Annotated in this window: 210 protein-coding genes, 6 tRNA genes, 1 other RNA gene and 1 riboswitch (1 of these 218 cut by a window edge); of the genes, 64 read left to right on the forward strand and 153 right to left on the reverse strand. The window is 69.6% G+C overall.

The features are described from left to right. Nucleotides 1-38: 38 nt before the first annotated feature. The 8 genes from era to rpoE all read right to left on the reverse strand — a co-directional run bounded on the left by era (nucleotide 39) and on the right by rpoE (nucleotide 8606). Entirely contained in the window at nucleotides 39-938 is a 900-nt protein-coding gene (gene era, locus FIU88_RS11380) for a GTPase Era (protein WP_016854317.1), read from the reverse strand. Continuing rightward, entirely contained in the window at nucleotides 935-1624 is a 690-nt protein-coding gene (gene rnc, locus FIU88_RS11385; protein WP_016854318.1) for a ribonuclease III, read from the reverse strand. Before rnc ends, era begins: the two co-directional genes overlap by 4 nt. Nucleotides 1625-1666: 42 nt before the next feature. Beyond that, on the reverse strand, nucleotides 1667-2473 hold the full coding sequence (gene lepB, locus FIU88_RS11390; protein WP_152479327.1) for a signal peptidase I: 807 nt from the start codon (nucleotides 2471-2473) through the stop codon (nucleotides 1667-1669). Between the two features lie 15 nt (nucleotides 2474-2488). Then, a complete protein-coding gene (gene lepA, locus FIU88_RS11395; protein WP_016854320.1) occupies nucleotides 2489-4309 on the reverse strand; it encodes a translation elongation factor 4 in 1821 nt (606 codons plus the stop codon). Between the two features lie 170 nt (nucleotides 4310-4479). Further along, nucleotides 4480-5907 carry a DegQ family serine endoprotease gene (locus FIU88_RS11400; protein ID WP_152479328.1) on the reverse strand — a complete coding sequence of 476 codons (1428 nt, stop codon included), beginning with the start codon at nucleotides 5905-5907 and terminating at the stop codon, nucleotides 4480-4482. A 104-nt stretch (nucleotides 5908-6011) separates the two neighbouring features. Continuing rightward, nucleotides 6012-7037: a MucB/RseB C-terminal domain-containing protein gene (locus tag FIU88_RS11405; RefSeq protein WP_152479329.1), complete on the reverse strand. Its 1026-nt coding sequence runs from the start codon at nucleotides 7035-7037 to the stop codon at nucleotides 6012-6014. Between the two features lie 23 nt (nucleotides 7038-7060). After that, complete coding sequence (locus FIU88_RS11410; RefSeq protein ID WP_152479330.1) at nucleotides 7061-7807, reverse strand: sigma-E factor negative regulatory protein; 747 nt, start codon at nucleotides 7805-7807, stop codon at nucleotides 7061-7063. A 193-nt stretch (nucleotides 7808-8000) separates the two neighbouring features. Continuing rightward, a complete protein-coding gene (gene rpoE, locus FIU88_RS11415; RefSeq protein ID WP_016854324.1) occupies nucleotides 8001-8606 on the reverse strand; it encodes an RNA polymerase sigma factor RpoE in 606 nt (201 codons plus the stop codon). A 335-nt stretch (nucleotides 8607-8941) separates the two neighbouring features. Between rpoE and FIU88_RS11420 the strand changes: the two genes are divergently transcribed. Beyond that, on the forward strand, nucleotides 8942-10021 hold the full coding sequence (locus tag FIU88_RS11420) for a 3-deoxy-7-phosphoheptulonate synthase (RefSeq protein WP_016854325.1): 1080 nt from the start codon (nucleotides 8942-8944) through the stop codon (nucleotides 10019-10021). A gap of 73 nt (nucleotides 10022-10094) precedes the next feature. Here FIU88_RS11420 and FIU88_RS11425 read toward each other — a convergent pair whose 3' ends face one another. Beyond that, nucleotides 10095-10961 carry a hypothetical protein gene (locus tag FIU88_RS11425; protein WP_152479331.1) on the reverse strand — a complete coding sequence of 289 codons (867 nt, stop codon included), beginning with the start codon at nucleotides 10959-10961 and terminating at the stop codon, nucleotides 10095-10097. A gap of 160 nt (nucleotides 10962-11121) precedes the next feature. Here FIU88_RS11425 and FIU88_RS11430 point away from each other — a divergent pair, with 160 nt between their 5' ends. Both FIU88_RS11430 and FIU88_RS11435 read left to right on the forward strand, forming a co-directional pair. Further along, nucleotides 11122-11976 (forward strand): cytochrome c oxidase assembly protein, encoded by an 855-nt coding sequence (locus tag FIU88_RS11430; protein WP_152479332.1) that lies wholly within the window; start codon nucleotides 11122-11124, stop codon nucleotides 11974-11976. A gap of 18 nt (nucleotides 11977-11994) precedes the next feature. After that, complete coding sequence (locus FIU88_RS11435; RefSeq protein WP_152479333.1) at nucleotides 11995-12585, forward strand: SCO family protein; 591 nt, start codon at nucleotides 11995-11997, stop codon at nucleotides 12583-12585. Between the two features lie 30 nt (nucleotides 12586-12615). On the opposite strand, the gene dinG is transcribed toward FIU88_RS11435, so the two are convergent. Together dinG and FIU88_RS11445 are read right to left on the reverse strand one after the other, a co-directional pair. Continuing rightward, nucleotides 12616-14751: an ATP-dependent DNA helicase DinG gene (gene dinG, locus FIU88_RS11440; RefSeq protein ID WP_152479334.1), complete on the reverse strand. Its 2136-nt coding sequence runs from the start codon at nucleotides 14749-14751 to the stop codon at nucleotides 12616-12618. Between the two features lie 218 nt (nucleotides 14752-14969). Continuing rightward, nucleotides 14970-16250 (reverse strand): DEAD/DEAH box helicase, encoded by a 1281-nt coding sequence (locus FIU88_RS11445; RefSeq protein ID WP_016854330.1) that lies wholly within the window; start codon nucleotides 16248-16250, stop codon nucleotides 14970-14972. Between the two features lie 161 nt (nucleotides 16251-16411). On the opposite strand from FIU88_RS11445, the gene FIU88_RS11450 reads away from it, so the two are divergent. Further along, the gene (locus FIU88_RS11450; protein ID WP_016854331.1) at nucleotides 16412-16648 is read left to right on the forward strand and encodes a hypothetical protein; all 237 of its coding nucleotides are present in this window, start codon (nucleotides 16412-16414) and stop codon (nucleotides 16646-16648) included. A gap of 3 nt (nucleotides 16649-16651) precedes the next feature. Beyond that, entirely contained in the window at nucleotides 16652-17482 is an 831-nt protein-coding gene (gene xthA / locus FIU88_RS11455) for an exodeoxyribonuclease III (protein ID WP_152479335.1), read from the forward strand. A 7-nt stretch (nucleotides 17483-17489) separates the two neighbouring features. Here xthA and FIU88_RS11460 read toward each other — a convergent pair whose 3' ends face one another. The 6 genes from FIU88_RS11460 to FIU88_RS11485 are packed head-to-tail and all read right to left on the reverse strand — an operon-like array spanning nucleotide 17490 to nucleotide 22507. Next, a complete protein-coding gene (locus FIU88_RS11460) occupies nucleotides 17490-18626 on the reverse strand; it encodes a hypothetical protein (protein ID WP_253742528.1) in 1137 nt (378 codons plus the stop codon). 5 nt (nucleotides 18627-18631) lie between these two features. Then, nucleotides 18632-19402 carry an energy transducer TonB gene (locus FIU88_RS11465; RefSeq protein ID WP_152479337.1) on the reverse strand — a complete coding sequence of 257 codons (771 nt, stop codon included), beginning with the start codon at nucleotides 19400-19402 and terminating at the stop codon, nucleotides 18632-18634. Further along, on the reverse strand, nucleotides 19402-19809 hold the full coding sequence (locus tag FIU88_RS11470) for a biopolymer transporter ExbD (protein ID WP_016854335.1): 408 nt from the start codon (nucleotides 19807-19809) through the stop codon (nucleotides 19402-19404). The genes FIU88_RS11465 and FIU88_RS11470 overlap by 1 nt, the downstream gene beginning before the upstream one ends. Continuing rightward, the gene (locus FIU88_RS11475) at nucleotides 19802-20338 is read right to left on the reverse strand and encodes a MotA/TolQ/ExbB proton channel family protein (protein ID WP_035599021.1); all 537 of its coding nucleotides are present in this window, start codon (nucleotides 20336-20338) and stop codon (nucleotides 19802-19804) included. Before FIU88_RS11475 ends, FIU88_RS11470 begins: the two co-directional genes overlap by 8 nt. Further along, nucleotides 20319-21719: a MotA/TolQ/ExbB proton channel family protein gene (locus FIU88_RS11480; RefSeq protein ID WP_253742530.1), complete on the reverse strand. Its 1401-nt coding sequence runs from the start codon at nucleotides 21717-21719 to the stop codon at nucleotides 20319-20321. The genes FIU88_RS11475 and FIU88_RS11480 overlap by 20 nt, the downstream gene beginning before the upstream one ends. After that, nucleotides 21719-22507, reverse strand: a complete 789-nt coding sequence (locus FIU88_RS11485; RefSeq protein ID WP_152479338.1) for a DUF3450 domain-containing protein — start codon at nucleotides 22505-22507, stop codon at nucleotides 21719-21721. Before FIU88_RS11485 ends, FIU88_RS11480 begins: the two co-directional genes overlap by 1 nt. Before the next feature lie 196 nt (nucleotides 22508-22703). On the opposite strand from FIU88_RS11485, the gene FIU88_RS11490 reads away from it, so the two are divergent. Further along, nucleotides 22704-23111: a hypothetical protein gene (locus FIU88_RS11490; protein ID WP_016854339.1), complete on the forward strand. Its 408-nt coding sequence runs from the start codon at nucleotides 22704-22706 to the stop codon at nucleotides 23109-23111. Nucleotides 23112-23248: 137 nt separating this feature from the next. On the opposite strand, the gene FIU88_RS11495 is transcribed toward FIU88_RS11490, so the two are convergent. Beyond that, a complete protein-coding gene (locus tag FIU88_RS11495; protein WP_152479339.1) occupies nucleotides 23249-24187 on the reverse strand; it encodes an electron transfer flavoprotein subunit alpha/FixB family protein in 939 nt (312 codons plus the stop codon). After that, a complete protein-coding gene (locus FIU88_RS11500) occupies nucleotides 24184-24936 on the reverse strand; it encodes an electron transfer flavoprotein subunit beta/FixA family protein (protein ID WP_152479340.1) in 753 nt (250 codons plus the stop codon). Before FIU88_RS11500 ends, FIU88_RS11495 begins: the two co-directional genes overlap by 4 nt. A gap of 354 nt (nucleotides 24937-25290) precedes the next feature. Here FIU88_RS11500 and FIU88_RS11505 point away from each other — a divergent pair, with 354 nt between their 5' ends. Continuing rightward, on the forward strand, nucleotides 25291-26967 hold the full coding sequence (locus FIU88_RS11505) for an electron transfer flavoprotein-ubiquinone oxidoreductase (RefSeq protein ID WP_152479341.1): 1677 nt from the start codon (nucleotides 25291-25293) through the stop codon (nucleotides 26965-26967). Nucleotides 26968-27240: 273 nt separating this feature from the next. Here the strand turns inward: FIU88_RS11505 and FIU88_RS11510 are convergent, their stop codons facing one another. The 16 genes from FIU88_RS11510 to FIU88_RS11585 all read right to left on the reverse strand — a co-directional run bounded on the left by FIU88_RS11510 (nucleotide 27241) and on the right by FIU88_RS11585 (nucleotide 41017). After that, complete coding sequence (locus FIU88_RS11510) at nucleotides 27241-28071, reverse strand: sulfurtransferase (protein ID WP_152479342.1); 831 nt, start codon at nucleotides 28069-28071, stop codon at nucleotides 27241-27243. Then, nucleotides 28068-30269 (reverse strand): ATP-dependent helicase, encoded by a 2202-nt coding sequence (locus FIU88_RS11515; RefSeq protein ID WP_152479343.1) that lies wholly within the window; start codon nucleotides 30267-30269, stop codon nucleotides 28068-28070. The genes FIU88_RS11510 and FIU88_RS11515 overlap by 4 nt, the downstream gene beginning before the upstream one ends. Next, the gene (locus FIU88_RS11520; protein ID WP_152479344.1) at nucleotides 30266-30805 is read right to left on the reverse strand and encodes a DUF1285 domain-containing protein; all 540 of its coding nucleotides are present in this window, start codon (nucleotides 30803-30805) and stop codon (nucleotides 30266-30268) included. Before FIU88_RS11520 ends, FIU88_RS11515 begins: the two co-directional genes overlap by 4 nt. Before the next feature lie 22 nt (nucleotides 30806-30827). Next, complete coding sequence (locus FIU88_RS11525; RefSeq protein ID WP_152479345.1) at nucleotides 30828-31658, reverse strand: TatD family hydrolase; 831 nt, start codon at nucleotides 31656-31658, stop codon at nucleotides 30828-30830. Between the two features lie 47 nt (nucleotides 31659-31705). Beyond that, nucleotides 31706-32041, reverse strand: coding sequence for a PilZ domain-containing protein (locus tag FIU88_RS11530; RefSeq protein WP_016854347.1), 336 nt, complete (start codon nucleotides 32039-32041; stop codon nucleotides 31706-31708). Nucleotides 32042-32066: 25 nt separating this feature from the next. Continuing rightward, nucleotides 32067-33056 carry a DNA polymerase III subunit delta' gene (locus FIU88_RS11535; protein ID WP_016854348.1) on the reverse strand — a complete coding sequence of 330 codons (990 nt, stop codon included), beginning with the start codon at nucleotides 33054-33056 and terminating at the stop codon, nucleotides 32067-32069. Beyond that, nucleotides 33053-33703 (reverse strand): dTMP kinase, encoded by a 651-nt coding sequence (gene tmk, locus FIU88_RS11540; protein ID WP_152479346.1) that lies wholly within the window; start codon nucleotides 33701-33703, stop codon nucleotides 33053-33055. The genes FIU88_RS11535 and tmk overlap by 4 nt, the downstream gene beginning before the upstream one ends. Before the next feature lie 14 nt (nucleotides 33704-33717). Then, complete coding sequence (mltG, locus tag FIU88_RS11545) at nucleotides 33718-34722, reverse strand: endolytic transglycosylase MltG (RefSeq protein WP_152479347.1); 1005 nt, start codon at nucleotides 34720-34722, stop codon at nucleotides 33718-33720. Nucleotides 34723-34735: 13 nt separating this feature from the next. Then, nucleotides 34736-35566 carry an aminodeoxychorismate lyase gene (pabC, locus tag FIU88_RS11550; RefSeq protein WP_152479348.1) on the reverse strand — a complete coding sequence of 277 codons (831 nt, stop codon included), beginning with the start codon at nucleotides 35564-35566 and terminating at the stop codon, nucleotides 34736-34738. Nucleotides 35567-35568: 2 nt separating this feature from the next. After that, complete coding sequence (fabF, locus tag FIU88_RS11555; RefSeq protein ID WP_152479349.1) at nucleotides 35569-36807, reverse strand: beta-ketoacyl-ACP synthase II; 1239 nt, start codon at nucleotides 36805-36807, stop codon at nucleotides 35569-35571. A 192-nt stretch (nucleotides 36808-36999) separates the two neighbouring features. Further along, the gene (gene acpP / locus FIU88_RS11560; protein ID WP_016854353.1) at nucleotides 37000-37233 is read right to left on the reverse strand and encodes an acyl carrier protein; all 234 of its coding nucleotides are present in this window, start codon (nucleotides 37231-37233) and stop codon (nucleotides 37000-37002) included. A 125-nt stretch (nucleotides 37234-37358) separates the two neighbouring features. Continuing rightward, the gene (gene fabG / locus FIU88_RS11565) at nucleotides 37359-38102 is read right to left on the reverse strand and encodes a 3-oxoacyl-ACP reductase FabG (RefSeq protein ID WP_016854354.1); all 744 of its coding nucleotides are present in this window, start codon (nucleotides 38100-38102) and stop codon (nucleotides 37359-37361) included. Nucleotides 38103-38132: 30 nt separating this feature from the next. After that, complete coding sequence (gene fabD, locus FIU88_RS11570) at nucleotides 38133-39104, reverse strand: ACP S-malonyltransferase (RefSeq protein ID WP_152479350.1); 972 nt, start codon at nucleotides 39102-39104, stop codon at nucleotides 38133-38135. A gap of 5 nt (nucleotides 39105-39109) precedes the next feature. Then, entirely contained in the window at nucleotides 39110-40234 is a 1125-nt protein-coding gene (gene plsX, locus FIU88_RS11575; RefSeq protein ID WP_152479351.1) for a phosphate acyltransferase PlsX, read from the reverse strand. A gap of 45 nt (nucleotides 40235-40279) precedes the next feature. Next, nucleotides 40280-40453: a 50S ribosomal protein L32 gene (gene rpmF, locus FIU88_RS11580; protein WP_016854357.1), complete on the reverse strand. Its 174-nt coding sequence runs from the start codon at nucleotides 40451-40453 to the stop codon at nucleotides 40280-40282. A 33-nt stretch (nucleotides 40454-40486) separates the two neighbouring features. Continuing rightward, entirely contained in the window at nucleotides 40487-41017 is a 531-nt protein-coding gene (locus FIU88_RS11585) for a YceD family protein (protein WP_152479352.1), read from the reverse strand. A 115-nt stretch (nucleotides 41018-41132) separates the two neighbouring features. Between FIU88_RS11585 and FIU88_RS11590 the strand changes: the two genes are divergently transcribed. Then, on the forward strand, nucleotides 41133-41720 hold the full coding sequence (locus FIU88_RS11590) for a nucleoside triphosphate pyrophosphatase (RefSeq protein WP_016854360.1): 588 nt from the start codon (nucleotides 41133-41135) through the stop codon (nucleotides 41718-41720). 103 nt (nucleotides 41721-41823) lie between these two features. Here FIU88_RS11590 and sppA read toward each other — a convergent pair whose 3' ends face one another. From sppA to FIU88_RS11605, 3 genes are read right to left on the reverse strand one after another with little or no spacing between them, the layout of a single operon-like run. After that, on the reverse strand, nucleotides 41824-42912 hold the full coding sequence (gene sppA / locus FIU88_RS11595; RefSeq protein ID WP_152479353.1) for a signal peptide peptidase SppA: 1089 nt from the start codon (nucleotides 42910-42912) through the stop codon (nucleotides 41824-41826). 36 nt (nucleotides 42913-42948) lie between these two features. Beyond that, nucleotides 42949-43599: an HAD-IA family hydrolase gene (locus tag FIU88_RS11600; RefSeq protein ID WP_152479354.1), complete on the reverse strand. Its 651-nt coding sequence runs from the start codon at nucleotides 43597-43599 to the stop codon at nucleotides 42949-42951. 12 nt (nucleotides 43600-43611) lie between these two features. After that, entirely contained in the window at nucleotides 43612-44559 is a 948-nt protein-coding gene (locus FIU88_RS11605; RefSeq protein ID WP_152479355.1) for an RluA family pseudouridine synthase, read from the reverse strand. A 565-nt stretch (nucleotides 44560-45124) separates the two neighbouring features. Between FIU88_RS11605 and rne the strand changes: the two genes are divergently transcribed. Further along, complete coding sequence (rne, locus tag FIU88_RS11610; protein ID WP_152479356.1) at nucleotides 45125-48643, forward strand: ribonuclease E; 3519 nt, start codon at nucleotides 45125-45127, stop codon at nucleotides 48641-48643. Between the two features lie 92 nt (nucleotides 48644-48735). On the opposite strand, the gene murB is transcribed toward rne, so the two are convergent. From murB to FIU88_RS11655, 9 genes are read right to left on the reverse strand one after another with little or no spacing between them, the layout of a single operon-like run. Further along, entirely contained in the window at nucleotides 48736-49752 is a 1017-nt protein-coding gene (gene murB, locus FIU88_RS11615) for a UDP-N-acetylmuramate dehydrogenase (RefSeq protein WP_152479357.1), read from the reverse strand. Continuing rightward, entirely contained in the window at nucleotides 49749-50225 is a 477-nt protein-coding gene (locus tag FIU88_RS11620; protein WP_152479358.1) for a low molecular weight protein-tyrosine-phosphatase, read from the reverse strand. The genes murB and FIU88_RS11620 overlap by 4 nt, the downstream gene beginning before the upstream one ends. Beyond that, nucleotides 50222-51013 carry a 3-deoxy-manno-octulosonate cytidylyltransferase gene (gene kdsB, locus FIU88_RS11625; RefSeq protein ID WP_152479359.1) on the reverse strand — a complete coding sequence of 264 codons (792 nt, stop codon included), beginning with the start codon at nucleotides 51011-51013 and terminating at the stop codon, nucleotides 50222-50224. The genes FIU88_RS11620 and kdsB overlap by 4 nt, the downstream gene beginning before the upstream one ends. Before the next feature lie 9 nt (nucleotides 51014-51022). After that, on the reverse strand, nucleotides 51023-51226 hold the full coding sequence (locus FIU88_RS11630) for a Trm112 family protein (protein ID WP_016854367.1): 204 nt from the start codon (nucleotides 51224-51226) through the stop codon (nucleotides 51023-51025). A 56-nt stretch (nucleotides 51227-51282) separates the two neighbouring features. Then, complete coding sequence (gene lpxK / locus FIU88_RS11635; RefSeq protein WP_152479360.1) at nucleotides 51283-52281, reverse strand: tetraacyldisaccharide 4'-kinase; 999 nt, start codon at nucleotides 52279-52281, stop codon at nucleotides 51283-51285. Continuing rightward, on the reverse strand, nucleotides 52278-54023 hold the full coding sequence (msbA, locus tag FIU88_RS11640; protein ID WP_152479361.1) for a lipid A export permease/ATP-binding protein MsbA: 1746 nt from the start codon (nucleotides 54021-54023) through the stop codon (nucleotides 52278-52280). Before msbA ends, lpxK begins: the two co-directional genes overlap by 4 nt. Next, the gene (locus tag FIU88_RS11645; protein WP_016854370.1) at nucleotides 54020-54442 is read right to left on the reverse strand and encodes a biopolymer transporter ExbD; all 423 of its coding nucleotides are present in this window, start codon (nucleotides 54440-54442) and stop codon (nucleotides 54020-54022) included. Before FIU88_RS11645 ends, msbA begins: the two co-directional genes overlap by 4 nt. Next, entirely contained in the window at nucleotides 54439-55137 is a 699-nt protein-coding gene (locus FIU88_RS11650; RefSeq protein ID WP_152479362.1) for a MotA/TolQ/ExbB proton channel family protein, read from the reverse strand. The genes FIU88_RS11645 and FIU88_RS11650 overlap by 4 nt, the downstream gene beginning before the upstream one ends. 4 nt (nucleotides 55138-55141) lie before the next feature. Further along, nucleotides 55142-57475, reverse strand: a complete 2334-nt coding sequence (locus FIU88_RS11655; protein ID WP_152479363.1) for a DNA internalization-related competence protein ComEC/Rec2 — start codon at nucleotides 57473-57475, stop codon at nucleotides 55142-55144. A gap of 128 nt (nucleotides 57476-57603) precedes the next feature. Here FIU88_RS11655 and FIU88_RS11660 point away from each other — a divergent pair, with 128 nt between their 5' ends. Continuing rightward, nucleotides 57604-58140, forward strand: a complete 537-nt coding sequence (locus tag FIU88_RS11660) for a DUF2062 domain-containing protein (RefSeq protein WP_016854373.1) — start codon at nucleotides 57604-57606, stop codon at nucleotides 58138-58140. Between the two features lie 29 nt (nucleotides 58141-58169). On the opposite strand, the gene FIU88_RS11665 is transcribed toward FIU88_RS11660, so the two are convergent. Together FIU88_RS11665 and FIU88_RS11670 are read right to left on the reverse strand one after the other, a co-directional pair. Beyond that, the gene (locus FIU88_RS11665) at nucleotides 58170-58907 is read right to left on the reverse strand and encodes an ABC transporter ATP-binding protein (RefSeq protein ID WP_152479364.1); all 738 of its coding nucleotides are present in this window, start codon (nucleotides 58905-58907) and stop codon (nucleotides 58170-58172) included. Further along, a complete protein-coding gene (locus FIU88_RS11670) occupies nucleotides 58900-60141 on the reverse strand; it encodes a lipoprotein-releasing ABC transporter permease subunit (RefSeq protein ID WP_152479365.1) in 1242 nt (413 codons plus the stop codon). The genes FIU88_RS11665 and FIU88_RS11670 overlap by 8 nt, the downstream gene beginning before the upstream one ends. A gap of 233 nt (nucleotides 60142-60374) precedes the next feature. Here FIU88_RS11670 and FIU88_RS11675 point away from each other — a divergent pair, with 233 nt between their 5' ends. Beyond that, nucleotides 60375-61439 carry an agmatine/peptidylarginine deiminase gene (locus FIU88_RS11675; RefSeq protein WP_152479366.1) on the forward strand — a complete coding sequence of 355 codons (1065 nt, stop codon included), beginning with the start codon at nucleotides 60375-60377 and terminating at the stop codon, nucleotides 61437-61439. Beyond that, nucleotides 61436-62338 carry a carbon-nitrogen hydrolase gene (locus FIU88_RS11680; protein ID WP_152479367.1) on the forward strand — a complete coding sequence of 301 codons (903 nt, stop codon included), beginning with the start codon at nucleotides 61436-61438 and terminating at the stop codon, nucleotides 62336-62338. The genes FIU88_RS11675 and FIU88_RS11680 overlap by 4 nt, the downstream gene beginning before the upstream one ends. Before the next feature lie 98 nt (nucleotides 62339-62436). Here FIU88_RS11680 and FIU88_RS11685 read toward each other — a convergent pair whose 3' ends face one another. The 4 genes from FIU88_RS11685 to FIU88_RS11700 form a co-directional block, all read right to left on the reverse strand. Further along, the gene (locus FIU88_RS11685) at nucleotides 62437-63384 is read right to left on the reverse strand and encodes a Nudix family hydrolase (protein WP_026068351.1); all 948 of its coding nucleotides are present in this window, start codon (nucleotides 63382-63384) and stop codon (nucleotides 62437-62439) included. Between the two features lie 94 nt (nucleotides 63385-63478). Next, complete coding sequence (gene argJ, locus FIU88_RS11690; protein ID WP_152479368.1) at nucleotides 63479-64708, reverse strand: bifunctional glutamate N-acetyltransferase/amino-acid acetyltransferase ArgJ; 1230 nt, start codon at nucleotides 64706-64708, stop codon at nucleotides 63479-63481. Between the two features lie 66 nt (nucleotides 64709-64774). Further along, nucleotides 64775-67507, reverse strand: a complete 2733-nt coding sequence (secA, locus tag FIU88_RS11695) for a preprotein translocase subunit SecA (RefSeq protein ID WP_152479369.1) — start codon at nucleotides 67505-67507, stop codon at nucleotides 64775-64777. Nucleotides 67508-67563: 56 nt separating this feature from the next. Then, nucleotides 67564-67953 (reverse strand): hypothetical protein, encoded by a 390-nt coding sequence (locus FIU88_RS11700; RefSeq protein WP_216647275.1) that lies wholly within the window; start codon nucleotides 67951-67953, stop codon nucleotides 67564-67566. A 138-nt stretch (nucleotides 67954-68091) separates the two neighbouring features. Between FIU88_RS11700 and FIU88_RS11705 the strand changes: the two genes are divergently transcribed. Next, entirely contained in the window at nucleotides 68092-68517 is a 426-nt protein-coding gene (locus FIU88_RS11705; RefSeq protein ID WP_016854382.1) for a DUF721 domain-containing protein, read from the forward strand. An 82-nt stretch (nucleotides 68518-68599) separates the two neighbouring features. Here FIU88_RS11705 and lpxC read toward each other — a convergent pair whose 3' ends face one another. The 17 genes from lpxC to rsmI all read right to left on the reverse strand — a co-directional run bounded on the left by lpxC (nucleotide 68600) and on the right by rsmI (nucleotide 87621). Next, complete coding sequence (gene lpxC, locus FIU88_RS11710) at nucleotides 68600-69511, reverse strand: UDP-3-O-acyl-N-acetylglucosamine deacetylase (protein ID WP_152479370.1); 912 nt, start codon at nucleotides 69509-69511, stop codon at nucleotides 68600-68602. A 110-nt stretch (nucleotides 69512-69621) separates the two neighbouring features. Continuing rightward, complete coding sequence (gene ftsZ / locus FIU88_RS11715; protein ID WP_152479371.1) at nucleotides 69622-70827, reverse strand: cell division protein FtsZ; 1206 nt, start codon at nucleotides 70825-70827, stop codon at nucleotides 69622-69624. 34 nt (nucleotides 70828-70861) lie between these two features. Then, nucleotides 70862-72154 (reverse strand): cell division protein FtsA, encoded by a 1293-nt coding sequence (gene ftsA, locus FIU88_RS11720; RefSeq protein WP_026068353.1) that lies wholly within the window; start codon nucleotides 72152-72154, stop codon nucleotides 70862-70864. 200 nt (nucleotides 72155-72354) lie between these two features. Beyond that, a complete protein-coding gene (locus tag FIU88_RS11725; RefSeq protein ID WP_152479372.1) occupies nucleotides 72355-73080 on the reverse strand; it encodes a cell division protein FtsQ/DivIB in 726 nt (241 codons plus the stop codon). Between the two features lie 4 nt (nucleotides 73081-73084). Further along, complete coding sequence (locus FIU88_RS11730) at nucleotides 73085-74011, reverse strand: D-alanine--D-alanine ligase (RefSeq protein WP_152479373.1); 927 nt, start codon at nucleotides 74009-74011, stop codon at nucleotides 73085-73087. Next, a complete protein-coding gene (gene murC, locus FIU88_RS11735; RefSeq protein ID WP_152480221.1) occupies nucleotides 74008-75420 on the reverse strand; it encodes a UDP-N-acetylmuramate--L-alanine ligase in 1413 nt (470 codons plus the stop codon). The genes FIU88_RS11730 and murC overlap by 4 nt, the downstream gene beginning before the upstream one ends. Before the next feature lie 61 nt (nucleotides 75421-75481). Continuing rightward, nucleotides 75482-76567, reverse strand: coding sequence for an undecaprenyldiphospho-muramoylpentapeptide beta-N-acetylglucosaminyltransferase (murG, locus tag FIU88_RS11740; protein WP_152479374.1), 1086 nt, complete (start codon nucleotides 76565-76567; stop codon nucleotides 75482-75484). Further along, on the reverse strand, nucleotides 76564-77808 hold the full coding sequence (gene ftsW, locus FIU88_RS11745) for a putative lipid II flippase FtsW (RefSeq protein ID WP_152479375.1): 1245 nt from the start codon (nucleotides 77806-77808) through the stop codon (nucleotides 76564-76566). The genes murG and ftsW overlap by 4 nt, the downstream gene beginning before the upstream one ends. After that, nucleotides 77805-79211 carry a UDP-N-acetylmuramoyl-L-alanine--D-glutamate ligase gene (murD, locus tag FIU88_RS11750; RefSeq protein WP_152479376.1) on the reverse strand — a complete coding sequence of 469 codons (1407 nt, stop codon included), beginning with the start codon at nucleotides 79209-79211 and terminating at the stop codon, nucleotides 77805-77807. Before murD ends, ftsW begins: the two co-directional genes overlap by 4 nt. A 24-nt stretch (nucleotides 79212-79235) precedes the next feature. After that, nucleotides 79236-80318, reverse strand: a complete 1083-nt coding sequence (mraY, locus tag FIU88_RS11755; protein WP_016854392.1) for a phospho-N-acetylmuramoyl-pentapeptide-transferase — start codon at nucleotides 80316-80318, stop codon at nucleotides 79236-79238. Nucleotides 80319-80326: 8 nt separating this feature from the next. After that, nucleotides 80327-81706 (reverse strand): UDP-N-acetylmuramoyl-tripeptide--D-alanyl-D-alanine ligase, encoded by a 1380-nt coding sequence (murF, locus tag FIU88_RS11760; protein WP_152479377.1) that lies wholly within the window; start codon nucleotides 81704-81706, stop codon nucleotides 80327-80329. Then, entirely contained in the window at nucleotides 81703-83211 is a 1509-nt protein-coding gene (locus FIU88_RS11765) for a UDP-N-acetylmuramoyl-L-alanyl-D-glutamate--2,6-diaminopimelate ligase (protein ID WP_152479378.1), read from the reverse strand. Before FIU88_RS11765 ends, murF begins: the two co-directional genes overlap by 4 nt. Nucleotides 83212-83320: 109 nt before the next feature. Continuing rightward, the gene (locus FIU88_RS11770) at nucleotides 83321-85027 is read right to left on the reverse strand and encodes a penicillin-binding protein 2 (RefSeq protein WP_152479379.1); all 1707 of its coding nucleotides are present in this window, start codon (nucleotides 85025-85027) and stop codon (nucleotides 83321-83323) included. After that, entirely contained in the window at nucleotides 85024-85347 is a 324-nt protein-coding gene (ftsL, locus tag FIU88_RS11775) for a cell division protein FtsL (RefSeq protein WP_152479380.1), read from the reverse strand. The genes FIU88_RS11770 and ftsL overlap by 4 nt, the downstream gene beginning before the upstream one ends. A gap of 8 nt (nucleotides 85348-85355) precedes the next feature. Further along, nucleotides 85356-86312, reverse strand: a complete 957-nt coding sequence (rsmH, locus tag FIU88_RS11780; protein WP_152479381.1) for a 16S rRNA (cytosine(1402)-N(4))-methyltransferase RsmH — start codon at nucleotides 86310-86312, stop codon at nucleotides 85356-85358. Between the two features lie 66 nt (nucleotides 86313-86378). Then, an RNA gene (gene rnpB / locus FIU88_RS11785) (RNase P RNA component class A) lies at nucleotides 86379-86731 on the reverse strand. 32 nt (nucleotides 86732-86763) lie between these two features. After that, nucleotides 86764-87621, reverse strand: a complete 858-nt coding sequence (gene rsmI, locus FIU88_RS11790) for a 16S rRNA (cytidine(1402)-2'-O)-methyltransferase (RefSeq protein ID WP_152479382.1) — start codon at nucleotides 87619-87621, stop codon at nucleotides 86764-86766. Between the two features lie 46 nt (nucleotides 87622-87667). Between rsmI and FIU88_RS11795 the strand changes: the two genes are divergently transcribed. Genes FIU88_RS11795 through FIU88_RS11810 form a run of 4 tightly spaced genes read left to right on the forward strand, consistent with a single transcriptional unit; the run spans nucleotide 87668 to nucleotide 90985 of the window. Beyond that, the gene (locus FIU88_RS11795; protein WP_152479383.1) at nucleotides 87668-89431 is read left to right on the forward strand and encodes a penicillin-binding protein activator; all 1764 of its coding nucleotides are present in this window, start codon (nucleotides 87668-87670) and stop codon (nucleotides 89429-89431) included. Next, on the forward strand, nucleotides 89415-89783 hold the full coding sequence (locus FIU88_RS11800) for a YraN family protein (RefSeq protein WP_016854400.1): 369 nt from the start codon (nucleotides 89415-89417) through the stop codon (nucleotides 89781-89783). Before FIU88_RS11795 ends, FIU88_RS11800 begins: the two co-directional genes overlap by 17 nt. Nucleotides 89784-89807: 24 nt before the next feature. Continuing rightward, entirely contained in the window at nucleotides 89808-90401 is a 594-nt protein-coding gene (locus FIU88_RS11805) for a phosphoheptose isomerase (protein WP_016854401.1), read from the forward strand. Between the two features lie 5 nt (nucleotides 90402-90406). Continuing rightward, the gene (locus FIU88_RS11810) at nucleotides 90407-90985 is read left to right on the forward strand and encodes a BON domain-containing protein (RefSeq protein WP_016854402.1); all 579 of its coding nucleotides are present in this window, start codon (nucleotides 90407-90409) and stop codon (nucleotides 90983-90985) included. Nucleotides 90986-91089: 104 nt separating this feature from the next. Here FIU88_RS11810 and FIU88_RS11815 read toward each other — a convergent pair whose 3' ends face one another. The 8 genes from FIU88_RS11815 to zapE form a co-directional block, all read right to left on the reverse strand. After that, nucleotides 91090-91569: a ClpXP protease specificity-enhancing factor gene (locus FIU88_RS11815; RefSeq protein ID WP_152479384.1), complete on the reverse strand. Its 480-nt coding sequence runs from the start codon at nucleotides 91567-91569 to the stop codon at nucleotides 91090-91092. Nucleotides 91570-91624: 55 nt separating this feature from the next. Continuing rightward, complete coding sequence (sspA, locus tag FIU88_RS11820) at nucleotides 91625-92251, reverse strand: stringent starvation protein SspA (RefSeq protein WP_026068356.1); 627 nt, start codon at nucleotides 92249-92251, stop codon at nucleotides 91625-91627. Between the two features lie 140 nt (nucleotides 92252-92391). Then, nucleotides 92392-93159, reverse strand: coding sequence for a cytochrome c1 (locus FIU88_RS11825; RefSeq protein WP_016854405.1), 768 nt, complete (start codon nucleotides 93157-93159; stop codon nucleotides 92392-92394). Next, the gene (locus FIU88_RS11830; RefSeq protein ID WP_152479385.1) at nucleotides 93159-94418 is read right to left on the reverse strand and encodes a cytochrome bc complex cytochrome b subunit; all 1260 of its coding nucleotides are present in this window, start codon (nucleotides 94416-94418) and stop codon (nucleotides 93159-93161) included. The genes FIU88_RS11825 and FIU88_RS11830 overlap by 1 nt, the downstream gene beginning before the upstream one ends. Next, complete coding sequence (gene petA / locus FIU88_RS11835; protein WP_016854407.1) at nucleotides 94418-95017, reverse strand: ubiquinol-cytochrome c reductase iron-sulfur subunit; 600 nt, start codon at nucleotides 95015-95017, stop codon at nucleotides 94418-94420. Before petA ends, FIU88_RS11830 begins: the two co-directional genes overlap by 1 nt. Before the next feature lie 221 nt (nucleotides 95018-95238). Continuing rightward, the gene (rpsI, locus tag FIU88_RS11840) at nucleotides 95239-95628 is read right to left on the reverse strand and encodes a 30S ribosomal protein S9 (RefSeq protein ID WP_016854408.1); all 390 of its coding nucleotides are present in this window, start codon (nucleotides 95626-95628) and stop codon (nucleotides 95239-95241) included. A 13-nt stretch (nucleotides 95629-95641) separates the two neighbouring features. Then, nucleotides 95642-96070 (reverse strand): 50S ribosomal protein L13, encoded by a 429-nt coding sequence (rplM, locus tag FIU88_RS11845; RefSeq protein ID WP_016854409.1) that lies wholly within the window; start codon nucleotides 96068-96070, stop codon nucleotides 95642-95644. A gap of 410 nt (nucleotides 96071-96480) precedes the next feature. After that, entirely contained in the window at nucleotides 96481-97638 is a 1158-nt protein-coding gene (gene zapE, locus FIU88_RS11850) for a cell division protein ZapE (protein ID WP_237738424.1), read from the reverse strand. 206 nt (nucleotides 97639-97844) lie between these two features. On the opposite strand from zapE, the gene FIU88_RS11855 reads away from it, so the two are divergent. After that, nucleotides 97845-98282: a YhcB family protein gene (locus tag FIU88_RS11855; protein WP_016854411.1), complete on the forward strand. Its 438-nt coding sequence runs from the start codon at nucleotides 97845-97847 to the stop codon at nucleotides 98280-98282. Between the two features lie 84 nt (nucleotides 98283-98366). On the opposite strand, the gene FIU88_RS11860 is transcribed toward FIU88_RS11855, so the two are convergent. Then, nucleotides 98367-99128 carry a Nif3-like dinuclear metal center hexameric protein gene (locus tag FIU88_RS11860; protein WP_016854412.1) on the reverse strand — a complete coding sequence of 254 codons (762 nt, stop codon included), beginning with the start codon at nucleotides 99126-99128 and terminating at the stop codon, nucleotides 98367-98369. A gap of 96 nt (nucleotides 99129-99224) precedes the next feature. On the opposite strand from FIU88_RS11860, the gene FIU88_RS11865 reads away from it, so the two are divergent. Further along, complete coding sequence (locus FIU88_RS11865; RefSeq protein WP_152479386.1) at nucleotides 99225-100469, forward strand: Do family serine endopeptidase; 1245 nt, start codon at nucleotides 99225-99227, stop codon at nucleotides 100467-100469. 84 nt (nucleotides 100470-100553) lie between these two features. Here FIU88_RS11865 and hisD (FIU88_RS11870) read toward each other — a convergent pair whose 3' ends face one another. From hisD (FIU88_RS11870) to FIU88_RS11910, 9 genes are all read right to left on the reverse strand, one after another. Then, the gene (gene hisD, locus FIU88_RS11870) at nucleotides 100554-101876 is read right to left on the reverse strand and encodes a histidinol dehydrogenase (RefSeq protein WP_152479387.1); all 1323 of its coding nucleotides are present in this window, start codon (nucleotides 101874-101876) and stop codon (nucleotides 100554-100556) included. Nucleotides 101877-101910: 34 nt separating this feature from the next. After that, nucleotides 101911-102564, reverse strand: coding sequence for an ATP phosphoribosyltransferase (gene hisG, locus FIU88_RS11875; protein ID WP_016854415.1), 654 nt, complete (start codon nucleotides 102562-102564; stop codon nucleotides 101911-101913). Nucleotides 102565-102583: 19 nt separating this feature from the next. Beyond that, the gene (gene murA / locus FIU88_RS11880) at nucleotides 102584-103846 is read right to left on the reverse strand and encodes a UDP-N-acetylglucosamine 1-carboxyvinyltransferase (RefSeq protein ID WP_016854416.1); all 1263 of its coding nucleotides are present in this window, start codon (nucleotides 103844-103846) and stop codon (nucleotides 102584-102586) included. 13 nt (nucleotides 103847-103859) lie between these two features. After that, nucleotides 103860-104114, reverse strand: coding sequence for a BolA family protein (locus tag FIU88_RS11885; protein WP_016854417.1), 255 nt, complete (start codon nucleotides 104112-104114; stop codon nucleotides 103860-103862). A 245-nt stretch (nucleotides 104115-104359) separates the two neighbouring features. Beyond that, nucleotides 104360-104707 carry a lipid asymmetry maintenance protein MlaB gene (locus FIU88_RS11890; RefSeq protein WP_152479388.1) on the reverse strand — a complete coding sequence of 116 codons (348 nt, stop codon included), beginning with the start codon at nucleotides 104705-104707 and terminating at the stop codon, nucleotides 104360-104362. Beyond that, nucleotides 104704-105360, reverse strand: coding sequence for a phospholipid-binding protein MlaC (locus FIU88_RS11895; protein ID WP_016854419.1), 657 nt, complete (start codon nucleotides 105358-105360; stop codon nucleotides 104704-104706). The genes FIU88_RS11890 and FIU88_RS11895 overlap by 4 nt, the downstream gene beginning before the upstream one ends. A gap of 5 nt (nucleotides 105361-105365) precedes the next feature. Next, nucleotides 105366-105830, reverse strand: coding sequence for an outer membrane lipid asymmetry maintenance protein MlaD (mlaD, locus tag FIU88_RS11900; RefSeq protein ID WP_016854420.1), 465 nt, complete (start codon nucleotides 105828-105830; stop codon nucleotides 105366-105368). Nucleotides 105831-105888: 58 nt separating this feature from the next. Continuing rightward, entirely contained in the window at nucleotides 105889-106671 is a 783-nt protein-coding gene (mlaE, locus tag FIU88_RS11905) for a lipid asymmetry maintenance ABC transporter permease subunit MlaE (RefSeq protein ID WP_152479389.1), read from the reverse strand. Further along, a complete protein-coding gene (locus FIU88_RS11910; RefSeq protein ID WP_152479390.1) occupies nucleotides 106668-107480 on the reverse strand; it encodes an ABC transporter ATP-binding protein in 813 nt (270 codons plus the stop codon). The genes mlaE and FIU88_RS11910 overlap by 4 nt, the downstream gene beginning before the upstream one ends. 188 nt (nucleotides 107481-107668) lie before the next feature. On the opposite strand from FIU88_RS11910, the gene FIU88_RS11915 reads away from it, so the two are divergent. The 10 genes from FIU88_RS11915 (at nucleotide 107669) to FIU88_RS11960 (ending at nucleotide 114741) form a co-directional block, all read left to right on the forward strand. Continuing rightward, the gene (locus FIU88_RS11915) at nucleotides 107669-108655 is read left to right on the forward strand and encodes a KpsF/GutQ family sugar-phosphate isomerase (RefSeq protein WP_016854423.1); all 987 of its coding nucleotides are present in this window, start codon (nucleotides 107669-107671) and stop codon (nucleotides 108653-108655) included. 14 nt (nucleotides 108656-108669) lie between these two features. Further along, the gene (locus FIU88_RS11920; RefSeq protein ID WP_152479391.1) at nucleotides 108670-109227 is read left to right on the forward strand and encodes an HAD family hydrolase; all 558 of its coding nucleotides are present in this window, start codon (nucleotides 108670-108672) and stop codon (nucleotides 109225-109227) included. Between the two features lie 4 nt (nucleotides 109228-109231). After that, on the forward strand, nucleotides 109232-109816 hold the full coding sequence (lptC, locus tag FIU88_RS11925) for an LPS export ABC transporter periplasmic protein LptC (RefSeq protein WP_016854425.1): 585 nt from the start codon (nucleotides 109232-109234) through the stop codon (nucleotides 109814-109816). Beyond that, the gene (gene lptA / locus FIU88_RS11930; RefSeq protein WP_152479392.1) at nucleotides 109813-110340 is read left to right on the forward strand and encodes a lipopolysaccharide transport periplasmic protein LptA; all 528 of its coding nucleotides are present in this window, start codon (nucleotides 109813-109815) and stop codon (nucleotides 110338-110340) included. The genes lptC and lptA overlap by 4 nt, the downstream gene beginning before the upstream one ends. Then, nucleotides 110337-111062, forward strand: a complete 726-nt coding sequence (gene lptB, locus FIU88_RS11935) for an LPS export ABC transporter ATP-binding protein (RefSeq protein ID WP_016854427.1) — start codon at nucleotides 110337-110339, stop codon at nucleotides 111060-111062. Before lptA ends, lptB begins: the two co-directional genes overlap by 4 nt. A gap of 157 nt (nucleotides 111063-111219) precedes the next feature. After that, a complete protein-coding gene (locus tag FIU88_RS11940) occupies nucleotides 111220-112620 on the forward strand; it encodes an RNA polymerase factor sigma-54 (RefSeq protein ID WP_152479393.1) in 1401 nt (466 codons plus the stop codon). Between the two features lie 112 nt (nucleotides 112621-112732). Further along, a complete protein-coding gene (gene raiA / locus FIU88_RS11945) occupies nucleotides 112733-113044 on the forward strand; it encodes a ribosome-associated translation inhibitor RaiA (protein ID WP_016854429.1) in 312 nt (103 codons plus the stop codon). 3 nt (nucleotides 113045-113047) lie between these two features. Then, entirely contained in the window at nucleotides 113048-113533 is a 486-nt protein-coding gene (locus FIU88_RS11950) for a PTS sugar transporter subunit IIA (RefSeq protein ID WP_026068359.1), read from the forward strand. A gap of 34 nt (nucleotides 113534-113567) precedes the next feature. Continuing rightward, nucleotides 113568-114467, forward strand: coding sequence for an RNase adapter RapZ (gene rapZ / locus FIU88_RS11955; protein WP_152479394.1), 900 nt, complete (start codon nucleotides 113568-113570; stop codon nucleotides 114465-114467). A gap of 4 nt (nucleotides 114468-114471) precedes the next feature. Beyond that, on the forward strand, nucleotides 114472-114741 hold the full coding sequence (locus FIU88_RS11960) for an HPr family phosphocarrier protein (RefSeq protein WP_152479395.1): 270 nt from the start codon (nucleotides 114472-114474) through the stop codon (nucleotides 114739-114741). Nucleotides 114742-114826: 85 nt separating this feature from the next. On the opposite strand, the gene pmbA is transcribed toward FIU88_RS11960, so the two are convergent. Beyond that, entirely contained in the window at nucleotides 114827-116167 is a 1341-nt protein-coding gene (pmbA, locus tag FIU88_RS11965; protein ID WP_152479396.1) for a metalloprotease PmbA, read from the reverse strand. A 125-nt stretch (nucleotides 116168-116292) separates the two neighbouring features. Here pmbA and yjgA point away from each other — a divergent pair, with 125 nt between their 5' ends. Then, nucleotides 116293-116796: a ribosome biogenesis factor YjgA gene (gene yjgA / locus FIU88_RS11970; protein ID WP_152479397.1), complete on the forward strand. Its 504-nt coding sequence runs from the start codon at nucleotides 116293-116295 to the stop codon at nucleotides 116794-116796. A 272-nt stretch (nucleotides 116797-117068) separates the two neighbouring features. On the opposite strand, the gene tldD is transcribed toward yjgA, so the two are convergent. From tldD to FIU88_RS12005, 7 genes are all read right to left on the reverse strand, one after another. Continuing rightward, complete coding sequence (gene tldD / locus FIU88_RS11975) at nucleotides 117069-118523, reverse strand: metalloprotease TldD (protein ID WP_152479398.1); 1455 nt, start codon at nucleotides 118521-118523, stop codon at nucleotides 117069-117071. Beyond that, nucleotides 118520-122380: a YhdP family protein gene (locus tag FIU88_RS11980; protein ID WP_152479399.1), complete on the reverse strand. Its 3861-nt coding sequence runs from the start codon at nucleotides 122378-122380 to the stop codon at nucleotides 118520-118522. The genes tldD and FIU88_RS11980 overlap by 4 nt, the downstream gene beginning before the upstream one ends. 4 nt (nucleotides 122381-122384) lie before the next feature. Beyond that, entirely contained in the window at nucleotides 122385-123848 is a 1464-nt protein-coding gene (gene rng, locus FIU88_RS11985) for a ribonuclease G (protein WP_152479400.1), read from the reverse strand. 33 nt (nucleotides 123849-123881) lie between these two features. Beyond that, nucleotides 123882-124499: a nucleoside triphosphate pyrophosphatase gene (locus FIU88_RS11990; RefSeq protein ID WP_152479401.1), complete on the reverse strand. Its 618-nt coding sequence runs from the start codon at nucleotides 124497-124499 to the stop codon at nucleotides 123882-123884. A 5-nt stretch (nucleotides 124500-124504) separates the two neighbouring features. Then, nucleotides 124505-124993, reverse strand: a complete 489-nt coding sequence (gene mreD / locus FIU88_RS11995; RefSeq protein WP_016854440.1) for a rod shape-determining protein MreD — start codon at nucleotides 124991-124993, stop codon at nucleotides 124505-124507. Next, nucleotides 124993-125871 (reverse strand): rod shape-determining protein MreC, encoded by an 879-nt coding sequence (mreC, locus tag FIU88_RS12000; RefSeq protein WP_016854441.1) that lies wholly within the window; start codon nucleotides 125869-125871, stop codon nucleotides 124993-124995. Before mreC ends, mreD begins: the two co-directional genes overlap by 1 nt. Before the next feature lie 243 nt (nucleotides 125872-126114). Further along, nucleotides 126115-127152 (reverse strand): rod shape-determining protein, encoded by a 1038-nt coding sequence (locus tag FIU88_RS12005; RefSeq protein WP_016854442.1) that lies wholly within the window; start codon nucleotides 127150-127152, stop codon nucleotides 126115-126117. A gap of 160 nt (nucleotides 127153-127312) precedes the next feature. On the opposite strand from FIU88_RS12005, the gene gatC reads away from it, so the two are divergent. Genes gatC through FIU88_RS12025 form a run of 4 tightly spaced genes read left to right on the forward strand, consistent with a single transcriptional unit; the run spans nucleotide 127313 to nucleotide 130834 of the window. After that, on the forward strand, nucleotides 127313-127600 hold the full coding sequence (gatC, locus tag FIU88_RS12010; protein ID WP_016854443.1) for an Asp-tRNA(Asn)/Glu-tRNA(Gln) amidotransferase subunit GatC: 288 nt from the start codon (nucleotides 127313-127315) through the stop codon (nucleotides 127598-127600). A gap of 51 nt (nucleotides 127601-127651) precedes the next feature. Next, nucleotides 127652-129112, forward strand: a complete 1461-nt coding sequence (gene gatA / locus FIU88_RS12015; RefSeq protein WP_152479402.1) for an Asp-tRNA(Asn)/Glu-tRNA(Gln) amidotransferase subunit GatA — start codon at nucleotides 127652-127654, stop codon at nucleotides 129110-129112. Beyond that, complete coding sequence (gene gatB / locus FIU88_RS12020; RefSeq protein WP_152479403.1) at nucleotides 129112-130566, forward strand: Asp-tRNA(Asn)/Glu-tRNA(Gln) amidotransferase subunit GatB; 1455 nt, start codon at nucleotides 129112-129114, stop codon at nucleotides 130564-130566. Before gatA ends, gatB begins: the two co-directional genes overlap by 1 nt. A gap of 58 nt (nucleotides 130567-130624) precedes the next feature. Further along, the gene (locus tag FIU88_RS12025) at nucleotides 130625-130834 is read left to right on the forward strand and encodes a 2-hydroxymuconate tautomerase family protein (RefSeq protein ID WP_152479404.1); all 210 of its coding nucleotides are present in this window, start codon (nucleotides 130625-130627) and stop codon (nucleotides 130832-130834) included. A gap of 88 nt (nucleotides 130835-130922) precedes the next feature. Here FIU88_RS12025 and FIU88_RS12030 read toward each other — a convergent pair whose 3' ends face one another. Next, nucleotides 130923-131090 carry a DUF6435 family protein gene (locus tag FIU88_RS12030; RefSeq protein ID WP_152479405.1) on the reverse strand — a complete coding sequence of 56 codons (168 nt, stop codon included), beginning with the start codon at nucleotides 131088-131090 and terminating at the stop codon, nucleotides 130923-130925. A gap of 119 nt (nucleotides 131091-131209) precedes the next feature. Further along, on the reverse strand, nucleotides 131210-132271 hold the full coding sequence (locus tag FIU88_RS12035) for a substrate-binding domain-containing protein (RefSeq protein WP_152479406.1): 1062 nt from the start codon (nucleotides 132269-132271) through the stop codon (nucleotides 131210-131212). A 132-nt stretch (nucleotides 132272-132403) separates the two neighbouring features. Here FIU88_RS12035 and FIU88_RS12040 point away from each other — a divergent pair, with 132 nt between their 5' ends. The 5 genes from FIU88_RS12040 to FIU88_RS12060 are packed head-to-tail and all read left to right on the forward strand — an operon-like array spanning nucleotide 132404 to nucleotide 138428. Next, nucleotides 132404-132898 carry a formate dehydrogenase subunit gamma gene (locus FIU88_RS12040; RefSeq protein WP_016854449.1) on the forward strand — a complete coding sequence of 165 codons (495 nt, stop codon included), beginning with the start codon at nucleotides 132404-132406 and terminating at the stop codon, nucleotides 132896-132898. Next, nucleotides 132895-134451, forward strand: a complete 1557-nt coding sequence (locus FIU88_RS12045) for an NADH-quinone oxidoreductase subunit NuoF (RefSeq protein WP_152479407.1) — start codon at nucleotides 132895-132897, stop codon at nucleotides 134449-134451. The genes FIU88_RS12040 and FIU88_RS12045 overlap by 4 nt, the downstream gene beginning before the upstream one ends. After that, the gene (gene fdhF, locus FIU88_RS12050) at nucleotides 134448-137327 is read left to right on the forward strand and encodes a formate dehydrogenase subunit alpha (protein ID WP_152479408.1); all 2880 of its coding nucleotides are present in this window, start codon (nucleotides 134448-134450) and stop codon (nucleotides 137325-137327) included. Before FIU88_RS12045 ends, fdhF begins: the two co-directional genes overlap by 4 nt. Then, nucleotides 137324-138172 (forward strand): formate dehydrogenase accessory sulfurtransferase FdhD, encoded by an 849-nt coding sequence (fdhD, locus tag FIU88_RS12055; protein ID WP_253742540.1) that lies wholly within the window; start codon nucleotides 137324-137326, stop codon nucleotides 138170-138172. The genes fdhF and fdhD overlap by 4 nt, the downstream gene beginning before the upstream one ends. A 10-nt stretch (nucleotides 138173-138182) precedes the next feature. Then, a complete protein-coding gene (locus FIU88_RS12060; protein ID WP_016854453.1) occupies nucleotides 138183-138428 on the forward strand; it encodes a formate dehydrogenase subunit delta in 246 nt (81 codons plus the stop codon). A 128-nt stretch (nucleotides 138429-138556) separates the two neighbouring features. On the opposite strand, the gene FIU88_RS12065 is transcribed toward FIU88_RS12060, so the two are convergent. The 6 genes from FIU88_RS12065 to FIU88_RS12090 form a co-directional block, all read right to left on the reverse strand. Further along, on the reverse strand, nucleotides 138557-139105 hold the full coding sequence (locus FIU88_RS12065; RefSeq protein WP_152479409.1) for a glycine zipper 2TM domain-containing protein: 549 nt from the start codon (nucleotides 139103-139105) through the stop codon (nucleotides 138557-138559). 213 nt (nucleotides 139106-139318) lie between these two features. Beyond that, on the reverse strand, nucleotides 139319-140398 hold the full coding sequence (locus FIU88_RS12070; RefSeq protein ID WP_152479410.1) for a PotD/PotF family extracellular solute-binding protein: 1080 nt from the start codon (nucleotides 140396-140398) through the stop codon (nucleotides 139319-139321). 53 nt (nucleotides 140399-140451) lie between these two features. Further along, the gene (locus tag FIU88_RS12075) at nucleotides 140452-141249 is read right to left on the reverse strand and encodes an ABC transporter permease (protein WP_152479411.1); all 798 of its coding nucleotides are present in this window, start codon (nucleotides 141247-141249) and stop codon (nucleotides 140452-140454) included. Beyond that, nucleotides 141246-142166 carry an ABC transporter permease gene (locus tag FIU88_RS12080; protein ID WP_152479412.1) on the reverse strand — a complete coding sequence of 307 codons (921 nt, stop codon included), beginning with the start codon at nucleotides 142164-142166 and terminating at the stop codon, nucleotides 141246-141248. Before FIU88_RS12080 ends, FIU88_RS12075 begins: the two co-directional genes overlap by 4 nt. Nucleotides 142167-142174: 8 nt before the next feature. Then, on the reverse strand, nucleotides 142175-143305 hold the full coding sequence (locus tag FIU88_RS12085) for an ABC transporter ATP-binding protein (RefSeq protein ID WP_016854458.1): 1131 nt from the start codon (nucleotides 143303-143305) through the stop codon (nucleotides 142175-142177). Nucleotides 143306-143813: 508 nt separating this feature from the next. Beyond that, nucleotides 143814-144350: an ester cyclase gene (locus tag FIU88_RS12090; RefSeq protein WP_016854459.1), complete on the reverse strand. Its 537-nt coding sequence runs from the start codon at nucleotides 144348-144350 to the stop codon at nucleotides 143814-143816. 191 nt (nucleotides 144351-144541) lie between these two features. On the opposite strand from FIU88_RS12090, the gene FIU88_RS12095 reads away from it, so the two are divergent. After that, on the forward strand, nucleotides 144542-145384 hold the full coding sequence (locus FIU88_RS12095) for an AraC family transcriptional regulator (protein ID WP_016854460.1): 843 nt from the start codon (nucleotides 144542-144544) through the stop codon (nucleotides 145382-145384). A 16-nt stretch (nucleotides 145385-145400) separates the two neighbouring features. On the opposite strand, the gene FIU88_RS12100 is transcribed toward FIU88_RS12095, so the two are convergent. The 3 genes from FIU88_RS12100 to tdh form a co-directional block, all read right to left on the reverse strand. Continuing rightward, on the reverse strand, nucleotides 145401-145787 hold the full coding sequence (locus tag FIU88_RS12100) for an ester cyclase (protein WP_152479413.1): 387 nt from the start codon (nucleotides 145785-145787) through the stop codon (nucleotides 145401-145403). A gap of 98 nt (nucleotides 145788-145885) precedes the next feature. After that, nucleotides 145886-147079: a glycine C-acetyltransferase gene (gene kbl, locus FIU88_RS12105; protein WP_016854462.1), complete on the reverse strand. Its 1194-nt coding sequence runs from the start codon at nucleotides 147077-147079 to the stop codon at nucleotides 145886-145888. A 178-nt stretch (nucleotides 147080-147257) separates the two neighbouring features. Then, complete coding sequence (gene tdh, locus FIU88_RS12110) at nucleotides 147258-148283, reverse strand: L-threonine 3-dehydrogenase (protein WP_152479414.1); 1026 nt, start codon at nucleotides 148281-148283, stop codon at nucleotides 147258-147260. A 157-nt stretch (nucleotides 148284-148440) separates the two neighbouring features. Here tdh and FIU88_RS12115 point away from each other — a divergent pair, with 157 nt between their 5' ends. Then, nucleotides 148441-149022 carry a helix-turn-helix domain-containing protein gene (locus FIU88_RS12115; protein WP_253742542.1) on the forward strand — a complete coding sequence of 194 codons (582 nt, stop codon included), beginning with the start codon at nucleotides 148441-148443 and terminating at the stop codon, nucleotides 149020-149022. Here FIU88_RS12115 and FIU88_RS12120 read toward each other — a convergent pair. From FIU88_RS12120 to hemA, 15 genes are all read right to left on the reverse strand, one after another. Next, entirely contained in the window at nucleotides 149013-150029 is a 1017-nt protein-coding gene (locus tag FIU88_RS12120) for a nuclear transport factor 2 family protein (RefSeq protein WP_152479415.1), read from the reverse strand. The two genes, FIU88_RS12115 and FIU88_RS12120, sit on opposite strands and share 10 nt — an antisense overlap. Before the next feature lie 82 nt (nucleotides 150030-150111). After that, nucleotides 150112-150813 carry an RraA family protein gene (locus FIU88_RS12125; RefSeq protein WP_016854466.1) on the reverse strand — a complete coding sequence of 234 codons (702 nt, stop codon included), beginning with the start codon at nucleotides 150811-150813 and terminating at the stop codon, nucleotides 150112-150114. Between the two features lie 14 nt (nucleotides 150814-150827). Then, the gene (locus FIU88_RS12130; protein WP_152479416.1) at nucleotides 150828-151556 is read right to left on the reverse strand and encodes an alpha/beta fold hydrolase; all 729 of its coding nucleotides are present in this window, start codon (nucleotides 151554-151556) and stop codon (nucleotides 150828-150830) included. Nucleotides 151557-151576: 20 nt separating this feature from the next. Next, nucleotides 151577-152590, reverse strand: coding sequence for a cupin domain-containing protein (locus tag FIU88_RS12135; protein ID WP_152479417.1), 1014 nt, complete (start codon nucleotides 152588-152590; stop codon nucleotides 151577-151579). A 147-nt stretch (nucleotides 152591-152737) separates the two neighbouring features. Then, entirely contained in the window at nucleotides 152738-153793 is a 1056-nt protein-coding gene (locus FIU88_RS12140; protein ID WP_172977716.1) for an ester cyclase, read from the reverse strand. A gap of 304 nt (nucleotides 153794-154097) precedes the next feature. Next, nucleotides 154098-155066, reverse strand: a complete 969-nt coding sequence (locus tag FIU88_RS12145) for an ester cyclase (protein WP_152479418.1) — start codon at nucleotides 155064-155066, stop codon at nucleotides 154098-154100. Nucleotides 155067-155086: 20 nt separating this feature from the next. After that, nucleotides 155087-155839, reverse strand: a complete 753-nt coding sequence (locus FIU88_RS12150; RefSeq protein ID WP_016854472.1) for an SDR family NAD(P)-dependent oxidoreductase — start codon at nucleotides 155837-155839, stop codon at nucleotides 155087-155089. Nucleotides 155840-155863: 24 nt separating this feature from the next. After that, nucleotides 155864-157174, reverse strand: a complete 1311-nt coding sequence (gene hisD / locus FIU88_RS12155; RefSeq protein ID WP_152479419.1) for a histidinol dehydrogenase — start codon at nucleotides 157172-157174, stop codon at nucleotides 155864-155866. Nucleotides 157175-157398: 224 nt separating this feature from the next. After that, nucleotides 157399-159006: a sodium/solute symporter gene (locus tag FIU88_RS12160; protein WP_152479420.1), complete on the reverse strand. Its 1608-nt coding sequence runs from the start codon at nucleotides 159004-159006 to the stop codon at nucleotides 157399-157401. Nucleotides 159007-159214: 208 nt separating this feature from the next. Further along, on the reverse strand, nucleotides 159215-160249 hold the full coding sequence (locus FIU88_RS12165; RefSeq protein ID WP_367613877.1) for a LacI family DNA-binding transcriptional regulator: 1035 nt from the start codon (nucleotides 160247-160249) through the stop codon (nucleotides 159215-159217). A 138-nt stretch (nucleotides 160250-160387) separates the two neighbouring features. Further along, nucleotides 160388-161134, reverse strand: coding sequence for a molybdopterin-synthase adenylyltransferase MoeB (locus FIU88_RS12170; protein WP_152479422.1), 747 nt, complete (start codon nucleotides 161132-161134; stop codon nucleotides 160388-160390). Between the two features lie 5 nt (nucleotides 161135-161139). Then, nucleotides 161140-161640 (reverse strand): Lrp/AsnC ligand binding domain-containing protein, encoded by a 501-nt coding sequence (locus tag FIU88_RS12175; protein WP_016854482.1) that lies wholly within the window; start codon nucleotides 161638-161640, stop codon nucleotides 161140-161142. A gap of 237 nt (nucleotides 161641-161877) precedes the next feature. Next, nucleotides 161878-162720: a peptide chain release factor N(5)-glutamine methyltransferase gene (prmC, locus tag FIU88_RS12180; RefSeq protein ID WP_152479423.1), complete on the reverse strand. Its 843-nt coding sequence runs from the start codon at nucleotides 162718-162720 to the stop codon at nucleotides 161878-161880. Further along, nucleotides 162720-163811, reverse strand: coding sequence for a peptide chain release factor 1 (gene prfA / locus FIU88_RS12185; RefSeq protein WP_152479424.1), 1092 nt, complete (start codon nucleotides 163809-163811; stop codon nucleotides 162720-162722). The genes prmC and prfA overlap by 1 nt, the downstream gene beginning before the upstream one ends. 10 nt (nucleotides 163812-163821) lie before the next feature. After that, complete coding sequence (gene hemA / locus FIU88_RS12190; RefSeq protein WP_016854485.1) at nucleotides 163822-165090, reverse strand: glutamyl-tRNA reductase; 1269 nt, start codon at nucleotides 165088-165090, stop codon at nucleotides 163822-163824. A gap of 237 nt (nucleotides 165091-165327) precedes the next feature. Between hemA and FIU88_RS12195 the strand changes: the two genes are divergently transcribed. The 9 genes from FIU88_RS12195 to FIU88_RS12235 all read left to right on the forward strand — a co-directional run bounded on the left by FIU88_RS12195 (nucleotide 165328) and on the right by FIU88_RS12235 (nucleotide 172530). Continuing rightward, nucleotides 165328-167067 (forward strand): tetratricopeptide repeat protein, encoded by a 1740-nt coding sequence (locus tag FIU88_RS12195; protein WP_152479425.1) that lies wholly within the window; start codon nucleotides 165328-165330, stop codon nucleotides 167065-167067. Nucleotides 167068-167096: 29 nt separating this feature from the next. After that, a complete protein-coding gene (gene lolB / locus FIU88_RS12200; RefSeq protein WP_016854487.1) occupies nucleotides 167097-167717 on the forward strand; it encodes a lipoprotein insertase outer membrane protein LolB in 621 nt (206 codons plus the stop codon). Further along, nucleotides 167710-168567: a 4-(cytidine 5'-diphospho)-2-C-methyl-D-erythritol kinase gene (gene ispE, locus FIU88_RS12205; RefSeq protein WP_016854488.1), complete on the forward strand. Its 858-nt coding sequence runs from the start codon at nucleotides 167710-167712 to the stop codon at nucleotides 168565-168567. Before lolB ends, ispE begins: the two co-directional genes overlap by 8 nt. Nucleotides 168568-168616: 49 nt before the next feature. After that, a tRNA-Gln gene (locus FIU88_RS12210) sits at nucleotides 168617-168691 on the forward strand. A gap of 61 nt (nucleotides 168692-168752) precedes the next feature. Beyond that, complete coding sequence (locus FIU88_RS12215; protein WP_026068372.1) at nucleotides 168753-169694, forward strand: ribose-phosphate pyrophosphokinase; 942 nt, start codon at nucleotides 168753-168755, stop codon at nucleotides 169692-169694. A 123-nt stretch (nucleotides 169695-169817) separates the two neighbouring features. Then, a complete protein-coding gene (locus FIU88_RS12220) occupies nucleotides 169818-170471 on the forward strand; it encodes a 50S ribosomal protein L25/general stress protein Ctc (protein ID WP_152479426.1) in 654 nt (217 codons plus the stop codon). A gap of 155 nt (nucleotides 170472-170626) precedes the next feature. Further along, complete coding sequence (gene pth, locus FIU88_RS12225; protein WP_016854491.1) at nucleotides 170627-171211, forward strand: aminoacyl-tRNA hydrolase; 585 nt, start codon at nucleotides 170627-170629, stop codon at nucleotides 171209-171211. Between the two features lie 94 nt (nucleotides 171212-171305). Next, a complete protein-coding gene (gene ychF, locus FIU88_RS12230) occupies nucleotides 171306-172397 on the forward strand; it encodes a redox-regulated ATPase YchF (RefSeq protein ID WP_035597802.1) in 1092 nt (363 codons plus the stop codon). A 56-nt stretch (nucleotides 172398-172453) separates the two neighbouring features. Next, nucleotides 172454-172530, forward strand: a tRNA-Met gene (locus FIU88_RS12235). Between the two features lie 126 nt (nucleotides 172531-172656). Here the strand turns inward: FIU88_RS12235 and FIU88_RS12240 are convergent. Then, nucleotides 172657-173955, reverse strand: coding sequence for a M18 family aminopeptidase (locus FIU88_RS12240; protein ID WP_152479427.1), 1299 nt, complete (start codon nucleotides 173953-173955; stop codon nucleotides 172657-172659). A 137-nt stretch (nucleotides 173956-174092) separates the two neighbouring features. On the opposite strand from FIU88_RS12240, the gene FIU88_RS12245 reads away from it, so the two are divergent. Then, nucleotides 174093-176147 (forward strand): carboxy terminal-processing peptidase, encoded by a 2055-nt coding sequence (locus FIU88_RS12245; RefSeq protein WP_016854494.1) that lies wholly within the window; start codon nucleotides 174093-174095, stop codon nucleotides 176145-176147. Between the two features lie 195 nt (nucleotides 176148-176342). Here FIU88_RS12245 and FIU88_RS12250 read toward each other — a convergent pair. The 5 genes from FIU88_RS12250 to FIU88_RS12270 all read right to left on the reverse strand — a co-directional run bounded on the left by FIU88_RS12250 (nucleotide 176343) and on the right by FIU88_RS12270 (nucleotide 177951). After that, a tRNA-Asn gene (locus tag FIU88_RS12250) sits at nucleotides 176343-176418 on the reverse strand. Between the two features lie 75 nt (nucleotides 176419-176493). Then, nucleotides 176494-176569: transfer RNA gene (locus FIU88_RS12255), tRNA-Asn, on the reverse strand. Between the two features lie 63 nt (nucleotides 176570-176632). Next, nucleotides 176633-176708: transfer RNA gene (locus tag FIU88_RS12260), tRNA-Asn, on the reverse strand. Between the two features lie 135 nt (nucleotides 176709-176843). After that, nucleotides 176844-176920, reverse strand: a tRNA-Met gene (locus FIU88_RS12265). 92 nt (nucleotides 176921-177012) lie between these two features. Continuing rightward, nucleotides 177013-177951 carry a choline ABC transporter substrate-binding protein gene (locus FIU88_RS12270; protein ID WP_152479428.1) on the reverse strand — a complete coding sequence of 313 codons (939 nt, stop codon included), beginning with the start codon at nucleotides 177949-177951 and terminating at the stop codon, nucleotides 177013-177015. A 160-nt stretch (nucleotides 177952-178111) separates the two neighbouring features. Between FIU88_RS12270 and betI the strand changes: the two genes are divergently transcribed. From betI to FIU88_RS12290, 4 genes are all read left to right on the forward strand, one after another. Then, complete coding sequence (gene betI / locus FIU88_RS12275) at nucleotides 178112-178744, forward strand: transcriptional regulator BetI (RefSeq protein ID WP_216647276.1); 633 nt, start codon at nucleotides 178112-178114, stop codon at nucleotides 178742-178744. A 12-nt stretch (nucleotides 178745-178756) separates the two neighbouring features. Further along, a complete protein-coding gene (gene betB, locus FIU88_RS12280; RefSeq protein ID WP_152479429.1) occupies nucleotides 178757-180223 on the forward strand; it encodes a betaine-aldehyde dehydrogenase in 1467 nt (488 codons plus the stop codon). 277 nt (nucleotides 180224-180500) lie between these two features. After that, entirely contained in the window at nucleotides 180501-182192 is a 1692-nt protein-coding gene (gene betA / locus FIU88_RS12285) for a choline dehydrogenase (RefSeq protein ID WP_152479430.1), read from the forward strand. Nucleotides 182193-182333: 141 nt separating this feature from the next. Continuing rightward, nucleotides 182334-184781, forward strand: coding sequence for an acyl-CoA dehydrogenase (locus tag FIU88_RS12290; RefSeq protein ID WP_152479431.1), 2448 nt, complete (start codon nucleotides 182334-182336; stop codon nucleotides 184779-184781). Nucleotides 184782-184864: 83 nt separating this feature from the next. On the opposite strand, the gene FIU88_RS12295 is transcribed toward FIU88_RS12290, so the two are convergent. The 3 genes from FIU88_RS12295 to FIU88_RS12305 all read right to left on the reverse strand — a co-directional run bounded on the left by FIU88_RS12295 (nucleotide 184865) and on the right by FIU88_RS12305 (nucleotide 188780). Continuing rightward, the gene (locus tag FIU88_RS12295) at nucleotides 184865-186745 is read right to left on the reverse strand and encodes an SLC13 family permease (RefSeq protein ID WP_152479432.1); all 1881 of its coding nucleotides are present in this window, start codon (nucleotides 186743-186745) and stop codon (nucleotides 184865-184867) included. Between the two features lie 110 nt (nucleotides 186746-186855). Further along, a complete protein-coding gene (locus FIU88_RS12300; protein ID WP_152479433.1) occupies nucleotides 186856-187437 on the reverse strand; it encodes a carboxymuconolactone decarboxylase family protein in 582 nt (193 codons plus the stop codon). Nucleotides 187438-187451: 14 nt separating this feature from the next. After that, nucleotides 187452-188780, reverse strand: coding sequence for an aspartate aminotransferase family protein (locus FIU88_RS12305; RefSeq protein ID WP_152479434.1), 1329 nt, complete (start codon nucleotides 188778-188780; stop codon nucleotides 187452-187454). A gap of 152 nt (nucleotides 188781-188932) precedes the next feature. On the opposite strand from FIU88_RS12305, the gene FIU88_RS12310 reads away from it, so the two are divergent. Next, entirely contained in the window at nucleotides 188933-189850 is a 918-nt protein-coding gene (locus FIU88_RS12310; protein ID WP_152479435.1) for a MurR/RpiR family transcriptional regulator, read from the forward strand. A 72-nt stretch (nucleotides 189851-189922) separates the two neighbouring features. Here FIU88_RS12310 and FIU88_RS12315 read toward each other — a convergent pair whose 3' ends face one another. Further along, nucleotides 189923-190900, reverse strand: coding sequence for an NADPH:quinone reductase (locus FIU88_RS12315; protein ID WP_152479436.1), 978 nt, complete (start codon nucleotides 190898-190900; stop codon nucleotides 189923-189925). Between the two features lie 169 nt (nucleotides 190901-191069). On the opposite strand from FIU88_RS12315, the gene azu reads away from it, so the two are divergent. Next, complete coding sequence (gene azu / locus FIU88_RS12320) at nucleotides 191070-191543, forward strand: azurin (RefSeq protein WP_016854505.1); 474 nt, start codon at nucleotides 191070-191072, stop codon at nucleotides 191541-191543. Between the two features lie 36 nt (nucleotides 191544-191579). Here azu and FIU88_RS12325 read toward each other — a convergent pair whose 3' ends face one another. Then, nucleotides 191580-192164 carry a hypothetical protein gene (locus tag FIU88_RS12325; protein ID WP_152479437.1) on the reverse strand — a complete coding sequence of 195 codons (585 nt, stop codon included), beginning with the start codon at nucleotides 192162-192164 and terminating at the stop codon, nucleotides 191580-191582. 174 nt (nucleotides 192165-192338) lie between these two features. Between FIU88_RS12325 and FIU88_RS12330 the strand changes: the two genes are divergently transcribed. Then, nucleotides 192339-193091 (forward strand): glycerophosphodiester phosphodiesterase family protein, encoded by a 753-nt coding sequence (locus FIU88_RS12330; protein ID WP_152479438.1) that lies wholly within the window; start codon nucleotides 192339-192341, stop codon nucleotides 193089-193091. A 39-nt stretch (nucleotides 193092-193130) separates the two neighbouring features. On the opposite strand, the gene panP is transcribed toward FIU88_RS12330, so the two are convergent. The 8 genes from panP to cbiE form a co-directional block, all read right to left on the reverse strand. Continuing rightward, the gene (gene panP, locus FIU88_RS12335; protein WP_152479439.1) at nucleotides 193131-194786 is read right to left on the reverse strand and encodes a pyridoxal-dependent aspartate 1-decarboxylase PanP; all 1656 of its coding nucleotides are present in this window, start codon (nucleotides 194784-194786) and stop codon (nucleotides 193131-193133) included. A 47-nt stretch (nucleotides 194787-194833) separates the two neighbouring features. Beyond that, nucleotides 194834-196327, reverse strand: coding sequence for a cobyric acid synthase (locus FIU88_RS12340; RefSeq protein WP_152479440.1), 1494 nt, complete (start codon nucleotides 196325-196327; stop codon nucleotides 194834-194836). Continuing rightward, the gene (gene bluB / locus FIU88_RS12345) at nucleotides 196324-197049 is read right to left on the reverse strand and encodes a 5,6-dimethylbenzimidazole synthase (protein WP_152479441.1); all 726 of its coding nucleotides are present in this window, start codon (nucleotides 197047-197049) and stop codon (nucleotides 196324-196326) included. The genes FIU88_RS12340 and bluB overlap by 4 nt, the downstream gene beginning before the upstream one ends. A gap of 270 nt (nucleotides 197050-197319) precedes the next feature. Beyond that, nucleotides 197320-197925 (reverse strand): cob(I)yrinic acid a,c-diamide adenosyltransferase, encoded by a 606-nt coding sequence (gene cobO, locus FIU88_RS12350; RefSeq protein WP_046079842.1) that lies wholly within the window; start codon nucleotides 197923-197925, stop codon nucleotides 197320-197322. A gap of 148 nt (nucleotides 197926-198073) precedes the next feature. Further along, the gene (gene cobF, locus FIU88_RS12355; RefSeq protein WP_152479442.1) at nucleotides 198074-198859 is read right to left on the reverse strand and encodes a precorrin-6A synthase (deacetylating); all 786 of its coding nucleotides are present in this window, start codon (nucleotides 198857-198859) and stop codon (nucleotides 198074-198076) included. Further along, nucleotides 198856-199677, reverse strand: a complete 822-nt coding sequence (gene cobM / locus FIU88_RS12360) for a precorrin-4 C(11)-methyltransferase (protein ID WP_152479443.1) — start codon at nucleotides 199675-199677, stop codon at nucleotides 198856-198858. The genes cobF and cobM overlap by 4 nt, the downstream gene beginning before the upstream one ends. Next, nucleotides 199674-200066 (reverse strand): cobalamin biosynthesis protein, encoded by a 393-nt coding sequence (locus tag FIU88_RS12365; RefSeq protein WP_172977717.1) that lies wholly within the window; start codon nucleotides 200064-200066, stop codon nucleotides 199674-199676. The genes cobM and FIU88_RS12365 overlap by 4 nt, the downstream gene beginning before the upstream one ends. Nucleotides 200067-200152: 86 nt before the next feature. Continuing rightward, nucleotides 200153-201376 (reverse strand): precorrin-6y C5,15-methyltransferase (decarboxylating) subunit CbiE, encoded by a 1224-nt coding sequence (gene cbiE / locus FIU88_RS12370; protein ID WP_152479445.1) that lies wholly within the window; start codon nucleotides 201374-201376, stop codon nucleotides 200153-200155. On the opposite strand from cbiE, the gene FIU88_RS12375 reads away from it, so the two are divergent. Continuing rightward, on the forward strand, nucleotides 201375-202139 hold the full coding sequence (locus tag FIU88_RS12375; protein ID WP_172977718.1) for a cobalt-precorrin-6A reductase: 765 nt from the start codon (nucleotides 201375-201377) through the stop codon (nucleotides 202137-202139). The genes cbiE and FIU88_RS12375 overlap by 2 nt on opposite strands. Here the strand turns inward: FIU88_RS12375 and cobJ are convergent. From cobJ to FIU88_RS12415, 8 genes are read right to left on the reverse strand one after another with little or no spacing between them, the layout of a single operon-like run. Next, on the reverse strand, nucleotides 202097-202879 hold the full coding sequence (gene cobJ, locus FIU88_RS12380) for a precorrin-3B C(17)-methyltransferase (protein ID WP_152479446.1): 783 nt from the start codon (nucleotides 202877-202879) through the stop codon (nucleotides 202097-202099). The two genes, FIU88_RS12375 and cobJ, sit on opposite strands and share 43 nt — an antisense overlap. Then, complete coding sequence (gene cobI, locus FIU88_RS12385) at nucleotides 202876-203628, reverse strand: precorrin-2 C(20)-methyltransferase (protein ID WP_172977719.1); 753 nt, start codon at nucleotides 203626-203628, stop codon at nucleotides 202876-202878. Before cobI ends, cobJ begins: the two co-directional genes overlap by 4 nt. Continuing rightward, complete coding sequence (locus FIU88_RS12390; RefSeq protein ID WP_152479447.1) at nucleotides 203625-204254, reverse strand: precorrin-8X methylmutase; 630 nt, start codon at nucleotides 204252-204254, stop codon at nucleotides 203625-203627. Before FIU88_RS12390 ends, cobI begins: the two co-directional genes overlap by 4 nt. Further along, nucleotides 204238-205446, reverse strand: a complete 1209-nt coding sequence (locus FIU88_RS12395) for a cobalamin biosynthesis protein CobG (protein ID WP_253742546.1) — start codon at nucleotides 205444-205446, stop codon at nucleotides 204238-204240. The genes FIU88_RS12390 and FIU88_RS12395 overlap by 17 nt, the downstream gene beginning before the upstream one ends. Before the next feature lie 26 nt (nucleotides 205447-205472). After that, on the reverse strand, nucleotides 205473-209492 hold the full coding sequence (gene cobN / locus FIU88_RS12400; RefSeq protein ID WP_152479448.1) for a cobaltochelatase subunit CobN: 4020 nt from the start codon (nucleotides 209490-209492) through the stop codon (nucleotides 205473-205475). Next, nucleotides 209492-210592: a cobalamin biosynthesis protein CobW gene (cobW, locus tag FIU88_RS12405; RefSeq protein ID WP_152479449.1), complete on the reverse strand. Its 1101-nt coding sequence runs from the start codon at nucleotides 210590-210592 to the stop codon at nucleotides 209492-209494. Before cobW ends, cobN begins: the two co-directional genes overlap by 1 nt. Continuing rightward, nucleotides 210589-211950 carry a cobyrinate a,c-diamide synthase gene (locus tag FIU88_RS12410; protein WP_253742553.1) on the reverse strand — a complete coding sequence of 454 codons (1362 nt, stop codon included), beginning with the start codon at nucleotides 211948-211950 and terminating at the stop codon, nucleotides 210589-210591. Before FIU88_RS12410 ends, cobW begins: the two co-directional genes overlap by 4 nt. Nucleotides 211951-211970: 20 nt before the next feature. Beyond that, entirely contained in the window at nucleotides 211971-213767 is a 1797-nt protein-coding gene (locus tag FIU88_RS12415) for an AAA family ATPase (RefSeq protein ID WP_152479451.1), read from the reverse strand. Between the two features lie 122 nt (nucleotides 213768-213889). Then, nucleotides 213890-214115: riboswitch (cobalamin riboswitch) on the reverse strand. Between the two features lie 255 nt (nucleotides 214116-214370). On the opposite strand from FIU88_RS12415, the gene FIU88_RS12420 reads away from it, so the two are divergent. The 5 genes from FIU88_RS12420 to FIU88_RS12440 are packed head-to-tail and all read left to right on the forward strand — an operon-like array spanning nucleotide 214371 to nucleotide 217811. Continuing rightward, the gene (locus FIU88_RS12420; RefSeq protein ID WP_152479452.1) at nucleotides 214371-215387 is read left to right on the forward strand and encodes an ABC transporter substrate-binding protein; all 1017 of its coding nucleotides are present in this window, start codon (nucleotides 214371-214373) and stop codon (nucleotides 215385-215387) included. A gap of 29 nt (nucleotides 215388-215416) precedes the next feature. Continuing rightward, the gene (locus FIU88_RS12425) at nucleotides 215417-216472 is read left to right on the forward strand and encodes an iron ABC transporter permease (protein WP_152480230.1); all 1056 of its coding nucleotides are present in this window, start codon (nucleotides 215417-215419) and stop codon (nucleotides 216470-216472) included. Then, nucleotides 216469-217233, forward strand: a complete 765-nt coding sequence (locus tag FIU88_RS12430) for an ABC transporter ATP-binding protein (protein ID WP_152479453.1) — start codon at nucleotides 216469-216471, stop codon at nucleotides 217231-217233. Before FIU88_RS12425 ends, FIU88_RS12430 begins: the two co-directional genes overlap by 4 nt. 39 nt (nucleotides 217234-217272) lie before the next feature. Further along, the gene (locus tag FIU88_RS12435) at nucleotides 217273-217635 is read left to right on the forward strand and encodes a hypothetical protein (protein ID WP_152479454.1); all 363 of its coding nucleotides are present in this window, start codon (nucleotides 217273-217275) and stop codon (nucleotides 217633-217635) included. After that, entirely contained in the window at nucleotides 217635-217811 is a 177-nt protein-coding gene (locus FIU88_RS12440; protein WP_152479455.1) for a DUF1289 domain-containing protein, read from the forward strand. The genes FIU88_RS12435 and FIU88_RS12440 overlap by 1 nt, the downstream gene beginning before the upstream one ends. Before the next feature lies 1 nt (nucleotide 217812). Here FIU88_RS12440 and FIU88_RS12445 read toward each other — a convergent pair whose 3' ends face one another. The 4 genes in view from FIU88_RS12445 to FIU88_RS12460 are tightly spaced (each overlapping or abutting the next) and all read right to left on the reverse strand, a layout consistent with a single transcriptional unit that may run on beyond the window. Further along, nucleotides 217813-218592: an ABC transporter ATP-binding protein gene (locus FIU88_RS12445; protein ID WP_152479456.1), complete on the reverse strand. Its 780-nt coding sequence runs from the start codon at nucleotides 218590-218592 to the stop codon at nucleotides 217813-217815. Further along, nucleotides 218592-219602 carry an iron ABC transporter permease gene (locus FIU88_RS12450; RefSeq protein ID WP_016853835.1) on the reverse strand — a complete coding sequence of 337 codons (1011 nt, stop codon included), beginning with the start codon at nucleotides 219600-219602 and terminating at the stop codon, nucleotides 218592-218594. Before FIU88_RS12450 ends, FIU88_RS12445 begins: the two co-directional genes overlap by 1 nt. Continuing rightward, on the reverse strand, nucleotides 219589-220500 hold the full coding sequence (locus FIU88_RS12455) for a cobalamin-binding protein (protein ID WP_152479457.1): 912 nt from the start codon (nucleotides 220498-220500) through the stop codon (nucleotides 219589-219591). The genes FIU88_RS12450 and FIU88_RS12455 overlap by 14 nt, the downstream gene beginning before the upstream one ends. Further along, nucleotides 220497-221457: the 3' portion of a TonB-dependent receptor gene (locus FIU88_RS12460; protein ID WP_152479458.1), read on the reverse strand. 875 nt of this gene lie beyond the right edge of the window; the window shows 961 of its 1836 coding nt (coding positions 876-1836); its start codon lies beyond the right edge, outside the window — the gene reads right to left on this strand; it ends in the stop codon at nucleotides 220497-220499. Before FIU88_RS12460 ends, FIU88_RS12455 begins: the two co-directional genes overlap by 4 nt.

Genomic DNA, 221457 nt, shown 5'->3' on the forward strand with positions numbered 1-221457 from the left:
ACCGCTATCCTGGCTGATCGGCGCTTGGCGCTTAACGGTCAGTCCAGGTCGTAGCCCAGGCTCTTCAGGGCCCGCTCGTCGTCGGACCAGCCGCTCTTGACCTTGACCCAGAGGTTGAGCATGACCTTGGCGTCCAGCGCCCGCTCCATGTCGAGGCGTGCCTCGCGGCCGATCTTCTTGATCCGCTCGCCGCGCTCGCCGATCAGGATCTTCTTCTGACCGTGGCGCTCGACCATGATCAGGGCGCTGATATGCACCACCCGGCCCTCGTCGCGGAACTCCTCGATCTCGACGGTCATCTGGTAGGGCAGCTCGTCGCCAAGCTGGCGCATGACCTTCTCGCGAACCAGTTCGGCGGCCAGGAAGCGCTGACTCTTGTCGGTGACCTGGTCCTCGGGGAAGTAGTGGATGCTCTCGGGCAGGTGCTTGGCGACCTCGGCCTCCAGCGCCTCCACATGGGTGCCGTGCTTGGCGGCGATCGGCACGATGGCGGCGAAGTCCCGCCGCGCGCCGACCGATTCCAGCCAGGGCAGCAGCTCCTTCTTGTCCTTGAGACGGTCGACCTTGTTGACCGCCAGGATCACCGGCACCTCGACCTTGGCCAGGCGGTCGAGCACCACCTGGTCTTCCTGGGTCCAGCGCGTGCGATCGATGATGAAGACCACCGCATCCACGTCACGCAGGGCCTGGGTGGCGGCCTGGTTCATGAAGCGGTTGATGGCCTTGTCACGATCCTTCTCGAGGATGTGGATGCCCGGGGTGTCGACGTAGATGAACTGATCGTCGTCCTCGGTCTTGATGCCCATGACCTGATGGCGCGTGGTCTGAGGGCGCCGCGAGGTGATGGAGATCTTCTGGCCGAGGATGCGGTTCATCAGCGTCGACTTGCCGACGTTGGGGCGGCCGACGATGGCCACGAAACCACAGCGTTGCGTCATGAGCGACCTCCATGGCCTTCGAGGTGGGACAGGGCCATCTCGGCGGCCTGCTGTTCGGCGTGGCGGCGGCTGGAACCGATCCCCAGGGTATGCTCCTCGAGCATCTCGACGTGACATTCGACGGTGAAGGTCTGGGCATGGGCCTCGCCCTCCACCGAGATCACCTCGTAGCGCGGCAGCGCCGACTGACGCGACTGCAGGAACTCCTGCAGCCGGGTCTTGGGATCCTTCTGGGTATCCTGCAGGTTGATGTCCTCCAGGCGCTCGGCGTACCAGGCCAGCACGCGGGCACGAGCGGTTTCCATGCCGGCGTCCAGATAGATGGCGCCGATCACCGCCTCGACCGCATCGGCGAGGATCGAGTCGCGGCGATGGCCGCCGCTCTTCATCTCGCCGGAGCCCAGCAGCAGGTGGCCGCCGAACTCCATCTCACGAGCCAGCTCGGCCAGGGTCTGGCCCTTGACCAGCCGCGCGCGCAGGCGCGACAGCTGCCCTTCCCGCGCCTGCGGGAAGCGCTGGAAGAGGTCCTCGGCGATGACGAAGTTGACGATGGAGTCGCCGAGAAACTCCAGGCGTTCGTTGTTGCGGCCGCCGTAGCTGCGATGAGTCAGGGCCAGCTCGAGCAGGTCGGGCTGCGCGAAGTCATGGCCGATGCGACGGCTGAATTGGGTCAGGGAATTGCTCACGAAGCTCCTGCTATGTCATGCAAGGAATGCCGCTCCCGGCATTCATTGGATACGGCGTACACTGGTGAAACTCGGCAGCCCGCCATCCCAGTGCATCCAGACGGCGAAGGCCTTGCCCACGATGTTCTCCTCCGGCACGAAGCCCCAGTAGCGGCTGTCGTTGGAGTGATCGCGATTGTCTCCCATCATGAAGTAGTGACCGGGAGGTACCGTGATCTCGCGCATCTGCGGGCCGGGATCGCGTGGATTATTGTAGATAGGGTGCAGCGCCTCGCCCAGCCGCTCTTCCAGCAGCCGCTCGCCGGGCGCCGACTCGGGGCCGCTCTCGAGCAGTGACTTGGGCACCGGTTCGCCGTTGACGAACAGCTGCTTGCCCTCGTAGCGAATGCGATCACCCGGCAGGCCGATCACCCGCTTGATGAAGTCGACCGACGGATCGTTGGGGAAACGGAACACCATGACGTCACCGCGCTCGGGCTCACCGAGATCGACGATCTTGGTATCCAGCACCGGCAGGCGCAGGCCATAGGAGAACTTGTTGACCAGGATGAAATCGCCCACCTCGAGGGTCGGGCGCATCGAACCCGACGGGATCTGGAAGGGTTCCACCACGAAACTGCGCAGCACCAGCACCACCAGCAGCACCGGGAAGAAGGAGCGCGCATAGTCCACCGGCCAGGGCTCTCTGAGCGCCCTCTCGCGGGTGGCGGGATCGGCGCCCTCGGTGGTGCCGGCCTCGACGCTGGCCGTCAGACGCGACCGGCGCGCCGGCCGCCACCACACCAGGTCGAGCAGCCAGATCGCGCCGGTGGCCAGCACGGCCACCGTCAGCAGGAGAGTGAAGTCCATCGGTCGTTGCCTTCCCTAGTCGTCGTTGACCTTGAGCACGGCGAGGAAGGCATCCTGGGGAATTTCCACCCGGCCGACCTGCTTCATGCGTTTCTTGCCCGCCTTCTGCTTCTCGAGCAGCTTCTTCTTGCGCGAGGCATCGCCGCCGTAGCACTTGGCGGTCACGTTCTTGCGCATCGCCTTGACGGTGGAGCGCGCCACCACCTGGCCGCCGATGGCCGCCTGGATGGCCACGTCGAACATCTGACGCGGAATCAGCTCCTTCATCTTCTCGACCAGCGCCCGGCCACGGGCATGGGCATGGTCGCGGTGGATGATGATGGCCAGGGCATCGACCCGGTCGCCGTTGATCAGCACGTCGAGACGCACCAGCTGGGCGGCCTCGAAACGCTCGAAGTTGTACTCGAGCGAGGCGTAGCCCCTGGAGATCGACTTGAGGCGGTCGAAGAAGTCCATCACCACCTCGGCCATGGGCAGCTCGTAGGTGAGCTGGATCTGGCTGCCGAGGAACAGCATGTCGAGCTGGGTGCCGCGGCGCTGTTCGCATTCGGCGATGACGTTGCCGACGAACTCCTGGGGCACCAGGATGCTGGCCCGCACCACCGGCTCGCGCATCTCCTCGACGTCGGCCATGTCGGGCAGCTTGGACGGGTTGGAGACGTAGCGAACCTCGCCATCCTTCATCAGCAGCTCATAGATGACCGTCGGCGCGGTGGTCAGCAGGTCGAGGTTGTACTCGCGCTCCAGCCGCTCCTGGATGATCTCCATGTGCAGGGTGCCGAGGAAGCCTACCCGGAAGCCGAAGCCCAGGGCGTCGGAGTTTTCCGGCTCGTAGTCCAGCGAGGCATCGTTGAGCGCCAGCTTCTCCAGGGCGTCGCGGAACTCCTCGTAGTCGTCGGAGGAGACCGGGAACATGCCGGCATAGACCTGCGGCTTGACCTTCTGGAAGCCCGGCAGACGCTTGACGTCGGGCGTCTTGGCGTGGGTGATGGTGTCGCCCACCGGCGCGCCGTGGATGTCCTTGATGCCGGCGACCACGAAGCCGACCTCGCCGGCGCGCAGGACGCCGGTCTCGCGGCGCAGCGGGGTGAAGATGCCGACCTCGTTGGCCTGCCAGTCGCGGCCGGTGGAGGTCATGCGGATCTTGTCGCCCTTCTTCAGCGTGCCGTCGAAGATCCGCACCAGCGACACCACGCCCAGGTAGTTGTCGAACCAGGAGTCGATGATCAGCGCCTGCAGCGGCGCCTCGGCATCGCCCTTGGGCGGCGGAATGTCGCGCACCAGGCGCTCGAGCAGCGCATCGATGCCGAGCCCGCTCTTGGCCGAGACCTGGCAGGCGTCGGTGGCATCCAGGCCGATGATCTCCTCGATCTCGGTGGAGACCTTGTCCGGGTCGGCCTGGGGCAGGTCCATCTTGTTGAGCACCGGCAGCACCTCGAGGCCCTGCTCGATGGCGGTGTAGCAGTTGGCCACCGACTGGGCCTCGACGCCCTGGCCGGCATCGACCACCAGCAGGGCGCCCTCGCAGGCGTACAGCGAGCGCGACACCTCGTAGGAGAAGTCCACGTGCCCCGGGGTGTCGATGAAGTTCAGCTGATAGGTATTGCCGTCCGCGGCCTGATAATCCAGCGTCACCGACTGGGCCTTGATGGTGATGCCGCGCTCACGCTCCAGGTCCATGGAATCGAGGACCTGCTCCTTGAGCTCGCGTTCGGTGAGCCCGCCACAGGTCTGAATCAGGCGGTCGGCCAGGGTCGACTTGCCATGATCGATGTGGGCGATAATGGAGAAGTTCCGTATCCCATTGATTACTTTGCGGTTATCGCTTTCTGACATTCGAAAAGATCCGGTTCGTGTACACAACCCTATACTAACTACAGGCTTGCCGCCCTCTTCGGGTGCGTCGAGTGAGATGGCGGCATTGTAGCGGGATGCGCCTTCCAGATACAGCGACCCGACGGCGCGGGCCGTCGGGTCGCGGATCACGACGTGAGCGGGTCAGGCGCTCAGTCGTCGGCCAGACGCAGGGCCACGAAGTAGGAGCGGCCGTCGCGATAGAGGCGCACCGGCACCGCGCTGCCGGCCGGCAGCTCGGCGACCAGCTCGGCCAGCTGCGCCGGGCTCTCCACCGCCTGGCGGGCGATGCTGACCAGCACGTCCCCTGGACGAATGCCGGCCGCGGCGGCGATGCCGTCCGGGTCGACCTGGGTCACCTGGACGCCATGATCCAGCTCCAGCTTGCTGCGCTGGGCCTCGTCCAGCGCCTGGACCACCACACCGAGGCGGGCGGGCGAGGCATCGCCCTCGCTGCCGTCACCGCCAGCCTTCTGACTGTCCGGCCACTCGCCGACCTCGACGTCCAGGGTCTGGCGCTCGCCGTCACGCAGCACCGTGATCGCCACGTCGCCGCCCGGCGAGACATGACCGATCAGCCGCGGCAGGGTGCTGGAACGATCGACCGTCTGGCCGTTGACCGAGAGGATGACGTCGCCGGCCTGGAGACCGCCCTCGGCCGCCGGCCCCTCGGGGTCGAGATCGGCGATCAGGGCCCCCTCCGGATTGTCCATGCCGAAGGACTCGGCCAGCTCGCGGGACACCGGCTGGATCATCACGCCGAGCCAGCCGCGCTCGACGGAGCCGCTGGACTTGAGCTGATCGGCCACGTCCATCGCCACGTTGATGGGGATGGCGAAGGACAGCCCCATGAAGCCGCCGCTGCGGGTGAAGATCTGGGAGTTGATGCCGACCACTTCGCCGTCGAGGTTGAACAGCGGACCGCCGGAATTGCCGGGATTGATGGCCACGTCGGTCTGGATGAAGGGCACGTAGGCATCACGCGGCAGGGTGCGGTTGATGGCGCTGACGATGCCGGAGGTCACCGAGTGGTCGAAGCCGAACGGCGAGCCGATGGCCGCCACCCATTCGCCCACCTCGAGCTGGTCGGAGTCGCCGAGATCCAGGGTCGGCAGGTCGCTGGCTTCGACCTTGAGCACCGCCACGTCGGTCTTCTCGTCGGCGCCCACCAGCTCGGCCTCGAGCTCGCGGCGATCGTTGAGTCGCACCAGGATCTGATCGGCGCCATCGACCACATGAGCGTTGGTCATGACGTAGCCGTCTTCACTGATGATGAACCCGGACCCCAGCGACTGACGCTCCTCGCTGTGGCTGCGGCCATTGCCTTCGCCGCGAGGCATCGGCAGCTGGTCGCCGAAGAAGTGGCGGAAGATCTCGGGGATCTCCTGGTTACCGAAGCCGCGCAAGGGCGAGTCGCGACGCTCGACCATGCGCGAGGTGGAGATGTTGACGACCCCCGGCGCGGCCTCCTTCACCAGCTCGGTGAAGTCCGGCAACTCGCGGGCCAAGGCGGACTGTGCGGAGAACAGCCCCACGACCAGCAGCACCCAGAGGGATAGCGTGCGCGTCATGCGTGTCATGAATGACTCCTGTGACAAGGTGCGATGAATGGCAAGGACAACTGCCCCACTTCTTTACCCCGACGAGGGCAAAAGGTTCAGCACGGCGGCCGAGCCGGCGGCACTCAGCGCGCGCCATCGCCGCTCGGCTCCGCTGCGGTAGCGTTCGACGCCTCGGCCGTGTCCTGCATCGGCTGTCCGCCCGCATCCCAGGCGATGGACTCGACCACTCGCCGCAGCACGCCCGGCGGCAGCTCGCCCATGGCCACGATCTGGCGCGGGTGACCGCCCAGCTCGCGGTGCAGCACCGCCGCATGTGACACGCCCAGCCGATGGAGGCCGGGAATCAGGAGGTCGCGATCCTCGAGGGGTTCGACGAACAGGCTCAGGGTCGAGAGGCCGTCGCCATAGACCCGATGGCTGACCCCGGGACGCCGCTCGCCGCGGGTCGCCACCGGCTGGGCCACGAACCCCTGCGGCAGCCATCCCGGTCGCCAGCCCGTCTCGGGAGGCGACGCGAGCGAGGCCAGCGCGATGCCGCCGCGATAGAGCTCCGGGGCACGCAGCTCGGTGATCTGAAAGGTCTCGAGCACCCTGCCCCGCTCGTCGAGCAGCATCTTCTTGAGCGGCAGGGCGGTATCGGCGTCGAGCCACAGGCGATGGCCGTAGCGATGGTCGTCGAGGGGCTCGATGTCCAGCCGCACGCTCGAACGGCCCGCGATGCGATCCATGCCGGACAGCTGGAGACGATAGAGGCCGTCGAGATGCGCGACGATGGCCCCGGGCGGGGCCGCTTGAGAGGCATCCTGGGTGAGCCCGCCAGGGCCGGCGATGCGGCTCTGACGCTCGAAGGCAACGACGGGCCCGTCGAGGGAGCGGGCGCGTTCGCGTTCGACGCCGTCGTGAATCTCGTGAGAGAGGGCCAGGGTGCGAACGCCATCGCTACCGATGCGCACGGCCCTGGCCCGGAAGTCGTAGCAGTGACTGGCCCACAGGCTCCGCTCGTACCAGCCCGAGGCCGAGTCGGGCTCGTCCTCCTCGGCCAGCGGGGCACAGTCGAAGTCGGTGGAGACCGGAGACGCCTGAGCGACGGGCATCAGCGCGGCGGTCATGAGGGCCGCGCCGGCCAGCCGCCACGCCCGGGGGCGCACCGACCGTCTCCACCGGGCCAGCATCAGCGCTGCCCCAGCGACTCGCTTCCCGAGGCCCTGAGCAAGGGCATCCAGGGATCGCCCCCGGTGGCGGCCGCGCCCTCGGCGTGACGATCCAGATAGGACTGCAGCAACAGCGCCTGCTGGCGATCCATGCGCAGCGACTGACGCTGCGCGGGGGACAGCACCATCGGCGCACCGGCGCCGACGGTCATCACGCCCTGCTCGCTGCCACCGCCGCCCTGGAAGATCGGCATGTCCACCAGCGACGCGCCCTGGCCGAAGGAGGAGCCGCCCAGCGATTCCAGTCCGGACGTCGCATGGGTGGCGGCGCTGGTGGCGCTGGCGGTCGTGACGCCGGCATTGGACGCGCCAGCATTAGAGACCCCGGCGTTGGTCGCGACCGGTGAGTCGCCACCGCCCAGCGGGGAAGCGCCGTTGTAGAACTGCACGCCGGTGATCACCATCAGCGACACCGCCGCGGCGATGCCGGCACTGCGACCCAGCGGCAGGGAACGGCGCGACGCCGTCTCGGGTTCCGCCATCGGCGCCGGCTCGTCTTCCAGCGCGGCCATGACGCCCACGGAGAGGTCGGCCGACATGTCGGCCTCGTTCTCGCGTCGCATCAGGCTGCGCATCAGATGGTAGCGGCGCCAGGCATCCGCCGCATCGGGTTCGTCATCCAGCGACTTGAGAACGCGCCGCAGCTCGAGCTCGTCCCCTTCGTTGTCCATTAGCGCAGAAAGCGATTCCCGTGCGTTCTGACTCATGTCTCTACACCCTCACAATCGTCAAGGCGACACTGCCTTGCAGCCTGTTGGAAGCCCGGATTCCCGACCATGCAGGCCGTCATGCCGGCCATGTCGAGAGGCCCCTGCCTCATCGTGTATGAATCGGTCACCGCATATGACGTCACTGTCGCTCGACAGTTCAGCCAATCGGCAAAAACGATGGAAATTCGGCTCATTCGGTGACCGCTTCCTGGTTGCGCGACGTGGCGACCAGCGGCCGAATATGCTGATCCACGGCCTCCCGGGCGCGGAAGATGCGCGAGCGCACCGTGCCGACCGGGCAATCCATGATGTTGGCGATGTCCTCATAGGACAGCCCGTCGAGCTCGCGCAGGGTGATCGCCGTGCGCAGATCATCGGGCAGCGCCTCGATGGCCTCGAACACGGCACTCTGCAGCTCGTCACGCGCCATCGCCGCCTCGGGCGTCTCGATGTCGGCCAGCCGGCCGCTGTGATCGACCACCTCGGCATCGACGATGTCCATGTCGCTGCCCGGCGGGCGACGCCCCTTGGAGACGAGATGATTCTTGGCGGTGTTGATGGCGATGCGATACATCCAGGTATAGAAGGCACTCTCGGCGCGAAACTTGCCCAGCGCCCGATAGGCCTTGATGAACGCCTCCTGCGCCACGTCCTGGACCTCGGCGTGATCATGCACGTAGCGGCCGATCAGGCCGATGATCTTGTGCTGGTACTTCTTCACCAGCAGGTCGAAGGCGCGGGTATCTCCCTTGCGCGCGCGCTCGACGAGTTGCTGGTCGGTTTCCCGGTTGCTCATTCAACGCCTCCCCGTGGCGGGAGCTTGCCGCGACGTCCGCTGACGTCGCGATGAGACGGGTGTCGCTTCCATATGTATCAACCTAGACCCTGGGGTGAGCGTGCGCCGTTCTCGGCGGGAGACCAAGTGTTCCTGTTTCGCCGGTCGGCATCAAGCCTGGACACCGCCACGAGGCCCGAGCAGACACGGCGAACCATGGGGCGCCGCCGACGCGAGCGCTCAGACAGCCGAGACGGCCCGGGAGTTCCGTCTTCGATTGAATTTGCCTGTCACGCGGGCGATAGTAGGCGCTTGACGCCGCAACAGCGCTGACACGATACAGGTAGCAGAATTCCATGTCCGAGCAACAGGTCAACAACCTCAACGTCCTGGCCGAAGACGTCCTCCTCCCCCCGGCCGACCTCAAGCGGGAAATCCCGCTCTCCGAGGAGGCCGAGCGCACGGTGATCGAGGGCCGCCAGGTCATCCAGAACATCCTCGACGGCAGCGATCCCCGCCTGCTGATGGTGGTCGGCCCCTGCTCGATCCACGACGTCGATGCCGCCCTCGACTATGCCCGCCGCCTGCGCCGCCTGGCCGATCAGGTCAAGGACAGCCTCTTTATCGTGATGCGCGTCTATTTCGAGAAGCCGCGCACTACCGTCGGCTGGAAGGGCCTGATCAACGACCCGCATCTCAACGGCTCCTTCGAGATCGAGGAAGGCCTGCACATCGCCCGCCGCCTGCTGGTCGAGCTGGCCGAGATGGGCCTGCCGCTGGCCACCGAGGCGCTGGACCCGATCTCGCCCCAGTATCTGCAGGACTGCATCAGCTGGTCGGCGATCGGCGCGCGCACCACCGAATCCCAGACCCACCGCGAGATGGCCTCCGGCCTGTCCGGCCCGGTGGGCTTCAAGAACGGCACCGACGGCAGCCTCGACGTGGCCGTCAACGCCCTGCAGTCGGTCGCTCACCCGCACAATTTCCTGGGCATCGACCAGGCCGGCAAGGTGGCGATCATCCGCACCCGCGGCAACCGCTACGGCCACGTGGTGCTGCGTGGCGGCAACGGCAAGCCCAACTACGACAGCGTCAGCGTGGCGCTGGCCGAGCAGGAGCTGCAGAAGGCCGGCGTGACGCCCAACATCATGATCGACTGCTCCCACGCCAACTCCAACAAGGATCCGAGCCTGCAGCCGCTGGTGCTGGAGAACGTCACCAACCAGATCCTCGAGGGCAACCGCTCGATCATCGGCCTGATGGTCGAGTCCAACATCGGCTGGGGCAATCAGAAGGTCCCCGAGGACCTGAGCCAGCTGACCTACGGCGTCTCCATCACCGATGCCTGCATCGACTGGGACGCCACCGAACAGGCCTTCCAGACCATGAACGACAAGCTGGCCCCGGCACTGGCCAAGCGTCGCGCCAAGGACTGATCGCCTCCGCCTGACGCGACGAGGGCCCGCCATTCGGCGGGCCCTCTGCGTTGCAAGCCATTGAATGGACGCCCTACTCCACCGCGCCCTGCCCGTGGATCAACGCCCGTGCCCAGGGCATCGCCTCGGGGTACTGCTCGGCGTCCAACACGAACTCCTGCCCCCGGGCCACGGCCTGCAGCGCGACCTCGTCGCCGCGCCGCGCCCAGCGCCCGGGATCGGCATGATAGGAAAGCGGCGCCCGACGCTCGTCGGGATGCCACCAGCCCGGCAGTCGCCACTGCGATACCGTCTCGGCGTCCGGCGCGGTCAGCCGCTGCCGGGGCGTCTCCCGAGGGAAGATCCCCGCCCCCGGCAGCCCACCGCCTTCGCCGCCGGGCAGCGACAGTTCGTGACGCGCGATATAGAGTCCATTGCGCGCCTCGCCGAGCCGCTGGCAGTGCGGGTGCTCGGCGGCCCACTCGAGACCCGCCGGCAGTCGATCGCCCAGCATCAGCGCCTCGCCCACCTGCAGCCAGCCCCACAGCACATGTCGCGGCCGCGCCTCGGGCACGAAGCGCCAGCCACCATCGACGCGCTCGATGTCGCGAAACAGCCCGAAGAACAGGAACAGGTCGCCAGGCCCCACGCCCTGGTTGCGCAGATGGCCCTGGGCCGCGCCCCGCTGTCCGAACAGCGGCGTCCAGCCCGCCGCGCGCGGATGCTGGTCGGCCCGCAGGTCGGGATCCAGATGCGCCCCGTGACTCGGCGAGACACGCCCCCGGGTCAGGTCCTGTACCAGCGGCCCGAGCGGCTCGCCCTGCTGCGTGATCGCCTCGTAGGGCATCACCGACTGAGGATCGGGAATCGGCAGCGCCAGCAGCCGGCCGTCGGGCAGGATCGGGTTGGGCACCCCGCCGGCGGAGGTATCGAAGCCCTTGCGGCTCAGGATCAGTTTCATCGGGTCTCCGGTCGGTAGGCGCGATCGACGCGCGCGGCATGGTGGCCAACGGCGGCGCGGGTTTCAAGCGTCAGCGGCCAGCGTGGAGCGGGCCGTTTGCCGGTCCGGCACGCCTCGGCTAGCTTGAGGCATAAGGCGCCGCCTGCCACGAGGAGCCCGGATGCCCGAGTCGACGGAACCTTCGATCCTCGCGACCGCGCTGCACTGGCTCGCGCCCTGGGAATTCGAGCCGCTGTGGGGGCTGGCCTGCCTGGCGGCGCTCGGCATCTACTGGCGCGGCGTGCGCCACCTGCGTACGCTCGACCCGGGCGCCCCGCCAACGGGATGGCCGAGGCACGCGACCCTCCTGATCGGCCTGACGCTGATCTACGTCGTGAGCCAGACCCGCTACGACTACCTCGCCCAGTACATGTTCTTTCCCCACCGGGCGCAGCATCTGGTCCTTCACCACGCGGCCCCCTTCCTGCTGGTGCTGGCCACGCCGCCCCGGGTGCTGGCCGCCGGGCTGCCGGCTTGGGCCTCCTCGACGCACCGCCTCGCCCGCCCGCTGCTCGACCTGCTGCAGCATCCGCTCGTCGCGCCGCTGCTGTTCGTCGGCCTGATCGCTTTCTGGCTGACCCCGTCGGTGCACTTCGACGCCATGCTGAGCCGCCGCCTCTACCAGCTGATGAACTGGAGCATGCTGCTCGACGGCCTGCTGTTCTGGTGGCTGGTGCTGACGCCTCACGGCCGACTCGGCCCGGGGCGACGCATCCTGCTGCTGCTGGCGGTGATTGCGCCGCAGATCCTGATCGGCGCCTACCTGACCTTCAGCCCCACGGTGCTGTTCGATGTCTACGAGGTGTGCGGACGCGCCTGGCCGCTGGCGCCGCTGGTCGACCAGCAGATCGGCGGGCTGATCACCTGGATTCCGGCCACCATGATGAGCGTGCTCGGTACCCTGATCGTGCTGCGCCAGCTGCGCCGCGGCGACAGCCAAGGACGCCGGCATCCGTCATCGCCGGCCCACCCCTAGCTCCCCGAAGGAGACGCCATGCGCCGCGCCCCGCTGACCTCGCTTGCCCTGTGCGCCCTGCTGACCCTGGTCGGCTGCGGCGACAAGGCGTGGCAGACCAAGGACATCGCCCCACTGATGCCGCCGCTGGCCTTCACGCTGATCGACGAACGCGGCGAGACGGTCGAGGCCGGCCACTATCGCGGCGACGTGACCCTGCTGGTCTTCGGCTATACCCACTGCCCCGACGTCTGCCCCACCACCCTGGCTCGGCTCGCCGGCCAGCTGCGGTCGCTGCCGGCCGAACGCCGGGATGACGTGCGCGTGCTGTTCGTCTCGGTCGATCCGGACCGCGACGACCCCGAACGGCTCGCGGCCTACACCGACGCCTTCGGACCGGCCATCGTCGGCCTGACCGGCCGCCCGGCGCAGCTCGACGCCCTCACCAAGCGCTATCGGGTGACCTACGGCTATGGCGACAAGGACGCCGCCGGCGGCTATGCCGTCTCGCATCCGAGCGGCGTGTTCGCCTTCGACCGAGCGGGCGACGCCCGGCTGCTGATCCGCGACGGCGACGGCCCCGAGGCCGTGCGACACGACCTCGAGCGGCTGCTCACCGAGGAAGGGTGATCTCACCCGGGGGTAAGCCATAACGCGCCGTTACTGGCCGTCGATCTCCCGGATGAAGGGCGGCAGCGCATCCAGCAGCGCGCGGCCGTAACGGCGGGTCAGCACCCGGCGATCGAGCAGCGTGATGCGGCCGCGATCGGCCTCCTTGCGGATCAGCCGGCCGCAGGCCTGGACCAGCTTGATGGAGGCGTCGGGCACGCTGATGCGCATGAACGGATTGCCGCCCTGGCGCTCGATCCACTCGGCCAGCGTCGCGCCCACCGGATCGTCGGGCACCGCGAACGGCAGCCGGGTGATGATCACATGGGTCAGGTAGTCACCGGGCAGATCGATGCCCTCGGCGAAGCTCGCCAGGCCGAACAGGATGCTGCCCTCGCCCTTGTCGATCTTCGCCCGGTGGCGCTCCACCAGCTCGCGCTTAGGCAGCCGGCCCTGGGCCAGCACCCGCTCCCGCGTGCCATCAGAGAGCGCGCGCTCCACGGCCCGCAGCTGGGCGCGGGAGGAGAACAGCGCCAGCACCGCCTCGTCGTTTCCGAGCGCCTCGACGAAGTCGACGATGGCGCGCTCGTGGCCCTCGCGGTCGGACGGGTCGGCCGCCTCGCGGGGCACGCTGAGCACCGCCCGGGAGTAGTCGAAGGGGCTCGGCAGGCTCTGGTAGCGATAGCGGTTGGCGAGCCCGGCGCGCTCCTGCAGCCGCTCGAAGCGGCCCAGGGCGGTGAGGGTCGCCGAGGTCACCACGGCGCCAAAGCAGCGCCCCCACAGCGACTTGGCCAGGGTATGGGCGGCGGACACCGGGCTCGCCGAGAAGGTCAGCTCCGGGTCGCCGCCGAAGCGCTCCAGCGTCAGCCAGCGGGCCCGCGGCGGCTCGCCTTCCGGATCGGTCTCGGCGAAGGCCTGCCACAGGGCATGCGCCTCCAGTGCGCGGCCGTGGAGCAGCGCCACCAGCGGCAACCAGGGCTCGGCCTGCTCCTTGGGCAGCCCGGTGGACTTCTCCGGGTCCAGGCTCTCGCGCAGGATGTCGGCCATCGACTCCAGGGTCCGCGACAGCTCGGCGAACATCGTCACCAGTCCATCGGCCTGTTCGCGCAGCGCGTCGGGGATTCGGCCCATCTCGAAGCGATGCTGGGCGCTGTCCTCGCCGTCGCCCAGGCCCTCGGGGCGCCCGGCCAGCTGATGCCCCAGCGAGAAGGCGTCGCCGAGGCGCGGCTCGAGCCCCTCGAACAGCGGTGGCAGGCTCGACAGCAGGCGCGCCAGCGTCGGCTGCACGGCCAGCGCCTGATTGAGCTCGGTGAGCGACTTCTTGAGCGTGCTCAGCCAGCGCAGGCCATGGCCCACGGCGAAGCGATGGGTGAAGTGGTTGAGCGCCTTGTCCGGCAGGTGGTGGCCCTCGTCGAAGACGTAGATGCAGTCGCCGGGGTCCGGCAGCACCACGCCGCCGCCCAGGGCCAGGTCGGCCAGCACCAGGTCGTGGTTGGCAACGATCACCTCGGCGCTGTCCAGCTCGCGCCGTGCGCGGAAGAAGGCACAGGCGCCGTAGTGTCCGCAGCGGCGATTGGTGCACTGGCGATGATCGACGGTCAGCTTGCGCCAGTGGGCGTCGTCGATGCCCTCCGGCCAGCTGTCGCGATCGCCGGCCCAGCGGCCGTTGCCGTAGGCCTCGCCGAGGGACTGGACGAGCTCTTGAAAATCGTCGCCGCCGCTGTCCAGGGCCTGCTCGAACAGCGACAGGGTGGGATTGTCGTCCTCGCCCCCGTCCATGGCCTGATCGAGGCGCGCCACGCAGACGTAGCGACCGCGGCCCTTGGCCAGGGAGAAGTTGAAGGAGAGCCCGCTGTGGGCCTTGAGCGCCGGCAGGTCCTGGTGCAGCACCTGCTCCTGCAGGGCCACCGTGGCGGTGGCCACCACCAGGCGCTTGCCATGGGCCTTGGCCACCGGCAGCGCGGCGAGCAGATAGGCTAGGGTCTTGCCGGTGCCGGTGCCGGCCTCGAGCACGCAGACGTGCTCATGGCTGGTGCGCTGGCCGGCGTCGTCGGCCTCGATGCCGCCCAGGGTGCGGGCGATCTCGGCGATCATCAGCCGCTGGCCATAGCGTGGGGTGAGGTCGAGGCCGTCGAGCACCTTGCGATAGGCGCCCTGGATCTCGCCCTTCAGGGCCTCGTCAAGCATGATGCGTCCATAGAGAAACGCGGCTGTTCCGGCGGCAGGGCGTCGCGAGGACGCGGTACATCCTTCCCTGGACGCTCCTGTTGCCATCCATGGCAAAAGAGCCTCGCTTCACCCTGCCCCCGGCGCCGCTCGCCAGGGGAAAGCCGACCGTTGTGTCGTCTCGTCAAGTGGCGAAGCCGCGCCTGCGCTTCCAGGCGCGCAGCGCCGCTCCTCCAGCTTTACAGCAGCCCTTCCGGCGGATGCTCGCAGGGCAGCTTGTCGTTGATGAAGCGCTCGATCTCCGGCAGCGAGAAGGCGTCTTCCTCGCCCACGAAGCTGATCGAGACCCCCTTGGCGCCGGCGCGACCGGTGCGGCCGATCCGGTGGACGTAGTCCTCCGGATCCTCGGGCAGGGTGTAGTTGATGACGTGGCTGACGTCCTCGATGTGGATGCCGCGGCCGGCCACATCGGTGGCCACCAGCACCTGGATCTCGCCCTCGCGGAACTGCTCCAGGGTGCTGATGCGCTGGTTCTGGGGCACGTCGCCGGAGATCATGGCGGCGTTGATGCCGGCATCCTTGAGCAGGCCGTCGAGCTTGCGGACCAGATCGCGGCGGTTGCCGAACACCATCACCCGATCGAAGCTCTCCTGCTGCAGCAGCTTGACCAGCAGCTTCGCCTTTTCCTCGTCGCCGACCAGGTAGACGCGCTGATCGATGTTGGCCGCGTTATCGACGGTGACCTCGATATCCACGTGGGTCGCATCGAGGGTCCACTGGCTGGCCAGATTGAGGATGTCCTCGGTGAAGGTCGCCGAGAACAGGAAGGTCTGGCGCTCCTCGGTCTTCGGCGTGTGACGGATGATGCGCTTGACGTCGGGGATGAAGCCCATGGAGAGCATCCGATCCGCCTCGTCCAGCACCAGTACCTCGACCTGGGAGAGATCGACGTCACGCTTCTGGTGGAAGTCCAGCAGCCGGCCCGGGGTGGCCACCAGGATATCGAGCTGCTGGCCGAGGCCCTCGAGCTGCTTCTGGTAGTCCATGCCGCCGACCACGCTGGCCACGTTGAGCTTGGTGAAACGCGCCAGCGCCTTGGCGTCCTTCTCGATCTGCAGTGCCAGCTCGCGGGTCGGGGCCACGATCAGCGCCCGCGGCGCGCCCGGCTTCTGGCCGTCCGGCGCCTCTTCCTCGAGGAAGTAGGCGAGGATCGAGATCAGGAAGGCGGCGGTCTTGCCGGTGCCGGTCTGGGCCTTGCCGACCACGTCGCCGCCGAGCAGCGTGTGAGTCAGCGCCTCGGCCTGGATCGGCGTGCAGTATTCGAATCCCTGAGCATGGATGGCACGCATCAGCGGCAGCGGCAGGTCGAAATCGTGGAAGCGCCACTTGCCCGCCACGGCGGGGACCTGGAACTGGCGCAGATCCCAGTTCGACTGGCGACGACGCGGCTTGCGGCGGCGACGCTTGGGCTTGCGGTTCTCGGTCTGGGCCGGTGCTGTGGTCTGTTCCGACTCGCTCATAGGCTGTGCTGTCTCGTCCATGTTCGTGGATGGAGGTGCATCGATGAGAGATGCGTGACGCAAACGCGCATTGTACCAGTCTCAGGCGCCGAGGGCGCGCCTGCTGTCGAAGGGAAGCGTCCGGCTGCTAGAATGGCGCCCATTGAAAGAGGAGCCGTGTCATGACACGCAGGAAGAAGACCCGTTCCATCGCCGACAAGGTGACCATCCGCACCGGTCGGCGCAAGGACTACAAGAAGTGGCGCCACGAGAATCCCGACGAGGTGACCTCGTCGCGGCGCTACACCGAGAAGAAGCGCCAGCAGCGCAAGCAGCAGGCGGAGCGCAAGCTCGCTCGCCAGGAAAGCGGCCAGAAGATCGACATCCATCCCGACAAGCCCGAGCAGAAGGACGACTGACCGATGCGCCTGGTGTCATTCAACATCAACGGCATTCGCGCCCGCCTGCATCAGCTGGAGGCCCTGGTCGCCGCGCATCGCCCGGCGGTGATCGGCCTGCAGGAGACCAAGGTCCAGGACAGCGAATTCCCGATCGAGGCCGTCGAGGCGCTGGGCTACAGCGTCCACTTCCACGGCCAGAAGGGCCACTACGGCGTGGCGCTGATGATCTGCAACGAGCAGTGCCCTGACGGCCCGGAGGCGATCCACCGCGGCTTCCCGGACGACGGCGAGGACGCCCAGCGCCGGCTGATCGGCGCGCGGCTGCGCATCGCCGGCGGCGAGCCGCTGACGGTGTGGAACGGCTACTTCCCCCAGGGCGAGAGCGTCGACCATCCGGTGAAGTTCCCGCACAAGCGCGAGTTCTACGCCCAGCTGTCGCGCCTGCTCGACGAGCATCACGCCCCGGACGAGCGGCTGGCGATCATGGGCGACTTCAACATCTCGCCCGAGGACATCGACATCGGCATCGGCGAGCCCAACCGCAAGCGCTGGCTGCGCGAGGGCAAGACCAGCTTCCAGCCGGTGGAACGCGAGTGGCTCGCGGGCATCAAGGGCTGGGGCCTGGCCGACAGCTACCGGCTCTGCCATCCGGACGTGGACGACCGCTTCAGCTGGTTCGACTACCGCTCCAAGGGCTTCGACCGCGACCCGAAGCGCGGCCTGCGCATCGACTACATCCTGGTGACGGAGCCGCTGGCCGGCCGGGTGCGCGACGCCGGCATCGACTACGAGCTGCGCGGCATGGAGAAGCCGTCCGACCACGCCCCCGTGTGGACCGAATTCGAGGCGTAATCACGCCTCAGGCCTCGTCGGCGGGACCACTTTCCTCGGTCCCGCCTGTTGCCTCACCGCCTTCCTGCTCCGGCAGGCTCGACAGCCACTCTTCGGCCTCGGGCTCGCCCAGATCGCGCGCCTTCGCCAGCGCCTCGCCGGCGATGCCCCACTCGCCCCAGCCGTAGGCCAGCTCGCCCAGCCGCAGCCAGTCGTCGCCGGCTTCGCTGCGCTCGGCGACGTCGCGCCAGGCGTCCAGGGACCTGTCGTGATCGCGCGCGGCCTGCCAGGCGCGCGCCAGCAGGCGGCGATGCTCGAGATCGTCCGGCAGCGCCTGCTCTTCGAGGGCGGTGGTCAGAAGTTCGGCGGCCCGCGCCGGCGTGCCGCCGGCCAGGTGCAGACGAATGCGCTGGCGCAGGTCCTCGGCGCCGGACAGCACACCACGGCGCCAGCCGGCCTCCCAGATCGCCGCGGCCCGGCCCGGATCGCCCAGGCGCTGGGCCAGGCTCGCCGCTCGACGCCAGGTCTCGGCATCGCCGTCGGCGCCCTGGAGACGCCGCTCGATCAGCGCCAGCGCGCCGCCCTCGTCGCCGGCACGCTGCAGCACGGTGGCGGCCAGCATCGCGCGCGCCTCGCTGGGCTCGCCGCCGCCACTCAGGGCGCGATTCACCCAGCGCGCCGCGGCGTCCCAGTCGGCCTCCGCGGCCAGCAGCTGGGCCATCAGCCAGTGATCCTCGCGGGTGCCGTCGTGACGCTGGAACCAGTCGTCGAGCAGCGCCCTCGCCCGCTCGGGCTGGTCGCCCCGCAGGCGCAGCCCCGCCTCCTGGCGCAGCCAGCGATCCGCCTGGGCGCGCTCCACGCCACGGATGCCACGCGCCTCGGCCAGATGACCGGCGGCGGCGAGCGGATCGTCGAGGCGCGCCTCGGCGCTGGCGGCGAGCTGCAGGTAGAGGGCGCGGGCCCAGCGATCCGAGGCATTGCCGCCCGCCAGGCGCTCGGCCTGGCTCAGGGCGCGGTCGCGCACGGCGGAAGACTCGGACCGCCCCAGGCGCTGCTCGAGGCCCCGAAGATCGTCGATGCGCGCCCCGGACAAGGTCGGCGCCGCCAGGGCGGGGGATGCCAGCAGCAGCCAGGCGAGCAGGCACAGCGGGCGTGTCGGCGTCATGATCGTCATCTCAGCTGGAACTCCAGGCGCTGGCGGGCCCGACGGCGCTGATCGGCGGACGCGAACTGCCAGCCGGCGATGGCGCGGCGAGCGACGCGGTCGAAGACGCGGCGCGGGCTGGCCTCCACCACCTGGATGCTGTCGCGCTCGACGCTGCCGTCGCGGCGAATGATGAACTGCACCACCACGTGGCCCTCGAGACCGCGACGGCGGGCCCGCGAGGGATACTCGGGCGGCACGCGACGCGTGGCCTGGGCGGAGGATCCCACGTCCACCGGCTCGTTGGAGGCCGCCTGATTCGCGGCCGGGGCCGACGACGATGCGCTGGCCGTGGCCTGGCTCGGGGCAGGATCCGGTGCCGGCGTCGGCGCGGGTTCCGGCTGCGGCTCGGGCTCGGGCTCGGGCTCGGGTTCGGGCCGGGGCTCCGGCTTCGGTTCGGGCGGTGTCTCGGTGAGCTCGGGCAGGGCCTCGTCCACCGGCGCCTCCGGCGTTTCCATGGGCGGAAGCTCCGGCTCCGGCAGGGAAATGGCGCTGTCGACCTGGGGCGCCGGCGCCGGCTGTGGCGGCGGCGTCGGGGCACTGGGCGGCGGCGGTGGCGCCGCGCTGGCCGCCCTGGCCGGCTCAGGCGCCATCTCGGCCGGCGCCTCGGCCAGCGTCATCATGATCTCCTGCTGCGGCTCGGGCTCGGCCTCGGGCGGCGCCACCAGCAGGGCCAGCAGCGCGAACAGCGCCAGGGTCAGGGCCGCCCCGGCCAGCAGCGAAACCGGTAGCCGCATCAGTCACCGCTCCGCTGGGCGGCCACCGCCACGTTGTCGACGTCGGCCTCGCGCAGGCGATCCATGACCTCGATCAGCACGCCGGTGGTGGCATCGCGATCGGCCTGGATCACCACCGAGCCGTCGTCGCTGACCAGGCCGGCCACGCGCGGGCCGACCCGGTGCAGGTCCACGGGCTCGCCGTCGACCCACACCGCGCCCTCGGGGGTGATCGCCACCAGCACCTGAACGTCCGGCCGCGGCGACGCCGCGCTGGACTCGGGCCGCTCGATCTCCACCCCGCTCTCCTTGATGAAGCTGGTGGTCACGATGAAGAAGATCAGCATGATGAAGACCACGTCCAGCATCGGGGTCAGGTTGACCTCGCTGCTCTCCTCACCGGCCGCCGCCAGTCGACGTCTACGCATGTGCGTCCTCCGCGGCGCGTGCCAGGCGGTCGTGCAGCCGCTGATCCTCGCGCCGGATGATGTGTTCGAGACGAGCGATGAACAACAGCCCCACCACCGAGACCGCCATGCCGCTCAGGGTCGGCAGGGTGGCGCGGGCCACGCCGTCGGCCATGGCTCGGGCCTGATTGACCTCGCTCACCGACAGGCTGTCGAAGACGGTGATCATGCCGGTCACCGTGCCGAGCAGGCCGAACAGCGGGCAGATCACCACCAAGAGCTTGAGCCAGGGCAGCGGCGCGCGCAGCCGGGTGATCAGCTCGCGGGCCCAGATCTCGCGCAGGGTCAGCGCACTCCAGCTGGCGTGATCCTCGCGGGCCACCCAGCGCGCCACCAGGGCGTGGCGCGCCGGACGATAGTGGAAGCGGAAGAACCACCAGCGCTCCAGGCCCAGCGAGAACAGCAGCACCGCCACGCCGATGATGACCACCAGCACCGGGCCGCCGGCCTCGACCAGCCAGGCCAGGGGATCAAGCCAGCGCATCGGCATGGCGCGGCGTCACGCTCGGGGAAGCGGCGTCGCGGCCGGCCTCCAGGGTGTCGGCGAGCACGGCACTGGCGCGCCCTTCGAGGGTGCCGATCAGCGAACGGCTGCGGCTGGAGAGCGCCGTCTGGGCGAACAGCAGCGGCACCGCGGTGATCAGGCCCAACACCGTGGTCACCAGCGCCTGACTGATGCCGCCGGCCATCAGCTGCGGGTCGCCGGTGCCGAACACGGTGATCGACTGGAAGGTCACGATCATCCCGGTGACGGTGCCGAGCAGACCCATCAGCGGCGCCACGGCGGCGAGCATCTTGACCAGCCCCTGGCCGCGCTCGAGCTTCGGCTGCTCGGCGAGCAGCGCCTCGTCGAGGCGGGCCTCCAGCGCCTCGGGCGCATGGCCCGGGCCGAGGGCATGGAAACGCTTGAGCACGCGCCCCAGCGGATTGTCGTCGCGCAGCCGGTCGAGATCGCCGAGCTGACGACGCAGCCGAACGGTCACCCGCGCCAGATAGAGATACTGCACCAGCGCCACCAGCAGGCCGACGACGCCCAGCGCCACGACCACGTAGCCCACGGCGCCGCCCTGCTGGAAGCGCTCCCACAGGCTCGGCGTCTGCGCCATGGCCGCGACGACCTGACCGTCGGCCGGATCGAAGGCCAGGGTATCGCCCTCGCCGCTCTGGAAGGCCGCCAGGGGGTCGGCGATCGCCCCGGGCGTCGTCGGCAGCACCGCCAGGCGCCCGTCCTCACCGGAGCGCTCGAGCAGCCGACCGTCGTCGGTCGCCGCCAGCAGATCGCCGACCCGCAGCACCGAACGCTCGGCCACCTCGCCATCGGCACCGGCCACCGGGGCCTCGAGCTCCGCCACCCGGGCGGTCTCGCGCGTCAGCGCCATCAGGCTGTCGGCGAGGCCGGCCACCTGATCGGCGCCGAGGATACCGTCGGCCTCGAGGCGCGGCGGCAGCTCCGCCTGGCCGCCCAGGGTCAGCCAGCTGGCGGCGAGATCGTCCCGCAGCTCGCCGCTGACGCCGGCCACCTCATCGAACAGCCCCTGCAGATCGCCCCCCTGTTCCTGGCGGCGGGCGTCGAGTTCCTCGAGCGCCTCGCGCTGGGACTGCTCCCGGGCGTCGAGGGATTCGCGCCGCTCGCGGGCATCGGCCAGGGCGTCCTGCGCCTCGGCCAGCGCCTCATCCAGCGCCGCTTCGTCATCGACCAGCTCGGCCAGGCGAGCGTTGTCGCGGGCCTCGGCGGCCTCGCGCTCGGCGCGCAGGGTGGACAGCGTGGCCTCGTCGTCCGGCGCGGTCGCCTGCTGGGCCTGGGCCAGCAAGGGAGAGCCGGCCAGCCACAGGCCCACCAGCGCGGCGCGCATTGCCGTCGTTAGGTGCATCAGGCGTCCTCCCCGGCGGGTGTCTCTGACGCAGACACGGGTTGAGAAACGGGCAGTTCGAGAAGCGCGGGGGCGCGTCGCTCGCGGGCGATGGCCAGCCCCTTGCGGACCTCGGCCAGGGCCGCGCCCTCCAGCGGCTGCCAGTCGCCCTGCTCGGCCTTCCACACGCCGCCGCGATGGCCATCGGGCGTCAGGTAGTACCAGCCGACCCGGCCCAGGCGCAGGAAATCCACCTCGCGGGGGGCATCGCCGGCCAGCTCGCCGCGCCAGGCGTCGATCTCCCGGCCATAATCGAGCTCGGCGCGCCAGGCGGCCAGCATCCGCGACAGCTTCTCGTCGCGGCTCGTCTCGGGGTCGGCCAGCAGACGCTCGAGGCTCTCGACCCGAGCCAGGCGCTCGTCCTGCAGGAAGGGCATGTCGTGCTCCACCCAGGCACGCAGACGCTCGACCATGTCGCGCATCAGGCCCGGCAGGGCCTCGCGGGTCGCGGACAGGGTGGAAAGCGCCTCGTCACGGCGGGCCAGGGTCTCGGCCTGACGCTCGACCAGCGGCGCCAGCTCGGCGTTGTAGTCGCTCAGGCGCCGCGTTTCCTCGCGCGCCTGGCGCAGTGCCTGGAGCTTGTCGCGCACGGCCTCGTCGGCGTTGTCGATGCGCGCCTGGAGCTCGGCCTGTGTACGCTGGGCATCGAGCGTCTCGTCGCGCACCGTCGACTGGGCGGCCGCGGTGCCGGCCACGAGCAGGGCGAGCCCTGCCACGGCAAGGCGAAGCCGGGGATGGTGGTAGGACACGCTAGTCTCCGAAAGGTCCAACAGATCCTCGAAACCCTACTCGGAACAAGAATAATTATCAATGCTTGACGCGCCATGGCGCGCCCGCGAGCGACTCTCATCGCCGAAGCGTTCTCCCGACCAGGGCCGGCGCCGGTTGACAGGGTATGGCTCCAGATAAAAGAATGAGAATTAATACCAACAAGGAGAGCATGTCATGTCGGCGGCGCATCCCCAGCTGCACTACACCTGCATCTTCCTCTCGGTCTCCTTCCGGGCGCTTCGCGACGATCTGGGCAAGACCGCGCCATCCGCCGCGAGCCCCTGCTGGCCGAATGCCCGGCTGATCGAGATGCTCACCGGCGAACTGACGCGCTGCCGGGATGCGGCCGCCCGCCATCCGGCGGCCTGGCAGTCGCTCGACGCCGCCCTCGCCCATGCCAGCCTGCTGCTCGCCCAGTGCCCCGGCGGCATGGACCGCGAGCGCTGCGAGACCCAGATCGACGCCATCATCACGCCGCTGCAGGAGGCCGCCGCCTGGCTGAGCGGCAGACGCCCCTCCCGGGCACAGGAAAGTCACTGGCAGGCCGCGACCCGGCGACTGGTCGGCTGGCTGGGCCGCTGAGCCGCCCTCGCCGCCTCTCCGACACGCGCCCCGGCATCGACGACGCCACCAACGCAAACGGGCCGGCCTCTCCGTGGAGAAGACCGGCCCGTTGTCTAGCTGACGACAGAGAGCCTTACAGCTTGCTCTCGAACGCCTTACAGCTTGCTCTCGAGCTCCGGCAGGATCGCGAACAGATCCCCCACCAGACCATAGTCCGCGACCTGGAAGATCGGCGCCTCGTCGTCCTTGTTGATGGCGACGATCACCCGGGAATCCTTCATGCCCGCCAGGTGCTGGATGGCACCGCTGATCCCCACCGCGATGTAGAGCTCCGGCGCCACGATCTTGCCGGTCTGGCCGACCTGCATGTCGTTGGGCACGTAGCCGGCATCGACCGCCGCGCGGGAGGCCCCGATGGCCGCGCCCAGCTTGTCGGCGATGCCGTCGAGCAGCTTGAAGTTCTCGCCGCTGCCCATGCCGCGGCCGCCGGAGATCACGACCTTGGCGCCGCCGAGCTCGGGGCGGTCGCTCTGCTCGAGCTGCTCGTCGATGAACGACGACAGGGCATTGTCGACGCCGCTATCGACGGCCTCGATGCTCGCGCTTCCCTGATCTTGTGAAGAGGCGGCGACGGCATCGAAGGCGGTGGAGCGCACGGTGATCACCTTCAGCGCGTCCTCGCTCTGCACGGTGGCGATGGCGTTGCCGGCATAGATCGGACGCTTGAAGGTGTCGGCGCCGACCACCTCGATGATCTCGGAGATCTGGCTGACGTCCTTGAGCGCGGCGAGACGCGGCAGCACGTTCTTGCCGTTGGTGGTGGCGGCGGCCAGCACATGGCCATAGTCGCCGGACAGCGCCACCAGCAGCTCGCTCAGCGGCTCGGCCAGCTGATGGGCGTAGACGGGCGCATCGGCGACGCGCACCCGGCTCACGCCGTCGAGCCTGGCGGCGGCCTCGGCGATGGCGCCCACGTTCTCGCCGGCGACCAGCACGTCGATGTCACCGCCGATGGCCTGGGCCGCGGCGACCACGTGTGCCGTGGTCTCGGCCAGCTGACCGTCGTGATGTTCGGCAAGGACCAGGATACTCATGAGATCACCTTCGCTTCGTTCTTCAGCTTGTCGACCAGCTCATCCACGGAGCCCACCTTGACGCCGCCCTGGCGCTCGGCCGGCGGCTCGACGGAGACCAGCTTGAGGCCGGAGGCCACCGCGACGCCGAGTTCCTCGGGCGTCTTGGTGTCCAGCGGCTTCTTCTTGGCCTTCATGATGTCGGGCAGCTTGGCGTAGCGCGGCTCGTTGAGGCGCAGGTCGGTGGTGACGATGGCCGGCAGCTGCAGGGCCACGGTCTGCAGGCCGCCGTCGATCTCGCGGGTGACCTTCAGGGTCTCGCCTTCGATCGCGATCTCGGAGGCGAAGGTGCCCTGGGGACGACCGGTCAGTGCGGCGAGCATCTGCCCCACCTGGTTGTTGTCGCTGTCGATGGCCTGCTTGCCGAGGATGGTCAGCTGCGGCTGCTCCTCCTCGACGACCTTGGCCAGCAGCTTGGCCGCGGCCAGCGACTCGACGGGCGCCTCGGTCTGCACGTGCACGGCGCGATCGGCGCCCAGCGCCAGCGCGGTGCGCAGCTGTTCCTGGGCGGCCTTCGGCCCCACGGTGACGGCGACCACTTCGGTGGCCACGCCGGCTTCCTTGAGCCGCACTGCCTCTTCCACGGCGATCTCGCAGAAGGGATTCATGGCCATCTTGACGTTGGTGAGGTCGACGTCGCTGTTGTCCGGCTTGACCCGGATCTTGACGTTGTAGTCGATGACGCGTTTGACCGCGACGAGTACCTTCATAATGTCCTCGCTGGGTTCTGTCTCGGAACCTGGGAAACGGAGCTCGGCGACTCGCTGACGTCACGCGACACCGACCCCATAGAACGGACCGATATGCTTTTATGCGTTTCAGACGAGCGTTTGATAGGCGCCTTGCCGAAAAACTCCCTAAATGTGCCACAGCCCGGACCACTCCAACAATCCCCGGCATGCCGGGAGTGGGGCTTTCCGGGGTTTGGCCATCGTAAGGGGAGACCAATCCCGCTATCATGCGGACCATGGGGCAACCCCGGAAGCAAACGACCGTTTTAACACCCTGACGATGCCGAGACCGCCTCGGCCAGGACGTCGTCGAGATGGGAGGAGAAGGATCCAATGACAGAACAGATCGAGCGCGACGCCATGGAGTTCGACGTGGTCATCGTCGGCGCCGGCCCCTCCGGCCTGGCCGCGGCCTGCCGCCTGATGCAGCAGGCCAACGAGGCCGAGCAGGAACTGTCGGTGTGCCTGGTCGAGAAAGGGTCCGAGGTCGGCGCTCACATCCTCTCCGGCGCCGTCTTCGAACCACGCGCCCTGCAGGAACTGTTCCCCGACTGGCAGGAGCGCGGCGCGCCGCTGACCACGCCGGCGATTCGCGACGAGCTCTATCTGCTCAAGGACGCCGAGAAGGCCCAGAAGCTGCCCAACGCCCTGGTGCCGAAGACCATGCATAACACCGGCGGCGACCAGACACGCTATGTGATCAGCGCCGGCAACCTGTGCCGCTGGCTGGCCGAACAGGCCGAGGAGCTCGGCGTCGAGGTGTTTCCGGGCTTCGCCGCCCAGGAGACCATCGTCGAGGACGGCGTGGTCAAGGGCATCCTGGTGGGCGACATGGGCGTGGGCGCCGACGGCCAGCCCAAGGACGGCCACATGCCGGGCATGGAGCTGCGCGCCAAGTACACCCTGTTCGCCGAGGGCGCCCGCGGCCACCTGGGCAAGGGGCTGATCGAGCGCTTCGAGCTCGATGCCGGTAAGGATCCGCAGCACTATGGCATCGGCCTCAAGGAGCTGTGGGACGTGCCGGCCGACAAGCACGAGCCGGGCCTGGTGCTGCACGGCTCCGGCTGGCCGCTGGACAAGTCGACCCACGGCGGCTGGTTCCTCTATCACGCCGAGAACCAGCAGGTGGTGGTCGGCCTGATCCTCGACCTGTCCTACCAGAACCCGTACCTGTCGCCCTTCGACGAGTTCCAGCGCATGAAGCACCACCCGGTGCTCAAGCAGTACCTGGAAGGCGGCTCGCGGGTCGCCTACGGCGCCCGGGCCATCGCCAAGGGCGGCCTCAACTGCCTGCCGAAGATGACCTTCCCCGGCGGGCTCTTGATCGGCTGCGATGCCGGCACCCTGAACTTCGCCAAGATCAAGGGGCTGCACACCGCCATGAAGTCCGGCATGGTCGCCGCCGAGAGCGTCTTCGAGGCGATCGCGGCCGGGGGAGAGAGCGACGAGGGCGGTGCCGATCTCACCGCCTTCGAGGCCAAGTGGCAGGCCAGCTGGGCGTACCGGGAGCTCGACGAGAGCCGCAGCTTCGGCCCGGCGATCCACAAGTACGGCACCGTGGGCGGCGGCGCCTACAACTTCCTCGACCAGCTTACCGGCGGCAAGCTGCCGACGGTCCACGACACCACGCCGGACCACGCGACGCTCAAGCCGGCGGCCGAGTGCGAGAAGATCGACTATCCCAAGCCCGACGGCGTGATCTCGTTCGACAAGGCCTCCTCGGTGTTCCTCTCGAACACCAACCACGAGGAAGATCAGCCCTGCCACCTGCGCCTCGAGGACCCGGAGCTGCCGATCCGCGACAACCTGCCGACCTACGCCGAGCCCGCGCAGCGCTACTGCCCGGCCGGGGTCTACGAGGTGGTCGAGGACGACGACGGCAAGCCCGCGTTCCAGATCAACTTCCAGAACTGCGTGCACTGCAAGACCTGCGACATCAAGGACCCGGCCCAGAACATCACCTGGGTCGCACCGGAGGGCGGCGGCGGGCCGAACTACCCCAACATGTAAACCGGCCCGCGTGCGGCAGGGGCGGCGAGCGGCTGCGCCGGGACGCCGAGGCGGCGCGAACCGGGCAGCGCGAATCGACAGGGATGTCGATTCAGGGCCGGCAAGAGGGACCTTGTTCCGGCCCGAGCGCGTCGCCCGGCTCGCCTAGCGTCGGGGTTGCGTCCCGGTGGCCGGGAGCCGCTCCATGCCGATAGCGCCCACCCCATGAAAACGCCCCGCAGCCCCTTCGGCCTGCGGGGCGTTTTTCCTTCCCGCTCCGAGCGAAGCCCGGGGTCAGTCGCCGGTGGCGATGGGCCGGTCGGCGTCGGTGATCCAGTCGCTCCAGGAGCCGACGTAGAGCCGCGGCAGCGGGCGGCCGGCGATGGCGTAGGCGAGGATGTCGTGGCAGGCGGTGACGCCGGAGCCGCAGTAGGCGATCACCGGATCCGCATCCGGCAGCTCGGCGTCGAGCGTCTCGGGCGACTTGAAGCGGCCGCCGGCGTCGAGGTTCTCGGCGCTCGGCCGGGAGCGTGCGCCGGGGATGTGCCCGGCCAGGGCATCGACGGACTCGGCCTCGCCGCGGAAGCGCTCGGCGGGGCGCGCATCGAGCTTCAGCGCGCGGCCGGAGAACACCTCGTCGGCCTGTACCATCACCTCGTCGCGATAGCCGGGCGCCCAGTCGCTCGGCGCGGGCGCCGGCTCGCGCCCCTGCGCCAGCTCGCCGCCGGCGGCCTGCCAGGCCCCGAGACCGCCGTTCAGCAGCCGCACGTCGGGATGTCCCGCCCAACAGGCGATCATCCACCAGGCCCGGGCCGCGGCCAGCTGGCCGCCCGTGTCGTCGTAGACCACCACCGGCCGCTCGGGGGTGACGCCGAGGCGGCGCAGCGTCGCCGTAAAGGCCTCGCGGCTCGGCAGCGGATGACGGCCGCCCGCACCGTTCTCGCCCGGCGAGGTGGCCAGGTCGCGATCCATGTCCAGATGCTGGCTGCCCGGCACATGGCCCTCGCCCCACAGCCGCTCGCCGGCCTCGGGGTCGCCGAGCCGCGCCCGACAGTCCAGCACCAGCGGCGGCCTATCGCCCGCGAGCGCCTCGGCCAGCTCGCCGGCTTCGATCAATACCTTCATGCGCCCTCTCCTTCCAGCCATTCGATGGGGGCCCGCCGGGCGATCAGTCGCCTGCGGCCGGCCTGACGGAATCGCACCTCGATCACGGGATTTGCCGGGTCGCCTTCCACCACGCTGATCTCGCCCTCGCCGAAGACGGCATGGTTGAGGCGCTGGCCGACCCGATAGTCGGCCGCTCCCTCGGCGACCTGCCCCGTCTGTGCCGCGGCGGCCTCGACGGGCAGCGGCCGGCCCAGGCGCTCGAGGTAGCGCTGCACCAGCGCCGGACGGGAGACCCGCAGCGGCGCCGCCGGTTCACCGGCGTCCTCGCCAACGAGGCGCTCGGCCACCCGCTGGCCGTCCTGCCAGGCGGTCTCGCCGAGGAAGCGACTGGGCCGGTGATCGCCGCCGTCGTGCAGCATCACCAGGCGCTCGCAGGCCCGGGTGATCGCCACGTAGAACAGCCGCCGCTCCTCCTCGAGGCGCGGCGGACTCAGCGGGTTGTCGCGGGTGTAGTGCGGGAAGTCTTCCTCGTTGACGCCGCCGAGCATCACCAGCGGCCACTCCAGCCCCTTGGCGCCGTGCACGGTGGTGATCAGCACGCCGTCGTCGCGGTTCTCCACCGGGCGACGCAGCAGCTCGATGAAGGCCGAGAGATCGGAGGCTTCCTTCGCCTGTTCCACCAGCACGTCGAGCAGGCGCACGTCCTCCTCGCCCTTGTCGCGGCGCGCCGCGGCGCGCTTGAGCACCTTCTCGGCCTCGACCTCCTCGACCACGTGCTCGAGCAGCTTGGCCGGCGACCAGCCGCCGCGTTTCGGCAGCTCGCAGAGCAGCGCCCAGCGACGCTTGAGGGTCCGCCGCTGGTGCGGCTTGAGCGAGGCCAGCAGCGGGTCCTGGCGCTCCGGCCAGCGCTGGGTCTCGGCTAGCCGGGCGGCCAGCGCCGAGAGCCGTTCGCGGGGCACGAAGGGCGTCGGCTGGGACAGCAGCAGCAGCAGATGACCGGGGTCGCGCAATAGCTGACCGTCGAGCGCCAGCGCCAGGTAGCCGGCCAGCGCCTCGACCAGCGGCAGGCGGAACACGAAGCGGTCCTCCCGGGACAGCCGGAAGGGCACGCCCTCGCGCAGCAGCGCCAGCTGCAGCGGCACCGACAGCGCCCAGCTGCGCACCAGCAGGCAGGCCTCGTCGAGACGGCGGCCGTCGCGCTGCCAGCCGGCCAGCTCGTCGAGCAGTGCCTGGCTGCCCTGCCCCACCGCCAGCCGGGTGGCGGGATTGTCCGGCGCGGCCAGGCACAGCTGGTCCGGACGACGCCGATTGGCCTCGATGGCGTGATTGGCCGCCAGCGCCAGGGCGTGGCCGTGGCGGAAGGTGGTGGAGAGCGGGTAGTCCCGGGCCTCGCCGAAGATGGCGGTGAAGTCCTCGAGCATGGTGTCGGGGTGGGCACCGCGCCATTCGTAGATGCACTGGTTGGCATCGCCCACCGCCATCACCGCCGCCTCGCGCCCGGCCAGCACCGCCAGCAGGCGCTGCTGGGTGGGGTTGATGTCCTGGTACTCGTCGATGATCACCTGGTCGAGGAAGCCCTGGACCCGGGCGCGCAGCGCGGGGTCGGCCTCCAGCGCGCGGACCGGCCGATACAGCAGGTCGGCGTAGGTCATCAGGCCCTGATCGGCGAGCAGGGTCTCGGCGTGTTCGAAGGCGGCGACGAAGTGCTCGGTGTCCTCGCCGAAGTCGAGGCGGGCGTAGAGTTCGGCGGGCTCGGCCATCTCGGCCTTCACCAGGCCGCTGAAGTGGGCCAGGGCCTCGAGCTTCTCGGCTTCCAGCGCGCGCTCGCCGGCCTCGGGGAAGGCCTCCAGCGCCTGCTGGGTGGCCTGGCGCAGCAGCCGCTCGAGCTGCCAGTCGGCGGTCAGCAGACGGCGATGCTCCAGCACGCCCCAGCGCGTCAGGCTCTGGGTCAGGCGATGACCCAGCGAGTGGAAGGTGCGCACGTCGGGCAGCGCCTGGCCGGCGGGCGCCGCCGCGGCCAGCCGGGCCTGGAAGTCCTCCCGCGCCGAGCGATTGAACATCAGCACCAGGATGCGTCCGGGCGCCATGCCGCGCTCGAGCAGGTGCAGGACCCGCGCCACCAGGGTGGTGGTCTTGCCCGCCCCGGCCACGGCGGCGACCCGGGCATGGCCATCGGGATGGCCGACCACGGCGTGCTGTTCCGGCGTCAACCTCATGATGCCTCGTCATCCCAGCGGCCCAGCACGTGCCAGACGCCGCCGCTCTGAAGGCCCAGCTCGTCGCCGCGGCACTCGGCGGCCTCGGCGAGGCGATAGAAGACATTGCGCCCGAGGCGCGCGGCGAAGCCGAAGCGCACCGGCACCTCCGGCACGGCCTCGCCGCGGGGCGTGTCGCTGACCGTCAGCCGGTGCGCGTCGTCGAGCCTCACGCGATCGCCGGCATTGGTGACCAGCCGCCAGTCGCCGGCGGCATCGCACTCGGCATCGACGATCAGCAGCGGGCGATCCTCGACGCGGATGCGCCATTTCTCGCCCGGCGCTACCAGGTAATACTCGCCGTCGTCCTCGCGGCGCAGCACGCTCGCCAGCAGCCGCACCAGCGCAGGACGCGCGATGGCGGCCCCCTCGTGGATCCAGCGGCCGTCGGCGGCGATGGTCAGATCCATGTCGCCCCGGCAGTCGGGATGCCAGCGCTCCAGCGGTGGGATCTCGCCCTCGGGCGGAATGCCGGCCAGCCAGGTGTCCAGGTTCATGACGCCTCCTTTGCGCGCCGGATCAGACCACCAGGCCGGCGCTCGACAGCGCCTCGCGGACTTCCGCCGACGCCTCGGGCACGGCCGCCCTGAACAGCCGGTAGAAGTTGGCGGTGGTCTGCATGGCCACTTCCTCGACGCTGATGCCGCGCTCCTCGGCGATGCACTCGGCGACCTCGACCACCCAGGCCGGCTCGTTGGGCTTGCCGCGATGCGGCACCGGCGCCAGATAGGGGCTGTCGGTCTCGATCAGCAGGCGATCCAGCGGCACCTTGCGGGCCAGCTCGCGCACCGATTCGGCGTTGCGGAAGGTGACGATGCCCGACAGCGAGATCATGAAACCGTGGGCCACCGCCTCGCGGGCCATGTCCAGGTCCTCGGTGAAGCAGTGCAGCACGCCGCCGACCCGCGGATCGACGTGTTCGCGGATCAGCGCCAGGGTGTCCTCGCGCGCGGCGCGGGTGTGGATGATCACCGGCAGCTCGAGCTCGGTGGCGGCGATCAGGTGGCGGCGAAAGCGCTCGTGCTGCACCTCGCGGGAGACGCCATCGTAGTGATAGTCGAGGCCGGTCTCGCCGATCGCCACCGCCTCATGGCGCTCCGCGCATTCCTTGATGGCCTCGACGCTCGGTTCTTCCGGCACCTCATGCAGCGGATGCACGCCGGCGGAGATCACCACGTCGTCGTGTTCACGGGCGATGGCGGCGATGCCCGGCACTTCCTCCAGGGTGACCGCGATGGCCAGGAACTGGCGCACGTCGCCGGCGCGGGCGGCGTCCAGGGCGGCGGCGACGTCGCCGTCGTGGGTGCGGGGATCGAGGCGATCGAGATGGCAGTGGGAATCGACAAACATCGGCAGGTTCACACGGAAAGTAGGATAAGTTCGGGAGCTCGACGGGGTCAGAGCGTGTAGGTCGGCGCGTCCTTGTCCAGCTGGCCCGCCAGCAGGGTCTCGATGTGGTCGCGCACGCCCTGGTCCTCGACGCCGAAGTGCACGCCGATGCCCGGCACGCGGCGCCCGGAAACACCCTCGGGCGAGACCCACACCACGCGGCCGGTGACCGGCAGGCGTTCGCTCTCCTCGGGCAGGGTCAGCAGCACGAAGACCTCCTGGCCGAGTTCGTAGCGCTCGCGGGTCGGCACGAAGATGCCGCCGCGCTCCAGCGACGGCATGTAGGCCGAGAGCAGCGTGGGGATATCCCGGATCGTCAGGGAGAGGGCTTTCTGGGCGGACATCGGCGAGCCTCCTCGGGCAGTGTCTTCAGGAGCGCAACAGCGCGGACCAGCGCACCAGCCAGGCTTCCAGCACCAGCTGCGGGTTGGGATTGCCTCCCGCGCCGAGCAGGCGCCGCTGTTCGCGAGCATAGTCCAGCAGGCGGAACCAGTCGCGGACCCGGCCGTTCTTCACCGCCTGGCGATAGAGCGGCAGCAGGTCGGGGTTGCGCAGCGTCGCGCTCTCCCCGGACAGGCCCAGCCGGATCAGATCCTCGAGCCAGGCGATACCGTACCACAGGATGGCATCGAGGGACTGGCGGTCCAGCCGCGCGGCCTCGGCCACCGGCTCGGCGCCGCGCACCAGGGCGTCGAAGGTCTCATGGAGCTGCTGGCGCAGCGCCCGGGCGTCGGGCTCGGCGAGCTCCAGGGCCCGCAGCGGCAGTCCGCCGGCGGCCTGATACCAGAAGCGGGCATCCTCGCGGCCGCCGAGCCGCTCGGCCAGCCAGTCGAGGCACTCGGCCTCGTCCGGCGCCGTCAGGCTCCAGTGCTGGCAGCGCGAGCGGATGGTCGGCAGCAGGTGCGAGGGAATGTCCGAGAGCAGCAGGAACAGGGTCCGCCCGCCGGGCTCCTCCAGGCTCTTGAGCAGGGCGTTGGAGGCGGCCACGTTCATCGCCTCGGCCGGCGAGATGACGATCACCCGGTAGCCGCCCTGCTGGGCGGTCTGGGAGACGAAGCCGTTGATCTCGCGGATGGCGTCGATGCGGATCTGGCGCTTGCCCTCGTCCGGCGACACCCGCATCAGGTCCGGGTGATAGCCCGACGCCAGCATCTGGCAGGCGTGGCAGCGGCCGCAGGCGACCTCGCCCGGCGCCTGGCACAGGGTGCGGGCGATCAGCGCCTCGGCCAGCGACGGCTTGCCGACACCGTGGGGGCCGGAGAACAGCAGCGCATGGGGCAAGCGGCCGGCCTCGGCCAGCGCGATCAGCTCCCGCCAGCGGGGCTCGAGCCAGGGCAGCGGCCGGACGGGCTCGCTCATGACGCCTCCAGATGCGCATCCAGCCGGCGACCGAGCTCGGCCTGCACGTCCGCGAGGGCGCGGTCGGCATCGACCACGGCCATGCGCTCGGGCGCCGCGGCGGCGCGGGCCAGATAGGCCTGGCGCACGGCCTCGAAGAACTCGGCCCGCTCGCGCTCGAAGCGATCGCGCTGGCCACCGCTGCGCTCCAGGCGCCCCTCGAGCCGGCGCTGGGCCGCGGCCATCGGCATGTCGAGCAGCAGCGTCAGGTCCGGCTGCAGCCCCTGCTGGACGAAGGCTTCCAGCTCGGCGATGCGCTCGGCCGAAATGCCGCGCCCGCCGCCCTGATAGGCGAAGGTGGCGTCGGTGAAGCGGTCGCAGACCACCCAGGCGCCCCGCTCGAGGGCCGGCCGCACCACCCGTGCCAGATGCTGGGCGCGGGCGGCGAACACCAGCAGCAGCTCGGCATCATCGTCCAGCGGCTCGTCGGACGCGGGATCGAGCAGCAGGCCGCGGATCGCCTCGGCGCGCGGCGTGCCGCCCGGCTCGCGGGTGCGCACCACCTCGAGGCCGCGGGCCTCCAGATGCTCGGCGACCCAGGCCAGGTTGGTGGACTTGCCCACCCCTTCGCCGCCTTCCAGGGTGATGAAGCGTCCTCGGCGTTGCATGGCCTCTCCGATGCTCAGCGGTTGCGAATGTAGCGATTGACGGCATTGTTGTGCTCGCGCAGCGAGCGCGAGAAGTGGTGGGTGCCGTCGCCCCGGGCCACGAAATAGAGCGCCTCGCCCTCGGCGGGCTGCACCGCCGCCTGCAGTGCCGCCCGTCCCGGCAGGGCAATGGGCGTCGGTGGCAGGCCGTCGATCACGTAGGTGTTGTAGGGCGTGGCCTCGCGCAGGTCGGCGCGGGTGATGTTGCCGTCATAGTCGTCGCCCATGCCGTAGATCACGGTGGGGTCGGTCTGCAGGCGCATGCCCCGCTCAAGCCGCCGCACGAAGACGCCGGCGATGCGGTCACGCTCCTCGGGCGCCCCGGTCTCGCGCTCCACCAACGAGGCCAGGATCAGCGCCTGATAGGGCGTATCGATGGGCAGGTCGTCGTCACGCGCCTCCCAGGCCTGGGCGAGCAGCTCGTCCATGCGCGCCATCGACTGGCGCAGGATCTCCAGATCGCTGATGCCCTTGCGGTAGCGATAGGTGTCGGGGAAGAAGCGACCCTCCGGCAGCTCGCCCTCGCGGCCGAGCTCGGCCATGATCTCGGCGTCGGACCACTCGGCGGTGCGATGCTCGAGTTTCGGCGCGGCGTTCAGCGCGGCGCGCATCTGGGCGAAGGTCCAGCCCTCGGGGACGGTCAGCGGATAGGTGACCACCTCGTGACGATCGAGCAGGCCGAGCAGCTCGCGACCGCTCATGTCGGGCGTCAGACGGTACTCGCCGGGGCGCAGGTCGGGCAGCGCCTCGGGGTCGAGACGGCTCAGCAGGCGATAGGCCCAGCCGTCGGCCAGGATGCCGCGCTCGCCGAGCTCACGGATCACGCGATGGAAACCGGCGCCGGCCGGCACCTCGTAGAGCGTCGGCGCCTCGAGGGCCAGCGGCGCCTCGAGCCGGCTCTGCCAGTAGCGATACCCCGCGCCCAGCACCAGGGCGGCCAGGATCAACAGCAGCGGCAGCAGCTTGGCCACTCGCCTCATGGGAAGTCCTCGTTCAGTCGTGGGGATAGCCGAGCCGCGCGTGGGCCTCGGCCCGCAGGGCGCGATGGCGATCGCCGATGTCCCAGCGCGCCAGGCGGCGGCCGTCGGCGTCATCGAGCCGGGTCACCGGCCACAGGCCCTGCACGGAGTTGGCCAGGCACACCGCCTCGGCCGTCGCCAGCGCCTCGGGCGAGGTGTCCGCCTCGCGGATCACGCCGCCGTCGAGCAGCGATGCCCGCAGGGTGCCGGCCACACCGCAGCGATCGAGCCGGGGCGTGTACCAGTCGCCGTCCTGCCACCAGAAGAGGTTCATGCAGGTCGCCTCGACCAGTCGCCCCTCGGCATCGGCGAGCAGGCCCTCGGCGATCTCGGGATCGGACCATTCGGCCCGGGCCAGGACGTTCTCCAGCCGATTGAGATGCTTGAGGCCGGCCAGCGCCGGCTGGATGCCCAGCCGCAGCCGGCAGTGGCGAACCCGCACGCCGTCGCGCCAGCGGGCCTCGAGCGGCGCGAAGGGCACGGCCTGCCAGCGCAGCCGCGGCTCGGGCTCGGCGGGCGCGAGATAGCCGCGCCCGCCGGAGCCGCGGGTCAGCATCAGCTTGAGCACCGCGAGCCCCTCGCCGGCCCGGGCCGGCAAGGCGTCGAGCATGGCCCGGTCCGGCATCGGAATGCCGAGGGTCTCGGCACCGCGGGCCAGCCGGGCCAGGTGCTCGGTCCACAGCCGCGGCTCGCCGTCGCGCAACAGCACGGTCTCGAACAGGCCGTCGCCGTAGGCCAGGCCACGGTCGTCGAAGGGCACGCCCTCCCCCGGCGGCAGCCGGGCGACATCGACGCCGCCCGTCATGCTCACACCTTGGAAAACAGCAGCGTGCCGTTGGTGCCGCCGAAGCCGAAGGAGTTCGACAGGCTGACGTCGATCTTCATCTCCCGGGCGGTATGGGGCACGTAGTCCAGCTTGCAGCCTTCCTGGGGGTTGTCGAGGTTGATGGTGGGCGGTGCGACCTGATCGCGGATCGCCAGCACCGAGAACACCGCCTCGACGGCGCCGGCGGCGCCCAGCAGGTGGCCGATCATCGACTTGGTGGAGCTGACCGCCACGTCCTTCGAGGCCTCGCCCAGCACGCGCTCGACGGCACGGCTCTCGGCCAGGTCGCCGGCCGCGGTGGAGGTGCCGTGGGCGTTGATGTAGTCCACCTCGGCCGGATCGATCTTGGCGTCGCGGATGGCATTCGCCATCGACAGGGCCGCCCCGCTGCCGTCTTCCGGCGGCGCGGTCATGTGGTGGGCGTCGTCGCTCATGCCGAAGCCGGTCAGCTCGGCGTAGATAGTCGCGCCACGGGCCTTGGCGTGCTCGTACTCCTCGAGGACCATCACGCCGGCGCCATCGGAGAGCACGAAGCCGTCGCGATCGCGATCCCAGGGGCGGCTGGCCGCGGCCGGATCGTCGTTGCGGGTCGACAGCGCGCGGGCGGCGGAGAAGCCACCCAGACCCAGCGGCGTGGTGGCCATCTCGGCGCCGCCACAGACCATGACATCGGCGTCGCCGTAGGCGATGGTGCGGGCGCTGTAGCCGATGTTGTGGGTGCCGGTGGTGCAGGCGGTGGTGATGGCGATGTTGGGACCGCGGAAGCCGTGCTGGATCGCCAGGTTGCCGGAGATCATGTTGATGATCGAGCCCGGCACGAAGAACGGCGAGATGCGGCGTGCGCCGCCCTTCTGCAGGGCATTGTGGTTATGCTCGATCATCGGCAGACCGCCGATGCCGGAACCGATCGCCACGCCGATGCGGTGGGCGTTTTCCTCGGTGCACTCGATGCCGGCGTCGCTGATCGCCTGTCCACCCGCGGCCACGCCGTACTGGATGAACAGATCCATCTTGCGGGCGTCCTTGGGGTTCAGGTACGGGCTGATGTCGAAGTCCTTGACCGACCCGCCGAACCGCGTGTTGAAGCCGCTGGCATCGAAGTGCTCGATGGGGGCGATACCGCTCTTCCCGGCCAGGATGTTGCCCCAGCTCTCGTCCACGGTATTGCCGACTGGCGTGACCAGGCCTAGCCCCGTCACCACAACCCTTCTACGAGCCATCCGCTCTCCTCCAGATCCAGATAGTGTCACGGCCCCGCGGGACCGTCTTGGCGCGCATTATACCCGAGTCCGCGGCCGCTGTGGTCGCGCACCCCCCAGATAGCACGAGAGCCGTCCTGCATGGCAGGACGGCTCTCTCACCAGGGCGCGTGGCCCCAGGCACACCTCAGCAAGCGGTGTCCGACAACACCCTTACTGGTGGGCGTTGACGTAGTCGACGGCTTCCTGAACGGTGGTGATCTTCTCGGCTTCCTCGTCGGGAATCTCGGTGTCGAATTCCTCTTCAAGCGCCATCACCAGCTCGACGGTATCCAGGGAATCCGCGCCGAGGTCCTCGGTGAAAGAAGAAGAGTTCTGGATGTCCTCTTCCTTGACGTTCAGGCGCTCGGCCACAACCTTCTTCACGCGCTCTTCGATGGTGCTCATTATGAAGTACTCCAGTCGTTCACGTTAAGCGACTGCTAACCAGCCGTTTCAGATCCGCAAGCCAATAAGCTGCGGGGTAGTTTATAGACCGCTCAAGGACAACGCAACCGCCGCATGACGCGGCTTCAGCGCATGTTCATGCCGCCGTTGACGTGCAGCGTCTCGCCGGTGATGTAGCCGGCCGGCTCGCTGGTCAGGAAGCCCACCGCCGCGGCAATTTCCTCGGGTTGACCGAGGCGCGTCAGGGGAATCTGGCCGAGCAGCGCATCCTTCTGCGCCTCGGGCAGGGCCTCGGTCATGTCGGTGGCGATGAAACCCGGCGCCACGGCATTGACGGTGATGGCGCGGGAAGCCACCTCACGGGCCAGCGCCCGGGTGAAGCCTTCCATGCCGGCCTTCGCCGCAGCGTAGTTGGTCTGGCCGAGGTTGCCCATGGTGGCGACCACCGAGCTGACCGAAACGATGCGACCGAAGCGCGCCTTGGTCATGCCGCGCAGGCAGGCCTTGCTGACGCGATACACGGACTTGAGGTTGGCGTCGATCACCGCATCCCACTCATCTTCCTTCATGCGCATGAGCAGGTTGTCGCGGGTGATGCCGGCGTTGTTGACCAGGATGGTCGGCGCCCCGAACTCTTCATTGATGGCCCGAACCAGGCCGTCGACGCTGGCCTGATCGGTGACGTCGAGGCGGCGCCCGGCGCCCTCGATGCCATGGGCCTTGAGGTCGGCGTCGATGCGCTCGGCACCGGCATCGCTGGTGGCGGTACCGATCACGATGCGGCCCTGACGACCGAGCTCGTGGGCGATGGCGCGGCCGATGCCGCGGCTGGCCCCGGTGATCAGGGCGACTCTAGACTCGCTTGACATGGTCTCTTCCGTTCTCGTCCAGGAGAGGGGTCAGCCGTTGGCCGACGTTGACTGATCCGCCGCTTCGCGGGCCAGTTCGAGGGCCGCCGAGAGGCTGTCGGGATCGTTGACCGCCAGCCCGCGGCTGCCCCGGGCGATTCGCTTGTTCAGACCGGTGAGCACCTTGCCCGGCCCGCATTCGATGAACACTTCGGCACCACGACCCACCATGTTCTCGACGCAGGAGGTCCAGCGCACCGGCTGGTAGAGCTGCTCGATCAGGCGCGTGCGCAGGGTATCGACGTCGGCGTGGGCCTGGGCATCGACGTTCTGCACCACGGTGTAGCGCGGCGCGCGCAGCGTGATGTCATCCATCGCCGCGGCCAGGCGCTCGGCGGCCGGACGCATCAGATCACAGTGCGAGGGCACCGACACCGGCAGCGGCATCGCACGCTTGGCACCGGCCTCCTGGCAGGCCGCGATGGCGCGCTCGACGGCGCCCTTGGCACCGGCGATGACCACCTGCCCGGGGGCATTGTAGTTCACCGCGGAGACCACTTCGCCTTCGGCGGCCCGCTCACAGGCCTGCTCGACGGCGGCGTCGTCCAGGCCGAGGATCGCGGCCATGGCACCCTGCCCCATGGGCACGGCGTCCTGCATGGCCTCGCCGCGCAGCTTGACCAGTCGCACGCCATCGGCGAACGACAGCGCACCGGCGCACACCATGGCGCTGTACTCGCCCAGGCTGTGGCCGGCCATGGCGCCCGGGCGCGGCCCTTCGAGCTCCTGCCAGACGCGCCAGATGGCGACGCTGGCGGTCAGCAGCGCCGGCTGCGTGCAGGCGGTGGCGTTGAGCGACTCGGCGGGCCCTTCCTGGACCACCTGCCAGAGATCATAGCCCAGCGCATCGGCGGCTTCCTCGAAGGTCGTGCGCACCACGCTGTAACGCTCCGCCAGCTCGCGCAGCATGCCGATCTGCTGGGAGCCCTGCCCGGGAAAGATGAGGGCAAGGGGTTGTGTCATGTCGATCACCTTTGCACTTGTTGACGGTTCCCGACTCCGCCACTGTCCGTGGCGGCGGAGCCGGAAGTCCTGGATCCGCTGTCGGCTCGGTCACCGGAAGTGGCCGAATCGACGACAGACCGTCGAAGACGAAGCTCGTCGGCCAGCCGCTCGGGCAGGCCATGCTGTACTTCCTGCGCCGCACGAGCCACGGCGTAGTGGAAACCGGCGGCGTCGGCGCCGCCATGACTCTTGATGACGATGCCGTTCAGGCCCAGCAGACTGGCGCCATTGTAGCGCACCGGATCCAGCTCACGGCGCAGGCGCGCCAGCGCGGGACGCGCCAGCGCACCCACCAGGCGGCTGGTCCAGTGCGCCTCGAAGGTCGCCTGGACCCGACGCACCAGCATCTTCGCCAGCCCTTCGCTGGCCTTGAGCACGGCATTGCCGACGAAGCCGTCGCACACGACCACGTCGGCCTCGCCGGCGAAGATGCCGTCGCCCTCGACGAAGCCCACGTAGTCGAGGTCGTCGCGCTCGCGCAGCAGCTCATCGGCCCGCTGCACGCTCGCCGTGCCCTTGGTGCCCTCGACGCCGACGTTGAGCAGCGCCACCCGCGGACGCGCAAGACCGTCCACGTGGCGCGCCATGACGTCTCCCATCAGCGCGAAGTCGAGCAGTCGCTCGGCCTCGACATCAACGTTGGCGCCGAGGTCGAGCAGATAGCAGCGCCCCTCGCGATCGACGGGAATCGCCGTGCTGATCGCCGGTCGTGCCACGCCGGCAACGGTACCGAGCGCGCGCCGCGACAGCGCCATCAGCGCGCCGGTATTGCCGGCGCTGACACCGGCCTGCACCTCGCCGCGGGCCAGACAGGCCAGCATGGCCGCCATGCTGGAGTCCCGGCCCCGGCGCAGCGCCTCGGCCGGGCGCTGATCCTGACGAATCTCGCCGGGCGCATTCTCGATGCTCAGATGCGACGACGCCGCGGCGAGAGGCCGCGGCAGCCGGGAGAGCTCTTCTTCCAGCCGGGCGGCAGGGCCGAACAGCCGGATATCGAGCTCGGGATCGGCCATGACGGCGCTGGCGGCGCCTGCCACGGTAGCGCGGGGACCGAGATCCCCGCCCATGGCATCGACGGCAATCCGCATGTCAGCGGGCGTCAGGCGTCATGGCGATCGGTAGGACGCGTCGCTTCAGGCGTCGACGACCTTGCGACCCTTGTAGAAGCCGTCCGGAGAGACGTGGTGACGCAGGTGCGTGGTACCGGTCTCCTTGTCCTGGGACAGCGCCTTGTTGTCAGCCAGGGCGTCGTGGCTGCGACGCATGCCGCGCTTGGAACGGGTCTTGCGGTTCTGTTGAACTGCCATGAGATATCACTCCAGAGTGAATCGATGAGGTAATCAGGTTTTGCCTTTGAGCTGCTTGAGCACCTCAAAGGGATTCTCCGCGGGCGAGTCCGAGACGGACTCGGCGCTCTCCCCACTGCTCAGCTGGTCGCGCGAGACCGCGCAGTCGGCCTCGTCGTGGTAAACCACCTGGGGCAGACTGAGGATCAGCTCGTCCTCGATCATCGCCAGCAGGTTCAGCTGTTCGTCTTCCACCAGCACCGGTTCATGGGTGCTCGGCAGAGAGGCCGCCAGGGCGTCGCTGGAGACCATTCCCAGCAGGAACTCGCTCTCGACCGGCTGCGGCATGGGCGAGAGGCAGCGCCGACACAGCAGCTGCAGCTCGGCCGTCAGACGACCGCGGATTTCTCGACGCCCCTGGGCGTCGATGGCGAAGTCCAGCCATACCTCGGCATCACCGTCTTGCACACCGGCTTCATCGGCGAGACGGGGCATATCGCCCAGCGCCACCAGGCCTTCGAGATGTTCGGCATGCGCGGCGAGCTTGTAAGGCTCGACCCTGCCAGGGAGTCTTGAGGTCAACATAGGCGCGCAATGATAGGCACTCCCCTCCCCCCTGTCAAAGCCCGCACGCTTCGGGGTTACAATGCCCACCCGTTGCGGCAGAGACCGCCCCACCGTGTCACACGAGGAGCCCACCATGCCACGTCTGGTACTCGCCTCGAGCTCGCGCTTTCGCCGCCAGCTGCTCGACCGACTGGAACTTCCCTACGCCTGGGAAAGCCCGGACATCGACGAGACGCCCCGCCCCGGCGAAACGCCCCGCGCGCTGGTGCATCGCCTGTCGCTGGCCAAGGCCGAGCGGCTGGCCGACGACTGGCCCGATCATCTGATCATCGGCTCCGATCAGGTCGCGGTCTTCGAAGGCGAGGCACTGGGCAAGCCCGCCGACGAGGCCGCCGCACGCGCCCAGCTGGCCCGCTTCTCGGGCCATCGAGTGAGCTTCCTGACCGGACTGGCGCTGATCGATACCCGCCATGCCAGCCACCGGGTCTGCCACGAACGCTACGACGTGGTGTTCCGCCAGCTCGGCGACAGCGAGATCGCCCACTATGTCGAGCGAGAGCGCCCGCTGGACAGCGCCGGCAGCTTCCGCATGGAAGGTCTCGGCATCACCCTGTTCGAGCGCCTCGAGGGAGACGACCCCAACGCCCTGATCGGACTGCCGCTGATTCGCCTCTGCCAGCTGCTGCGCGAGGCGGGCATGGACCCGCTGGGCAGCGGCTAGGCGCACCTCAACGCCAACCGCCCCGGGCCGAGGCCACGGGGCGGCTGATGACGGCGATGCGCCAAGGCAGACACGCTACCGGAGCGCGAGCCCGAACACGGAACTAGGGCGCGAGCTGATAGCGCAGCGGCGAAGCCGCCTGCGGCACGCCCACCCACTCGGCGGCAACCCGGCCGAAGCGCCGCGCCAGACGCTCGAACGGATCCAGCTGCGGCGTGTAGTCCTGGGTACGCGGCGTCTCCAGCCGCTGCCGCGCCAGGGTATCGAGGCTGCCCAGCTCATCCACGAGCCCCAGTTCGAGCGCCTGCTCGCCGGTCCAGATCAGACCGCTGAACAGCCGCTCATCATCGGCCAGCCGATCACCGCGCCCGGCCTTCACGTCATCGATGAACTGGCGATGGGTGGTGGCCAGCACCTGCTGCCAGAAGTCGCGCTGCTGCGGGGAGATGTCCGAGAACGGATCGAGGAAGGCCTTGTTCTCGCCGGCGGTGAACACCCGACGCTCGACGCCGAGGCGCTCGATCGCCTCCTCGAAGCCGAAACCGGCATTGATCACCCCGATCGACCCCACCAGGCTGGCCGGCGCGGCGACGATCTCGTCGGCGGCCGAGGCAATATAGTAGGCGCCGCTGGCGCCGATATCCTCGACCACGGCGATGATCGGCTTGTCGCCCTGCTCGCGCAGGCGCATCAGCTCGTCATAGATGCGCTGCGACTGCACCGGACTGCCGCCGGGGCTGTCGATGTGAAGCACCACCGCCTCGGCATCCGGCGCCTTCCAGGCCCGCTGCACGCCCTCGATGACGCGCTCGGCGCTGGCCCGGGCATCGCCGTCGATCACGCCCTCCACCTCGACGATCCCCAGGTGCGGCCCGGCCGGATCGGTCGCCCCCGGCACCACGAAGAGCCCATAGAGGGTGGTGCTCAGCGAGGCCAGGATCAGGAAGGCGAACAGGAAGCGGAAGAACAGCTTCCAGCGCCGCGAGCGACGCTGCTCGGCCAGCACGCCGTCGATCCAGCGATCGAGCATGTCCTGCTGGGCGAGGCGCTGACGCTCGCGCAGGGTCTCGGCATCGTCATCCCTCTCCTGCGGCGCCGGCCCCACGCCCTCGCGGCGCCGGCGGGCCTCCCGGGCCTGGTCGGCGCTGAGTTCGGGACCCCGGGTCCAGTCGTCGCGTCGATCGTCGTCCATAACGTCGCCTCCTTGTCGTTCGAGGAAAATCCGTGATCAGGCGTGCAGCCAGTCGACCAGCTCGGGAAAGCCGTGGGCGGTGAAGGCCGGGCGGCTCAACGCCAGGCGCTCCGGCGCGTGAACGCCGTAGGTCACGGCGACGCGATCCATGCCCAGCGCCCGCGCCATCTCCAGATCATACTCGGTGTCGCCGATCATCACCGCCTCCTCGACCGGCACGCCGAGCTCGTCGAGCAGCTCCTCGAGCATCCGCGGGTGCGGCTTGGAGAGCGTCTCGTCGGCGGTGCGACTGGCATGGAACCAGTGGCCGCAGTCGCTCTCGCGGAAGATGCGATCGAGCCCGCGGCGACTCTTGCCGGTGGCTACCGCCAGACGACTGGTGTCATCGGCGCGCAGCCGCGACAGGCCCTCGGCCACCCCGGGATAGAAGGGCATCGGCGTCACGTCGCCTTCCACGAAATGGTAGGCATAGCGCTGACGCAGGGCCTCGGCCTGATCGGGGCCGATGCCCGGGCACAGTTTGGCGATGGCCTCGGGCAGCCCCAGGCCGATGATGTCGCGAACCGCCTCCTCGGACAGCTCGCCCCAGCCGACGTCGCGCGAGGCCGCCTGCATGCAGGCGACGATGCGCTCGAGCGAATCCATCAGGGTGCCGTCCCAGTCGAAGATCATCAGTCGGTAACGCATGTGGACTCCGGATCAGCGGGCATTGCGGGCGCTTTCCAGCACGCCGTCGAGGGTCTCGCCGAGCGGCGCGCGGATCTTCACCGGCTTGCCGCTGGTCGGCTCGGGAAAGGTCAGGGATGCCGCATGCAGGAACAGCCGCGACAGCCCCAGCTGGGCGGCGATGCGCCCGCCCTCGCGGGTGCCGTACTTGTCGTCGCCGAGCAGCGGATGGCCGGCATGGGCGGCGTGCACGCGAATCTGGTGGGTGCGACCGGTGATCGGCTCGGCCTCGACCAGGGTGGCCCGGGCGAAGGCCTCGCGCACGGCGAAGCGGGTGCGCGCCACCTTGCCGCCGCTGTCGACCCGCACCCGCCGTTCGCCGTTGCCGGCATCGAAGCGATCCAGGCGGGCGCTGACGAAGTCGCGCCGCGCCGGCCAGCGGCCGGCCACCAGGGCCAGATACTGCTTGCTCATCTCGTGGCGCTTGAGCGACTCGTTGAGGGCGAGCAGCGCCGGGCGCGACTTGGCCAGCAGCAGGCAGCCGGAGGTGTCGCGGTCGAGCCGATGCACCAGCTCGAGGAAATCCAGGTCCTCGCGCACCTGACGCAGCGCCTCGATCAGGCCGATCTTGACGCCGCTGCCGCCGTGCACGGGCAGCCCGGAGGGCTTGTTGAGCACCATCCAGTCGCGCCCCTCCAGCAGCACGCTGCCGGCCAGCAGATTGCGCAGGTTGTCGCTGACCTCGCGCACCGCCTCGCGCGGCGCGAGCTTGAGCGGCGGGATGCGGACCACGTCGCCCAGGGCCAGGCGGGTATCGGCCTTGACGCGTTTCTTGTTCACCCGCACCTCGCCCTTGCGCACGATGCGGTAGATGAGCGCCCGGGGCGCGCCCTTGATGCGCGTAATCAGGAAATTGTCGACCCGCTGACCCACCTGGCCCTCGGTCACTTCCACCCACTGAACCTCGCGACCATCGGTCATCCCGCTCTCCACTTGCCACCGTCGTAAAAGGCGCATTCTACCGCACTGTGCGCCGTCCTGCCGCCAATTGCTGGGCACCCCCTTTACTGTTATATTGCCGAGGCGTTCCAATGGACAGAACCGTCCGCTTGGCGCCTGCACGACAGACACGCAGGCCGGAACGACGAAATCAGGCCGCGACGACGCTCCCGCATGAGGTCCCGCCGCCGACAGTAAAGCGATACAACGCCACGCCCGTCCCGCCCCGCTCCCGACGAGCAAGCGGCGACCACGGGATACGTATAACACCGTGCCGGAGGCCGGCGTTGGCGAATCGATGAATGCCAGGTGTTGGCGGTGACCGCAGGACCGGATGGGCAACGAGACCCGCCGAGAACATGTCCTGCCTCCGCCCCGTACTCAACATGATCTTGCCGTGCCGGCCCGCCACCGCTATCAGGCCCCGACACGGCCGGGCGCAGTTCCGCTTCCGCGACATGCGCTGAGCACAAGCACGCAGCACCCAGCGGTTCGCCTTCGTCATTGCCCATGGGCGCCCACCGGCGCGTCCATTTTGCGAGACGACATGAAACGGATGCTCATCAACGCGACCCAGCCCGAAGAGCTGCGCGTCGCCCTGGTCGATGGACAACGCCTGTACGACCTGGACATCGAATCCGGTGCCAGGGAACAGAAGAAAGCCAACATCTATCGCGGCAAGATCACCCGCGTGGAACCCTCCCTCGAAGCCGCCTTCGTCGACTTCGGTGCCGAACGCCACGGCTTCCTGCCGCTCAAGGAAGTCTCCCGCGAATACTTCCTCAAGGACCCCTCCGGCCGCCCCAGCATCAAGGAAGTGCTCAAGGAAGGCCAGGAAGTCATCGTCCAGGTCGACAAGGAAGAACGTGGCAACAAGGGCGCGGCCCTGACCACCTTCATCAGCCTGGCCGGCCGCTTCCTGGTACTGATGCCCAACAACCCCCGCGCCGGCGGCATCTCGCGCCGCATCGAGGGCGAGGAACGCGCTCAGCTCAAGGAGGCCATGAGCCACCTGACCGTGCCCGACAAGATGGGCCTGATCGTGCGCACCGCCGGCATCGGCCGCAATCCCGAGGAACTGCAGTGGGACCTCGACTACCTGACCCAGGTCTGGGAGTCGATCACCGAGGAAGCCGGCAAGCGCGCCGCGCCCTTCCTGATCTACCGCGAGTCCAACGTCATCATCCGCGCCATGCGCGACTACCTGCGCCAGGACATCGGCGAGGTGCTGATCGACAGCGAGCAGGTGCACCAGGAAGCGCTGGGCTTCATCCGCCAGGTGATGCCCTCCTACCAGCAGAAGATCAAGCGTTACGCCGATGAGGTGCCGCTGTTCTCGCGCTTCCAGATCGAATCCCAGATCGAGACCGCCTACGAGCGCGAGGTCAAGCTGCCCTCCGGCGGCTCGATCGTCATCGACCACACCGAGGCGCTGGTCTCCATCGACATCAACTCGGCGCGCGCCACCCGCGGCAGCGACATCGAGGAGACGGCGCTGCAGACCAACCTCGAGGCCGCCGACGAGATCGCCCGCCAGCTGCGCCTGCGCGACATCGGTGGCCTGGTGGTCATCGACTTCATCGACATGTCGCCGGCGCGCAATCAGCGCGAGGTCGAGAACCGGGTGCGCGACGCCCTCAAGATCGACCGCGCCCGGGTGCAGATCGGCCGCATCTCGCGCTTCGGCCTGATGGAAATGTCCCGCCAGCGCCTGCGCCCGTCGCTCGGCGAGACCAGCGGCGTGGTCTGCCCGCGCTGTGACGGCCAGGGCACCATCCGCGACGTGCGCTCCATCTCGCTCTCCATCATGCGCCTGATCGAGGAAGAGGCGATGAAGGAGCGCAGCGCCCAGATCCGCGCCATCCTTCCGGTCCCGGTCGCCACCTACCTGCTCAACGAGAAGCGGGCGATGCTGGCCGACATCGAGCGCCGCCAGGGCGTGCGCGTGGTGCTGCTGCCCAACCCCGAGATGGACACGCCCCACTACGACGTACAGCGCCTGCGCGACGATCACGTCGACGAGGAAGGCACCTCCCACCTGCCGAGTCACGAGCTGCCCACGGAGACCGAGGTCGGCAAGGAGCCCGAGGCCGCCTTCGGCAAGCCGGTCAAGCGCGACGAGGCCGCGGTGAAGACCGTGGTGCACCACGAGCCCGCCCCCGCCTCCCTGCAGGAAGAGCCCGCGTCCCAGGCCAAGGCCAAGCCTGCCGAGAAGCCGGCACAGCAAAGGCCCGCCCAGAAACCCACCGCCAAGCCGGCCCCGGCGGCCAAGCCCGCTGCGGCTCCCGCCGCTCGCGAGGGCGTGCTGAGCCGCCTGGTCAAGGGCTTCTCTCGCCTGCTGAGCGGCGAAGAGACCACCCCGTCCAGCCAGCAGCAGCGTCAGTCCGAGGGCAGCGGCCAGCGCCAGGCCGGCACCGCCCGCACAGGCGACCGCGGCCAGCAGCGCGGCGACAGCGGCAAGAGCGCCGACAACCGCTCCGGTAGCGGCAACGGCCGCCAGCGCAACAATCGTCGTGGCGGCCAGCGCCAGGACCAGCGTCAGGAGCGCGGTGACAATCGCGACGAGTCACGCAGCACCAAGCCGCAGCGCCAGGGTGAGGACAAGGCCCGCGGCGACCGCTCCGAGAAAGGCGAGAAGGCCGACAAGGGCGGCAGCCAGAACCGCGGCGGCCGTGGTCGCAACCAGCGCCAGGACGACGGCCGCCAGCAGGCCGAGGGTCGCAAGGGCCAGGAGCGCAAGGACAAGGACCAGGGCGGTCGCAAGCCCCAGGACACCAAGTCCCAGGACACCAAGCGCCAGAGCGACAAGCCCCAGGACGCCAAGCCCCAGAAGCCCAAGGGCGACGCCGAGGCGGCTGCCACCGGCGAGCAGGCACCGGCCAAGGCCGAGACGAATGGCAAGCCGAAGCGCACCCGCAACAACCCACGCCAGCGCCGTCGCCAGCAGGCCCTGAACCCGGAGTCCGTGGCCGAACAGCAGCGCCTTCAGGCCGAAGCCGCCAAGACAGAAACACAGCCGGAAGAGGCCAAGGCGGAGCAGCCGAAGGCCGAGACCAAGGCTGAAGCGCCCAAGGCCGAAGCCAAGGCCGAGCAGCCGAAGGCCGAGACCAAGGCCGACGCCAAGGCGGAAGCGCCCAAGGCCGATGCCAAGGCGGAGCAGCCGAAGGCCGAGACCAAGGCAGAAGAGCCGAAGGCCGAGACCAAGGCCGAGCAGCCGAAGTCCGACGCCAAGGCGGAACAGCCCAAGGCCGAAGCCAAGGCAGAAGCCAAAGCCGAAGAGCCGAAGGCCGACGCCAAGGCCGAAGCGCCGAAGGCCGAAGCCAAGGCGGAGCAGCCCAAGGCAGAAGCCAAGGCGGAAGCCAAGGCGGAACAGCCGAAGGCCGACGCCAAGGCAGAAGAGCCGAAGTCCGACGCCAAGGCAGAAGAGCCGAAGTCCGACGCCAAGGCCGAGCAGCCGAAGGCCGAGACCAAGGCCGAGCAGCCGAAGGCCGACGCCAAGGCCGAGCAGCCGAAGGCCGACGCCAAGGCGGAACAGCCGAAGGCCGAGACCAAGGCTGAAGAGCCCAAGGCAGAACAGCCGAAGGCCGACGCCAAGGCGGAGCAGCCCAAGGCAGATGCCAAGGCCGAGCAGCCGAAGGCCGAGACCAAGGCCGAGCAGCCCAAGGCAGAAGCCAAGGCCGAGCAGCCGAAGGCCGACGCCAAGGCCGAGCAGCCCAAGGCAGAGACCAAGGCGGAAGAGCCCAAGGCCGACGCCAAGGCGGAGCAGCCGAAGGCCGAGACCAAGGCGGACCAGCCGAAGGCCGAAGAACCCAAGGCCGAGCAGCCGAAGTCCGACGCCAAGGCGGAACAGCCGAAGGCTGAAGAACCCAAGGCCGAGCAGCCCAAGGCAGAAGCCAAAGCCGAGCAGCCCAAGGCAGAAACCAAGGCGGAACAGCCGAAGCCCGAAGCCAGGACCGAAGAGCCCAAGGCCGAGACGCCGCGTCGCCGCCGCCGTGCCCACAACGACCCGCGGGAAATCCGCCGTCGTGAACAGGAGGCCAAGCGCCAGGAAGGCCAGCAAGGCTGATCCCGACGCCCCCCTGAACGACAACGCCCGTGGCCATTGGCCACGGGCGTTTTCGTTGGCGTCTACCGCAGGCGCCGGAAGCGCCGATATCCCTATTCTGTCGCCAGGCGCGGCTCGCGCTCCAGCATCACGCCGAAGCGCCGCTCCACCGTCGCGGCGACCCGCGCGGCGAAGGCCAGCAGCCCGGCCGCATCGCCGCCGCCGTGGTGCACCAGCACCAAGGCCTGGCGGTCATGGACACCGAAGGGGCCCTCGCGCCAGCCCTTGAGGCCGCAGCGATCGATCAGCCAGCCGGCGGCCAGCTTGGTCCGGCCATCCTCCAGCGGGAAGCTCGGCATGTCGGGATGCGCCTCGCGCAGCGACGCCGCACACTCCGACGACACCACCGGGTTCTTGAAGAAGCTGCCGGCGTTGCCGAGCACCGACGGATCCGGCAGCTTCTCGCGCCGCACCGAACAGACGGCCTCGGCGACCTCCAGCGGCGTGGGCACCTCGCCGACGCGGCCGGCCAGGTCACCGTAGCCCAGGCGCGGCTCGGCCGAGCGCGACACGCGCAGCACCAGCCGGGTGATCGCCACCCGCCCCGCCAGGGCGCGCTTGAAGACGCTGTCGCGATAGCCGAAGGCGCACTCGTCGGCCCCCAACACCGCTTCGCGGCCGTCGTCCAGGTGCACCAGATGCACGGCCTCGAGGCGCTCGGCGAGCTCGACGCCGTAGGCGCCGATGTTCTGGATCGGTGCCGCACCGCAGTGCCCGGGAATCAGCGCCAGGTTCTCGAGCCCCCAGAGGCCGTGGGCGGCCAGGGCCATGACCAGCTCGTGCCAGACCACTCCAGCCTCGGCGTGCACCCGCACGTTGCCGTCGCCGGCCTCCTCCAACCACCAGTCGTTCATGGCGGTCCGGATGACCAGCCCCGGCTGAAGGGCGGGCAGAATCAGGTTACTGCCCCCGCCCAGCACCAGGGTCGGCCAGCCGGCGTCCCGGGCCAGCGACAGCGCCTCGCCGAGCTCGGCGACACTTGCCGGGGCGGCGAAGCGCTCGGCACGGCAGGCCAGTCCCAGGGTGTTGGCCGCGGTCAGGTCGTGGTCGGCGAGGATGGCCAGGCTCAAGCGCCCTCCTCCAGGCGCCGCCGCACGTCCTCGACGAGGCCGCGGGAGGCCGCCTCGACCAGGTCCAGCACCTGCTCGAAGCCGTCGTCGCCCCCGTAGTAGGGGTCGGGCACGGCGCGATCGGGCAGCCCGGCGAAGGCCAGGAAGAGACCGACGTGAGCGGCACTGTCGGCCGGCCGACGCGCCTCCAGCGCCGCCAGGTTGTCGTGGTCCATGGCCAGCAGGTAGTCGAAACGCGCGAAGTCGCCGTCATCGAGCTGGCGGGCCCGCAGGCCGGAGAGATCGAGCCCGCGCGAGGCGGCCGCCGCCTGGGCACGCGCGTCGGGCGACTTGCCCACGTGCCAGGGTCCGATGCCACAGGAGTCGACCTCGACCCGACCGGCGAGACCGGCCTCGTCGAGATGGCGGCGGAACATGCCCTCGGCGGTGGGCGAACGGCAGATATTGCCCAGGCAGACGAACAGCACCCTCATCGGCACTCTCCCTCGTCGTCGCGGCCTGCCTCCTGCCCCAGGATCCGGCGCACACGGGCGAGATCCTCGGCGGTGTCCACGCCCGCCGGATGCGGCTCGCGGGACAGGGCGACCTGGATGGCATGGCCATGGTGCAGCGCGCGAAGCTGCTCGAGCTGTTCGAGCTGCTCCAGCGGCGACGGCGCCCAGTGGCGGTACTCGTCGAGGAAGCTCGCCCGGTAGGCGTAGAGGCCGATGTGGCGCAGCCAGGCGTCGGTCTCCAGCAGCTCGGGGCGCGCGGCGAAGGCCTCGCGGTCCCAGGGAATCGGCGCACGGGAAAAGTAGAGGGCCCGCCCCGAGAGCGCGCGCACCACCTTGACCACGTTGGGATTGAACAGCGTCTCGACGTCGCCGATCGGCTCGGCCAGCGTCGCGATGGAGGCGCCGGGATCGTCCATCAGGCGCGCCGCCACCTGGTCGATCAGGGTCGCCGGCAGCAGCGGCTCGTCGCCCTGGACGTTGACCAGCACGGCGTCATCGGCGAGGCCCAGCGTATCGGCCACCTCGGCCAGCCGATCGGTGCCGGAGGGATGATCGTCGCGGGTCATCACCACCTCGGCGCCCAGCGGCGTCATGGCGTCACGAATGCGAGCATCGTCGGTGGCGACCACCACCCGGCCGGCGGCGCTGGCCGAGGCCCGGCGCCAGACGTGGGCCACCATCGGCTCGCCGGCGATGTCGAGCAGCGGCTTGCCCGGCAGACGGGTCGACGCGAAACGCGCCGGAATCACGGCGATGAAGTCCTGCATCTTGCCTCCTCAGCCCTCGGCGCCGGTCGACGGCGGCAGCTTCTCGTCCACGTCGATGGCGCGCGCCTCGTCGGGCAGCATCACCGGGATGCCGTCGCGCACGGGATAGGCCAGGCCATCATAGCGGCACACCAGCTCGCCGGCCTCACGATCGAAGGCCAGCTTGCCCTTGCACAGCGGGCAGACCAGCATCGCCAGCAGTTGCTTGTCCATCTCTCACGCCTCCAGGGTCGGTATCGACGGCCGCACGAACGGCGACCGCACGGAATTCACAGGGCCGCCAGGCGCGCATCCAGCCAGGCGACGAAATCGGGGTCGGGCATCGCCTCCACCTCCAGCACCCAGGCATCGTCCGCCGGCAGGTCACGGCACTTCACCGCGTCCTTGGCGGTCATCACCCGCGGGCGCCCATCGGCGAACGCCAGATCGTCGGCGGTGAAGCGGTGATGGTCGGCGAAGGGGTGGGTCCAGTGGGCGATGCCCAGGCCTTCGAGGGTCTCGAAGAAGCGCGCCGGTCGACCGATGCCGGCCAGGGCATGCACCGGCTCGACGAAGGGCGCCGGCGCCACCGCCCGACGCTCGCCGCCGCCCAGCGGGCGCCAGCCGGCGGGCGTCAGGGTCATGCGGTAGTGATCGCCCAGGCGCCGGTCCCGGGGCGTGCCGTTGACCACCACGGCATCCACGCTCTCGAGCCGCTCGGCAGGCTCGCGCAGCGGCCCGGCCGGCAGGCAGCGGCGATTGCCGAGCCCGCGATGGCCATCCACCACCACCAGCTCCAGGTCGCGCCCCAGCGGCAGGTGCTGCAGGCCGTCATCGGCGAGCAGGATGTCGCAGCCTTCCTCCAGCAGCCGCCGGGCGCCTCGCGGGCGATCCGGGTCCACCACCACCGGCACGCCGGTCTGGTCGGCCAGCATGCGCGGCTCGTCGCCGCAGGCCGAGGCCGGGGTATCGGCCTCGACCAGTAGCGGATAGCGATCGGCGCGGCCGCCGTAGCCACGGGACAGGATACCGGGCCGCCAGCCGGCCTCGCCGAGATGGCGTGCCAGCCAGGCCACCAGCGGCGACTTGCCGGTGCCGCCGAGGGTGATGTTACCGACCACGATCACCGGCACCGGGGCCCGCCAGGCCTGGCGGCGCCCCTCGGCGTAGGCCCGCGTGCGGCGCGCGATCAGCCGACGATAGAGCGCCTCGAGCGGGCGCAGCGGCCACAGCCAGGGCGCTCCCGCATAGGCCGCCTCGAGCCAGCGCTCGCCGACACCGCCGCTCATGCCGTCTCGGCGTCCTGGAACTGCAGGCGATGCAGGGCCGCGTAGGCGCCGTCCCGGGCCAGCAGCTCGGCGTGGCTGCCCTGCTCGACGATCTCGCCGCCTTCCATCACCAGGATGCGGTCGGCACGCTCGATGGTGGACAGCCGGTGGGCGATGACGAAGGTGGTCCGATCGCGGCACACCTCTTCGAGCGCCGCCTGAATGTAGCGCTCGGACTCGGTGTCCAGCGCCGAGGTCGCCTCGTCGAGGATCAGCAGCGGGGCATCCTTGAAGATCGCCCGGGCGATGGCCAGACGCTGGCGCTGGCCACCGGAGAGCATCACCCCGTTCTCGCCGACCACGGTGGCGTAGCCCCCGGGCAGGCGCTCGATGAACTCGTGGGCATGAGCCGCCCGCGCCGCGGCCTCGACCGCCTGAGGGTCGGGGTCGTCGATGCCGTAGGCGATGTTGTCGGCGATGGTGGCGTTGAACAGCGTCACCTGCTGCGAGACCAGGGCGATGCTCCGCCGCAGGGGCAGCAGCTTGAAGTCCTCGAGCGACACCCCATCGAGGCAGATCCGACCCGCGGTGGGCCGGTAGAAGCGCGGCAGCAGCCCCATCAGGGTCGACTTGCCGCTGCCGGAGCGGCCGACGATGGCGATCATCTCGCCGGGGGCCACGTCCAGGTCGATGCCCTTGAGCACCTCGGGCTGGTCGGCGCCGTAGGCGAAGCGCACGCCCTCCAGGGTCACCCGCCCCTCGAGCCGACCCGGCTCGCGAGTGCCGTTGTCTTCCTCGGGCGGCACGTCGAGCAGCCCGAACAACTCGCCGGCGGCGGCGATGCCCTTCTGCACGGTGGCGTTGATCTCGGTGAGCTGGCGCACCGGCTTGGCCATCAACGAGGCCGCGGTGATGAAGGCGACGAACTCGCCGGGGGTCATGTCGGACAGCATCGCCGGCGACATGGCGAGCCACACCAGTACCGCCAGCGCCAGCGCCACCATCAGCTGGATCACCGGGGTGCTGGTGGCCTTGGTCAGCGCCTCCTTCATGCTCTGGCGACGATTGACCTCGCTGGCCTCGGCGAAGCGGGCCTGCTCATAGGCTTCGGCACCGTGGGTACGCACCACCCGATAGCCCGACAGCGCCTCGGAGGCCACATGGGTCACGTCGCCCATGGAGCGCTGGATGCGCCTCGAGATCCGCCGGAAACGCTTGCTGGTATAGCTGACCACGCCGCCGATCAGCGGCGTCACGGCCAGGAACAGCAGGGTCAGCATCCAGTTGGTCCACAGCAGGTAGACCACCAGCCCGATCACGAACAGCCCCTCGCGCAGCAGGATGGTGATCGCCTTGGTGCCGGCCCCGGTGACCTGCTCGACGTGGTAGGTGACCCGTGACACCAGATGTCCCGAGGAATGCTCGTCGAAGAAGCGCCCCGGCAGGTGCAGCATGTGATTGAAGACGTCGCAGCGCAGCGCGTGGACCAGGTTGCGGGCCACGTTGCTCATGAAGTAGGTGCCGAGGAAGGTGCCCAGCCCGCGAGCGGCGAACATGCCCACCACGAACAGCGGCAGCATCAGGCGAAAGGCGGCGTCCGGATTCTGGATGCCGTCGATCAGGCGTTTCATCATCTCGGCCAGCGCCGTGCTGGACGCCGCATAGATGGCGTAACCGACGATGGCCAGGGCGAAGGCCTTCCAATGGGGCTTCACATAGCCCAGCAGACGCTTGTAGAGGGTCCAGCCCGAGTGTTCGCTCACGGTGTCTCCGCTTCAGAATGTGTTGCCTTGGCGGTGGCGATACGCACCCGCCGAATGTCCAGTGCGCCGGCGCGGTCGAGCACGCGCACCACGTCGGCATGGGCGGCGCGACCATCGGCCTCCACCACCAGTCCGCGCTCGCGGGCGCGCGACGCGACGGCCTCGAGTGCCGCTTCCAGCTCGCCGGGCGCCAGGGCCCGCTCGCCCAGGCGATACTCGCCCTCGGGGGTGATCACCACGGTGACCGGCGAGGCCTCGGCGGCGACGCCGGTCACGCTCTCGGGCAGTACCAGCTCCAGCGCCTGGCGGGTCTCGAAGGTGGTCGAGACCATGAAGAAGATCAGCAGCAGGAAGACCACGTCGATCAGCGGGGTCAGATTGACCTCCACCGCCTCGCGCCGCCTGCGCGGCACCCTCATGGGCGCCCTCCCCCCGCCGGCGAACGCTCGTCGGCCGCACAGGGCCTCGCCTCCGTCGCCGGCTCGTGGCGCTCGGCCAGCGTCAGCTGGCCCTGGTGATGCGCCAGGAACTCGACCACCTGGCCGGCCTGCTCCTCGATGTGCACCGTGATGTCCTCGACCCGCCGCTGGAAGTAGCGGTGGAACATCAGCGCGGGAATCGCCACGGTCAGGCCCGCCGCGGTGGTCACCAGGGCCTGGGAGATGCCGCCGGCCAGCTCCGCGGCACGCTCGCCGCCGTCGCTCGAGACGAGCACCGCGAAGACCTCGATCATGCCCACCACGGTGCCCAGCAGGCCGAGCAGCGGGGTGATCGAGGCGATGGTGCCGAGCGGACTCAGGAAGCGTTCCATGTCATGCACCACCGCGGTGGCCGCCTCCTGAAAACGCGCCCGGACCTGCTCGTGGCCGAGCCGAGCGTTGCGCAGCCCGGCCGCCAGTACGCCACCCAGCGGCGAATGGCTCTCCAGCCAGTAGAGGTTGACCTGGCCACGCGCCGCCAGCGAACAGACCTCCTCGCCGAGCCCCCTCGGGGCAATCCGTCCGGCGCGCAGTGCCCACAGGCGCTCGACGACGATCACCACCGCCACCAGCGAACAGCCAAGCAGCGGCAGCATCAGCCAGCCCCCGGCGATCAGGGCCTCCATCAGGGTCATGGGGTCACCTCCCTCGAGCAGTCACCGGCGCCTCCGGCGTCATTGCAGGCGATTCTAACGCAAGGCACTCGCCTCCGACACCGCCGCGCCACCAGGCCGCCGGGCGCGTGGGCGCGACGCGTGCCATCCCGCCCAGCCACAGGGTCACGGCACCGTCCTCGGCCGTGTTCCACAGACAGCTGCCGAGGCGCCGGAAGCGACGCACCACCGACGGCGCCGGATGGCCGAAACGGCCGTCGCGTGCCGCGCTGAAGATCACCTGCCGCGGCCGGACCGCGGCCAGGAAATCGGGGCCGGAGCTGGTCGTGCTGCCGTGATGCCCCGCCACCAGCGCGTCGATGGGGCCATCGATCCGCGTCAGGAGTTCCTGCTCCACCCGAGCGCCGGCATCGCCGGTGATCAGCAGCCGCTGCTGACCCGCGGTGATCAACAGCACGCAGGAGCGGTCGTTGTCGGACAGGCCCACGGCCTCGGCGGGCGGCCACAGCACGCGGAAGCTTACCCCATCGCGGCGCCAGCCACGCCCTGCCACGCAGGGCTCGGACGTCACCGGCAGCACGCTGCCGGGCGGCGCCAGATAGCGCCCGACCGAATGCTCCTCGATCAGCGCCTCAAGCCCCCCGGCATGATCGCGATCGTCATGGCTGACGATCACATCGTCGAAGCGCTGCCCCTCGGGCCAGAGCGTCGAGAGCGGCATGAAGCCGGAGGGAAAGCGCGGCCCGGTGTCGATCAGCGCCCGGTAGTGGGCGGTGCGCAGGGCCACCAGCTGGCCCTGTCCCACGTCATGGACGCGCACGCGCAGCGCCCCGGGTTCCGGCAGCGACGGCGTCAGCCACAGCGCGCCGCAGGCCAGCAGCGCGGTGCCCGCCAGGCGCAGTCGTTCGGCCAGCCCCGGCAGTGCCCACAGCAGGCCGATCAGGATCAGCGCCGTGCCAAGCGCCTCGGCCACGGCCGGCGGCGGCTGCCAGAGGGGCGCCAGGCGCGACGCCATCTCGAGCCCGGCGGCGACGCCCTCGGCAAGCGCGCCGAACAGCCCCCAGGCCATATCGCCCAACGGCGGCACCCAGGCCAGCGCCCAGCCCGCCAGGCCCAGCGGCACCAGTACGCTGCCGACCAGCGGCACGGCCAGCAGATTGACCAGCGGCGCCGCCGGTGCGAGGCGATCGAAGGCCAGCAGCACCGCGCCGGCCATCACCGGCGCCAGCAGCAGCTGGCTGCGCACCAGCGCCCGCAGCCAACCGCGCCAGCCCCGCGGGCGGGGACGGCCCTGCCAGATCAGGATCAGCAGCGCCACGGCACCGAAGGACAGCCAGCTGCCGGGGCGCCAGACCGCCAGCGGATCGAGGCTCACCACCAGCGCCAGGGCCAGCCACCAGGCCTGCCAGGGCCCCGGCGAATGGCGCCCGCTGGCCACCCACAGTCCCACCAGCACCATGATCATGGCCCGCATCGCCGGCGGCTCGAGCCCGGCCAGCCAGGCATAGGCCACCGCCGCGGTGCCGGCGATCCACCAGGGCCAGATCGCCATGCGCCAGCGGCCCGGCGCGAGAAGACGCGCAGCCCCACGCGCCAGCCACAGCGCGACCCCGGCCACCAGGCCGACATGCAGCCCGGAGATGACCATCAGGTGGGTGGTGCCGCTGGCATTGAGCAGATCCCAGTCGTCGTCGCCCAGCCGTTCGCCGGCGCCCAGGGTCAGGGCCGCCAGCCAGCGCGTCGTGCGCGGGGCAAGGTCGCGCTCATCGAGCCGGGCGAGCGCCCATCGGCGAACCGAGCCGCCGGCCGCCTCGAGACGCACCGGCGGCGGTGCCTCGCGCACGTAGCCGGTGGCCTGGATGCCCTCCCGGCGCAGCCAGGCGCGATAGTCGAAGGCATCGGGGTTGGCGAACCCCGCGGGCGGCCTCAGCCGGACGGTCAGCCGCCAGCGCTCGCCCGCGACCATGGCCGGCGCCCGATAGGCGTTGAGACGCACCCGCGACAGCCGATCACAGCCCGGCAGCCCCGGGACCAGAGGACGGCAGCCAGCCACCGCCAGCGTCAGCCGGGTCAGGCCGGCCTCTCTTGACACGGCCGTCAGACGCCCCTCCACCGCCAGATCCTGACGACTGAGCCCCCGGGGCAGCTCGCCGCCGCAGCTCCACCACAGCTGGCCGGCCACCAGCGCGATCAGCGACAGCATCAGCAACAGGCGCCAGCGCCGGGCCGCGATAGCCATCAACAGCGCCAGCCCCAGCGCCTGGGACCAGAGGGCCGCATCGCCCTGGTCGACAAGCGCACCGAGCAGCGTCCCGGTGAGCGCCGCGAGGGCGAGCGGCAGGGCCAACCCGATTACCATGGACATCATCCTGAGAGGCTGCCCGGCATGGCGTGACGACCCGGCGCCAACGCGTTGAGCAACGCCATGGCGAGGGAGCGGGCTTGTATGGATAATAGCGCGCATATCGAAGCCGCGAGCCCGTCGTCATGCCGCGCCGTCTCCTGCAGCGCTACCTGCCCCATCCCGAGACCCTCAGGCGCCAGCGCTCCCTGCGCTTCTTGAGCCACCTGATCGGCAATCCCTCGCTGTGGATGCTGTCGCGACGCAGCGTGGCCAACGCCTTCTTCGTCGGGCTGTTCTGCGCCCTGCTGCCGATCCCGTGCCAGATGGTCCTGGCCGCCCTGGGCGCCTGGGCGTTACGCGCCAATCTGCCGCTGTCGGTGGGGCTGGTGTGGATCACCAATCCGCTGACCATGCCGCTGATCTTCTACGGCAACTACCGGCTGGGTGCCTGGCTGCTGGACCTGCCGGCGCGTGCCGCGCCCACGCAGCTGTCCACCGAATGGGTTGCCGGGCAGCTGATCGATGCCCTCCCGGCCCTGGCGGCCGGCTCGCTGGTGGCGGCCGTCCTGGCGGGCGGGTTGGGCAGCGTGACGATTCGTCTGGCGTGGCGCTGGCAGGTGTCGCGCAGCTGGAAGCGAAGGGCGCGGCGCCGCCGTGACCGGCTGGGCGACCGCGCCTGAAGCGGGAAGGAAGAAGGCAGGATCGGGCGTCAGGCGCCGGGGGCATCCGGCGTCAGGCGACCGCCATCGAGGCGCAGCACCCGATCCTGATGGGCGGCGAGCCCCGTGTCGTGGGTGACGATCACGAAGGCGCAGGCGGCGCTGGCGGAGAGTTCGTCCATCAGCGCCAGGATGCTCGCCGCGGTGGTCTGATCGAGGTTGCCGGTGGGCTCGTCCATCAGCACCAGGCTCGGGTCGGTGACCAGCGCCCGGGCGATGGCCACGCGCTGGCGCTCGCCGCCGGAGAGCTCACCGGGCTTGTGGGCCGCGCGCTCGGCCACGCCCACCCGATCCAGCAGTTCAAGCGCTTTGGCCTCGGCGTCCTTCTTGCGCTGGCCGCGCACGATCAGCGGCAGGGCGGCATTCTCCAGCGCCGTGAACTCGGCCAGCAGATGGTGAAACTGGTAGACGAAGCCGATGTGCCGGTTGCGAAAGCGCCCGAGGGCGGCATTGCCCAGCTCGTGCAGCGCCTGCCCGGCGATGCGGACCGCGCCGCTGCTGGGATGATCCAGCCCGCCCAGCAGGTTGAGCAGCGTGGTCTTGCCGGAGCCGGAGCTGCCGACCACCGCCACACGCTCGCCGGCCCGCACCTCGAGGGCCAGATCGTCGAGTACGGTGAGGTCGCGCGGCCCCTCGCGGTAGACGCGGGTCAGGTGATCGCAGGCCAGCATCACCTCACGCTGCCCCGCGTCACGGGTGAACGCCTGGGTCATGGCGGGATCATTCATAGCGGAGCACCTCGGCAGGCTGCACCCGGGCCGCGCGCCAGGCCGGGTAGAGGGTCGAGAGGAAGGTCAGCACGAAGGCCGCGGAAACGATCTGGCCCACGTCGGACCACAGCAGCTGCGAGGGCAGCTCGCTGATGAAATAGACGCCGGCATCGAGGAAATGGATGCCGAAGGTCGACTCGACGAAGGCGAGGATATCGGACACCGTCAGTGCCAGCAGCACGCCGAGCCCCACCCCGATCAGGATGCCGATCACGCCGATGGCCAGCCCCTGGACCATGAAGATGCCCATGATCGAACGTGGCGTGGCACCGATGGTGCGCAGGATGGCGATATCGGCATGCTTGTCGGTGACCACCATCACCAGGGTCGAGACGATGTTGAAGGCCGCCACGGCGATGATCACCGTCAGCAGCAGCGCGATCATGCGCTTCTCCATCTGGATCGCCTGGAACAGGTTACCCCGGGTATAGGTCCAGTCCAGGCCGCGATAGCCCGGCCCCAGATCGTCGATGATCGAGCGCGTCACGCTGCCGGCCTGGAACAGGTCGTCGAGCTCCAGGCGCAGCCCGCCCACGTCATCGCCCATGCGCGCCAGGGTCTGCATGTCGGCGATGTTGGCATAGGCCAGGTTGGCATCGAGATCCGCCCCGACGCTGAAGATGCCGCTGACGGTGAAGCGCTTGAGGCGCGGGAAGACGCCGGCCGGCGTGATCGAGGCCTCGGGCACCAGCAGGGTCACCCGGTCCCCCACCGTCACGCCGAGCTGACGCGCCAGCATCGAGCCGAGCACGACGTTCCATTCGCCGGGCTGCAGGTCGTCGAGGCTGCCGCGCTCCATGTGCTCGTCGACGATCGAGACGCGCTTCTCCCAGTCGGGCTTGATGCCGTTGACCAGGGCGCCGTTGTTGCGCCCGCCGACCGAGAACATGCCCTGCTGCTGGATATAGGGCGCCGCCCCGATGACGTGCTCGCGCTGCTGCAGGCGCTCGGCCAGCGGCTGCCAGTCGGTGAGCCCGGAGGGCACCTCGATGCGGGTGTGCGGCACCATGCCCAGCACCCGCTCGCGCAGCTCGCGGTCGAAGCCGTTCATCACGGACAGCACGAGAATCAGCACCGCCACGCCCAGGGTCAGGCCCAGCATGGAGGTCAGGGAAATGAAGGAGATGAAGTGGTTGCGTCGCTTGGCCCGCACGTAGCGCAACCCGATCAGGAGAGGCAGACGATCCAGCATTTGAGCGTTCCTTGTCGGCGGGCGCTCATGGTACGTGTTTTTGGCCGGCCCTGCATCGGGGAGGCAAGGCTTGCACGATGACTGCACCTTGCCGGTTCGCCAACGCGAGACACCACCTGACAGGGGCGCGGCACCCGGCCCCGTCGCCCGGAGAGCCGACGGCCTCGCCGGGCTTGCATCCCGACGCACCGCCCCCTACATTGCGCCGGATTCCTTCATCGAGGAGGCCTGCCATGGCCGTCTGCCTGCTCCCCGAATGGCATCCCCAGGATGCCGTGCAACTGACCTGGCCGGGTCCCGACAGCGACTGGGCGCCGCTGCTGGCGAACATCGAGGCGACCCTGGAGACCCTGGCGGTGGCCATCGCCCGCTACCAGCCGGTGCTGATCGCCGTGCCGGACGACGCCACCCGCCTCCGGCTGGCCGAGGCCTTACGTCATCGCGGCGTGCCCGCCGAGCGCCTGCTGCTCAGGGTCGCCGAAGCCGACGACACCTGGGCCCGGGACCACGGCCCGCTCACCGTCGAGCGCGACGGCGAACTCGTGCTGCTCGACTATGTCTTCACCGGCTGGGGCGGCAAGTTTCCCGCCGGCCGCGACGACAGCCTGACCCGGCGTCTCGCCGCCGACGGCGTCTTCGACGCGCCGCTGGTCTCCCACGACCTGGTGCTCGAGGGCGGTGCGCTGGAGAGCGACGGCCAGGGCACCCTGCTGACCACCGAGGCCTGCCTGCTCAACGTCAACCGCAACCCACACCTCGACCGGGCCGCCATCGAAGCGCGACTGGCCGACGAGCTGGGCGCCGAGCGGGTGCTGTGGCTGGCTCATGGCCATCTGGAAGGCGACGACACCGACAGCCACGTGGACACCCTGGCGCGCTTCTGCGACCCGCAGACCATCGCCTACGTGCGCTGCGACGACGAGGCCGACCCGCACTATCCGGCGCTGGCCGCCATGGAAGACGAACTGCGGGCGCTGCGCCGCGCCGACGGCGAGCCCTACCGGCTGATCCCGCTGCCCTGGCCCGCCGCCTGCTTCGACGCCGAGGACGGCCGCCGCCTGCCGGCCACCTATGCCAACTTCCTGATCATCAACGGCGCGGTGCTGATGCCCAGCTACGGCGACGCCGCCGATGCGCGCGCCCTCGCGGCCCTGGCCGAGGCCTTCCCGGACCGTGACATCGTGCCCATCGACTGCGGCACCGTGATCCGCCAGCATGGCAGCCTGCACTGCCTGACCATGCAGCTGCCCCGCGGCACCCTGGCCGGGGCTCGCCGCCATGAAGGAGAGACATCATGACCCGCACCCTCAAGGTCGGCCTGGTCCAGCAGCCGGCCTGGCCCGACAAGGCCAGGAGCCTGGCAGAGAGCGAGGCCGGCATCCGCGAGCTGGCCGGTGCCGGCGCCCAGCTGGTGATGCTGCAGGAGCTGCACGCCACCCACTACTTCTGCCAGTTCGAGGACACCGCGCTGTTCGATCTGGCCGAGCCGCTGGACGGCCCCACCGGCCAGCGGCTGGCGGCGCTGGCCGCGGAGCTCGACATCGTGCTGGTGGGCTCGCTGTTCGAACGCCGCGCCCCGGGGCTCTACCACAACACCGCCGTGGTCTACGATGGCGGCCGCGGCCGGGTCGGCCAGTATCGCAAGATGCACATCCCCGACGATCCGGGCTTCTATGAGAAGTTCTACTTCACCCCGGGCGATCATGACGCCGCTCGCGAGGAGGGCTTCACCCCCATCGACACCTCACTGGGCCGCCTCGGCCTGCTGGTGTGCTGGGACCAGTGGTACCCCGAGGCCGCACGCCTGATGGCCATGGCCGGTGCCGATCTGCTGCTCTACCCCACCGCCATCGGCTGGGACCCGCAGGACGATGACGACGAGAAGGCACGCCAGCGTGACGCCTGGACGCTGATCCAGCGCAGCCACGCGGTGGCCAACGGCCTGCCGGTGGTGGTGGCCAATCGCGTCGGCCACGAGAGCGACCGTTCCGGGGTGGGCCCGGGCATCGACTTCTGGGGCGGCAGCTTCATCTGCGGCCCCCAGGGCGAACTGCTCGCCCACGCCGGCCAGCAGGCCGAGCGGCTGCTGGTGACACTGGACATGGAGCGCGGCGAGGCGGTGCGGCGCATCTGGCCCTATCTGCGCGACCGCCGCGTCGACGCCTATGGGGACCTGACCCGCCGCTATCGGGACTAGCGGCCAGTCGACTGGCTGACATTGCCTGAAGAAAAAGAAAACCCCGAGGGCTGTCCCTCGGGGTTTTCTTGTCGCCCGGTGCTGTCGCTCGGCGCCGATTACTTCCAGAAGTCGCGGATCGAGGCGATGCCCTGGGCGCCCACGGCGCGGGCGTGATTGGCGTCGAAGCGCGTCATGCCACCCAGCGCGAACACCGGCATGCCGGCGTGCTCGACCAGCTGCTGGAAATCGTGCCAGCCGATCGGCGCCACTTCCGGATGCGAGGGCGTGGTGCGCAGCGGCGACAGGGTCGCGAAGTCACAGCCGACGCGATGGGCCTGATCCAGCTGCTCGCGGTCATGGGTCGAGGCGGAGAGCCACTTGCCCTCGCCCAGCGGACGACGATCGAGACTCATCAGTCGCGCACTGGTCAGGTGGATGCCGTCGGCGTCCACCTCGTCGAGCAGCTCGGGCTCGCCGTTGAGCATCAACCGTGCCCCGTGACGACGGCATACCGCCAGGGCCTGCTCGGCGCGGGCCAGATAGGCCTCGCGGTCCAGCTCCTTGGCCCGCAGCTGCACCAGGCGCACGCCATCCTCGACCAGCGCCCGCTCCAGCCGCGACAGGAAGATCGCCTCATCCTCTTCCTCGGCGCTGATCAGGTACTCGGTGGGCAGCATCACCGCACGCAGGATCGGCACGTTGGCCGCCGGGAAGGGGTAGTTGAACAGCTCGTTCATCGGCACCCAGCGCACCGCCTGGCCCTCGCGCCCGAAGGGCTCGCCGGCGAAGTCATGCACCTGCCAGACATCCAGCAGGATGTGCTTGTCGGTGTACTCGTGATGGATGCGAATCAGCGGCTGGGCGCGACGGATCTCGATCCCCAGCTCCTCGTGCAGCTCGCGCTTGAGGGCCTCGAGACCCGTTTCGTAGGGCGCCAGCTTGCCGCCGGGAAACTCCCAGAGGCCACCTTGATCGACGTTGGACGGGCGCCGGGCGAGCAGCACCTCACGACCGTCCGCGCTGATGATGGCGGCGGCTGCCACATGCACCCTTCTCTTGACCATTGCGTTCATTCACCTTATCCCACTTGTCCCCACGGCGATGGCGCGGGGGGTTACTCTCTTGATGTGGCCCGGGAACGCCGCGGCCCCGCGGCGCTCAGCTGCGGTAATCGGCGTTGATGGCGACGTATTCCCGGGTCAGATCCGTGGTCCAGACGGTGGCGCTGCGCTCGCCGCGCCCCAGATCGATGCGGATCGCGATCTCCTCGCGAGCCATGACGGCACTGCCGGCCTCCTCGGTGTAGCCGGCGGCTCGGCCGCCGTTCTCCACCAGGCGCACATCGCCCAGATCGATGACCACGCGCTCGACGTCGAAATTCTCCACCGGCGCCCGGCCCACGGCGGCGAGAATCCGCCCCCAGTTGGCGTCGCTGGCGGCCAGCGCCGTCTTGACCAGCGGCGAATGCGCCACGGTGAAGGCCACGTCCAGGGCTTCCTGGCGCGACACCGCGCCGTCGACCTGCAGGCCGACGAACTTGGTGGCGCCCTCGCCGTCGCGCACGATGGCCTGGGCCAGCTCGATCATCAGCCGCTCGAGCGCCTCGCGGAATACCGCCAGTCGCTCGTCGTCGTCGATGGCCGCGCCTCGACCGGTGGCGATCAGCATGCAGGCATCGTTGGTGGAGGTATCGCCATCCACCGTGATGCAGTTGAAGGAGCGCTCGACGGTCTCGCGCAGCAGCTCGTCCAGCAGCGCCGGGGCGATGGCCGCATCGGTGGCCACGAAGGCCAGCATGGTGGCCATGTTGGGCTTGATCATCCCCGAGCCCTTGCTGATGCCGTTGAGGGTGACCGCCTCGTCCCCCAGCGGCACGGTCACGCTGGCACCCTTGGGCCGGGTATCGGTGGTGAGGATGCCCTCGCCCGCCGAGGCCCAGCCCGCGGCGCCCTCGTCGAGGCAGCGCAGCGCCTCGGGCAGCCCGCCCAGCAGGCGCTCCATGGGCAGCGTCTCGCCGATCACGCCGGTGGAGAACGGCAGCACGCGGGAGGCATCCACCCCGACCAGGCCGCCGAGCTCGGCACAGGTGGCCCGCGCGTCGCGCAGACCGGTCTCGCCGGTGCCGGCGTTGGCGTTGCCGGTGTTGATCACCAGATAGCGCGGCGTCTCACCGTGCAGGGTGCAGGCCGCCAGATGCTCGCGGGCCACGGTCACCGGCGCGGCGCAGAAGGCGTTGCGGGTGAAGCTGCCCGCCACGGCCGCGCCCTCGGGCACCTCGATCACCACCAGATCACGGCGATCGGCGGTCTTGATCCCGGCCCGGGCCGTACCCAGGCGCACCCCATCGATCACCGGCATCTCGGGAAAGCTTGCTGGGCCCACTGCCATCGTCTGTCTCCTGTATGAATTCGCTTGGCGGGGCCGGCGCGGACGACTCGCCCGGCCCCCGACCGATCAGCTCAGCTTGCCGCAGCACTGCTTGAACTTCTTGCCCGACCCGCAGGGGCACGGATCGTTGCGCCCGACCTTGGGACCTTCGCGACGCTGGGGGCGGGCCTCGCCGGCCGGTGCCGCGGCGGCGGCCGGCTCGGCTTCCGACTCGGCGCCCTCGGGCGCGTCGTGGCGGCTGGCCGCGGTCGCCTTCTCGCGCTCCAGCGACTCGCGGCGCTGCCGTTCCAGGGCCTCGACTTCCTCGGGCTGACGCACCTTCACGTGGCTGAGGATGCGCGTGACATCGGACTTGATGTTGGCCAGCAGCGTCTGGAACAGCTCGAAGGACTCGCGCTTGTACTCCTGCTTGGGGTTCTTCTGGGCGTAGCCACGCAGATGGATGCCCCGACGCAGGTGGTCCATGGACTGCAGGTGCTCCTTCCAGCGGGTGTCCAGCACCTGCAGCATCACCTGCTTCTCGAAGCGGCGCATCAGCTCGGGCCCGGCGATCTCGATCTTCTCGTCGTAGGCCTGGCGATGCATCTCGTGGAGACGCTCGCGCAGCTGATCCTCGTGGAAGCGCTGGTCTTCCTCGGCCCACTGCCGCACCGGCGCCTCGAGGTTGAACTCGGTGCTGAGATGGTCCTCCAGACCGGCCAGGTCCCACTGCTCGGGCAGGCTCTGGGGCGGCACGAACTGGCTGATGCCCTCGTCGAGCACCTCGGCGCGGATGCCGATGACGTTCTCGGAGACGTCGTCGGCGGCCAGGATCTCGTTGCGCTGCTCGTAGATGACACGACGCTGGTCGTTGGCCACGTCGTCATATTCGAGCAGCTGCTTGCGGATATCGAAGTTGCGGCCCTCGACCTTCTTCTGGGCGCGCTCCACGGCGTTGGAGACCATCTTGTGCTCGATCGCCTCGCCGCGCTCCAGGCCCAGCGCCTGCATCAGCTTCTGCACGCGCTCGGAGCCGAACAGCCGCATCAGGTTGTCTTCCAGCGACAGGAAGAAACGGGTCGAGCCCGGATCGCCCTGGCGACCGGAACGGCCGCGCAGCTGGTTGTCGATACGCCGCGACTCGTGACGCTCGGAGCCGATCACGTGCAGGCCACCGGCCGCGAGTACCGCCTCGTGGCGCTCCTTCCACTCGGCCTTGAGGCGCTCGACCTGCGCCTCGCTGGGCGATTCGAGCTGGGCGGCCTCGGCTTCCCAGTTGCCGCCCAGCACGATATCGGTGCCGCGACCGGCCATGTTGGTGGCGATGGTGATGGCCCCGGGACGACCGGCCTGGGCGATGATCTGCGCCTCGCTCTGGTGCTGCTTGGCGTTGAGCACATTGAAGGAGATGCCCGCCCGCTTCATCAGCTCGGCGAGATACTCGGAGGTCTCGATGGAGGCGGTACCCACCAGCACCGGACGGCCGGCCTCGGTCTGGACCTTGACGTCCTCGATGATGGCCTCGTATTTCTCCTCGGCGCTGAGATAGACCAGATCGTTCTGGTCCTTGCGCGCCAGCGGCCGGTTGGTGGGAATCACCACCACGTCCAGGCCATAGATCTGGCGGAACTCGAAGGCCTCGGTATCGGCGGTGCCGGTCATGCCGGACAGCTTGTCGTAGAGGCGGAAGTAGTTCTGGAAGGTGGTGGAGGCCAGCGTCTGACTCTCGCGCTGAACCGTCACCCCCTCCTTGGCCTCGACCGCCTGGTGCAGGCCCTCGGACCAGCGCCGGCCCGGCATGGAGCGGCCGGTATGCTCGTCGACGATCACCACCTGACCGTCGCTGACGATGTAGTCGACGTCACGCTGGTAGAGATGGCGGGCCCGCAGTGCCGAGTGCATGTGCTGCAGCAGATTGAGGTTCTGGGCGGCATAGAGGGAGTCCTCCTCGCCCAGCAGCCCCTCGCCGCGCATCAGCTGCTCGACCTTGTGGTGACCGCCCTCGGTGAGCTCGACCTGTTTCTGCTTCTCGTCGAGGGTGAAGTCACCGCTCTCGGGGTCTTCCTCGTCGGTGCAGACCGTGAGATCGAGGGCCAGCCGGTCGACCACCTTGTACAGCTCGGTGTTCTCGTCCACCGCACCGGAGATGATCAGCGGCGTGCGCGCCTCATCGATCAGGATGGAGTCGACCTCGTCGACGATGGCGTAGTGCAGCCCGCGCTGAACCTTGTCCTCCAGCGAGAAGGCCATGTTGTCGCGCAGGTAGTCGAAGCCGAACTCGTTGTTGGTGCCGTAGGTGATGTCGCAGGCGTAGGCCTCGCGCTTCTCCTCGGGCGTCTGGCCGGCATAGATGGTGCCGACGGTCAGGCCGAGGAATTCGTAGAGGGGACGCATCCAGTCGGCGTCGCGGCGGGCCAGGTAGTCGTTGACCGTGACCACGTGCACGCCCTTGCCGGGCAGGGCATTGAGATAGACGGCCAGGGTCGCGACCAGGGTCTTGCCCTCGCCGGTCTTCATCTCGGCGATGCGACCGCCGTTCAGGGTGATACCGCCGATCATCTGGACGTCGAAATGCCGCATGCCCATGATCCGCTTGCTGGCCTCACGCACGGTGGCGAAGGCCTCGGGCAACAGGGCATCGACGCTCTCGCCGGCGGCCAGGCGTTCGCGGAAGTCGGCGGTACGCGCCTGCAGCGCGGCGTCGTCGAGGGTCTCGAGATCCTTCTCGAGGGTGTTGATGCGGGCCACGGCGCGGCCCATGCGCTTCACTTCACGGTCGTTCTTGGAACCGACGACCTTGCGTAACAGGTTGTTGATCATGAAGGGTCCATCGCTGGGGTGCTCAAGACCGGGCCTCGTGCCCGGTCGCTCGTCGTTCAGGCGAGAAGCACCCGCGGCGGCCCGCGGCGGGTCAGGACATCGTGGGCCGCCACGGCGCGCTGCCGCGGGGCGACGATGGGCAGCCGCAGCGCGAGTCGTCCGGCACGGCGGGGAAGCGGGCGGGTCGGCCAGCGACGCCGGGCACGCCGACGAGCCTGGAGTCGCGAGCTGGCCCGGATCAGCGCCGGCGCCAGGATGCAGACCTGGATGACGCGCTCGACCGGCGTTGCCGCCCCGAGCGGCGACAGCCCCGCCGGCAGCAGGCAGCCCACCAGCAGACCCGCCAGCCACCAGCGTGGCGGACGACGACGCTCCGGCGTACGGCGAGGCGTCGAGCCAGGCTCGACGGACGCTGCCGGTGCTGTCTGCGCGGTAAGACTGGCCATGCTGTCGAGGGACTCCCGTGCCTGTGCTAGGCTCATGCGTTCCAAGGCCGTCGACGCCACGTCGACGATTCCCCACCCGGGCCGGACCCGAGAATCAAGCTGATGAGTATAAAGGTTAAGCGCAGGCGAGCCCAGCCCATGACCCAGGTGCTGAACGGCCGCGGGGAGCTGGGCAACCTGATGCGCCGGGCCCGGCTGATCGAGCAGGCCCAGCAGCACCTGCGCGATCATCTGCCCGCCGAGCTCGGCGAGCACCTGTTCGTGGGCGGTTTCCATGAAGGACGGCTGACGGTGATCACCGATCGCGCCGTATGGCTGACCCGACTGCGCTACGAACAGTCACGGCTGCTGTCGCTGCTCCACGAGCTGCCGGGGTTCGCCGCGGTGACCGGCTTCGACTTCAAGGTCCGCCCCGTGCGCCCGGCCAAGGTGCCACCGCGCCAGACGCGTCACCTGCCCGCCCGGGCCGCCGACGAGCTCTCGAGCTGCGCCGCCGACGTCGAGGACCCGAAACTCAGGCGCGCCCTGGAACGCCTCGCCTCCCACGCCGAACGCGAGCCCTGACGCCCCGACCGCCTGCCCGCCAACGAGAAAGGCCCGCCAGATGTCTGGCGGGCCTTTCTCTGCAGGGCTCACGGGCGAGGCGTCAGGCCATGGCCGGCGCGGCGTAGGAGATCGGCGCCTTGGCGGCTTCTTCCTCGAAGGTGACGATTTCCCAGGCGTCCTGATTCTCCATCAGCGCGCGGCACAGCTGGTTGTTCAGCGCATGGCCGGACTTCACGCCGCGGAATTCGCCGATCAGGCTGTGGCCCAGCTGATAGAGATCGCCGATGGCGTCCAGCACCTTGTGCTTGACGAACTCGTCGTCGTAGCGCAGGCCACCCTCGTTCACGATCCGGTAGTCATCGACCACGATGGCGTTGTCGAGGCTGCCGCCCAGGGCCAGATTATTCGAGCGCAGGTACTCGAGGTCGCGCATGAAGCCGAACGTCCGCGCCCGGGACACCTCCTTGACGAAGGAGGTGGTCGAGAAGTCGACCTCGGCGCTCTGCTTCTGGGCCTCGAACACCGGATGATCGAAGTCGATGGCGAAGGAGACCTTGAAGCCCTGATGGGGCAGGAAGATCGCTTCCTTCTCGCCGTCGCGCACCACCACTTCACGCTTGATGCGAATGAACTTCTTGGCGGCGTTCTGCTCGGCGATACCGGCGGACTGGATCAGGAACACGAAGGGACCGGCGCTGCCGTCCATGATCGGCACCTCGGGGGCGCTGACGTCGACGTAGGCGTTGTCGATGCCGAGGCCGGCAAGCGCCGACATCAGATGCTCGACGGTGGCCACCTTGACGCCGTCCTTGGACAGCGCGGTGCACAGCGTGGTGTCGGTGACGCTGTCGGCACTGGCCGGAATCTGCACCTCGGGATCCAGGTCGGTGCGCACAAACACGATACCGGTATCGACCGGTGCCGGCCGCAGGGTCAGGTAGACCTTCTTGCCGGAGTGCAGGCCGACGCCGGTGGCGCGGATGACGTTCTTCAGTGTGCGTTGTCTGATCATGGGCAGTCGCCAGGCTCGGTGGTTATCAAACACCGTTCACTATAACACCGAACGCACGTTTCAACAAAAACAACGTGCGTTCGATGTGCCTATGCGAACGATAGCGGCGCTCAATCGGCCTGGCGACGCAGGAACGCCGGAATGTCCAGGTAATCGTCGAGCTCCTGGGACTTGCGCGGTTCCTGCTGGGGCCGCGAGGACTCCTGAGGCTCGGCCTTGGAGGCCGCGGCCGAGCCGCGACCCGCCGCAGGCGCCTGCTGCTGCGGACGGCTCGCCGCCGCCGGCTGGCGCTGGCGATAGTCGCCGCCGCCGCCCGCCTCGCGGCGCGAGCTCTGGCTGGCCGCCGCCGGCTGACGCTGGCCGTCGAGACCGGCGGCCACCACGGTGACGCGCAGCTCGTCGGTCATCTCCATGTCGATGGAGGTACCCACCACGATGGTCGCGTCCTGGGAGGCGAACTCCTGGACGGTGGCACCGACGTCATTGAACTCGCCGATGGACAGGTCCGGCCCGGCCGTGATGTTGACCAGGATGCCGCGAGCGCCATGCAGGTCGATGTCTTCAAGCAGCGGGCTGCGGATCGCCTTCTCGGCGGCCTCGCGGGCGCGGTTCTCGCCGGTGGCGCCGCCGGTGCCCATCATCGCCATGCCCATCTCGGACATCACGGTGCGCACGTCGGCGAAGTCGACGTTGATGATGCCGGGGCTGGTGATCAGCTCGGCGATGCCCTGCACCGCCCCCAGCAGCACGTCGTTGGCGGCGCTGAAGGCGGTCAGCAGGCTGGCACTCTTGCCGAGCACCGAGAGCAGCTTCTCGTTGGGAATGGTGATCAGCGAGTCGACGTGCTCGGAGAGCTCCTTCATGCCCTCTTCGGCCGAGCGCATGCGCTTGGGCCCTTCGAAGGGGAAGGGACGCGTGACCACGGCCACGGTCAGGATGCCGAGCTCCTTGGCGACCTGAGCGACCACCGGCGCACCGCCGGTACCGGTGCCGCCACCCATGCCGGCGGTGATGAACACCATGTCGGCACCATGAAGGAGCTCGGCGATGCGCTCGCGGTCCTCCATGGCGGCCTGACGGCCGACCTCCGGGTTGGCGCCGGCGCCGAGCCCCTTGGTGATTTCGCTGCCGAGCTGGAGAACGGTCTTGGCCGCCACCCGCTTCAGCGCCTGGGCATCGGTGTTGGCGCAGATGAACTCGACGCCCTCGATGCTGCTTTCGACCATGTGATTGACGGCGTTGCCGCCACCACCGCCGACACCGATGACCTTGATGACTGCACTGCTTGAGGGTGCACTGTCTACCAGTTCGAACATTAGCCCCGTCTCCTGGACCGCGATCGCGGCCCTGTCAGAAATTTCCTTTGAACCAGCCCTTGAGCTTTACCAGCGCCGGAATCCCTTCCCCTGCTCCGCGCCGGGAGGCGTCCCCACGCCTCGGCTGCGCCGACATGCCACTGCCCGACGTCTCTTGTTGGCCGTGCCCCTGACGGGCCTCGTTTAAAGCGTAATGTAGCAAACCGACCCCCGTCGAATAAATCGGATTGCGTACCACATCGGCGAGCCCTCGCACGTTCTGGGGACAGGCGATTCTCACCGGCATGTGAAAGATTTCCTCGGCCAGCTCGACGACCCCTTCCATGCGCGAGGTGCCGCCGGTCAATACCACACCGGCGGCCACCAGGTCCTCGAAGCCGCTGCGCCGCAGCTCGTCACGCACCAGGGTGAAAAGCTCCTCGTAGCGAGGCTCGACCACTTCGGCCAGCGACTGCCGGGACAGGTCCCGGGCCGGCCGGTCGCCGACGCTGGGGACCTTGATCATCTCGTCGCTGGCGGCCATCTGGGTCAGCGCGCAGGCATACTTGACCTTGATTTCCTCGGCATGCTGGGTCGGCGTGCGCAGCGCCATGGCGATGTCGTTGGTGACCTGATCGCCGGCGATGGGAATCACCGCCGTATGGCGAATGGCGCCCTCGGTGAAGACCGCGATGTCGGTGGTGCCGCCGCCGATGTCGACCATGCACACACCGAGTTCGCGTTCGTCCTCGGTGAGCACCGCGTGGCTGGAGGCCAGCTGCTCGAGGATGATGGCGTCCACGTCCAGCCCGCAGCGGCGCACGCACTTCTCGATGTTCTGCACCGCGTTGAGCGCCGCGGTCACCAGGTGCACTCGAGCCTCCAGGCGCACACCGGACATGCCGAGCGGCTCTCGAATGCCGCCCTGGGTGTCGATCGCGAACTCCTGTGGAAGCACATGCAGCACGCGCTGGCCCTCGGAAATGGCCCGGGCCCTCGCCGAATCGATGACGCGCTCGATATCGGCGGGCGCGACTTCACGCTCCTTGATCGCCACCACGCCATCGGAGTTCATCGAGCTGATATGACTGCCGGCGATTCCCACGTAGACGGAATGGATGTCACAGCCGGCCATCAGCTCGGCCTCTTCCACGGCACGCTGGATGGACTGCACCGTGGATTCGATGTTGATCACCACGCCCTTTTTCATCCCGCGGGAGGGATGAGAGCCGATGCCGGCAATCTCGATGCCGCCATCATCGGTGGGTTGACCCACGATCGCCACGACCTTGGATGTTCCGATATCCAGCCCGACTACCATATTGGACGCATTGGATGGACCTGACATGAGTCGGGAAATCTCCTCGCGCTGACCCGCTTGGGGAAATTAAGCATTAATAATAAAAAAAACCTGGGACAATTATAGGAACAACTTCCCGTGCTCCACCAGCCCAGAGCGAAAAACATCCGTCACGATACGGCGATTTTGCACTAAAAGGAACACCCGCGAGACGCTTCAATCCATCACATGGCGTTCGCCGATCGCCCTCAACTTTCCTTAGCACCCTCTTCATCGACCGGCTCGCTTTCACCGTGCCAGGCCACCGACACGCCGTTCGGATAGCGCAGGTCGATGTAGCGAATATGCGACGCCACCGGATCGAACTCCCGATCCCAGGCCGCCAGGAAGCGAGCCAGTCGGGGCTCGCGATTGCTGCGCCCCAGCATCACCCAGATGCCATCATCGGTCTGCAGCCGCCAGGCACCGCGATCCTCGAGCCTCAGCTGGCTGATGGACAGCCCGTGCTCGGCCAGCTGTGCGCTCAGGGTATCGTGATAGGCCAGCACCTCCGCGCCGCTGCCGGACGGCCCGGCCAGATGCACCAGCCCCTCCGGCGCCGACAGCGGGGCGAAGGTGAAGGGCTCGCCGGCCGGGTTGAGCAGTTGCTCATCGTTCCAGCGCGCCACCGGTACCTGCTCGACCAGCTCGAACACCAGCGCATAGGGCCATTCGCGACGAATGCGCACCTCGCTCAGCCAGCCGATGTTACGGGCCTGTTCGCGCAGCTCGCCGATGTCTGCCGACAGCCAGGTCTGGCCCCGCACCAGCGGCGCCAGCTTGCCACGCAGATAGTCGGCGCTGACCAGTTCCAGGTCACCGCGGATCGAGACGCGTTCGACCGGGCGGTCGAGCCACAGCCACAGCGCACGGCCGCCGGCGCCGAGCACCAGCAGCAGCAGCAGGACGCCGGCCAGGCTTCCGCGACGCGCCATGGCCTCAGGACCGCCCGGCGGTGTCGAGGATGCGCCGCACCAGCGCATCGAAGTCGATGCCGGCGTGGGCCGCGGCCTGAGGCACCAGGCTGTGATCGGTCATGCCGGGCACGGTGTTGACCTCGATCAGCCAGAAACGGCCTCCGGCATCGCGCATCACGTCGACGCGCCCCCAGCCATCGCAGCCGACGGCAAGGAAGGCCTCACGGCTCAGGTCGGCGAGCCGCGCCTCGTCCTCGGCCGACAGCCCGCAGGGCAGGTGATAGAGGGTCTCGTCGGAGAGGTACTTGGCCTCGTAGTCGTAGAAGCCGTTCGGCACCTCGACCCGGATCGCCGGCAGCGCGCTGTCGCCCAGCAGCGTCACCGTGTATTCCTCGCCGCTGACGAATCGCTCGGCCATCACCCGGGCATCGAAGCGGGCGGCGTCGCGATAGGCCGCCTCGAGCGCCTCGGGGCTCTCGACGATGGTGATGCCAAGGGTCGACCCCTCGTGCACCGGCTTGACGATCAGCGGCAGCCCGAGCCGCTCGGCCACCGCGGCCCAGTCGGCGTCGGGGCCGAGCATCTCGCTTTCCGGCGTCGGCAGTCCCAGGGCCTGCCAGACCAGCTTGGTGCGCTGCTTGTCCATGCCCAGCGCCGAGGCCAGCACGCCGCTGCCGGTATAGGGAATGCCCAGCAGCTCGAGCGCCCCCTGAAGGGTGCCGTCCTCGCCGCCGCGCCCGTGCAGGGCGATGAACACGCGGTCCGGCTTCAGCGCCTCGAGACCGGCCAGCCCGCCCTGCTCGGCCGGGTCGAAGCCGATCGCCTCGACGCCGCTGCGCTCGAGCGACTCGAGCACCGCCGCCCCGCTCTTGAGCGACACCTCGCGCTCGGCGGAGTCACCGCCGTAGAGCACCACCACCCGGCCCAGGCCGGTCACGTCGGTCGTCATAGCGTCACCTCGTCGAGCGCCAGACGGGCGTCGGCCAGCCGCTGGGCGATGCCGCCCACGTCGCCGGCGCCCTGGGTGATCAGGATGTCGCCGGGGCGCAGCACCTTGGCCAGCAGCCCCGGCAGTTCGGCCTTGTCCTGCACGAAGATCGGATCGACCTCGCCCCGCTGGCGGATCGAGCCGGCCAGGCTGCGACCGTCGGCCCCGGGCAGCGGCGTCTCGCCGGCCGCGTAGACATCGAGCAGCAGCAGGGTATCGACCCCGGCCAGCACGCGCACGAAGTCCTCGTAGAGGTCACGGGTGCGGGAATAGCGATGCGGCTGGTAGGCCATCACCAGGCGGCGGTCGGGCCAGCCGTCGCGCACCGCCTGGATGACCATCTCCACCTCGCGGGGATGGTGGCCGTAGTCGTCGACCAGCATCACCTCGCCGTCGCCGGCCGGCGTCGGGAAGCTGCCATGGACCTGGAAGCGACGGCCGACGCCGGCGAAGCTCGCCAGGCCGCGCAGGATGGCGTCGTCATCGACCCCGGCGTCGCTGGCCACGGCGATGGCGGCCAGGGCGTTCAGGGCGTTGTGACGCCCCGGCATGGCCAGCCGCACCGGCAGCGGTGCCAGCCCCTCCGGCCGCCGCGCGGTGAAGCGCACCTCGCCGGCCGACTGGGAGAAGTCCTCGATGCCGTAGTCGGCGTCGTCGCTGAAGCCGTAGGTCACGAACTGACGATTGACCCGCTCGAGCAGCCCGCGCACGTTGCCGTCGTCGATGCACAACACCGCCAGGCCATAGAACGGCAGGTTGTGCAGGAACTCGACGAAGGTGTCCTTGAGGCGCTCGAAGTCACCGCCATAGGTCGCCATGTGATCGGCATCGATGTTGGTGACGATGGCCACCATCGGCTGCAGGTGCAGGAAGGAGGCGTCGGACTCGTCGGCCTCGGCCACCAGGTAATCGCCCTCGCCCAGCCGCGCATTGGTGCCGGCGCTGGTCAGCTTGCCGCCGATGACGAAGGTCGGATCCAGCCCGCCCTCGCCCAGCAGGGTCGCGGTCAGGCTAGTGGTGGTGGTCTTGCCGTGGGTGCCGGCCACGGCGATGCCGTGGCGGAAACGCATCAGCTCGGCCAGCATCTCGGCCCGGCGCACCACCGGCACACGGTGCTCCTGGGCCCAGCGCACCTCGGGGTTGGTCGGGTCCACCGCCGTGGAGACGACCACCACATCGGCCTCACGGGCGTTCTCCTCGGCGTGGCCGATCGCCACGCGAACGCCGCAGGCGCGCAGGCGCTCCACCACCGGCGAGGCCTTGAGATCGCTGCCGCTGACCGCATAGCCCTCGTTGGCCAGCACCTCGGCGATGCCGCACATGCCGGCGCCGCCGATGCCGACGAAATGAATGCGCCGGATGCGACGCATGCCCAGCCCGCGCCCGAGGCGCGGGGGCGTGGCTTGGCCGGGAACCGGCCCCAGGGTCTGATCACTCAAAAGCTGTCTCCATGCAACCGGCCACCAGCCGCTCGACGGCATCCAGATGGGCACAGCCTCGCGCCTCGGCGGCCATGGTGGCAAGCGTGTCGGGGTCGAGCAGCGCCGCCAGCCGATCGGCCAGCGTCGCCGCAGTCATCTCGGATTGAGGCATCAGGGCAGCGGCGCCCTGCTCGACCAGGGCCGCCGCATTGGCGGTCTGGTGATCGTCCACCGCGTGCGGGAAGGGCACGAACAGCGCCGGCTTGGCCGCCGCCGCCAGCTCCGCCACGGTCAGGGCACCGGCCCGGCATACCACCAGGTCGGCCCAGTCGTAGGCCTCGGCCATGTCATCGATGAAGGCGCTGACGTCCGCCTCCACGCCCTGTTGCGCGTAGCCCTCGCGGGTCGCCGCGTCCTTGTCACGGCCGGCCTGATGACGCACCTCGGGCCGCTCGGCTTTCGGCAGTCGGGCCAGCGCCTCGGGCATGCCACGGTTGAGCGCCAGCGCGCCCAGCGAGCCGCCGACCACCAGCAGGCGCAGCGGACGCGCGCGCATCGTCTCGGCGCCGCGCGGGGTCTCGCCGATGGCGGCGATGTCGTCACGCACCGGATTGCCGACCACCTCGGCGCGGCCCGGGAAGGCCTGGGGAAAGGCCGCATAGACGCCGCGCGCCATTCTCGCCAGCACGCGGTTGGTCAGCCCGGCCACGGCGTTCTGCTCGTGGATCACCAGCGGCCGGCGCGCCAGCCAGGCGGCCAGCCCCCCCGGGCCGCTGGCGAAGCCGCCGAGGCCCACCACCAGCTGGGGATCGAAGTCGCGTATCACCCGGCCGGCCTGTCGCACCGCGCCGATCAGCCGCCAGGGCGCCATCGCCCAGCCGGCCAGCCCGTTGCCGCGCAGGCCGCTCACCGCGATACGATGCAGCGGCAGGCCGGCCTCGGGCACCAGCCGGTTCTCGATCCCGCGCGGACTGCCCAGCCACTCGACCTCGACCCCGCGGGCCTGCAGCGCGCGGGCCAGCGACAGGGCCGGGATGACGTGACCGCCGGTGCCGCCGGCCATGATCAGGGCGCGCCGCCCTTCGCGTCGACTCATGATTGCGTTCCTTTGCTCTTGCCCGGGGTGCTGTTGGCGGCAGCGCGCTTGCCGGAAGCCCGCCCGCCGTCGCGGGATGCGGTCGGCTTCGCCCGGCGCACCGCCTGGCGAGTCTCGATGTCGGCCCGCAGCAGCATCGCCACCATGATGCAGCTCACCATCAGGCTGGAGCCACCGTAGCTGAGCAGCGGCAGCGTCAGGCCCTTGGTGGGCAGCATGCCGCTGCTGACCGCGATGTTGATGAAGGCCTGGGCGCCGATCACCAGGGCGATGCCGTAGCTGGCATAGGCGGCGAAGGCCAGCCCGGCCAGTTCGGCGCGCCGCCCTACCGCCATGGCGCGCCACACCAGCAGCGCAAACAGGCCGATCACGCTGATCGCGCCGACCAGGCCCAGCTCCTCGGCCAGCACGGCGAACACGAAGTCGGTGTGTGCCTCTGGCAGGTAGAACAGCTTCTGCACGCTGTTGCCGAGCCCGGTACCCAGCCACTGGCCGCGGCCGAAGGCGATCAGCGCCTGGGTGAGCTGGTAGCCGCTGGCGAACTGATCGGCCCAGGGGTCGACGAAACTGGTCAGGCGCGCCATGCGATAGGGCTCGGCGATCGCCACCACGGCGCCGAGGGCGGCGACCAGCACCATCAGCAGCAGGAAGCGGCCCCAGGGCGCCCCGGCCATCAACAGCATGCCCATCACGCAGCCGGTCATCACCACCACGGCGCCGTAGTCCGGCTCGAAGATCAGCAGGGCGCCGAACAGGGCCAGCACGGCCAGCGGCCGCAGGAAGGCGCCCCACTCGCGGCGCACCTGGGGCAGGAAGCGCTCCAGGTAGCCGGCCAGATAGGCGATCAGACACAGCTTGGCGACCTCGGAGGCCTGGAGGTTGAACGGCACACCGGGGAGCGACAGCCAGCGCTTGCTGCCGTTGACCTCACGCCCGACCACCAGCACCAGCATCAGCAGGGCGAGCCCGACCAGCAGCAGCAAGGGCCCGTTGGCCTTCCACCAGGCCAGCGGCACGCGCAGCGCCAGGGCGCCGATCACCAGCGAGCCGAGCAGGAAGGTGCCGTGACGCAGGCTGAAGTACCAGGCATTGCCGGTGAGGCTCGAGGCCACCTCACTGGAGGCCGAGGTCACCATCACCCAGCCGATCAGCAGCAGCGCCAGGGCGGCGATCACCAGCCAGCCGTCGAAGGGCTGATCGGCGGTGGAGAGCCGTTCGCGTAGACGGGCCAGGCGGCTCATCGGTGTGTCTCCTGCACCAGGCGCGCCACGCCGGCCCGGAAGGCCTCGCCGCGGACCTGGTAGTTGGGGAACTGGTCGAGGCTCGCGCAGGCCGGCGACAGCAGCACGCAGTCGCCGGGGGCGGCGATCTCGGCGGCCCGCCGCATGGCGGCCTCGAGGTCATCGACCCGGGTCAGCGCCACGGCGCCGTCCAGCGCGGTCGCCAGACGCTCGGCGTCGCGGCCGAACAGGATCGCCTCGCGGCCGTGGCGGGCCAGCGGTGCCGCCAGCGGCGTGAAGTCGGCGCCCTTCCCTTCCCCGCCGGCGAGCAGGATCACCCGGCCGGACAGGGTCGGGCCGAGCCCGGCGATGGCGGCCAGGGTCGCGCCCACGTTGGTGCCCTTGGAATCGTTGATCCAGCGCACCCCGCCCGCATCGGCGACCAGCTCGCCACGGTGTGGCAGGCCGGGGAAGCGCTCGAGCACGCAACGCATGGCGGCGAGTTCGAACCCGAGGCGATGCCCCATGGCCAGCGCCGCCAGGGCATTGGCCTGGTTGTGGCGCCCCGGCAGGCGCACCGCATCGGCCGGCATCAGCGGCACGGCGCCGTGCATCAGCCAGTCGCGGGGGCCGCTGCCGTCGTCATGGTCGGCGATGCCCCACTCATCCGCCTCGGCCGCCGCACCGAACGCAGGCGACGCCGTGGTGAAGCGATCGAGGGCCGGCGGCGGCGTATCCGGCCAGGTGGCCGGATCCTCGGCGTTGACCACGCCATGGCGCGCGCCGCGGAAGATCGCCTGCTTGGCGGCGCGATAGCCGGCCAGGTCGCCGTGGCGGTCCAGATGATCCTCGGACAGGTTCAGGAAGGCGACGGTCTCGGCGCCGAGGCGCGGCGTGGTCTCGAGCTGGAAACTGGACAGCTCGAGCACGTAGAGCTCGGCGTCGGCCCGCTCGACGAGCAGGTCCAGCGCCGGCGTGCCGAGATTGCCCCCCACCGCCACGCGACGGCCGGCCTCCTCGGCCATCTCGCCGAGCAGTGTGGTCACGGTGGACTTGGCGTTGGCACCGGTGATGGCGGCGATGGGCGCGCGCGCCGCGCGCACGAACAGCGCGATCTCGCCGACGACGAACGGCTCACCGGATTCGCCGAGGCGCCCGGCCAGGGCATCGAGCCCCGGGCTTGCCGGATCGACGCCGGGGCTGACCACGACCTCATGGGCATCGAGCATGTCCAGCTCGGTCAAGGGGCCGCAGTGCACCGCCACGCCCGGATGCGCGGCGTGGAAGTCGTCCAGCCCCGGCGGCGCGGCGCGGGTGTCGGCGACCATGAAGGGGCGCTCGAGACGTTGCAGGTGGCGACAGATGGCGCGCCCGGAGATCCCGAGCCCCACCACCAGCGTCATCCCCTGGGGCACCTTGACCATCAGCGGCTCCTCAGCGATTCGGCGTCAGCGGATCTTCAGGGTCGCCAGACCCAGCAGCACCAGCACCACGGTGATGATCCAGAAGCGCACGATGACCCGCGGCTCCGGCCAGCCCTTGAGTTCGAAGTGGTGGTGCAGCGGCGCCATGCGGAAGATGCGGCGTCCGGTGAGCTTGTAGGAGCCCACCTGCAGGATCACCGAGACCGTTTCCATGACGAAGATACCGCCCATGATGAACAGCACCACCTCCTGGCGCACGATCACCGCCACCACGCCCAGGGCGGCGCCCAGCGCCAGGGCGCCCACGTCGCCCATGAAGACCTGGGCCGGATAGGTGTTGAACCACAGGAAGCCGAGGCCCGCGCCGGCGATGGTGGCGCAGAACACCGCCAGCTCGCCGGCACCGGGAATCATCGGGATCTGCAGGTACTCGGCGAACACCGCGTTGCCGCTGGCGTAGGCGAACACCGCCAGCCCCATGGCCACCAGCACGGTAGGCATGATGGCCAGGCCGTCCAGGCCATCGGTGAGGTTCACCGCGTTGGAGCTGCCGACGATCACCAGGTAGGTGAGCACGATGTAGAACAGCCCCATCTGCAGCACGAAGTCCTTGAACAGCGGCAGGATCAGGCTGGTCTCCACCGGCGAGGCGGCGGTGACGTAGAGGATCACCGCGGCGGCCAGGCCGATCACCGACTGCCAGAAGTATTTCCAGCGCGCCGGCAGGCCGCGGGGATTCTTCTCCACCACCTTGCGGTAGTCGTCGACCCAGCCGATGGCCCCGAAGCCCAGGGTCACGCCCAGCACCACCCATACGTAGTGGTTGCGCAGGTCGCCCCACAGCAGGGTGCTGATGGCGATCGCCATCAGGATCATGGCGCCGCCCATGGTCGGGGTGCCGGCCTTGGAGAGGTGCGACTGGGGGCCGTCATCGCGCACCGCCTGGCCGATCTGGCGCTCCACCAGCCGGCGGATCACCTTCGGACCGAGCCACAGGCACAGCACCAGGGCGGTCAGGGTGCCCAGGATCATGCGCAGGGTCAGATAGTTGAAGACGTGAAAGGCGCTCTGGTATTGCGCCAGCAGTTCAGCCAGAAAGAGCAGCATGTAATGCCTTACCTTGATGCATCCGGACACAGCGCCGACACCACGGCTTCCATGCCGGCACTGCGCGAGCCCTTGACCAGTACACTGGCCCCTGGCGGCAGATGATGGAGGACGTGGCGCGTCAGCGCCTCCCGATCGTCGAAATGACACCCCCCGTCGCCGAAGGCGCGGCTGGCCGGCCGCGCCGCCTCGCCGAGGGTGCCGAGAAAGTCGATGCCGAGCTCGCGCGCGTGGCGACCCACGGCTTCGTGCAGCGACGCCGACGCCTCGCCCAGCTCGCCCATGGCGCCCAGCAGGCACCAGCGCGGCCCCGGCAGGCTGGCCAGCAGATCGAGGGCCGCCTTCACCGCGCCGGGGTTGGCGTTGTAGGTATCGTCGAGCAGCCGCGCGCCGTTGACGCCTTCCGCCACGCTGAGCCGCCCCGGCATCGGTGCGACCGTCTCGAGTCCGGCCAGCACGTCGTTCGGGGCGAGGCCCATGGCCAGCGCCGCACCGGCCGCCGCCAGGGCGTTGGCCACGTTGTGGCGACCGAGCAGGGCGAGCTGGACGCGCCCCAGTTCGTGATCGTCGTGAAACAGCGTGAAAGCATAGCGTCCGAGCGGATCGCAAACCAGTGTCTCGGCGCGCAGACGCGCCGGCCCTTCCACGGCGAAATCCAGCACTTCCCGCGGGGCCGCGAGGCTCGCCCAGCTGGCGAAGTAGCGGTCGTCGCGGTTGAGCACCGCCACCCCGTCGCCGGGCAGCGACATCAGGATCTCGGCCTTGGCCTGGGCGATCCGTCCCGGCCCGCCGAACTCGCCCACATGGGCGCCGGTGACGTTGGTGATCACCGCCACCCGTGGCTCGGCCAGGCTCGCCGTCCAGGCGATCTCGCCCAGATGGTTGGCCCCCAGCTCGACCACCGCCTGACGGTGCTCGGCGCACAGCTCGAGCAGGGTCAGCGGCGCGCCGATATCGTTGTTGAGGTTGCCCCGGGTGGCCAGGGTCTCGCCGCGACGGGCCAGCAGCGCGCCCAGCATCTGCTTGACCGTGGTCTTGCCGCTGTTGCCGGTCACCGCGACCAGCGGGCCGCCCCAGGCGCGGCGCCGGGCGCGACCCAGCAGGCCCAGCGCCAGGCGGGCATCGGCCACCACCAGCTGCGGCAGCGGGTCATCGACGCGACGCTCGACCACCGCGGCCACCGCCCCCGCCTCGCGGGCCTGGGCGATGAAGTCGTGACCGTCGAAGCGCTCGCCGGTCAGCGCCACGAACAGCGCCCCCGGGCCCAGGCGGCGGGTATCGGTGACGATCTCGCCCACCGACCGCTCGGCGTCCACGCCGGCGTCATGCTCGGCGAGGCCGAGCGCCGTCGCGACCTCGGCCAGGGTGTCGAGACCGACGCCGCTCATGCCTCGCCCTCCCGGCGGGCGGCCAGCCCCGCCTCGGCCTCGGCGAGGTCCGAGAAGGCATGGCGCACGCCGTCGATCTCCTGGTAGGCCTCGTGGCCCTTGCCGGCGATCAGGATCACGTCCTCGGCGGCGGCCTCGCGGATGACGTCGCGGATCGCCCGGGCGCGGCCGTCGACCACCTCGGCGCTCTCGCGGCCGGCCTCGGACAGCCCCTGCCGCATCGCCTCGCGGATCGCCGCCGGCGCCTCGGAGCGCGGGTTGTCATCGGTGATCACCAGCCGGTCGGCATGGCGCTCGGCGGCGGCGGCCATCAGCGGGCGCTTGCCCGCATCGCGGTCGCCGCCGCAGCCGAACAGGCACCACAGCCGGCCGCTGTCGGGCAGGTGCGCGCGCAGCGCCTGAAGCGCGTTTTCCAAGGCGTCCGGGGTGTGGGCATAGTCGATCACCACCGTGGGCGCCCCCTCGCCGACCAGCGCCTGCATGCGCCCCGGCACCGGCGCGAGATCGGCGGCGGCCTCGAACAGCGCATCGATCTCCTCGCCCAGGCCGTGCAGCGTGGCGATGGCCAGCAGCACGTTGGTCAGGTTGAAGCGGCCCATCAGCGGCAGCGTCAGCACGCGCTCGCCGTCGGGGGTGGCGATCAGCGCGCGCTGACCCTCGCCGTGGGGGATCCAGTCCACCACGCGCAGGGTCACGGCCTCGTCCTCGCCCACCGCGAGCACGCGCACGCCCTCGCCCAGCCCGGCCAGCATCAGCCGGGCCAGCGGATCGTCGGCGTTGACCACCGCCAGTTCGAGCTCGCTGCGACGGAACAGCCGCGCCTTGGCCGCGGCATAGGCGGCCATGCTGCCGTGATAGTCGAGATGGTCGCGGCTCAGGTTGGTGAACACCGCGGCGCGGAAGCGACAGGCATCGAGCCTCCCCTGCTCCAGCGCATGGGAGGAGGCCTCCATGGCGACCCGCTCGAGGCCCTCGCCGGCGAGTTCGCCGAGGGCGGCCTGCAGCGCCAGCGGCCCGGGCGTGGTCAGACGCCCCTCGACGAGCGCGCCGGGGCGCCCGTGCCCCAGGGTGCCGACCATGCCGGCCGGCCGGCCGAGGCGTTCGCTCAGGGCGGCGATATAGTGGGTCACCGAGCTCTTGCCGTTGGTGCCGGTGACGCCGACCAGCTCGAGGGCCTCGGGCACGCCGAACAGGTCGCGCCCCAGCTCGCCGAGCCGGGGGCGCAGGTGCGGCAGCGCCACCACCCGCGGATCATCCGGCAGCGTCGCCGCCCCGTCATCATGGGCCAGCACCAGGGCGGCGCCGGCCTCGAGGACGGCGGCGATGTAGTCGCGGCCGTCGCCCGAGACCCCGGGCACGGCGAAAAAGACATCGCCGGCAGCGAGCTCCCGGCTGTCCAGGATCAGCCGCGGCCGTGCGGGCAGCGCGAGCTCGGCCAGGGCTTCGCGCCGGCCGGGCCAGTGCGCGGTCAGCGCCTCGATCAGGCGCTCGGCGGTCACGTCCATGGGCTCTCCTTTCTCTCAACGGTCGGGCGGTAGACGGTCTGGCGATAGCGGTTTTGACGGTAAAAGAGGCAGCGATGGCCGATCCCGCGGCCGGCGGCTGACGCGCCGCTCATGAGTCCTCGTCCAGCTGATCCGGCGGCACGTCCAGGATACGCAGGGCGTTGCCGGCCACCCTGGAGAACACCGGCGCCGCCACGGCGCCGCCGTAGAAGGCATCGCCCCGGGGCTGGTCGATCATCACCACGGTGATCAGGCGCGGATCGGAGACCGGTGTGATGCCCACGAACAGCGAACGATAGGCGTTCTTCTCGTAGCCGCCGCCGCCGCTCTTGCGCACCGTGCCGGTCTTGCCGGCCACGCTGTAGCCGGGCACCAGGGCACGCCGCGCGCCGGTACCCGGCTCCACCACCCGATCCATCATGCCCAGCACGCGGTCGGCGACATCGGGCTCGATCACCGGCTCGCCGACCGGCGGCCGGTTGAGACGCAGCAGCGACGGCGGCAGCCGCTCGCCGTGGTTGGCGATGGCGGTGAAGGCACTGGCCAGCTGCAGCGCCGACACCGACAGGCCGTAGCCGTAGGACAGCGCCGCCCACTGGCTGCTGGACCAGACCTGGGGCGCCGGCACGCTGCCCCCCGCCTCGCCGGGGAAGCCGGTGCCCGGCACCTGATCGAAGCCCAGCGCCCGATAGCGCTCGGGCACCACCGGATCGTCGAGCTGCAGGGCCAGCTTGGACATGCCGATGTTCGAGGACTTCTCGAGGATGCCGGACAGGGTCAGCTCGCCGTAGTTGGCGACGTCCTTGATGGTGTAGCCGTCGATGACCATCCAGCCCGGCGAGGTGTCGATCACGGTGTCGGGCGGGAACCGGCCGGTCTCGAGCAGCGCCGACATGGCCAGCGGTTTCATCACCGAGCCGGGCTCGAAGACGTCGACGATGGCGCGGTTGCGCAGCCCGCCGGGGTCGAGGCCGGCCCGATTGTTGGGGTTGTAGGACGGCTGGTTGGCCATGGCCAGCACCTCGCCGGTCTCGGCGTCGAGCATCACCAGCACGCCGCCGTCGGCGTCGTTCTCGTCCACCGCCGACTTGAGCTCGCGATAGGCCATGTACTGCAGGCGCTGGTCGATGGCGAGCGTCAGGTCGCCACCGGGCTCGGCTTCCTTGAGCACCTCGAGGTCGCGCACCAGGCGCCCGCGTCGATCCTTGAGCACCCGACGACGGCCCGGCTCTCCGGACAGATAGGACTGATAGGCGAGTTCCAGCCCCTCCTGCCCGTGATCGTCGATGTTGGTCACGCCGATCAGCTGGGCGATCACTTCCCCGGCCGGATAGTAGCGCTTGTATTCGGCCCGCTTGCGCACCCCGGGGACGCGCAGGTCGAGCACTTCCTGGGCATCCACCGGCGTCATGCGGCGGCGCAGGTACATGAACTCACGATCGGCATAGCGCTCGATGCGCGCGTTCAGGGCCTCCGGATCCTGCCCCAGGGCCTGGGCCAGGCGCAGCCGCTGGATGCGGTCGTCGGGCAGGTCCTGGGGATTGGCCCACAGCGTCACCACCGGCGTGGAGATCGCCAGCGGCTCGCCGTGGCGGTCGGTGATCATGCCGCGGTGGGCGGGAATGGGATCGACGCGCAGGGTGCGGGCATCGCCCTGCCCCTGCAGGAAGGTGCGGTCGAAGACGTGCAGGTCGACGATGCGCCCGGCGAGCAGCGCCAGGCCGATCAGCACCAGGCCCAGCATCACCCGATAGCGGGCCTGGCCCATGGGCGACGGGGCGTGACGCACCTTGCCGCGACGTGGCGTGGCGCTCATGGTCGGATGACCTCGACTTCATCGATATCGGGCAGGCGCATCTCGAGCCGGTCGCTGGCCAGCCGTTCGATGCGCGACGGCGAGGACCAGGCGCTCTCCTCGAGCAGCAGCTGGCTCCACTCGGTCTGCAGCTGCTGGTGCTCGCGCTCGAGCTGCTGCAGCTCGGCATACTGGCCGCGCGTGTGGTGACTGGTGGCGATCACCGCCAGGGCCGCGCCCAGGCAGGCGACCAGCAGCACGGCATTGAGCGCCAGCCCCAGGGTCGGGCGAAGGCGCAGCGGCCAGGCGAAGGAGGAGGTGGCGTCGCGTCCTTGAGCCATGCCGAGCCTCAGTATCGCTTGCGCGCCACGCGCATCACCGCGCTGCGGGCACGGGGATTGGCCTCGACCTCCTCCGGCCCCGGACGGCGCGCCTTGCCGACGGACTCCAGACGACGCTGGATCTGATCGTCGCGCAGCGGGATGCCCTTGGGCAGATGGGTGTCGCCGCGCACGTGATCACGGATGAAGCGCTTGACCAGGCGATCCTCCAACGAGTGGAAGCTGATCACCACCAGATGGCCGCCGGGTGCCAGCGCCTCGAGGGCGGCCTCGAGCGCGGCATCGAGCTGGTCGAGCTCGCCGTTGACCTGGATGCGCAGCGCCTGGAAGGCACGGGTGGCCGGATGCTTGCCCTTCTCCCAGGCGGGATGGGCGGTCTTGATCACCTCGGCCAGGTCACCGGTGCGGGTGAAGGGTGTCTCGACGCGGCGAGCCACGATCGCCTTGGCCAGCCGACGGGCGAAGCGTTCCTCGCCGTAGGTCTTGAACACCCGGGCGATCTCGCCCTCGGCGGCATGGGCCAGCCAGTCCGCGGCACTCTCGCCACGGGTCGGGTCCATGCGCATGTCGAGCGGGCCGTCACGCAGGAAGCTGAAGCCGCGCTCCGGATCGTCGAGCTGGGGCGAGGAGACGCCGACATCGAGCAGCACCCCGGACAGCCGGCCGTGCAGGCCGCGCGCCTCGGCGAACTCGCCCAGGCGGGCAAACTCGCCCTGGTCGATGGCGAAGCGCTCGTCGTCGATGCTCGCCGCCTCGGCGATGGCCTGGGGATCGCGGTCGATGCCCAGCAGCCGCCCCTCGGGGGCGAGCCGCTCGAGGATCGCCCGGGAGTGGCCGCCGCGGCCGAAGGTGCCGTCCAGATAATGGCCCGCCGGATCATGAATCAGGGCGTCGACGGCCCCGTCGAGCAGCACGCTGGCATGGCGAAAGCCGCGGGGGGCGTGTTCGGGGGCGGATGACGTCATGCACTTCTCTTGGCGGCTGGTCTTGCGAGTGGCGGGGCGCCGCCGAACGGCGACGCAGGGAAAATCGTGGGGAGTCGGCCGATAAGCCGGGTTCTGTCGGGGACAGCCATTCCTCTAGGGGCGACGTCACCGTCGCCCTCAAGCAACCTACCCGAACCCAACGCGGGCCACGCCAACGGGTTCCTATTTGGTCTTGCTCCGAGTGGGGTTTACCGTGCCACGCACTGTTGCCAGGCGCGCGGTGCGCTCTTACCGCACCCTTTCACCCTTACCGGCCTCCCGAAGGAGACGTAGGCGGTCTGCTCTCTGCTGCACTTTCCGTCGGCTCGCGCCGCCCAGGCGTTACCTGGCACTCTGCCCTGTGGAGCCCGGACTTTCCTCCCCCGGATCGCTCCGGCGGCGGCTGTCTGGCCAACTCCCGCGGCAAGCATACCAGCGCCCCGCCACCCCCTCAATCCCCGTCCTTGAGCGCCTGCGCCCTGGCGTACCACTGTTTCTTGGCACCGCCCAGGGTCCGGGCGGTCACCGCCGCGGCCTGCTTGACCCCCACGCCCTCGGCGAGCATGGCGGAAAGCAGCGCATCGGCATCGACGCTGGCCGCCTCGTCGGCCGACTTCGGCGCGGCGCCGGCCACCATCACTACGAACTCGCCGCGGGCCTGATCGGGGTCGTCCGCCATCCTCGCCAGCAGCGCCTCGGGGCTGCCCTCGAGGAAGGTCTCGAAGGTCTTGGTCAGCTCCCGGGCGAGCACCACCCGGCGCGCGCCGAGCACCGTGCCGAGATCGGCCAGGGTATCGCGGATGCGATGCGGCGACTCGTAAAAGACCAGCGTCTCCTCGCGCTCGGCCAGCCCCTCGAGGCGACCGCGCCGGGTGCCGCCCTTGGCCGGCAGGAAGCCCTGAAACAGGAAGCGATCGGTGGGCAGGCCCGCCGCCGAGAGCGCCGCCACCAGGGCACACGCGCCGGGCACCGGCACGATGCGACGCCCGCGGGCGCGCAGCTCGCGCACCAGCACGAAGCCGGGATCACTGATCAGGGGCGTGCCGGCATCGCTGACCAGCGCCACGGACTCCCCGGCGGCCAGCCGGGCATCGATCTGCTCGACCCGCGCCGACTCGTTGTGCTCGTGCAGCGACAGCAGCGGCGGCGCCACGCCCAGGTGGCGCAGCAGGCGCGAGGTGTGTCGCGTATCCTCGGCGGCCACCAGGTCGACCTCGCCCAGCAGCCGTGCGGCACGGGGGGCAAGGTCGTCCAGATTCCCAATCGGCGTGGCGACCACGTACAATACCCCTAAGATGGCGTCTGTCATTTCGGCTCCCGGGAAGCTCTCCGCACGTGAGGACAAGGAAGGATTCATGAAGATTTCGTCTCGCGGCCCGCTGGCCGCCGCCTTCGTGGCAATGTGGCTGGCCGGTTGTGCCTTCCAGCCTGGCATCACCGAACGACAACCCGTCGGCGATCCGGATCAGCTGCTGGCCCAGGCCGAGCAGCAGGCACCCGAGCAGGCCGCGCAGTCGCGGCTTCAGGCGGCCGACATCCTAGCACGCCAGGGCAGCCGCCCCCAGGCGCTGGACATTGCCAAGGGCATCGATGACAGCCGGCTCTCCGCCGAGGATCGCGGCCGCTGGGCGATGCTGCTGTCCGACCTCGGCGAGACCGAGGGTGACACCTCGGCGGTGATCCAGGCCGCCCAGCGGCTCGACGAGCTGCAGCTGTCCGGCGACCAGGCCGCGCTGCTGCGCGAGCGCCAGGCCCGCGCCCTCGGCCAGATCGGCGAAACGCGCGCCGCCACCCAGGCGCTGCTGCGCCTGCAGGCCGACACCGACCGGATCGACCTCAACGACCCGATCTGGGAACAGCTCTCGCAGCTGGCGCCGGGCGCCATCGACGAGCTGCGTGACGGCGCCAGCGAACCGACTCAGGCGTGGCTCGATCTCGCCGAGCTGGTCCGCGCCAGCGGCGGCGACATCGAACGCCTGTTCGCCCGCCTCGACGACTGGCGCGACCGCAACCCCGACCACCCGGCGGCCCGCCAGCTGCCCGCCGACATCCTGGCACTGCGCGACCTGCGCGGACAGGACGTGAGCCACATCGCCGTCTTCCTGCCTGAGTCCGGCCCCCTGGCCGGCGTCGCCGACGCCCTCGAGGAGGGCCTGCGCGCCCATCACATGAACAAGGTGAACGGCGGAAGCCGCGGCACCCAGCTGACCTTCCTGGACTCCTCCGGCGGCAACTTCGACGCCCTCTACCAGGAGGCTCAACAGAGCGGCGCCCAGGTCGTGATCGGCCCGCTGAACAAGGAGGCGGTCACCGCCCTGGAACGCCGCGACCGGGTGCCGATGCCGACACTGGCGCTCAACTACGGCGAGGACGAGCACAGCAGCGCCAAGGGACTCTTCCAGTACGGCCTCTCCGCCGAGGACGAGGCGCGCTCGGTGGCCGCCCGCGGCCGCCAGGACGGCCACCGCAGCGCCTCGCTGCTGGTGCCGGACAACGCCTGGGGTCGCCGGGTCGGCGAGGCCTTCGCCGACGCCTGGCGCGAGCGTGACGGCCAGATCGCCAACGCCGTGCGCTACAACCCCGGCCGGCCGGCCACCGAAAGCACCCGCCGCGCGCTGGGCTCCAGCCGGCCCGACATGCTGTTCCTGCTGGCCCTGCCCGACTACGCCCGCCAGGTTCCGCCGACCATCGACTACTACGCCTACAAGCAGGAGCTGTCGGTCTACGCCACCTCGCATCTCTATGAGGGTCGCCCGCAGCCGCGCCTCGACAAGGACCTGAACGGCGTGATGTTCCTCGACATCCCCTGGCAGATTCCGGATGCCGCCGTGGGCGGCGAAGAGGCCCTGCCCTTCCTCGACAGCTATCGCCAGTTGCGCGAGGAGTCCGACCCCAACATGTTCCGCCTGATGGCCATGGGCGTGGACGCCTACGAGCTGGCCCGTCGCCTGCCGCAGTTCCAGGCCATTCCCGGCAGCGAGATGTTCGGCGCCACCGGCACCCTGAGCGCCGACCAGGACGGCCGCTTCCATCGCCAGCTGCCCTGGGCCCGCTTCGAGGATGGCGTGCCCCAGCCGGCGCTCGACATGAACCGCTTCGCCGATGACGCGTCCCGCTGACGCCCGCGCCCGGGGCGCTCGCATCGAGCGCCTCGCCGCCGACTGGCTGGCGGCCCGCGGGCTCACGCTCGAGGCCGCCAACCAGCACGCCAGGGGCGGCGAGCTCGACCTGGTGATGCGCGAGGGCGAGACCCTGGTGTTCGTCGAGGTCCGCCACCGCCGGAACGCCCGTCACGGCCACCCGCTCGAGACCGTCACCACCACCAAGCAGCGCCGCCTGATCCAGGCGGCGCGTTTTTATCTGCAACGCAACCGGCTATCATGTGCCTGCCGCTTCGATGTGCTGGCCGTCACCGGCACGCCTCCGGACCTCGAATTCATCTGGGTCCCCGGCGCCTTCGAAGCGTTCTGATCGCCCTAGGACCAGGAAGCCAAGATGGATTTCCAGAACCGCATTCTCGGACACTTCAACGCCAGCATCGACACCAAGACCTACGCCAGCGAGGTGCTGCCGCCCTTCATCGAGGTCGCCAGCCAGATGATGGTTCAGGCCCTGGTCAACGAAGGAAAGATCCTGGCCTGCGGCAACGGCGGCAGCGCCGGCGACAGCCAGCACTTCTCCTCCGAGCTGCTCAACCGCTTCGAACGCGAGCGCCCCAGCCTGCCCGCCCTGGCGCTGACCACCGACACCTCGACGCTGACCTCGATCGCCAACGACTACAGCTACAACGAGGTGTACTCCAAGCAGATTCGCGCCCTGGGCCAGCCCGGCGACGTACTGCTGGCGATCTCCACCAGCGGCAATTCCGGCAACGTGGTGCAGGCCATCCAGGCCGCCCACGACCGCGAGATGACCGTGGTCGCCCTGACCGGCCGCGACGGCGGCAACATGGCCTCCCTGCTCGGTCAGGACGACTGCGAGATCCGCGTGCCCGCCACCTCGACCGCCCGCATCCAGGAAGTCCACCTGCTGGTGATCCACTGCCTGTGCGACCTCATCGACGAGCAACTCTTCGGCGCAAGCGAGTGATGCCCATGATCGACAAGTCACGCCTCCTGGGCCTGCCCCTGGTCCTGCTGCTGGCCCTGTCCGGCTGCACCACCATGACGGCGGCCACCAGCTCCGGCCCCATCAACGAGAACTACAGCGAGCGCACCGTCGGCACCAAGGTCGAGGACGACAGCATCGAGACCAAGGTCGCCCACAACCTCGGCAGCACCGACGCCCGCCTCGGCGACGCGCGCATCAACGTCGACAGCTACAACGGCGTGGTGCTGCTCACCGGGCAGGTGCCGAGCCAGGAACTCAAGAACATGGCCGAGCGCATCGCCGGCGAGGTGCGCAACGTTCGCCGCGTTCACAACCAGCTGAGCGTGGCCGCCAACCTGCCGGCCAGCCAGCGGCTCGCCGACACCTGGCTCACGACCCGTATCCGCACCGCCCTGGCCGCCAACGAGGCCATCGACTCCAGCAAGCTGCGCATCGTGACCGAGAACGACAGCGTCTTCCTGATGGGCATCGTGCGCCGCCAGGAAGCCGAACGCGTCGTCGCCGCGGTCCGCAACGTCGGCGGCATGCAGCGCATCGTCAAGGTGTTCGACTACCTCGACTGACGCCCTCTCGCCCCGCCATTCGGCGGCAAGGAACGAAAAACGGCAGGCCCGAGGGCCTGCCGTTTTTCTGTCAATGCTCCGCGCATGACGGCGGAAGGGACGCGCTACTTGACCACGCGCAGCGAGGGACGCCCCTTCTTCGGCGCTTCGTCCGGCTCGCCGCCGGCATCGGCTTCGCCGTCATCAGGCTCGACGTTCTCGACGCTGGACAGACCCGGCGCCTCGTCTTCCGGGGCCTCGTCCGCCACGTCATTGACGTCCTCGGCCGGCATCACCGGCTCATGACCGAACACCATGCCGACGCCGTTCTCACGGGCATAGATCGCGATCAGCGCCTCGGTCGGCACCATGATCTGGGTCGGCTGACCACCGAAGCGCGCCGAGAAGGCGATGGCCTCGTTGGTCATCGACAGATCGCGAATCGCGCTGACGCCGAGGTTGAGCACGATCTGGCCGTTCTGCACGAACTGACGCGGCACCTCGACGCCCGCCTGCTCGGCATCGACCACGATGTAGGGCGTCAGCTCGTTGTCCAGCAGCCACTCGTACAGGGCCCGCGCGATATAGGGACGACTCGATTGCATCGGTTGGCCCTCCAGGAAAGCGGCCCCGGCGCGCTGCCGGGGCGTGAAAGAACATTCAGGGGCGCATCTCGCGCTCGGCTTCGCTCAGCGAGGCTCGGAAGCCATCGCGTTCGAAGACGCGCTCCATGTACCCCATCAGCGGCTTGATCTGCTTCTCCGGCATCTCGATGCCGAGCGCCGGCAGACGCCACAGGATGGGCGCCAGGCAGCAGTCCACCAGGGTGAACTCCTCGCTCATGAAGAACGGCATGTCCTCGAAGATCGGCGAGATGCCGACCAGGCTCTCGCGCAGCTCCTTGCGGGCCTTCTCGGCTTCCTTCTTGGTGCCGTTCTGGATCTGCTCGACCATCGGGCACCATTCGCGCTCGATGCGATGCATCCACAGCCGGCTCTGCGCCCGGGCCACCGGATACACCGGCAGCAGCGGCGGATGCGGGAACCGCTCGTCGAGGTACTCCATCATCACCTTGGACTCATAGAGCACCAGGTCGCGGTCGAGCAGCGTGGGCACGCTGTTGTAGGGGTTGAGGTCGGCGAGCTCCTCGGGGTGGCTCTCCTCGGTGACCTCGACGATATCCACTGCCACGCCCTTCTCGGCGAGCACGATACGCACCCGATGACTGTAATGATCATCGCCCCCGGAATAGAAGATCATCGATGACCGCTTGGCCACTACACCCATGAAACCATCCTCGCATCAGTTCGTGGCGGCATGATAACACGACGTGCCGCCTCCCGGGGCGTCGGTTGGCGCCCCGCTAACGCCACGGCACACGACGCGGGCGCATGGCCGATGCCATGCGCCCGCGCGGCCGGACGTGATCAGTGAATGTCGCGCCAGTACTCGCGCTTGAGCAGATAGGCGATGACGCCGAAGACGAAGATGAAGATCAGCACCTTGGGCGCCAGAGCCTCGGCCTTGAGCCGGGACGGCTCGCCGGCATAGGCCAGGAAGTTGGTCAGATCGTAGACCGCACCCTCGAACTCGTCCGGCTCCATGGCGCCGGGACTCGTCACCTGCAGCACCTCGCAGGACTGGTACTTGCCGGTGAGCGGATCGAGCTCGGCCCCCTCGACGGGGTGTTCACTGGCGGCACAGACCTTCTCCTGCACGCCCTGCAGCGGCTCGAGCACGTTGGGCATCGCCACCAGCGGGAAGACCTGATTGTTGACGCCGGTGGGCCGCGACGGGTCGCGATAGAAGCCGAGGAGATAGGAGTAGATCCAGTCGGTACCGCGCAGCCGCGCCTCCAGGGTCAGGTCCGGCGGCGCCGCGCCGAACCAGCCTTCGCCATCCTCGGCCGACATGGCATTGCGCATCTGGTCGTTGAAGCCCAGCGGCTCGGCGAAGATCAGATGGTCCTCGACCAGATCCTGAGGCATGCCCAGGTCCTCCGCCGCCCGCGAGAAGCGCTGGTACTGCAGGGAATGACAGCCCATGCAGTAGTTGACGAAGAGCTTCATGCCACGCTGCAGCGACGCCCGATCATGAAGATCAGGCGTCATCTCCTGCAGGTGCGCTCCGCCCCCGGCGGCGAACCCGAGCGTCGGAAGCAGGGCCAGGATCAGAGCCAGCAGTCCCTTTTTCATCAGCCAGTCACCCTTTCCGGAACGGGTTTGGTCTTCTCCCAGCGGCTGTAGAACGGCATCAGCAGGAAGAAGGCGAAGTAGAGCACGGTACACAGCTGCGCCAGCACCGTGCGCGCGGCGGTCGGCGGCAGCACGCCGAGCACCCCGAGCACGATGAAGCTCAGCGCGAACAGCGTCAGCATCAGCTTCGAGATCCAGCCCTTGTAGCGAATGGAGCGCACCGGACTGCGATCCAGCCAGGGCAGCACGAACAGCACCGCGATGGCCGCCCCCATGCACACCACGCCGAGGAACTTGGCATCGAGGCCGAACAGCGAGAAGTTGATGGCGCGCAGAATCGCGTAGAAGGGCGTGAAGTACCATACCGGCGCGATATGATCCGGCGTCTTGAGCGGATTCGCCGGCTCGAAGTTGGGCTTCTCGAGGAAGTACCCGCCGCCCTCCGGAAAATAGAAGATCACCGCACAGAACACGAACAGGAAGACGGCCACGCCGACGATGTCCTTGACCGTGTAGTAGGGATGGAACGGAATGCCGTCCAGCGGCTTGCCGCTCTCGTCCTTCCTGGCCTTGATGTCGATGCCGTCGGGATTGTTCGAGCCGACCTCGTGCAGGGCGATGATGTGCAGCACCACCAGCGCCAGGATCACGATCGGCAGCGCCACCACGTGCAGGGCGAAGAAGCGGTTCAGGGTGATGCCGGAAATCAGATAGTCGCCGCGCACCCACTGGGCCAGATCCGGCCCGATGCCGGGAATGGCGGAGAACAGCGAGATGATCACCTGAGCGCCCCAGTAGGACATCTGGCCCCAGGGCAGCAGGTAGCCCATGAAGGCCTCGGCCATCAGCGCCAGGTAGATCGCCATGCCGAAGATCCACACCAGCTCCCGAGGGGCCTTGTAGGAGCCGTAGAGCAGGCCGCGGAACATGTGCAGGTAGACCACGACGAAGAACGCCGAGGCGCCGGTGGAGTGCATGTAGCGGATCAGCCAGCCCCACTCCACGTCGCGCATGATGTATTCGACCGAGGCGAAGGCGCCCTCGGCGGACGGATTGAAGCTCATGGTCAGCCAGATGCCGGTGAGAATCTGGTTGACCAGCACCAGCAGCGCCAGCGAGCCGAAGAAATACCAGAAGTTGAAGTTCTTCGGCGCGTAGTACTTCGACAGATGCTCCTGCCACATCTGCGTGGCCGGGAAGCGATCATCGACCCAGCGCATGACGCCGCGTTCCGCCTTGGGCTTATCGGGATTCGCCATCAGGCCGTCTCCTCATCCTCACCGACGACGATGACGTCGTCACTCTCGAAGCGATAGGGGGGCACCTCCAGATTCAGCGGCGCCGGCACGTTGGCAAATACGCGCCCCGCCAGATCGAAGCGCGAACCGTGACACGGGCAGAAGAAACCGCCCGGCCAGTCGGCGACGCCGACGTCGTCGGCCCCGGGATCCGGCTTGAACAGCGGCGAACACCCCAGATGCGTGCAGATGCCGATCAGCACCCCGATCTCCGGGCGAATGGCCCGCAGCGGACCGCCGGCATAGCCGGGCTGCTGAGGCTCCTCGGAGCCGGGATCGGCCAGCAGCTCACCGCCGAGGGCCTCGGTGCGCTCGATCATTTCGGGCGTCCGATAGAGCACCCACACCGGGCGCCCACGCCACTCGACGGTCATGCGCTGACCGGGCTCGAGCTTGGAGATGTCCGCCTTGACCGGCGCACCGGCGGCACGCGCCCGAGCGCTCGGCTGCCAGGAAGACAAGAAGGGAACCGCTACCCCGACCGCCCCCGCCGCACCGACGACGGAGGTGGCGCCCACGAGGAAACGGCGTCGCCCCTTGTTCACGCCGCTGTCTGTCATTGTTGGTATTCTCCCATCAGCGTTTGCCCGCCCTTCCTGCGCGAGCCACCAGAGCCGCGACCACGAGGTTGAGGAATGCATTCCATGGTAGGTAATGGGGACAGCCTGCACAACACGCCGCGCCGAGAGCCCGACACCAAGGCGCCGGTCTCTTGACCTCGCACAAAAAAAAGCGCCCGGGTCCTGAGGACCCGGGCGCTTTTGACGAGGCTCGTCGCAGCTTAACGCTTGGAGAACTGCGGACGACGACGGGCCTTGCGCAGACCGATCTTCTTACGCTCGACCTCACGCGCGTCACGAGTGACGTAGCCGGCTTCGCGCAGCGGCTTGCGGAAGTCTTCGTTGTACTGCATCAGGGCGCGGGTAACACCGTGACGGATAGCGCCGGCCTGGGCGCTGCCGCCGCCACCCTTGACGGTCACGTAGACGTCGAACTGGCCGAGGGTCTCGGTCAGCTCGAGCGGCTGACGGACGACCATGCGACCGGTGACGCGGCCGAAGAACTCGTCCAGCTCACGGTTGTTGACGGTGATCTTGCCAGTGCCCGGCTTCAGGAAGACGCGGGCGGTAGAGGTCTTGCGGCGACCGGTACCGTAATACTGCTGTGTCATGGCGAAAGCTCCCTCAGATGTTCAGTTCTTGCGGCTGCTGCGCGGCGTGCGGATGCTCGGTGCCGGCGTAGACCTTGAGCTTGGAGTACATGGCACGACCCAGCGGGCCCTTCGGGAGCATGCCCTTGACCGCGGACTCGATGACGCGCTCCGGTGCGTGAGCGATCATCTTCTCGAAGTTCATGGAGCGCAGGCCACCCGGATAACCGGTGTGACGATAGTAGTTCTTGGCGCTCGCCTTGTTGCCGGTGACGTGCACCTTCTCGGCGTTGATCACGACGATGTAGTCGCCGGTGTCAACGTGCGGGGTGTATTCCGGCTTGTGCTTGCCACGCAGGCGGCGAGCGATCTCGGTGGCCAGACGGCCCAGAGTCTTGTCCGCAGCGTCGACGACGTACCAGTCGCGCTGGACGGACTGCGGCTTGGCAGTGAACGTCTTCATGGGTGAATCACCAAATCGATGTATTGGGTCCTGCCCGCCTCGGCGGTTCGGACCATCCCTATTTTTCTTGGTTGCCGCCCGGGGACGACAACGGTCAAGCGCGCGAATTCTACACGCCCTACTCCGTCAGGACAATGCTTTCCGCCCCAAGGCAGGAATCCCTTGCACGAAAACGCTCGAACCAACAGCTGAAAAGTCGAACAGTCAGCGAGCGAAGGCCAGTCCTAGGCCCGCTCCCTACGGGCCAACGCACTTCCCACATCCATGTGGGTCGCAAGGCAAGAATCGGCGAGAAGGCGGACCGGGCTCGCGTGCGAGTTTACCGGCCGTCAATGAGGCCTTTGACCGGGCTCGCGCACGAGCTGATGTTTAGCGCCGTCTAGCCGAGCGCAGCGACTTTCGTGCACCGGCTAGGGCTTGTGCGGCAGGGCCAGATACTCCCTCGACTGCATCTCCTGCAGCCGCGACAGGGTACGCTCGAACTCGAACTCCAGCTTGCCGTCGCGGTAGAGCCGCTCCGCCGGCGCCTCGGCGGACATCAGCAGCTTGACGCCGCGGTCGTAGAACTCGTCGACCATGTTGATGAAGCGCCGCGCCTGGTCGTCGCTGGCGCCATCCATGCACGGCACGCCGGAGACCAGCACGCTGTGATACTCACGCGCCAGCTCGATGTAGTCGTTCTGGCTGCGCGGGCCGTCGCAGAGCTCGTCGAACGCGAACCAGACCACGTCATCGTGGAGCCGACGGCTGTAGAGCACGCGATGATTGATCTCGATCGGCGCCCCGCTCTCGCCCTCGTGCCCGGCGATCTCGCGGAAGCTGCGCGCCAGTTCGGCCTCGGCGGCCTCGTCCAGGGGCGAATGGAAGATCTCGGCGCGCTCCAGGGCGCGCAGCCGATAGTCGATGCCGGAGTCGACGTTGACCACCTCGCAGTGGCGCTCCAGCAGATCGATGGCCGGCAGGAAGCGCGCCCGCTGCAGACCGTCCCGGTAGAGATCGGCCGGCACGATATTGGAGGTCGCCACCAACACCACGTCGCGGGCGAACAGCGCCTCGAGCAGATTGGCCAGGATCATCGCGTCGGTGATGTCCTTGACGAAGAACTCGTCGAAGCAGATCACCCGCGCCTCGGCGGCGAACTTGTCGGCCACCAGGGTCAGCGGATTCTTCTCGCCCTTGTAGTGCTCGAGCTCGTTGTGCACGCGCTGCATGAAGCGGTGGAAGTGGGTGCGCATCTTCTCGGGAAACGGCAGCGCCTCGAAGAAGGTATCCACCAGGTAGGTCTTGCCACGACCCACGCCGCCCCAGAAATAGAGCCCCGTCACCTCGGGAAGCACCGGCGCCTCGGGCTCGCTGCGCTTGCCGAACAGTCCGGCCATGCGCGACTTGAGCCCCTTGCCGGCCGGCGTGGGCCGGGCGCTGTCGCGCGGCCTGGCCAGCAGCTCGTCGAACAGGCGCTGCAGATGCGCCACGGCCTGCTCCTGGGCAGGGTCGTGCGCGAAGTCGTCGCGCTGGAGATCGGCACGATAGCGCCCCATCGGGGTATTCGGCTCGGCGGCAGTCGGCATCCTGTGACTCTCGCTCATGGACATGGGGGCGACGGTCCTCGGCATCCGGTGAAAGGGAGGGATTATACGCGCCCGGCCGGCGCTTGGCATCGCCGACCGGCCGTTGACCCCGGCGACCGCCTCGGCCCTATAATGGGCCGCCGGGGCCGCCCGGCGCTGGAAGCCGGCCGCCGATGCCGAGCCGATCGACCGCTCAGGAGAATGATGTGGAACTAAGCAATATCAACTGGATGCTGGGCGCCGCCTGCCTGCTGGCCGGCATCGGCCTCGGGGTGCTGGGCTATCACCTGATGAACGCCGGAGCTCGTAACGCACAGATGCTGCGCCAGCGCCTCGCCGAACGCGACCGCCAGCTGGCCGAACTGCGCGACGGCGTCGGCGAGCACTTCGAGCGCCTCGGCAGCCTCGCCGCCGCACTGAACAAGGAAGTCGGCGAGGCCACGAGCCGCCTGGCCGTCGAGGCGCCGCACCGCCCCGACCTGGCGGCGGCCACCGCCACCATGCCCGAGCCCGAGGAAGCCGCCACCACGAGCGACGACGTGGCCGCGCCCCGCGACTACGCCGACGGCAACCGCGGCACCCTCTCCGAGGACTTCGGCCTCAAGCAGAGCGACGGCGACGCCCCCCAGCCGCCGCGCTACTGAGATACCGCCCTCGGGGCCTCGAGACGCCGCCCGCTGCCCATGGCAGCGGGCGGCGTCTTCGTTTCCGGGGCGCGCCCCGAATCACTAGGCCGGGTTATCGATATCCACGAAGCGATGCTCGATGCCGAACTCCGCGGCGAGACGCTCGCCCAGCGCCTGGACGCCGTAACGCTCGGTGGCGTGATGTCCCGCCGCCAGGTAGTGGATCCCCAGCTCCCGCGCCAGATGCGTGGTGCGCTCCGAGATTTCGCCGGAAATGAAGGCATCGGCACCGGCCGCCGCCGCCTCGGCGATCATGTCCTGGGCGCCGCCGGTGCACCAGGCCACGCGCCGGACCTCTCCGGCGCCCGGCGCCTCGACCAGCAGCGGCTCGCGGCCCAGCCGCTCGCCGACATGCTCGGCCAGCGCCGCCGCGCTCAGCGGTGCGGCAGGCCGCCCCAGCCAGATCAGACCCTCGCCGAGCTCGCCGTCGGCACAGCCCTCCGCCGTGAAGCCGAGCCGCTCGCCCAGCCGCGCGTTGTTGCCGAGTTCGGCATGGGCATCCAGCGGCAGGTGATAGGCCAGCAGGCCGATCTCATGGCCCAGCAGGGTCGCCAGCCGACGGCGTTTCATGCCGGTGACGGCCACCGGCTCGTTCTTCCAGAAATAGCCGTGATGGACCAGCAGCAGGTCGGCCTCCCAGGCCACCGCCTCGTCGAGCAGCGCCTGGCAGGCGGTCACGCCGCTCATCACCCGGGTGGCCCGCTCACGGCCTTCGACCTGCAGGCCGTTGAGGGTGTAGTCCTTGAAGCGCGCCGGTGACAGCAGCCGATCGCAGGCCGCCACCAGTTCCGCGGATGTCGTCATGAAGCCTCCGGACGGTTCATTCGTGCAATGTTACAATCCACGCATTCTAAACCGCCCCGCCGCCCCGCGACCACGCACCAGAAGGAAGCCCGCCGCATGCGACGCGCCCTCCCCTACCTGTGGCCCATCCTGATCGGCCTGCTGCTGGCCATCGTGCTGCTCAATGCCTTCCCGCGACTGGTGGGGCGCCAGGCCACGCCCCCCGTCACCGATACGCCCACGGTGCAGGTGCCGTCGTTGCCCGAGGCGACTCCGACCGCCGAGGACGTCGAGCGGCCGGCACCCAGCCTGCGCGAGGCCCCACCGATGACACGCGGCGAAGGGCCGGCGAGCTACTCCAGCGCCGTGGAGCAGGCCGCACCGGCGGTGGTCAACGTCTACTCCTCGCGCGTGGTGAAGCGCGACAGCCATCCGCTGATGTCCGACCCCTTCTTCCGCCAGTTCTTCGGCGACGACGCCCCGCGCCGCCAGCGCATGCTGTCGAGCCTGGGCTCGGGCGTGATCGTCAGCGACGACGGCTACGTGCTGACCAACCATCACGTCATTCGCGGCGCCGACCAGATCCAGGTGGCCCTGCGCGACGGCCGAGAGACCCTCGCCGAGGTGATCGGCACCGATCCCGAAAGCGACCTGGCGGTGCTGCGCATCGACCTCGACGACCTGCCGGTCATCGAGCTCTCCGACTCCGACCAGGCGGCGATCGGCGACGTCTCGCTGGCCATCGGCAACCCCTTCGGCGTCGGCCAGACCGTGACCATGGGCATCATCAGCGCCACCGGCCGCAGCCACCTGGGGCTCAACGCCTACGAGGACTTCATCCAGACCGATGCCGCCATCAACCCGGGCAACTCCGGCGGCGCCCTGATCAACCCGGAGGGAGCGCTGGTCGGCATCAACACCGCCATCTTCTCGCGCTCCGGCGGCTCCCAAGGCATCGGCTTCGCCATTCCCGCCAACCTGGCGCGCAGCATCCTCGAGCAGATCGTCACCCAGGGGCGGGTGATACGCGGCTGGCTGGGCGTCGAGGCCCAGGAGCTGAACCCCGAGCTCGCCGCCTCCTTCGGCCTCGAGGCCCCCACCGGGGTGATCATCGCCGGCGTGGTGCCCGATGGCCCGGCGGACGCGGCCGGCCTGCAACCCGGCGACGTGCTGCTCGAGGTGAACGATCGCCCGATCCTCGACCCCCGCCAGACCATGAGCGACATCGCCGACATCGAACCCGGCACCGAACTGCCGGTCACCGTGGTGCGCGGCGGCGAGAGCCTCGAGATCACGCTGCGGGTCGCCGAGCGCCCCACGCCGTCACGCCCGCTGTCCGTCGAGGAGAGCGAGACGCCCTGATTCATCCCGCTGCCCACAACGAACGCGGCCCCGTCATCGACGGGGCCGCGTTCGTTGTGGCGCCTGGCAAGGCCCGAAGGGGCCTCAGTCGCGGATGCGATACTCGGCGCTGCGGGCATGGGCGGTCAGCGATTCGCCGCGGGCCAGCACCGAGGCCGTGCGGCCCAGCGTCGAGGCACCCTCGGCGGAGCAGCCGATCAGCGAGGAGCGCTTCTGGAAGTCGTAGACGCCCAGCGGCGAGGAGAAGCGCGCCGTGCCCGAGGTCGGCAGCACGTGATTCGGCCCCGCGCAGTAGTCGCCCAGGGCCTCGGCGGTGTGGCGGCCCATGAAGATGGCGCCGGCGTGGCGCACCTCGGGCAGCCAGCCCTCCGGGGCCTCGACCGACAGCTCCAGGTGTTCCGGCGCGATGCGGTTGATCAGCGCCACCGCCTCGTCGCGATCGCGGCACTGGATCAGCGCGCCGCGCTCGGAAAGCGAGGTGCGAATGATCGCCTCGCGCTCCATGGTCGGCAGCAGGCGCGCCATGGCGTCGCCGACCGCGTCCAGATGATCGGCATCCCAGCTCACCAGGATCGACTGGGCATCCTCGTCGTGCTCGGCCTGGGAGAACAGGTCCATGGCCAGCCAGTCGGCGTCGTTGCCGCCGTCGGAGACCGCCAGGATCTCCGACGGGCCGGCGATCATGTCGATGCCGACCTGCCCGAACACGGCCCGCTTGGCGGTGGCCACGTAGATGTTGCCGGGGCCGACGATCTTGTCCACCCGCGGCACCGTCTCGGTGCCGTAGGCCAGCGCGGCCACGGCCTGGGCGCCGCCGATGGTGAAGACATGATCGACGCCCGCCAAGTGGGCGGCGGCCAGCACCAGCTCGTTGAGCACGCCGTCCGGGGTCGGCACCACCATGACGATCTCGCCGACGCCGGCCACGTGGGCCGGCAGCGCGTTCATCAGCACCGAGGACGGGTACGCCGCCTTGCCGCCGGGCACGTAGATGCCGGCGCGGTCCAGCGGCGTGACCTGCTGGCCGAGCAGCGTGCCGTCTTCCTCGGTGTAGGACCAGGATTCCGGCTTCTGGTGCTCGTGGTAGCGCCGCACGCGATCGGCGGCGGTGGCCAGCGCCTGGCGCTGCGCCTCGGGCAGGCCCTCGAAGGCCTGGCGCAGGCGATCCGGCCCCAGGGTCAGATCGGCCATGCTCGACGCCGAAAGGCGATCGAAGCGGTTGCTGGTCTCGACCACGGCGGCATCGCCGCGGGTCTTCACGGCCTCGAGGATGTCGGCGACACGGCGCTGGACCTCGTCGTCGGACACGCCCTCCCAGGCCAGCAGGGCATCGAGGCGCGCCTCGAAGTCGGCGTCGGCGGTGGACAGACGCGCGATCTCGAGACGGCCGGCGGACACTTCACTCATGACGGTTCCTTTCCTCTCGGGGATGACCGGCGGCTCAGGCCGGCGCCTCGGCGCTGCGACGCTCGACCGCCTCGCGCAGCCGGGCGATCAGCGGCTTGAGGCGATCGTGCTTCATGGTCATGGCCGCCTTGTTGACCACCAGGCGGGTGGAGATCGGCGCGATCAGCTCGCGCGGCTCCATGCCGTTGGCCCGCAGGGTGTTGCCGGTATCGACGATGTCGACGATCTCGTCGGCCAGGTTCATCAGCGGCGCCAGTTCCATGGCGCCGTAGAGCTTGATCACCTCGGCCTGGATGCCCTGCTCGGCATAGTAGCGCTTGGCCACGTTGACGAACTTGGTGGCCACCCGGCGCCGAGCCTGGGACGGCTCGGCGCCGCTGACGCCCGCGGTCATCAGCCGGCAGCCGGCGATCTCCAGGTCCAGCGGCTCGTAGAGCCCCTCGGCGCCATGCTCGAGCAGCACGTCCTTGCCCGCCACGCCCACGTCGGCGGCGCCGAGCTGGACATAGGTCGGCACGTCGGTGGCACGGATCACCACCAGCTTGACGTCCGGCAGGTTGGTGTCGAACAACAGCTTGCGGCTGGCCCCGAGGTCCTCGGCGGGCGTGATGCCCGCCTCGGCCAGCAGCGGCAGGGTCTCGTCGAGAATGCGGCCCTTGGAGAGGGCCAGAATCAGTTGCTTGCTCATGGTCTCGCCTGTTGTCGGCTCAGCCCGGGATGCGCCGGATCCTGGCGCCCAGCAGCTGCAGTTTTTCCTCGATGCACTCGTAGCCACGATCGATGTGGTAGATGCGATCGACCAGCGTCTCGCCCTCGGCCATCATCGCCGCGATCACCAGCGACGCCGAGGCCCGCAGGTCGGTGGCCATGACCGGCGCGCCGGACAGGCTCTCGACCCCGGTGATCACCGCGGTGTTGCCCTCGAGCGCGATGCTCGCGCCCATGCGGTTGAGCTCCTGGACGTGCATGAAGCGGTTCTCGAAGATCGTCTCGACCACCCGCCCGGTGCCCTCGGCCACCGCGTTCATGGCCACGAACTGGGCCTGCATGTCGGTCGGGAAGGCCGGATAGGGCGCGGTGCGCACGTTGACCGCCTTGGGCCGCTTGCCGTGCATGTCCAGCGCGATCCAGCCCTCGCCGGTGGTCACGCTGGCGCCGGCCTCCTCGAGCTTGGCCAGCACCGCCTCGAGGATATCGGCGCGGGTGTTGCGCACCTTCACCTTGCCCCGCGACAGCGCCGCGGCGACCAGGAAGGTGCCGGTCTCGATGCGGTCCGGCATCACGTCGTGCTCGGCGCCGTGCAGGCGTTCGACGCCCTCGACGACGATGGTGTCACTGCCGTGGCCGCGAATGTTGGCGCCCATCTTGATCAGGCACTCGGCCAGATCGATGACCTCGGGCTCGCGGGCGGCGTTCTCGAGCACCGTGGTGCCCTCGGCCAGCACCGCGGCCATCAGCAGGTTCTCGGTGCCGGTCACGGTAACGGTGTCGAAGAAGATGGTCGCGCCCTTGAGGCGACCGTCGACCCGCGCGCGGATGTAGCCACCCTCGACGCGAATGTCCGCGCCCATGGCCTCGAGGCCGCGGATATGCAGATCGACCGGCCGGGAGCCGATGGCGCAGCCGCCGGGCAGCGACACGTCGGCCTGGCCGAAGTGGGCCAGCAGCGGGCCGAGCACCAGGATCGAGGCGCGCATCTTCTTGACCAGCTCGTAGGGCGCGTGACAGTCGGTCACCTGGGCACCATTGAGCTGGATGCTCATGCGCTCGCCCATCACCGGCTGCACGCCCATGTGGCCGAGCAGCTCGAGGGTGGTGGTGATGTCCTGCAGATGCGGCAGGTTCCCGATGGTCACCGGCTCATCGGCCAGCAGGGTCGCGCAGAGAATCGGCAGGGCGGCGTTCTTGGCGCCGCTGGCCCAGACCTCGCCATCGACGGGGCCGTTGCCGGTAATGATCAGCTTGTCCATGTCACCTCGAGCCTCAGGCCCCCTTGTTCTCGGCGGCACCCTGCCACTGCTCGGGGGTGTAGGTCTTGATGGTCACGGCGTGCAGGGCGCCGGAGGCGATCTCGTCGGACAGCGCGCCGTAGATCAGCTGCTGGCGCTTGACGCGGGACAGCCCCTCGAACACCTCGCCGACGGCGACCACCTGGAAGTCGCAGCCCTCGCCCTGGATATGGAATTCGCAGCCATCGAGCCGGCTCTCGAGCAGCGCCTTGACCTCAGTGGGAAGCATCGAACCCTCGCTAGAAAATGGTTGATCCGTGAAAGCGCCACCGCAACGCGATGGCGGGACGAACAGCCGACCATGGTAATGAAAAGCGACGCCGTTGGCGACGTTCGCGTAGGCGACGCGTGCGGTCGGCGACAGCCACGCCGACAGCGTGTCGGCCGGCCGGCGAGCGTCGCCATGACAGGCCTCGGCATGAAAAAGGGCCGGGAGCGATGCTGTCGCTCCCGGCCCCTTGCGCATGGCCCCGCTCACGCCTCGGCGGCGTCGACGCTCGCCTGCACCGGCAGCAGGGTATCGACACCCGCGACCTCGGTCAGCCGGGCCAGCGGCGGCGACAGACGCACCGCCTCGAGCTCGAGGCCGCTGGCCCGGCTCTGGCGCGCCCATTCCAGCAGCACGCTGACCGCCGCACTGCTGACGCGCCCCACCCCACCGAGGTCGAAGACCACGCGGCTGCCCTCGCTCAGGCCGGCGAGCCAGCGCTGGCCGGTCGCGGCGATCTCCGCGGCGCTGGCGAAGTCGACCTCACCGGACACCGACAGCACCTCGCCGTCGGCCTCGAGACGATTGGCGCCGTTGTCCAGCAGCACGCTCATCCCTCGTCGCCCTGCTCCAGCTCCTCGACGGCGAGCTCCGGCGCCCAGCCATCGATCACGGCATCGTAGTCGCGGTTCTGGTCGCGCATCGCCTGATCGAACTGGTTGCGGAAGGTCAGCCCCAGGTTGATGCCATTGACGATCACGTTGACCACCTTCCACTGGCCGTCATCCTGGCGCAGCGAATAGCTGACCGGATAGACGGTGCCGTCGCTGGCCACCACTTCCATCTCGACGCTGGCCTGATCCTCGTAGCGCGAGGCGTCCTGGTTCTCGAGCACCCGGATGTCCTGATAATCGAAGGTCACCAGGCCCTTGGCGTAGGTGTCGATCAGGGTCTGGCGGAAGGTGTCGACGAAGCGCGAGCGCTGCGACGGAGAGGCGTTGCGGAAGTAGCGCCCCATCACGCTGGCACCGATGTAGCGGAAATCGGCCACCTGCTCGAGGCTGTCGTCGACCACGGCCTCCAGCTCGCCGGGGTGCTCGCGGTAGTAGTCCTTGCGCCCCTCGATGTCGCCCATCAGCTCATCGACGCTGTCGCGGATCATCTGCTCGGGGGTGTTGGCCTGGGCGATCGCCGGCAGCGCCGCCAGGCACATCGCCAGCAGCATCAGCACGCCGGCCAGGCGCCGGGAAAGGCTCGTTGCATTCATCGGGTTCACTCCTTGGCCATGTTGGACACGAACTGCTGGATGAGCTCTTCCAGCACCAGGGCGGACTGGGTATCGCGAATGCGATCGCCGTCCGCCAGCGTCTCGGGGGCGCCGCCCACCGACAGCCCCACGTACTGCTCGCCGAGCAGCCCGGAGGTGAGAATCGCCGCGGTGGTGTCCTCGGACAGCTGGCCCTCGAGCTCATCATCGAGCGTCAGCACCACCCGCGCGTCGTACCACTCCGAGTCGAACTCGATGCTCTCGACCCGGCCCACCGTGACCCCGGCCATGGTGACCCGGGCGCGCGGCTTGAGGCCGCCGACGTTGGCGAAATTGGCCTCCAGGCGGAAGTCGTCGCCCGGGGGTTCGAGACTCAGACCGCTGACCCTCAGGGCGAGGAACAGCAGCCCCAGGATGCCGGCCAGCATGAACAGGCCGACGCCCAGTTCCATCGTCTTGCTGCGCTTCATTCCATGTCTCCACAAATCCGCGGCGGCGCCCGGCCGCCATCTTGCCCGCCCGTCGGACTCAGGCGAGCCCGCCGAACATCAGGGCGGTCAGTACGAAATCCAGCCCCAGCACCGCCAGCGAGGCGTAGACCACGGTACGCGTGGTGGCGCGGGCGATGCCCTCCGAGGTCGGCACCAGGGCATAGCCCTGATAGACCGCGATCCAGGTGACCACCAGGGCGAACACCAGGCTCTTGACCAGGCCGTTGAGCACGTCATCGACGAACTCGACGCTGGCCTGCATGTTGCCCCAGTAGGAGCCCTCGAAGACGCCCAGCCACTTCACCCCGACCAGCTCACCGCCCCAGACGCCGATCACGCCGAAGCCGATGGTCAGCAGCGGCAGGGCGACGAAGCCGGCCCACAGGCGCGGCGCGACCACCCGGCGCAGCGGGTCGACGCCGATCATCTCCATGCTGGTGAGCTGCTCGGTGGCCTTCATCAGGCCGATCTCGGCGGTCAGGGCCGAGCCGGCGCGGCCGGCGAACAGCAGCGCCGCCACCACCGGCGCCAGCTCGCGCAGCAGCGACAGCGCCACCATCTGCCCGAGCGCATCCTCGGCGCCGAAGTCGACCAGGATGGTATAGCCCTGCAGGCCCAGCACCATGCCGATGAACAGGCCCGAGACCAGCACGATGGCCAGCGACAGCACGCCGACGAAGTACATCTGGCGCAGCCACAGGCGAATGCCCTCGGCGGAGGGCACGCCGACGGCCGACTGCACGAGCAGCAGGGTCGCCTGGCCGAGCCCCTCGGTCAGATCGCAGCCCATGCGTCCCAGGCGCCGAATCAGAGCGGTCATCGCGGCCCTCCCGTGCCGAGCAGATCGTCGTGGAAGCTCATGGCGGGATAGTGGAACGGCACCGGGCCGTCCGGCTCGCCGTGGATGAACTGACTGACCCGCGGGTCACGATCCACGTCGAGACTCTGCGGCGTGCCCTGGGCCATCACCCGACCGTCGGCGATCACGTAGACGTAGTCGGCAATGGACAGCGTCTCCTTGATATCGTGCGACACCACCACGGCGGTCAGCCCGAGGGCGTCGTTGAGCCGGCGGATCAGCTGCACCAGCACGCCCATGGAGATCGGGTCCTGGCCGACGAAGGGCTCGTCGTAGAGGATCAGGTCTGGGTCCAGGGCGATCGCCCGCGCCAGCGCCACGCGCCGCGCCATGCCGCCGGAGAGCTCCGACGGCATCAGCCCGCGGGCGCCGCGCAGCCCCACGGCCTGGAGCTTCATCAGCACCAGGTCGCGGACCATCGATTCGGGCAGGTCGGTATGCACGCGCAGCGGGAAGGCCACGTTCTCGAACACGTCGAGATCGGAGAACAGCGCCCCGCTCTGGAACAGCATGCCCATGCGGCGACGCAGCCGGAACAGCGCCTTGCGCGACAGGCCGTGCACGTCCTCGCCGGCGATCCGCACCCGCCCCGCATCGGGCACGAGCTGGCCGCCGATCAGCTTGAGCAGAGTGGTCTTGCCGGTGCCGCTGGGCCCCATGATCGCGGTGATCTTGCCGCGGGGCACTACCATATCGAGACCGCGGAAGATCTCCGTCTCTCCGCGAGAGAAGCGCAGGCCCTCCACCTCGATGAGGGGAGAATCAGTCATCCATTGAATTCCCTGATAGATTATCGAACATCGTATCCTAACCATCGCCCGGGGCGCCAGCGCCGTCATGTCCCGGCTTGCGCCGAGCGGCCTCAGCGGGTTCAATGAGCGCCCTTTTGCGCGGCCCGCCGGCGCCGATTCGGCCGCCCGCCCTTGAGCCCAACCCCGCGACAGGCAACAATCCTCTCATGACAGACGATTCCTCCTTCCCCGCCGGCCTGCTGGCCAGCGCCGAACGCACCCTGCGGCTGGAGCAGCAGGCCGTCGGCGCCCTCGTCGAACGCCTCGACGGCGACTTCGAGCGTGCCTGCGAGCTGATACTGGCCTGTCGCGGCCGCGTGGTGGTCACCGGCATGGGCAAGTCCGGCCACATCGGCAGCAAGATCGCCGCCACCCTCGCCAGCACCGGCACCCCGTCCTTCTTCGTGCATCCGGGCGAGGCCAGCCATGGCGACCTGGGGATGATCACGCCCGGCGACGTGGTGCTGGCGCTGTCGAACTCCGGCGAGACCGCCGAGGTCACCGCCCTGCTGCCGCTGATCAAGCGCCTCGGCGCACCGTTGATCAGCATGACCGGCCGCCCCGGCTCGACCCTGGCTCGCCACGCCGAAGCCCATCTGGACGCCGGTGTCGAGCGCGAGGCCTGCCCGCTGGACCTGGCCCCAACCTCCTCGACCACCGCCGCCCTGGCGCTGGGTGACGCCCTGGCCGTGGCACTGCTCGAGAGCCGCGGCTTCACCGCCGAGGACTTCGCGCTCTCGCATCCCGGCGGCAGCCTCGGCAAGCGCCTGCTGCTCAAGGTCTCGGACCTGATGCACCAGGGCAGCCGCCTGCCGAAGGTCGCGCTGGGCAGCCCGCTGCGCGATGCGCTGCTGGAAATCACCCGTCAGGGGCTCGGCTTCACCTGCGTGATCGCCCCCGACGGCCTGCTGGCCGGGGTCTACACCGACGGCGACCTGCGCCGCACCCTGGATCAGTTCAACGACCTGTCGTCGCTGACGGTGGATCAGGTGATGACCGTGCCCGGCAAGCGGGTCTCGCCCGACACCCTGGCCGCCGAGGCCGTGCGCCTGATGGAAGACAACCGCATCACCGCGCTGGCCGTGGTGGACGACGACGGCCGCCCGGTGGGCGCCCTGCACATGCATGACCTGCTGGCCAGCGGCGTCATCTGACCCAAGGAGATTCCATGTCCTCAGACGCCCCCCTGCAGCATCCGGACCTGGTCGAGCGGCTGCGCCGTGTGCGCCTGCTGGCCCTGGACGTGGACGGCGTGCTGACCGACGGCCGCCTCTACTTCGATGCCGACGGCGACAGCCTCAAGGCCTTCCACACCCTCGACGGCCACGGCCTCAAGCTGGTGCAACGCGCCGGCATCCAGGTGGCGCTGATTACCGGCCGCGACTCGCCGATGGTCACTCGCCGCGCCAGCGCGCTCGGCATCCGACATCTCCATCAGGGCATCGAGAAGAAGCTGCCGACGCTGCGCCAGCTTTGCCGGGACCTGGCGCTGGACCTCTCCGAGATCGCCTACTGCGGTGACGACCTGCCCGACCTGGCCCCGATCCATCGGGCCGGCGTCGGCATCAGCGTGCCCGGCGCGCCGAGCTACATCCGCCGGCACGCCGACTGGGTCACCGAGCGCGAGGGCGGCCATGGCGCGGTACGCGAGATCTGCGACACCCTGCTCCAGGCCCAGGACCGGCTGGACGCCGTGCTCGACACCTACCTGAACGGCCAGGACTGACGCCATGCGCCTCCCCCGCCCCGGTTTTCGCACCTGGCTGTTCCTGCTGTTGCTCGCCCTCGGCGGCGGCCTGGCGCTGCTCGACCAGCGCCCCGAGGCACCGCCGGGCCCCGCGCCCCAGGGCGAGACGGGAGAGCCCGACTACTATCTGGAAGACGCGCACCTGACGCGCTTCGACGCCCAGGGCGCACCGCACCAGCGACTGACCACGCCGCGCCTGGAGCACACGCCGGTCGACGACGTCACCCGGCTGACCACGCCCCACGCCGAGCTCCGCGACAGCGAGGGCCGGCTGTGGCTGGCCGACGCCGAGCGCGGACGCCTGGAAGACGGTCAGCGCCTGCTCACCCTCCAGGGCCAGGCGGTGCTGACCGCCCCCGAGGAGCGCTGGCGGCTCGAGACCGAGCGCCTGCACTACGACAGCCTCGCCGGTCACGCCTGGAGCGACACGCCGGCGCGACTGAGCCAGCCGCCGCAGCGGATGCGTGGCGAGCGCTTCGACGCCTGGCTCGATGACAACCGCGCCCGACTGACCGACAATGTGCGCGGCCACCACCCGCCGGACACCCAGGAGGACCCCGAGTCATGACGCGATCCCTCGCCTCACTGCTCAGCGCCGCACTGCTCGCCACCGCGCTGGCCGCCCCCGGCGCCTTGGCGCTGGAAGGTGACGCCAGCGCCCCCATCCAGGTCGAGGCCGACCGGCTGGACCTCGACGATCGCGCCGGCACCGCCGTCTACCAGGGCGACGTGCGCATCCAGCAGGGCAGCATGCAGCTGACCGGCGACCGCGTGGAGATCCAGCGCAACGACGCCGGCCAGCTGACCACCGCCACCGCCACCGGCCAGCGCGCCTACCTGGAGCAGCAGCCCTCCCCGGATCAGCCGCTGGTCCGCGCCTGGGGCCGCACCGTGATCTACCACGTGGCCGAGCGGCGCATCGAGCTGGTCGACCAGGCCGAGCTGCACCAGGGCGGCGACACCTTCGACGGCGGCTACCTCGAATACTTCCTCGATCGCCGGGTGGTGCAGGCCCGCTCCGACGCCCAGGGCGTCGGCGAGAGCCAGCGCGTGCGCATGACCCTCGAGCCGGAACAGCAGGACGGCCCATGAAGACCCTGAGCGCCCGGAACCTGGCCAAGAGCTACAAGCGTCGCCGCGTGGTCCACGACATCAGCCTGGAGATCCAGCAGGGCCGCATCATCGGCCTGCTGGGCCCCAACGGCGCCGGCAAGACCACCTCCTTCTACATGATCGTCGGGCTGGTCCGCGCCGACGCCGGCCGTGTCGCCATCGACGACCGCGACCTCTCCGGCGCCGCCATGCATCAGCGCGCCCAGGCCGGGATCGGCTACCTGCCACAGGAAGCCTCGATCTTCCGCAAGCTGTCGGTGGCCGACAACATCATGGCGATCCTCGAGACCCGCCGCGACCTCGACCGCAGCGGCCGCAAGGCGCGCCTGGAGGCGCTGCTGGAGGAATTCCACATCACCCACATCCGCGACAACCTGGGCATGAGCCTGTCCGGCGGCGAACGCCGGCGGGTCGAGATCGCCCGGGCGCTGGCCACCGAGCCCGACTTCATCCTGCTCGACGAGCCCTTCGCCGGCGTCGACCCCATCTCGGTGGGCGACATCAAGGGCATCATCCGCCAGCTCAAGGCGCGCGAGATCGGCGTGCTGATCACCGACCACAACGTGCGCGAGACGCTGGACATCTGCGACGGCGCCTACATCGTCGGCGACGGCCAGATCATCGCCGAGGGTGACGCCGAGGAGATCCTCGCCAACCAGCGGGTGCGCGACGTCTACCTGGGCCAGGACTTCCGCCTCTGACCCCTTGGTCTTCGCAAGTCACTGATATACTGCCGCCATGCACGGACGGGCATGGTGATTGCCGTTGGCACGCTAATTGCTGCGAACACGCTTGCATGGCGGACGCCCGGGCACTAGGGTGGAAGACCTCTTCACCGCAGGATCGGACCGCTCGCCCATGGCCATGAAGGCATCCCTTCAACTGCGTGTCGGCACCCAGCTGACCATGACCCCTCAGCTGCAGCAGGCCATCGGCCTGCTGCAGCTCTCGACCCTCGATCTGCGCCAGGAGGTCCAGCAGGCCCTCGAGGCCAATCCCATGCTCGAGCTCGAGGACGACTTCGGCGAACAGGCCGTCAGCGAGACGCCGGACGACGACTGGTCGGACGAGATCCCGGAAGAGCTCAGCGTCGACAGCGACTGGTCCGACACCTTCCAGGACGCCGGCGGCAGCGGTGAGGCCCCCGACTTCGAGCGCCAGGCCGCCGGCCAGAGCCTGCAGAGCCATCTCGTCTGGCAGTTGGCGATGAGCGGTCTCGATGAGCGCGAGAGGCGCATCGCCGAGAGCCTGATCGATGCCGTGACCCCGGACGGCTATCTGGATCAGCCGCTGGACGAGCTGCGCGATGGCCTGCGCGCCCAGGGCCTCGAGGGGCTCGCCACCCGTGAGGTCGAAGCGGTGCTGCTGCGCCTGCAGCAGTTCGAGCCCACCGGGGTGTTCGCCCGCGATCTGCGCGAGTGCCTGCTGCTGCAGCTCGCCACCCTGCCCGATGACACCCCGCTGCTGCCCCAGGCCCGGCGCCTGGTGCGCCAGTTCCTGGAGGCCCTGGCCGGCAACGATCGCCGGCTGCTCAAGCGGCGCCTGGGGCTCGATGACGATACCCTCGAAGAGGTCATCGCCCTGATCCGCGGCCTCGACCCACGGCCGGGCAGCGAATTCGCCAGCGGCGACAGCGACTACGTGATTCCCGACCTGATCGCCCGCCACACCCCCCAGGGCTGGCGCGTCGAGCTCAACCCCGAGGCGATGCCGCGGCTGCGCATCCAGCCCGACTACGCGGCGCTGATCAAGCGCGCGGACAAGAGCGACGACAACCAGTTTCTCAAGGACCACCTGCAGGAGGCGCGCTGGCTGATCAAGAGCCTGGCCAGCCGCAACGATACCCTGCTGCGGGTCGGCCACGAGGTGATGACCCGTCAGATCGAGTTCCTCGAGCGCGGCGAGGAAGCCATGAAGCCGCTGATCCTGGCCGACATCGCCCAGGCCGTGGAGATGCACGAATCGACCATCTCCCGGGTCACCACCCAGAAGTTCATCCACACGCCGCGCGGCGTCTTCGAACTCAAGTACTTCTTCTCCAGCCAGGTCGGCGACGGCGAGGACGCCCACTCCAGCACCGCGATCCGCGCCCGCATCCGCAAGCTGATCGAGGGCGAGCCGCCACGCAAGCCGCTGTCCGACAGCAAGCTGGTCACCCTGCTCGCCGAGGAGGGCATCGAGGTCGCCCGTCGCACCGTCGCCAAGTATCGCGAAGCGATGCACATCCCGTCTTCCAGCCAGCGGAAACGCCTCGGCTGAGACCCCGCCGAAGGCGATTTCCAGAGCGTGAAAACGCGTCTGTCGCGGGGGGTTTGCAAGGCATCAAAAAGGGTTACAATCGAGTCACCACCCAAGGAGCAAGGAGCGTGTCATGCAAGTCAACCTCACCGGCCATCACGTGGAATTGACCGAGCCCCTGCGTGACTACGTGCAGGAGAAGCTCTCCCGCCTGGAACGTCACTACGACAACATCACCACCGTTCAGGTCACGCTCTCCGTCGAAAAAGAACGCCAGCAGGCCGCCTGCACGCTGCACGCCGCCGGTGCCGATCTGCACGCCGAAGCGATGGATGCCGACATGTACGCCGCCATCGACGCCCTTGCCGACAAGCTGGACCGCCAGCTCGTCAAGCACAAGGAAAAGACCCAGGCCCGCGCCCAGGGCGCCGCAAGCGTCCGCTGAGTCATGTCTCTTGAAACCATCCTTCCCCCCGAGCGCACCCTCTTCGGCGTGCCCGGGGGGAGCAAGAAACGGGTGCTGGAATTCTTCAGCACCTTCATTGCCCAGAACATTCCGAGTCTCGACAGCCAGGAAGTCTTCAGCCGGCTGATCGGGCGCGAACGGCTGGGCAGCACCGGCATCGGGCACGGGGTCGCCATTCCCCACTCCCGCAACCCGCACTGCAAGGCGCCCATCGCCGGCTTTCTCAAGCTCGCCGAACCGGTCGACTTCGATGCCATCGACGGCGAACCCGTCGACCTGGTGTTCGTGCTGCTGGTTCCCGAGGAAGCCGACGACGCCCACCTTGCCCTGCTCGGCCAGGTGGCCAGCGTGATGAACGACGCCGAGACCCGCAGCGCCCTGCGCCGGGCCGGCAGCCAGCGCGAGCTTCACGACAGCCTCCTCGACGCCATCCGACGACAGGCACCGGCCGCCAGCGGTCGCGGCTGAGCGCCGCCGCCTCGACCAGGAGACCCGACCCGTCATGCAGCTCGTCATCATCAGCGGACGCTCCGGCTCCGGCAAGTCGATCGCCCTGCAGGCCCTCGAGGACCTCGGCTTCTACGCCATCGACAACCTGCCGGCGATGCTGCTTGGCCCGCTGGTCGACGAGCTGCGCAGCGGTCAGTCCCTTCGCAGCGCCGTGGCGGTCAGCATCGACGCCCGTAACCTGCCCCACGCCCTGGAGCGCTTCCCGGCGCTGCTCGAGGACGTCCGCTCCCGCGACATCCAGTGCCAGGTGATCTATCTGACCACCGACGCACGCATCCTGCTGGAGCGCTATTCCGCCACCCGGCGCCGCCACCCCCTGACCCGGGACACCGAGATGACGCTGGCCGAGGCGATCGACCGCGAGGAAGACGCCCTGGCAGAGATCCGCGACCTCGCCGACCTGCTGATCGACACCTCGCGGCTCTCGGTGCACGACCTGCGCGGCCGCATCACCGACCAGGTGGCCGGCCATCGCCGCGAAGGGCTGACGCTGACCCTCGAGTCCTTCGGCTTCAAGCGCGGCGTGCCGCTCGACGCCGATATCGTGTTCGACGTCCGCTGCCTGCCCAACCCCTACTGGGACCCGCGGCTGCGCGAGGCGACCGGCCGCGACGACAGCGTGATCGCCTTCCTCGAGAGCTATCCGGTGGTCGACGAGATGGCCGCCGACATCCTGGCCTGGGTCGAGCGCTGGCTGCCCCGCTACCGGGCCAGCCAGCGCAGCTACCTGACCGTGGCGATCGGCTGCACCGGCGGTCAGCATCGCTCCACCTACCTGGCCGAGCGGCTGTCCCGGCGACTCGCCGAGACCCACGCCGGCGTTCGCCTGCGTCACCGCGAGCTCGGCCTGCAACTCACGCTCCCCGCCCCGAACGACGCCAAGGATCGCTAGTCACGTGCCCAGCCGCAAGCTCACCCTGACCAACAAGCGCGGCCTGCACGCCCGCGCCGCCACCCGCCTGGTGCAGTGCTGCCAGCCCTTCGCCTCGCGGGTCATCGTCTGCCACGGCGACCAGCAGGCCGATGCCGCCAACATCATGGCGCTGCTGATGCTGGCCGCCCCCTGCGGCACCGAGCTGACCCTGGAGGCCGACGGCGACGACGGCGAGGCGGTGCTGGACGCGCTGGAAGCCCTGTTCGAGGCCCGCTTCGACGAAGAGACCTGACGCGACACGCGACCGAGCCTCGAACGAAAAAAGCCCGCGAGTATCTCGCGGGCTTTGTGTTTGGAGTGTCGTTACCGTGGCCGGCTCAGCTGCCGGCCACGGTCATCTCGTCGATCAGCCAGCTGCCGGTGTGAATGCTGCCGCGGGTGTCGATGTCGTCGCCGACGCCGACCAGCCCCTGGAACATCGTCGCCAGGTTGCCGGCGATGGTGAATTCCTCCACCGGATGCTGGATGCGGCCGTTCTCGACCCAGAAGCCCGCGGCGCCGCGGGAGTAGTCACCGGTGACGCCGTTGACGCCCTGGCCCATCAGCTCGGTGACCAGCACGCCGCGATCCATGCGCGCGAGCAGGGCCTCCTGGGACTCGAGCGGCGCGGTGAGGCGCAGGTTGCGGGCGCCGCCGGCGTTGCCGGTGGTCTCCATGCCCAGCCGCCGCGCGCTGTAGGCGGACAGCATGTAGCTGGCCAGCCTGCCCTGGTCGATGAAGACGTTGTCGCGGGTCGCCACGCCATCGCCGTCGAAGGCGCTGCTGGCCATGCCGCGCATCAGTCGCGGCTTCTCCTGCAGCGAGAACCACTCGGGGAAGAGCGCATCGCCGAGGCGGTCGCACAGGAAGGAGGACTGGCGATAGAGGGTGCCGCCGGCGATGGCGCCGAGGAAGCTGCCGACCAGCCCCGACGCCAGGCTCGGATCGAACAGCACCGGCATCCGCCCGGTGGCCGGGCGCTGGCCGCCCAGCCGGCGCAGGGTGCGCCGGGCGGCGCTCTCGCCCACCGCCTCGGGGGCCAGCAGCTCGCGAGGATCGCGGGCGCTGGTGTAGTCGTAGTCGCGCTGCATGCCGTGCTCGTCCTCGGCGATCAGCATGCAGGACAGCGAATGGCGGCTGCCGCGCTGACTGCCCAGGAAGCCGTGACTGTTGGCATAGACGCGCACGCCCTCGCCGCTGGACAGCCCCGCGCCGTCGGAGCTCTTGATGCCTGCCTGGCCGCGCCCGGCATTCTCGCAGGCCAGCGCCAGCTCGACCGCCTCCTCGGTGGACAGCGCCCAGGGATGATGGACGTCGAGGTCCGGCAGTTCCCGGGCCATCAGCTCGGCCGGGGCGAGCCCCGAGGCCGGATCCTCGCCGGTATAGCGGGCGATGGCCATGGCCTTCTCGACCACGTCCCGGATCGACGCCTCCGAGGCATCGGTGGACGAGGCACTGCCCTTGCGTTGGCCGACATAGACGGTCACCGCGATGCCCTGATCGCGGGACAGCTCGACGGTCTCGACCTCGCCCTCGCGCACGTTGACCCCCACGCCCTGGTCGACGCTGGCGCCCACCTCGCAGGCATCGGCGCCGAGCCGGCGGGCCAGCGCCAGGGCCGCCTCGGCGCGGGTTTCCAGCAGCGACTGCTGGGCGACGGCATCGAAAGCCTGTGTCATCGTCTTGACTCCTCACTCGACCGGCCACGCGGCCGATACACAACATGGTCGTTTGGCCAGCCCGACGCGGCGGGCTGGTATACTGGGCCGATGCCTAACGCCCCTCTCATGAATCAGGACGCCGCATGACCCAGGATGATTTCTCTCCGGCCGACGAACGGCCCAGCAAGTCGCAGCTCAAGCGCGAGATGCATGCCCTCCAGGAGCTCGGCGAACGGCTGATCGCCATGCGCGAGGCCGAACGCGACCGCTTCCCACTGTCCGACGACCTGCTGGCGGCCATCGAGGAAACCGGCCGCATCCGCGCCCGCGAGGCCCGCCGCCGGCACATGCAGTACGTCGGCAAGCTGATGCGCCGCGAGGACCTCGAGGGCATCCAGGCGGTGTTCGACGAGATGGACCGCGAGCAGCTGCGCCGCGACCACGCCTTCCATCGCCTGGAGCAGTGGCGCGACCGCCTCATCGAGGACGACGACGCGCTCGAGGCCTTCATCGCCGACTACCCCGGGGTCGACCGCCAGGCCCTGCGCCAGCTGATCCGCAACGCCCGTCGCGAGCGCGATCAGGGCAAGCCGCCGACCAACGCCCGCCGGCTGTTCAAGCTGATCCGCGAGACCGCCGAGCTGTAAGACGCCTCAAAAAGCCCAAGACGCTATCTCTCAGTCGACCAGCCAGGGATGGGCCTTCCCGGCGACAAGGCTCCGCGAGGCGCTGTGAACCCATCCCTGGGCGCTACTTTTGCCCTTCGGCGCTCTCGCATCCTGCTTCGCTTGCAGGACCGGTGCTGGCCATCCATGGCCAACCCGTTCGGCGAGAATCGCCTCACCCATGGCAAAAACCCTCGCTTCACCTTGTCCCCGGCGCCCATCCCCATCAGTTCCGTTCCGCAGCGGCTTCCTTGCTACGACTGGGTGCCGCCGACGGTCAGCTCGTCGAGCTTCAGCGTCGGCTGACCGACGCCCACCGGCACGCCCTGCCCTTCCTTGCCGCACACGCCGATGCCGGTATCCAGCTCCAGGTCATGGCCGATCATCGACACGCGGCCCATGGCCTCCGGGCCGTTGCCGATCAGGGTCGCGCCCTTGACCGGCGCGGTGATGCGGCCGTCCTCGATCAGGTAGGCCTCGCTGGCCGAGAACACGAACTTGCCCGAGGTGATGTCCACCTGGCCGCCGCCGAAGCTCACGGCATAAATGCCGCGGGAGACGCTCTTGATGATGTCGGCGGGGTCGTCCTGGCCGGCGCGCATGTAGGTATTGGTCATGCGCGGCATCGGCATGTGGGCGAAGGACTCGCGGCGGGCGTTGCCGGTGGGCGCCATGCCCATCAGCCGGGCGTTGAGCTTGTCCTGCATGTAGCCGGTGAGGATGCCGTCCTCGATCAGCGTGGTGCACTGGGTCGCCGTGCCCTCGTCGTCGACGGACAGCGAACCGCGACGGTCGGCCAGGGTGCCGTCATCGACCACGGTCACCCCGGGCGCGGCCACCCGCTCGCCCATGCGCCCGGCGAAGGCCGAGCTGCCCTTGCGATTGAAGTCGCCTTCGAGGCCATGACCCACCGCCTCGTGGAGCAGGATGCCCGGCCAGCCGGCGCCCAGCACCACCGGCATCTGACCGGCCGGGGCATCCACGGCGTCGAGATTGACCAGCGCCTGACGCACCGCCTCCTTGGCGAAGCGCTCGGCGACGTTCTCGTCGCGCAGGCGGGACATCGGATAGCGGCCACCGCCGCCGGCGCTGCCGCGCTCGCGGCGGCCGTCGCGCACCGCGATCACGCTGACGTTGAAGCGCACCAGCGGCCGCACGTCGGCGGCCAGGGTGCCGTCGCTGGCACGCACCAGCACCACCTCGTAGACGCCGGTCAGCGAGGCGCTGACCTGGCTCACCGACGGGTCGGCGGCCCGGGCCACGCGATCGGCCTCCTTGAGCATGGCGACCTTCTCGTCGGCGGAGAGTCCGGCCAGCGGATCGATGCCGGCGTAGCGGGCGGCCGGCGCCGTCACCACGCGCGGGGCGGCATCCACCTTCCGGCCGCTGCGCACGATGCCGGCGGCGGTGCGGCCGGTCTCGGCCAGGGCTTCCATGGAGATCTGGTTGGAGTAGGCGAAGCCGGTCTTCTCGCCGGCCAGGGAACGCACGCCGACGCCGCCGTCGATGTTGTAGCTGGCCTCCTTGACCTCACCGTCCTCCAGCACCCAGCCCTCATGCCAGCTGCGCTGGAAGTACAGATCGGCGTAGTCGATGCCGGCGCCCATGGCGTGGCCGAGGCCGGTGTCCAGGGCATCGAGATCGAGCCCGCCGGGGGTCAGCAGCGCCTCGGCGGCCTGGTCGAGCAGGGGTTGCGTGTGTGATGTCATTCGGCACTTTCCAGAGCGATGCGCGGCGAGGTCCAGGGCCCCTCCACGCGATAGTGAATTCGGGTCACGCGGTCGAGGGCGTCGCCGAACAGCTTGTCGGCGATGAACAGCGCCCCTCCGACCACCGGCGCCCCGGCGATCACCGCCGCCAGGGGCAGGTTGTTGCTCACCGGCAGTGTGATGCCCAGACGCTGGTCGAGTTCCCGCCGCGCCAGGTCGACGCTGCCGTCGAGGGTGAAGCGGGTGGCCGGACCATCGATCTCGACCGGACCGCGGGTCTCCAGCACTCCACCATACAGGGTCGCATCGCCGCTGACACGATCGAAGGCGGTGCCATGCCCGGTGACGTCGGAGAAGTCCAGGGTCAGCCGGCGCAGCAGGTTGTCCACGTTGAGCAGGCCGACCAGCCGCGCCGAGGGCGATTCCAGGTTGACGAAGCGACCGTCACGCAGCGCCACCGCCAGGTTGCCCCGGGAACGCGCCAGGGCGAACTGCCAGGGGGCACCGGGCCAGGCCAGCTGACCGTCGACCCGGGTGTCGGCGTTGCGGATCGCCACCGGCTGGCCGAGCGCCTCCAGGGCGCTGCCCAGATCGCGGCCGTCCACGTCCAGCCGCGCCCGGGTCAGGCTGGCCTCGGGGCCGGCGGCCTCCCAGGTCAGGCTGCCGCGGGCGTCGATCTCGCCCAGCGTCAGCGCCAGCGGATCGATCACCAGCCGATCCGACTCGGTCCGCCACTGGGCGTTCAGGGGGCCGAACGGTCGGCCCTGATAGCTCAGCTCGTCGACGCTCAGCCGGCCCGCCGGCAGCGCGCCGAGCGAGGCCGGCATGGCGGCCGGCGTCGGCGGCACCTCGAGCTCCTCGAGCAGGCGGCCGCCTCCCTCCAAGGCCGGGGCCGACTCGGCCGGCAGCAGGCCATCGAGGCGCAGCCGCGCCAGCGACACGTCGAGCGGCTGGGCAAGGTCCGGCCGGTAGGCCAAGCGGCCGGTCAGCAGGCTGCCGTCCAGCGCCAGCTCCCAGCCGCCGGACAGCGGCTGGCCCTCGACGATCATCGAGCCGAGGCAGCGCTGCTCGACGCTCAGGCAGTCGGTATCCAGCATCAGATGGGCGATGGGGCTGCGGCCCGAGCCGCCGGCGGAACCCTCGAGCGCCCCGCCGGACAGCGGCGCCAGGGCGCTGCCCCAGGCCCGGGCATCGAAGCGCGGCAGATAGGCCTGCAGCGTCCAGCCGGGCTCGCCGGGCCAGGTCGCGGGCGCCTCCCGCCCGAGCCAGGCCTGGCCCTGACCGCCGCGTCCGGGGCGCCAGCGCCAGCCGAGGCTCGTGCCCAGGCGGCCCGACCAGGGCCCGGACTCGGCCAGGGCGAAGGTCAGGCGCAGGTCCCGCGGCGTGCCGGCCGCCTTGCCCAGCGGCGCCGGCAGCGCAATGGCCAGGTCACGCAGCTCGCTCGACAGGCTCAGGGTCGGCGTGTCGGCATCGAGATCGACGCTGCCGCGCCAGGCCAGCGGGCCGGCGAGCACGTCGCCGATGCCGGCCGGCGCTCCCAGCTCGGTGAGCGCCCCGGGCCGGGCGGTGCCCGACAGCGCGACACGCCCCTCGCCGGTGGCCAGCTCGGCGTCGACCGGCCCGCCCAGCAGCCGCCCGCTCAGGCGGCCGTCGAGGGAGCCCGCCTCGCCGCGCTGATGCCAGGCCAGCGGTCCCGTGATGTCGTGGAAGACCAGCCCGCTGGCCGAATGGGTCAGGCGCGTCAGATCGGCGTCGCCGGCGATGTCGAGACGCAGCGAGTCGGCATCGTCGAGCGCCATCTCGAGGTCGAGATCGGCCTCGAGGCTTCCCTCGCCTTGCCAGTCGGCGACCGCCTCGATGCCGTCCACGGGCATCGCGGCGAGATAGCGCGCCAGCGCCGGCGCGTCGGCGACGAGCGGCCCGCTGACCGACAGTCGATCGTCCTCGAGGCGCACCTCGGCCTCACGGGTGCGGATGCCCAGGCTCTCGGCGGTGTCCACCTCGGCCTCGAGGGTCTCGCCACGCAGGCGCAGGCGGCCGGCCACGCCCTCCAGCGCCGGCCAGCCGTCGGCGAACGGCAGCCGCCCCTCCTCGACGTCGAGATCCAGATCCAGCGTCGGCTCGATGGAGGAAAGCCCGGTCTGCTCGTCGCGCAGCGGCACGTGCAGGCGCAGCGCGCCCGCGGGCACCCGACCGGCCAGCCCGGCGGACAGCCAGTCGGCGAGCGCCGGGGCTTCCTCGCGCAGCAGCACCATCGGCAGCCAGTCGACCAGCGGCCGAGAGCGGGCGTCCACGTCGCGGAAATCCAGCGCGAGACCGAAGCCGCCGCGGCCGGGGCCACCGGTGGCCAGGCCGAACTCGCCGCTCACCTCGGCGCCGCGCCAGCCCGCCGAGAGCTGCCGTCCGCTGACGAAGCCGCGCTCGCCGTCATAGCGCCAGCTCACCTCGCCGCTGGCATGGTCGAGCGACATCGGCGCCTCGAAGACCTCGGGGAAAGCCAGTTCCGTGCCCTCGCCGCCGACGAAGCGCACGCTGCCGTGATTGCCGTCGGCCTCCAGCCACAGCGCCAGCGGACCGCCGCCCGGGGCCTTTTCCCAGGGCGCCACGCTCACCCCGCTGGCACTGACCCGGGCCCGCCAGGTGCCGTCTTTCAGGCCGGCGCCGAGGGCATCGACGCGCCCGCGCGGGGCCAGCGTGGCCACGCCGCGGTCCAGCGCCTCCGGCAGCGGCAGATGCGAGCGCCAGGCGGCCAGGGCCTCGAGATCGAAGGGGCCGGTGGTGAGCCACCAGTCGCTGTCGTTGCCCCGCAGGTACCAGTCCCGCGGCAGGGCGCGCGACGCGGACGAGGCCTCGGGGCCGGCGGTCTGATCGGCATCGGCCTGTACCCAGGCCTGCCAGTCCTCCGCACCGGCCGCGCGTCGCCACTGGCCGCGCAGCGTGGCGTTCTCCAGCACGATGTCCGGCGCCGCGGCCGCGTCATCGTCCGGCCGGCTCAGCGCCAGTCGTGGCGAGGCGACGTCGAGGCGCGCATCGGCCAGGCGCCCATGGGTCCAGCGCCCCCATAGTCGTGCCTCGCCCGTCAGGTCATCGAAGTCCGGCAGCGCCTCGACGCCGAACAGCGACGACAGCCCGGTGAGGCTGTCGAGACTCATGTCGGCCTGCAGGGCCGCGCCGAAGTCGTCGAGCCCCTCGCCCGGCACCAGCTCCATGACCACCCTCGCGGCCTCTCCCGACCGGCCGCGCAGCCGTACCCGCCCCTCCAGATGCGTGCGCCGGGCGTCGCCGACCATCAGCAGACGCGGCGCCTCCAGCACCGCCTCGCGCTCGCGGCCGTGGAGCACCAGCTCGATGTTCTCGGCCCAGGCGCGCTGGCGCAGCAGCACCCCGACCCAGAAGTCCAGGCGATCGAGATCGAATTGGCCGTCGGGAATCAGTTCGGGGGGCACATCGGCCGGCTCCGGCCAGCGCCAGCGACCGTCCGCGGCCTGGTAGAGGTGCAGGGTGATGTCGGACAGCCGTGCATCGGCCACCACCGGCATGCCGTCGCGCAGGCTGGCGCCGGCATCGAGCCGCAGACGAGCGTCGCCGAGCTCGAGCAGGGGCCGGTCACCGCTGGCCGCACGCAGCGAGAGCCCGCGCAGCGCGAGCTCGGGATCGAGGCCGGACACTCCGCCGTCGAGGGTGTCCAGATGCACCGCGGCATCGAAGCGCGCCGAGAGCAGCGCTTCGAGGCGGGGCGTCAGCTGGTCGACCTGGCCGAGCAGCAGGCGCAGCACCAGGGTGAGCAGCGCCACCAGGGTGAGCGCCGCCGCCAGCAGCGTCAGGGTCCAGCGAATGGCCAGGCGGGTCCTCGACATGGGCTCACATCAGCACGATATCGTACTGTTCCTGGGAGTAGTGGGCCTCGACCTGGAAGCGGATGGTCTTGCCGATGAACTCCTCCAGATCGGCGACGGCCGCGGACTCCTCGTCGAGCAGGCGATCGACCACCGGCTGCGAGGCCAGCACCGTGTAGGTCTCGGCGCTGTAGGCCCGCTCCTCGCGCAGGATCTCGCGGAAGATCTCGTAGCACACCGATTCCGGCGTCTTGAGGGTGCCGCGACCGTGACAGGACGGGCAGGCCTCGCACAGGGTCTGCTCGAGGCTCTCGCGGGTGCGCTTGCGCGTCACCTGGACCAGCCCCAGCTCGGTGACGCCGGTGCACTTGGTCTTGGCGTGATCGCGCTCGAGCGACTTCTCCAGCACGCGGAGCACCTGGCGCTGATGCTCGGGCTCCTCCATGTCGATGAAGTCGATGATGATGATGCCGCCCAGGTTGCGCAGCCGCAGCTGACGGGCGATGGCGGTGGCGGCCTCGAGGTTGGTCTTGAAGATGGTTTCCTCGAGATTGCGATGCCCCACGAAGCCGCCGGTGTTGACGTCGATAGTGGTCATCGCCTCGGTGGGATCGATCACCAGGTAGCCGCCGGACTTGAGCTGCACCTTGCGCCCCAGCGCCTTCTGGATCTCGTCCTCGACGCTGAACAGATCGAAGATCGGCCGCTCGCCGGCGTAGTGCTCGATGCGCTCCACCGCCGAGGGCATGAACTCCTCGGCGAACTCCAGCAGCTTGACGTGGTTCTCGCGGGAGTCGATGCGCACCTTCTCGATGTCGTCCCGCATCACGTCGCGCAGGGTGCGCATGAACAGCGGCAGGTCGTCATAGATGACGCTGGGGGCCGAGGCCGTGATCTTGCGCTCGCTGACCCTGCGCCACAGGCGCAGCAGGAAGTGCATGTCGCCGGCCATTTCCTCCTGCGTGACGCCCTCGGCGGCGGTGCGCACGATGAAGCCCCCGGTCACCTCCAGGGTCTGCTCCGCCTGGGCGGCCTCGACCAACTCGCGCAGCCGCTCGCGCTCGCGCTCGTCCTCGATGCGCTGGGAGACGCCGTTGTGCGGAGAGTCCGGCATGTAGACTAGGTAGCGCGACGGCACCGAGAGATGCGTGGTCAGGCGTGCGCCCTTGGAGCCGATCGGATCCTTGGTGGCCTGCACCACCAGCGACTGCCCCTCGTGGAGCAGGTGACCGATGGAGACCTGCTCGTCGGCCGGCGTCCCCGACGGCATCACCTCGTGGGCATGAATGAAGGCCGCCCGATCGAGGCCGATGTCGACGAAGGCGGCCTGCATGCCCGGCAGCACCCGGACCACCTTGCCCTTGTAGATGTTGCCGACGATGCCGCGGCGCCGGGCCCGCTCGATGAAGGCTTCCTGGAGCACGCCGTTCTCCACCACGGCGACCCGGGTCTCCATCGGGGTCAGGTTGATCAGTACTTCACCGCTCATGCGGAAATCCTTGTCCAGAGGAAACTCGAGGCATTATGACATAGCGCGGTTCCACAGCGGCACGCCCTGTCGGGCCAGCAATTCGGCGGTCTCGAACAGCGGCAGGCCGACCACCGCGGAATGGCTGCCCTCCAGGCGCGACACGAACAGCGCCGCCCGCCCCTGGATCGCGTAGCCACCGGCCTTGTCGACGGGCTCGCCGGTCGCCCAGTAGGCGGCGATCTCGGCATCGGTGATCTCGCGCAGCCAGACGCGCGTCGTCACGCAGGTGCTCAGCAGCCCCGCCGGGCCGGTCACGGCCACCGCGGTCAGCACCCGATGGGATCGCCCGGACAGCGAGCGCAGCATGGCGGCGGCGTGCTCGCGGTCCCGCGGCTTGCCGAGGATGGCGTCGTCACACACCACCGCGGTATCGGAGCCGAGCGTCGGCAGCGCGCTGCCCACCGCCCCGGCCCGGGCCTTCTCCTCGGACAGGCGCCGGACATAGGCCTCGGGCGCTTCGCCTGGCCGCGGCGTCTCGTCGAGATCGACCGGCCGCACCTCGGCCGTCACGCCGACGCCGGCCAGCAGCTGGCGTCGGCGCGGCGAGGCCGACGCCAGCCGGATCAGCGGCGGCTCGGGGGCATCGGTGGTGGCATCGGGCATCGCCATGCGGCTCACTCCTCGCTGCCGCGGCGCCGGAAGGCGCGGAACAGCGTGGTCAGCCAGGGCCACAGCAGCGCCCCGATCACCGAGGGCAGCAGGAAGGAAAGATGGATCGCGAAGGGCCCCAGCAGGGTGCGCAGCCACTGCTCCACCAGCTGCACCGTCCCCAGCAGCACCAGGATCAGCACCGCCTGCTGCAGCAGCGAATAGGCGCGGAAGCGCGGATAGACCAGGGCGCACAGGAAGGCCAGCAGCGACAGCAACAACGCGTTCTGCCCCAGCGGCGCGCCCTGGATCAGGTCGAGCAAGATGCCCAGCACGAAACCGTGGAAGACCCCGACCTTCTGCGGCGCCTTCATGCACCAGTAGATCAGCATCAGCCCCAGCCAGTCCGGGCGCCAGATCTGCCAGCCATCGGCCAGCGGCAGCACCTGCAGGCACAGCGCCAGCAGCAGGGTCAGCCAGATCCAGGGCAGGCTCGCCGTCGCGCGTGCGGCCATTATTCGTCCTCCTCGGCGGGGCCGATCATCTCCACCGCCGCCTCGACGGCCGCCGGATCGAGCGCCACCGTCCAGCCGCCGCGACCCGGCGCCTCGGGAGGCTCGGGCGGGAACAGCAGCAGGAAGTGGCGGGCACGCTGCAGCTGGGCCACCGGGCGGGCCTTCACCTGGGCGAAGGGCTCGCCGGGATCGTGGACCACCGAGGTGACCCGCGCCACCGGATAGCCGGGCGGGAAGCGGCCGGCCAGTCCCGAGGTCATCAGCAGGTCGCCCTCGCGGATATCCGCGGTGTCCGGCACATGCAACACGCCGAGGGCGTCGTACTGGCCGGTGCCCTGGAGAATGAAGCGCAGATTGTTGCGGTTGACCTGAATCGGCAGCGAGTGGCTGGCATCGGACACCATCAGCACCCGGCTGGCATAGGCCGACACCGAGGTCACCTGCCCCACCAGCCCGGCGGCATCCATCACCGGCTGGCCGACGAAGACGCCGTCACGCTGCCCGCGGTCGATGACCATGCGGTGGCTGAAGGGATCCGGGTCCAGCGACAACAGCTCGGTGGTGATGAAGGGAATGTCATGCTCGCGGGTGGCATCCAGCAGCTCGCGCAACCGCACGTTCTCGGCGGTCAGGCTGGCCATGCGCTGGACGCGATGCGAGAGGGTCAGGATCTGCTCGCGCAGCTGGCGGTTCTCATCGAGCAGCTCACGCTGGTCGGAAAACGCCAGCGACGCCCAGTTGAGGGCGTCGCTGGGCAGGCTGACCAGCCACTGGATCGGCGCCACCAGCGTCGACAGCTGGGCCCGCACGGGCTCCATGCGCGTGAAACGCAGATCGGCAAACATCAGGGCCACGGCGAGGAGCACACACAGCAGCATGCGATATCCCGGCACCGAGCCGTGCGAGAACAGCGGTTTGATGGCGTCCTCTCCCTATTCTCCTTGACGGCGTCGGACCTTATCCCGCGACGCCAGACTGCTCGGCCCCCGCCAGGGCGCCGGTCCGCCATGGCGACATTCCGTTTGCAGGGGACATACCGGCCATGTCGCGCGAACACCGGGGCCGGCCACCCGGGGGCGACCGATCCCGGCCAGCGCTTCCATCCAGCAGGGCTTCCCCGGTCAGTCGCTGGAGAGCAGCTCGAACGTATGCTGATCGATCATCTCGAGGGCCTTGCCGCCGCCGCGGGCCACGCAGGTCAGCGGATCCTCGGCGACCACCACCGGCAGCCCGGTCTCCTCGGCGATCAGCTTGTCGAGGTCGCGCAGCAGCGCGCCGCCGCCGGTCAGCACCAGGCCGCGTTCGGCGATGTCGGAGGCCAGCTCGGGGGGCGACTGTTCCAGGGCGCTCTTCACCGCGGCGACGATGGAGCCCAGCGTCTCCTGGAGGGCGTCGAGGATCTCGTGGGAATTCAGGGTGAAGCTGCGCGGAATGCCCTCGGCCAGGTTGCGGCCACGCACGTCGATCTCGCGCAGCTCGCCGCCGGGGTAGGCGCAACCGATCTCTTCCTTGATGCGCTCGGCGGTGGACTCGCCGATCAGGCTGCCGTAGTGGCGACGCACGTAGGCGATGATCGCCTCGTCGAAGCGGTCGCCGCCGACGCGGATGGACTCGGAGTAGACCACGCCGTTGAGCGAGATGATGGCGATCTCGCTGGTGCCGCCACCGATGTCGACGACCATCGACCCCTGGGCTTCCTCGACCGGCAGGCCGGCACCGATGGCCGCGGCCATGGGCTCCTCGATCAGGAACACTTCGCGGGCCCCGGCGCCCTCGGCGGACTCCTTGATGGCACGGCGCTCGACCTGGGTCGACATGCAGGGCACGCAGACCAGCACCCGAGGGCTCGGCGTCAGGAAGGTGCTCTGATGGACCTTGCGGATGAAGTACTGCAGCATCTGCTCGGTCACGGTGAAGTCGGCGATGACGCCGTCCTTCATCGGCCGGATGGCGGTGATATTGCCCGGCGTGCGGCCCAGCATGCGCTTGGCGTCGGCACCCACGGCGGCCACGCTGCGCATGTTGCCGGACTGACGAATCGCCACCACCGACGGCTCATCGAGCACGATACCGCGCCCGCGGACATAAATCAGCGTATTGGCCGTCCCCAGGTCGATCGACAGATCGCTGGAAAACAGCCCCCTCAAACGTTTGAACATGAAGTCGTTACCTAGTGCAGACCGGGGACCCTGTGCGGGGGCAAACCGTATCACTGCACCCCCCTAGCGGCAAGCGCCACGCCCCTGGCCCCTGCCCGCCGTGACGCGAATGTGGTAACTTCTGCGGTCTTTTCTGCCACCCTTTCGAGGACACCCGATCATGGCGCTTGAACACGCAGACGTTCTCCGGGCCGCCCACCTGGCCCGTCTCGGCCTGGACGAGGGTGAGGCCGACCGCTATCTCGACGACCTGGGCCGCATCCTGGAGATGGCCGACCAGCTGCAATCGATCGATACCGACGGCGTCGCCCCGCTGGCCCACCCGCTGGACGCCACCCAGCGCCTGCGCGCCGACGAGGTCACCGAGACCGACCAGCGCGAGACCTTCCAGCGCTGCGCCCCGGCGGTGGAGAACGGCCTCTATCTGGTGCCGCGGGTCGTCGAGTGACCGCCTCCCTCTTTCGTCGTCAATGACATGTCATCACGGAGCCCCGGCCCCATGCACGACCAGACACTGACCGGACTCGCCGCCGCCCTGGCGGCCGGCGAGTTCTCCAGCCGCGAGCTGACCGAGCATCTGCTCGCGCGCATCGAGCGCCATGACGGCGCGCTCAACAGCTTTATCACCGTCACCGGCGAGCAGGCCCTGGCCGCTGCCGATGCCGCCGACGCCGCCCGGGCCCGGGGCGAGGCCGGCCCGCTGACCGGCCTGCCGCTGGCACTGAAGGACATCTTCTGCACCCGGGGCGTGAAGACCAGCTGCGGCTCGCGGATGCTCGACAACTTCGACGCGCCCTACGACGCCAGCGTGGTCGAGAAGCTGGCCGCCGCCGGCACCCTGAGCCTCGGCAAGACCAACATGGACGAGTTCGCCATGGGCTCGTCCAACGAGAACAGCTTCTATGGCGCGGTGAAGAATCCCTGGGACCTCGGTGCCGTGCCCGGCGGCAGCTCCGGCGGCAGCGCCGCCGCGGTGGCCGCGGGCCTGGTGCCGGCGGCGCTCGGCACCGACACCGGCGGCTCGATCCGTCAGCCGGCGGCCTTCTGCGGCATCACCGGCCTGAAGCCGACCTACGGCCGCGTCTCGCGCTACGGCATGATCGCCTACGCCTCGAGCCTGGACCAGGCCGGCCCCATGGCCCGCACCGCCGAGGACTGCGCCCACCTGCTCGGCGCCATCGCCGGCCACGACCTGCGCGACTCCACCAGCGTGGCGCGCGGCGTGCCGGACTACACCGAGGGCCTCGAGGCCCCGTTGTCCGGCCTCAAGATCGGCCTGCCCAAGGAGTACTTCGGCGACGGCCTGTCCGCCGAGGTCGAGCGCGCGGTGCGCGAGGCGATCCGCGTCTATGAGTCGCTCGGCGCCACGGTGCGCGAGGTCAGCCTGCCGCACACCCACTATGCGATCCCGGCCTACTACGTGATCGCGCCGGCCGAGGCCTCCTCGAACCTGTCGCGCTTCGACGGCGTGCGCTTCGGCCACCGCTGCGAGAATCCGACCGACCTGATCGACCTCTACAAGCGCTCGCGGGGCGAGGGCTTCGGCGAGGAGGTCAAGCGGCGCATCCTGATCGGCACCCACACCCTCTCCGAGGGCTTCTTCGACGCCTACTACAAGCAGGCGCAGAAGGTCCGCCGACTGATCCGCCAGGACTTCCTCGACGCCTTCGAGGAGGTCGACGTGCTGATGGGCCCGGCCTCGCCGACCCCGGCCTTCGACCTGGGCGCCAACAAGGACCCGGTGTCGATGTACCTGCAGGACATCTACACCATCGCCGTCAACCTGGCCGGCATCCCCGGCATCAGCGTGCCGGCCGGCTTCGCCGGCGGCCGCCCGGTGGGCCTGCAGATCCTCGGCACCCACTTCGCCGAGGCCCAGCTGCTCAACGTCGCCCACCAGTTCCAGCAGGCCACCGACTGGCACCTGCGCCGTCCTGAACTTGCCGAGGAGACCGCCTGATGCAATGGGAAACCGTGATCGGGCTGGAGGTCCACGTCCAGCTCGCCACCCGCTCCAAGATCTTCTCCGGCGCCTCCACCGCGTTCGGCGCCGAGCCCAACACCCAGGCCTGCGCCGTCGACCTCGGCCTGCCGGGCGTGCTGCCGGTGCTCAACGAGCAGGCGGTGGCCATGGCCGTGCAGTTCGGCCTGGGCATCCACGCCGAGATCCCCGAGGTCTCGGTGTTCGACCGCAAGAACTACTTCTATCCGGACCTGCCCAAGGGCTACCAGACCAGCCAGATGTATGAGCCGATCGTCGGCCCGGGCGAGGTCGAGATCCTGCTCGACGACGGCGAGAGCAAGCGCATCCGCGTGCACCATGCCCACCTCGAGGAAGACGCCGGCAAGTCGCTCCACGAGGACTTCCACGGCATGACCGGCATCGACCTCAACCGCGCCGGCACGCCGCTGCTGGAGATCGTCTCCGAGCCCGACATGCGCTCGGCCAAGGAGGCCGCGGCCTACCTCAAGGCGATCCACTCCATCGTGACCTATCTGGGCATCAGCGACGGCAACATGGCCGAGGGTTCGATGCGCTGCGACGTCAACGTCTCGGTGCGTCCCAAGGGCCAGGACGCCTTCGGCACCCGCGCCGAGATCAAGAACGTCAACTCCTTCCGCTTCGTCGAGCGCGCCATCGAGTTCGAGGTCGAACGCCAGATCGAGCTGCTCGAGGACGGCGGCACGGTGGTCCAGGAGACCCGTCTTTACGACCCCGAGGCCGACGAGACCCGCAGCATGCGCACCAAGGAGGAGGCCAACGACTACCGTTACTTCCCCTGCCCCGACCTGCTGCCGGTGGTGCTCGACCAGGCCTACGTCGACCACCTGCGCGGCCAGCTGCCGGAACTGCCGGCCGCCAAGCGCGAGCGCTTCCAGAGCGAGCTCGGCCTCTCCGCCTACGACGCCGGTGTGCTCTCGGCGAGCCGCGCCATGGCCGAGTACTTCGAGCGGGTCCACGCCGTCTGCGGCGACGCCAAGCAGGCCGCCAACTGGGTACAGGGCGAGCTGTCCGGCGCCCTGAACCGCGAGGGCCTGGCGATCGTCGACAGCCCGGTCTCCGCCGACCAGCTCGGCGGGCTCATCGTCCGGGTGCTGGACGACACCATCAACGGCAAGGCCGCCAAGCAGGTGTTCCAGGCGCTGTGGCACGGCGAGGGCGACTCCGCGGACGCCATCATCGAGGCCAAGGGCCTGAAGCAGGTCACCGACACCGGCGCCATCGAGGCGATGATCGACCAGGTGATCGCCGACAGCCCGGCCCAGGTCGCCCAGTACCGCGACGCCGAGCCCGACAAGCGCGGCAAGATGATCGGCTACTTCGTCGGCCAGGTGATGAAGGCCTCCCGCGGCACCGCCAACCCCCAGCAGGTCAACGCCCTGCTCAAGGAAAAGCTCGACGCCCTGTGCTGATCCGCGTCCTCCCTCGCCCTCCACGGGCGAGGGAGGACACTGCCCTCGAGGAGGCCCCATGCCCAACATCAACATCCAGCTGATCGAAGGCCGCAGCGCCGAGCAGAAGGAAGCGCTGATCGAGAAGGTCACCGCCGCCTGCGTCGAGGCCATCGACTGCACGCCCGAGAGCGTACGCGTGATGCTCGATGACATCGCGCCCCAGGACTTCGGCATCGCCGGCCAGTCGGTCGCCAGGCGGCGCGCCGAGCAGGACGCCAACGCCTGATTCCCGGCCCCGCCGCCCGGCGGGGCCGGCGCTGGCCGAACAGCGTCTCGATACCCTCCACCTGGCCGCGGCGATCCGGCCGGCGCCCTCAGCCCTTCTGCCGCTCTATCTCCGCCCGCAGCGCCTCGGCCTGCTCGGTCAGGGCCGCGTTGGCCCGCATGTCGCCATTGCGCGCGGCCGTCATCGCCTGCTCCAGCTTCTGCTCGTACTGCTGCTGGAGCTTCTTGACCGGGTCTCGCTTGAGCCAGTTCAGCATGCCGTTTCCTCCGCAATAGTCATACACAGCAAGGTAAAAACATAACTATTGTACAAGAAAACCTCACCCCGAGGCTTGCCTGACGCCCCCTCAACGCGCCTGACGTCGCGCCGGGCGAACTAGTCCGCAAACAGCGCCTCGATCCCGTCCACCTGGCCGCAGCGATCCGGTCGATACCCCGGCAGCTCCCGCACCGCCGCCTGGAACGCCTCGCCGGCGATCACCTGACACAGCGACTGAAGCTTCGGCTCCGCCAGGCTGCGACGGTGACCGACCAGCAGGTAGTCCTCCAGCGCCAGCGGCACGAAGTCGAGCCCGAAGCGCCGGGCCGCCGCCTCCACCCCGAAACCGACCTCCGCCATGCCGGCGGCGACATAGGCCGCTACCGCCGAGTGGGTGTATTCCTCGAGTTCGTAGCCGCGGATGCGCCGGCTCGCCAGCCCCTCCCCTTCCAGCAGGCCGTCCAGCAGCGCCCGGGTGCCCGAGCCCGCCTGGCGATTGATGAAGCGCACCTCGCCCTTGGCCAGATCACTCAAGCCCTCGATGCCCAGCGGATTGCCCGGCGCCACCATCAGGCCCTGGCGCCGGGTGATGAAGCGGATCACCCGGTAACTGCGCGGCTTGAGCAGGTCACGATAGCCACGGATCACCCGCGCGCCGACCTCGCCCCGCGGCAGATGAAAACCGGCCAGGTCGCAGGCGCCGCGATGCAGCGCCGAAAGGGCCTCGCGAGAACTACAATATTGGAGATCGAGACGCAGCTCATCGAGGTAGGCCGGCAGCAGTTCGACGGCATAGCCGTGGGTGGCGTAGAGGCGCAGCACCGGCTTGACGCCCTCAAGCGCCTGCTGAATGGCGAGGTTGAGCTCGGAGCCAAGGCTCTCCAGCTGCGGCCCCAGCCGGGCGATCACCCGCTGTTCGGCCCACAGCAGCTTCTCGCCCAGCGGCGACAGCCGCGCGCCCTTGCCGCGTTCGAGGTCGACCAGGGCGATGCCGAAGAACTCGCCCCACTTGTTGAGCAGGTTCCAGGCATGGCGATAGGAGATGCCCACCGACTCGGCGGCCCGGGTCAGCTTGCCGTGCCGATGCACCGCCTCGAGCAGGCCGAACAGCTTGGGATCGAGCTGGTTACCGGCCTCGTCGCTGAAGTGCCAGGCCGGCGTGATGCGGATACGCTTCATGTGAAGTAAGTTTCATATTTCGCCGTCGAGACACCAATGCTAGCTTTACCGCGACCGTGACGCACGCCCCGCCTACCTATGAAACAGCGTGCATATTTAAACGCCAGCTACAATGATAACTAGGGGTACTCGATGAACGATTCCCGAGAGTGGACGCCCCAGGCGGTCCAGGCCGAGGTCGACGCCCTGAAGCACAAGCCCGGCGCCCTGCTGCCGATCCTGCACGCCCTTCAGGACCGCTTCGACCATGTGCCCGAGGGCGCGGTGCCGATCATCGCCGAATCGCTGGGCCTCACCCGCGCCGAGGTGCACGGGGTGATCAGCTTCTACCACCATTTCCGCACCTCGCCGCCGGGCCGCCATGTGGTTCAGGTGTGCCGCGCCGAGGCCTGTCAGGCCCGCGGTGCCCGCCCCCTGGAGGCCCATGCCAAGGCCACCCTCGGCGTCGGCTATCACCAGACCACCGCCGACCGCGAGATCACCCTCGAGGCCGTCTACTGCCTGGGCAACTGCGCCTGCGGCCCCTCGGTCCGCGTCGACGACCAGATCCTCGGCCGCGTGACGCCCGAGCGCTTCGATGCCCTGGTCGATGAACTCCGCACCCAGCCGCTGGAGGTGCTCGGATGAGCGTCCGCGTCTTCGTTCCCCGTGATACCACCGCCCTCTCGCTGGGCGCCGACGCCGTCGCCACGCGCCTGGAGCGCGAGGCCGAACGTCGCGGCCTCGCGCTGACCGTGGTGCGCAACGGCTCCCGCGGCCTGGCCTGGCTCGAGCCGCTGGTCGAGGTCGAGACCCCCGCCGGCCGCGTCGCCTATGGCCCGGTGACGCCCGCCGACGTGCCGTCGCTGCTCGACGAGGGCCTGCTCGAGGGCCGCGACGGCCACGCACTGGCCCAGGGGCCGACCGAGGCGATCCCCTATCTCGCCCGCCAGCAGCGCCTGACCTTCGCCCGCATCGGCGTGACCGATCCGCTGTCGGTCGATGACTACCGGGCCCACGACGGCTTCCGCGGCCTCGAGGCGGCGCTGGCGCTCGAGCCCCAGGACATCGTCGAGGAGGTCAAGGCCTCCGGGCTGCGCGGCCGCGGCGGTGCGGCCTTCCCCACCGGCATCAAGTGGCAGACGGTGCTCGATGCCCCGGCGGACCAGAAGTACATCGTCTGCAACGCCGACGAGGGCGATTCCGGCACCTTCGCCGACCGACTGGTGATGGAGTGCGACCCCTACGTGCTGATCGAGGGCATGGCCATCGCCGGCCTCGCCGTGAACGCCACCCAAGGCTACATCTACCTGCGCTCCGAGTACCCGCTGGCCAAGCAAATCCTCGATGACGCCATCGCCCGCGCCGAGGCCGCCGGCTATCTGGGCGACGACATGCAGGGCAGCGGCCGCGCCTTCCACCTGGAGGTGCGCCTGGGCGCCGGCGCCTACATCTGCGGCGAGGAGACCTCGCTACTGGAGAGCCTCGAGGGCAAGCGCGGCCTGGTGCGCTTCAAGCCGCCGCTGCCGGCCATCGAGGGCCTGTTCGGCCGCCCCACCGTGGTCAACAACGTGCTGTCGCTGGCCGCCGTGCCCTTCATTCTCGCCGAGGGCGCCCAGGCCTACGCCAACCACGGCATGGGCCGCTCCCGCGGCACCCTGGCGCTGCAGCTGGCCGGCAACGTCAAGCGCGGCGGGCTGGTGGAGCTTTCCTTCGGCACCACCCTGCGCACCCTGATGGAAGACTTCGGCGGCGGCACCGCCAGCGGCCGTCCGCTGCGCGCGGTCCAGGTCGGCGGCCCGCTGTGTGCCTACCTGCCCGAGAGCCAGTGGGACATGCCGCTGGACTACGAGACCTTCGCCGAGGTCGGCGCGGGCGTCGGCCACGGCGGCGTGGTGATGTTCGACGACAGCGTCGACATGGCCGAGCAGGCCCGCTTCTCGATGGAGTTCTGCAAGGAAGAGTCCTGCGGCAAGTGCACGCCCTGCCGCATCGGCTCGACCCGCGGCGTGGAGGTCATCGACCGCATCCGGGCAGGCCGTGACCGCGACGCCAACCTCGAGCTCCTCGGCGAGCTCTGCGAGACCATGGAAGACGGTTCGCTGTGCGCCATGGGCGGCATGACGCCCTTCCCGGTGCAGAGCGCCCTGAAACACTTCCCCGACGACTTCCAGCGCGCGCCGGAAGGAGACCGCTCATGATTCAGCACTTCGACCCCAGCCAGCACGACAAGGCACTGGCCAAGGACCTGGGCACCCCGGCACCGGCCGCCGACGCAGCCCCGGTGAGCGTCGAGATCGACGGCGTCGAGATCACCGTGCCCGAGGGCACCTCGGTGCTGCGCGCCGCGGCCCTGGCCGATATCAACATTCCCAAGCTGTGCGCCACCGACAGCCTGGAAGCCTTCGGCTCCTGCCGGCTGTGCGCCGTCCAGGTCGAGGGCCGGCGCGGCACGCCGGCGGCCTGCACCACCCCGGTGGCCGAAGGCATGAAGGTCACCACCCAGAACGACCGCCTGGCCCGGCTGCGCCGCAACATCATGGAGCTCTACATCTCCGATCACCCGCTGGACTGCCTGACCTGTCCGGCCAACGGCGACTGCGAGCTGCAGGACATGGCCGGCGCGGTGGGCCTGCGCGAGGTGCGCTACGGCTTCGAGGGCGAGAACCACCTGGCCGCCGAGACCGACCACTCCAACCCCTACTTCAGCTTCGATCCCAGCAAGTGCATCGTCTGCTCGCGCTGCGTGCGGGCCTGCGAGGAGGTGCAGGGCACCTTCGCGCTGACCATCGACGGCCGCGGCTTCGATTCGACCGTCGCCGCCGGCCAGGACGAGGCCTTCATGGACTCCGAGTGCGTGTCCTGCGGCGCCTGTGTCCAGGCCTGTCCGACCTCGACGCTGATGGAGAAGAGCGTCATCGACGCCGGCCAGCCCGAGCACAGCGTGGTCACCACCTGTGCCTACTGCGGCGTGGGCTGCTCCTTCGAGGCCCAGATGAAGGGCGACCAGCTGGTGCGCATGGTGCCCTACAAGGGCGGCGACGCGAATCACGGCCACTCCTGCGTCAAGGGTCGCTTCGCCTTCGGCTATGCGACCCATCCGGACCGCATCACCACGCCGATGATCCGCGATGCCATCGACCAGCCCTGGCGCCCGGTCGACTGGGACGAGGCGATCTCCTTCGCCGCCAAGCGCCTCACGGCGATCCAGGACGAGCACGGCCGCGAGAGCATCGGCGGCATCACCTCCTCGCGCTGCACCAACGAGGAGACCTACCTGGTGCAGAAGCTGATCCGCGCGGCCTTCGGCAACAACAACACCGATACCTGCGCCCGGGTCTGCCACTCGCCCACCGGCTACGGCCTGAAGACCACCCTGGGCGAGTCCGCCGGCACCCAGACCTTCGACTCGGTGATGGCGGCCGACGCCATCATCGTGATCGGCGCCAACCCCACCGACGCCCACCCGGTGTTCGGCTCGATGATGCGCAAGCGCCTGCGCCAGGGCGCCTCGCTGATCGTCGCCGACCCGCGCCGCATCGACCTGCTCAATACGCCGCACCTCGAGGACGCCCAACACCTGCCGCTGCGCCCGGGCACCAACGTGGCGCTGGTCAACGCCCTGGCCCACGTGGTGGTCACCGAGGGCCTGGAGGACCACGACTTCATCGCCAGGCGCTGCGACACCGAGGCGTATCGCGCCTGGCGCGACTTCATCGGTGAGGCGCGCCACTCCCCGGAGGCCACCGAATCGGTCACCGGCGTGCCCGCCGAGGCCGTGCGCCGCGCCGCACGCACCTACGCCACCGCCGGCAACGGCGCCATCTACTACGGCCTGGGCGTCACCGAACACAGCCAGGGCTCGACCATGGTGATGGGCATCGCCAACCTGGCACTGGCCACCGGCAACATCGGCCGCGAGGGCGTGGGCGTGAACCCGCTGCGCGGCCAGAACAACGTCCAGGGCTCCTGCGACATGGGCTCCTTCCCCCATGAGCTGCCGGGCTATCAGCATGTCGCCGACGTCGCCGCCCGCGGCCGCTTCGAGGCCGCCTGGGGCGTCAAGCTCGACGACGAGCCGGGCCTGCGCATCCCCAACATGTTCGACGCCGCCATCGAGGGCAGCTTCAAGGCGCTCTACGTGCAGGGCGAGGACATCGCCCAGTCGGATCCCGACACCCAGCACGTGGAGGCGGCGCTGCGCTCGCTGGACTGCCTGATCGTCCAGGACATCTTCCTCAACGAGACCGCCAAGTTCGCCCACGTGCTGCTGCCGGGCTCGAGCTTCCTGGAGAAGGACGGCACCTTCACCAACGCCGAGCGCCGCATCAACCGGGTGCGCAGGGTGATGCCGCCGCTGGCCGGCAAGGCCGACTGGGAAGTCACCGTCGATCTGGCCCGCGCCCTGGGCTATCCGATGGAGTACACGCACCCGTCCGAGATCATGGACGAGATCGCGCGACTCACGCCGACCTTCGCCGGGGTCAGCTACGACCGCCTCGACGAGCACGGCAGCCTGCAGTGGCCCTGCAACGAGGAGCATCCCGACGGCACCCCGACCATGCACGAGGTGGACTTCCCGATCGGCCGCGGCCGCTTCGCGATCACCGAGTACGTGGCCACCGAGGAGCGCGCCAGCCGCCGCTTCCCGCTGCTGCTGACCACCGGGCGGATCCTGTCCCAGTACAACGTCGGCGCCCAGACCCGACGCACCGACAACCAGGTGTGGCACGACGAGGACGTGATCGAGGTACACCCGTCCGACGCCGAGGTGCGCGGCATCCAGGACGGCGACTGGCTGGGCGTCACCAGCCGCGCCGGCCAGACGGTGCTGCGGGCGCGGCTCAGCGAGCGCATGCAGCCGGGGGTGGTCTACACCACCTTCCACCACCCGGGCAGCGGCGCCAACGTGATCACCACCAGCAGCTCCGACTGGGCGACCAACTGCCCCGAGTACAAGGTGACCGCGGTGCAGGTCGAGAAGGTCAGCCAGCCGTCCCAGTGGCAGCGCCGCTTCGACGAGGCCGACCGCCGGCAGCGCGAATACCTGGCCACGGCCAGGGACGCCGCCTCATGAGCCGCGGAGGGACGCCCTCGTCCGGCGCCCCTCCCCTGACGCGCCGGCGCGTGGAGGTCCACCGCGATGCGTCGGGACGGGACGGCGATGTGGTCGACGACGCCCTGGCCCTCGAGGTCCCGGTGGCGCTGGTCTACAACGGCATCTCCCATGCGGTGATGATGGCCAGCCCCGCCGATCTCGAGGACTTCGCGCTGGGCTTCAGCCTCACCGAGGGCATCCTCGCGCATCCCCACGAGTGCTACGACCTGGAGGTGCACGAGGAGCCCGGCGGGCTGACGGTGCAGCTGACCATCGCCGGCCAGCGGCTGGCGGAGCTCAAGGAACGCCGTCGCAGCCTGGCCGGCCGCACCGGCTGCGGCCTGTGCGGCACCGAGGCGCTGGATCAGGCGATTCGCCCGATCCCGAGGGTCCGGGCGCCGGCACTGAGCGACGACGCCATCCAGCAGGCCCTCGGGGCCCTGGCCGATCATCAGGCGCTGCAGGCGGCCACCGGCGCCACTCACGCCGCGGCGTGGTGCGAGGCCGACGGCCGGATTCGCCTGGCGCGCGAGGACGTGGGACGCCACAACGCCCTCGACAAGCTGATCGGCGCCCTGACCCGCGAGGGCGGTCCGAACGAAGGCGGCTTCGCGCTGGTCTCGAGTCGCGCCAGCTACGAGATGGTGCACAAGAGCGCCAGCGCCGGCATCGGCGCCCTGGTGGCCGTCTCGGCGGCCACCTCGCTGGCGGTGGAGCAGGCCGAGCAGGCCGGGCTGCTGCTGGTCGGCTTCGCCCGCCCCGGCCGCCACCTGATCTATCATCGCCCCGCCGACGCTCCGTCGGCGCGGGCCCACGGTTGTTGAGGAACAGCGCATGTCGCACGATCAAGGCGAGACCCTGGTGCATATGGTCAATCAGATTGCCACCAACCTGAGCGGCGGCCGCGAGGAAGCCGAGGCCGTGGAAGGCGTCTGCAGTCACCTGGAGAAGTTCTGGGCCCGGGCCATGAAGCAGCGCATCGTCGCCTGCCTCGACGAGCCCGACGCCGGCGGCCTGGCGCCGGTGGCACGCCAGGCCGTCGAACGGCTGGCCGAGCATCAGGCCCGCAAGGCGGGCTGAAGCCGGTCGCACCGAACGACACAAGCCACCGCTGCACGACAGCACGCAAAAGGGCCGCCCCGATGGGGCGGCCCTTCTGTTTCCTGACTTGGCCTCGGCGCCTGCAGGCGCCAGACGTCACCGGCGAATCAGCCCTGGCTGCGGGGCTCGCCCCACTGCGGTTCGCCGTTCACGACGCGCACCGTCTCGCCCTGGGGACGCTGGTCCAGCCGGCTGGTGTGGGACTGGCCGTCATAGCGCCAGCTGACCTCATAGCCGGTGGTTTCCTCGCGGGAATCGGTGACGGTGTGGCAGCGCTGCTCGGTGGTGGAGACGGTCTGGCCGGCCTCGACCCGCTGCTGCACCTCGCGACCGGCGAGGCCGCCGCCGATGGCACCGGCCACGGTGGCAATCTTCTTGCCGCTGCCGCCGCCGACCTGGTTGCCCAGCAGCCCGCCGACGATGGCGCCGGCCGCCGTGCCGACCACGCTGTGCGGGTCGCGGGTCGGCGCCTGACGCTGCACCACCACGTTCTCGCACACCTCACGCGGGGTCTCCACCGTGCGGGTCAGGGTCTCCACGCCGGTGATATCGGCGAACTGGGGCTGGCGGCTTTCCTGCACCTGCCAGGCGCCGAAGGCCATGCCACCGAGGCCCAGTACCGCCAGAACGCTGCCCACCACGATCGACTTGCTCATGTTCGTAACCTCTTATCGGGCGTTCGACACGCCTCTCGCCGGAATCCTGGAAACCTGCTCCAGCGGTTGCAATGGCGGGCGAGGCTTCCCGCCCCGCGCCGATGCCCGACAGTATCGGCCGCCATCGATCGCGGCTCCAGCCCACCCGATGCGGTTCCACACTTGCTGCGCCGCTGTCGCCGGACGCGGACACCTCGGTCGATCACGCCGCCATCAGCGCGCCTGCACCTCGGACCACAGCTGCTGGAAAGTCTGCAACGACTCGCCGGACAGCGTGGGAATGAAGCGCAGGGCCTCCATGTCCTCGTCGCTCGGCATGATCGGCGGCTGGGTCAGCACCTCGTCGAGATAGGGCTCGGCGGCGGCGTTGGGGCTCGCGTAGTAGTTGTAGTTGGACAGCTGGGCACCGACCTCGGCGTCGAGCAGGAAGTCGATGAACTGGTGCGCCAGCTCGGGATGCGGCGCCTCGGAGGGGATCATCATGGCGTCGACCCACATCTCGGCCCCCTCCTCCGGAATCATGAACGCGAGGTGCTCGAAGGCCTCCGGGTTCTCGTCCTTCTGGTAGAAGTAATCGCCATTGAAGGACATGCCGGCCTGGATCACGCCGCGGGACAGCTGCTGCAGCGCCGGCGTGCCGTCGCTGAAGCCGCTGAAGGTGTCGCGCCCCTTGGTGTCGATCATCAGCCGCGCCGCCTCGCGCCAGGCATCCAGGCCGGTGCAGTCATAGCCGTGGCCGAGGTAGGCGCAGGCGCCGCCCATGGTGACCTGACCGTCGCCGATCATGGCGAACGGGTACTCGCCGTTGACCGCCGGATCGAACATCAGCGACCAGCTCCTGGGCGCGTCGGGGAAGGTCTCGGTGTTGTAGACGATGCCGGTGGTGCCCCACTGGTAGGGCACGGAGTAGCGGCCGCCGGGATCGTAGGAGGGATCCTGGAACTGCGCCATGACGTTGTCCAGGTTGTCGAGCCGCGCCTTGTCCAGCGGCTGGACCAGGCCGGTCTCGATCAGGCGCGGCACGTAGTAGTTGGACGGCACGACGATGTCGTACTGGGAGGCGCCGCCGGCGTTGAGCTTGGCGAACATCTCCGGCAGCGAGTTGAAGTAGTTCTGCACCACCTCGACGTCGTACTCGGCCTCGAAGGCCTCGATGATCGCCGGGTCCATGTACTGGGTCCAGTTGAAGAGATAGAGCTTGTCCGCCTCTTGCTGCGCCTGGGCCTGTCCGGCGAGGGCGAGCCCGCCCAGCGAGAGGGCCATGGCGAGGGTGCTGCGTGTCATGATGGTCATGTTCGTTCCCTTGGCGTTTCTGGTGGTCGAGGTGATCGGTGGGTGCCGCCGGTTCAGGGCGACCGGCGACGGCTGAAGACAAGACTCAGCATAGCGGCGATGGCCACGGCGGCGATCATCAGCGCGGCGATGGCGTTGATCTCCGGCGACACGCCCTTGCGGATCGCGCCCCAGATGTAGATCGGCAGGGTCGCGCTCTCCGGCCCGGCGGTGAAGAAGCTGATCACGAAGTCGTCCACCGACAGCGTGAAGGAGAGGAAGAAGGCCGCCATCAGCGCCGGCTTGAGCGTCGGCAGCATGAAGTGCACCAGGCGCTGGCGAGGCGTCGCATAGAGATCCCGCGCGGCCTCGAACAGCGCCGGGTCCAGCCCCACGAAGCGCGAATAGACGATCAGCGCCACGAACGGAATCTGGAAGGTCACATGGGCGATGATCATGGTGCCGAGCCCCGGCGACAGCCAGCCGGTCCACTCGTTGATCTGCACGAAGAAGGCCATCTCGGCGATGCCGAAGACGATGTCCGGCAGCACCAGCGGCAGGTAGATCACCAGGATCAGCCAGCCCAGGCGGCGCCGCCGATGGCGATACATGCCATAGCCGAGCACGCCGCCGACCACCAGCGCGACCAGCGACGAGACCACCGCCAGCACCAGGCTGTTGCCGAAGGCCGAGAGGATCTCCTCGTTGCCCATCAGCCGGTGATACCAGCGCAGCGAGAAATCGGCGAAACGCGCCGAGCTGTTGGCCGAGTTGAAGGAAAACAGCACCACCACCGCCAGCGGCAGGTAGAGGAAGGCCAGGGTCAGCCACCAGAAGACGGCCAGGCCGCGGTGCAGGGTACGCTTGGTCATATCACCACCTGCTCGCCGCCGCCCAGCCGCTTGCCGAGGCGGCGCATCACGAAGAGCCCGATGAAGGTCGCCAGCAGCATCAGGATCGCACCGGCCGCGCCCAGCGGCCAGTTGGCGGCGCCGGCGAACTGGCTGGCCACCAGGTTGCCGAGCATCATGCCCTTGCCGCCACCGAGCAGCTCGGACACGACGTACATGCCGAAGGCGGGAATCGCCACCAGCACGATGCCCGCCAGCAGTCCCGGCAGCGTCTGGGGGAAGATCGCGTGGCGAAAGGTCCTGAGCGGATTGGCGTAGAGGTCCTGGGCGGCCTCCACCTGGGTCACATCGAGCCTCTCGAAGGCACTGTAGAGCGGCAGCACCATGAACGGCAGGAAGTTGTAGACCAGCCCCAGGGTGACCGCGAAGTTGGAGGGATAGAGCCCCATGTGCGGCGAGATCAGTCCCAGGCTCGCGGCCAGGTCGGACAGCGGCGTGCCCGGCGCCAGCAGGTTCATCCAGCCGAAGGAGCGGATCACCTGATTGGTCCAGGACGGCACCACCACCGCCAGCAGCAGCAGCGGCCGCCACTTGGCGCGACAGGTGGTGATGTAGTAGGCCACGGGATAGGCGATCACCACCACCAGCGCGGTGGAGACCAGGGTCTGCCACAGCGAGCGCAGCAGGGTATAGAGATTGCCGGGGCTCCAGCCCAGGAAGCCGAAGCCGGCCAGACGCTCGAAGGCATCCAGCGACAGCGGCATCTGCGGCAGGCCGTAGGGGCCGCTGCTCATGAAGGCCACGCTCATCAGGTAGACGCTGGGCAGGACCAGGAACAGCAGGATCCACAGCGCCCCCGGGGTCACCGTCCACAGCAGGTGGCGGGTCTCGCGTCCCAGGCCTCGTGAGGAGGAAGCCGTTACGCCGGTATCGGTCATGCGCTGCCTCATTCGCTCAGGGTCACCAGGTCTTCCGGCGCCACCGTCACCGTCACCGTCTCGCCCACCTCGGGCAGGTGGCGACCGCGGTTGCTGACCATGGCCTGAAGGGTGGTGTCGCCGACCGCCAGCCGGAACTCCGCGTGGCTGCCGCGATAGAGCCGCTCGGCCACGGTCGCCGGCAGATGGTTGGGGCCCTCCACCGCGCCGGGCAGCAGGTCCAGGGTCTCGGGACGAATCAGCAGCAGCGCGCCGTCGCCGGGGTCCTCGGCGTCGAGCGTGCCGAGCGCCGTGGTCAGCCGCCGGCCGTCGCGGGCGCGGATCGCAAAGAGATTGTCGTGGCCCATGAAGCGTGCCACGAAGCCGTTGACCGGGCGTTCGTAGACCTCCCGCGGCGCGCCGACCTGCTGGATGCTGCCGCCGTTCAGCACGGCGATACGATCGGACATGACCATGGCCTCGTCCTGATCGTGGGTAACGAACACGAAGGTCATGCCGAGACGCTGCTGGACGCGCAGCAGCTCCACCTGCAGCTGGCCGCGCAGGCCGGCGTCCAGGGCCGAGAGCGGCTCGTCGAGCAGCAGCACGTCGGGCTCGCAGACCAGCGCCCGAGCCAGGGCGATGCGCTGACGCTGGCCGCCGGACAGCTGGTCGACGCGGCGCTCGACCAGGTCGCCGAGCTGGATGAAACCGGCGATCTCGTCGACCCGGGCGTTGCGCTCGGCGGCCGGCAGGCCGCGCATCTTGAGGCCGAAGGCCAGGTTGTCGCGCACCGAGAGATGCGGAAACAGCGCATAGGACTGGAAGACCGTGTTGACGCTGCGCCGGTGAGGCGGCACCTCGGTGATGTCGCGCCCCCCTACCGCCAGCGCGCCGGCATCGGGCGCCTCCAGGCCGGCGAGGATCCGCAGCAGGGTCGTCTTGCCACAGCCGGACGGCCCCAGCAGGGTGAAGAACTCGCCGGCCCGGATGGTCAGATCGACCCCGTCCAGGGCCACGGTGTCATGCCCGAAGCGCTTGTGCAGGCCCTGCATCTCGATCGACGACGCCTGGCGGCGCGTCTCGCTTCGGGCGGAATTCTCGGCGGCCGGATCGCTGCCCGGCCGGTCGGCGATATCCGCCGTCATGGTCTCGCTCATGGACTCGTCTCTTCGCTGCGTCGGCCGCGCCCGCTGTTCGCGTCGGCTCGCCCGAGCTCATGACGCGCAGAGGCCGCCAGAGTGGAGGTCGCTCCTCCCCGGGGCTCGCATTGGCGTCAGATGGTGGCAAAGGGGAATTTTCTAGGGTCAGGGCCCCGGCGGCAAGGGCCAGAGACGCAATCGGGCAGGAAAACCCGCCTCCCGGCGGGCGGAAGGCGGGACGAGCGGGGCGTGGATGTCGTCGCTTGTCGCGATGCGCCCCTTCATGGGAGGGGGCTGCCGACGGCCTCATGGCCTCCAGTCGGCCATGTCGCCATGGTGGAGACGCTAGCGGCCCGGCCTGCTCCGCCGATGGGGCGGGCCCGATGACATGAGCCGGAGGCCGTCGTGAGACAGGGGCCTTACCTGCTTGCGAAGCGACAGGGCTGTCATTCCCCAGAGGGAAGACCGGGCCAGGTACCACTCGGCCGGCGAGCAGGGCAATACCTGGCCCCAGACGTCGACAGCTTCAGGGAAGCGCATCGCCGTATCGCTCGGGCCGAGCGGCACTGTCCATCGCCTCCCAGCCGTGCCCACCGAAGGGATCGACGCCGAGCTGCTGCATGACCGACGGAAAGTCGACCATGACCCAGTTATCGACGATCTTGCCGTCCACCACCTTCCAGAAATCCATGTAGCGGATCACCACTCTCTTGCCGGTGGGGGCGATGCCCATGAACTCACCGCTGTGCACGGCCTCCTGGCGGCCGAAAGCGGCACACCATTCGCCCTGGGCCAGGCGAGCCTCGTCGATGCACACCTTATCGGAAAAGGCCGCCTGGAAGGGCCGCTGCCAATGAGACTGGAACTCCTCCAGTCCTTGCTTGAAGCCGCAACCGGCATTGCCCATCCAGCGGAAGGCATCGCTGAAGAAACGCCCCATGTTGTCGATGTCGTGGTCGTTGAGGCCATCGACCATGGCATCGATGGTGGCTAGGGTCTCGTCGGTTTTGGAGAGGTCATTGTGCCGCGTCAGGGCGGCCTGTTGAGGGCGTGCGCCGGGCATGGAAACACCTTTGGGTCATGGATCGATAAAGTGCGAAGCAACCCGGACAAGTTAGCTCCCCCCTCCCCTGCCCACCATGTCCCGCCGCCCTCTTTGCATGTGTTTTTGCACCTCCTGGCTGATATTCTAGGGTATATGCTCCATCCCGCGACGCCTCGCCGCTATCCGCCCGCGACAGGAGAGCCCCCACCATGTCCTGCTTCCCGGCGCCCCTTTCGGACCTGACCGACGCCCTGCGCTGTCGCATCGACTGGTCGACCCATCGCAGCGATCACTGCGTCAACACCGGTTGGCGGGTGCTTCCCTACTGGGTGGTCCTGCATGTGGTGGAGGGCGCCTATCACTGTGAATGGGCCGAGGGAGGCGGCGTCAGCGCGACGCCGGGGGAGGTACTACTGGTGCCCGCTGGGACGCGTCACGCCCTGTCGTTCGAGGCAGGCACGGTCACCGACGGCCTGCATATCGACTTCAGCCTGCATCACGCCGTCGATGTGTTTTCCGGCCATGCGGTGCCGACCGTCATCGCCGACGAGGCGGCCGGCGTGGCCCGGGCCACCGCGGCACTGACCGCCCTTCTGGCGAATCAGCACACCGATGCCCTGCAGGGGGCGGCGGCCCGCCAGGCCGCCGCCTACGACTTCCTTGCACAGGTGCTTGCCGTGTCCCGGGAACGCCCGGAACGCCGGCATCATCTCGCCGCCCTCAAACGGCTCGAGGCTGCCCTGGCGCTGATCGACGGGCATGTCGATCGGGCGCCTACGGTCGAGGAGCTCGCCGCCCGCTGCGCGCTGTCCCGCAACCGCTTCACCGAGCTGTTCAAGGCGACCCTGGGCCAGAGTCCGAAGCAGTACCTCGACCAACAGCGCCTGCGCAGGGCCATGTCGTTGCTGGTCCACAGCGATCAGGCCGTCGCCGAGATCGCCGACGGCCTGGGATTCTGCGACCCCTTCCACTTCAGCAAGCGCTTCAAGCGGCTGACCGGCGAGAGCCCCAGCGACTACCGACGCCAGGTGCGGCAGACCCTGTTGCGCTGACACCGGCGACCGGCTCTCAGGCGTCCCGGGCCACCTCGTGAGCCAGCAGCTGCTTCCAGACCGCCACCTCGTCGACGGTGATCCATTCCTGGGTGACCCGGCCATCGACCATGTGAGCGTGAGACAGCCCCATGATGTAGAACGGCGCCCCGGTCGGCGCGCCGAAGTGGCCCCAGCCGCCGTGGGTGGCACGCATTGTCCAGCGCATGGCGAGGCGCACCGGCTGACCGGGGTCGCGATTGATGATCAGATGCTCGACCCGGAAGTCGGCATCGGGGAAGGACGCCAGGTAGCCGAGGCAGAAGCGATCGATATCGCCGTGGCCGTTGATGCTGTCACCGCCGGGAATATTGACCGTGGCCCCCGGATGGTAGAGATCGAAACTCGAGTTCTCCGAATGCATGGTAAGGAAGCCGCCGATATTGGCGGCTTCCTTGTCACCGAGCGGCGACACAAGACTCTAGGCCAAGACCCTGGATTTCTCGAGATGATGCCCGCTCCCTAACCGATCCCCAGCCGCGTCTTGACCCTTCCAAAGGCCGCCAAAGCCCCCTCCAGGTCCTCGCGGCTCAGGGCCGCCGATACCTGAGTACGAATGCGTGCCTTGCCCTTGGGCACCACCGGATAGGAGAAGGCGATCACATAGACGCCCTCCTTGAGCATTTCCTCGGCGAAACGTGCCGCCAGGGCAGCGTCATGAAGCATCACCGGCACGATGGGGTGCTCGCCGGGTAGCAGCTCGAAGCCCAGCTCCTCGAGTCCGCGGCGGAAGTAGGCCGTGTTGTCGCGCAGCCGGTCGCGCAGCTCGCGAGATTCCGCCGCCAGTTCCAGGGCCTTGAGGGCACCTGCGACCACCGGCGGCGCCACGGTGTTGGAGAACAGGTACGGCCGCGAGCGCTGGCGCAGCAACTCGACGATCTCACCTCGAGCACTGGTGTAGCCACCACTGGCGCCGCCCAGGGCCTTGCCCAGGGTGCCGGTGAGGATATCGATCCGACCCAGGCAGTCGCGGTACTCATGGCTGCCGCGACCGCCCTCGCCCAGAAAGCCGGTGGCATGGCAGTCGTCGACGTGGACCAGGGCCCCATAGCGCTCGGCCAGAGCGCAGATCTCGTCGAGCCGGGCGATATAGCCGTCCATGGAGAACACGCCGTCGGTGGTGATCAGCTTGAAGCGCGCCCCCGCCGCATCGGCGGCCTGCAGTTGAGCCTCAAGATCGGCCATATCGCTGTTGCGGTAACGGTAGCGCTTGGCCTTGCACAGCCTCACCCCGTCGATGATGCTGGCATGATTGAGCTCATCGGAGATCACCGCGTCCTCGGGGCCCAGCAGGGTCTCGAACAGCCCGCCGTTGGCGTCGAAGCAGGAAGGATAGAGGATGGTGTCCTCGGTGCCGAGGAACTCGCTGAGCTTCGCTTCCAGGGTCTTGTGCAGGGATTGGGTGCCGCAGATGAAGCGCACCGAGGCCAGCCCGTAGCCCCACTCGTTCAGGCCCTCCATGGCGGCCGCCTTGACCTCGGGATGCTGGGCGAGCCCCAGGTAGTTGTTGGCGCATAGGTTCAACACCTCGCCGTCGTTCGCCACGCCCACATGGGCGCCCTGGGGGGTCGCCAGCTCGCGCTCGCGCTTGGTCAGCCCGGCCGCGTCGATGGCCGCCAGTTCGTCGCGAAGATGTTGTTGAAAGTCGCCGTACATGGTGTCGTATCCCTTCTGCTAGATGGCTCATCAAGTGTCGAAGATCCTAATGCGATGCGCTGTACCGGCGACAAGCCTTCGCGAGGCGCTGTAAACCCATCCCTGGGCTACGTTTGCCATTCATGGCAATAACACCCCGCTGCGCCTTATCCCCGGTGACCATCGCTTCCATGCGTTCTCACTCCCAGTTAAGAATCACCTTGCTGGCCTCTCCCGCCAGCATGGCATCGAAGCCCTGCTGAAACTCGCTGTAGTGCAAGCGATGGGTGATCACCGGCGAGATATCCAGGCCGGAGTCGATCATCACGGACATCTTGTACCAGGTCTCGTACATCTCCCGGCCGTAGATGCCCTTGATGGTCAGCATGTTGAAGATCACGGTGTTCCAGTCGATGGCCAGCTCCTCGCCGGGAATGCCGAGCATCGCGATCTTGCCGCCATGACACATGTTGGCGAGCATGTCCTGGAAGGCCGACGGATTACCGGACATCTCGAGACCCACATCGAAGCCCTCGGACATGCCCAGCGAGCTCTGGACGTCGACCAGGCTCTCCTCGGCGACATTGACGGTGCGGGTGGCTCCCAACGTCTTGGCCAGCGCTAGCCGCTGGGGATTAACGTCGGTAATCACCACATGTCTCGCCCCGGCGTGGCGGCAGACCGCGGCGGCCATGGCGCCGATCGGCCCGGCCCCGGTGATCAACACGTCCTCGCCGAGCAGGTCGTACTGCAAGGCGGTATGCACGGCGTTGCCCAGGGGATCGAACAGCGCTGCCACGTCCAGATCGATGCCGGGGCGATGCTCCCAGACATTGGACATCGGCAACGCCACGTACTCGGCGAAGGCCCCGGGGCGATTGACGCCGATGCCACGGGTATGGGCACACAGGTGGCGCCGCCCGGCCAGGCAATTGCGGCAGCGCCCGCAGACCACGTGCCCCTCGCCGGAGACGATCTGCCCGGGGTGGAAATCGTTGACGTTGGAGCCTACCTCGACGATCTCGCCGACGAACTCGTGGCCCACCACCATCGGTACCGGAATGGTTTGCTGGGCCCAGCTATCCCACTTGTAGATATGCAGGTCTGTGCCGCAGATCGCCGTTCGCTTGACCTTGACCAGGACATCGTTGATGCCGACGTCCGGCTCGGGCACGTCATCGAGCCAAAGCCCCGGTGCCGCCTCTCGCTTGACTAGCGCCTTCATGCACGCCTCCTCGCTATGGTGGATGTCTCTTCGACTAGGTCTCCGGCTGGCAATCCCTGACAGGATGATTACCATGAAGGAATTAATTCCAGCATAGTGGACAAATTCCTCTATGCAAGAAAAAAATCCATCATACTGAATACTCGAGGAGACCAGGGTGCCAACGACTTCCCCCCTGCCGCCGGAGCATGGCGGCCAATTGCTCTGCGATCGCGTTATCGCCCTGCGCAAGAAACGCGGCCTGACCCTCGACCAGTTGGCCTCGGCCTGCGGCGTCAGCCGCTCGATGCTCAGCCAGATCGAGCGCGGGCGAGCCAACCCCACCCTGGCGGTGACCCTGCGCATCGCCCAGGCCTTCGGCCTTAGCATCGGCGACCTGGTCGACCAACCCTGGACCGCCTCCACCATCGAAGTGGTCCGCGGCGACGACGCGACCCACCTGTTCCGAGACGACCGCGAGTGCCGGATTCGCACCCTTTCGCCACTGCACCTGGAGAAAAGCGTCGAATTCTACGAGCTACGCATCGCGCCCCGGGCGCAGCTATATAGCGCCCCCCACTTCGAGGGCACCCGGGAACTACTGACGATCACTCGGGGACGCGCCCGAGTGATCGCCGGCGACAACGAATGCCAACTGGGCGTGGGCGACTCGGCCCACTACCACGCCGACCAGGAACACACCATCGAGAACGACAGCGAGGAGGAACTGCTGGCCTTCCTGGTGGTGACCTACGAGTAGTCGGTGCCCACCAGCCCTGCGGTGCGCTCGAGGATGTCGAGGCCTTGCTGCTTCAACCAGTATGGCAGGTCGATCAGCACCCAGTTCTCGGCCAGCTTGTCGCCCTCGCGGCGGTAGATGTCCACCACCCGCATGTCGGCGCGAACGTCGCTGCCGGGCAGCCCCAGGAAGCCACCGATAGGCGTATTGGTCAGGTTCGGCCAGCCAAAGAAACCGGCGTAGTCACCCTCGGCGAAGCGCGTCACGTGGCCATTGAAGACCTTGCCGGTCAGCCCGGTGCGAAACGGTAGCTGGTGCTGTTCCTGGTAACGGGGAATCGTGTAGGTCGCGCCGATGCCCGCGGGGCCATACCAGATCATGTCATCGTGCCAGCTGCGCGCCAGCAGCTCCGGTGGCGGCAGGTCATCGCCGCTCAGGTTGAGGGCGGTCAGGTCGTCGACCATGCGGTTGACCAGCGCCAGGGTCTTCTCCCCCGCCGCCGGGTCCTGGGCCTCGAACAACAGGCCATCATGTGTCCGCGGGCCGGGGTAGACGAAGGAAGCGCCGGTCTGGGGTGGCAGCGGATTGATGCCGGCCTGATGCATCACGTCGATGATGTCGCAGAAGAAGCCGCTGCGAACGATCCTGCCATCACGGATGCAATGGAAATCTGCATAGCGCAGGAAGCCGATCCTGCGGGTCGCCGGGATACCCAGCCAGGGGCGATCCCTGAGCCCCATGAAGTGGCCCATGCTGACCACCCAGTCGGTACCGTCGCGGGTGTTGGTACCGGCGAAGAACACATCCTGGCGCCGCTGAACCGACGACCAGGCGGCGAGGAAAGGCCGCCAGAAGGCATCGGTGACGGCCTCGGCGCCATGCTGCTCCTCGAAGGGATGGACGCCGTGCCATTGGTAGTCGGCGGAGGTATAACGATCGACGATGCCGCCGACCGTCTCGGCATCGGCCCCCTCGAGCTCGCGATAGAACTCGAGAATCAGGGCCTTGTTGGCTTGATGGGTGGTCATGACATTCTCCGGGATCGAGAAACAGACGACGGCCGCACCCGGTATCGACGACACCGAGCGCGGCCAGGGACGAGGAAGAGGCCTAGACGCGACGCTTCTCGAAGGCCTCCCAGGCCTCCAACAGGGCATCAAAATCGAAGCCGGGCACTCTGGCGCTGGCCAGCAATTCCTGTTCGGCGCCGATGATCGTGGCGATGGCCTCGGGCAGCGCCTGGGCTTCGTCCGGGGTCAGCCGCACCGCGCCATGCTTGTCGGCATGAATCAGATCGCCGGGGGCGATATCCAGGCCGAAGACCCTGACCGGCACATCGACGGCGGTGACCCGCACATAGGCATGAGAGGGGCCGACTCGGCCGCCCAGCACGGTGAAATCCGGTTCCAGGTCGTCGAGGTCACGAATCACCCCATTGGTGAGCACGCCATCGACGCCCAGGCGCTTGTGCAGGCAGGTGTTGACCTCGCCCCAGTAGGCGCCCACGGTTTCCTCGCCATCCTCGTCCTCGATCACCATCAGCGAATCGGCTGGACTGTCGGCGACATAGCGGTAATAGGCGAGGCGCCGCTCGCGGATGACCGCGGCGTCTTCCTCGGGAGGCGTCAGGGCGCGGATCTTCGCACAGCGAGCATAGCCGACCAGGGGCGCGGCGCCGGGGTCGGCGGCCACCAGCGGCAGCCGACTGAAGCCCTCGGCACTGCGAGTGCCACGCACCAGGTCGAGGGCATTGGCCACCGTGGGAGTGTCGAAGCGCCGCAGTTCGTTCAGCAGTTCCGGGCTCAGGGCCATGGGTCTCTCCGGGTCTAGGGGGTAGATGAGCGCTCGAGCCAGTGCGCCAGCGCCTGGTTGACGGCCTCGGGGGCCTGCAGAGTACTCAGATGGCCGACCCCCTCGAGGATCACCAGCTCAGCTCCGGGGATATGATCGGCCAGATAAGTGTGCCGGGATACCGGGCACAGCCGGTCGCCGTCGCCACACAGCACCAGGGTCGGCACGGAAATGGACGCAAGCGCGGCGCTGCCGTCGGGACGATCGCGCAGGGCGATGGCCTGACGCCGGAAGGTCTCGAGGCCACCGCGCTCGGCCATGGCCACCACCAGAGCACTGTGCTCGGGGTCCACGGCGGCGCCCTCGGCGGGATACAACGGCGCCAGCACCTCGCCGGCATAACGGGCCATGCCCAGGGCCTCGGCCTGGGCGATGTCGTCGGCCCGCTGTGCCCGGCGCTCGGGCGCCTCGGCGAAGGGGTTGGTATCGAGCAGCGCCAGCCGCTCGATGCGCTCCGGCGCCAGGCGCATCAGCGCCAGCGCCAGGATGCCGCCCATCGACAGCCCGGCGACGCTGAAGCGCGGCCAGGGCGTCTGGTCGAGGATGTCTCGGGCCAGGGCTTCCAGATCGTCACTGGCATCGAGGCGCGGCACCCGAATATCGGCCCGCCCTTCCAGGGCCTCGACCTGGGGTGCCCACAGCCGCTCGTCGCAGAGGGTGCCGGGAATCAGCAGCAGCGGCTGTCGCCGGGTCACATTATGCATACGTAGTCCTTCTTTGCCCTTCAGGCAGCGCGACGCGGGCCGGTGGGCGCATCCCCGCCACGCACCACGACCACCTCGGCGTCGGCATCGGCCTCGAGGCGATGCGTCCAGCCCTGGGGCGAGGTGAAGGTATCGCCGGTGCCCAGCGCCAGCTCGCCGGCCTCGCTGACCAGACGCACGCCGCCGGACTGCACGAACAGCACCTCCGGTTCGTCGCAGTGGTAGTCCGGGGTCACGGCCCCTTCGGCGACGCGCAGCACGCGCAGCTGGAAACCATGGGGCCACCAGCCGCTGATCGGCCCCGGCCCGAAGCCGTCGCCGCTGGCCGCCGGGGCGATGACGCCGCACTCCTCGACGCCGGGGGCGGCGAGCACGGCGTCAGCGTTGCCGCGCAAGGCCTCGTGGCGCACCATGCATTCGGCGAGGCGCTCCGGCGAAGGCGTCACCAGCCGCGCGATCTCTTCGGCGTCGGGGGCGGTCTCGATCTCCTCGTCCTCGGGGATGGTCTCGCCGGCGGCACGGTCCACCAGGCGGCCGCTCTTGAGCAGCACCAGCCCATGATGCTCGGCCAGGTCGAAGACGCTGGGCGCCCAACGCACCCGCCCCGGGTCGTCACCGCCCAGCACGACCCACAGGAAGCCGGTCCCGGCATCGAGCTTCTCGAAGCCGCGGAACATCTGGGTCGGCACGCTGACCACGTCGCCCGGGGCGATGTCCAGGGTGCCCTCTTCCCGCTCCGGGCCGAAGAACAGCCGCCAGCGCCCGGTGTGCACCACGAACACCTCGGCACCCTCGTGGGAGTGCTGGGAGTTCAGGCAGCCATCGGGCTGGCGGGCGCCGCCGACGTTGAAGCCGTGAGGCTCGGAGATATGCACGTGCTGGTCGGCGCTCTCTGCTACCCCGGGGCCGATGATGGTGAAGTTCTCCTTGCGATCGGAGCCCGGCGAGCGGGTATCGATGAAGGCATTGCGGCAGGGCACCAGGTCGTCGTAACGCACCCGGCGCTGGCGCAGCGTGTCGAGGGTCCAGGTCATGAGGCCTCCTGCTGTCGGTGTTGGGCGATCTGGGCGTGGATAGCGATCTCGTCGAGATGACGCCATTCGCGTGGCGCCACCCTGACGTCTTCGAGGTCGACCCTGTGATGAAGGCGGCACCGGGAGGTGCCGAGGTAAGTGGTCATGTCAGGCCTCGCCTACGGGGAAGGGAATCTCCCCCACCACGCGAGCCTTGTTGAATTCGCGCAGACGCGCGAAGACGTCCACGCCCAGCTGGCGATAGGCATCCAGTAGATCGACCGTCACCCAGTTTTCCCGGATCTTGCCGTCTTCCAATCGCCAGAAATCCAGCGACCGCATGGCGATCTTCTTGCCCGAGGGCGCGATCCCCAGCCAGCCGTCGTCGGTCACCGTCTGCATCATGTTGGGCCAGCCGGTGACCGCCGCGTAATCGCCATCGCCGAAGAAGTGATAGTTGATCTCGTCCAGATACTGTCCGCGGTCGGGCATGCCGCTCAGGAAGGGAATCTGGTGCCAGTTGCGGAAGCCGGCGATGCCACGGCCCGTGCCGATGCCGGCCGGCCCGTACCAGTTCATCCGCTCATGCCAGAACCTGGGCATCTCCATCACTTCCGGCCCGCCCTGGCCGGGGTGTTTCGTCATATGGTCCAGCATCTCTACGATGTGACGGCAGGAGGCCTGTGACTGCTCCTCGTCCCAGGGGCCCGGCACAACGCCATCCATCGTCGCCGGCCCGGGGATGCAGAATTCGAGACCGAGCGAAGGCGCCAGCGGCCAGGCCTTTGCCTGCATCATTACCTCCGGGATATCCCAGATGGCTTGGATCTCGACGACCCGGCCTTCCTCGAAGCGATAAAATTCATGGAAGCGCATGTGCGTCAAATGGCCGGTCGGTGGAATATCCAACCAGGGCTTCACGAAGGTGCCATAGTAATGGCCCCCGCAACCGATCCAGTCACCACCATGTTCGGTGCGCCCGCCCATGACGATCCAGTCACGGCGCTCCAGGTCGGGCATGGACTCGAACAGCGGCGCATAGCAGCTGTCGTAAAGCGCCTTCGGACCGGCCAGATCGCCGAAGGGGTGGCACATGTGCACCACCGCGTCCGGGGCGATCAGCCCCTCCAGCGCGGTCCGCACGCCTTTCTCGCTAAAATCGCGCATCGCTTCCCGCATCGGGGCAATCAGCGATTTATTCCGGGTATGAGTGTCCGTCGTCATTCTGCAACCTCTCCATTGCACACATTCTTGCCGCCAAGCCTGGTTTTCTCGCCAACCCTCGCGGTCTGGAGCACCCATCACGCTCTCTATACCGATACCCGGTAATGGGAACAGAACAACCTCGCGCCAGAATTCCTGCTGAATATGAAATCACTTGAGGCCGCCTTGTGCCCCGCCACTCACCACGACCCACCTCAACGTCGAGATGGCCCAGGAGCGATGCGATCGCCCCTGGTGAGGGGTAAAGACACCAGCGGCATCCAGCGCTAGTTCGGCGGTCGCACTCGCCGCCCGCCCCCTGACATCAGGCATTTTGTTGACGGTGCTGGGCGATCTGGGCGTGGATGGCGATCTCGTCGAGCTGGTGCCATTCGCGTACCACGGTGTCGCCGCGCAACTCGGCATGAGTGATGCCGAGCAGCACCACCGGGGCGCCGCTGGCCGGCCCGAAGACGCCGCCGCCCTGATGGGGGGTGGAAAGCGACCAGCGGAACGCCACCCGGCGCGGCTCGCCGGCGTCTTCACGATCGATCCAGTGATGAATGCGGAACGACCCCATGGGAAAGGCGCCCTTGTAGCCGAACCAGAAGCGCTCCAGGTCATCGTGGCCACGCAGGGTGCGCGCTCCCGGCACCTTGGCATCGATGGCCCGGTCGTAGCCGTCGCGCAGGCGCTCGAGACGAGCGTGCTGCCAGAGATCCCGATAGCGCACGGCCACCGGCCCCAGGGCGTCGATGTCCAGGTCCCCATCGGGGCCCCGCCAGCGCTCCACCAGGGCCTCGGCGTCGGGCAGCGCGGCCTTGGCCGCCAGGGCCTCGCCAAGCACCGCCGGGGAATGCCCCAGCTGCCGGGCCAGACCGGCCTGGTCGCGGACCAGCCACTCATCGACGATGCGGTTCTCCCGGCACAGGCAGTCGGCGATGGTCATGACGCCGGCCCGCACGCCGGTGGGCGCACCGAAGGCGCCCTCCCCCTTGTGAGTCATGTGGGAGAAGATGCGGTGCGAAGAATAGTAGGTGCCCGGGGCATCCTCGCTGTCGATGACGTCCTCACCGAGCAGGGTGCGGTCGGGGAACTCCTGGAGGGTCTCCAGGGTACCGCGGATCACTCCTTCGACGCCGCTGAAGGCGCCTCCCGGGGTCTTCACCGGGCAGTCCTCGGCGTAGTAGTCGCGGATCAGGTCGATGCCGCGCCCCTCCCAGATCCACTCGGTGATCTTGAAGATGTAGTCACGCAGATCGACGAACTGCGCGTCGAAACCGGTCAGGCTCATGCCATGTCTCCTTGTGGGTTTCAGTGGGCCGTCCAGCCGCCGTCGACCATCAGCGCGCTGCCGGTCACCAGGGCGGCGGCGTCCGAGGCGAGGAAGGCCACCGGGCCCATGATGTCCTCGATCCGGCCGAGACGCCCCAGCGGTATCTTCGCCAGCACCGCCTCGCGAAAGCCCGGCTGCTCGAAGAACGGCCGGGTCATCGGCGTCTCGACGAAGGTCGGGCAGACGCTGTTGACGCGGATGCCACGGGGGCCGAGTTCCACGGCCATGGCCCGGGTCATGCCCTCCACCGCGGACTTTGAGGCGCAGTAGAGGCTGCGGTCGGCCGCGCCCACGTGGCCCATCTGGGACGACATGTTGATGATCGAGCCGCCCTCCGGCATCGAGGCGATCACGGTCTGGGCCAGGAAGTAGGCGGCCCGCACATTGATGTCCATCACCGCCGCATAGTCATCCTCGCTGATCTCGTCGATCGGCTTGGGCCGATTGGTGCCGGCATTGTTGACCAGGATATCGATGCGTCGGCCGCTGAGCGCCTCGCGCACCGCCGCGGTATCGGTGACATCCAGGACCAGCGCCTCGGCCGAGTGGCCGGCGGCGGTCAGCGCCGCCACCGCCTCCTCGAGGACCGCGGGGTCACGGGCCACCAGGATCACCTTGGCGCCGACCTGGGCCAGGGCGCAGGCCGCCGCCAGCCCCAGGCCCTTGCTGGCCCCGGTGATCAGTGCCGTGCGGCCATCCAGCCGCTGGCTCGGTGTCTGGGGTAGCGTCATGATTGGCTCCTCAATCGGACCGCCTCAGGCTTCCACCTGGCCGGCATAGGGCACGTCGCGCTGGCCGTAGCGGCGCACGCGCTCGTTGGCCTGCTCGCCGTGACCGGCGAAGCCTTCAAGGGCACAGAGCCGCGAGCAGTAGCCACCGATGCGGGCGGAGGCCTCGTCGGTGAGCACGCGCTGGTAGGTGCAGGTCTTGAGGAACTTGCCGACCCACAGGCCACCGGTGTATCGCGCCGCCTTCTTGGTGGGCAGGGTGTGGTTGGTACCGATCACCTTGTCACCGTAGGCGACGTTGGTGCGCGGCCCCAGGAACAACGCGCCGTAGTTGACCATGTTGTCGAGGTACCAGTCGGCGTTCTCGGTCATGATCTGGACATGTTCGTAGGCCATGTCGTTGGCGACCTGAAGCATTTCCTCATGGCTGTCGCAGACGATGATCTCGCCGTAGGCCTCCCAGGACTGACGGGCGGCATCGGCGGTGGGCAGCTTCTCGAGCAACTCGGCGATCGCGGTCTCGGTATCGCGGGCCAGGGCCTCGGAATTGGTCAGCAGCGCACAGGGCGAGTTGGTGCCGTGCTCGGCCTGACCCAGCAGGTCGGTGGCACACAGCAGGCCATCGACGCTGTCATCGGCGACCACCAGGGTCTCGGTGGGGCCGGCGAACAGGTCGATGCCGACACGACCGAACAGCTGACGCTTGGCCTCGGCGACGAAGGCATTGCCCGGGCCGACCAGCATGTCGACACCGTCAATGCTCTCGGTGCCGATGGCCATGGCACCCACCGCCTGAACGCCACCGAGCACCAGGATCTCGTCGGCGCCGGCCAGGTGCATGGCGGCGACGATCGCCGGGTGGGCCTTGCCCTTGTAGGGCGGCGCCGCGGCGACCACGCGCTTGACGCCGGCCACCTTGGCGGTCAGCACGCTCATGTGGGCCGAGGCCACCATCGGATAGCCGCCACCGGGGATGTAGCACCCCACCGCCTCGATGGGCACATGCTTGTGGCCGAGGATCACGCCGGGGCTGTTCTCGATCTCGACCGGCTGCATGGAAGCGAGCTGAGCCTCGGCGAAACGGCGAACCTGCGCCTGGGCGAAGCGGATGTCTTCCAGCGACTGGGGGTCGACCTCGCCGATCGCCCGATCGATCTCTTCCTGGGTCAGGCGGAAGCTCTCCGGCGACCAGCCGTCGAAGCGCTCGGAGAGTTCGCGCACGGCGCTGTCGCCGCGGGCCTCGATATCGGCCAGGGTAGTTTCGACGACGTCGCGCACCTTGCGGTCGGCTTCGGCGCGCACATCCTGGGTGGCGCCGGACTTGAGATAACGGATCATGGATTCACCTCGGGAGTTACAGGGTAGTGATGGTGGATTCGGCGCCGTCGCTCGCGGCCCAGGGCTGACTCAGAGGTCACGCGGCGCCGATCTCGATATAGGGCTGCTGGCAATCTGGCATTCTATGCATACGAATGCAAACAGAAGTTTCTCCTCCCTTCGTCGCACCTCTCGCCCCGGGGTCGCCGGACCTGCCCGTCATCGCGGGCAGGCTCGGGCGGGGATCAGATCCATGCCGCGAACAGGTACAGGAACAGCATCGTGGCCAGGAAGAACACCACCAGCAACCAGCTGACGCGGTCCACCTTGCCGGGAATCAGGTACCAGCCCTGATCCTTGGCCGGCAGGTTACGCTCACGATACATCGCCTTCTGCCCCTGAATGGTATAGGCCGAGAGCTCTCCCTGGCGGCCATCCAGCAGCAGGCTGGCGGCGAGCGCCACAGGCACGTTGACCACCGCGCCGATGGCGCAGAACCAGGGCCAGGCGACCTCGGTCTGGGTGGCCACATACCACACCGCCACGAAGCCGGCCGCCACCCCGATCAGCAGCCCCCGCTCGGTGGTGTGCCGGGAGAAGAAGCCCAGGGCGTACATGCTCAGCTTGGCGCCGACGAAGTATGAGCCGACCTTGGTCAGCAGCTGCAACACCGAGCCCTCGCTCTGGGCGAACAGGATCGCCGGCACGATGATCAGCACCGCCCAGCCGACGGTGAACCAGCGGGAAGCCTTCAGGTAGTGGGCCGAGGAAGCGTTCTTCTTGAAGTACTTCTCGTAGAAGTCGAGGGTGGTCACCGTGGCGAGCGAGTTGAGCGCCGAGTCCAGACTGGACATGGAGGCGGCCACTACCGCGGCGGCGACGATGCCCAACAGCCCCGGCAGACCATAGTCGGCGGCGAACTGCAGCACGATGGTGTTGCTGTTGTCGAACTCACGGCCACCGTAATAGCTGTAGAACAGCACCCCCAGCAGCAGGAACAGGAAATAGATGAAGAAGGCGGCGAAGCCCATGAGCAGGAAGGACTTCTTGGCATCGCCGATGTTCCTGGCAGCCAGCGCGCGCTGCACCACCATCTGGTTGGCGCCGTAGACGGTGACGTGATAAAGCACCATGGCGATGACCCCGGACCAAACGGTGGCCTCGACCCGAGGATCGAAGGAGAAATCCAGGATATTCATTCTGCCCTCGGCCTTGAGTTCGCCCAGGGTGGTCGCCAGCGATTGCGGCATGTGGTCGAGCAAGGCATAGAAGATGATCGCCGCCCCCACCAGCAGGATCACCGCCTGCAGCACATCGGTCCAGATGACCGCGCTGATCCCGCCCATCAGGGTATAGACCAGGGCGATCAGGGTGATCACCAGGATCGCGCTAACGACATCCACGCCGGTGATGAAGCTCAACACCAGTGCCGTGGCATAGAGCACCGCCGCCGAGGACAGGGTCTGGGTCATCATGAAGATGATCGACATCACGCCCCGCGCTTTCTTGCCGAAGCGGCGCTCCTGATATTCGTAGATGGACGCCACACCGCTGTTGTAGAAGAACGGCAGGAACAGAGTGATCACCAGAAACACCACCAGCGGGTAGTTGATCTGGATCATCATCACCCCGAGCCCGCTGCCATAGGACCAGGCGGGCCCGCCCAAGAACGACATGGCACTGACGTAGGTGGCCATCACCGACAGACCGATGGCCCACCAGGGAATGGTCTTGTTGCCCAGGTAGTAATCCTCGGCGCTGTTGACCTTCTTGCTCAGCAGCGACCCCATCACCAGGTTGCCGATGAGATAGACGATCAGGATCGTCCAGTTGAGCGTCCCAAAACTTTCCATCAGTGATGCCCCGTTGTCATTGTTGGTGGCTGTGGAGGAAAAATTGGCACAAATTGAATACGATTGCAAAGGGCGGTGGAGTACTCCAGCGGCGCAGTACCTCTTTCGAGACACTCGGAAAAAGTCACCTGTCAGTGAGTTAAATCGTATTGCCGAGACACCTTCGCCCGCATGCTGCGACTAAAGATTAAGCCGAGCGGGCGGGAATTCACTCGGGAGCCACTCCCCGAGCGGGCTGGCGAGCGCTGTGGCGAAGAATGGGGGTCACCGGCAACACCCGGTTCTCGGCACTGAAGTCACCCTGGCGAATCTGCTTGAGCAACAGCGTGGTCGCTTCCTCCACCATGCGATCCACGGGCTGGCGCACCGTGGTCAGGCGATAGCTCGGCCAGGCGGCAACTGGGGTGTCGTCGAAGCCGATCACCGAGACGTCCTCCGGCACGCGACGCCCCAGGTCGTCGCGCAGGGTCTCCATCACCGCAATGGCCATGTGGTCGCTGGCGGCGAAGATGGCGTCGGGATAAGGGGGCTCGGCAAACAACTGCAACGTCGCCGCTCTGGCCTGCTCGAAGTCATAGTCACCCTGAGCGACCACATGGCACCGCTTGCCCAGCGAAGCCAGGCCATCGACCAGCCCCAGATAGCGATGCCGACTGGTCGAAGAAGTCTCGAGCCCCGACAGGTAGGCGACGCATTCGTGGCCGCCCATGGCCAGGTAGCTGCCGACCCAGTAACCGCCATGATAGTTGTCGCTGTAGACCTGGCTGATCCCGGCGAAGTCCACGTTGCGGTTGATCAGCACCACCGGAATGCCGGTCTCGACACACTCGTGGGCCAGTGACGAGGTCAGGGAGGCCGACATCATCAGGATGCCGTCGACCTGGCTCTGCAGGATGCTGTCCATGACCCCGGCGAAATCGCCCTCCTCGGGCACCACGAACAGCAGCAGGTGGTAGTCCTCGTCCTGGAAGCGACGTGAGGCCTTCTCCACCACCAGCGGGTAGAACATGTTGTCCAGGTGCGAGAGCACCAGGGCGATGGTCCGCGAGGAGCGAGTGATCAGCGAGCGGGCGATGCTGTTGGGCCGATACCCCAGCTCCTTGGCCGCCTTGAGCACCTTGAGCTTGGTCTTCTCGGAGATGCTGGCCTTGGGCGAGAAGCAGCGACTCACCGCCGACTGCGAGACTCCGGCTCGCTCGGCGACATCCCGCGATGTGACGGCAGACTTCCTCTTCATCGGCATCGGCTCACTGAGAATACGTAATCAATGTTAACAGCTTTCTCCGCCGCCCTCTGCCATGCGCGAGTGCTTGCCCACGCCGGCCCCTCGCACTCGCGCAGACACCAAGCCGGCGCCCCCGGATCGACCACAAACGATGATTCAAGCGCCACACACCGGGCAGGCGGGGTCCCGCGGCACGCGGAAATGCCGCCACTGGCCGCTGAGGCCGTCGAAGGTGGAGAGCCCCCGATGCACCTGGCCGGCTCGGGCGACCAGCTTCATCGCCTCGAGCGCCTGGAAGCAGCCGATCAGCCCGACCAGCGGCGCCACCACGCCGCTCTCGGCGCAGCTCAGCGCCTCGTCGCCGCCGTCGTCGGGCGGATAGAGGCAGGCATAGCAGGGGCTCTCGACATCGCGCGGATCGAACACCGCCAGCTGGCCGGAGAAGCGGATCGCCGCCCCGGAGACCAGCGGCACACCGGCGGCCCGGCAGGTGGCGTTGATGGCGTAGCGGCTAGAGAAACGGTCGGTGCAGTCGAGCACCACGTCGGCCTCGACCACCGCCGCGGCCAGCGCCTCGCCCTCGAGGCGCTCGGTGATGGCGCGGATCTCGGCCTCGGGATTGAGCGCCAGCGCCGCCTCCCGCGCGGACTCGGCCTTGGCACGGCCCAGGTCCGCGGTGCCGTGGGCGATCTGGCGCTGCAGGTTGGAGAGCTCCACCGCGTCGTCGTCCGCCAGCGTCAGCCGCCCCATGCCGGCCGCGGCCAGATAGAGCGCCACCGGCGAGCCCAGGCCGCCGGCGCCGATCACCAGGGCATGGCCGGCGAGCAGGCGCTCCTGGCCGGCGATGTCGATCTGCTCGAGCAGGATCTGGCGGCTGTAGCGCAGCAGCGCGTCGTCGTTCATGGCGCTCACTTGTCCTCGAATTCCTCGATGTCCGGCACGTGGAGGGAGAACTCCTCCTTGACCTCCTCCATCACCACGTAGCTCTTGGACTCCTTGACCCCGGGCAGGGTCAGCACCACCTCGCCGAGCAGCTGGCGATAGGCCGACATCTCGGGAATCCGGCACTTGAGGATGTAATCGAACTGGCCCGAGACCAGGTGGCACTCCTGGATCTGCGGCAGCTTGGCCACCGCGCGGCGGAACTCGTCGAACACCGAGGGCGACTGGGTCTCCAGGCTGATCTCGACGAACACCAGCAGGTTGGCCTTCAGCGCCCGCGGATCGAGCAGGGCCTTGTAGCCGCGGATCACCCCGGCACGCTCGAGGCGCTTGACGCGCTCCAGGCAGGGCGTGGTGGACAGGCCGACCTGGGAGGCCAGGTCGACGTAGGAAATGCGGGCATTGTCCTGCAGGCAGCGCAGGATCTTTAAGTCGATGCGGTCGAGCGAACGGGTCTTGGTTTTCATTGTGGTCCTGGAACGTCGAACGGGTCACCGCCGAATCTTCTACTGAAAACCACCGCTAAACGGCGAGCTTTCGGGATTCACACATGAATAGGCGGCGGTGAGTGGCGTTTTTTACTGTTTCAACGTGTACCACAGGGCCGAGGGCCGGCTCCAGCCCCTCCGGCAGAAAGATGCCCCAGGATGTCGCTCACGGGCGGCCGGCCGGCGCCGCCACGCAAGCTCCCGGCCCGGGGCCGCTCAGCACCGCCCCAGGCTGATCCGCTCGTGCCCGCCGAGATCGCGGCGGCTCGCCACCTCGCGATAGCCTGCCGCGGCGAGGGCCCCACGCACCGCCGCGGCCTGGCCGGCCCCGTGCTCCAGCATCAGCCAGCCATCGGCGGCCAGGTGATCCCGTGCCGTCGCCACCAGATGGCGCAGGTCGGCCAGGCCGTCGGCGGCGGCCACCAGGGCGCTGCGCGGCTCGAAGCGCACGTCGCCGCGGGCGAGGTGCGGATCGTCGTCGGCGATGTAGGGCGGGTTGGAGACGATCAGCTCGAAGCGGGCATCGCCGCCCTCCTCGACCAGCGCCGAAAACCAGTCGCTGACCAGGAAGCGGGCGTTGCCGAGGCCATGGCGGGCGGCGTTGTCCCGCGCCAGGGCCACCGCCTCCGGCCGCAGGTCAACGCCGGTCACCGCCCAGCCCGGCCGCTCGCTGGCGAACGCCAGCGCCACCGCGCCGGTGCCGGTGCCCAGGTCGAGCAGCCGCCCCGTCGCGCCGGCCACGGCCAGCGCCGCCTCCACCAGGGTCTCGGTGTCCGGGCGCGGAATCAGGGTGGCCGGCGAGGTGGCGAGACTCAACCCCCAGAACTCGCGTTCGCCGGTCAGGTGCGCGACCGGATGGCCGGCCTCGCGGGAGGCGATGAGCGTCTCGAAGCGCGCCTCGGTCTCGCCGTCGGCTTCACGGTCGCCCCAGGTGTAGAGCCAGGTGCGATCGACCTCGAGCACGTGGCACAGCAGCACCTCGGCGTCGAGCCGGGCGCTCGGCGAGCCGGCGTCCAGGAGGCGCTGTGCGGCCCGGGCCAGCAGCAGGTCGAGGCGCATCAGGCCTCCTGCTGCAGGGCGGCGAGCTGGTCGGCCTGGTGTTCCTGGATCAGCGGCTCGATCACCTCGTCGAGCTGCTCGCCGCCGATCACCTCGCCCAGCTTGTAGAGGGTCAGGTTGATGCGGTGGTCGGTCACCCGGCCTTGGGGGAAGTTGTAGGTGCGGATGCGCTCGCTGCGATCGCCCGAGCCCACCAGCGAGCGGCGCTCGTCGGCCTGCTGCTGGCGCTGGCTGTCCTGGGCGGCCTGCTTGAGGCGCGCGGCGAGCAGCGACATGGCCTTGGCGCGGTTCTTGTGCTGGCTGCGCTCCTCCTGGCATTCCACCACCACCCCGGTGGGCAGGTGGGTGATGCGGATGGCGGAATCGGTGGTGTTGACGTGCTGGCCGCCGGCGCCGCTGGAACGGAAGGTGTCGACGCGCAGATCGTTCTGGTTGATATCGACGTCGCCGACCTCGTCGGCCTCGGGCATCACCGCCACGGTGCAGGCCGAGGTATGGATGCGGCCCTGGGACTCGGTGGCCGGCACGCGCTGCACCCGGTGGGCGCCGGACTCGAACTTGAGCCGCCCGTAGACGCCCTCGCCCTTGATGCGCGAGATGATCTCCTTGTAGCCGCCCATGTCGCCATGACTGGCGCTGACCACCTCGACCTTCCAGCCGTGCTGCTCGGCGTAGCGGGAGTACATGCGGAACAGGTCGCCGGCGAACAGCGCCGCCTCGTCGCCGCCGGTGCCGGCGCGAATCTCGAGGAAGACGTTGCCGGCATCGTCCGGGTCGCGGGGGATCAGCAGCTGCTTGAGGCGCGCCTCGAGCTCGACCAGCCGCTCACGGCCCTCCTCGCGCTCCATCTCGGCCAGCTCGCGCATCTCGGCGTCGGCGTCGTCGGCCATGGCCTCGGCGGCCGCGATGTCGTCCTCCACGCCGCGATGCTCGCGCCAGGCCTCCACCAGGGGCTCGAGCTCGGTGTATTCGCGGGAGTAGTCGCGGAAGCGGGCCTGGTCGGTGATCACCTCGGGGTCCGCCAGCAGGGCGGCGAGCTCCTCGAAGCGCTCGGCAAAGGCGTCGAGACGCTGACGCAGGGAAGCTTTCATCAAGGATGTCCTATCGGGAAGTGTCGGAAGAGTCGTCGAGCAGCAGTGACGCGGCCGCGTCCAGCAGCTCGCGCTGTTCGTCGGCGGCGGCCTCGCGCAGGGCCACGGTGGGCCGGTGCAGCAGGCGATTGGTGAGCTGGTGGGCCAGCCGCGCCACCACCTCCTCGGGATTCTCGCCACGCGCCAGGCGCGCCAGGGCCTGGTCACGGGCCTCGTCGCGCAGGGCCTCGCCCCGGGCGCGCACGTCGCGGATCAGCTCGCCGCCGCTGCGCAGCCGGCGATCGTGCTGCCAGCGGCCCACGCCGTGCTCGATCAGCGATTCGGCCTCGTCGGCGGCGACCTGGCGATGGCGGCGATTCTCCTCGATGACCTCCTCCAGGTCGTCGACCGTATAGAGGAAGACGTCGGAGAGGTGGCCGACCTCGGGCTCGATGTCACGCGGCACGGCGATATCGACCATGAACACCGGGCGATGGCGGCGCTTCTTGAGCGCGCGCTCCATCATGCCCTTGCCGAGGATCGGCAGCGGCGCGGCGGTGGAGGAGATCACGATGTCCGCCTCGACCAGCGCCTCGGGGATCTCGTCGAGGGTGATGGCCTGGCCGCCCAGCGGCGCGGCCAGCTGCTCGGCCCGTTCGCGGGTGCGGTTGGCCACCGTCAGATGGCGCACCCCGGCCTCGTGGAGGTGGCGCGCCACCAGCTCGATGGTCTCGCCGGCACCGATCAGCAGCGCCGGCGAGCGCGAGAAGTCGTCGAAGATGCGGCTGGCCAGGCTGACCGCCGCATAGGCCACGGAGACCGGATTGCGGCCGATGCCGGTCTCCGTGCGCACCCGCTTGGCCACGGCGAAGGTCTGCTGGAAGAGGCTCTCCAGCTCGCCGCCCATGCCGCGAGCCTGGCGCGCGACCTGATAGGCCTCCTTGAGCTGGCCGAGAATCTGCGGCTCTCCGAGCACCATGGAATCGAGGCCGACGGCCACCCGCATCAGGTGGCGGGCGGCCTCGTCATCCATGTAGTGGTAGGCGCAGCGGGTCAGCTCCTCGACGGCGAGGCCGTGGAAGCGGCCCAGCCAGTCGAGCACCGCCCGCTCCCCCGACTCGCCGGTGACGCAGTACAGCTCGGTGCGGTTGCAGGTGGACAGCACCGCGGCCTCCTGCACTTCGGGCAGGCCACGCAGTTCGGTCAGCGCGGTCTCGAGCTGCGCAGGCGTGAAGGCGACCTGCTCGCGCACCTCGACGGCGGCGGTCCGATGGTTGATTCCCAGGGCAAGAAGCGTCATGCGTGTCGGCGTCTTCGCGATCGTGTTTCGGCGGTTTCGAGGGCGGCCCGGCGAGGCGTCGCCTGCCACTCCACGGCGCCACATTCTATCACAGGCCATGACCGCACGGCGCCCGCCGGGACTATCGAGGACATCGATGCAGACCATCGGCGCGCCGCATCTCCCTCATCCATTGCGCCTTTGCCCCGCGCGATCAAGCCGTTATGCTGACGACTCGCCCGACACCACGAGACCGGCATGCCCCGAGGATTCCCCACGACGCTGTTCCGTCGCCGCCCCCTCGCCGCCATCGGCCTGGCCCTGGCGCTCGGCGGCTGTCAGAGCCTGTCCGCCGTGTCGGCCCCGCCGCCGCAGGACCCGATGGCCGATGCACCGCCGATCACCCGCGGCCTGGATGCCGAAGGCCTGTCGACGCTGCTGGTGGCGGAGATCGCCGGCCAGCGAGGCGACTATCGCCGCGCCACCCGCGGCTATCTGGCCACCGCCGAACGCTACCGGGCGCCGGAGCTCGCCGAGCGCGCCGCCCTGGCGGCACGCTTCGACGACGACCCGGCACTGCTCGAGGAGACCGCCCGCCGCTGGCAGTCGCTGGACCCCGCCAGCGAGGCCCCGGCCCGCCTGCTGTCCAGCCTGGCCGTGCAGCGCGGCGACTGGACGAGCGCCCTGGATCAGCGCCTGGCGCTGCACGACGACGGCGACGCCGAGCTGCTGGGCTTCATCGAGGATGCGCTGGAGGCCGGCGCGGCGCCGGCGCCGCTGCTCGAGCGCCTGCGACAGGATGTCGCCGCGCCGGACGCTCCCGTCGACCGCGAACTGGCCATGGCGCTGCTGGAGGCCGCCACCGGCCAGATGCCCACGGCCCGCCGCCGCCTGGACCGGCTGACCGCGACCCATCCGGACGATCCCGCGGTACAGCGCATCGACGCCGCCCTGGCGCTGGAGATGAATGCCCCCGAGCGCGCCGAGGCCGCCGCCCGTCGAGGCCTCGAGGCGTCGCCGGGCGACGCCCGCCTGATGCTGCTGCTGGCCCGCGCCCAGATTCGCCTCGGCCGACTGGACGCCGCCGAGGCCAGCACCGACGCGCTGCTCGAGGACCGGGGCGACCGGCCGCCGCTGCGCCTGGCCCTGGCCCGCCTCTATCTGGAGGAGGCGCATCCGCGGCCGGCCCGCCGCCTGCTGCTGCCGCTGCTCGATGACGACGACACGCCCGAGCTGGCCTTCCTGCTGCTCGGCGGCATCGCCGAGCAGCAGGGCGAGGTCGACAACGCCCTTCTTTATTACCGCCAGGTGCCCGAAGGCAACAGCTTCCTGCTCGCCCGGCTCCGCGCCGCGCGCATGCTGATCGAGGACGATCGGCTGGTCGACGCCCGCGCCTTCCTGCGCAACGAGCGCCTGACCCATCCCGATGCCGCCTCTCGACTCACCGGCCTGGAGGCCGAACTGCTGGACGAGGCCGGTGCCCGCGCCCAGGCCGACGCCCTGCTCGACAGCTATCTCGATCGCCACCCCGACGACGCACAGCTGCGCTACCAGCGGGCCATGCGCGCCTACGGCAACGGCAACCTGGCCGCCATGGAGCGCGACCTGCGCACCATCATCGAGCGCGACCCGGACAACGCCAACGCGCTCAACGCCCTGGGCTACACCCTGGCCGACGAGAATATAGAAGGACGACTCGAGGAAGCCCGCGCATTGATCGAGCGCGCGCTCGAGCTCGAGCCGAACAATCCGGCCATCCTCGACAGCCGCGGCTGGGTCGCCTACCGCCTCGGCAACGTCGACGCCGCCGTCCCGTGGCTGGAACGCGCCTGGTCGGCCATGCCCGACCAGGAGATCGCCGCCCACCTGGCCGAGGTGCTGTGGGTCGCCGGCGAACGCCAACGCGCCCGGGCACTGATCGCCACCGCCGTGGAGCGCTTCTCGCCGCGCCCCCGGATCGACGAGCTGCTCGAGCGCCTGCCCGCGCTCGCCCCCTGATGCCCCGCGACGGAGAAGGAATCCCGACCATGCGACGCCCCACGCTTACCCTGCTGCCCGGCCTGGCCCTCGCCCTGCTGCTGCTCGGCGGCTGCGCCACCCGGGGCCAGTCTCCCGACGCCCCCCGCGCCGCCGACGACTGGCAGGCCCAGAAGACACGCCTGGAGGCCATGCAGACCTGGGAGCTGACCGGCAAGGCCGGCCTGCGCACTCCCGAGGACAGCACCAGCGCCAATCTCGACTGGAACCAGACCCCCTACCATTTCCGCCTGCTGCTCAGCGGCCCCTTCGGCAGCGGCCGCAGCGTGCTGGAAGGCCGCGAGGGCCGCGTCTCGCTAACCACCGGCGAGGGCCGCTTCGAGGCCGAGAGCCCCGAGGCGCTGATGAACCAGCGGCTCGGCTGGTCGCTGCCGGTGGCCGCGCTGGGCGACTGGGTCCGCGGCCTGCCCGCCGACGACAGCCCGCACCGCATGAATCGCGATGCGCGCGGCTTCCCGGCCCGCCTGGAGCAGGACGGCTGGACCATCGATTACCAGGACTGGATGCGCGTCGAGGACCTGTGGCTGCCGCGGCGCATGAAGATGCAGTACGGCGAGCTGAACGTGACCCTGGTGGTGACCCGCTGGCAGCCGGAGACCAGCGATGCCTGATGCCGGCCGCCTGAGCCTGCCCGCCCCGGCCAAGCTCAACCGCATGCTGCATATCACCGGCCGACGCGACGACGGCTATCACGAGCTGCAGACCCTGTTCCAGTTTCTCGACCACGGCGACACCCTGACCCTGGCCCCGCGCGACGACGGCGAACTCCGCCTGACGCCGACGCTTTCCGACGTCGCCCCGACGGACAACCTGATCCTGCGCGCCGCCACGGCGCTGCGCGAGGCCACCGGCTGCCGTCAGGGCGCCGACCTCCATCTCGACAAGCGCCTGCCCATGGGCGGCGGCCTCGGCGGCGGCAGCAGCGATGCCGCCACCGCCCTGCTCGGCCTGAACCGCCTCTGGGGACTCTCCCTCTCTATAGGGGAGCTGGCCGAACTGGGCCTGGCGCTGGGAGCAGACGTCCCGGTATTCGTGCGCGGCCACGCCGCCTGGGCCGAGGGCGTGGGCGAACGCCTGACCCCGGTGGAGCTCGACACGCCCTGGTTCGTGGTCGTCCACCCCGGCGTGAGCGTCTCCACGCCGGCGGTGTTCCAGGCGCCGGAATTGACACGGGACACGCCTCCCATTACTATGGCGCGCGCACTTCAGGGGGGAACGGCGAGCTGGCGCAACGACTGCGAGCTCACGGTCCGGGAGCTGCATCCCGAGGTCGCGAGTGCGCTCGACTGGTTGAGCGACAGGGCACCGGCCATGCTGACCGGCACCGGCGCCTGTGTATTCGCCCGCCTGGACCATGAAGCCGATGCCACGGCGCTGCTGGACGACCTGTCCGGCCGCTGGACATCCTTCAAGGCCAGGGGACTGAATCGCTCTCCTCTCCATGATGCACTGGATCGATGACCGCCATGCCATGGCGCATCACGCATCGGTCCGGTACGGCAAAGGTTGCTGGGGTATAGCCAAGCGGTAAGGCACCGGTTTTTGGTATCGGCATGCGCAGGTTCGAATCCTGCTACCCCAGCCATTTCCCTTCCCGAACATCCGACCCAAACCCTGATGACCCAACACTGCAAAGGTGGCTGCGCGTGTCTAAATTGATGGTTTTCGCCGGGAACGCCAATCCCGAACTCGCCCAGAAGGTTGCCGAGAGCCTGGATACCCGGCTTGGCAACGCAACGGTCGGCCAGTTCAGTGACGGCGAAGTTGCGGTCGAGATCAACGAGAACGTGCGCGGCAAGGACGTCTTCGTCCTGCAGCCCACCTGTGCCCCGACCAACGACAACCTGATGGAAATGGTGCTGATGGTGGACGCCCTGCGCCGGGCCTCCGCCACTCGTGTCACCGCCGTGGTGCCCTACTTCGGCTACGCCCGTCAGGACCGTCGCGTCCGCTCTGCCCGCGTGCCGATCTCGGCCAAGCTGGTGGCCGACATCATGGTCAAGGCCGGCGTCGACCGCGTCATGACCATGGATCTCCACGCCGATCAGATCCAGGGCTTCTTCGACGTGCCGGTGGACAACGTCTACGGCTCGCCGATCCTGCTCGACGACATCGAGCGCCAGAACTACGACGACCTGGTGGTGGTCTCCCCCGACGTGGGCGGCGTGGTACGTGCCCGAGCCATCGCCAAGCAGCTCAACGCCGACCTGGCGATCATCGACAAGCGCCGCCCCCAGGCCAACCAGGCCCAGGTGATGCACATCATCGGCGACATTCAGGATCGCACCTGCGTGGTGGTCGACGACATGATCGATACCGCCGGCACCCTGTGCAAGGCCGGCGAGGCGCTCAAGGAGCACGGCGCACGCCGCGTGGTGGCCTACGCCACCCACCCGATCCTGTCCGGCCCGGCCGTCGACAACATCTCCGGCTCGGTGCTGGATGAGCTGGTCGTCACCGACACCATTCCGCTGACCGAAACCGCCCGCCGCAGCGGCAAGATCCGCCAGCTGAGCGTGGCCGGCCTGATCGCCGAGGCGATCCGCCGGGTCAGCAACGAGGAATCCGTCAGCGCCATGTTCCACTGACGACACCGTCGTCGGCGCATCGCGCGGATAGCGTGCCCCGGTTCGCCGGGGCGACTGGAAACCACCGCTCAGTCTGGTCGCGGACGACGGTGGTTTCCTGACTTTCTACCAAGAGGCAACATCATGTCCGAATACACTCTCACAGCGAACGTGCGCAACGACCTGGGGAAAGGTGCGAGCCGCCGCCTGCGTCGTGCGAACGAGCAGGTCCCGGCCATCATCTACGGTGGTGAGCAGACCCCGCAGCCGATCGCCGTCGACAAGACCGCCTTCTACAAGGCGCTCGAAGACGAGGCGTTCTTCGCTTCCGTGATCAACCTCGAGCTGGACGGCACGCCGCAGCAAGTCGTGGTCCGCGACCTGCAGCGCCACCCGTACAAGCCGCTGGTGACCCACGCCGACTTCATGCGCGTCGACGCCACTCACGCGATCACCATGCGCGTGCCGCTGCACGTGCTGAACGCCGAGACCGCACCGAGCATCAAGGACGAGGGCGGTGAACTCCACGTCCTGTCCAACGAAGTCGAAGTCAGCTGCCTGCCGAAGGACCTGCCGGACTACCTGGAAGTCGACGTCGCCAACGTCGCTCTGGGCAGCACCCTGCACCTGTCCGACCTGAGCCTGCCGGCCGGCGTGACCTCCGTCGAGCTCAGCCACGGCGAAGACCACGACCAGGCCATCCTGAGCATCACCGCGGCCAAGGTCAGCAGTGAGCCCGAGGAAGGCGAAGAAGGCGAAAACGGCGAGTCCGCCGAAGGCGAGGACAGCGCCGAGTAAGTCCGGCACTGTTCAGGGCCGCGCCACCGGCGCGGCCCTCGTCCTTCCGATCAAGCGCTCCGGCGCTTGATTTTTTTTGTGGCCCGCCCGCCCCTGCGGCACCGCCACCGGGGCGACGCCACATCGTTTCGGATGATTGTTTGGAGGCAGTGAAGATGAGTCAGGTCAAAGCCATCATCGGACTGGCCAACCCCGGCACCGAGTACGAGGCCACCCGCCACAACGCCGGGGCCTGGCTGCTCGAGGCCCTGCTGCGCCGGGCCGGCGGCGAGCTGCGCGCGGAGAAGAAGTTTCTCGGCCGCCATGCCCGCATCCACCTCGACGGGCAGGAGCTTCACCTGCTCGAGCCCACCACCTTCATGAACCGCAGCGGCGGCGCCGTGGCGGCGATGGCGAAGTTCTTCAAGCTCGCCCCCGACGAGCTGCTGGTCGCCCACGACGAGCTCGACCTGGATCCCGGCACCGCCCGCTACAAGACCGGCGGCGGCCACGGCGGCCACAACGGCCTGCGCGACATCATCCAGGCGCTGGGCAACGACAAGGGCTTCCATCGCCTGCGCATCGGCATCGGCCATCCCGGCGACGCCCGCCAGGTGACCAACTACGTGCTGGGCCGCCCCGGCAAGGCCGAGCGAGGCGCCATCGATGCCGCCATCGACGAGTGCCTGGCCACCCTGCCCCAGGCCGTGAGCGGCGACTGGACGAAGGCCATGCAGCGGCTGCACAGCTTCAAGCCCTAGGCATTGACCGAAGGGTGCCGGCTTACAGCCGCGCCGTTATCTCGTAGAATAGCGGCCAATCACACGCCTCGAACTCTCTTTCCAGGAAGATCCCATGGGTTTCAACTGCGGTATCGTCGGCCTGCCCAACGTCGGCAAATCCACCCTCTTCAATGCCCTGACCAAGTCGGGCATCGACGCCGAGAACTTCCCGTTCTGCACCATCGAGCCCAACGTCGGCATCGTGCCGATGCCGGACCCGCGCCTCGACCGGCTGGCGGAGATCGTGAAGCCCGAGAAGACCATCCCCACCACCATGGAGTTCGTCGACATCGCCGGACTGGTGGCGGGCGCCTCCAAGGGCGAAGGCCTCGGCAACCAGTTCCTGGCCAACATCCGCGAGACCCAGGCCATCGCCCACGTGGTGCGCTGCTTCGATAACGATAACGTCATCCACGTGGCCAACGAGGTCGATCCGCGCGCCGACATCGAGACCATCAACCTCGAGCTGGCCCTGGCCGATCTGGACACCGTCGACCGCGCCATCCAGCGCCTGGTGCGCGTGGTCAAGGGCGGCGACAAGGAAGCCATCGCCACCAAGGCGATCCTCGACCGCATCCAGCCGCACCTGGCCGAGGGCCAGCCGCTGCGCAGCTTCGGCCTCGACGACGACGAGAAGCAGCAGCTCAAGAGCTTCGGCTTCCTGACCCTCAAGCCGACCATGTACATCGCCAACGTCAACGAGGACGGCTTCGACGACAACCCCTACCTCGAGGTGGTCAAGCAGATCGCCGCCGAGGAAGGCGCCGTCGTGGTCCCGGTGTGCAACCAGATCGAGGCCGAGATCGCCGAGCTCGACGACGAGGAACGCGCCATGTTCCTCGACGAGATGGGCATGGAAGAGCCCGGCCTCGATCGCGTGATCCGCGCCGGCTACGAGCTGCTGGGCCTGCAGACCTACTTCACCGCCGGGGTGAAGGAAGTCCGCGCCTGGACCGTCAAGATCGGCGCCACCGCCCCGGAGGGTGCCGGCGTGATCCACACCGACTTCCAGAAGGGCTTCATCCGCGCCGAGGTGATCGCCTATGACGACTTCGTCTCGCTGGGCGGCGAACAGGGCGCCAAGGATGCCGGCAAGTGGCGCCTGGAAGGCAAGGACTACGTGCTCAAGGACGGCGACGTCGTGCACTTCCGCTTCAACGTCTAACGCAGAAAAAGTTTGACGATACGGGGCGTTATCCGTAATATACGCCTCCGTTGTCCGGCTACGTAGCTCAGTTGGTTAGAGCACATCACTCATAATGATGGGGTCCCCTGTTCGAGTCAGGGCGTAGCCACCAAACACCGAAAAGCCCGCCTGGTTCGCCAGGCGGGCTTTTCTCGTTGGTGATCCGGCTTTCGCGGGCGAACCGGCTTGGCCGGCCGCCCTAGCACCGACGCCCGAGGGCGCCGGCGGTCACGAGGCCTCAGGGCAGCTCGCGGCGATCGACGAAGGTGGTCAGCACCCGGGTCAGGTGAGCCACATCCCTGGCGCCCGCGGTCTCGCGGATCGAGTGCATGGCCCACTGGGGCACGCCCACGTCCAGGGTCGGCACGCCGAGCTCGGTGGCGGTGATCGGACCGATGGTGCTGCCGCAGCCCATGTCGGCACGGGTGACGAAGGTCTGCACCGGCACCTCGGCCTCCTGGCACAGCGCCCGGAACAGCGCCGCGGTGGCGCTGTTGGTGGCGTAGCGCTGATTGGCATTGACCTTGATCACCGGCCCCTCGTTGAGGGCCGGGCCATGAGCGGCGTCGTGCTTGTCGAGGAAGTTCGGGTGCAGCGCATGGGCATTGTCGCAGGAGATCATCCGCGAGGCCTGGATCAGGCGGATGAGCCCCTCCTCGCTGGCGTCGCCCAGCTGGGCGTTGACCCGCCGCAGCACGTCGCCCAGGAAGGGCCCCTGGGCGCCGCAGGCGCTGGCACTGCCCACTTCCTCATGATCGTTGGCCACCAGCACCGCCCCTTGCGTCCCGTCCGAATCGAGCAGGGCCTCGAGGCCGATAAAGCACGACAGCAGGTTGTCGAGCCGCGCCGAGGCGATCAGCTCGCCCTCCACGCCGACCCGGGCCGGCGGCTGCATGTCGTGGAAGCCGAGCTCGAAGTCGACGATCTCGACGCCGTCGAGGCCATGCTCGGCCGACAGCCAGCTCCGCAGCAGCCGATCCAGGTCGGCCGACTCGCCGCCCTGGAGGAAGACCGGCGCCATCTGCGTCTGGGCATTGATCGCCCGACCGCTGTTGGCCTCGCGATCGAGATGGATCGCGAGGCTGGGGATGATCGCCACCGCGCGGTCGACGTTGAGGAGCACGCCTTCCAGGCGGCCGTCGGGGTGGCGCACGTGAACCCGGCCGGCGAGGCCCAGGTCACGGTCGTACCAGGGCGCCAGCAACGCCCCGCCGTAGACCTCGACGCCGAGCTGCAGCCAGCCGGCGGAAGTCTGGGGCGCATGGGGCTTGAGGCGCAGCCCGGGGCTGTCGGTGTGGGCGCCGATCATGCGCAGCGCCGACAGCGGCTCGCTCGGCAGCTGCAGGGCAATGATCGAGGAATCGTTGCGCGTCACGTAGACCCGCTCGCCGGGCGTCAGCTGCCAGGCCTGGGTTTCGTCGAGGCGGCGGAAGCCGGCGGCCTCGAGGCGCTCGGCCATGTTGGCCGTGGCGTGCCAGGGAGTGGGCGAACGGCGCAGGAAGTCGAGCAGTCGCTCGAGCAGGGCATCCTGGGGCATGGGACTCCTCTCGGTGTCGCATCTTGGGGGCATGGGACTCGACCGAGCTGCTACAATGGCCTTTCTGTCCGTGCAACTCGTGAGCCGAATCACGGTCTGGACGCTAGAGTGTACATGAATCCGGGAGTGCTTCATCGATGAGCCTGAATGTGACCCTGGGTCGTACCGCGGCCCTGGCCCTGCTGCTGGGCACCGTCCCGGCCCAGGCGGCGATCACCGCCACCGACGCCCAGCGCGAGGCCGCGGTGGAAGTCGCCGAATCGCTGCGCTACGGCCACTACGCGGATATCAGCTTCGACGACGACTGGTCAGAGCAGGCCTTCGACCGCTACCTGGACCTGCTCGATGGCCAGCGCGCCTACCTGCTGGCCGGCGACGTCGATGACTTCGCGGCGCTGTCGACCACCATGGACGACGCCATCCTCGACGGCGACCTCAGCCGCCCCTACGCCCTCTACCAGCGCTATCACGAGCGCGCCGAGGCACGCCTGGAATGGCTGCTGGAACGCATCGACGCGGGGCTCGACTTCGACTTCGACGGCAATCGGCGCATGGCGCTGGACCGCGAGGACGCCGCCTGGCCGCAGCGCGAATCGTCGCTGGACGAGCTGTGGCAGAAACGACTCGAGAACGCCGCCCTGACGCTGTCGATCAGCGACCAGAGCCCGGAGGAAGTCGAGGAGACCCTCCACCAGCGTTACGAGAACCAGCTGAACCGCCTGCGCCAGACCAACGCCGAGGACGTCTTCGGCCTGATGATGGCCGCCGTGACCGGCAGCATCGACCCCCACAGCGAATACCTGTCGCCGCGCCAGAGCGAATCCTTCGACATCCAGATGCGCCTCTCGCTCGAGGGCATCGGCGCCCTGCTCCAGGCCGACGGCGAGTACGTCAAGGTCGCGAGCCTGGTGCCCGGCGGCCCCGCCGAGAAGGCCGGCGTGCTCAAGCCCGCCGATCGCATCGTCGGCGTCGGCCAGGAGGGCGAGGAGATGGTCAACGTGGTCGGCATGCGCCTCGACGACGTGGTCGACATGATCCGTGGCCCCAAGGGCTCGGTGATACGCCTCGACGTGGTGCCCGCCCAGGCCGTCGACACCACTCGCTCCGAGGTCGTCGAGATCACCCGTGATACGGTCAAGCTCGAGGACCAGGCCGCCCAGAGCGAGGTCATCGAGGTCGAGCGCGAGGACGGCGTGCATCGTCTGGGCGTCATCGAGGTGCCGGCCTTCTACGTCGACTTCGACGCCTGGCAGGCAGGCGAACCGGACTACCGCAGCACCACCCGTGACGTGGCCAAGCAGGTCGAACGCCTCAAGGACGAGGACGTGGAAGGCATCGTGCTCGATCTGCGCAACAACGGCGGCGGCGCCCTTCAGGAGGCCAACTCGCTGATCGGCCTGTTCATCGACCGCGGCCCCACCGTCCAGGTGCGCGATGCCGAGGGCCGCATCAGCCTCTACGGCGATACCGACAGCGGCACCCTCTACGACGGCCCGCTGGCGGTGCTGGTCAACCGGCTCTCGGCCTCGGCCTCGGAGATCTTCGCCGGCGCCATCCAGGATTACGGCCGCGGCCTGGTGGTCGGCGGCGACACCTTCGGCAAGGGCACCGTGCAGACCCTCGACGAGCTCAACCACGGCCAGCTCAAGCTGACGCGCGCCAAGTTCTACCGCATCTCCGGCGAGAGCACCCAGCATCGCGGCGTCACGCCCGACATCAGCTTCCCGAGCCTGATCGATCCCGAGATCATCGGCGAGAGCAGCCTCGACAACGCCCTGGCCTGGGATCAGGTGCGCAAGGTGCAGTATCGCCGCTACGGCGAACCGGAGCGCTATCTGGACACCCTGCGCCAGCGCCATCGCCAGCGCGCCGATGCCCACCCCGACTTCCACTACCTGGAGCGCGAGGCCGAGCTCGCCGACCGCCTGCGCGAGCAGCACACCAGCGTCAGCCTCAATCGCGAACAGCGTCAGCGCGAGGCCGAGGCCCAGGAGGCCGAACAGCTGGCCCTGGAGAACCAGCGCCGCGAGGCCCTGGGGCTCGAGCCGCTGGAAGAGTGGGCGGATGCCCGGGACGAGGACACCGAACAGGCGCAGCCCATCGACCGCGCCCAGGTGATGGAGAGCGCCGAGATCCTGCTCGACTACGCTCGCCTCGATCACGGCCTGCGACTCGCCGACTACCACGACTGACTCCCCTCCCCACCGAGCCATGCACGACGCCGGGCCATGCGCCCGGCGTCGCCGTCTGGCACGGAACACGACGCGGAGGCAACGGCCAGACACGACGAATGCCGGCGGAAAGCCGGTAGCATCACGAGGCGATCGGGAAGGACGTGGAGCGGGGGATTCAGGACATCAGCGCAGGCATGGCTGAAGAACAAGCATTGGCTCCCCGAACAGGACTCGAACCTGTGACCCAATGATTAACAGTCATTTGCTCTACCAACTGAGCTATCGGGGAACGACTTGTGTGCCCGGACGGGCTGCCCTCAGGGGCCTGATGGCCGGAACCTGACGGTCTGGAAGAGGTAAAAGGTGGCTCCCCGAACAGGACTCGAACCTGTGACCCAATGATTAACAGTCATTTGCTCTACCAACTGAGCTATCGGGGAATGACCTTTTTTTACCGTTCGACGCCTCTCAGCGCCGCCGTGCTCGTTGCTCTGGGACGAAGCTGGCTCCCCGAACAGGACTCGAACCTGTGACCCAATGATTAACAGTCATTTGCTCTACCAACTGAGCTATCGGGGAATGGCCTCGAGCACGGTGCGTAGTATACGGATCCGCTTGTGAACGTCAAGAGCCAAAACCCTCACACGCCGCTCGCACCGCCGGAAAGCAAGACGCCCGCCAGGCGATGTGCCGGGCGGGCGTCTCATGCTGTCCTGGTGGCTACGCCCTGATTCGAACAGGGGACCCCATCATTATGAGTGATGTGCTCTAACCAGCTGAGCTACGTAGCCATTTTTCATCTCGGGAGGGATGCCCCCGACGACGGATGCAGATTATGCACGGCGGCCCGCCCCAAGGCAAGCCCGCCATGCGACAGGCCGCATCAGAGGGACAGCGCCTCCTTGACCGCGGGCAGCCCCGGCTCGCCGTCGGCGGTGGTCACGCCGTCGAGCCAGCCCTCGAGCACGTCGGGATGCGCCTGGAGATAGGCCCGGGCCGCATCGCGCGGATCGGTGCCCTCGTCCATGATCTCGCCCATCAGCTGGTTCTCCATCTCCAGGGTGAAGGAGAGATTGCTCAGCAGCGACCCGACGTTGGGGCAGGCCTCGGCGTAGCCGGCACGGGTATTGGTGTAGACGGTGGCACCGCCCAGGTTCGGGCCGAAGTAGTCGTCGGCGCCCTCCAGATAGGCGATGTCGAAGTTGGTGTTCATGGGATGCGGCTCCCAGCCGAGGAACACCATCCACTGCTCGTTCGGCTCGCGGGCGCTGAGCTCGGCCAGCATGCCCGCCTCGCTGGAGTCCACCAGCCGCCAGTCGCCCAGGCCGAAGGCGTCGTCGTCGATCATGTCCTGGATCAGCAGGTTGCCGTCGTTGCCGGCCTCGATGCCGTGCAGCGTTGACGCGAAGCGGTCGGCGTGAGCGTCCAGATCGGCCACCGAGGTGACGCCGGCGTCATACACGTACTGAGGCACTGCCAGGGTGTACTTGGCGCCCTCCAGGTTGGCGCCCAGGCGGTCCACCTGTCCCCGCTCGACGTAGGGGTCACTGATCGACGCCATGGACGGCATCCAGTTGCCGAGGAAGACATCGAAGTCGCCGTTCTTCATGCCGGAATAGGCGATAGGCACCGAGACGGTATCGATCCGGGTCTCGTAGCCGAGTGTCTCGAGCACCTCGGTGGTCAAGGCGGTGGTCGCGGTAATGTCGGTCCAGCCCACCTCGGCGAAGCGGACGGGCTGACAGCCCTCTTCGGCGGCCAGCAGCGGCGAGGCGGAAAGCGCCAGCGCGGTGGAGGCCAGGCCCATGGTCATCTTGTTCATTGCATCGCTCCCTTGAGTGGATCGCGCGTATTATTGGAGGAAACATCGTGCTCGCCATTTTTATTGATTGAACGTTCAATAAAAAAATGGCAAGCTATCGCTATCTTAACCATGTCGAATGCCATGGTAGCAAGATGCTCTCGGGAGAGGAGTCAACGCAGTGCCCAAGGTCGGAATGGAACCCATTCGTCGCCAGCAGCTGATCACGGCCACCATGGCGGCCATCGACGAAGTCGGCCTGGCCGACGCCACCGTGGCGCGCATCGCCCGCCACGCAGGCGTCTCGGCCGGCATCATCAGTCACTACTTCGGCGGCAAGGACGGCCTGCTGGAAGCGACGATGCGCCAGATCCTCAATGATCTGGGCGAGGCCGTCTCGCGTCGACGCAAGGCGCTGACCACCGACGCGCCGGAGGCCCACCTGGCGGCGATCATCGACGGCAACTTCGATCGCACCCAGGTCTCCGGCCCGGTGGCCAAGACCTGGCTGGCCTTCTGGGCCAGCAGCATGCACCGCCCCGCCCTGGCGCGCCTGCAGACGGTCAACGACCGGCGCCTGTACGCCAACCTCAGCCACGAGTTTCGGCGCCTGCTGTCCAACAAGCACAAGGCCCGTGACGCCGCCCGCGCCCTGGCCGCCATGATCGACGGCCTGTGGCTGCGCGGCGCCCTCGCCCCCGAGGGGCTGGACAGCGACCGCGCCCGGCGCCTGGCCCGCGACTACCTGGAGCAGCTGCTCAAGGCCTACGGCCTCGGCGCTCGCTCTTCCGAATCCCTATCACTCGAGTCCTGACTGGAGGTTTCCATGACCCACGCAATCGAATCCCTGTACATCGACGGCCGCCGGGTGGATGCCACCTCCGGCGAGAGCTTCCCGGTCGTCAACCCCTATGACGGCAGCACCCTGGCCGAGGTCCAGCAGGCCAGCGAGGCCGACGTGGACGCCGCCGTCGCCGCCGCCCGCCGCGGCCAGCGCGTCTGGGCCGCCATGACCGGCATGGAGCGCGGCCGAGTGCTGCAGCGCGCCGTGGCACTGCTGCGCGAGCGCAACGACGAGATCGCCGACCTGGAGAGCCGCAACACCGGCAAGCCGGTCAGCGAGACCCGCGAGGTCGACATCGTCACCGGCGCCGACGTGCTCGAGTACTACGCCGGCCTGGCCCCGGCCATCGAGGGCAGCCAGATCCCGCTGCGCGACACCTCCTTCGTCTATACCCGCCGCGAGCCGCTGGGCGTGATCGGCAGCATCGGCGCCTGGAACTACCCGATCCAGATCGCCTGCTGGAAGTCCGCCCCGGCCCTGGCCGCCGGCAACGCCGTGGTCTTCAAGCCCAGCGAGGTCACGCCGCTGACCGCCATGGCGCTGGCCGAGATCTTCACCGAGGCCGGCCTGCCCGACGGCGTGTTCAACGTGGTCCACGGCGACGCCCGCGTCGGCCAGCTGATCACCGGCCACGGCGACATCGACAAGGTCTCCTTCACCGGCGAGGTAGGCACCGGCAAGAAGGTGATGTCCGCCTCCGCCGCGTCCAGCCTCAAGGACGTGACCATGGAGCTGGGCGGCAAGTCGCCGCTGATCGTGTTCGACGACGCCGACCTGGACCGCGCCGCCGACGCCGCCATGATGGCCAACTTCTATTCCAGCGGGCAGATCTGCACCAACGGCACCCGGGTGTTCGTGGCCAGCGCGGTCAAGGAGGCCTTCGAGGCCAAGATCGCCGAGCGCGTGGCCCGCATCAAGGCCGGCGATCCGATGGATCCGACGGTCAACTTCGGCCCGCTGGTGAGCTTCGAGCATCAGGAGAAGGTGCTGTCCTACATCGCGCTGGGCAAGCAGGAAGGCGCCCGGGTGCTGGCCGGCGGCGAGGCCTGGGACCAGGGCGAGTGGGCCAACGGGGCCTGGGCCGCGCCCACCGTGTTCACCGACTGCAGCGACGAGATGCGCATCGTGCGCGAGGAGATCTTCGGCCCGGTGATGTCGATCCTGGCCTTCGACGACGAGGAAGAGGTGATCCGCCGCGCCAACGACACCGCCTACGGCCTGGCCGCCGGCGTGTTCACCGAGGGGCTGAACCGCGCTCACCGCGTCATCCACCGTCTGGAAGCCGGCATCTGCTGGGTCAACACCTGGGGCGAATCTCCCGCCGAGATGCCGGTGGGCGGCTACAAGCAGTCCGGCGTCGGCCGCGAGAACGGCGTCGAGACCCTGGCCCACTACACCCAGACCAAGTCGGTGCAGGTCGAGATGGGCGCCTTCGAATCGGTGTTCTAAGGCCGGCGTAGGACCCGGGAAGGTAAGGCGCTTCCCCGGGGACGGCTCTGCGAGGAGGCGCTGTGAACCCTTCCCTGGGCGCTACCGACGCCATCCCTGGCGTAGGACCTCCTCTTCGAGCCGCCCCCCGGCGCGCCTTACGCCCGGCGTCGGAGACGTCCCCTCCGACCCCCTTTCAAGAGCATGACCGGAACGCGGGGCCACCGGCGTTCCCGACCGGCGAGCGGCGCCCCAGCCGCTCGTCACGAGACCCTTTTGACTGTTTCAGGGAGGCTCCATGTCGCAGTCCCGTGAGTTCGATTACGTCATCATCGGCGCCGGTTCGGCCGGCAACGTCCTGGCCACCCGCCTGACCGAGGATCCGGACGTCAGCGTGCTGCTGCTCGAGGCCGGCGGCAAGGACCACCGCTTCGACTTCCGCACCCAGATGCCGGCGGCGCTGGCCTATCCGCTGCAGGGCAAGCGCTACAACTGGGCCTTCGAGACCGACCCCGAGCCGCACATGGACGGCCGGCGCATGGAGTGCGGCCGCGGCAAGGGCCTGGGCGGCTCCTCGCTGATCAACGGCATGTGCTACATCCGCGGCAACGCCCTGGACTACGACAACTGGGCCAAGCGCTCAGGCCTCGAGGACTGGACCTATGCCGACTGCCTGCCCTACTTCCGCAAGGCCGAGACCCGCGACATCGGTCCCAACGACTATCACGGCGGCGACGGCCCGGTCAGCGTGACCACGCCGAAGGACGGCAACAATCCGCTGTATCACGCCTTCATCGAGGCGGGCCAGCAGGCCGGCTATCCGGCCACCGAGGACGTCAACGGCTATCAGCAGGAAGGCTTCGGCCCCATGGACCGCTTCGTCACCCCGAACGGTCGCCGCGCCTCCACCGCCCGGGGCTATCTGGACCTGGCCAGGCCGCGTCCCAACCTGACCATCGAGACCCGCGCCACCACCGACGTCATCACCTTCGAGGGCAAGCGCGCCACCGGCGTGCGCTACGAGCGTGGCGGCCAGCCCCAGGAGGTCAAGGCGCGTCGCGAGGTGCTGCTGTGCGCCGGCGCCATCGCCTCGCCGCAGATCCTGCAGCGCTCCGGCATCGGCCCGCAGGACCTGCTCGACGAGCTCGGCATCACCCCGGTGCAGGTCAACGAGAACGTCGGCCAGCACCTCCAGGACCACCTGGAGATGTACATCCAGTACGAGTGCAAGAAGCCGATCTCGCTGTATCCGGCGCTGAAGTGGTACAACCAGCCGAAGATCGGCGCCGAGTGGATGCTGTTCGGCACCGGCGTGGGCGCCAGCAATCAGTTCGAGGCCGCCGGCTTCATCCGCACCCGCGACGAGGAGGAGTGGCCGAACCTGCAGTACCACTTCCTGCCGATCGCCATCAGCTACAACGGCAAGAGTGCGGTGCAGGCCCACGGCTTCCAGGCCCACGTCGGCTCCATGCGCTCCGAGAGCGAGGGCCGGGTGCGCCTGACCTCGCTGGATCCCAAGGCCGCGCCCTCGATCCTGTTCAACTACATGTCCACCGAGAAGGACTGGCAGGAGTTCCGCGACGCCATCCGCCTGACCCGCGAGATCATCGAGCAGCCGGCCATGGACGAATACCGCGGCCGCGAGATCTCCCCGGGGCCGGAGGTGAAGACCGATGCCGAGCTCGACGCCTTCGTCCGCGAGCACGCCGAGACCGCCTACCACCCCTGCGGCAGCTGCCGCATGGGTGACGGCGACGACGCGGTGGTCGACGGCGCCGGCCGGGTCCACGGCGTGGAGGCCCTGCGGGTGGTCGACGCCTCGCTGTTCCCGGTGATCCCCACCGGCAACCTCAATGCGCCGACGATCATGCTGGCCGAGAAGATGGCCGACAAGATCCGCGGCCGCGAGGCCCTGCCGAAGAGCGACGCCCCCTACTACGTCGCCCACGGCGCCCCCGCCCAGCGGGAGCCGCAGCGCCGCACGGCCTGACCGCGCCTCCGGCAGCACCAGGACGCCCCGCCTTCGAGCGGGGCGTCCTGCGTTGGACGATAGGGTATTGGCTGTGAGGCCTCCGATGAGCTAGGCTGAAGACATTCAAACAAGTGTTTAAATGTCACGGAGCCACCCACCATGCTGACCCTGATCCTGCTGCTGCTGGCCGTTGCCGGCCTGCTCATCGTGATGCGCCGGGAGGCCGGCGCCCTGCCTGCCCTCGGCGTCACCGGCCTGCTCGGCCTCGTCGGCCTGGCCACCGGCGCCGCGGTGATCGGCGTGCTGCTGCTGGTCGCCACCGCGGCGATCGCCGCCTGCGGCCTGCCGGCGCTGCGCCGCCGCTGGCTGACGCCGAGGCTGTTCGCCATGTTCAAGCGCGTGGCGCCGAAGGTCTCGGCCACCGAGCGCACCGCACTCGAGGCCGGCAGCGTGGCCTGGGACGGCGAGCTGTTCACCGGCCGCCCCGACTGGCAGCGGCTGCTCGACTATCGCGACGACGGCCTGTCCGACGCCGAACGCGCCTTCCTCGATCACCAGTGCGGCGTGGCCGCCGGCATGTGCAACGACTGGGACATCGCCCGCGAGCGCGCCGACCTGCCCCAGGAGCTGTGGGACTACCTCAAGCGCGAGCGCTTCTTCGGCATGATCATCCCGCAGCAATACGGCGGCCTCGGCTTCTCCGCCAAGGCCCAGTCGATGGTGCTGCAGAAGCTCTCGGTCAACGAGACGCTGATGGTCACCGTCGGCGTGCCGAACTCCCTCGGCCCGGGCGAGCTGCTGCTCAAGTACGGCACCGAGGAGCAGAAGAACCACTACCTGCCGCGGCTGGCCGACGGCCGCGAGATTCCCTGCTTCGGCCTGACCGGCCCCCGCGCCGGCAGTGACGCCACCTCGCTGCCCGACATCGGCACCGTGGTGCGCCGCGAGATCGACGGCGAGACGGTGCTGGGCCTCGAGCTGACCTTCGAGAAGCGCTGGATCACCCTGGCGCCGATCGCCAGCGTGGTCGGCCTGGCCTTCCGCCTGTTCGACCCCGACCACCTGCTCGGCGAGGAGGAAGACCGCGGCATCACCCTGGCGCTGGTGCCCCGCGACACCGAGGGCATGCAGATCGGCCGCCGCCACCATCCCATCGGCAGCCCCTTCCTCAACGGCCCGATCAAGGGCGAGAACGTCTTCGTGCCGCTGTCCACCATCATCGGCGGCGAGGCCATGATCGGCCAGGGCTGGCGCATGCTGGTCGAGTGCCTGTCGGTGGGTCGCTGCATCACCCTGCCCTCCGGCGCCACCGGCACCGCCCGCTACGCCCTGGGCTGGAGCGGCGGCTTCGCCCGCATCCGCCGCCAGTTCAACGTCCCGGTGGCCGAGATGGAAGGCGTCCAGGAGCCGCTGGCCCGCATGGCGGCGCTCGGCTACATCGCCCAGGCCGCGGTCTACCAGACCGCCAACACCATCGACCACGGCGAGAAGCCGGCGGTGCCCTCGGCGATCCTAAAGAGCCAGCTCACCGAGTTCCAGCGCGTGATCCTGGCCGACGCCATGGACATCCACGGCGGCAAGGCGGTGACCCTCGGGCCGCGCAACTACCTCGGCATCGGCTACAGCGCCAACCCGGTGGCGATCACCGTCGAGGGCGCCAACATCATGACCCGCAACCTGATGATCTTCGGCCAGGGGGCGATCCGCTGCCATCCCTACGTGCTGGAGGAGCTGGCCGCCAAGGACGCCGACGACGTGGGCGCCTTCGACAAGGCCTTCTTCGGCCACGCCGGCCTGATCCTCGGCAACGCCGCCCGCGCCCTGACCCAGGGTCTCGGCATCGGCCAGCGGAGCGTCCCCTTCGACGACGTCGCCGCCCCCTACGCCAAGGAGATCGCGCGGCTCTCCGCCGGCTTCTCGCTGACCGCCGACGCCGCCATGGCCAGCCTCGGCTCGAAGCTCAAGCAGCGCGAGATGCTCTCCGCGCGCCTCGGCGACGTGCTGTCCAACCTCTATCTGGCCAGCCTGATGCTCAAGCAGTGGCAGGAAGGCGAGAAGGTCGAGCAGGAGGACGCCCTGCTCCACTACGCCGCCCGCTTCCTGCTGGGCCGCGCCGAGCAGGCCTTCGATGAGCTGTTCGACAACCTGCCGAACCGCGCCCTGGGCCGCATGCTGCGCATCGTGGTGATGCCCCGCGGCCGCCGCTGGTCGCGCCCGACCGACGACCTGACGCGCACCATCGCCCAGGCCGTGACCCGCGACAGCGCCCTGCGCCGGCACCTGCTGACCAACACCTGGGACGCCGACGACGGTCCCCAGGACAACCCGCTGGCCCGCTACAACGCCCTGCTGGCCACCCAGGAGCGCGCCGAGGCGCTGTATCGCACCGTCGGCAAGGCCCACGCCAAGGGCGAGATCCCGGCCGAGGCCCTGCACCCCGAGCAGAAGGTCGATGCCGCCCTCGCCGCCGGCCTGATCAGCGAGGAGGATGCCACCTTCATGCGCCAGCGCGAGGCCGAGGTGCTGGACATGCTCACCGTCGACGACTTCGACTACGACGCCTTCGTCACCGACAAGAGCAAGGTGCTGCGCCACCATCCGGCCTGACGGCTCCCCGTTCGTCCACGACCACGCCCCGGCCTTCGCCGGGGCGTCTTTCTTGCCACCCCGGCAAGGGCCGGTCACGGCCGCTACGGCGGCCAGACGATCAGGATCAGCGGGATCGCCACCGCCATCACGGCCAGCGACAGCGGCAGGCCCAGCCGCCAGTAGTCGCCGAAGCGATAGCCGCCGGGGCCCATCACCAGGGTGTTGGACTGATGCCCGATCGGCGTCAGGAAGGCGCAGGAGGCACTGACCGCCACCGCCATCAGGAAGGGATCCACCGAGGCCTCGAAGCCCGCGGCCAGGCTCGCCGCGATGGGCGCCATCAACAGCGCCGCGGCGGCGTTGTTGATCACGTTGGACAGCAGCAGGCCGAGCGCGAACAGCCCGGAAAGCGTCAGCGCCACCGGCCAGTCGCCGCCCAGCGCCAGCAGCGTCTCGGCGATCAACGCCGCCCCGCCGCTGGTCTCCAGCGCCTGGCCCACCGGGATCATCGCGCCGAGCAGCACGATCACCGGCCCGTCGATGGCCTGGTAGGCCTCGCGCAGGGTCAGCACGCCGGCCAGCAGCGACGCCAGGGCCGCGCCGCTCAGCGCCACCGCGGCGGGCAGCCAGTCGAGCATCATCGCCACGATCGCCGCGGCGAAGATCGCCACCGACAGCAGCAGCCGACGCGGCTGGCCCAGGGCCAGGTCACGGCTGGCCAGCGGCAGGCAGCCCAGCGTCGTCAGGCTCTCGCCGATGTCGCCCTCCCCGCCCTGCAGCAGCAGCACGTCGCCGGCGCGAAAGCGGATGTCCCGCAGCCGCTGCCGGAGCCGACCGCCGTCCCGGGCCACCGCCACCAGATGCAGGCCGAACTGGTTGAGCAGGCGCAGCTGGCCGACCGTGCGCCCCTGCATCATCGAATCGTTGCGCACCACGGCCTCCACCAGCTGCAGGCCCGCGGTGTCGGTCGCGGGCCTGCCGCGCTTCCCGCCTTTCTCGTCCTGCTCATCCTCGCCGGCACCCCCTTCCTCGCCATCCCGATCGGCGTGCCCGGTCTTTTCGGCGACCTCGGTTTCCTGCTCGGCCTCCTGCTTCGCCTCGGCACCCACCGCCAGCCCGGCCTTGTCCTCGAGCAGCGCCATCTCCTCGGGACCGGCCTCCACCAGCAGGATGTCGTGGGCCTGCAGCGCACCGAAGAAGGTATGCCCGGGATGGCGCCGCTCGGCTCGCACCACCGCCAGCACCGGGATCGGCTCCTCGACGGCCTGGTGAAGGTCGCGCAGCGACCAGCCCACCGCCTTGCCGCCCTCCGGCACGCGCAGCTCGACCAGGTAGTGGGCGGTGTCGAACATCGCGTCCATCGACGCCTGGCCGGCCCGCTGGGGCACCAGATAGCGGCCGGCCAGCACGATCACAACGAGCCCCGCCAGCGCCACGCTGGCGCCGACGGGGAAGAAGTCGAACATGCCGAAGCCCTCGCCGGTCAGCGTGCGGCGGTAGGCGGAGATGATGATGTTGGGTGGCGTGCCGATCAGGGTGGTCAGCCCGCCGAGCAGCGAGCCGAAGGCCAGCGGCATCAGCAGCAGCGACGGCGGGCTGTCGTGCTCCCGAGCCAGACGCAGCGCCACCGGCAGCATCAGCGCCAGGGCGCCGACGTTGTTCATGATGCCGGAGAGCACCAGCACGGTCCCGGACAGCACCAGGGTCTGCAGCATGATCCGGTCGCCGACCCGCAGTGCCTGCTCGGCGATCAGGTCGACCAGCCCCGAACGCTCGAAGCCGCGGCTGAGCACCAGCACCGCGGCCACGGTGATCACCGCCGGATGGCCGAAGCCGGCGAAGGCGCCCTCGGCGGGCACCAGACCCAGTCCCACCGCGGCCAGCAGCGCCGCCAGCGCCACCAGGTCGTAGCGGAAGCGGCCCCAGACGAAGGTCGCCAGGGTCGCGCCGAGCAGGAGAAACACCTGGGTGCTGTCGGCCATGACGGCTCACCTCCCTGTGCTGGAACAGGCGCGTCGAGGCTCGCAACGCGCTGTCTTCAGCATCGTCGCTCGCGCGTCATCCCTCCAGTGAGGCTGCCATCAACGCGGCATCAGGCGTGAGACGGGCCCACCGGTGGCTCGGGAAACGGCAGCGGGCCGTCGCCGCGGCGCACCTCGAAGACGTTGAGGGTCATGGCCACGAAGGCGTAGTAGCCGAAGACCCCGACCAGCTCGACCACCGCCGGCTCGCCGAAGGCCGCCACCGCCTCGGCATAGAGCGCCTCGTCGACGCGCCGGGTGGTGTAGAGCGTCTTGCCGAGGCGATAGACCAGCGCCTCATCGTCACGCGCGAAGGCGGGCTCGCGGCCCGCCTGGAGGGCCTCGATCACCGCCTCGTCGACCCCGGCGTCGCGGGCGATGGGCGCGTGGATCTGCCACTCGGCCTGGGACTGCCACCAGGCCGCGGTGAAGAGGATCGCGAGCTCCGTGAGCCGCGGCTCGAGCCGAGTGCCATAGCGACAGAAGGCGCCGAGGCGCTGGGCATGGTCGGCCAGTTCCGGGCTGTGGATCCAGGCCAGGAAGGGGCCGTCCAGGTTGCCCCGGGGGCCGCTCAGGATGGCGTCCAACACGCGGCGCTGCTCGGGGGCCATGGTGGCCTCGTCGAGGGGAGAGAGGCGGGAGTCGATCGACATCGGGCGAGGCTCCGTTACGAGTGGGTGAGGACGCGCGCCAGGGCGGCGTCGAGCTTGTCGACGATCTCGTCGAGCTGGCCGTCCTCGAGGATGAAGGGCGGCGCCAGCAGGATATGGTCCCCCCGGCGGCCGTCCAGGGTCCCGCCCATCGGGTAGCACATCAGCCCCTCGTCCATGGCGGCGCGCTTGACCGCCGCGTGCAGCTTGCGCTCGGGGTCGAACGGGGTCTTGGTGTCGCGCGCCGCGACCAGCTCGAGGCCGCGGAAGAGCCCCCGGCCGCGGATGTCGCCGACGTGGGGATGGTCGCCGAAGCGGTCCTCGAGGCGCCGCTGGAGACCGTCGCCCAATTGCCGCACGCGGGGCAGCAGGTCGCGGGACTCGATGGCACGCTGAACGGCCAGGGCCGCGGCGCAGGCGGTGGCGTGGCCGATGTAGGTATGGCCGTGCTGGAAGAAGCCCGAGCCCTCGGCGATGGCCGAGCGGATGCGCTCGCCGACCAGGGTCGCGCCGATCGGCTGATAGCCGGCGCCCAGCCCCTTGGCGATGGTCACCAGGTCCGGCGCCACGCCCTCCTGCTCGGCGGCGAACAGGCTGCCGGTGCGGCCCATGCCGCACATCACCTCGTCGAGGATCAAGAGGATGCCGTGGCGATCGCAGATCTCGCGCACGCGCTTGAAATAGCCCGGCACGGCGGGCACCGCGCCGAGCGTCGCGCCGACCACCGGCTCGGCGACGAAGGCCATCACGTTCTCCGGCCCCAGGCGCTGGATCTCGCCCTCGAGCTCCTGGGCCAGCCGCTCGCCGTAGGCCTCCGGCGTCTCGCCCGCAGCCTGGTCACGATAGGCGTAGCAGGGGCTGACGTGGCTCACCTCGACCAGCAGCGGCTCGAACTGGCGCCGACGCCAGGCGTTGCCACCGGTGGCGAGCGCCCCGAGGGTGTTGCCGTGGTAGCTCTGGCGCCGGGCGATCAGGTGCCGGCGCTGGGGCTCGCCGCGCTCGATGAAGTACTGGCGCGCCAGCTTCAGGGCCGCCTCCACCGCCTCGGAGCCACCGGAGACGAAGTAGACCGAGGAGAGGCCGGCCGGCGCCCGCTCGACCAGGAAGTCGGCCAGTGCCTCCATCGGCTCGGTGGTGAAGAAGGAGCTGTGGGCGTAGGCCAGCTGGCCGACCTGCTCGCGCACGGCATCGATCACCTCGGCGTCGCTGTGCCCCAGGCAGGAGACCGCGGCACCGCCGCAGGCGTCCAGGTAGCGGCGCCCCTCGGCGTCGATCAGATAGGCGCCGTCGCCGCCGACGGCGGTGGGATAGGAGTGAGACAGGTGACGATGGAAGACGTGGCTCATGCGACCCTCCCCGGGCCATATTGCAAACACATTTGCTATTTTGGTTAAACGCAAAGATATTTGCAACAAGTGCCGTCACCACCCTGACGCCGGGTGCCGCGGCCGCTACAATGCCCTGCCCTACTTCGCCGCGATCGGAGCCCACGCCCCTCATGACCGCCACCTCGCCTTCCCGCCCGGATGCACGCCTCGAGACGCTCGACGACCTCGAGCGCCTGCTCGCCGACCTCGAGGCGGGCGACGCCGCGCTGCGCCTGGGCCGGCGCTCGCGGCAGGTGCTCTCGGCGCTGGTCGGCATGCCCCAGCAGGCCGCGATGTCGTCAATCAGCGATCTGGCGTCGCGCCTCGGCGTCAGCCCCTCGACGCTGTCGCGGCTGGCCCAGCGCCTCGGCTTCGAGGGCTTCGCCGGCCTCCAGGCGGTGTTCCGCCGTCACGTCACCGAGGGCCGGCACTTCTACAGCGACCAGGTCTCGCGGCTGCTGGAGGGCGAACAGGACGACGACGCCCTCGGCCGGCTGGCCCGGCTGGGCCGCCAGGAGAGCGCCAACCTCGGCGAGCTGGTGGCGGGGATGGACGGGGAGGCCTTCGGCCGCGCCGCGCGGCGGCTGGTGGCTGCCCGGCGGGTGAGGATCCACGGCCGCCGCCAGTTCGCCTCGCTGGCCTCGTTCATGGCCTACGGGCTCGGCATGCTGCGCCCCGACGCGGCCACCCTGGACGCCGCCGGCCACGGCATCGCGGACGCCCTGGCCCAGCTCGACGACAACGACGCGCTGGTGGTGATGAGCGCCTTCCCCTATACGCCCAGCGTGCTGACCGCCGCCCGGGTGGCGGCCCGCCAGGGCGTGCCGGTGATCGCGCTGACCGATGCCGCCGGCTCGCCGCTCGCTCGCGCCGCCGACGAGCGCTTCACGGTGCCCAATCACAGCCTGTTCTTCAGCAACGGCATGTGCGCCTTCATGCTGCTGGCCGAGGGGCTCTTGAGCGAGGCGGCGAGCCTGCTGGGCGAGGACGGGCTGGCCTCGCTGGAGCGCCGCGAGCGGATGATCGACGAGCTCGGCGACGCGCTGTAGCGGACGCTCTCCCAGAACGACGACGGCCCCGCGTCCGGAGAGACGCGGGGCCGTCGGCAGAGGCGCCAACGCCTAGGGGATCAGCACGGTCGAGCCGGTGGTCTTGCGGCTCGCCAGCGCCTGCTGGGCCTGGGCCGCCTCGGCGAGCGGATAGCGCTGGCCGATGTCGATCACGACCTCGCCGCTTTCGATCCGCGCGAACAGGTCGGCGGCCATGGCCTCGAGGCGCTCGCGGGTATCGGCATAGCCGTTGAGGCTGGGGCGGGTCACGAACAGCGAGCCCTTCTGGTTGAGGATGCCGACGTTGACGCCCTCCACGGCGCCCGAGGCGTTGCCGAAGCTGACCATCAGGCCGCGCTTCTTCAGGCAGTCCAGCGAGGTCTCCCAGGTGTCCTTGCCCACCGAGTCGTAGACCACGTCGCACATGGCGCCGCCGGTCAGCTCGCGGACCCGCTCGACCACGTCCTCGCGGGTGTAGTCGATGGTCGCCCAGGCGCCGTTCTTCTCGGCCAGCGCCGCCTTCTCCGGCGAGCTCACCGTGCCGATCAGCTTCACCCCCAGCGCCTTGGCCCACTGGCAGGCGATGGAGCCGACCCCGCCGGCCGCGGCGTGCCACAGGATGGTCTCGCCGCCCTGGAGCGGGTAGGTCTGTCGCAGCAGGTACTGCACGGTGAGGCCCTTGAGCATGGCCGCCGCCGCGGTCTCGGCATCGATGCCCTCGGGCAGCACCACCACCTTGTCGGCCGGCAGCACGTGCTGTTCCGCGTAGGCCCCCAGCGGGCCCTGGGCATAGGCCACCCGGTCACCCACGGCCAGGTGGGTGACGCCCTCGCCCACGGCCTCGACGATACCCGCGGCCTCGGTGCCGAGCCCCGACGGCAGCGACGGCGCCGGATACAACCCGGTGCGGAAATAGATGTCGATGAAGTTCAGGCCCACCGCCTGATGGCGGACCCGCACCTCGCCGGGCTTCGGCTCGGCAGGCGTGTCGTCGACGAACTCGAGGACCTCGGGACCGCCGGTGCGGGCAAACTGGATGCGCTTGGCCATGTTGGATATCCTGAATCCGCTAATGAATGGTCGTCCAGTCAAACGCTCCCTCAGTGCCCGGTCAAGCACCCCGGCCTCCGACAAGGCTTGACAGCCATGGAAGGCTCGGCGAAGAATGCCAAACTGTATACAGAAACATCATCAAAGTGACGACATAAAGGATTCCAACATGAAGGCTATCCAAGCGACCTGGCTGCTCGCCGCCACGGCCCTGGCCACCACCCTGGCCGCCTCTCCCGCCATGGCGCAGGACGACGACAGCTGTCAGCTGACCATCGAGGGCAACGACCAGATGCAGTTCAACCAGGACGCCATGAGCGTGCCGGCCGGCTGCGATGAGGTCACCGTGACGCTGGAGCACACCGGCCAGATGCAGGCCAGCGTGATGGGCCACAACTGGGTGCTCAGCGAGACATCCGACGTTCAGGACGTGGCCCAGGCCGGCATGAGCACCAGCCTCGAGAGCGACTACCTGCCGGCGGACGACGACCGCGTGCTGGCCGCCACCGACGTCATCGGCGGCGGCGAGAGCACCAGCGTCACCTTCTCCACCGAAGGCCTGGCCGGTCGCGACCTGACCTTCTTCTGCTCCTTCCCGGGCCACTCCAGCATCATGAAGGGCACCTTCACCGTCGAAGGCTGATCCCGGCGCGCGCCGCCAGGCGGCGCGCCTCCCGCCTCAGTGCCGCGCCGACAGCGTCGCGGGGAAGTTCTCCAGGCCGTTCACGAAGCGCTGCTTGTAGTCGTCGAACTGCGCCCGGTCGCGCTTGAACGACTGCACCACGCCCTGCTCGTCCACCGTCAGCGTGCGCGGCAGGTCATCGAGACCGGTGGCCGGATGGCGCTTCGACAGCCCGATGCGGACCCCGGCCTTGCCGCTGAACCAGCGCTCGATGCCGGCCTCGCGGAAGCGGGTCTCCTGCACCTCGTCGGTGGCGTCCACGCGCAGCGGCGCGCGCATCGCCAGCTCGCCCACCAGCTTCATGGCCGGCGCCTTCACCGTCTCGGTGTCGAGATCCGCCAGCTGCATGACGGTCATGCCCTCACCGGATTCATCCAGCGCCAGCAGCGCCAGCGCCAGCGGCTTGCCCTGATCGTCGGCCAGCGCCAGCAGACGCGCGGCCTCCTGCGGAAACAGCACGCCCGTCACCCCGGCGAAGGTCACCAGCGGCGCGATGCCGGCGTCCTGGCCATAGGCCTCGGCGCACAGCCGCGCCAGACAGGCCTCACGCTGGGCCGCGTTCTTGATATGCACCACTTTCATCGCTACCGGCTCTCCTTCATGGCTGCCTTCGATGCCCGGCCCGACCGAGCCTGAAAGCGCGCAGCCTAGCACAGTCGCCACGTCGCGTCCGCGGCACCCCCGACCTCGCCTATCGGACAAGACGCCACGGTCGCCGACTGTTTATGCTGGGGCGGTTCCCGACCGGAGTCCGCCATGCCCATCGCCACGCCGCCGCTGTCGTTTCCCCGCCTGATCGCCCATCGCGGCCTCTCCGCCCGCGCCCCCGAGAACACCCTGACGGCGGTGCGCGCGGCCCATGCGGCCGGCATCGACTGGGTCGAGCTCGACGTGCAGCGGCTCGGCGACGGCACGCCGGTGATCTGGCACGACCGCGACGTGTCGCGTTGCTCGGACGGTCGCGGCCGGCTGGCGGCCATGGACCAGGCCGCGGCCCGACGGCTGGACACGGGCGCCTGGTTCGCCCCCGCCTTCGCCGGCGAGCGGATGGCCACCCTCGACGCGATGCTCGCGCTGCTCGCCGAACTCGGCATGGGCGTGAATCTGGAGCTCAAGGTCAACCGCGGCCACGATCCGGTGGCGCTGGCCGAGGCCGCGGTGCCGGCGGTGATGGAGGCACTGCCCTACGAGCGGCGGCTGGTGTCGTCCTTCGACGAGCGGGCGCTGAGGGTCGGTCGCGCGCTGGCCGGCCCCGAGCGGCTGGCCCTGGGGGCACTGTTCGACCGCGTGCCCCGGGACTGGCAGGACCGCGCCGAGGCGGTGCAGGCCGTCAGCGTGCACGCCAACTGGAAGCCGCTGAGGGCGGAGCGGGCCCGGGCCATCAAGGCCGCCGGCCATGCGCTGGTCTGCTACACCGCCAACGACCCGCTCGCCTTCGCCCCGCGCTGGGACTGGGGCGTCGACGCGGTGATCAGCGACGACCCCACGCGCTTCGACACGGCCTCCTGAACGGCTTGTCGGCGGCCCGGTATCGGGGCGCCGGCACGATCATCCCCGGCGACGATGGGAGGCCAGCAGCGACGTCAGCTCGGCGAAGTCGTCGCTTTCCCGCTGCTCCGCGGCGATCTGGCGCTGCTCCTCGATGAGCTCGCGCAGCACCTGGTCGGTGGTCAGGGGGTTGGCCAGCACCACCCGGAACACGGTGATGGCCTGGCCGCCGTAGGGCTCGGGCGTCAGCCGGGTACGCGACACGAAGGCCCTGCCCCGCTCGCGCTGGATCTTCTGGATGGCCTGGGTCATGCGGTTCAGGAGATCGTTGATCCGCTGACGCAGCGCCTCGTCGGCCTCGCCCAGCAGCGCCTGAACCTCGGGCGGCGCCCAGCGATAGGTGAGGATGTTGAGCTCCGGCTCGGTGACCAGCTCGAAGTCGTCGAGCGCCGTGATCCGGTCGGCGAAGCGCCGCGCCAGCTGGATGCCGTTGTCGATCAGCATCGCATAGCCCTGACGCCCGATGATCTTCAGGGCCGACTGCACCAGCATCGCCATGCCGGGCCGGGAGCCTTCCAGGGTGGTGCTGCCGAGATCCCGGGAGCCCTGCCGAATGATGTACTGGGCATGATGCTCGATGCTGCCGAGGGCGGACGGCTCGCGGAACAGCACCATGCCCGCCCCCATGGGCACATAGAGCTGCTTGTGGGCGTCGATGGTGACCGAGTCGGCCCGCTCGATGCCGGCGAGACGCGGCCGGTAGCGCTCCGAGAACAGCGTCGGGCCGCCCCAGGCGGCATCCACGTGGAAGTGGATGCCATGCTCTGCGGCGATATCGGCCAGGCCGTCCAGCGGATCGATGTTGCCGGTCTCGGTCGTGCCGGCGATGCCGACCAGGGCAAACGGCCGTATCCGCTGCCGCTGGAGCCGCTTCAGGGTGGCGACCAGCGCCTCGGGCCGGATGCGGTTGTACCCGTCCGTCTCGACGGCCACCATCTGGTCCCGCCCGATCCCCAGGACATCGGCCGCCTTGGACAGCGAGTAATGGCCCCGCTCGGAGACCAGCACCGCCGCGCCCTCGCACTCATAGTGCCGCATGGCGCTGAACACGCCGCCGCGGCCGATGCCCGGGAAGTCGCCATCCGGGCCGAAGGCCCGGTTCCGCGCGGCCCACAGCGCGGTGATATTGGCCACGGTGCCGCCGGAGCAGAAGGCGCCGAGGCGACGCTCGCTGTGGTGCAGCCAGCGGTCGTAGAAATCATCGGACTGCCCGTAGATCAGACGATGCAGCATGCCCAGCACCTGACGCTCCAGCGGCGTGAAGGCCTTGGAGGTTTCGGTCTTCACCAGGTTCTGGTTGAGCGCGATCATGATCTTCGACAGCGGGATCATGAAGTACGGCAGTGCCGACGTCATGTGGCCGACGAAGCTGGGCGAGGCGGTATGCACCGACTGCGAGACCACCTTGTCGAGCAGGAACTGGGTCTGCTCCGAGACGAAGGCCGGCGCTTCCGGGATCCTGGCATCGCTGAAGTCCTGCTCGATGATGGCCAGGTCGTTCTCTTCCGCGACGATGTGCTCCCCGAGGAAGCCGGAGAGATTCGTCGAGATGTCCCTGTCCAGGCGGTTCAGCGTCGATCCCGGCGCCTCGGGGACGGTGAAGATCCTGAGCAGGTTTTCCCAGCTGCTCTCGGCGACCTTTGATTGCTTGCCCATGGAACCCTGTTGTCTCTGGAGGATGAAAACGCCGCGAGGGCCGCTGATTACCGATGCGCGCGATGGTAGCCGAGGCCTCGGCCCTTCGCCAGCGCCTCGATGGTGGCCGGATCGAGATGTTCCTCCAGGGTATCGGCCAGCCGGTCGAGCTGGCGCTCCCGGTGGGCGGCCAGATCCACCGCCGCGCCCTCGCCGGCAAGCCCCAGCATGGCCAGCAGCGCGGCGGCCGCCGGCGCCTCGTCGAACAGGCCGTGCAGGTAGGTACCCATGACCTGGCCGTCCTCGCTCACCGCACCGTCCGGGCGGCCGTCCAGGTCGAGCAGCGGCCGCGCCAGTGCCGGGCCCTCGCTGACCCCGTTGTGGATCTCGTAGCCGCGCACCGGCGTGACCTCCCCGGCCGGAGCGTCAAGGAGGGTGCCGGCGACGTTGCGCAGCTGCTTGCCGGCCACCATGCGGGTGCGCATCGAAAGAAGCCCCAGCCCCGGCACGCTGCCGGCCTCGCCCTCGAGGCCGTCCGGGTCGTCGATGGCCTCGCCGAGCATCTGGAAGCCGCCGCAGATGCCGAGCACCCGGCCGCCGTAGCGCAGGTGGCGGCGGATCGCCGGCTCCCAGCCCTCGCGACGCAGCCAGGCCAGGTCGCTGGCGGTGCTCTTGCTGCCGGGCAGCAGGATGACGTCGGCGGGCGGCATGGCCCGGCCCGGGCCGACCAGCGTCAGCTCGACCCGCGGATGCAGGCGCAGCGCGTCGAGATCGGTGTGGTTGCTGATCCGCGGCAGCGCCGGCACCACCACGCGCAGCCCCGGCGCCTCGGCGGCGCTCTCGGTGAGGCCGAGGCCGTCCTCGGCGTCCAGCAGCAGGCCGTTCAGGTGCGGCAGCACGCCGGTCACCGGCTTGCCGGTGCGCTCGGTGAGCCAGTCCAGCCCCGGCTCGAGCAGCGCGATGTCGCCGCGGAAGCGATTGATCAGAAGCCCGGTGGTGCGCGCGCGCTCGGACGCACTCAGCAGCTCCAGGGTGCCCACCAGCTGGGCGAAGACGCCGCCGCGGTCGATGTCGGCCACCAGCCACACCGGGCAGTCCACCGCCTCGGCGAAGCCCATGTTGGCGATGTCGTTCTTGCGCAGGTTGACCTCGGCCGGGCTGCCCGCGCCCTCGGCGATCACCAGATCGAAGCGGCTCGTCAGCCGCTCCCAGGCCGCCAGCACGGTCACCCGGGCCTGGCGCTTGAAGGCGTGGTAATCCAGCGCGTCCATGTGGCCGTGGACCCGGCCGTCGAGGATCACCTGGGCGCCGCGGTCGGTCTCGGGCTTGAGCAGCACCGGGTTCATGTCGGCATGGGGGGCGAGGCCGCAGGCCACCGCCTGCAGCGCCGTGGAACGGCCGATCTCGCCGCCCTCCGGCGTCACGGCGCTGTTCAGCGCCATGTTCTGGGGCTTGAAGGGCGCCACCGACACGCCGCGCCGCGCCAGCAGACGGCACAGCCCCGCCACCACCGTGCTCTTGCCGGCGTCCGAGGTGGTGCCCTGGATCATCAGCGCCTTCATCGCTCGCCCTCCCGCGCCGAGAGCGCCTCGAACAGCGCCGGGGCATCGGCCGCCTCGCCCCAGCCGTTGCCGTGCACCCGCTCGCTCAGCGGCAGGCGCTGGCGCCAGCCGGCGCGGGCCAGCTCGGGGCGGTCGAGGAACTCGTCGACGTAGCCCAGGCACAGGTAGGCGAGCGGGTAGACGTTCTCCGGCAGGCCCAGCACCCCGGCCAGATCAAACTGATCGAGGATGCTGACCCAGCCCACGCCGATGCCCTCGGCCCGGGCCGCCAGCCACAGGTTCTGGACCGCCAGGCAGGTGCTGAACAGGTCCATCTCGACGATGCTCTGGCGGCCCAGCACGTGCTCGCCGCCGCGGCTGCGGTCGCAGGTGATGCACAGATTGAGCGGGCTCTCGAGGATGCCCTCCAGCTTGAGGCGGCGATACAGCGCGCCACGCTCGCCGGTGTGGGCCTCGGCCGCCCTGGCGTTCTCGCGCTCGAAGATGGCGTGCACCCGCTCGCGCACCGCGCGGTCGTCGATCAGCAGGAAGTCCCAGGGCTGCATGAAGCCCACCGAGGGCGCGTGGTGGGCGGCCTCGAGCAGCCGTGCCAGCACCTCGGGCGGAATCGGGTCCGGGCGGAACTGGGCGCGCACGTCGCGGCGCTCGAAGATGGCCCGGTAGAGGCCCTCGCGCTGCGCCTCGGGGAAGGCGTGGTCGGGTCGCCCGGTCGGGTCTGCCATGCGGCGGTCTCCTGGAAATCGTGGTGATGGGATGGCGCGGCCTCGGCGAACGATGAGCTTTCCCGGCGCCAAGCCGTCGCGAGGGCGCTGTGAACCCATCCCTGGGCGCTAACTTTTGCCCTGCGGCGCTCTTGCATCCTGCTCCGCTTGCAGGTCCGGTGTTGGCCATCCATGGCCAACCCGTTCGGCGGAATCCGCCTCACCCATGGCAAAAACCCCTCGCGCCGTCTCGTCCCCGGCGCTCATCCGGCGACAACAGAGTCGAGACGACTACAGCTCGACGCCTTTTTGCGCCTTGATGCCCTGATCCTTGAAGGCATGCTTGACCACCTTCATCTCGGTCACGGTGTCGGCCAGCTCGATCAGCGCCTCGGGGGCGTGACGGCCGGTGACCACGGCGTGCTGCATGGCCGGGCGCCCCTGGAGGTCGTCGAGCACCCGGTCGAGCTCTAGGTAGCCGTGGCGCAGGGCGATATTGAGCTCGTCGAACAGCACCAGGGCATAGTCCGGGTCGGCCAGCATGCGACTGGCCTCGGCCCAGGCCGCCTCGGCGGCACGCACGTCGCGCTCGCGATCCTGGGTGTCCCAGGTGTAGCCCTCGCCCATGACGTGGTAGTCCACGCCCGGCAGCGAGCGGTAGAAGGCCTCCTCGCCGGTCTGGAACTTGCCCTTGATGAACTGCACCACGCCGACCTTCATGCCGTGGCCCAGGGCGCGTGCGACCATGCCGAAGCCGGAGCTGCTCTTGCCCTTGCCGGGGCCGGTGAGCACCAGCAGCACGCCCTGCTCCTTGTCGGCGGCGGCGATCCGCTCGTTCATGATCTTCTGCTTGTGGGCCATGCGCACCGCATGGCGCTCGGGGTCGACGTGCTTCATCGGGATCTCCAGCGATCGAGGGAATAACGTGGTGGTTCTCATGCCATACCGGGGACAAGTCGCAGCGGAGCTCCTACGCCAGGGATGGCGTCGGGAGCTACAAGGATGTATTTATCGCGTCTCCGCGCAGGCTTGTCCCCGGTATCCATCATTCGAGCAGCGGCTGACGCGCCAGCAGATAGACGTCCATGATCCAGCCATGGCGCTCACGCAGCGCGGCGCGGCGCTCGACGATGGCGGGGCCGACCTCGGCCAGCGGTCCGTCGATCAGGCACTGCTTGTCCATGCCGAGATAGGCGCCCCACCAGATATGCAGGCCCTCCGGGGCCAGCGACTGGAAGGCGCCGCCGGCGTCCAGCATCACCGCCACGCTGGCGGCGTCGCCCGGCCAGCCGCGCTCGCGCAGGCGCCGCCCGGTGGTGATCTGCACCGGCTCGGCCAGGGCGTTCAAGGGGATGCGATGCTCGGCGGTCAGCACCTGCAGGCTGGTGATGCCCGGCACCACCTCGACCTCGAGCGCCATGCCGTTCTCTTTCTCAGGCCCTGCCCCCTTGAGGCGCGCGGCGATGCGCAGGCTGCTGTCGTAGAGCGAGGGATCGCCCCAGATCAGCATCGCGACCCGGCCGCTCCCGGGCAGGTGATGCGTCATTTGCTCGCGCCAGGTCTCGGCGATCGCCGCGTGCCAGTCGTCCACCGCGCCCAGGTAGTCGTCGCGGCCGTCGCGACGCGGCAGGTCGAACTCCACCACCCGCGATTGTGCGGCCTCGTCGAGCAGTTGGCGGCACAGCAGACGACGCAGGTCGACCAGGTCCGAGCGGGCCTCGCCCTTGCGCGGCAGCAGGATCAGCTCGGCCTCGCGCAGCGCGCGCACGCCGGCCAGGGTGATGTGATCGGGGTTGCCGGTGCCGGTGCCGATCAGCGACAGATGGATCATGCGCCGCCCTCTCGTGCCGCGCGTTCTTCCTCAAAGGCGCCGCCCTCGGCGAAGGGCGAGTCCGCCGACTGCGGCCGGAAGCGGCGGTCGTAGCCGATGGCGTAGAGGCAGCTGTCGTCGAAGTCCTCGCTGGCCAGCGCCGGGCCGACCAGGATCAGGGCGGTGCGGTTCATGGCCGGGTCGAGGCGCGCGGCGATGGTGTCGAGCCGCCCGCGGATCACCTTCTGGTCGGGCCAGCTGGCGCGCCAGACGATGGCCACCGGGCAGTCGTCGCCGTAGCGGGGTGCGAGCTCCGCTACCACCTGCTTCAGGTTATGGATGGACAGGTGGATCGCCAGCGTCGTGCCGGTGCGGGCGAAGTTGGCCAGGGTCTCGCCGTCCGGCATGGCGCTGGCGCGACCCGGGGTGCGAGTCAGCACCACCGACTGCGCCACGCCCGGCAGCGTCAGCTCCTGGCCGAGGGTGGCGGCGGCCGCGGCGAAGGCCGGCACCCCGGGCGTGATGGCGTAGGGAATGCCCAGCGCGCGCAGCCGACGCAGCTGCTCGCCCATGGCCGACCACACCGACGGGTCGCCGGAGTGCAGCCGGGCCACGTCCTGACCCGCCGCGTGGGCCGCGGCGATCTCGTCGATGATCTCGTCGAGGGACAGCGGCGCGGTATTGATGATCCGGGCGTCCGCCGGGCAGTGGTCGAGGATCGCCTCGGGCACCAGCGAGCCGGCGTAGAGGCACACCGGACTGGCGGCGATCAGGTCGCGCCCGCGCAGGGTCAAGAGGTCCGGCGCGCCGGGGCCGGCACCGATGAAGTGAACGGTCATGCAATATCTCCTGCCGGGGTGTCGGTTGTCATCGCGGCGATGGCCATCGCGGCGGTGGCGCGGCGGTCCGCGGAGACCAGCCGCGGGCCGAGCAGCGTCGCGCCCGGCCCGGCCGCCAGTATCGCCACGGCCTCGGCGACGCTGCCGGTGCCTCGGACCCGGCGGCTGCGCGGGGAATGCGTCAGCGTCTCGGCCGAGGCCAGCGCCTCGTCGGGCACGGCGAGCGTCTCGAGGCCCCGCGCCTCGCCCAGGGCCTGCACGATTGGCCGCATGCTGTCGGCCGCCGCCAGCCGGTCGGCCGGGCCATGGCGCGACTCGAGCCGCTCCAGTGCCTCGGTGAGCGAGGCGAGCGTGGCCGAGCGGCGAAAGCCGAAGCCCGCGATTCTCATCGCTTTGCTCTTCAGGGCGCCCTGCCCCGCGCCTTGCTCTTCATGGCGCCCGACCCCGCGCCTCATGGCACCCTGCCCCGCACCGCTCATTTCACGACTCGCCACTGCACGATGGGATAGGCGGCCTTCCAGCCGCGGCGTCTGCCGAGGGCGGTCGCCGCCGACAGCTCCAGGCGCACCAGCTCGCCGCCGAGTTCGCGCTGGCGCTGGGCCAGCAGCGCCTCGGATTCGAGCGTCACCGCGTTGGCCACCAGCCGCGTGCCCACCGGCAGGCGCGGCCACAGCGCGTCGAGCAGCGACTCGCAGAGCCCGCCGCCGATGAAGACCGCATCCGGCGGCGGCGCGTCGGCAAGCGACGCCTCCAGCAGCGCCGCGGCGTCGCCCTCGATGACCTCCAGCCAGTCGACGCCGAGTTCCCGGGCGTTGCGGCGGGCGCGCTCGGCCCGCTCGGCATCGCGCTCGAGGCCCAGGGCGCGGTTGTCCGGATGGGCCAGCAGCCACTCGATGGCCACCGAGCCGGAACCGGTGCCGATGTCCCACAGCCGCTCGCCCGGCATCGGGGCCAGGGCGGCGAGCGTGGCGGCGCGCACCGCCGGCTTGGTGATCTGGCCGTCGTGTGAAAACCAGCCATCCGGCCGCCCGGGCGTCAGCGGCAGCACCGGCCCGTCGCCGGCAACCTCGAGCCCCACCGCCACCGGATGAGCGATGTCGTCCGGCAGCGCGGCATCGGCACGCAGGCAGCGCACGCGCTCTCGATCGCCGCCCAGGGCCTCCAGCATGTGAAGTTGGCTGGCGCCGAAGCCGACGCGCCCGAGCCAGTCGGCCAGCGCCGCCACCGCCGCACCGTCGCGCAGCAGCACCAGCAGCCGGCGGCCGCGATGCAGGTGCGGGCGCAGGCGCGTCAGCGGCCGGGCGTGCAGGCCGAGACAGGTCACCCTCTCCAGCGACCAGCCGAGCCGTGAGGCCGCCAGGCTGAAGGTCGAGGGCGACGGCAGCGAGCGCCATTCGCCCGGCGCGAGATGCCGCGCCAGGGTGGCGCCGGCGCCGAGCCAGAAGGGGTCGCCGGAGGCCAGCATCACCGTGCGCCGCCCGCGCTCGGACAGCAGTCCGGGGATGCCGTCGGCGAAGGGCACCGGCCACTCGCGCACCTCGGCGGCGAGCGGCGGCAGCAGGCGCAGGTGGCGCCGGGCGCCGAACACCACCTCGGCGGCCTGAAGCGCCTCGCGGCTTGCCGGCGTGAGCCCGGCCGTGCCACTCTCGCCCCAGCCCACCACCGTCAGCCAGGGAGCGTCGTCCGCGTCAGTCATCATGAAGGTCCTGATCCTGGGAGGTACCACCGAGGCCGGCGCCCTGGCCCGCGCGCTCGCCGAGCGCGAGATCCCCGCGCTGTTCAGCTACGCCGGCCGCGTCGCCGCGCCGAAACCCCAGCCGCTGCCGACCCGGGTCGGCGGCTTCGGCGGCGCGGACGGGCTGGCCGCCTTTCTCGTGGCGCAGCGCATCACCCACCTGGTCGATGCCACCCATCCCTTCGCCGAGCAGATGAGCCGCCATGCCGTCGCCGCGGCCGAGCGAACGGGCACCGCGCTGATCGCCCTGACCCGGCCGCCGTGGGAGCCGCAGGAAAGTGACCGCTGGCAGCGCGTCGCGAGCATCGAGGCGGCGGTGGCGGCGCTCGCCGGCCCGCCCGAGCGGGTGCTGCTGGCGATCGGCCGCCTGCACCTGGCGGCCTTCGCCGCCCGGCCCGAGCACCACTACGTGCTGCGGCTGGTCGACCTGCCCGAGGAGGCGCCGCCGCTGCCGCGCCATACCCTGACCGTCGACCGCGGCCCCTTCACCCGGGAGGGCGACCTGGCCCTGATGCGCGAGCACGGCGTCGAGCGCCTGGTGTGCAAGAACGCCGGCGGCGCGGGGGCGGCGGCCAAGCTCGAGGCCGCTCGGGCGCTTCAGCTGCCGGTGATCATGATCGACCGCCCGGCGCTGCCGCCCCGCCGCGAGGCCCATGGCCCCGATGCGGTGCTGGACTGGCTGGGTCATCGATCCACCTCGGATGACGGCACCGACCGCGGCGTATAGACCCACTCGCCCGCCTCGTCGCTGGCGGCCGGAATGCGCCGCGTCTGGCTCGAGCCCACCATCACCAGGGTGCGCATGTCGGCCATCTCGGGGGTCGCCTCGCCGAGGGTGACGACCCGCAGGCGCTCCTCGGGCGTGGAGACCGCGCGGGCGAACATGATCGGGCGATCCAGGCCGCAGGCCTCGCGCAGCACGCCCAGGGCGCGGGCGAAGCCCTCCGGCCGCGAGCGGGAGCGCGGGTTGTAGAAGGCCATGGCGAAGTCGGCCTCGGCGGCCAGCCGCAGGCGCTTCTCGATCAGCGCCCAGGGCTTGAGGTTGTCGGAGAGGTTGATGCAGCAGAAGTCGTGGCCCAGGGGCGCGCCGAGGCGCGCGCTGGCGGCGAGCATCGCCGAGACCCCCGGCAGCACCTGGATATCCAGCGCCCGCCAGGCCGGCTGGCCCGCCTCCAGCGCCTCGAACACCGCCGCGCCCATGGCGAACACGCCGGGGTCGCCCGAGGACACGACCGCCACCCGGCGGCCGTCGGCGGCCATCTCGAGGGCCTGCTCGGCGCGGCGGATCTCCTCGCGGTTGTCCGAGCCGTGGCGGGTCAGCCCCGGGCGCGGCGCGACCCGCTCGACGTAGGGCACGTAGCCCACCACGTCGGTGGCCTCGGCAAGTACGCCCGACGCCTCCGGGGTGATCAACGCCTCGCTCCCGGGACCCAGGCCAATGATCTTCAGCCATCCCTGATCGCTCATGGCCGCCTCCCGTTGCCGTGGATCACCAGGATCGAGAAATAGGGCACGCTCTCGCCGACCTCGGCCAGCGGCACCACCCGCTGCCGGCCCATGGAGGCGTACTCGATCAGCCAGGCCTCGTCTTCGCGGCCGGCGCTTGCCAGCGCACGGCGCAGCTTGTCGAGGTGACGGCCGATCTTCATCACCACCAGGGCGTCGGTGCGCGCGATGCGCTCGGCCAGCCGCTCCTCGGGCTGGGTCGCGGTCAGCACCGTCAGCACGTCGTCGCCCCAGGTGATGGGCCGCCCCGTGGCCGTCCAGGCGGCGGACATGCCGGTGATGCCGGGCACCACTTCCACGGCCACCCTGCCCTGCAAACGGGTATAAAGGTGCATGAAGGAGCCATAGAAGAAGGGGTCGCCCTCGCACAGCACCGCCACGTCGTGGCCCGCCCCGGCGATCTCGGCGAGCTGGGCCACCTGGCGTTCGTAGAAGGCCGCCAGCCACGCGTTGTAGCGCGGATCGTCGAAGGGGATCTCGGTGGTGACCGGATACTCCATGGCAAGCTCCACGGCGCCGGGCGCCAGCATGCCCTCGACGATGGTGCGAGCGTGGCCGGTGCGGCCCTTCTTGCGGAAGTAGGCGACGTGGCTGGCGCCGCGGATCAGCCGGTCGGCGCGCACGCTCATCAGGTCCTGGCTGCCGGGGCCGAGGCCGATGCCGTGAATCGTGCCGGGGGGCGTGCTGGAAGGCGTCTCTGGCATCGTCATTCGCTGCGATCCGCCATGGCGTTGATGGCGGCCACCGTCACCGCGCTGCCGCCGAGCCGGCCTTCGACGATGGCGCAGGGCGCCGCCCCGCTCTCCCACAGCGCCTGCTTGGACTCCGCCGCGCCGACGAAGCCCACCGGGCAGCCGACGATCGCCGCCGGGCGCGGGCAGTCCGGGTCCTCGAGCATGTTGAGCAGGTGGAACAGCGCGGTCGGCGCGTTGCCGATCGCCACCACCGCGCCCTCGAGCTGGGGGCGCCACAGCTCCAGCGCCGCCGCCGAGCGGGTATTGCCCATCTCGCGCGCCAGCCCCGGCACCCGCTCGTCGTGCAGGGTGCAGATCACGGCGTTGTCCCCCGGCAGGCGCTTGCGGGTGATGCCCTCGGCGACCATGCGCGCATCGCACAGGATCGGCGCGCCGGCCTCCAGCGCCGCCCGGGCACGGGCCACGGCCTCGTCGCGGAAGTGGACGTGGGGCGCCAGCGCCACCAGGCCGGCGGCGTGAATCATGCGCACGGCGACCGGCTCCTCCTCGGGCGAGAAGCGTGAAAGCTCGGCCTCGCGCCGTATGATGGCGAAGGACTCCCGGTAGATCGCCGGTCCGTCGGTTTCATAGACGTAAGGCATCGCGTGTCTCCCAATATTCGATAGCGTCGGATTCGCCGAGGCCGGTCGCGACCGGCGTGTCGTCGGCGCGTCCGCCCAGGATCAGGTCATAGCGGCCGTCGCGCCCCGTCAGGCAGACCTCGGCCGGGCCGCTGCGGGCGCAGCCCTTGGCGCAGCCGGAAACATGCAGCCGGCCCGCGGCTGATTCGCCCGGGCCCTCGCCGCGCCGCTCGGCCAGCGCCTGAGCCAGGCCTTGGGTCGCCACGCTGGCCTGGGCACAGAACGGCGCGCCGGGGCAGGCGTCCATGGCCAGGCGCGGGTCGCGCGGGTCATGGATCAGGCCGGCGTCCGGCGCGCTTTCTTGTGTATTCAGAGTCGAATTCGCGTGCTCGCCTTCCAGCAGCAGGCGCCGCCAGGGCGTCACGCGAATGTCGGTGATGTCGTCATGGAGGACAGCACGCAGCGCCGAGGCCGTCGCCCGGCCGAAGGGCAGCCCCACCACCCGGCCGGCGGGATGCGGCCCGGGCGTCAGGATCGGCGTGTCGCCGGACGACTCGGCCCGCGCGGCCGTCGCCGCCGCCCAGGCCGGCAGCGGCGCGGCGAGGCGACGCATCCGCCCGGCCGCGAGGCCGCCCGCGTCGACGAACCAGTGCGCCAGTCGCGTCATCAGCGCGACCGCGGCCTCGACGTCGGCGACGGGCGTGCCGAGCTCGCGCCCGTCGGCCCGCACCAGCAGGCCGCCCTCGCGCGAGCGCTCCAGGCGCAGGTCGGCGGGCACGTCGCGCAGCACCGGCGCCGGGCCGGCGTCCAGCGCCAGGCCCCACTTGTCCGGCAGCGCCGGCCAGTCGGCCAGTCGTCGCTCCAGCAGGCGCGCCGCCTCGTGCGTCGCGTCGCCCTCTCGCCAGTCCGGGGCCAGCAGCAGCGCCGGGCGGCGCTCGCCCTCGGCGTCCGGGGCCGCCAGGCCGTGCTCGACCAGAAACGCCATCAGCTCGGGCCAGCCGGCCTCGCTCACGCCGCGCAGCTGCAGGTTGGCGCGACGGGTCAGTTCGATCAGGCCGCTGCCCCAGGTCTCGGCGGCCTCGCACAGCGACAGCATCCGGGCCCGGGTGAGCCGACCCAGCGGCGGGCGCACCCGCACCAGCAGGCCGTCGCCGGTGGCCATGGGCCGCCAGGCGCCGGGGCACCAGCCGCGAACCCGTGGCGAGGCGCTCAAACTCGTCTCCGTCACGCCCTGTTCTTTCAAGACATGCCCTCCCGTCGCTCGTCGAACTCGAGCAGCAGGTCCTGCAGGGCCTCGGCGCGCTCGCCGGGCTCTTCCCACAGGCCGCGCTGGACGGCCTCGAGCAGCCGCTCGGCCATCTCCTCGAGTGCGGCGGCGTTGTGCTCGCGCAGGAAGCGCTGGTTGGCGTCGTCGAACACCAGGGCATCGCTCACCTGGGCGTACTGGTGGTCGGGCACCAGGTCGGTGGTGGCGTCATAGGCGAACAGATAGTCCACGGTGGCGGCCATCTCGAAGGCGCCCTTGTAGCCGTGCTCGCGCATGGCCTCGATCCACTTGGGATTGAGCACCCGGGAGCGCACCACCCGCGTGATCTCCTCCTGCAGGGTGCGGATGCGCGGCCGCGCCGGGTTGGCATGGTCGGCGTGGTAGACGGCCGGCGCCTCGCCGCCGAGTGCCCGGCCGGCGTTGGCCATGCCGCCCTGGAAGGCGTAGTAGGTGCTGGAGTCGAGGATGTCGTGCTCGCGGTTGTCCTGGTTGTGCAGCACCGCCTGCAGCCCCTCGAGCCGATGCGAGAAGGCGCGGCGCGCGGCGGCGCCGGACTCGGGGAACTGGCCGTAGGCGTAGGCGCCGGCCGCGACATAGGCCTCGGCCAACTCGTCGGCATCGTCCCAGGCACGCGTGTCGACCAGCCGATCCAGCCCGGTGCCGTACTCGCCGGGCCTGCTGCCGAACACGCGGTAGCCCGCCTCCTGCTCGGCCGCCTCGGGCGAGAGCCCGGCGGCCTCCAGCTCGCCGCGGCGCGCCTCGACCGCGGCACGGATGGTGTTGCTAGTGCCCGGCTCGTGGTAGTCGGCCACCGCCCGCACCGCGGCGTCGAACAGCTTGATGACGTGGGGGAAGGCGTCGCGGAAGAAGCCGGACACCCGCAGGGTGACGTCCACCCGCGGCCGGCCCAGCAGCATGCTGGGAATGACCTCCACGTCGACCACCCGCTGCGAGCCCAGCGACCAGATCGGCCGCACGCCCATCAGCGCCAGGGCCTGGGCGATGTCGTCGCCGCCGGTGCGCATGGTGGCGGTGCCCCAGATCGACAGCCCCAGCCGGCGCGGATAGTCGCCATGGTCCTGCAGGTAGCGCTCGACGAACGCCTGGGCCGAGGCCTCGCCCAGCGACCAGGCGGCGGGCGACGGCACGGCGCGATTGTCGACGCTGAAGAAGTTGCGTCCGGTGGGCAGCACGTCGAGCCGGCCGCGGCTGGGCGCCCCGCTCGGCCCCGGCGGCACGGCGAGGCCGTCGAGCCCGTCGATCAGCGCACCGATCTCGCGCTCGGCGCCGTGGCGCATGGCGGCCCAGAGGCCGTCGCGGGCGTGGCGACAGAGCGCCGCGGTGGCCGGCCAGTCGCGGGCCAGCGCCTCGAGGTCGCCGTCTTCCAGCACATGGCCTTCGATCAGCCGCTCGGCCAGCGCTTCCAGGCGCTCGCGGGTGTCGGCGGCGCTGCGCCAGGGGGCGTCATCCAGCTCGCTCAAGGCCGCCGGCCGCGGCCCCCGCCAGGGCTCGGCGCCGGCGGCCAGCGGATCGAACCGCGCGCCAGCTTCGCCCGTGACACCCGGCTCAAGCAGCCCAAGGTCGTCGGCCAGGGCGTGCAGCAGGCCCTGGCGTTCGGGGCCCTCGCCTCGCGGCAGCCGCAGGATGGCGACCAGGGTCGCGGCCCGCTTTTCCGCCGGCGGCAGGGTGCCGAGCACGTGCAGGCCGTGGCGGATCTGGGCTTCCTTGATATCGCAGAGGAAGGTGTCGAGCTCGTTCAGCAGACGCTCGTCGACGCCCTGACAGGCCTCATCCCCTTCGCTCGCCGACGGCTTCAGCTCGGCGTCGATGCCGGTGCGCTTCAGGTGTTCGAGGATGCGCTCGCGCAGCAGCGCCTCGCGGCGCGGGTCCATGCCCAGCGCCTGGTAGTACTCGTCGGTCAGCGACTCGAGCTCGGCCAGCTCGCCGTAAAGCTCGGCCCGGGCCAGCGGCGGCATCAGGTGGTCGATGATCACCGCCTGGCTGCGGCGCTTGGCCTGGGCGCCCTCGCCCGGGTCGTTGACGATGAAGGGATAGAAGTGCGGCAGCGGCCCCAGCGCCACGTCCGGCCAGCACTCGGCCGAGAGCGCCGTGCTCTTGCCGGGCAGCCACTCCAGGTTGCCGTGCTTGCCGACGTGGATCACCGCGTCCACCCGGTAGTGCTCGCGCAGCCACAGGTAGAAGGCCAGGTAGCTGTGGGGCGGCACCAGCTCGGTGTCGTGGTAGCTCTTGATCGGGTCTGAGTCCGGCCCCGTGTCGATGTCGCGAGCCGGCTGGATGCCGACGAAGGTCTCGCCGAGGCGGATGCCGGCGATCAGGAGCCTTCCCTGACGGTGCTTGGGGTCGTCCTCGGGGGCGCCCCAGCGCCGCCAGACCGCCTCCTGCAGCGCCTCCGGCAGGGTGCGGAACCAGGCCAGGTAGTCGTCGACGCCGAGGCTCTGCCAGCTGCCGCGCCAGGCAAGCGACTGCGGATCGTTGGTCACGCTGCCCTGCAGGCGCCGGATCAGCGCGTCGCCGTCCGCGGGCAGGTCCGCCAGCGGATAGCCGGCCTCCTCCAGCGCGCGCAGCAGGTTGACGGCGGACGCCGGGGTGTCGAGGCCGACGCCGTTGCCGATGCGGCCGTCCCGGGTCGGATAGTTGGCCAGCACCAGCGCCAGGCGCTTGTCGGCGTTGGCGGTGTGGCGCAGCCGCGCGTAGCGCCGGGCCAATGCGGCGACGAAGGCGGCGCGCTCGGGATGCGGCGCATGGCGGGTCACCGACAGCTGGCAGCGCTCGCTGTAGTGGGCCTCGGCCTTGAAGCCCACCGCCCGGGTGATGACGCGCCCGTCCATCTCCGGCAGCACCACCTGCATGGCCACGTCGCGGCTGTGCAGGCCGGCGGCCTTGTCGCGCCAGTCATCCTCGGGGCTGCTGGCCAGTATCGCCTGCAGCACCACCGGGCGGCCGGCGAACAGGCCCGCCGCGTCATCCTCGTCGTCACCGAACGCGCCGGCGTCGATACCGCCCTGGTCGGGCTCGCGGTTGACCGAGAAGCCGGTGGTGTTGACCACCAGGCCGGCGCCGGTGCGCTCGATCAGGTGATCGACGAAGGCGACGCAGGCGTCTTCCTTCAGCGAGGCCACCGCCACCGCCAGCGGCGCCAGGCCCTCGGCCTCGAGCGCCGCGATCAGGCCGTCCAGCACCGCGGTATTCGCCCCCTGCAGATGGCTGCGGTAGAACAGCAGCAGGCAGACGGGTCGCGCGGGATCGCGCTGCGCCTCCCAGTCCGAAAGCGACGCTTCCCGTCCGGCGCTCGGCGCGGTATCGGGCGCCTGAGAGAGCGCGGGGTCGGGCGCCTGAGAGAACGCGGATTCGGGCGCCCAGGAGAGCGCGGCTTCGGGCGCCCAGGAGAGCGCGGATTCGGGCGCCTGAGAGAGATAGACTAAAGCCGGGGGAATCGCCCGCGGTTCGCGCCAGTCGAGCGGCGCCGCGCTCTGTTCCAGGCCCAGATATTCCGCGCCGACGAAGCGCAGCAGCTGCTCGGCGTTGTCGGCGCCGCCCTCGCGCAGGTAGCGCCATACCCGACGGGCCGACTCGACCGGCACGCTGGAGGCCTCCAGCAGGGCCTCGTCGGGAGCGTCGCAGCCCGGCACCAGGATCAGCTGCCGCGTCGGGTCCGCCGCCGCCCAGGCCCGCAGGCGATCGACGCCGTACTGCCAGTAGGCGCTGCCGCCGAGCAGCGAGACGATCACCAGCCGCGCGTGCTCCAGCACCCGATCCTCGTAGAGGTCATAGGCGGCGGGCTTGACCAGGTTCATCCAGTTGGCGAGGCGCACCGAGGGATAGGCGTCGCCCAGCCGCTCGGCCGCCTGGGCCAGCGCCGACAGGCTGCTGTCGGCGGCCGACAGGATCACGACCTCGGCGGGCGTCTGCTGCAGGTCGACGATGCCCTCATCGTCGACGAAGCCTCCCGGCTTGGCGGCGAACAGGTGCATCAGGCGGGCGTCGCGCTCTCGGCACCGGCCAGCGCCGCCTCCAGCACCTCGCGATCCAGGTGCCGGCCGATGATGACCAGCTCGGTGTGACGCGGCTCGCCTGGCGCCCACAGCCGGTCGAAGTAGCCGTCCAGCCGCTCGCCCACGGCCTGGATGACCCGGCGCATGGGCTTGCCGGGAATCGCCGCGAAGCCCTTGGCGCGATAGATCTCGTGTTCTTTCAGCAGCGCGGCCAGGCGCGCCTCCAGCGCCTCGGCGTCGACCTCTCCCAGGCGGATCACCAGGCCGTCGAAGTGGTCGTGGGCGTGGTCGTGATGGGCGCCCTCGGCGTGGTGGCGGTCGTGGTGGTTGTCGATGCGGTCGATGCCCTCCTCGCTCGCGGCGCCGATGCCCATCAGGGCCTCCAGGCGGGCCGGATCGTCGGCCAGGCTCGGATCGATATAGAGCGTCTTCACGGACCCGGGGACCCTGTCGGCCACCAGCGCCTCGACCCGCGCGCGCTCGTCCTCGGCGAGCAGGTCGCTCTTGCTGACCAGCACCAGGTCGGCGGCGCTGAGCTGGTCGTCCAGCAGCTCGCGCAGGCTGGGATCGTGATCCAGGCTGTCGTCGGCGCGGCGCTGGGCCTCGACCCGCTCGACGTCGCTGGCGTAGCGGCCGGCGGCCACCGCCGGGCCGTCGACCACGGTGATGATGGCGTCGACGGTGCAGTGCTGACGCACCTCCGGCCAGTTGAAGGCCTGCACCAGCGGCTTGGGCAGCGCCAGGCCGCTGGTCTCGATCAGGATGTGGTCGATGTCGTCGCGGCGGGCCACCAGCTTCTTCATCACCGGCAGGAACTCTTCCTCCACCGTGCAGCAGATGCAGCCGTTGGCCAGCTCGAAGATGCTGCCGTCCTCGTCGAGCGCCTGGGCGCCGTCTTCCTCACAGCCGATGGCGCAGCCGCGCAGCAGGCTGGAGTCGATGTCCTGCTCGCCGAACTCGTTGACGATCACGGCGATGCGCTTGCCGGTGATGCGGCGCAGGATGCCGGCCAGCAGCGTGGTCTTGCCGCTGCCGAGGAAGCCGGTCACCACCGTGGCGGGAATCTTGTCGAGTTTCATGCGTGGCATTCCTTGGTCGAATCGTCAGCGTTCGCGGCCGCGCCGAACAGGCGGGCCACGGCGGCGGGGTTGTCGGGGAAGAACAGGTGCAGGTAGGACGCGGTCAGGCCTCGCGCGCGATAGATCGCCTCGCCCGGCGCGGGATGGCGCTGGCGGCGGCCGTGGGCGATGGGCTCGGGCGTGCCGCTGGCCTGGGAGCGGTGATGGGCATGGCCGCGCACCGGGCCCTCGGGCAGCTCGGCGGTCTGCATGCCCTGGCAGCCTCGGCGCCCGCGCATGGCACCGGCGCCGGGCAGCAGGCCCAGCATGGCGTGGGTCTCGCCGTCCTGATCGGTCAGGGTCTCCAGGCAGTAGAGCAGCCCGCCGCACTCGGCGAGGATCGGCAGATCGTCCTCGAAGGCTCGCCGGAGGTCGTTGCGCAGCGCGGCGTTGGCGGCCAGGCCTTCGGCGTGCAGCTCCGGGTAGCCGCCCGGCAGCCACAGGGCGTCGCAGGCCGGCAGGCTCGTATCGGCCAGTGGAGAAAAGACACGCAGTGTCGCGCCCATGCGTTCGAGCAGGTCCAGGTTGGCCTGGTAGACGAAGCTGAAGGCGGCGTCGCGCGCCACCGCAATGTTGCGGCCGGCGAGCCAGGCCGGCGGCGCGGAGGCATCAATGGGCGCGGGCATGAAGGCCACCGGCGGCAGCGCCAGCAGGGACTCGGCCAGGCCCTCGGCGGCGAGCGCCTCGGCGCCGGCGTCGAAGCGCGTCTCCAGGTCGTCGCGGATCTCCTCGGCCTGGACCAGCCCCAGGTGGCGCTCGGGCAGCGCCAGGGCCGGGTCGCGGGGCATCGCCGCCAGCAGCGGCACGCTCGCCGGCAGCGCGCCCTCGATCAGCTCGCGATGGCGGGCCGAGCCGCAGGCGTTGGCGATCAGCCCGGCGATGCGCACGTCGTCGCGGAAGCCGGCCAGGCCGGCCACCAGCGCCGCCGCGGTCTGGGCCATGCCCTTGACGTCCATCACGATCACCATCGGCAGGCCGAACAGCGCGGCCAGATCGGCGCTGGAGGGCTCGCCGTCGAACAGGCCCATGGCGCCTTCGACCAGGATCAGGTCGGCCTTACGGGCGGCCTCGAACAGCCGCTGGCGGCAGTAGGCCTCGCCGGCCATCCACAGGTCGAGCGGGTCCACCGGCTGGCCGGAGGCCTGGGCCAGCACCCGCGGGTCCAGGTAGTCCGGGCCGGTCTTGAACACCCGCACCACCTTGCCCTGGCGGCGCAGCATCCGCGCCAGCGCCGCGGTCACGGTGGTCTTGCCCTGGCCCGAGGCCGGCGCGGCGATGAACACCGCCGGGCAGCTGACGGCATCGTCGTGCTCGTGCATCGCGTTCGCTTCCTTGACGTTCATGTCGATGCCCCCGCCTTAAGGCCGGCCAGCGGCCGGTAATCGGCGCCCAGCGCCCGGGCGATGTCGCGGCCGCGGCCGCGCTTCACGGCGGCGGATTCGGTGTCGACGACCACGCAGTCGCCGAGCGGCGGCAGGCCGCCGAGCGGCTGGCGGGTGCGGCCGTCGGTGATCAGGTAGGTGCGCACCTGCAGGCCCGCGTCCTGGCGGCGCCAGCGGCGAACCAGCCGGGCGGCGTGGCGCACGGCCTCGCGCAGCGGCGTGCCGCCGCCGCCGGGCACGGCGTCGAGCCGTTCGAGCAGGTCCCTGGGCGCGCGGCGCTTGGGCTGGAGGGTCTCGATGCCGTCGTTGCCGAAGCCCAGCACCGCGATCTGCTCGCGGGCGGCGTAGGCCCGGCGCGCCAGGGCATCGACCGCGCCCTTGGCCCGGCCCAGCAGGCGCCGGCCGAGGGTCGAGGCGGAGGTGTCCAGCAGCACCAGGTGCAGCATCGGCTGGCCGGAGCGCGGGCGGCGATAGCACAGGCGGCGCCAGGGCCGACGGCCGCGATGTTCGACCAGGGTCGCGAACCAGTCCGGGCGCGGCGCGGGATCGCCAGGCTCGGCCTGGCGGCGATCCCGGCGGCGGCCAAGCTGGCGGCCGGGACGGCGGCTCGACGCGGCGAGCGACGACGGCGTCCCGCCGGCCTTGGGCGCGGGCGTCGACTCGGGCAGCGACGGCATCGGCGTGGTAACGCTCGACTGCGCCACCGGCGGCATGGCGCCCCACTGGCCCTGCGGCTGTGAATCGGCCCCGGGGGCCTGGGCGCCGTCGGAGGCCGGCTTGCGCGAATCGTCGCCGCTCGCCCCGCCGCGGCCCGAGTCGCTCTCGCCAGGCCCGTTCCCGCCTGAACCTGAGCCTGAGCCGGAGCCGCTGCCGTTGTCGTCGGCGGCGACGGTGCGGCGATGGGCCAGCACCCAGGGCTCGACGACGTCCAGGTCCTCACGCTCGACGCGCGCCGCGCCGCGCCAGGCCGCATGGGCCCGGGCGGCGCGGTGCCAGGTGACGTCGGCGCGCATTCCCTCGACCCCGGCGGCCTGGCTGCGCTCGGCGATGCGCTCGTAGGCGTCATCGTCGGCGACGATGTCGGGAAGGCGCTCGCGGGCCTCGGCCAGGCGCCGGGTCAGCGCCGCCTGCTCGGCCTCGTGGGCGTCGACGAAGGCGCGCGGGTCGCGGTCGAAGGCCTCGCGCTGGCGCAGGATCGCCACGCGCTCGGCCACGCCGGGGCTCGCCGCCTGTTCGACGCACAGGCCGAAGCGGTCGAGCAGCTGCGGGCGCAGCTCGCCTTCGTCGGGGTTCATGGTACCGATCAGGCTGAAGCGCGCCGGGTGGGCGTGGCTCAGGCCGTCACGCTCGACGCGGTTGACGCCGCTGGCGGCCACGTCGAGCAGCAGGTCGACCAGCGCATCCGGCAGCAGATTGACCTCGTCGACGTACAGCAAGCCACCGTGGGCGCGGGCCAGCAGGCCCTCCTGGAAGCGCGCCTCGCCGTCGGCGAGCACCCGCTGCAGGTCCAGGCTGCCGGTCAGGCGCTCCTCGCTGGCGCCCAGCGGCAGGGTCACCAGCGACGGCCGCCGGCCCTCGGCGTCGTGGGGCAGAATCTCCGCCAGCGCCCGAGCCAGGGTCGACTTGGCGCTGCCCTTGGGACCGCTGATCAACACGCCGCCGAGGCGCGGATCGACGACGCTGAGCAGCAGCGCGGTCTTGAGCGCCGGCTGGCCGACGACGGCGACGAAGGGAAATTCGGCAACGGCGGTCATGGCGTCACGGCCGGGATACGGCAGACGGACGCGGGACGCGCATCGCGGCGGAGGCTCCGCCGGGAGGGGGAATCGAAAAACACGGGCATGATGATCCTCTCGGTGCCCACCGCACCGGCATGGAATGACTCGACGCGACAGGCCGGTCTCCGGGCTCAGAAGGGGCACTCGCCGGGGCATGGCCGTGGGCGTCGTGCCGTGATCCGCACCTTCCCGGCATGTCGCCAGTGGTCGTCGCGGATCGCGCTTCATTACCGTTGCGGGGGCAGCGCTGGGATCGGCCGTGGCCTCACCAGACTTCCCGATTATCCCCTGGACCTCAGGGGCACCTGTCTTCGAACAAGTATCCTAATGGACCGGACCTGCCCCGCGCAATCGACCACGCACTCGCCCCGCGGCGGCGATCAAAGCCCTTGTCGAACAATTTTGTTATGTTATAACATAACTTATTATTTTCGCGTAAAAGCCTCCCGCACGCATCGTCGACCTCTCGTTGTTGCGGGCATGGACACGGGCGTCGATAGGAGTGGAAAACGCCTCGAAAGTCGTGGCAATCTCCCGTCGCCGGCAGCCTCTTTCCCTCCCCCACCTGGACACCGACGCATGACGCTCGCTCGCAGACTACTCGCAGTGCTCTCACTCATTACGGCGTCATCCGCCATGGCGGAGGCGACGCCTTATCCGCTGACGATGATGAATTGCGGCCGAGAAATTCACGTCGATGAGGCGCCGGATCGCACCGTCAGCGTCGGTCAGTCGGCGACCGAAATCCTCTATGCGCTGGGGCTCGACGATCGCGTCGTCGGCACCTCGGTCTGGTTCACGCCGGTGCTGCCGGAATTCCGCGAAGCCAATGCCGATATCGAGCGCATCGCCGACAATGACCCGAGCTTCGAAGCGGTCGTGAACAAGCGACCGGACCTTGTCGCGGCCCAGTACGAATGGCACGTCGGCCCCACCGGTAGCGTGGCGACCCGCGATCAGTTCCAGGATCTCGGCATCGACACCTACATCCTGCCCGCCGACTGCGATACCAAGGACAATGCCACCGGGGGAGACGGCACTCGTACCGCCGCCTTCTCCACCGGTTCGGTCTACAAGGGCATCCGGGAACTGGCCACCATTTTCGACGTAAATGATACCGGCGACGAGCTGATCGACGAGCTTAAAGAGCGCGAGGAAAAGGCCATCTCCCGTGCCGAATCGCTGTCGCTCCCCGACGATCTTTCGGCGGTCTTCTGGTTTTCCTCCCCCGACGGTTCATCGGATCCCTTTGTGGCCGGAAGGCTCGGCGCTCCCGGCTACATGATGGACAAGATCGGCATCAGAAATGTCATCCATTCCGACGAGGAATGGCCGACCGTGGGCTGGGAAACGATCGCCCGCGCCGACCCGGACCTCATCGTGATCGCGACCATGGATCGCCGCCGCTATGCGGCGGACAGCGTCGAGGCCAAGCGCGACTTCCTGCACCACGATCCCGTGGCGAGCCGGATGTCGGCGGTGAAAAACGGCCACATCATCGAGATGGATGCCCACGCCATGAGTGCGACGATGCGCACGATCCACGGCCTCGAGACGCTGGTGGATGCCCTGTCCAGGATGTCCTTCACGCGATGAGTGGCGCCGTTCGACTGTCGCGCCCCTCCATGGCCGGGGTGAGCGTCTCGCGCTCCGCCTGGCACTGGGGATGGCTGGCACCGCTGCTGCTGTTCGCCGCGGTGATGGCGGGCACCGCCATCGGCGAAACCGCGATTCCGCTCGACACCATCCTCAGGGTGCTGGCCAACCATCTCGGTGGCGCGGCCTTCGCGGTGGATCGCATCGATGCGGGCATCGTCTGGGAATACCGCCTGAGCCGCGCGGTCCTCGCCGCCTGCTGCGGCGCCGGTTTGGCGCTCGCCGGCGTGGTGCTGCAGGCGCTGCTGCGCAACCCCCTGGCCGACCCCTTCCTGATGGGCATCTCCGCCGGCGCCTCCACCGGCGCGGTGTCGGTGGCCATCCTCGGCCTCGGCGCCGGCACCCTGACGCTGTCGCTGGGCGCCTTCGCCGGCGCCGGCCTGGCCTTCGGCCTGGTGGTGGTGCTGGCCCATGCCGCCGGCAGCGGCACCGGCGGCGGCCGCGCGACCCAGGCCGCCGGCGCGATCATCCTCGCCGGCATCGCCGGCTCGCAGCTGTTCAACGCCCTCACCGCGCTGATCATCGCCAAGTCGGCCAGCGCCGAGCAGGCCCGCGGCATCATGTTCTGGCTGATGGGCAACCTCTCCGGCGTGCGCTGGGGCGACGTCGCCCTGGGGCTGCCCGCCGCCCTGGCGGGCCTGGCGATCTGCCTGTGGTACCGGCGCGCCCTGGACGCCTTCACCTTCGGCGCCGACAGCGCCGCCTCGCTGGGAATCCCCGTACGCCGGGTGCGCGGGGTGCTGATCGCCGCCATGGCGCTGGTCACCGCCGCCATGGTGTCGATGGTCGGCGCCATCGGCTTCGTCGGGCTGGTGATTCCCCATGCCATGCGTTTCCTGGTCGGCAGCCGCCACACCCGGCTGGTGCCCGCCTCGGCGCTGGCCGGGGCGGTCTTCCTGATCGGCGCCGACGTGCTCTCGCGCACCCTGGTGGCCGGCCAGGTGCTGCCGATCGGGGTGGTCACGGCGCTGATCGGCGCCCCGGCCTTCGCCCTGATCCTGATCCGCGGGGCGAGGACGCGATGAGGCTCTGCGCCGAACGCGTCGACTGGCGGGTCCACGGCCGCCGGCTGCTGGACGACGTCAGCCTGACGGTGGAACCGGGCGAGACCTTCGGCCTGGTCGGCCCGAACGGCTCGGGCAAGACCACCCTGCTGCGCGTGCTGGCCGGGCTGCGGCGGCCGAAGATCGGCCGCGCGCTGGCCGACGGCCGGCCGATGCACGCCATGAAACCCCACGAGATCGCCCGCGCCATCGCCTTCGTCGAGCAGCAGGCGGACACCCTCGACCGCCTCGGGGTGCGCGAGGCCGTGGCGCTGGGCCGCACGCCCTTCCTCTCGCCGCTGAGCCCCTGGACCGAGGAGGACGACGCCATCGTCGACCGGGCCCTGGCCGAGGTCGGCCTCGAGGCGATGGCCGAGCGCCTGTGGCACACCCTCTCCGGCGGCGAACGCCAGCGCGTGCACATCGCCCGCGCCCTGGCCCAGCGGCCTCGCGCCCTGCTGCTCGACGAGCCGACCAACCACCTGGACATCCGCCACCAGCTGTCGATCCTGCGCCTGGTGCGGCGGCTGCCGATCACCGTGGTGGTCGCCCTGCACGACCTCGACCAGGCCATGGACTGCGACCGCATCGGGGTGATGGACGGCGGCCGCCTCGTCGACATCGGCCCGCCCCGGGAGGTGCTGACCCTCGAGCGGCTCCGCCACACCTTCGGCGTGCACGCCGACTTCCTCGACGATCCCGAACAGGGTCGACCGGTGCTGCGCTTCCGCCGCGCCCTGTAGATCGCTACCCTGCCACCCCTCACGATGAGAGAGCCCGATATGCTCGACAAGAAAGCCAGCCGGCAGATGGAACGCCGCCTGACCCAGGCCCTGACCGACGCCTGCGAGACCGCCAAGCCGCTGCTGCCGGGCTTCGCCTGGCTGACCCACCTGGTGGACTACCGCCGCTTCCCCGACAGCCTGCGGGTGGTCTGGGTGTTCGAGACCCAGGACGACCTGGCCCGCGCGCTCAAGGGCGACGGCCGCCGCCGCATGCGTGAGCTCACCGAGGCCGCCCTGTTCGAGGCGGACGTGAACGTCCGCGACATCGACGCCCATCTGGACGCCGACAGCGAGGAGGAGTGCCGCCGCGTGCACGGCGGCGACTGGGAGCGGCGGCTGGCCGTGCTGGAGCGGCACTGATGGCCAAGCGCATCGAGAGCCCCTGCGTCTCGATCTGCCAGCTGAAGGGCGGGCTGTGCGTGGGCTGCGGCCGCACCACCGAGGAGATCACCCGCTGGCAGTCGATGAAGCGCCCGGAGCGCATGAAGACCAACCAGCTCGCGACGCAGCGGCTGAAGAAGCTGAACAAGGGCTGAGTCAGCGGGTCGGCACGAAGACCGGCGCCCCGTCGACCTCGACACACAGCAGTTTCTGGCGATAGAGGCGTTCGAGCGCCTCGACCGTCAGCATGGCCTGCGCCTCCCCCCAGCAGGCCTCGCCGTCGGGATAGAGCAGCAGCAGATGGCTGCACCAGCGCGCCGCCAGGTTGAGGTCGTGCAGGCACATCATCACGCCGTGGCCGCGGTCGGCCTGCTCGGCGAGCAGCGCCATCGCCGCCACCTGGTGATGCAGGTCGAGGTGATTGGTGGGCTCGTCGGCGAGCCAGACGTCCGGCGCCTGGGTCAGCACCGTGGCCAGGCTGACCCGCTGACGCTCGCCGCCGGAGAGCGTCGAAAGCTCGCGCTCGGCCAGGTGCGAGAGCTCGAGGCGCTCCAGCGCCGCCGCCGCGCGGGCGTGATCCTCGGGGCCTTCCTGGCGCCAGGGCGAGAGGAACGGATGGCGGCCGATCAGGGCGGTCTCGCGCACCGTGGCCGGAAAGTCGTCGTGGCGTTCCTGGAACACCACGCCCAGCCGCCGCGCCAGCGCGCGGCGCCGCCAGTGAGACAGCCCGCGCCCGTCGAGGCGCACCTCCCCCGCCCGCGGCGGCCGGAGCCCGGCCAGGGTATGCAGCAGCGTGGTCTTGCCGGCGCCGTTGGGGCCGAGCACGCCCCAGCGCTGGCCGGGCTCGATGGCGAGATCGAGCGCCCGACCGTCCGGCCGCCCCGGCACGTCGATCACCAGGCCCCTCGCTTCCAGTCCCAGCTCTTTCGGGCCCATTATCGCCGGCTCCGCTGCAGCAGGAAGAGGAAGGTCGGCACCCCGATCAGCGCGGTGATCACGCCCACCGGCAGCTGCTGCGGGGCGATCAGGGTGCGCGCCAGGGTATCGGCCAGGGTCAGCAGGGCGCCGCCGGCCAAGAGGCTCGCCGGCAGGATGCGCCGCTGGTCGTTGCCGAGCCGCAGACGCAGCATGTGCGGCACCATCAGGCCGACGAAGCCGACGCTGCCGGCGGTGGTCACCGCCACCGCGGTGACCAGGCTCGCCAGCAGGTAGAGGGCCCACTCCAGCGGCCGCACCGCCACGCCCAGCGCGGCGGCCTGCAGCCCGCCCCGGGCCAGCACGTTGAGCGTGCGGCCCAGCGGCAGCACCACGGCCAGCGCGGCCGCGGCCATCACCAGCACCGGCCAGGGGCTGCCGGCGTAGGCCAGGTCGCCCATCAGCCAGTAGAGCATGCCGGGCAGGCGCTCCACCGGGCTGACCGCCAGCAGGAAGCTGATCAGCGCGCCCCAGCCCGAGGCCATCACCACCCCGGTGAGCAGCAGCCGGGTCGGCGTCCAGCTGCCGCCGCCGTGGGCCAGGCCGAACACGATCAGCGTCGAGGCCAGCGCCCCGGCGAAGGCCGCGCCGCCCACCAGGGCGGCGCCGAGCCCGGCCAGCATGGCGGCGAGCGCCGCCACCGAGGCCCCGCCGGAGAGCCCCAGCACGTAGGGGTCGGCCAGCGGGTTGCGCAGCAGGATCTGCATCAGCGCCCCGGCCATGGCCAGCAGCGCGCCGGTGCCGAAGGCCGCCAGCGCCCGGGGCAGGCGCAGCTCCAGCACCAGGGTGCGATGCAGCGCCTCGCCGCCGCCGGTCAGCACCCGGACGAGCTCGTCCGGGCCGATCGCCACGCTGCCGAGGGACAGCGCCAGGCCCTGCGACAGCAGCGCGGCCAACGCCAGCCACACCAGCGGGTGGCGCCACCGTGGCGACAGGCCGGGCGACAGACCGCGCGCCCTAGCGCCGCTCACGGGCGGCCTCCAGGTGGGCGCACAGCGCCCGGGTGCCCTCGACCAGCCGCGGCGTGGCGCGCTGGACCAGGTCGGGGTCGACGAAGAACAGGTTGTCGCGGCGCACCGCGGCAAGCTCGGGAAAGTCGCGCCAGGCCTCGAGCCAGGTGGAATCGGCCTTGCCCATGCCGCCGGTGATGATCGCCTCGGGATCGCGGGCCAGCACGGCTTCGCGGCCGATGCGCGGCACCAGCGGGCCCTCGTCGGCGAACAGCGTCTCGCCGCCGCACAGCGCCAGCGCCCGGCTGATCCAGTGCTCGCCGCTGACGGTCATCAGCGGCTCGTCCCAGACCTGGTAGAAGACCGACACGGGCGCGGCGTCGGCGTATCGGCTGCGCAGCTCGGCCACCTCGCCGCGCAGCCTGTCGGCCGCGGCCCGGCCTCGCGCCTCGCTGCCGGCCAGCGCGCCGAGGCGCGCAAGGCTCGTGGCGATGGCGCCGAAGTCGCCGGCGTCGGAGAAATACACCGGCAGGCCGAGGGCGGCCAGGCGCTCGACCTGCTCCCGGGGATTGCCGCCGGCCCAGGCCACGATCAGGTCGGGGTCGAGGGCCAGCAGCGCCTCGAGGTCGAGGCGGTCGTAGCTGCCGACCCGGGGCAGCGCCTCGGCCGCGGCGGGATAGTCGCTGAAGCTCACCGCCCCCACCACCCGCTCGCCGGCGCCGGCGGCGAACAGGAGCTCGGTGACGCCGGGCGACAGCGCCACGATGCGGGTCGCCGGCGCGTCCAGGCAGACCTCGCGCTCGGCGTCATCGGTGACGCAGATCGGCTCATCGGCCCGAGCCTGGGCGTGCAACGTCCCGGCCGTCAGCCACAGCACGGCCATGGCGGCCAGCCGCCCCGGGTGTCGCCAGATCGTCATCGGCCGCCGAAGCTCACGCTGACAAAGGCCGCGCGGCCCGGGCTGTTGTAGCCACGAACGGTCTGATACTGCTTGTCGAGCAGGTTCTCCAGCGTCAGGCGCGTCGACCAGCCCGGGGCGAAGCTCCAGCCGGCGCGCAGGTCGAGGGTGGCGAAGCCGCCCAGGCGCTCGGTGTTGTCCGCATCGGCGTAGCGCTCGCCCTGGGCGATCAGCGAGCCGCCCAGGCTCCAGTCGCCCAGCGCGCGGTCGGCGTCGAAGCGCAGGCTGCGCGAGGCGCGATTCGGTAGACGCTTGCCGGTCTCGCGGTTCTCGGGATCGGTGTAGGTCAGGGCCGCGCGCAGCGTCCAGTCGTTGACCTCGGCGCCGGTGGCGAGCTCGACGCCGCGAATCCGTGCCCGCTCGACGTTCTCGGGCGTGTCCACGAAGCCGTCGCCGTCGGTGTCGATATTGGTGATCAGGTCATCGACCTCACTGCGGTATACCGCGAGATCCCAGAAGCCGCGGCCGAGCTGTCCCCTCAGCCCCAGCTCAAAGGTCTCCGAGGTCTCCGGATCCAGATCCGGATTGCCAACGAAATAGCCATCGTCCGGGTAGTAGAGGTCGTTGAAGGACGGCGCGCGGAAGGCGGTGCCGTAGCTGGCCCGCAGGGTATGGATCTCGTCGAGGGCGACCCCCAGCGCCAGGCTGCCGGTCGTCTCCTCCCCAAAGGCCTCGTTGTCGTCGTGGCGCAGCGAGGCCTGAACGCTCAGCGGCGAGAAGTCCAGCAGCGCCTGGCTGAAGACGGCGGTATTGTCGCGGCTGTCCTCGTCGAAGGCGGTGGTGGAGTCGACCTCGTCGCGGGAATACTCGGTGCCGGCGACCAGCTCGTGGGGGCCGAGGGCCAGGGTGTTTTCCCAGCGCGCAGTGCGAGTCTGAGTATCGAAGACGCTGCCATACAACGGCGTTTCCTGCTCGTCA

This window comes from Halomonas sp. THAF12 (assembly GCF_009363675.1).
Classification (GTDB): domain Bacteria; phylum Pseudomonadota; class Gammaproteobacteria; order Pseudomonadales; family Halomonadaceae; genus Halomonas; species Halomonas smyrnensis.

What these genes read in the sequence shown, in the direction of transcription:
- era (WP_016854317.1), bottom strand. Translation starts at nt 938, where the DNA reads ATGACGCAACGCTGTGGTTTCGTGGCCATCGTCGGCCGCCCCAACGTC.
- lepB (WP_152479327.1), bottom strand. Translation starts at nt 2,473, where the DNA reads ATGGACTTCACTCTCCTGCTGACGGTGGCCGTGCTGGCCACCGGCGCG.
- lepA (WP_016854320.1), bottom strand. Translation starts at nt 4,309, where the DNA reads ATGTCAGAAAGCGATAACCGCAAAGTAATCAATGGGATACGGAACTTC.
- FIU88_RS11400 (WP_152479328.1), bottom strand. Translation starts at nt 5,907, where the DNA reads ATGACACGCATGACGCGCACGCTATCCCTCTGGGTGCTGCTGGTCGTG.
- FIU88_RS11410 (WP_152479330.1), bottom strand. Translation starts at nt 7,807, where the DNA reads ATGAGTCAGAACGCACGGGAATCGCTTTCTGCGCTAATGGACAACGAA.
- rpoE (WP_016854324.1), bottom strand. Translation starts at nt 8,606, where the DNA reads ATGAGCAACCGGGAAACCGACCAGCAACTCGTCGAGCGCGCGCGCAAG.
- FIU88_RS11420 (WP_016854325.1), top strand. Translation starts at nt 8,942, where the DNA reads ATGTCCGAGCAACAGGTCAACAACCTCAACGTCCTGGCCGAAGACGTC.
- FIU88_RS11425 (WP_152479331.1), bottom strand. Translation starts at nt 10,961, where the DNA reads ATGAAACTGATCCTGAGCCGCAAGGGCTTCGATACCTCCGCCGGCGGG.
- FIU88_RS11430 (WP_152479332.1), top strand. Translation starts at nt 11,122, where the DNA reads ATGCCCGAGTCGACGGAACCTTCGATCCTCGCGACCGCGCTGCACTGG.
- FIU88_RS11435 (WP_152479333.1), top strand. Translation starts at nt 11,995, where the DNA reads ATGCGCCGCGCCCCGCTGACCTCGCTTGCCCTGTGCGCCCTGCTGACC.
- dinG (WP_152479334.1), bottom strand. Translation starts at nt 14,751, where the DNA reads ATGCTTGACGAGGCCCTGAAGGGCGAGATCCAGGGCGCCTATCGCAAG.
- FIU88_RS11445 (WP_016854330.1), bottom strand. Translation starts at nt 16,250, where the DNA reads ATGAGCGAGTCGGAACAGACCACAGCACCGGCCCAGACCGAGAACCGC.
- FIU88_RS11450 (WP_016854331.1), top strand. Translation starts at nt 16,412, where the DNA reads ATGACACGCAGGAAGAAGACCCGTTCCATCGCCGACAAGGTGACCATC.
- xthA (WP_152479335.1), top strand. Translation starts at nt 16,652, where the DNA reads ATGCGCCTGGTGTCATTCAACATCAACGGCATTCGCGCCCGCCTGCAT.
- FIU88_RS11460 (WP_253742528.1), bottom strand. Translation starts at nt 18,626, where the DNA reads ATGACGCCGACACGCCCGCTGTGCCTGCTCGCCTGGCTGCTGCTGGCA.
- FIU88_RS11465 (WP_152479337.1), bottom strand. Translation starts at nt 19,402, where the DNA reads ATGCGGCTACCGGTTTCGCTGCTGGCCGGGGCGGCCCTGACCCTGGCG.
- FIU88_RS11470 (WP_016854335.1), bottom strand. Translation starts at nt 19,809, where the DNA reads ATGCGTAGACGTCGACTGGCGGCGGCCGGTGAGGAGAGCAGCGAGGTC.
- FIU88_RS11475 (WP_035599021.1), bottom strand. Translation starts at nt 20,338, where the DNA reads ATGCCGATGCGCTGGCTTGATCCCCTGGCCTGGCTGGTCGAGGCCGGC.
- FIU88_RS11480 (WP_253742530.1), bottom strand. Translation starts at nt 21,719, where the DNA reads ATGCACCTAACGACGGCAATGCGCGCCGCGCTGGTGGGCCTGTGGCTG.
- FIU88_RS11490 (WP_016854339.1), top strand. Translation starts at nt 22,704, where the DNA reads ATGTCGGCGGCGCATCCCCAGCTGCACTACACCTGCATCTTCCTCTCG.
- FIU88_RS11495 (WP_152479339.1), bottom strand. Translation starts at nt 24,187, where the DNA reads ATGAGTATCCTGGTCCTTGCCGAACATCACGACGGTCAGCTGGCCGAG.
- FIU88_RS11500 (WP_152479340.1), bottom strand. Translation starts at nt 24,936, where the DNA reads ATGAAGGTACTCGTCGCGGTCAAACGCGTCATCGACTACAACGTCAAG.
- FIU88_RS11505 (WP_152479341.1), top strand. Translation starts at nt 25,291, where the DNA reads ATGACAGAACAGATCGAGCGCGACGCCATGGAGTTCGACGTGGTCATC.
- FIU88_RS11510 (WP_152479342.1), bottom strand. Translation starts at nt 28,071, where the DNA reads ATGAAGGTATTGATCGAAGCCGGCGAGCTGGCCGAGGCGCTCGCGGGC.
- FIU88_RS11515 (WP_152479343.1), bottom strand. Translation starts at nt 30,269, where the DNA reads ATGAGGTTGACGCCGGAACAGCACGCCGTGGTCGGCCATCCCGATGGC.
- FIU88_RS11520 (WP_152479344.1), bottom strand. Translation starts at nt 30,805, where the DNA reads ATGAACCTGGACACCTGGCTGGCCGGCATTCCGCCCGAGGGCGAGATC.
- FIU88_RS11525 (WP_152479345.1), bottom strand. Translation starts at nt 31,658, where the DNA reads ATGTTTGTCGATTCCCACTGCCATCTCGATCGCCTCGATCCCCGCACC.
- FIU88_RS11530 (WP_016854347.1), bottom strand. Translation starts at nt 32,041, where the DNA reads ATGTCCGCCCAGAAAGCCCTCTCCCTGACGATCCGGGATATCCCCACG.
- FIU88_RS11535 (WP_016854348.1), bottom strand. Translation starts at nt 33,056, where the DNA reads ATGAGCGAGCCCGTCCGGCCGCTGCCCTGGCTCGAGCCCCGCTGGCGG.
- tmk (WP_152479346.1), bottom strand. Translation starts at nt 33,703, where the DNA reads ATGCAACGCCGAGGACGCTTCATCACCCTGGAAGGCGGCGAAGGGGTG.
- mltG (WP_152479347.1), bottom strand. Translation starts at nt 34,722, where the DNA reads ATGAGGCGAGTGGCCAAGCTGCTGCCGCTGCTGTTGATCCTGGCCGCC.
- pabC (WP_152479348.1), bottom strand. Translation starts at nt 35,566, where the DNA reads ATGACGGGCGGCGTCGATGTCGCCCGGCTGCCGCCGGGGGAGGGCGTG.
- fabF (WP_152479349.1), bottom strand. Translation starts at nt 36,807, where the DNA reads ATGGCTCGTAGAAGGGTTGTGGTGACGGGGCTAGGCCTGGTCACGCCA.
- acpP (WP_016854353.1), bottom strand. Translation starts at nt 37,233, where the DNA reads ATGAGCACCATCGAAGAGCGCGTGAAGAAGGTTGTGGCCGAGCGCCTG.
- fabG (WP_016854354.1), bottom strand. Translation starts at nt 38,102, where the DNA reads ATGTCAAGCGAGTCTAGAGTCGCCCTGATCACCGGGGCCAGCCGCGGC.
- fabD (WP_152479350.1), bottom strand. Translation starts at nt 39,104, where the DNA reads ATGACACAACCCCTTGCCCTCATCTTTCCCGGGCAGGGCTCCCAGCAG.
- plsX (WP_152479351.1), bottom strand. Translation starts at nt 40,234, where the DNA reads ATGCGGATTGCCGTCGATGCCATGGGCGGGGATCTCGGTCCCCGCGCT.
- rpmF (WP_016854357.1), bottom strand. Translation starts at nt 40,453, where the DNA reads ATGGCAGTTCAACAGAACCGCAAGACCCGTTCCAAGCGCGGCATGCGT.
- FIU88_RS11585 (WP_152479352.1), bottom strand. Translation starts at nt 41,017, where the DNA reads ATGTTGACCTCAAGACTCCCTGGCAGGGTCGAGCCTTACAAGCTCGCC.
- FIU88_RS11590 (WP_016854360.1), top strand. Translation starts at nt 41,133, where the DNA reads ATGCCACGTCTGGTACTCGCCTCGAGCTCGCGCTTTCGCCGCCAGCTG.
- sppA (WP_152479353.1), bottom strand. Translation starts at nt 42,912, where the DNA reads ATGGACGACGATCGACGCGACGACTGGACCCGGGGTCCCGAACTCAGC.
- FIU88_RS11600 (WP_152479354.1), bottom strand. Translation starts at nt 43,599, where the DNA reads ATGCGTTACCGACTGATGATCTTCGACTGGGACGGCACCCTGATGGAT.
- FIU88_RS11605 (WP_152479355.1), bottom strand. Translation starts at nt 44,559, where the DNA reads ATGACCGATGGTCGCGAGGTTCAGTGGGTGGAAGTGACCGAGGGCCAG.
- rne (WP_152479356.1), top strand. Translation starts at nt 45,125, where the DNA reads ATGAAACGGATGCTCATCAACGCGACCCAGCCCGAAGAGCTGCGCGTC.
- FIU88_RS11620 (WP_152479358.1), bottom strand. Translation starts at nt 50,225, where the DNA reads ATGAGGGTGCTGTTCGTCTGCCTGGGCAATATCTGCCGTTCGCCCACC.
- kdsB (WP_152479359.1), bottom strand. Translation starts at nt 51,013, where the DNA reads ATGCAGGACTTCATCGCCGTGATTCCGGCGCGTTTCGCGTCGACCCGT.
- FIU88_RS11630 (WP_016854367.1), bottom strand. Translation starts at nt 51,226, where the DNA reads ATGGACAAGCAACTGCTGGCGATGCTGGTCTGCCCGCTGTGCAAGGGC.
- lpxK (WP_152479360.1), bottom strand. Translation starts at nt 52,281, where the DNA reads ATGAGCGGCGGTGTCGGCGAGCGCTGGCTCGAGGCGGCCTATGCGGGA.
- FIU88_RS11645 (WP_016854370.1), bottom strand. Translation starts at nt 54,442, where the DNA reads ATGAGGGTGCCGCGCAGGCGGCGCGAGGCGGTGGAGGTCAATCTGACC.
- FIU88_RS11650 (WP_152479362.1), bottom strand. Translation starts at nt 55,137, where the DNA reads ATGACCCTGATGGAGGCCCTGATCGCCGGGGGCTGGCTGATGCTGCCG.
- FIU88_RS11655 (WP_152479363.1), bottom strand. Translation starts at nt 57,475, where the DNA reads ATGGTAATCGGGTTGGCCCTGCCGCTCGCCCTCGCGGCGCTCACCGGG.
- FIU88_RS11660 (WP_016854373.1), top strand. Translation starts at nt 57,604, where the DNA reads ATGCCGCGCCGTCTCCTGCAGCGCTACCTGCCCCATCCCGAGACCCTC.
- FIU88_RS11665 (WP_152479364.1), bottom strand. Translation starts at nt 58,907, where the DNA reads ATGAATGATCCCGCCATGACCCAGGCGTTCACCCGTGACGCGGGGCAG.
- FIU88_RS11670 (WP_152479365.1), bottom strand. Translation starts at nt 60,141, where the DNA reads ATGCTGGATCGTCTGCCTCTCCTGATCGGGTTGCGCTACGTGCGGGCC.
- FIU88_RS11675 (WP_152479366.1), top strand. Translation starts at nt 60,375, where the DNA reads ATGGCCGTCTGCCTGCTCCCCGAATGGCATCCCCAGGATGCCGTGCAA.
- FIU88_RS11680 (WP_152479367.1), top strand. Translation starts at nt 61,436, where the DNA reads ATGACCCGCACCCTCAAGGTCGGCCTGGTCCAGCAGCCGGCCTGGCCC.
- FIU88_RS11685 (WP_026068351.1), bottom strand. Translation starts at nt 63,384, where the DNA reads ATGGTCAAGAGAAGGGTGCATGTGGCAGCCGCCGCCATCATCAGCGCG.
- argJ (WP_152479368.1), bottom strand. Translation starts at nt 64,708, where the DNA reads ATGGCAGTGGGCCCAGCAAGCTTTCCCGAGATGCCGGTGATCGATGGG.
- secA (WP_152479369.1), bottom strand. Translation starts at nt 67,507, where the DNA reads ATGATCAACAACCTGTTACGCAAGGTCGTCGGTTCCAAGAACGACCGT.
- FIU88_RS11700 (WP_216647275.1), bottom strand. Translation starts at nt 67,953, where the DNA reads ATGGCCAGTCTTACCGCGCAGACAGCACCGGCAGCGTCCGTCGAGCCT.
- FIU88_RS11705 (WP_016854382.1), top strand. Translation starts at nt 68,092, where the DNA reads ATGACCCAGGTGCTGAACGGCCGCGGGGAGCTGGGCAACCTGATGCGC.
- lpxC (WP_152479370.1), bottom strand. Translation starts at nt 69,511, where the DNA reads ATGATCAGACAACGCACACTGAAGAACGTCATCCGCGCCACCGGCGTC.
- ftsZ (WP_152479371.1), bottom strand. Translation starts at nt 70,827, where the DNA reads ATGTTCGAACTGGTAGACAGTGCACCCTCAAGCAGTGCAGTCATCAAG.
- ftsA (WP_026068353.1), bottom strand. Translation starts at nt 72,154, where the DNA reads ATGTCAGGTCCATCCAATGCGTCCAATATGGTAGTCGGGCTGGATATC.
- FIU88_RS11725 (WP_152479372.1), bottom strand. Translation starts at nt 73,080, where the DNA reads ATGGCGCGTCGCGGAAGCCTGGCCGGCGTCCTGCTGCTGCTGCTGGTG.
- FIU88_RS11730 (WP_152479373.1), bottom strand. Translation starts at nt 74,011, where the DNA reads ATGACGACCGACGTGACCGGCCTGGGCCGGGTGGTGGTGCTCTACGGC.
- murC (WP_152480221.1), bottom strand. Translation starts at nt 75,420, where the DNA reads ATGCGTCGCATCCGGCGCATTCATTTCGTCGGCATCGGCGGCGCCGGC.
- murG (WP_152479374.1), bottom strand. Translation starts at nt 76,567, where the DNA reads ATGAGTCGACGCGAAGGGCGGCGCGCCCTGATCATGGCCGGCGGCACC.
- ftsW (WP_152479375.1), bottom strand. Translation starts at nt 77,808, where the DNA reads ATGAGCCGCCTGGCCCGTCTACGCGAACGGCTCTCCACCGCCGATCAG.
- murD (WP_152479376.1), bottom strand. Translation starts at nt 79,211, where the DNA reads ATGGTCAAGGTGCCCCAGGGGATGACGCTGGTGGTGGGGCTCGGGATC.
- mraY (WP_016854392.1), bottom strand. Translation starts at nt 80,318, where the DNA reads ATGCTGCTCTTTCTGGCTGAACTGCTGGCGCAATACCAGAGCGCCTTT.
- murF (WP_152479377.1), bottom strand. Translation starts at nt 81,706, where the DNA reads ATGAGCGGCGTCGGTCTCGACACCCTGGCCGAGGTCGCGACGGCGCTC.
- FIU88_RS11765 (WP_152479378.1), bottom strand. Translation starts at nt 83,211, where the DNA reads ATGGACGTGACCGCCGAGCGCCTGATCGAGGCGCTGACCGCGCACTGG.
- FIU88_RS11770 (WP_152479379.1), bottom strand. Translation starts at nt 85,027, where the DNA reads ATGAGCGCCACGCCACGTCGCGGCAAGGTGCGTCACGCCCCGTCGCCC.
- ftsL (WP_152479380.1), bottom strand. Translation starts at nt 85,347, where the DNA reads ATGGCTCAAGGACGCGACGCCACCTCCTCCTTCGCCTGGCCGCTGCGC.
- rsmH (WP_152479381.1), bottom strand. Translation starts at nt 86,312, where the DNA reads ATGACGTCATCCGCCCCCGAACACGCCCCCCGCGGCTTTCGCCATGCC.
- rsmI (WP_152479382.1), bottom strand. Translation starts at nt 87,621, where the DNA reads ATGACAGACGCCATCTTAGGGGTATTGTACGTGGTCGCCACGCCGATT.
- FIU88_RS11795 (WP_152479383.1), top strand. Translation starts at nt 87,668, where the DNA reads ATGAAGATTTCGTCTCGCGGCCCGCTGGCCGCCGCCTTCGTGGCAATG.
- FIU88_RS11800 (WP_016854400.1), top strand. Translation starts at nt 89,415, where the DNA reads ATGACGCGTCCCGCTGACGCCCGCGCCCGGGGCGCTCGCATCGAGCGC.
- FIU88_RS11805 (WP_016854401.1), top strand. Translation starts at nt 89,808, where the DNA reads ATGGATTTCCAGAACCGCATTCTCGGACACTTCAACGCCAGCATCGAC.
- FIU88_RS11810 (WP_016854402.1), top strand. Translation starts at nt 90,407, where the DNA reads ATGATCGACAAGTCACGCCTCCTGGGCCTGCCCCTGGTCCTGCTGCTG.
- FIU88_RS11815 (WP_152479384.1), bottom strand. Translation starts at nt 91,569, where the DNA reads ATGCAATCGAGTCGTCCCTATATCGCGCGGGCCCTGTACGAGTGGCTG.
- sspA (WP_026068356.1), bottom strand. Translation starts at nt 92,251, where the DNA reads ATGGGTGTAGTGGCCAAGCGGTCATCGATGATCTTCTATTCCGGGGGC.
- FIU88_RS11825 (WP_016854405.1), bottom strand. Translation starts at nt 93,159, where the DNA reads ATGAAAAAGGGACTGCTGGCTCTGATCCTGGCCCTGCTTCCGACGCTC.
- FIU88_RS11830 (WP_152479385.1), bottom strand. Translation starts at nt 94,418, where the DNA reads ATGGCGAATCCCGATAAGCCCAAGGCGGAACGCGGCGTCATGCGCTGG.
- petA (WP_016854407.1), bottom strand. Translation starts at nt 95,017, where the DNA reads ATGACAGACAGCGGCGTGAACAAGGGGCGACGCCGTTTCCTCGTGGGC.
- rpsI (WP_016854408.1), bottom strand. Translation starts at nt 95,628, where the DNA reads ATGACACAGCAGTATTACGGTACCGGTCGCCGCAAGACCTCTACCGCC.
- rplM (WP_016854409.1), bottom strand. Translation starts at nt 96,070, where the DNA reads ATGAAGACGTTCACTGCCAAGCCGCAGTCCGTCCAGCGCGACTGGTAC.
- zapE (WP_237738424.1), bottom strand. Translation starts at nt 97,638, where the DNA reads ATGCCGACTGCCGCCGAGCCGAATACCCCGATGGGGCGCTATCGTGCC.
- FIU88_RS11860 (WP_016854412.1), bottom strand. Translation starts at nt 99,128, where the DNA reads ATGACGACATCCGCGGAACTGGTGGCGGCCTGCGATCGGCTGCTGTCA.
- FIU88_RS11865 (WP_152479386.1), top strand. Translation starts at nt 99,225, where the DNA reads ATGCGACGCGCCCTCCCCTACCTGTGGCCCATCCTGATCGGCCTGCTG.
- hisD (WP_152479387.1), bottom strand. Translation starts at nt 101,876, where the DNA reads ATGAGTGAAGTGTCCGCCGGCCGTCTCGAGATCGCGCGTCTGTCCACC.
- hisG (WP_016854415.1), bottom strand. Translation starts at nt 102,564, where the DNA reads ATGAGCAAGCAACTGATTCTGGCCCTCTCCAAGGGCCGCATTCTCGAC.
- murA (WP_016854416.1), bottom strand. Translation starts at nt 103,846, where the DNA reads ATGGACAAGCTGATCATTACCGGCAACGGCCCCGTCGATGGCGAGGTC.
- FIU88_RS11885 (WP_016854417.1), bottom strand. Translation starts at nt 104,114, where the DNA reads ATGCTTCCCACTGAGGTCAAGGCGCTGCTCGAGAGCCGGCTCGATGGC.
- FIU88_RS11890 (WP_152479388.1), bottom strand. Translation starts at nt 104,707, where the DNA reads ATGAGCGTGCTGCTGGACAACGGCGCCAATCGTCTCGAGGCCGACGGC.
- FIU88_RS11895 (WP_016854419.1), bottom strand. Translation starts at nt 105,360, where the DNA reads ATGAATGCAACGAGCCTTTCCCGGCGCCTGGCCGGCGTGCTGATGCTG.
- mlaD (WP_016854420.1), bottom strand. Translation starts at nt 105,830, where the DNA reads ATGAAGCGCAGCAAGACGATGGAACTGGGCGTCGGCCTGTTCATGCTG.
- mlaE (WP_152479389.1), bottom strand. Translation starts at nt 106,671, where the DNA reads ATGACCGCTCTGATTCGGCGCCTGGGACGCATGGGCTGCGATCTGACC.
- FIU88_RS11910 (WP_152479390.1), bottom strand. Translation starts at nt 107,480, where the DNA reads ATGACTGATTCTCCCCTCATCGAGGTGGAGGGCCTGCGCTTCTCTCGC.
- FIU88_RS11915 (WP_016854423.1), top strand. Translation starts at nt 107,669, where the DNA reads ATGACAGACGATTCCTCCTTCCCCGCCGGCCTGCTGGCCAGCGCCGAA.
- FIU88_RS11920 (WP_152479391.1), top strand. Translation starts at nt 108,670, where the DNA reads ATGTCCTCAGACGCCCCCCTGCAGCATCCGGACCTGGTCGAGCGGCTG.
- lptC (WP_016854425.1), top strand. Translation starts at nt 109,232, where the DNA reads ATGCGCCTCCCCCGCCCCGGTTTTCGCACCTGGCTGTTCCTGCTGTTG.
- lptA (WP_152479392.1), top strand. Translation starts at nt 109,813, where the DNA reads ATGACGCGATCCCTCGCCTCACTGCTCAGCGCCGCACTGCTCGCCACC.
- lptB (WP_016854427.1), top strand. Translation starts at nt 110,337, where the DNA reads ATGAAGACCCTGAGCGCCCGGAACCTGGCCAAGAGCTACAAGCGTCGC.
- FIU88_RS11940 (WP_152479393.1), top strand. Translation starts at nt 111,220, where the DNA reads ATGGCCATGAAGGCATCCCTTCAACTGCGTGTCGGCACCCAGCTGACC.
- raiA (WP_016854429.1), top strand. Translation starts at nt 112,733, where the DNA reads ATGCAAGTCAACCTCACCGGCCATCACGTGGAATTGACCGAGCCCCTG.
- FIU88_RS11950 (WP_026068359.1), top strand. Translation starts at nt 113,048, where the DNA reads ATGTCTCTTGAAACCATCCTTCCCCCCGAGCGCACCCTCTTCGGCGTG.
- rapZ (WP_152479394.1), top strand. Translation starts at nt 113,568, where the DNA reads ATGCAGCTCGTCATCATCAGCGGACGCTCCGGCTCCGGCAAGTCGATC.
- pmbA (WP_152479396.1), bottom strand. Translation starts at nt 116,167, where the DNA reads ATGACACAGGCTTTCGATGCCGTCGCCCAGCAGTCGCTGCTGGAAACC.
- yjgA (WP_152479397.1), top strand. Translation starts at nt 116,293, where the DNA reads ATGACCCAGGATGATTTCTCTCCGGCCGACGAACGGCCCAGCAAGTCG.
- tldD (WP_152479398.1), bottom strand. Translation starts at nt 118,523, where the DNA reads ATGACATCACACACGCAACCCCTGCTCGACCAGGCCGCCGAGGCGCTG.
- FIU88_RS11980 (WP_152479399.1), bottom strand. Translation starts at nt 122,380, where the DNA reads ATGTCGAGGACCCGCCTGGCCATTCGCTGGACCCTGACGCTGCTGGCG.
- rng (WP_152479400.1), bottom strand. Translation starts at nt 123,848, where the DNA reads ATGAGCGGTGAAGTACTGATCAACCTGACCCCGATGGAGACCCGGGTC.
- FIU88_RS11990 (WP_152479401.1), bottom strand. Translation starts at nt 124,499, where the DNA reads ATGGCGATGCCCGATGCCACCACCGATGCCCCCGAGCCGCCGCTGATC.
- mreD (WP_016854440.1), bottom strand. Translation starts at nt 124,993, where the DNA reads ATGGCCGCACGCGCGACGGCGAGCCTGCCCTGGATCTGGCTGACCCTG.
- mreC (WP_016854441.1), bottom strand. Translation starts at nt 125,871, where the DNA reads ATGCTGCTGTGTGTGCTCCTCGCCGTGGCCCTGATGTTTGCCGATCTG.
- FIU88_RS12005 (WP_016854442.1), bottom strand. Translation starts at nt 127,152, where the DNA reads ATGTTCAAACGTTTGAGGGGGCTGTTTTCCAGCGATCTGTCGATCGAC.
- gatC (WP_016854443.1), top strand. Translation starts at nt 127,313, where the DNA reads ATGGCGCTTGAACACGCAGACGTTCTCCGGGCCGCCCACCTGGCCCGT.
- gatA (WP_152479402.1), top strand. Translation starts at nt 127,652, where the DNA reads ATGCACGACCAGACACTGACCGGACTCGCCGCCGCCCTGGCGGCCGGC.
- gatB (WP_152479403.1), top strand. Translation starts at nt 129,112, where the DNA reads ATGCAATGGGAAACCGTGATCGGGCTGGAGGTCCACGTCCAGCTCGCC.
- FIU88_RS12025 (WP_152479404.1), top strand. Translation starts at nt 130,625, where the DNA reads ATGCCCAACATCAACATCCAGCTGATCGAAGGCCGCAGCGCCGAGCAG.
- FIU88_RS12030 (WP_152479405.1), bottom strand. Translation starts at nt 131,090, where the DNA reads ATGCTGAACTGGCTCAAGCGAGACCCGGTCAAGAAGCTCCAGCAGCAG.
- FIU88_RS12035 (WP_152479406.1), bottom strand. Translation starts at nt 132,271, where the DNA reads ATGAAGCGTATCCGCATCACGCCGGCCTGGCACTTCAGCGACGAGGCC.
- FIU88_RS12040 (WP_016854449.1), top strand. Translation starts at nt 132,404, where the DNA reads ATGAACGATTCCCGAGAGTGGACGCCCCAGGCGGTCCAGGCCGAGGTC.
- FIU88_RS12045 (WP_152479407.1), top strand. Translation starts at nt 132,895, where the DNA reads ATGAGCGTCCGCGTCTTCGTTCCCCGTGATACCACCGCCCTCTCGCTG.
- fdhF (WP_152479408.1), top strand. Translation starts at nt 134,448, where the DNA reads ATGATTCAGCACTTCGACCCCAGCCAGCACGACAAGGCACTGGCCAAG.
- fdhD (WP_253742540.1), top strand. Translation starts at nt 137,324, where the DNA reads ATGAGCCGCGGAGGGACGCCCTCGTCCGGCGCCCCTCCCCTGACGCGC.
- FIU88_RS12060 (WP_016854453.1), top strand. Translation starts at nt 138,183, where the DNA reads ATGTCGCACGATCAAGGCGAGACCCTGGTGCATATGGTCAATCAGATT.
- FIU88_RS12065 (WP_152479409.1), bottom strand. Translation starts at nt 139,105, where the DNA reads ATGAGCAAGTCGATCGTGGTGGGCAGCGTTCTGGCGGTACTGGGCCTC.
- FIU88_RS12070 (WP_152479410.1), bottom strand. Translation starts at nt 140,398, where the DNA reads ATGACCATCATGACACGCAGCACCCTCGCCATGGCCCTCTCGCTGGGC.
- FIU88_RS12075 (WP_152479411.1), bottom strand. Translation starts at nt 141,249, where the DNA reads ATGACCAAGCGTACCCTGCACCGCGGCCTGGCCGTCTTCTGGTGGCTG.
- FIU88_RS12080 (WP_152479412.1), bottom strand. Translation starts at nt 142,166, where the DNA reads ATGACCGATACCGGCGTAACGGCTTCCTCCTCACGAGGCCTGGGACGC.
- FIU88_RS12085 (WP_016854458.1), bottom strand. Translation starts at nt 143,305, where the DNA reads ATGAGCGAGACCATGACGGCGGATATCGCCGACCGGCCGGGCAGCGAT.
- FIU88_RS12090 (WP_016854459.1), bottom strand. Translation starts at nt 144,350, where the DNA reads ATGCCCGGCGCACGCCCTCAACAGGCCGCCCTGACGCGGCACAATGAC.
- FIU88_RS12095 (WP_016854460.1), top strand. Translation starts at nt 144,542, where the DNA reads ATGTCCTGCTTCCCGGCGCCCCTTTCGGACCTGACCGACGCCCTGCGC.
- FIU88_RS12100 (WP_152479413.1), bottom strand. Translation starts at nt 145,787, where the DNA reads ATGCATTCGGAGAACTCGAGTTTCGATCTCTACCATCCGGGGGCCACG.
- kbl (WP_016854462.1), bottom strand. Translation starts at nt 147,079, where the DNA reads ATGTACGGCGACTTTCAACAACATCTTCGCGACGAACTGGCGGCCATC.
- tdh (WP_152479414.1), bottom strand. Translation starts at nt 148,283, where the DNA reads ATGAAGGCGCTAGTCAAGCGAGAGGCGGCACCGGGGCTTTGGCTCGAT.
- FIU88_RS12120 (WP_152479415.1), bottom strand. Translation starts at nt 150,029, where the DNA reads ATGACCACCCATCAAGCCAACAAGGCCCTGATTCTCGAGTTCTATCGC.
- FIU88_RS12125 (WP_016854466.1), bottom strand. Translation starts at nt 150,813, where the DNA reads ATGGCCCTGAGCCCGGAACTGCTGAACGAACTGCGGCGCTTCGACACT.
- FIU88_RS12130 (WP_152479416.1), bottom strand. Translation starts at nt 151,556, where the DNA reads ATGCATAATGTGACCCGGCGACAGCCGCTGCTGCTGATTCCCGGCACC.
- FIU88_RS12135 (WP_152479417.1), bottom strand. Translation starts at nt 152,590, where the DNA reads ATGACCTGGACCCTCGACACGCTGCGCCAGCGCCGGGTGCGTTACGAC.
- FIU88_RS12140 (WP_172977716.1), bottom strand. Translation starts at nt 153,793, where the DNA reads ATGACGACGGACACTCATACCCGGAATAAATCGCTGATTGCCCCGATG.
- FIU88_RS12145 (WP_152479418.1), bottom strand. Translation starts at nt 155,066, where the DNA reads ATGAGCCTGACCGGTTTCGACGCGCAGTTCGTCGATCTGCGTGACTAC.
- FIU88_RS12150 (WP_016854472.1), bottom strand. Translation starts at nt 155,839, where the DNA reads ATGACGCTACCCCAGACACCGAGCCAGCGGCTGGATGGCCGCACGGCA.
- hisD (WP_152479419.1), bottom strand. Translation starts at nt 157,174, where the DNA reads ATGATCCGTTATCTCAAGTCCGGCGCCACCCAGGATGTGCGCGCCGAA.
- FIU88_RS12160 (WP_152479420.1), bottom strand. Translation starts at nt 159,006, where the DNA reads ATGGAAAGTTTTGGGACGCTCAACTGGACGATCCTGATCGTCTATCTC.
- FIU88_RS12165 (WP_367613877.1), bottom strand. Translation starts at nt 160,249, where the DNA reads ATGCCGATGAAGAGGAAGTCTGCCGTCACATCGCGGGATGTCGCCGAG.
- FIU88_RS12170 (WP_152479422.1), bottom strand. Translation starts at nt 161,134, where the DNA reads ATGAACGACGACGCGCTGCTGCGCTACAGCCGCCAGATCCTGCTCGAG.
- FIU88_RS12175 (WP_016854482.1), bottom strand. Translation starts at nt 161,640, where the DNA reads ATGAAAACCAAGACCCGTTCGCTCGACCGCATCGACTTAAAGATCCTG.
- prmC (WP_152479423.1), bottom strand. Translation starts at nt 162,720, where the DNA reads ATGCGCCTCGACCTGCTGCTGGCCCGGGCCGCACAGCGCCTCCTGGAC.
- prfA (WP_152479424.1), bottom strand. Translation starts at nt 163,811, where the DNA reads ATGAAAGCTTCCCTGCGTCAGCGTCTCGACGCCTTTGCCGAGCGCTTC.
- hemA (WP_016854485.1), bottom strand. Translation starts at nt 165,090, where the DNA reads ATGACGCTTCTTGCCCTGGGAATCAACCATCGGACCGCCGCCGTCGAG.
- FIU88_RS12195 (WP_152479425.1), top strand. Translation starts at nt 165,328, where the DNA reads ATGCCCCGAGGATTCCCCACGACGCTGTTCCGTCGCCGCCCCCTCGCC.
- lolB (WP_016854487.1), top strand. Translation starts at nt 167,097, where the DNA reads ATGCGACGCCCCACGCTTACCCTGCTGCCCGGCCTGGCCCTCGCCCTG.
- ispE (WP_016854488.1), top strand. Translation starts at nt 167,710, where the DNA reads ATGCCTGATGCCGGCCGCCTGAGCCTGCCCGCCCCGGCCAAGCTCAAC.
- FIU88_RS12220 (WP_152479426.1), top strand. Translation starts at nt 169,818, where the DNA reads ATGTCCGAATACACTCTCACAGCGAACGTGCGCAACGACCTGGGGAAA.
- pth (WP_016854491.1), top strand. Translation starts at nt 170,627, where the DNA reads ATGAGTCAGGTCAAAGCCATCATCGGACTGGCCAACCCCGGCACCGAG.
- ychF (WP_035597802.1), top strand. Translation starts at nt 171,306, where the DNA reads ATGGGTTTCAACTGCGGTATCGTCGGCCTGCCCAACGTCGGCAAATCC.
- FIU88_RS12240 (WP_152479427.1), bottom strand. Translation starts at nt 173,955, where the DNA reads ATGCCCCAGGATGCCCTGCTCGAGCGACTGCTCGACTTCCTGCGCCGT.
- FIU88_RS12245 (WP_016854494.1), top strand. Translation starts at nt 174,093, where the DNA reads ATGAGCCTGAATGTGACCCTGGGTCGTACCGCGGCCCTGGCCCTGCTG.
- FIU88_RS12270 (WP_152479428.1), bottom strand. Translation starts at nt 177,951, where the DNA reads ATGAACAAGATGACCATGGGCCTGGCCTCCACCGCGCTGGCGCTTTCC.
- betB (WP_152479429.1), top strand. Translation starts at nt 178,757, where the DNA reads ATGACCCACGCAATCGAATCCCTGTACATCGACGGCCGCCGGGTGGAT.
- betA (WP_152479430.1), top strand. Translation starts at nt 180,501, where the DNA reads ATGTCGCAGTCCCGTGAGTTCGATTACGTCATCATCGGCGCCGGTTCG.
- FIU88_RS12290 (WP_152479431.1), top strand. Translation starts at nt 182,334, where the DNA reads ATGCTGACCCTGATCCTGCTGCTGCTGGCCGTTGCCGGCCTGCTCATC.
- FIU88_RS12295 (WP_152479432.1), bottom strand. Translation starts at nt 186,745, where the DNA reads ATGGCCGACAGCACCCAGGTGTTTCTCCTGCTCGGCGCGACCCTGGCG.
- FIU88_RS12300 (WP_152479433.1), bottom strand. Translation starts at nt 187,437, where the DNA reads ATGTCGATCGACTCCCGCCTCTCTCCCCTCGACGAGGCCACCATGGCC.
- FIU88_RS12305 (WP_152479434.1), bottom strand. Translation starts at nt 188,780, where the DNA reads ATGAGCCACGTCTTCCATCGTCACCTGTCTCACTCCTATCCCACCGCC.
- FIU88_RS12310 (WP_152479435.1), top strand. Translation starts at nt 188,933, where the DNA reads ATGACCGCCACCTCGCCTTCCCGCCCGGATGCACGCCTCGAGACGCTC.
- FIU88_RS12315 (WP_152479436.1), bottom strand. Translation starts at nt 190,900, where the DNA reads ATGGCCAAGCGCATCCAGTTTGCCCGCACCGGCGGTCCCGAGGTCCTC.
- azu (WP_016854505.1), top strand. Translation starts at nt 191,070, where the DNA reads ATGAAGGCTATCCAAGCGACCTGGCTGCTCGCCGCCACGGCCCTGGCC.
- FIU88_RS12325 (WP_152479437.1), bottom strand. Translation starts at nt 192,164, where the DNA reads ATGAAAGTGGTGCATATCAAGAACGCGGCCCAGCGTGAGGCCTGTCTG.
- FIU88_RS12330 (WP_152479438.1), top strand. Translation starts at nt 192,339, where the DNA reads ATGCCCATCGCCACGCCGCCGCTGTCGTTTCCCCGCCTGATCGCCCAT.
- panP (WP_152479439.1), bottom strand. Translation starts at nt 194,786, where the DNA reads ATGGGCAAGCAATCAAAGGTCGCCGAGAGCAGCTGGGAAAACCTGCTC.
- FIU88_RS12340 (WP_152479440.1), bottom strand. Translation starts at nt 196,327, where the DNA reads ATGAAGGCGCTGATGATCCAGGGCACCACCTCGGACGCCGGCAAGAGC.
- bluB (WP_152479441.1), bottom strand. Translation starts at nt 197,049, where the DNA reads ATGGCAGACCCGACCGGGCGACCCGACCACGCCTTCCCCGAGGCGCAG.
- cobO (WP_046079842.1), bottom strand. Translation starts at nt 197,925, where the DNA reads ATGAAGCACGTCGACCCCGAGCGCCATGCGGTGCGCATGGCCCACAAG.
- cobF (WP_152479442.1), bottom strand. Translation starts at nt 198,859, where the DNA reads ATGATCCATCTGTCGCTGATCGGCACCGGCACCGGCAACCCCGATCAC.
- cobM (WP_152479443.1), bottom strand. Translation starts at nt 199,677, where the DNA reads ATGACCGTTCACTTCATCGGTGCCGGCCCCGGCGCGCCGGACCTCTTG.
- FIU88_RS12365 (WP_172977717.1), bottom strand. Translation starts at nt 200,066, where the DNA reads ATGAGAATCGCGGGCTTCGGCTTTCGCCGCTCGGCCACGCTCGCCTCG.
- FIU88_RS12375 (WP_172977718.1), top strand. Translation starts at nt 201,375, where the DNA reads ATGAAGGTCCTGATCCTGGGAGGTACCACCGAGGCCGGCGCCCTGGCC.
- cbiE (WP_152479445.1), bottom strand. Translation starts at nt 201,376, where the DNA reads ATGATGACTGACGCGGACGACGCTCCCTGGCTGACGGTGGTGGGCTGG.
- cobJ (WP_152479446.1), bottom strand. Translation starts at nt 202,879, where the DNA reads ATGAGCGATCAGGGATGGCTGAAGATCATTGGCCTGGGTCCCGGGAGC.
- cobI (WP_172977719.1), bottom strand. Translation starts at nt 203,628, where the DNA reads ATGACGATGCCAGAGACGCCTTCCAGCACGCCCCCCGGCACGATTCAC.
- FIU88_RS12390 (WP_152479447.1), bottom strand. Translation starts at nt 204,254, where the DNA reads ATGCCTTACGTCTATGAAACCGACGGACCGGCGATCTACCGGGAGTCC.
- cobN (WP_152479448.1), bottom strand. Translation starts at nt 209,492, where the DNA reads ATGCACCTGTTCGCCGCCAAGCCGGGAGGCTTCGTCGACGATGAGGGC.
- cobW (WP_152479449.1), bottom strand. Translation starts at nt 210,592, where the DNA reads ATGAAACTCGACAAGATTCCCGCCACGGTGGTGACCGGCTTCCTCGGC.
- FIU88_RS12410 (WP_253742553.1), bottom strand. Translation starts at nt 211,950, where the DNA reads ATGCACGAGCACGACGATGCCGTCAGCTGCCCGGCGGTGTTCATCGCC.
- FIU88_RS12415 (WP_152479451.1), bottom strand. Translation starts at nt 213,767, where the DNA reads ATGACCGCCGTTGCCGAATTTCCCTTCGTCGCCGTCGTCGGCCAGCCG.
- FIU88_RS12420 (WP_152479452.1), top strand. Translation starts at nt 214,371, where the DNA reads ATGACGCTCGCTCGCAGACTACTCGCAGTGCTCTCACTCATTACGGCG.
- FIU88_RS12425 (WP_152480230.1), top strand. Translation starts at nt 215,417, where the DNA reads ATGGCCGGGGTGAGCGTCTCGCGCTCCGCCTGGCACTGGGGATGGCTG.
- FIU88_RS12430 (WP_152479453.1), top strand. Translation starts at nt 216,469, where the DNA reads ATGAGGCTCTGCGCCGAACGCGTCGACTGGCGGGTCCACGGCCGCCGG.
- FIU88_RS12435 (WP_152479454.1), top strand. Translation starts at nt 217,273, where the DNA reads ATGCTCGACAAGAAAGCCAGCCGGCAGATGGAACGCCGCCTGACCCAG.
- FIU88_RS12440 (WP_152479455.1), top strand. Translation starts at nt 217,635, where the DNA reads ATGGCCAAGCGCATCGAGAGCCCCTGCGTCTCGATCTGCCAGCTGAAG.
- FIU88_RS12445 (WP_152479456.1), bottom strand. Translation starts at nt 218,592, where the DNA reads ATGGGCCCGAAAGAGCTGGGACTGGAAGCGAGGGGCCTGGTGATCGAC.
- FIU88_RS12455 (WP_152479457.1), bottom strand. Translation starts at nt 220,500, where the DNA reads ATGACGATCTGGCGACACCCGGGGCGGCTGGCCGCCATGGCCGTGCTG.